The 227008-nt window shown below is 66.3% G+C and carries 196 protein-coding genes, 1 other RNA gene, 1 pseudogene and 1 riboswitch (2 of these 199 only partly in view); of the genes and pseudogenes, 105 read left to right on the top strand and 93 right to left on the bottom strand.

Going from position 1 to position 227008, the window contains the following annotated elements; genetic code table 11:
• Positions 1-287, top strand: partial view of an SseB family protein gene (locus ACEF39_RS17720; protein WP_049467432.1) — the 3' portion only. The gene continues 148 nt to the left of window position 1, outside the view; the window shows 287 of its 435 coding nt (coding positions 149-435); the start codon falls outside the window, past its left edge; the stop codon is at positions 285-287.
• Positions 288-328: 41 nt separating this feature from the next.
• On the opposite strand, the gene ACEF39_RS17715 is transcribed toward ACEF39_RS17720, so the two are convergent.
• A complete protein-coding gene (locus ACEF39_RS17715) occupies positions 329-1549 on the bottom strand; it encodes a multifunctional CCA addition/repair protein (RefSeq protein ID WP_500286013.1) in 1221 nt (406 codons plus the stop codon).
• A gap of 110 nt (positions 1550-1659) precedes the next feature.
• Positions 1660-3645 (bottom strand): transglycosylase SLT domain-containing protein, encoded by a 1986-nt coding sequence (locus tag ACEF39_RS17710; RefSeq protein ID WP_500286012.1) that lies wholly within the window; start codon positions 3643-3645, stop codon positions 1660-1662.
• 151 nt (positions 3646-3796) lie between these two features.
• Between ACEF39_RS17710 and ACEF39_RS17705 the strand changes: the two genes are divergently transcribed.
• Positions 3797-4204 carry an ExbD/TolR family protein gene (locus tag ACEF39_RS17705; protein WP_346587699.1) on the top strand — a complete coding sequence of 136 codons (408 nt, stop codon included), beginning with the start codon at positions 3797-3799 and terminating at the stop codon, positions 4202-4204.
• A gap of 257 nt (positions 4205-4461) precedes the next feature.
• Entirely contained in the window at positions 4462-7326 is a 2865-nt protein-coding gene (locus ACEF39_RS17700) for a TonB-dependent receptor plug domain-containing protein (protein ID WP_500286011.1), read from the top strand.
• Between the two features lie 79 nt (positions 7327-7405).
• Here ACEF39_RS17700 and fhuE read toward each other — a convergent pair whose 3' ends face one another.
• The 4 genes from fhuE to ACEF39_RS17680 all read right to left on the bottom strand — a co-directional run bounded on the left by fhuE (position 7406) and on the right by ACEF39_RS17680 (position 11428).
• Positions 7406-9538, bottom strand: a complete 2133-nt coding sequence (gene fhuE, locus ACEF39_RS17695) for a ferric-rhodotorulic acid/ferric-coprogen receptor FhuE (protein ID WP_500286010.1) — start codon at positions 9536-9538, stop codon at positions 7406-7408.
• A 232-nt stretch (positions 9539-9770) separates the two neighbouring features.
• A complete protein-coding gene (locus tag ACEF39_RS17690; protein WP_500286009.1) occupies positions 9771-10247 on the bottom strand; it encodes a hypothetical protein in 477 nt (158 codons plus the stop codon).
• Positions 10248-10356: 109 nt separating this feature from the next.
• Positions 10357-10911 carry a M23 family metallopeptidase gene (locus ACEF39_RS17685; RefSeq protein ID WP_500286008.1) on the bottom strand — a complete coding sequence of 185 codons (555 nt, stop codon included), beginning with the start codon at positions 10909-10911 and terminating at the stop codon, positions 10357-10359.
• A 43-nt stretch (positions 10912-10954) separates the two neighbouring features.
• Entirely contained in the window at positions 10955-11428 is a 474-nt protein-coding gene (locus ACEF39_RS17680; RefSeq protein WP_500288047.1) for an Lrp/AsnC family transcriptional regulator, read from the bottom strand.
• Between the two features lie 72 nt (positions 11429-11500).
• Here ACEF39_RS17680 and ACEF39_RS17675 point away from each other — a divergent pair, with 72 nt between their 5' ends.
• Positions 11501-12376, top strand: a complete 876-nt coding sequence (locus ACEF39_RS17675; protein WP_500286007.1) for an EamA family transporter — start codon at positions 11501-11503, stop codon at positions 12374-12376.
• 114 nt (positions 12377-12490) lie between these two features.
• On the opposite strand, the gene ACEF39_RS17670 is transcribed toward ACEF39_RS17675, so the two are convergent.
• From ACEF39_RS17670 to ACEF39_RS17655, 4 genes are all read right to left on the bottom strand, one after another.
• Positions 12491-13258, bottom strand: coding sequence for an endonuclease/exonuclease/phosphatase family protein (locus ACEF39_RS17670; protein ID WP_089236863.1), 768 nt, complete (start codon positions 13256-13258; stop codon positions 12491-12493).
• A gap of 22 nt (positions 13259-13280) precedes the next feature.
• Positions 13281-14096 carry a thiol:disulfide interchange protein DsbA/DsbL gene (locus tag ACEF39_RS17665; protein ID WP_500286006.1) on the bottom strand — a complete coding sequence of 272 codons (816 nt, stop codon included), beginning with the start codon at positions 14094-14096 and terminating at the stop codon, positions 13281-13283.
• 106 nt (positions 14097-14202) lie between these two features.
• Complete coding sequence (locus ACEF39_RS17660) at positions 14203-14853, bottom strand: thiol:disulfide interchange protein DsbA/DsbL (RefSeq protein ID WP_100553543.1); 651 nt, start codon at positions 14851-14853, stop codon at positions 14203-14205.
• A 106-nt stretch (positions 14854-14959) separates the two neighbouring features.
• Positions 14960-15757 (bottom strand): c-type cytochrome, encoded by a 798-nt coding sequence (locus tag ACEF39_RS17655; protein ID WP_500286005.1) that lies wholly within the window; start codon positions 15755-15757, stop codon positions 14960-14962.
• A 155-nt stretch (positions 15758-15912) separates the two neighbouring features.
• Here ACEF39_RS17655 and yihA point away from each other — a divergent pair, with 155 nt between their 5' ends.
• The gene (gene yihA, locus ACEF39_RS17650) at positions 15913-16515 is read left to right on the top strand and encodes a ribosome biogenesis GTP-binding protein YihA/YsxC (protein WP_500286004.1); all 603 of its coding nucleotides are present in this window, start codon (positions 15913-15915) and stop codon (positions 16513-16515) included.
• A gap of 51 nt (positions 16516-16566) precedes the next feature.
• Here the strand turns inward: yihA and ACEF39_RS17645 are convergent, their stop codons facing one another.
• The 3 genes from ACEF39_RS17645 to ACEF39_RS17635 all read right to left on the bottom strand — a co-directional run bounded on the left by ACEF39_RS17645 (position 16567) and on the right by ACEF39_RS17635 (position 19753).
• Positions 16567-17547, bottom strand: a complete 981-nt coding sequence (locus tag ACEF39_RS17645; protein ID WP_500286003.1) for an MBL fold metallo-hydrolase — start codon at positions 17545-17547, stop codon at positions 16567-16569.
• Positions 17548-18227: 680 nt separating this feature from the next.
• A complete protein-coding gene (locus ACEF39_RS17640; protein ID WP_500286002.1) occupies positions 18228-19052 on the bottom strand; it encodes a helix-turn-helix transcriptional regulator in 825 nt (274 codons plus the stop codon).
• Positions 19049-19753 carry a VIT1/CCC1 transporter family protein gene (locus tag ACEF39_RS17635; RefSeq protein ID WP_500286001.1) on the bottom strand — a complete coding sequence of 235 codons (705 nt, stop codon included), beginning with the start codon at positions 19751-19753 and terminating at the stop codon, positions 19049-19051. The genes ACEF39_RS17640 and ACEF39_RS17635 overlap by 4 nt, the downstream gene beginning before the upstream one ends.
• A gap of 152 nt (positions 19754-19905) precedes the next feature.
• Here ACEF39_RS17635 and ACEF39_RS17630 point away from each other — a divergent pair, with 152 nt between their 5' ends.
• Positions 19906-21270, top strand: a complete 1365-nt coding sequence (locus ACEF39_RS17630; RefSeq protein WP_500286000.1) for a glutamate--cysteine ligase — start codon at positions 19906-19908, stop codon at positions 21268-21270.
• A 119-nt stretch (positions 21271-21389) separates the two neighbouring features.
• On the opposite strand, the gene ACEF39_RS17625 is transcribed toward ACEF39_RS17630, so the two are convergent.
• Positions 21390-22448: an NAD(P)-dependent alcohol dehydrogenase gene (locus tag ACEF39_RS17625; protein WP_500285999.1), complete on the bottom strand. Its 1059-nt coding sequence runs from the start codon at positions 22446-22448 to the stop codon at positions 21390-21392.
• A gap of 107 nt (positions 22449-22555) precedes the next feature.
• Here ACEF39_RS17625 and ACEF39_RS17620 point away from each other — a divergent pair, with 107 nt between their 5' ends.
• Positions 22556-23440: a LysR family transcriptional regulator gene (locus ACEF39_RS17620; protein WP_500285998.1), complete on the top strand. Its 885-nt coding sequence runs from the start codon at positions 22556-22558 to the stop codon at positions 23438-23440.
• Positions 23441-23565: 125 nt separating this feature from the next.
• Here the strand turns inward: ACEF39_RS17620 and ACEF39_RS17615 are convergent, their stop codons facing one another.
• A complete protein-coding gene (locus tag ACEF39_RS17615) occupies positions 23566-23982 on the bottom strand; it encodes a VOC family protein (RefSeq protein ID WP_500285997.1) in 417 nt (138 codons plus the stop codon).
• A gap of 112 nt (positions 23983-24094) precedes the next feature.
• Here ACEF39_RS17615 and ACEF39_RS17610 point away from each other — a divergent pair, with 112 nt between their 5' ends.
• Positions 24095-24772 carry an SMI1/KNR4 family protein gene (locus ACEF39_RS17610; protein ID WP_500285996.1) on the top strand — a complete coding sequence of 226 codons (678 nt, stop codon included), beginning with the start codon at positions 24095-24097 and terminating at the stop codon, positions 24770-24772.
• Between the two features lie 51 nt (positions 24773-24823).
• Here the strand turns inward: ACEF39_RS17610 and ACEF39_RS17605 are convergent, their stop codons facing one another.
• Entirely contained in the window at positions 24824-25927 is a 1104-nt protein-coding gene (locus ACEF39_RS17605; protein WP_500285995.1) for an alkene reductase, read from the bottom strand.
• A 130-nt stretch (positions 25928-26057) separates the two neighbouring features.
• Between ACEF39_RS17605 and ACEF39_RS17600 the strand changes: the two genes are divergently transcribed.
• A complete protein-coding gene (locus ACEF39_RS17600; RefSeq protein WP_500285994.1) occupies positions 26058-26966 on the top strand; it encodes a LysR family transcriptional regulator in 909 nt (302 codons plus the stop codon).
• An 18-nt stretch (positions 26967-26984) separates the two neighbouring features.
• Here the strand turns inward: ACEF39_RS17600 and ACEF39_RS17595 are convergent, their stop codons facing one another.
• Complete coding sequence (locus ACEF39_RS17595) at positions 26985-27404, bottom strand: Imm70 family immunity protein (protein ID WP_500285993.1); 420 nt, start codon at positions 27402-27404, stop codon at positions 26985-26987.
• A gap of 182 nt (positions 27405-27586) precedes the next feature.
• Between ACEF39_RS17595 and frmR the strand changes: the two genes are divergently transcribed.
• From frmR to ACEF39_RS17570, 5 genes are all read left to right on the top strand, one after another.
• Positions 27587-27862 (top strand): formaldehyde-responsive transcriptional repressor FrmR, encoded by a 276-nt coding sequence (gene frmR, locus ACEF39_RS17590; RefSeq protein ID WP_005411009.1) that lies wholly within the window; start codon positions 27587-27589, stop codon positions 27860-27862.
• 62 nt (positions 27863-27924) lie between these two features.
• Entirely contained in the window at positions 27925-29034 is a 1110-nt protein-coding gene (locus ACEF39_RS17585) for an S-(hydroxymethyl)glutathione dehydrogenase/class III alcohol dehydrogenase (RefSeq protein WP_265953351.1), read from the top strand.
• Between the two features lie 8 nt (positions 29035-29042).
• Positions 29043-29402, top strand: coding sequence for a YqcC family protein (locus ACEF39_RS17580; RefSeq protein WP_500285992.1), 360 nt, complete (start codon positions 29043-29045; stop codon positions 29400-29402).
• Between the two features lie 63 nt (positions 29403-29465).
• Complete coding sequence (gene fghA, locus ACEF39_RS17575) at positions 29466-30296, top strand: S-formylglutathione hydrolase (RefSeq protein WP_500285991.1); 831 nt, start codon at positions 29466-29468, stop codon at positions 30294-30296.
• A 227-nt stretch (positions 30297-30523) separates the two neighbouring features.
• Complete coding sequence (locus tag ACEF39_RS17570; RefSeq protein ID WP_500285990.1) at positions 30524-31969, top strand: GGDEF domain-containing protein; 1446 nt, start codon at positions 30524-30526, stop codon at positions 31967-31969.
• A 41-nt stretch (positions 31970-32010) separates the two neighbouring features.
• Here the strand turns inward: ACEF39_RS17570 and ACEF39_RS17565 are convergent, their stop codons facing one another.
• The gene (locus tag ACEF39_RS17565; protein ID WP_500285989.1) at positions 32011-32481 is read right to left on the bottom strand and encodes a hypothetical protein; all 471 of its coding nucleotides are present in this window, start codon (positions 32479-32481) and stop codon (positions 32011-32013) included.
• A gap of 10 nt (positions 32482-32491) precedes the next feature.
• On the bottom strand, positions 32492-32932 hold the full coding sequence (locus tag ACEF39_RS17560) for a universal stress protein (RefSeq protein WP_500285988.1): 441 nt from the start codon (positions 32930-32932) through the stop codon (positions 32492-32494).
• 141 nt (positions 32933-33073) lie between these two features.
• Here ACEF39_RS17560 and ACEF39_RS17555 point away from each other — a divergent pair, with 141 nt between their 5' ends.
• From ACEF39_RS17555 to ACEF39_RS17540, 4 genes are all read left to right on the top strand, one after another.
• Positions 33074-33991, top strand: coding sequence for a LysR family transcriptional regulator (locus ACEF39_RS17555; RefSeq protein WP_100462647.1), 918 nt, complete (start codon positions 33074-33076; stop codon positions 33989-33991).
• Between the two features lie 154 nt (positions 33992-34145).
• On the top strand, positions 34146-35675 hold the full coding sequence (locus ACEF39_RS17550; RefSeq protein WP_500285987.1) for an MFS transporter: 1530 nt from the start codon (positions 34146-34148) through the stop codon (positions 35673-35675).
• 22 nt (positions 35676-35697) lie between these two features.
• Positions 35698-36780, top strand: coding sequence for an HlyD family secretion protein (locus ACEF39_RS17545; RefSeq protein WP_500285986.1), 1083 nt, complete (start codon positions 35698-35700; stop codon positions 36778-36780).
• Positions 36777-38186, top strand: a complete 1410-nt coding sequence (locus ACEF39_RS17540; protein WP_500285985.1) for an efflux transporter outer membrane subunit — start codon at positions 36777-36779, stop codon at positions 38184-38186. The genes ACEF39_RS17545 and ACEF39_RS17540 overlap by 4 nt, the downstream gene beginning before the upstream one ends.
• Before the next feature lie 110 nt (positions 38187-38296).
• On the opposite strand, the gene ACEF39_RS17535 is transcribed toward ACEF39_RS17540, so the two are convergent.
• From ACEF39_RS17535 to ACEF39_RS17515, 5 genes are all read right to left on the bottom strand, one after another.
• Entirely contained in the window at positions 38297-38635 is a 339-nt protein-coding gene (locus ACEF39_RS17535; RefSeq protein ID WP_100553525.1) for a hypothetical protein, read from the bottom strand.
• A gap of 78 nt (positions 38636-38713) precedes the next feature.
• On the bottom strand, positions 38714-39655 hold the full coding sequence (locus ACEF39_RS17530; protein ID WP_500285984.1) for a DegV family protein: 942 nt from the start codon (positions 39653-39655) through the stop codon (positions 38714-38716).
• A gap of 94 nt (positions 39656-39749) precedes the next feature.
• Entirely contained in the window at positions 39750-40382 is a 633-nt protein-coding gene (locus tag ACEF39_RS17525; RefSeq protein WP_500285983.1) for a 2-hydroxychromene-2-carboxylate isomerase, read from the bottom strand.
• Between the two features lie 19 nt (positions 40383-40401).
• Complete coding sequence (locus ACEF39_RS17520; protein WP_500288046.1) at positions 40402-41652, bottom strand: amidohydrolase family protein; 1251 nt, start codon at positions 41650-41652, stop codon at positions 40402-40404.
• Positions 41653-41669: 17 nt separating this feature from the next.
• Complete coding sequence (locus ACEF39_RS17515) at positions 41670-43079, bottom strand: amidohydrolase (protein WP_500285982.1); 1410 nt, start codon at positions 43077-43079, stop codon at positions 41670-41672.
• 255 nt (positions 43080-43334) lie between these two features.
• Here ACEF39_RS17515 and ACEF39_RS17510 point away from each other — a divergent pair, with 255 nt between their 5' ends.
• From ACEF39_RS17510 to ACEF39_RS17500, 3 genes are all read left to right on the top strand, one after another.
• On the top strand, positions 43335-46739 hold the full coding sequence (locus ACEF39_RS17510) for an autotransporter domain-containing protein (protein WP_500285981.1): 3405 nt from the start codon (positions 43335-43337) through the stop codon (positions 46737-46739).
• Positions 46740-46865: 126 nt separating this feature from the next.
• Complete coding sequence (locus ACEF39_RS17505) at positions 46866-47642, top strand: AMP nucleosidase (protein ID WP_500285980.1); 777 nt, start codon at positions 46866-46868, stop codon at positions 47640-47642.
• A 43-nt stretch (positions 47643-47685) separates the two neighbouring features.
• Positions 47686-48225 (top strand): DUF924 family protein, encoded by a 540-nt coding sequence (locus tag ACEF39_RS17500; protein WP_500285979.1) that lies wholly within the window; start codon positions 47686-47688, stop codon positions 48223-48225.
• 73 nt (positions 48226-48298) lie between these two features.
• Here ACEF39_RS17500 and grxD read toward each other — a convergent pair whose 3' ends face one another.
• Complete coding sequence (grxD, locus tag ACEF39_RS17495; RefSeq protein ID WP_500285978.1) at positions 48299-49225, bottom strand: Grx4 family monothiol glutaredoxin; 927 nt, start codon at positions 49223-49225, stop codon at positions 48299-48301.
• Positions 49226-49285: 60 nt separating this feature from the next.
• Here grxD and ACEF39_RS17490 point away from each other — a divergent pair, with 60 nt between their 5' ends.
• Entirely contained in the window at positions 49286-50065 is a 780-nt protein-coding gene (locus tag ACEF39_RS17490; RefSeq protein WP_500285977.1) for a polysaccharide deacetylase family protein, read from the top strand.
• 347 nt (positions 50066-50412) lie between these two features.
• On the opposite strand, the gene ACEF39_RS17485 is transcribed toward ACEF39_RS17490, so the two are convergent.
• From ACEF39_RS17485 to ACEF39_RS17475, 3 genes are read right to left on the bottom strand one after another with little or no spacing between them, the layout of a single operon-like run.
• Positions 50413-51144, bottom strand: coding sequence for a class I SAM-dependent methyltransferase (locus tag ACEF39_RS17485; protein ID WP_500285976.1), 732 nt, complete (start codon positions 51142-51144; stop codon positions 50413-50415).
• Positions 51145-51148: 4 nt separating this feature from the next.
• Positions 51149-51766, bottom strand: a complete 618-nt coding sequence (locus ACEF39_RS17480; protein ID WP_500285975.1) for an SGNH/GDSL hydrolase family protein — start codon at positions 51764-51766, stop codon at positions 51149-51151.
• A gap of 3 nt (positions 51767-51769) precedes the next feature.
• On the bottom strand, positions 51770-53044 hold the full coding sequence (locus tag ACEF39_RS17475) for a pyridoxal phosphate-dependent aminotransferase (RefSeq protein ID WP_500285974.1): 1275 nt from the start codon (positions 53042-53044) through the stop codon (positions 51770-51772).
• Between the two features lie 112 nt (positions 53045-53156).
• On the opposite strand from ACEF39_RS17475, the gene rsgA reads away from it, so the two are divergent.
• Positions 53157-54266, top strand: coding sequence for a ribosome small subunit-dependent GTPase A (gene rsgA, locus ACEF39_RS17470; RefSeq protein WP_500285973.1), 1110 nt, complete (start codon positions 53157-53159; stop codon positions 54264-54266).
• 211 nt (positions 54267-54477) lie between these two features.
• Complete coding sequence (locus tag ACEF39_RS17465; RefSeq protein WP_500285972.1) at positions 54478-55731, top strand: flavohemoglobin expression-modulating QEGLA motif protein; 1254 nt, start codon at positions 54478-54480, stop codon at positions 55729-55731.
• Positions 55732-56122: 391 nt separating this feature from the next.
• On the opposite strand, the gene ACEF39_RS17460 is transcribed toward ACEF39_RS17465, so the two are convergent.
• The 5 genes from ACEF39_RS17460 to ACEF39_RS17440 form a co-directional block, all read right to left on the bottom strand.
• Positions 56123-57474 (bottom strand): IS3 family transposase gene (locus ACEF39_RS17460; RefSeq protein WP_500285688.1). Its coding sequence is split into 2 segments (ribosomal slippage): positions 56123-57018 and positions 57018-57474, totalling 1353 coding nucleotides; the frame shifts between segments, so codons are not numbered across the junction.
• 134 nt (positions 57475-57608) lie between these two features.
• A complete protein-coding gene (locus ACEF39_RS17455; RefSeq protein ID WP_500285971.1) occupies positions 57609-59897 on the bottom strand; it encodes a TonB-dependent receptor in 2289 nt (762 codons plus the stop codon).
• Between the two features lie 178 nt (positions 59898-60075).
• A complete protein-coding gene (phbB, locus tag ACEF39_RS17450) occupies positions 60076-60816 on the bottom strand; it encodes an acetoacetyl-CoA reductase (RefSeq protein ID WP_025874115.1) in 741 nt (246 codons plus the stop codon).
• Between the two features lie 25 nt (positions 60817-60841).
• A complete protein-coding gene (locus ACEF39_RS17445; RefSeq protein WP_500288045.1) occupies positions 60842-62170 on the bottom strand; it encodes a CitMHS family transporter in 1329 nt (442 codons plus the stop codon).
• A gap of 55 nt (positions 62171-62225) precedes the next feature.
• Positions 62226-63362, bottom strand: a complete 1137-nt coding sequence (locus tag ACEF39_RS17440; RefSeq protein ID WP_500288044.1) for an OprO/OprP family phosphate-selective porin — start codon at positions 63360-63362, stop codon at positions 62226-62228.
• A 276-nt stretch (positions 63363-63638) separates the two neighbouring features.
• On the opposite strand from ACEF39_RS17440, the gene ACEF39_RS17435 reads away from it, so the two are divergent.
• The 4 genes from ACEF39_RS17435 to ACEF39_RS17420 are packed head-to-tail and all read left to right on the top strand — an operon-like array spanning position 63639 to position 67481.
• Positions 63639-64328 carry a response regulator gene (locus tag ACEF39_RS17435; RefSeq protein WP_500285970.1) on the top strand — a complete coding sequence of 230 codons (690 nt, stop codon included), beginning with the start codon at positions 63639-63641 and terminating at the stop codon, positions 64326-64328.
• A complete protein-coding gene (locus ACEF39_RS17430) occupies positions 64321-65712 on the top strand; it encodes a sensor histidine kinase N-terminal domain-containing protein (protein ID WP_500285969.1) in 1392 nt (463 codons plus the stop codon). The genes ACEF39_RS17435 and ACEF39_RS17430 overlap by 8 nt, the downstream gene beginning before the upstream one ends.
• On the top strand, positions 65709-66764 hold the full coding sequence (locus tag ACEF39_RS17425) for an ABC transporter substrate-binding protein (RefSeq protein WP_500285968.1): 1056 nt from the start codon (positions 65709-65711) through the stop codon (positions 66762-66764). Before ACEF39_RS17430 ends, ACEF39_RS17425 begins: the two co-directional genes overlap by 4 nt.
• 60 nt (positions 66765-66824) lie before the next feature.
• Positions 66825-67481, top strand: a complete 657-nt coding sequence (locus ACEF39_RS17420; protein WP_180165958.1) for a response regulator — start codon at positions 66825-66827, stop codon at positions 67479-67481.
• Positions 67482-67540: 59 nt separating this feature from the next.
• Here the strand turns inward: ACEF39_RS17420 and ACEF39_RS17415 are convergent, their stop codons facing one another.
• The 3 genes from ACEF39_RS17415 to ACEF39_RS17405 all read right to left on the bottom strand — a co-directional run bounded on the left by ACEF39_RS17415 (position 67541) and on the right by ACEF39_RS17405 (position 72285).
• Complete coding sequence (locus ACEF39_RS17415) at positions 67541-68290, bottom strand: hypothetical protein (RefSeq protein WP_500285967.1); 750 nt, start codon at positions 68288-68290, stop codon at positions 67541-67543.
• A 105-nt stretch (positions 68291-68395) separates the two neighbouring features.
• Positions 68396-71047 (bottom strand): hybrid sensor histidine kinase/response regulator, encoded by a 2652-nt coding sequence (locus ACEF39_RS17410; protein WP_500285966.1) that lies wholly within the window; start codon positions 71045-71047, stop codon positions 68396-68398.
• Positions 71048-71115: 68 nt separating this feature from the next.
• Complete coding sequence (locus tag ACEF39_RS17405) at positions 71116-72285, bottom strand: OprO/OprP family phosphate-selective porin (RefSeq protein ID WP_500285965.1); 1170 nt, start codon at positions 72283-72285, stop codon at positions 71116-71118.
• 330 nt (positions 72286-72615) lie between these two features.
• On the opposite strand from ACEF39_RS17405, the gene ACEF39_RS17400 reads away from it, so the two are divergent.
• The gene (locus tag ACEF39_RS17400; protein WP_099820994.1) at positions 72616-73971 is read left to right on the top strand and encodes a dicarboxylate/amino acid:cation symporter; all 1356 of its coding nucleotides are present in this window, start codon (positions 72616-72618) and stop codon (positions 73969-73971) included.
• 229 nt (positions 73972-74200) lie between these two features.
• Entirely contained in the window at positions 74201-76492 is a 2292-nt protein-coding gene (locus ACEF39_RS17395) for an NADP-dependent malic enzyme (RefSeq protein WP_500285964.1), read from the top strand.
• Between the two features lie 396 nt (positions 76493-76888).
• Here the strand turns inward: ACEF39_RS17395 and ACEF39_RS17390 are convergent, their stop codons facing one another.
• Both ACEF39_RS17390 and ACEF39_RS17385 read right to left on the bottom strand, forming a co-directional pair.
• On the bottom strand, positions 76889-77644 hold the full coding sequence (locus tag ACEF39_RS17390; protein ID WP_500285963.1) for a basic secretory protein-like protein: 756 nt from the start codon (positions 77642-77644) through the stop codon (positions 76889-76891).
• On the bottom strand, positions 77641-80985 hold the full coding sequence (locus ACEF39_RS17385; protein ID WP_500285962.1) for a GH92 family glycosyl hydrolase: 3345 nt from the start codon (positions 80983-80985) through the stop codon (positions 77641-77643). The genes ACEF39_RS17390 and ACEF39_RS17385 overlap by 4 nt, the downstream gene beginning before the upstream one ends.
• 437 nt (positions 80986-81422) lie before the next feature.
• Here ACEF39_RS17385 and ACEF39_RS17380 point away from each other — a divergent pair, with 437 nt between their 5' ends.
• From ACEF39_RS17380 to ACEF39_RS17365, 4 genes are all read left to right on the top strand, one after another.
• On the top strand, positions 81423-81620 hold the full coding sequence (locus ACEF39_RS17380; protein ID WP_025874129.1) for a zinc-finger domain-containing protein: 198 nt from the start codon (positions 81423-81425) through the stop codon (positions 81618-81620).
• A gap of 15 nt (positions 81621-81635) precedes the next feature.
• Positions 81636-82751, top strand: coding sequence for a glycosyltransferase (locus ACEF39_RS17375; RefSeq protein WP_500285961.1), 1116 nt, complete (start codon positions 81636-81638; stop codon positions 82749-82751).
• Positions 82732-84063 (top strand): O-antigen ligase family protein, encoded by a 1332-nt coding sequence (locus ACEF39_RS17370; protein ID WP_500285960.1) that lies wholly within the window; start codon positions 82732-82734, stop codon positions 84061-84063. The genes ACEF39_RS17375 and ACEF39_RS17370 overlap by 20 nt, the downstream gene beginning before the upstream one ends.
• A gap of 378 nt (positions 84064-84441) precedes the next feature.
• Positions 84442-84891, top strand: coding sequence for an REP-associated tyrosine transposase (locus ACEF39_RS17365; protein ID WP_500285959.1), 450 nt, complete (start codon positions 84442-84444; stop codon positions 84889-84891).
• Positions 84892-85000: 109 nt separating this feature from the next.
• Here ACEF39_RS17365 and ACEF39_RS17360 read toward each other — a convergent pair whose 3' ends face one another.
• Entirely contained in the window at positions 85001-85918 is a 918-nt protein-coding gene (locus ACEF39_RS17360; protein WP_500285958.1) for an LpxL/LpxP family Kdo(2)-lipid IV(A) lauroyl/palmitoleoyl acyltransferase, read from the bottom strand.
• Positions 85919-85978: 60 nt separating this feature from the next.
• Here ACEF39_RS17360 and waaA point away from each other — a divergent pair, with 60 nt between their 5' ends.
• Positions 85979-87277 carry a lipid IV(A) 3-deoxy-D-manno-octulosonic acid transferase gene (gene waaA, locus ACEF39_RS17355; RefSeq protein WP_500285957.1) on the top strand — a complete coding sequence of 433 codons (1299 nt, stop codon included), beginning with the start codon at positions 85979-85981 and terminating at the stop codon, positions 87275-87277.
• 235 nt (positions 87278-87512) lie between these two features.
• Entirely contained in the window at positions 87513-88835 is a 1323-nt protein-coding gene (locus tag ACEF39_RS17350; protein ID WP_500285956.1) for an amino acid transporter, read from the top strand.
• A gap of 84 nt (positions 88836-88919) precedes the next feature.
• Here ACEF39_RS17350 and ACEF39_RS17345 read toward each other — a convergent pair whose 3' ends face one another.
• The 3 genes from ACEF39_RS17345 to ACEF39_RS17335 all read right to left on the bottom strand — a co-directional run bounded on the left by ACEF39_RS17345 (position 88920) and on the right by ACEF39_RS17335 (position 91759).
• On the bottom strand, positions 88920-90278 hold the full coding sequence (locus ACEF39_RS17345; protein WP_500285955.1) for a TolC family outer membrane protein: 1359 nt from the start codon (positions 90276-90278) through the stop codon (positions 88920-88922).
• 16 nt (positions 90279-90294) lie between these two features.
• On the bottom strand, positions 90295-90942 hold the full coding sequence (locus ACEF39_RS17340; RefSeq protein WP_165378039.1) for a protein-L-isoaspartate O-methyltransferase family protein: 648 nt from the start codon (positions 90940-90942) through the stop codon (positions 90295-90297).
• A 136-nt stretch (positions 90943-91078) separates the two neighbouring features.
• Positions 91079-91759: a TetR/AcrR family transcriptional regulator gene (locus tag ACEF39_RS17335; RefSeq protein ID WP_500285954.1), complete on the bottom strand. Its 681-nt coding sequence runs from the start codon at positions 91757-91759 to the stop codon at positions 91079-91081.
• Positions 91760-91882: 123 nt separating this feature from the next.
• On the opposite strand from ACEF39_RS17335, the gene ACEF39_RS17330 reads away from it, so the two are divergent.
• Complete coding sequence (locus ACEF39_RS17330; RefSeq protein ID WP_500285953.1) at positions 91883-93019, top strand: efflux RND transporter periplasmic adaptor subunit; 1137 nt, start codon at positions 91883-91885, stop codon at positions 93017-93019.
• Between the two features lie 3 nt (positions 93020-93022).
• Complete coding sequence (locus tag ACEF39_RS17325; RefSeq protein ID WP_500285952.1) at positions 93023-96184, top strand: efflux RND transporter permease subunit; 3162 nt, start codon at positions 93023-93025, stop codon at positions 96182-96184.
• Between the two features lie 551 nt (positions 96185-96735).
• On the opposite strand, the gene ACEF39_RS17320 is transcribed toward ACEF39_RS17325, so the two are convergent.
• Positions 96736-97644 carry a LysR family transcriptional regulator gene (locus tag ACEF39_RS17320; protein WP_500285951.1) on the bottom strand — a complete coding sequence of 303 codons (909 nt, stop codon included), beginning with the start codon at positions 97642-97644 and terminating at the stop codon, positions 96736-96738.
• Positions 97645-97760: 116 nt separating this feature from the next.
• Between ACEF39_RS17320 and ACEF39_RS17315 the strand changes: the two genes are divergently transcribed.
• Positions 97761-98534 carry an SDR family oxidoreductase gene (locus ACEF39_RS17315; RefSeq protein ID WP_500285950.1) on the top strand — a complete coding sequence of 258 codons (774 nt, stop codon included), beginning with the start codon at positions 97761-97763 and terminating at the stop codon, positions 98532-98534.
• 97 nt (positions 98535-98631) lie between these two features.
• On the top strand, positions 98632-99708 hold the full coding sequence (locus ACEF39_RS17310) for a hypothetical protein (RefSeq protein ID WP_500285949.1): 1077 nt from the start codon (positions 98632-98634) through the stop codon (positions 99706-99708).
• Positions 99709-99805: 97 nt separating this feature from the next.
• Here ACEF39_RS17310 and leuB read toward each other — a convergent pair whose 3' ends face one another.
• The 9 genes from leuB to ilvC form a co-directional block, all read right to left on the bottom strand.
• Positions 99806-100867, bottom strand: a complete 1062-nt coding sequence (gene leuB, locus ACEF39_RS17305; RefSeq protein ID WP_500285948.1) for a 3-isopropylmalate dehydrogenase — start codon at positions 100865-100867, stop codon at positions 99806-99808.
• A complete protein-coding gene (gene leuD, locus ACEF39_RS17300; RefSeq protein WP_500285947.1) occupies positions 100857-101435 on the bottom strand; it encodes a 3-isopropylmalate dehydratase small subunit in 579 nt (192 codons plus the stop codon). Before leuD ends, leuB begins: the two co-directional genes overlap by 11 nt.
• Positions 101435-102853, bottom strand: coding sequence for a 3-isopropylmalate dehydratase large subunit (gene leuC / locus ACEF39_RS17295; RefSeq protein WP_500285946.1), 1419 nt, complete (start codon positions 102851-102853; stop codon positions 101435-101437). The genes leuD and leuC overlap by 1 nt, the downstream gene beginning before the upstream one ends.
• A gap of 59 nt (positions 102854-102912) precedes the next feature.
• A complete protein-coding gene (locus ACEF39_RS17290) occupies positions 102913-103692 on the bottom strand; it encodes a class I SAM-dependent methyltransferase (protein WP_500285945.1) in 780 nt (259 codons plus the stop codon).
• A 10-nt stretch (positions 103693-103702) separates the two neighbouring features.
• Positions 103703-105289 carry a 2-isopropylmalate synthase gene (locus ACEF39_RS17285; RefSeq protein WP_500285944.1) on the bottom strand — a complete coding sequence of 529 codons (1587 nt, stop codon included), beginning with the start codon at positions 105287-105289 and terminating at the stop codon, positions 103703-103705.
• A complete protein-coding gene (locus tag ACEF39_RS17280) occupies positions 105286-106377 on the bottom strand; it encodes a threonine dehydratase (protein ID WP_500285943.1) in 1092 nt (363 codons plus the stop codon). Before ACEF39_RS17280 ends, ACEF39_RS17285 begins: the two co-directional genes overlap by 4 nt.
• A gap of 96 nt (positions 106378-106473) precedes the next feature.
• The gene (locus ACEF39_RS17275; protein WP_100462699.1) at positions 106474-106725 is read right to left on the bottom strand and encodes an ACT domain-containing protein; all 252 of its coding nucleotides are present in this window, start codon (positions 106723-106725) and stop codon (positions 106474-106476) included.
• The gene (ilvG, locus tag ACEF39_RS17270) at positions 106709-108445 is read right to left on the bottom strand and encodes an acetolactate synthase 2 catalytic subunit (RefSeq protein WP_500285942.1); all 1737 of its coding nucleotides are present in this window, start codon (positions 108443-108445) and stop codon (positions 106709-106711) included. Before ilvG ends, ACEF39_RS17275 begins: the two co-directional genes overlap by 17 nt.
• 37 nt (positions 108446-108482) lie before the next feature.
• Positions 108483-109457 (bottom strand): ketol-acid reductoisomerase, encoded by a 975-nt coding sequence (ilvC, locus tag ACEF39_RS17265; protein WP_500285941.1) that lies wholly within the window; start codon positions 109455-109457, stop codon positions 108483-108485.
• A gap of 735 nt (positions 109458-110192) precedes the next feature.
• Here ilvC and ggt point away from each other — a divergent pair.
• Complete coding sequence (gene ggt / locus ACEF39_RS17260) at positions 110193-111911, top strand: gamma-glutamyltransferase (RefSeq protein WP_500285940.1); 1719 nt, start codon at positions 110193-110195, stop codon at positions 111909-111911.
• Between the two features lie 548 nt (positions 111912-112459).
• On the opposite strand, the gene ACEF39_RS17255 is transcribed toward ggt, so the two are convergent.
• The gene (locus tag ACEF39_RS17255; RefSeq protein WP_500285939.1) at positions 112460-114037 is read right to left on the bottom strand and encodes a BCCT family transporter; all 1578 of its coding nucleotides are present in this window, start codon (positions 114035-114037) and stop codon (positions 112460-112462) included.
• A gap of 267 nt (positions 114038-114304) precedes the next feature.
• Positions 114305-114406, top strand: a riboswitch (TPP riboswitch).
• Between the two features lie 93 nt (positions 114407-114499).
• On the opposite strand from ACEF39_RS17255, the gene thiC reads away from it, so the two are divergent.
• The 5 genes from thiC (at position 114500) to ACEF39_RS17230 (ending at position 123654) form a co-directional block, all read left to right on the top strand.
• Positions 114500-116344, top strand: a complete 1845-nt coding sequence (thiC, locus tag ACEF39_RS17250) for a phosphomethylpyrimidine synthase ThiC (RefSeq protein ID WP_500285938.1) — start codon at positions 114500-114502, stop codon at positions 116342-116344.
• A gap of 101 nt (positions 116345-116445) precedes the next feature.
• Positions 116446-117117 (top strand): ion channel, encoded by a 672-nt coding sequence (locus ACEF39_RS17245; RefSeq protein WP_500285937.1) that lies wholly within the window; start codon positions 116446-116448, stop codon positions 117115-117117.
• A 259-nt stretch (positions 117118-117376) separates the two neighbouring features.
• On the top strand, positions 117377-119701 hold the full coding sequence (locus ACEF39_RS17240; RefSeq protein WP_500285936.1) for a winged helix-turn-helix domain-containing protein: 2325 nt from the start codon (positions 117377-117379) through the stop codon (positions 119699-119701).
• Between the two features lie 115 nt (positions 119702-119816).
• Positions 119817-120716 (top strand): helix-turn-helix transcriptional regulator, encoded by a 900-nt coding sequence (locus tag ACEF39_RS17235; RefSeq protein ID WP_108266180.1) that lies wholly within the window; start codon positions 119817-119819, stop codon positions 120714-120716.
• A gap of 49 nt (positions 120717-120765) precedes the next feature.
• Positions 120766-123654: a TonB-dependent receptor gene (locus tag ACEF39_RS17230; RefSeq protein ID WP_500285935.1), complete on the top strand. Its 2889-nt coding sequence runs from the start codon at positions 120766-120768 to the stop codon at positions 123652-123654.
• A 260-nt stretch (positions 123655-123914) separates the two neighbouring features.
• Here the strand turns inward: ACEF39_RS17230 and ACEF39_RS17225 are convergent, their stop codons facing one another.
• Both ACEF39_RS17225 and ppa read right to left on the bottom strand, forming a co-directional pair.
• A complete protein-coding gene (locus tag ACEF39_RS17225) occupies positions 123915-125036 on the bottom strand; it encodes an HDOD domain-containing protein (RefSeq protein WP_500285934.1) in 1122 nt (373 codons plus the stop codon).
• 151 nt (positions 125037-125187) lie between these two features.
• Positions 125188-125724 carry an inorganic diphosphatase gene (gene ppa / locus ACEF39_RS17220; protein WP_025874161.1) on the bottom strand — a complete coding sequence of 179 codons (537 nt, stop codon included), beginning with the start codon at positions 125722-125724 and terminating at the stop codon, positions 125188-125190.
• Between the two features lie 185 nt (positions 125725-125909).
• On the opposite strand from ppa, the gene ACEF39_RS17215 reads away from it, so the two are divergent.
• The 5 genes from ACEF39_RS17215 (at position 125910) to ACEF39_RS17195 (ending at position 131574) form a co-directional block, all read left to right on the top strand.
• Positions 125910-126395 carry a hypothetical protein gene (locus tag ACEF39_RS17215; RefSeq protein ID WP_108266182.1) on the top strand — a complete coding sequence of 162 codons (486 nt, stop codon included), beginning with the start codon at positions 125910-125912 and terminating at the stop codon, positions 126393-126395.
• Positions 126395-126868 (top strand): hypothetical protein, encoded by a 474-nt coding sequence (locus ACEF39_RS17210; protein ID WP_375069415.1) that lies wholly within the window; start codon positions 126395-126397, stop codon positions 126866-126868. Before ACEF39_RS17215 ends, ACEF39_RS17210 begins: the two co-directional genes overlap by 1 nt.
• 84 nt (positions 126869-126952) lie before the next feature.
• Positions 126953-127453 carry an RNA polymerase sigma factor gene (locus ACEF39_RS17205; RefSeq protein ID WP_088101228.1) on the top strand — a complete coding sequence of 167 codons (501 nt, stop codon included), beginning with the start codon at positions 126953-126955 and terminating at the stop codon, positions 127451-127453.
• Between the two features lie 103 nt (positions 127454-127556).
• On the top strand, positions 127557-128498 hold the full coding sequence (locus ACEF39_RS17200; protein WP_500285933.1) for a FecR family protein: 942 nt from the start codon (positions 127557-127559) through the stop codon (positions 128496-128498).
• A 160-nt stretch (positions 128499-128658) separates the two neighbouring features.
• Positions 128659-131574, top strand: coding sequence for a TonB-dependent receptor (locus ACEF39_RS17195; RefSeq protein ID WP_500285932.1), 2916 nt, complete (start codon positions 128659-128661; stop codon positions 131572-131574).
• 90 nt (positions 131575-131664) lie between these two features.
• Here ACEF39_RS17195 and ACEF39_RS17190 read toward each other — a convergent pair whose 3' ends face one another.
• Both ACEF39_RS17190 and ACEF39_RS17185 read right to left on the bottom strand, forming a co-directional pair.
• Positions 131665-132057, bottom strand: a complete 393-nt coding sequence (locus ACEF39_RS17190; protein WP_500285931.1) for a hypothetical protein — start codon at positions 132055-132057, stop codon at positions 131665-131667.
• 169 nt (positions 132058-132226) lie between these two features.
• Positions 132227-132484: a DUF2789 domain-containing protein gene (locus ACEF39_RS17185; protein WP_099785305.1), complete on the bottom strand. Its 258-nt coding sequence runs from the start codon at positions 132482-132484 to the stop codon at positions 132227-132229.
• A 107-nt stretch (positions 132485-132591) separates the two neighbouring features.
• Here ACEF39_RS17185 and ACEF39_RS17180 point away from each other — a divergent pair, with 107 nt between their 5' ends.
• From ACEF39_RS17180 to ACEF39_RS17160, 5 genes are read left to right on the top strand one after another with little or no spacing between them, the layout of a single operon-like run.
• Positions 132592-133179 carry a biliverdin-producing heme oxygenase gene (locus ACEF39_RS17180; protein WP_500285930.1) on the top strand — a complete coding sequence of 196 codons (588 nt, stop codon included), beginning with the start codon at positions 132592-132594 and terminating at the stop codon, positions 133177-133179.
• Positions 133180-133210: 31 nt separating this feature from the next.
• Entirely contained in the window at positions 133211-133678 is a 468-nt protein-coding gene (locus ACEF39_RS17175; RefSeq protein WP_500285929.1) for a YbaN family protein, read from the top strand.
• Complete coding sequence (gene exbB, locus ACEF39_RS17170) at positions 133665-134393, top strand: tonB-system energizer ExbB (RefSeq protein ID WP_500285928.1); 729 nt, start codon at positions 133665-133667, stop codon at positions 134391-134393. The genes ACEF39_RS17175 and exbB overlap by 14 nt, the downstream gene beginning before the upstream one ends.
• A gap of 8 nt (positions 134394-134401) precedes the next feature.
• Positions 134402-134827 carry a TonB system transport protein ExbD gene (gene exbD, locus ACEF39_RS17165; RefSeq protein ID WP_500285927.1) on the top strand — a complete coding sequence of 142 codons (426 nt, stop codon included), beginning with the start codon at positions 134402-134404 and terminating at the stop codon, positions 134825-134827.
• Positions 134824-135543, top strand: a complete 720-nt coding sequence (locus tag ACEF39_RS17160; RefSeq protein ID WP_500285926.1) for an energy transducer TonB — start codon at positions 134824-134826, stop codon at positions 135541-135543. The genes exbD and ACEF39_RS17160 overlap by 4 nt, the downstream gene beginning before the upstream one ends.
• Positions 135544-135580: 37 nt before the next feature.
• On the opposite strand, the gene ACEF39_RS17155 is transcribed toward ACEF39_RS17160, so the two are convergent.
• On the bottom strand, positions 135581-137608 hold the full coding sequence (locus ACEF39_RS17155; RefSeq protein WP_500285925.1) for a sodium-translocating pyrophosphatase: 2028 nt from the start codon (positions 137606-137608) through the stop codon (positions 135581-135583).
• A 257-nt stretch (positions 137609-137865) separates the two neighbouring features.
• Here ACEF39_RS17155 and ACEF39_RS17150 point away from each other — a divergent pair, with 257 nt between their 5' ends.
• Positions 137866-138369: a hypothetical protein gene (locus ACEF39_RS17150; protein ID WP_500285924.1), complete on the top strand. Its 504-nt coding sequence runs from the start codon at positions 137866-137868 to the stop codon at positions 138367-138369.
• A gap of 79 nt (positions 138370-138448) precedes the next feature.
• Here ACEF39_RS17150 and ACEF39_RS17145 read toward each other — a convergent pair whose 3' ends face one another.
• The 3 genes from ACEF39_RS17145 to ACEF39_RS17135 all read right to left on the bottom strand — a co-directional run bounded on the left by ACEF39_RS17145 (position 138449) and on the right by ACEF39_RS17135 (position 141176).
• A complete protein-coding gene (locus ACEF39_RS17145; RefSeq protein ID WP_500285923.1) occupies positions 138449-138838 on the bottom strand; it encodes a DUF488 domain-containing protein in 390 nt (129 codons plus the stop codon).
• Positions 138839-138959: 121 nt separating this feature from the next.
• Positions 138960-139754 (bottom strand): hypothetical protein, encoded by a 795-nt coding sequence (locus ACEF39_RS17140; protein ID WP_500285922.1) that lies wholly within the window; start codon positions 139752-139754, stop codon positions 138960-138962.
• Between the two features lie 165 nt (positions 139755-139919).
• Positions 139920-141176, bottom strand: coding sequence for a 6-phosphofructokinase (locus tag ACEF39_RS17135; RefSeq protein WP_500285921.1), 1257 nt, complete (start codon positions 141174-141176; stop codon positions 139920-139922).
• Positions 141177-141312: 136 nt separating this feature from the next.
• Here ACEF39_RS17135 and ACEF39_RS17130 point away from each other — a divergent pair, with 136 nt between their 5' ends.
• From ACEF39_RS17130 to ACEF39_RS17120, 3 genes are all read left to right on the top strand, one after another.
• Positions 141313-141876, top strand: coding sequence for an adenylate kinase (locus ACEF39_RS17130; RefSeq protein ID WP_025874177.1), 564 nt, complete (start codon positions 141313-141315; stop codon positions 141874-141876).
• Between the two features lie 327 nt (positions 141877-142203).
• Positions 142204-143568, top strand: coding sequence for a UDP-N-acetylmuramate:L-alanyl-gamma-D-glutamyl-meso-diaminopimelate ligase (gene mpl / locus ACEF39_RS17125; protein ID WP_500285920.1), 1365 nt, complete (start codon positions 142204-142206; stop codon positions 143566-143568).
• Entirely contained in the window at positions 143565-144143 is a 579-nt protein-coding gene (locus tag ACEF39_RS17120) for an LON peptidase substrate-binding domain-containing protein (protein ID WP_500285919.1), read from the top strand. Before mpl ends, ACEF39_RS17120 begins: the two co-directional genes overlap by 4 nt.
• Positions 144144-144393: 250 nt before the next feature.
• Here the strand turns inward: ACEF39_RS17120 and ACEF39_RS17115 are convergent, their stop codons facing one another.
• Entirely contained in the window at positions 144394-146391 is a 1998-nt protein-coding gene (locus ACEF39_RS17115) for a bifunctional DedA family/phosphatase PAP2 family protein (protein WP_500285918.1), read from the bottom strand.
• Between the two features lie 85 nt (positions 146392-146476).
• Between ACEF39_RS17115 and ACEF39_RS17110 the strand changes: the two genes are divergently transcribed.
• A complete protein-coding gene (locus ACEF39_RS17110; RefSeq protein WP_500285917.1) occupies positions 146477-147139 on the top strand; it encodes a serine/threonine-protein kinase in 663 nt (220 codons plus the stop codon).
• Positions 147136-147624, top strand: coding sequence for a DUF2867 domain-containing protein (locus ACEF39_RS17105; protein ID WP_500285916.1), 489 nt, complete (start codon positions 147136-147138; stop codon positions 147622-147624). The genes ACEF39_RS17110 and ACEF39_RS17105 overlap by 4 nt, the downstream gene beginning before the upstream one ends.
• A gap of 47 nt (positions 147625-147671) precedes the next feature.
• On the opposite strand, the gene ACEF39_RS17100 is transcribed toward ACEF39_RS17105, so the two are convergent.
• A complete protein-coding gene (locus tag ACEF39_RS17100) occupies positions 147672-148355 on the bottom strand; it encodes a hypothetical protein (protein ID WP_500285915.1) in 684 nt (227 codons plus the stop codon).
• Between the two features lie 107 nt (positions 148356-148462).
• Here ACEF39_RS17100 and ACEF39_RS17095 point away from each other — a divergent pair, with 107 nt between their 5' ends.
• Together ACEF39_RS17095 and ACEF39_RS17090 are read left to right on the top strand one after the other, a co-directional pair.
• Positions 148463-149281 (top strand): SDR family oxidoreductase, encoded by an 819-nt coding sequence (locus ACEF39_RS17095; RefSeq protein WP_500285914.1) that lies wholly within the window; start codon positions 148463-148465, stop codon positions 149279-149281.
• Between the two features lie 92 nt (positions 149282-149373).
• Positions 149374-150366 (top strand): YiiG family protein, encoded by a 993-nt coding sequence (locus ACEF39_RS17090; protein WP_500285913.1) that lies wholly within the window; start codon positions 149374-149376, stop codon positions 150364-150366.
• 239 nt (positions 150367-150605) lie between these two features.
• Here the strand turns inward: ACEF39_RS17090 and ACEF39_RS17085 are convergent, their stop codons facing one another.
• Complete coding sequence (locus ACEF39_RS17085) at positions 150606-151478, bottom strand: ion transporter (protein WP_500285912.1); 873 nt, start codon at positions 151476-151478, stop codon at positions 150606-150608.
• A gap of 63 nt (positions 151479-151541) precedes the next feature.
• On the opposite strand from ACEF39_RS17085, the gene ACEF39_RS17080 reads away from it, so the two are divergent.
• Positions 151542-152768, top strand: a complete 1227-nt coding sequence (locus ACEF39_RS17080) for an acetylornithine transaminase (RefSeq protein WP_089236686.1) — start codon at positions 151542-151544, stop codon at positions 152766-152768.
• An 86-nt stretch (positions 152769-152854) separates the two neighbouring features.
• Here the strand turns inward: ACEF39_RS17080 and ACEF39_RS17075 are convergent, their stop codons facing one another.
• Entirely contained in the window at positions 152855-153457 is a 603-nt protein-coding gene (locus tag ACEF39_RS17075; protein WP_500285911.1) for an HAD-IA family hydrolase, read from the bottom strand.
• 122 nt (positions 153458-153579) lie between these two features.
• Here ACEF39_RS17075 and azu point away from each other — a divergent pair, with 122 nt between their 5' ends.
• Complete coding sequence (azu, locus tag ACEF39_RS17070) at positions 153580-154029, top strand: azurin (RefSeq protein WP_500285910.1); 450 nt, start codon at positions 153580-153582, stop codon at positions 154027-154029.
• A gap of 111 nt (positions 154030-154140) precedes the next feature.
• Here azu and hemL read toward each other — a convergent pair whose 3' ends face one another.
• Together hemL and thiE are read right to left on the bottom strand one after the other, a co-directional pair.
• Complete coding sequence (hemL, locus tag ACEF39_RS17065; protein ID WP_500285909.1) at positions 154141-155430, bottom strand: glutamate-1-semialdehyde 2,1-aminomutase; 1290 nt, start codon at positions 155428-155430, stop codon at positions 154141-154143.
• A gap of 15 nt (positions 155431-155445) precedes the next feature.
• On the bottom strand, positions 155446-156081 hold the full coding sequence (gene thiE / locus ACEF39_RS17060; protein ID WP_500285908.1) for a thiamine phosphate synthase: 636 nt from the start codon (positions 156079-156081) through the stop codon (positions 155446-155448).
• A gap of 34 nt (positions 156082-156115) precedes the next feature.
• Between thiE and ACEF39_RS17055 the strand changes: the two genes are divergently transcribed.
• Positions 156116-156340: a rubredoxin gene (locus ACEF39_RS17055; RefSeq protein WP_500285907.1), complete on the top strand. Its 225-nt coding sequence runs from the start codon at positions 156116-156118 to the stop codon at positions 156338-156340.
• A gap of 66 nt (positions 156341-156406) precedes the next feature.
• Here ACEF39_RS17055 and ACEF39_RS17050 read toward each other — a convergent pair whose 3' ends face one another.
• The 8 genes from ACEF39_RS17050 to ACEF39_RS17015 form a co-directional block, all read right to left on the bottom strand.
• Entirely contained in the window at positions 156407-157252 is an 846-nt protein-coding gene (locus ACEF39_RS17050) for a SirB1 family protein (RefSeq protein ID WP_089236681.1), read from the bottom strand.
• Between the two features lie 317 nt (positions 157253-157569).
• Positions 157570-158016, bottom strand: a complete 447-nt coding sequence (locus ACEF39_RS17045; RefSeq protein WP_180165848.1) for a DUF192 domain-containing protein — start codon at positions 158014-158016, stop codon at positions 157570-157572.
• Positions 158017-158036: 20 nt separating this feature from the next.
• Positions 158037-158684 carry a ribose-5-phosphate isomerase RpiA gene (gene rpiA / locus ACEF39_RS17040; RefSeq protein ID WP_099820806.1) on the bottom strand — a complete coding sequence of 216 codons (648 nt, stop codon included), beginning with the start codon at positions 158682-158684 and terminating at the stop codon, positions 158037-158039.
• A 24-nt stretch (positions 158685-158708) separates the two neighbouring features.
• Entirely contained in the window at positions 158709-159188 is a 480-nt protein-coding gene (locus ACEF39_RS17035; protein WP_025874197.1) for an EVE domain-containing protein, read from the bottom strand.
• Positions 159185-159778: a 5-formyltetrahydrofolate cyclo-ligase gene (locus tag ACEF39_RS17030; RefSeq protein WP_500285906.1), complete on the bottom strand. Its 594-nt coding sequence runs from the start codon at positions 159776-159778 to the stop codon at positions 159185-159187. The genes ACEF39_RS17035 and ACEF39_RS17030 overlap by 4 nt, the downstream gene beginning before the upstream one ends.
• 83 nt (positions 159779-159861) lie before the next feature.
• Positions 159862-160047, bottom strand: a non-coding RNA gene (ssrS, locus tag ACEF39_RS17025) — 6S RNA.
• Positions 160048-160144: 97 nt separating this feature from the next.
• Positions 160145-160441 (bottom strand): cell division protein ZapA, encoded by a 297-nt coding sequence (locus ACEF39_RS17020; protein WP_100553461.1) that lies wholly within the window; start codon positions 160439-160441, stop codon positions 160145-160147.
• Positions 160438-160659 carry a TIGR02449 family protein gene (locus ACEF39_RS17015; RefSeq protein ID WP_025874200.1) on the bottom strand — a complete coding sequence of 74 codons (222 nt, stop codon included), beginning with the start codon at positions 160657-160659 and terminating at the stop codon, positions 160438-160440. Before ACEF39_RS17015 ends, ACEF39_RS17020 begins: the two co-directional genes overlap by 4 nt.
• Positions 160660-160813: 154 nt before the next feature.
• Here ACEF39_RS17015 and ACEF39_RS17010 point away from each other — a divergent pair, with 154 nt between their 5' ends.
• Together ACEF39_RS17010 and ACEF39_RS17005 are read left to right on the top strand one after the other, a co-directional pair.
• Complete coding sequence (locus ACEF39_RS17010; RefSeq protein WP_089236676.1) at positions 160814-161362, top strand: YecA/YgfB family protein; 549 nt, start codon at positions 160814-160816, stop codon at positions 161360-161362.
• Positions 161363-161367: 5 nt separating this feature from the next.
• Positions 161368-162690: an aminopeptidase P N-terminal domain-containing protein gene (locus tag ACEF39_RS17005; protein ID WP_500288043.1), complete on the top strand. Its 1323-nt coding sequence runs from the start codon at positions 161368-161370 to the stop codon at positions 162688-162690.
• Between the two features lie 496 nt (positions 162691-163186).
• Here the strand turns inward: ACEF39_RS17005 and pepQ are convergent, their stop codons facing one another.
• The 8 genes from pepQ to rph form a co-directional block, all read right to left on the bottom strand.
• Positions 163187-164518, bottom strand: a complete 1332-nt coding sequence (gene pepQ / locus ACEF39_RS17000; protein WP_500285905.1) for a Xaa-Pro dipeptidase — start codon at positions 164516-164518, stop codon at positions 163187-163189.
• A gap of 75 nt (positions 164519-164593) precedes the next feature.
• The gene (locus ACEF39_RS16995; protein ID WP_500285904.1) at positions 164594-164968 is read right to left on the bottom strand and encodes a PilZ domain-containing protein; all 375 of its coding nucleotides are present in this window, start codon (positions 164966-164968) and stop codon (positions 164594-164596) included.
• Positions 164965-167241 (bottom strand): DUF1631 family protein, encoded by a 2277-nt coding sequence (locus ACEF39_RS16990; RefSeq protein ID WP_500285903.1) that lies wholly within the window; start codon positions 167239-167241, stop codon positions 164965-164967. The genes ACEF39_RS16995 and ACEF39_RS16990 overlap by 4 nt, the downstream gene beginning before the upstream one ends.
• Before the next feature lie 120 nt (positions 167242-167361).
• A complete protein-coding gene (gene hemW / locus ACEF39_RS16985; protein WP_500285902.1) occupies positions 167362-168588 on the bottom strand; it encodes a radical SAM family heme chaperone HemW in 1227 nt (408 codons plus the stop codon).
• A gap of 35 nt (positions 168589-168623) precedes the next feature.
• Positions 168624-169124: a hypothetical protein gene (locus ACEF39_RS16980; RefSeq protein WP_500285901.1), complete on the bottom strand. Its 501-nt coding sequence runs from the start codon at positions 169122-169124 to the stop codon at positions 168624-168626.
• Between the two features lie 26 nt (positions 169125-169150).
• Positions 169151-169753 carry an RdgB/HAM1 family non-canonical purine NTP pyrophosphatase gene (rdgB, locus tag ACEF39_RS16975; protein ID WP_346586360.1) on the bottom strand — a complete coding sequence of 201 codons (603 nt, stop codon included), beginning with the start codon at positions 169751-169753 and terminating at the stop codon, positions 169151-169153.
• Positions 169753-170139, bottom strand: coding sequence for a VOC family protein (locus ACEF39_RS16970; protein ID WP_500285900.1), 387 nt, complete (start codon positions 170137-170139; stop codon positions 169753-169755). The genes rdgB and ACEF39_RS16970 overlap by 1 nt, the downstream gene beginning before the upstream one ends.
• Entirely contained in the window at positions 170136-170861 is a 726-nt protein-coding gene (gene rph, locus ACEF39_RS16965) for a ribonuclease PH (protein WP_025874210.1), read from the bottom strand. The genes ACEF39_RS16970 and rph overlap by 4 nt, the downstream gene beginning before the upstream one ends.
• Before the next feature lie 122 nt (positions 170862-170983).
• Here rph and ACEF39_RS16960 point away from each other — a divergent pair, with 122 nt between their 5' ends.
• The 6 genes from ACEF39_RS16960 (at position 170984) to recG (ending at position 177862) form a co-directional block, all read left to right on the top strand.
• Positions 170984-171844 carry a YicC/YloC family endoribonuclease gene (locus ACEF39_RS16960; RefSeq protein WP_500285899.1) on the top strand — a complete coding sequence of 287 codons (861 nt, stop codon included), beginning with the start codon at positions 170984-170986 and terminating at the stop codon, positions 171842-171844.
• Complete coding sequence (gene gmk / locus ACEF39_RS16955; protein ID WP_500285898.1) at positions 171841-172503, top strand: guanylate kinase; 663 nt, start codon at positions 171841-171843, stop codon at positions 172501-172503. Before ACEF39_RS16960 ends, gmk begins: the two co-directional genes overlap by 4 nt.
• Before the next feature lie 110 nt (positions 172504-172613).
• Positions 172614-172913 carry a DNA-directed RNA polymerase subunit omega gene (gene rpoZ, locus ACEF39_RS16950; RefSeq protein WP_005410877.1) on the top strand — a complete coding sequence of 100 codons (300 nt, stop codon included), beginning with the start codon at positions 172614-172616 and terminating at the stop codon, positions 172911-172913.
• A gap of 106 nt (positions 172914-173019) precedes the next feature.
• The gene (locus ACEF39_RS16945) at positions 173020-175182 is read left to right on the top strand and encodes a RelA/SpoT family protein (RefSeq protein ID WP_165377991.1); all 2163 of its coding nucleotides are present in this window, start codon (positions 173020-173022) and stop codon (positions 175180-175182) included.
• Positions 175183-175356: 174 nt separating this feature from the next.
• Positions 175357-175743, top strand: coding sequence for a RidA family protein (locus ACEF39_RS16940; RefSeq protein ID WP_025874214.1), 387 nt, complete (start codon positions 175357-175359; stop codon positions 175741-175743).
• Between the two features lie 7 nt (positions 175744-175750).
• Positions 175751-177862 (top strand): ATP-dependent DNA helicase RecG, encoded by a 2112-nt coding sequence (gene recG, locus ACEF39_RS16935; protein WP_229979454.1) that lies wholly within the window; start codon positions 175751-175753, stop codon positions 177860-177862.
• 186 nt (positions 177863-178048) lie between these two features.
• On the opposite strand, the gene ACEF39_RS16930 is transcribed toward recG, so the two are convergent.
• Complete coding sequence (locus ACEF39_RS16930; protein WP_500285897.1) at positions 178049-178459, bottom strand: hypothetical protein; 411 nt, start codon at positions 178457-178459, stop codon at positions 178049-178051.
• 704 nt (positions 178460-179163) lie between these two features.
• Between ACEF39_RS16930 and ACEF39_RS16925 the strand changes: the two genes are divergently transcribed.
• The 12 genes and pseudogenes from ACEF39_RS16925 (at position 179164) to ACEF39_RS16870 (ending at position 195376) form a co-directional block, all read left to right on the top strand.
• Positions 179164-180102 (top strand): nucleoside hydrolase, encoded by a 939-nt coding sequence (locus tag ACEF39_RS16925; protein ID WP_500285896.1) that lies wholly within the window; start codon positions 179164-179166, stop codon positions 180100-180102.
• 87 nt (positions 180103-180189) lie between these two features.
• Positions 180190-180432 (top strand): type B 50S ribosomal protein L31, encoded by a 243-nt coding sequence (locus tag ACEF39_RS16920; RefSeq protein WP_006389217.1) that lies wholly within the window; start codon positions 180190-180192, stop codon positions 180430-180432.
• A 296-nt stretch (positions 180433-180728) separates the two neighbouring features.
• Positions 180729-182006, top strand: a complete 1278-nt coding sequence (locus tag ACEF39_RS16915) for a citrate synthase (protein ID WP_447945510.1) — start codon at positions 180729-180731, stop codon at positions 182004-182006.
• Positions 182007-182277: 271 nt separating this feature from the next.
• A pseudogene (locus ACEF39_RS16910) lies at positions 182278-182978 on the top strand (hypothetical protein); the annotation flags it as partial.
• 48 nt (positions 182979-183026) lie between these two features.
• Positions 183027-183494: an alpha/beta fold hydrolase gene (locus ACEF39_RS16905; protein ID WP_500288042.1), complete on the top strand. Its 468-nt coding sequence runs from the start codon at positions 183027-183029 to the stop codon at positions 183492-183494.
• Positions 183495-183592: 98 nt separating this feature from the next.
• Positions 183593-183958, top strand: coding sequence for a NirD/YgiW/YdeI family stress tolerance protein (locus ACEF39_RS16900; protein WP_500285895.1), 366 nt, complete (start codon positions 183593-183595; stop codon positions 183956-183958).
• Between the two features lie 293 nt (positions 183959-184251).
• Entirely contained in the window at positions 184252-184758 is a 507-nt protein-coding gene (locus ACEF39_RS16895; RefSeq protein ID WP_500285894.1) for a CS1 type fimbrial major subunit, read from the top strand.
• 51 nt (positions 184759-184809) lie between these two features.
• The gene (locus tag ACEF39_RS16890; protein ID WP_500285893.1) at positions 184810-187533 is read left to right on the top strand and encodes a TcfC E-set like domain-containing protein; all 2724 of its coding nucleotides are present in this window, start codon (positions 184810-184812) and stop codon (positions 187531-187533) included.
• Between the two features lie 20 nt (positions 187534-187553).
• Positions 187554-188657, top strand: coding sequence for a CblD like pilus biogenesis initiator family protein (locus ACEF39_RS16885; protein ID WP_500288041.1), 1104 nt, complete (start codon positions 187554-187556; stop codon positions 188655-188657).
• 17 nt (positions 188658-188674) lie between these two features.
• The gene (locus ACEF39_RS16880) at positions 188675-189382 is read left to right on the top strand and encodes a pilus assembly protein (RefSeq protein ID WP_500285892.1); all 708 of its coding nucleotides are present in this window, start codon (positions 188675-188677) and stop codon (positions 189380-189382) included.
• Positions 189383-189445: 63 nt separating this feature from the next.
• Positions 189446-194569, top strand: coding sequence for an ESPR-type extended signal peptide-containing protein (locus ACEF39_RS16875; protein ID WP_500285891.1), 5124 nt, complete (start codon positions 189446-189448; stop codon positions 194567-194569).
• A 69-nt stretch (positions 194570-194638) separates the two neighbouring features.
• Complete coding sequence (locus ACEF39_RS16870; RefSeq protein ID WP_500285890.1) at positions 194639-195376, top strand: hypothetical protein; 738 nt, start codon at positions 194639-194641, stop codon at positions 195374-195376.
• Between the two features lie 26 nt (positions 195377-195402).
• On the opposite strand, the gene ACEF39_RS16865 is transcribed toward ACEF39_RS16870, so the two are convergent.
• Together ACEF39_RS16865 and ACEF39_RS16860 are read right to left on the bottom strand one after the other, a co-directional pair.
• Complete coding sequence (locus tag ACEF39_RS16865; RefSeq protein ID WP_089236654.1) at positions 195403-196047, bottom strand: hypothetical protein; 645 nt, start codon at positions 196045-196047, stop codon at positions 195403-195405.
• 317 nt (positions 196048-196364) lie between these two features.
• Positions 196365-198791, bottom strand: coding sequence for a penicillin-binding protein 1A (locus tag ACEF39_RS16860; RefSeq protein ID WP_500285889.1), 2427 nt, complete (start codon positions 198789-198791; stop codon positions 196365-196367).
• A gap of 217 nt (positions 198792-199008) precedes the next feature.
• Here ACEF39_RS16860 and ACEF39_RS16855 point away from each other — a divergent pair, with 217 nt between their 5' ends.
• The 13 genes from ACEF39_RS16855 to tkt all read left to right on the top strand — a co-directional run bounded on the left by ACEF39_RS16855 (position 199009) and on the right by tkt (position 214874).
• A complete protein-coding gene (locus ACEF39_RS16855) occupies positions 199009-200067 on the top strand; it encodes a pilus assembly protein PilM (protein WP_032951624.1) in 1059 nt (352 codons plus the stop codon).
• Positions 200067-200963 (top strand): PilN domain-containing protein, encoded by an 897-nt coding sequence (locus ACEF39_RS16850; RefSeq protein ID WP_500285888.1) that lies wholly within the window; start codon positions 200067-200069, stop codon positions 200961-200963. Before ACEF39_RS16855 ends, ACEF39_RS16850 begins: the two co-directional genes overlap by 1 nt.
• Entirely contained in the window at positions 200960-201616 is a 657-nt protein-coding gene (locus ACEF39_RS16845) for a type IV pilus inner membrane component PilO (RefSeq protein ID WP_500285887.1), read from the top strand. The genes ACEF39_RS16850 and ACEF39_RS16845 overlap by 4 nt, the downstream gene beginning before the upstream one ends.
• 26 nt (positions 201617-201642) lie before the next feature.
• A complete protein-coding gene (locus ACEF39_RS16840; RefSeq protein WP_080150643.1) occupies positions 201643-202149 on the top strand; it encodes a pilus assembly protein PilP in 507 nt (168 codons plus the stop codon).
• A 21-nt stretch (positions 202150-202170) separates the two neighbouring features.
• Positions 202171-204141 carry a type IV pilus secretin PilQ gene (locus tag ACEF39_RS16835; protein ID WP_500285886.1) on the top strand — a complete coding sequence of 657 codons (1971 nt, stop codon included), beginning with the start codon at positions 202171-202173 and terminating at the stop codon, positions 204139-204141.
• Between the two features lie 171 nt (positions 204142-204312).
• The gene (locus tag ACEF39_RS16830) at positions 204313-205338 is read left to right on the top strand and encodes an AAA family ATPase (RefSeq protein ID WP_499291234.1); all 1026 of its coding nucleotides are present in this window, start codon (positions 204313-204315) and stop codon (positions 205336-205338) included.
• An 8-nt stretch (positions 205339-205346) separates the two neighbouring features.
• A complete protein-coding gene (locus ACEF39_RS16825; RefSeq protein ID WP_500285885.1) occupies positions 205347-206276 on the top strand; it encodes a DUF58 domain-containing protein in 930 nt (309 codons plus the stop codon).
• A complete protein-coding gene (locus ACEF39_RS16820) occupies positions 206273-206722 on the top strand; it encodes a DUF4381 domain-containing protein (protein WP_500285884.1) in 450 nt (149 codons plus the stop codon). The genes ACEF39_RS16825 and ACEF39_RS16820 overlap by 4 nt, the downstream gene beginning before the upstream one ends.
• The gene (locus ACEF39_RS16815; protein WP_236512707.1) at positions 206719-207723 is read left to right on the top strand and encodes a vWA domain-containing protein; all 1005 of its coding nucleotides are present in this window, start codon (positions 206719-206721) and stop codon (positions 207721-207723) included. Before ACEF39_RS16820 ends, ACEF39_RS16815 begins: the two co-directional genes overlap by 4 nt.
• A gap of 17 nt (positions 207724-207740) precedes the next feature.
• Positions 207741-209585 (top strand): tetratricopeptide repeat protein, encoded by a 1845-nt coding sequence (locus tag ACEF39_RS16810; RefSeq protein ID WP_500288040.1) that lies wholly within the window; start codon positions 207741-207743, stop codon positions 209583-209585.
• Entirely contained in the window at positions 209582-211282 is a 1701-nt protein-coding gene (locus ACEF39_RS16805) for a BatD family protein (RefSeq protein ID WP_500285883.1), read from the top strand. The genes ACEF39_RS16810 and ACEF39_RS16805 overlap by 4 nt, the downstream gene beginning before the upstream one ends.
• 57 nt (positions 211283-211339) lie before the next feature.
• Positions 211340-212674, top strand: coding sequence for a dicarboxylate/amino acid:cation symporter (locus ACEF39_RS16800; protein ID WP_033831880.1), 1335 nt, complete (start codon positions 211340-211342; stop codon positions 212672-212674).
• Between the two features lie 202 nt (positions 212675-212876).
• The gene (gene tkt / locus ACEF39_RS16795; protein WP_500285882.1) at positions 212877-214874 is read left to right on the top strand and encodes a transketolase; all 1998 of its coding nucleotides are present in this window, start codon (positions 212877-212879) and stop codon (positions 214872-214874) included.
• A gap of 110 nt (positions 214875-214984) precedes the next feature.
• Here the strand turns inward: tkt and ybiA are convergent, their stop codons facing one another.
• From ybiA to ACEF39_RS16775, 4 genes are all read right to left on the bottom strand, one after another.
• A complete protein-coding gene (ybiA, locus tag ACEF39_RS16790) occupies positions 214985-215533 on the bottom strand; it encodes a riboflavin biosynthesis intermediates N-glycosidase (protein ID WP_500285881.1) in 549 nt (182 codons plus the stop codon).
• 100 nt (positions 215534-215633) lie between these two features.
• Positions 215634-216107, bottom strand: a complete 474-nt coding sequence (locus ACEF39_RS16785; RefSeq protein ID WP_500285880.1) for a hypothetical protein — start codon at positions 216105-216107, stop codon at positions 215634-215636.
• 98 nt (positions 216108-216205) lie between these two features.
• Positions 216206-218158: an acetyl-CoA hydrolase/transferase C-terminal domain-containing protein gene (locus tag ACEF39_RS16780; RefSeq protein ID WP_500285879.1), complete on the bottom strand. Its 1953-nt coding sequence runs from the start codon at positions 218156-218158 to the stop codon at positions 216206-216208.
• 33 nt (positions 218159-218191) lie between these two features.
• On the bottom strand, positions 218192-218749 hold the full coding sequence (locus tag ACEF39_RS16775; RefSeq protein ID WP_500285878.1) for a flavin reductase family protein: 558 nt from the start codon (positions 218747-218749) through the stop codon (positions 218192-218194).
• Positions 218750-218866: 117 nt separating this feature from the next.
• On the opposite strand from ACEF39_RS16775, the gene ACEF39_RS16770 reads away from it, so the two are divergent.
• Genes ACEF39_RS16770 through ACEF39_RS16760 form a run of 3 tightly spaced genes read left to right on the top strand, consistent with a single transcriptional unit; the run spans position 218867 to position 220999 of the window.
• Positions 218867-219232, top strand: coding sequence for a BlaI/MecI/CopY family transcriptional regulator (locus tag ACEF39_RS16770; protein WP_500285877.1), 366 nt, complete (start codon positions 218867-218869; stop codon positions 219230-219232).
• Positions 219225-220439, top strand: a complete 1215-nt coding sequence (locus tag ACEF39_RS16765) for a M56 family metallopeptidase (RefSeq protein WP_500285876.1) — start codon at positions 219225-219227, stop codon at positions 220437-220439. Before ACEF39_RS16770 ends, ACEF39_RS16765 begins: the two co-directional genes overlap by 8 nt.
• Entirely contained in the window at positions 220439-220999 is a 561-nt protein-coding gene (locus ACEF39_RS16760; RefSeq protein ID WP_500285875.1) for a hypothetical protein, read from the top strand. Before ACEF39_RS16765 ends, ACEF39_RS16760 begins: the two co-directional genes overlap by 1 nt.
• A 41-nt stretch (positions 221000-221040) precedes the next feature.
• Here the strand turns inward: ACEF39_RS16760 and ACEF39_RS16755 are convergent, their stop codons facing one another.
• The 3 genes from ACEF39_RS16755 to ACEF39_RS16745 all read right to left on the bottom strand — a co-directional run bounded on the left by ACEF39_RS16755 (position 221041) and on the right by ACEF39_RS16745 (position 223866).
• On the bottom strand, positions 221041-221841 hold the full coding sequence (locus ACEF39_RS16755; protein ID WP_500285874.1) for an MBL fold metallo-hydrolase: 801 nt from the start codon (positions 221839-221841) through the stop codon (positions 221041-221043).
• Positions 221842-221851: 10 nt separating this feature from the next.
• Entirely contained in the window at positions 221852-222670 is an 819-nt protein-coding gene (locus ACEF39_RS16750; protein WP_500285873.1) for a S1/P1 nuclease, read from the bottom strand.
• Between the two features lie 566 nt (positions 222671-223236).
• Complete coding sequence (locus ACEF39_RS16745; RefSeq protein ID WP_500285872.1) at positions 223237-223866, bottom strand: OmpW/AlkL family protein; 630 nt, start codon at positions 223864-223866, stop codon at positions 223237-223239.
• Positions 223867-224059: 193 nt separating this feature from the next.
• Here ACEF39_RS16745 and gap point away from each other — a divergent pair, with 193 nt between their 5' ends.
• A complete protein-coding gene (gene gap / locus ACEF39_RS16740; RefSeq protein WP_025874252.1) occupies positions 224060-225064 on the top strand; it encodes a type I glyceraldehyde-3-phosphate dehydrogenase in 1005 nt (334 codons plus the stop codon).
• 127 nt (positions 225065-225191) lie between these two features.
• Positions 225192-227008, top strand: partial view of a DUF2339 domain-containing protein gene (locus ACEF39_RS16735; RefSeq protein ID WP_500285871.1) — the 5' portion only. It continues 868 nt past the right edge of the window; the window shows 1817 of its 2685 coding nt (coding positions 1-1817); it begins with the start codon at positions 225192-225194; the stop codon falls past the right edge of the window.

The raw sequence follows: 227008 nt of genomic DNA, 5'->3' as shown, positions 1-227008 counted from the left end.
ACGGTGCGTGGGACGAGAGCATTTCGCCGCTGGTGCTGACCAGCGAAGGCGGGGAGCCGATGTTCGCGGTGTTCACTGCGCCCGAGCGCGCGGAAATCTGGCACGAGCAGCTGCCGCAGTTCGCCCATGCCATGCCCATCGCGGTGCATGCGCTGCTGTCGGGCATCGGCGAGGGCGTCGGCCTGGTGCTGAACCCGGGCCTGGACGTGGGCATGGAAATGATCCCCGACGCGGTGGCGCAGCTGAAGGAACGTGCTGCGGCGATCACGCGTGGGATGGCGCACTGATAAAGCTGTGGTTGCCGGCCAGCGGCCGGCACTACGATGCTTCAGCGGGCGGCGGCGATCGCCTTCACCCGCGCCTTGGCCAGCGCTTCGCCAATGGCCGGCCCCTTCAGGTGTGTGGTATCCAGATCACGCGCCTGAACTGACAACGCCGCCTGGTGCAGGCGCTTGAGCGTTTCGCCCTGCGGGTAGTCGCTGTCCTCGAAACCGAGCCGGCCGCGCTTGTCGGCCTCGCAGCACAGCGCGATGCGCGCCACCCGTTCCGGCCGGCGCAGTGCATCGCAGCGGCCCAGCAGTTCCAGCACGGTGGCATCACGCAGCTCGTCGATGCGATGCACGTTCAGATGCTCGCGGCAGACGGCCTCGGCCAACTGCTGGTGCTCGGCCGGAATCTTCAGGCGCGCGCACAGTGCTTTCAGCGGCTTGATGCCGCGCTGCTCGTGCATGATGTGGCGCGGCCATTCCTCGGGCGGGGTCAGGCCCTTGCCGAGGTCGTGGGTCAGTGCGGCGAAGCCGACCAGGTCATCACCGGGCGCCAGCTTGGCCGCCATGTCGCTGACCATCTCCTGATGGATGCCGGTATCGACTTCCGGATGGAATTCCGCGCGCTGCGGCACGCCGTACAGCGCTTCCAGCTCCGGCAATATCGGGCCCAGCGCGTGCGCGTCGTGCAGGGTGCGCAGGAACGCCGATGGGCGTTCGCACACCAGCGCCTTGCGCAGTTCCTGCCATACCCGTTCGGGCACCAGCGCGTCGAGCTCGCCACTGGCGGCAATCTCGCGCATCAACGCCATGGTTTCCGGCGCGACGGTAAAACCGAGCGAGGCGAAGCGGGCCATGAAGCGCGCCGCACGCAGCACGCGCAGCGGGTCTTCAACGAATGCAGGACCGACATGGCGCAGCACGCGCTGCTCGATGTCGCGCGCGCCACCATAGGGATCGACCAACGCGCCGCTGTCTTCATCGCAGGCGATGGCGTTGATGGTGAAGTCGCGGCGCTGCAGGTCTTCTTCCAGCGTCACCGCCGGATCGGCATCGACCACGAAGCCGCGGTAGCCACGGCCGGATTTGCGTTCGGTACGGGCCAGCGCGTATTCCTCGCCGGTCTTTGGGTGCAGGAAGACGGGGAAATCGCGGCCCACGGCGGTATAGCCCTGCGCTTCCATCTGCGCGGGCGTGGCGCCGACGACGACCCAGTCACGGTCGCCGGCAGGGCGCTGCAGCAGGCGGTCGCGCACGGCGCCGCCGACAAGATAGATCTTCATGTGGAGGATGATCGCATGCTGGGCATGGATGTACCGGTAGTGCCGGCCGTTGGTGGGCTACCCTGGGCAATAACGGATGCCGGCCAGCGGCCGGCACTACCGGATGTCGATCAGTCGCCACCCTGGTCGGCGTTGGCAGCGCAGGTGAAGCTCTTGCGCTTATCCACCAAGCGGCCCATCAGGCGGTCGCTCAGCGGCAGTGCGTCGCCGTTGAGTCGCCAGTCGTAGATCACGCTGAAGGCCAGCACGCGGGCAACATACTCGCGCGTTTCCTTGTAGCTGATCGTCTCGATCCACAGGTCCGGATCGAAGCCCGGGCGCTGGGTCTGCCAGCGTGCGGTCGGGGTCGGCCCAGCGTTGTAGGCGGCGATGGTCACGTAGGGCAGGCCGTCGTACTTGTTCATCAACTGCCGCAGGTACGCGGTGCCGATGGCGATATTGGTGTCCGGGTCGTACAGGCTGTCAGCGCCGCCGTAGCCGGTCAGGCCGATGGACTTGGCCACACCAGTGCCAGTCGCCGGCAGCACCTGCATCAGGCCCATGGCGTTGGCAGGCGAACGCGCGCGGGGGCTGAACACGCTTTCCGCACGGATCTCAGCGGCCACCCAGGCCGGGTCCAGCGCATTGCGCGCTGATTCGCGGCGGATCGTGGCGTCATGGTGCAGCGGGAAGCGCAGGTCGTACAGACGCTGCTCCTGCTTCTGCTTGCCGAGCGAGAACACCGCGCGGTCGAACCAGCCGTTGTCCTGCGCCACGCGTACCGCGAGGCGACGCTGCGTGTCATCAAAGCGTGACAGTGCGTTGTTCCATTCGGCCACCGCCCAGCCGGCGCGGTCGATCTGGTACAGCGCCATCGCGCGCTGGATGGCCGGATCGCGGGCCACCAGGGCCTGCGCCTGCGCGCTGTCGTTGGGCTTCCACGGGCACAGCGTGTAGGGCTGCTGCAGCTTGTCCGCCGCCAGGAAGCCATGGAAGGTCGGCGCGCGTGCGGCTTCGCGGAACAGCGGCTGCGCCTGCTGTGCCTGGCCGGTCTTTTCCAGCATGCGGCCTTCGAAATAGCGCCAGCGCGAATCGTTGCGCTGGGTCGGGCCCATCTTGCGGATCGCTGCCAGCGTCGCCGGCCAATCGCCGCGCGACATTGCTTCGCGTGCACGCCATTCGTGCAGGCGTTCGTCGTAGGCTGCATCGGGTACGGCATTCAAGCGGCGGGCCGAGTCGGGCAGGTAGGACGCCACCGTCCACAGGGCGATCTGGTAACGCACCTGGCCCTGCTGTTCGGCGCTCAGGCCCAGCGCCTGCGCATACTGCGGCAACTGCTGCTCGGTGGCGTCCGGGTCGGCCTTGGCCAGCTTGGCCAGGCCATCGGTGGCGATGCGCCGGCTGCGTTCGTTGCGCGGCCAGTTCAGGGCACTGGCATTGGGCTTGTCGACGAAGGCGGCGTAGGTGTTGGCCAGCGCCAGATCGCCAGCCTGCAGGCCGCGGGCGGCCGAACGCATCACCGCCGGCTGCTGGGCATCGGCAGCGGCATCGATACGTTCCCAGCGCAGGGCATCGCTCATGCCACCCTGCGCCTGCAGCACGGCGAACACGGCGTCGCAGGCATCGGGCAGCGACTTGCCGTTCTTGCGCCACAGATCCTGTGCCTCGCCAATCCACTGCGGGTCCACCTTGCCGGTGGCCTGGCGTGCTGTCAGCTGCGCACAGCGCAGGCCGAGATTGTCGGTCGGAACCCAGTTGGCCAGCAGCGTCGGCCAGTCCTGCCGGCGCGCCACGGAGGGCAGCCAGGCGCTGCGGAAGCTGTTGGCCACGGCCTGGCCCTGGTAGCGCTTGAGGAAGGCCTGCGCCTGCGCCGTATCGACGGTGTCGATGTTTCGCCGCAGGTTGGCGAACTCCAGCCAGCCATACGCTGGATGGCGGCTGAGCGCGGCGGCCTGGCCGGGGTCGAACTGGCCACGTTCGGCGGCCGCGATGGCGGCCTTCAGCTGGGCGTTCTGGGCATCGAGGGACTGGGCACTCGCGCAGCCGATCAGCAGCGTGGTGGCCAGCGGGAGCAGGGACAGGGCGGTCGAAGATCGTCGGGTCATGGCGACCAGCATAGCGGGCAGTGGCTGAATTCAGTTTCTCATTGTGTACACGTCTGGAGAGGGCAACGACAGCTGAATGACGTTGTGATGCGCACTGCCGCGAGGGCAGCTGCCCGGCGTAGGTTTGGGCTGGGGCGACCGGCCCTGCTGCAGGGAGCGGCACATGGCATTCAGTAGCGCAGGAAGAAGCGGCCCGCTGGCGGACATCAACGTCACGCCACTGGTGGATGTAATGCTGGTGTTGTTGATCATCTTCATCGTGACTGCGCCGATGCTGTCGCGGCCGATCAACGTGCAGTTGCCGCAGGCCACCGATCGTGTGGTTGATCGCCCCGAGCCGCCACCACCGATCGAACTGCGCCTGGATGCGTCCAGCCAGTTGAGCTGGGACGGGCAGCCGATGGCCATCGGCGATCTGCAGTCGCGCCTGCAGGCGCAGGCCAGCCAGCATGCCGGCAACCTGCCGGAGCTGCGCATCAGCACCGATCCGTCGGCCGAGTACGACGGCATGGCCAAGATCCTGGCCGCCGCCGAGGCCACGGGCATGGAACGCATCGCGTTCGTGCAGTGAGAGAGTCACCGGTGCGGCCTTCCTGATGGAGGGCCGCACTCGCGCAGGGGCACTGACAAAGGCGCCGATGGTCAGCGTGGCCTTCGGTGAATACGCAGCGAAATGACGTTATCTGCTTTCAGAATCGTCAAATTCGCGTGAAAGAGTGTCGGGCATCACGCCGCGATGTTTACCGCTTGTTTACAAAGGAGACGCTGCCGCCATGCAGGGGGGAGCGCGGCAGTCCATGTCCCGACATTCCTTTGGAGAGAGAGCGAATGAATTACCTGCATCACCGCCCCTTGGCGGTTGCCGTCGCGCTGTGCGTGACCGCACTGGCCCCGTTGGGGGCTGCTGCCCAGTCGGCCACCACCGACCTGGACCGCGTCGAGGTCACCGGTACCCGCATCAAGCGCGCTGAAGTGGAAGGCCAGGTGCCGGTCCAGACGCTCAATCGCGCCGATATCGAACGCACCGGTCTGACCTCGATCGGTGAAGTGCTGCAACAGCTCACCGGCTCCGGCTCGGCGCTCAATGCCAAATTCAACTCGTCGGGCAACTTCGGTTTCCCGCCCGATGGCAGTGGCGTCGGCGCGGGTTCGGCGCAGGTGGACCTGCGCCATCTGGGTGCCAAGCGTGTGCTGGTGCTGGTCGATGGCATCCGTTGGGTCAACGAATCCTCGGCCTCGGGCGTGGGCTCGGCCACCGACCTCAACACCATTCCGCTGGCCATCGTTGAACGCATCGAAGTGCTGGAAGACGGCGCGTCGTCGCTGTACGGCTCCGATGCCATCGCCGGTGTGGTCAACATCATCACCCGCCGCGACTTCGATGGCGGCCAAGTGACGTTGAACTATGGCCAGTACGGCAAGGGCGATGGCACGCAGAAGGGCGTGGACCTGGCCTGGGGCAAGAGCGGCGACCGTTACAGCCTGTTCCTGGGGGCAAGCTGGACCAAGCAGGACCCGGTGTATGCGAAGGACCGCGAGCAGTCGCGTTTCCCGATCCCCGGCACCGGCCTGGCCTTCGGCAGCGGCGGCATTCCGCAGGGACGCTTTGCCTTCGTCGATCCCAACACCGGTGCCGAACAGGACATCGTGCCCAACACCGGCGTGAGCAGCCCGCGTTACGACGGCAGCGCCGGCTGCAACCGCACCGACGACTACCACTGCTTCACCAGTGCCGACCGCTTCAACTTCGCCGAGTACAACATGGTGCTGACGCCGTCGGAGCGTAAGGGCCTGTTCGGCCAGTTCCGGTTCGACATCACCGACAACGTGCAGTGGTACGTCAAGGCACTGGGCAACCGCCGCGAGTCGACCAACCAGGCCGGCCCCGAGCCACTGTTCTTCGGCCCGGATGGTGCCACCGGCAATCCGTTGGCCGACAACATCGTGGTCTCGGCACTGAACCCGTACAACCCGTTCGGCTTCGACCTGGTGTCGTCGGGCAACATGAGCCTGATCGGCCGTCGTCCGGTGGAAGGCGGCGCGCGCGTGTTCGAACAGCAGGTGGACACCACGTACTTCGCCACCGGCCTGGTCGGCAACTTCCAGGCGGCTGACCGCAGCTGGTACTGGGACGTCAACGGCATGTACAGCAAGAACAAGGCCGAGCAGACCAACTACGGCAGCTACAACATCTACAACGTCAACATGGCGCTGGGTGATCCGGCCGTGTGTGCTGCAACGCCAGGCTGCGTGCCGCTGAACATCTTCGGTGGCGCCGGCTCGATCACCCCGGACATGCTGCGCTGGATCCAGCCGGTGGTGCGCGACCGCAGCCAGAACGAGCTGAGCCTGTTCACCGCCAATCTGTCCAGCGATCTGTTCACCCTGCCAGCCGGTCCGGTGTCCTTCGCCACCGGCCTCGAACACCGCAAGTACAAAGGCTCGTACCAGCCTGACCCGCTGACGGTGATCGGCCACTACAACGGTGTGCCGTCGCAGCCGACGTCCGGTTCCTACGACGTCAATGAAGCGTACCTGGAGCTGAGCGTGCCGATCTTCGCCGACTCGGCACTGGGCAAGAAGCTGGACCTGAGCCTGGCCGGCCGCTACTCGGACTACTCGACCTTCGGTGGCGAGTTCACCCCCAAGTATGGCCTGCGCTGGCAGGTGACCGATGACTTCGTCCTGCGTACCACTTACGCCGAAGGCTTCCGCGCACCGTCGATCGGTGAGCTGTACGGTTCGGCTGCGCGCGCCGATCTGCAGCTGTTCGATCCCTGCTCGGTGGGCCTGGGAGGCACACCGCCGCGCGGCAGTGCGGCCAACTGTGCCTCGCTGGGCGTGCCCGCTGGATTCCAGCAGGCCAACTCGCAGATCTCAGTGACCACCGGCGGCAATCGCGAGCTGGAGCCGGAGCAGTCGCGCAGCTTCAGTGCCGGCTTCGTGTGGAGCCCCTGGTTCGGCAACGATGCGTCATGGTCGGAGCGCTTCGACGTGGAAGTGACGTTCTACCGCCACAACATCGATGGCGCGATCCAGGCGATCAACGCGCAGACCCAGCTTGACCTGTGCGTGGATACGCTGGACCCGATCTACTGCGATGGCATCACGCGCGCCAGCACCGGTGCGGTCAGCAGCTTCAACAACCGCCTGACCAACCTGGGTTCGATCAAGACCGACGGCTGGGATGTGGATCTGTTCTGGACCCTGCCGCAGAGTTCGATCGGCCAGTTCAAGCTGGGCTGGAAGAACACCTTCGTCGGTCGCTATGAGGCCACCGGTGCGGCCGGCCAGCGGCAGCCGCAGAAGCCCGGCGTGGAAGTGGCCGACAGTTCGATTCCGGAATGGACCAGCAACGCCAGCATCGGTTGGACGCTGGACAACTGGAGTGCCAACTGGACGGTACGCCACATTTCCGAACTGACCGAAGACTGCGGTGACGCCGTGGCGTTCCCGGTGTGCAGCAACCAGGCTGCTGGCACCAACACGCTGTCGGCGACCACCTTCCATGATGCGCAGGTGGGCTACAAGATCGACTGGATGAAGGGGCTGCAGCTGACGGCCGGTCTGAACAACGTGTTCGACAAGGATCCGCCGATCTGCCTGTCGTGCTCGTTGAACGGCTATGACGCCTCGACCTACGACATCCCGCGTGGCCGTTACTGGTACCTGCGCGCGGACCTGCGGTTCTGACGTGAGGACGGCAGCGCCGGAGTGATTCCGGCGCTGCTTTTGCTGCGGTAGCGCCGGACCATGCCCGGCGCCGCTTCCATCAGAACGACCAGGTGAACGTCAGCGAGCCGTTGCGACCATCGCCATACGCGCCGTAGCCGGTGATCTGCGAGTAGTACTTCTTGTCCAGCAGGTTGTTGAGGTTGGCCTGCACGCTGAATTCCGGCGAGATGCGGTAGCGCACGAACGCACTGACCAGCGCATAGCCTTCCTGTTCAAAACGACCTACCACCGGCGCCGCGTAGTAGATGCGGTTCTGCCAGTTGGCACCACCACCGACAGTCAGTTCCTGCAGCGATTGCGGGGTATAGCTGGTGAACAGCTTCAGCGCGGTCTGCGGCAGGTTGGTGTTGATGTCGGCGTCGTTGATGTCCTTGGCCACGTAGCGCGACGCACCGAAGGTGGCATTCCAGCCCGGTGCCAGTTCGCCGTTCAACTCGAATTCGAAGCCACGGCTGACCGTGCCGCGTGCGGCGACATAGGCCGTTTCATTCTGCTGTCCATCCACCTTGTCCATGGTGGCCTGGCCGACGTTGTCCTGCTCGATGCGGAACACGGCCAGCGAGGCATTCAGGCGGTTGTCGAACCAGGCACCCTTGACGCCTACTTCGTAGCTCTTGCCATCCACCGGGTCCAGGTAGCTGCCCTGCTTGTTGCGCAGCGTCTGCGGCTGGAAGATTTCGGTGTAGCTGGTGTACGCCGAGTAGGTGTCGTTGATGTCGTAGACCAAGCCGGCGTACGGCGTGGTGACCTTGTGCGAGCGATCATTGCCTTCGTCTTCGCTCTTCCAGTCGGTGTAGCGCGCACCGACGATCAGCTTCAGCGGATCAGCCAGTGACAGCCGCGCGGCCACGTAGCCGGCCTTCTGGGTGATGGTGCCTTCGCTGGCCAGTGCCAGTGGATTCCAGTTCGGCTGGGGGATGTTGCCGGTCCAGTTGAGGTAGGTATCGAACGGGTTCCAGCCCGGGCCGCCCATCTGGAAATCGCCGTAGTTGGCGAACTCGCGCTTGTTGTAGCTCAGGCCGGCCATGAACTGGTGCTCGCGACCGAACAGCTGGAACGGACCATCGATGTAGCCGTCGATGCCGTCGACCTTGCGCTCGGTGTTGTAGAAGCCGGCCATCGGCGTTACGCCCGCGCCGGTGGTCTTGTCGAAGGCGGTATAGGACGGATAGAACAGCTTGTCATCGGCCTGGGTGCGATCATGCGTGGCACCGATCTTGAACTTCCAGCCATTGCCGAAGGCGTGCTGCAGGGTGGTGAAGGCGCGCTTGCTGGTGGTGTCCCAGTAGGTCCAGTCCGGCGAGGGATTGAACGACGTCGGGTAGTTGGTTGCAGTGCCGTCCGCGTACCACATGGGGAAGCCGCCCCAGGTCGCGCCGCTGGCCTTCTTGTGCTGGTAGTCGTAGCCCACGCTGAGCTGGGTATCCGGGGTCAGGTCGGCATCGATCACCGCATAGCCCAGCGTCTTGCGCTGGTTGTAGCGGTCCATCTGCGCGTCGGTGTCCAGGTAGCTGCCGATCACGCGGCCGCGTACGGTGCCGCTGGCGTTGAGCGCGCTGCCCACGTCCACGGTGGTGCGGGTGCGGCCCCAGCTGCCGACGTTCACCGACACGCTGCCGCTCAGCTCGGCGCTGTCGGCGTGCTTGCGGATCAGGTTCACCGATGCCGACGGGTTGCCGGCGCCACTGAGCAGGCCGGTGGCGCCGCGCACCACTTCCACGCGGTCGTACAGGGCCAGGTCCAGGCCGGAGTCGCCGTAGCTCCAGTTCTGCACCATCTGCGTGGGCAGGCCATCGAACTGGTAGCTGTCGATGTAGAAGCCGCGCGCGTAGAACTCGGTGCGCTCGCTGTCCGACTGCGTGCTGGTCACGCCGGTGGTGTTGCCCAGCACGTCGATGATGTCGTCCAGCTTCTGATCTTCGATGCGCTGGTGGCTGATGATGCTGACCGACTGCGGGATTTCGCGCGGCGCCAGGTCGAAGCGGGTACCGGCCGAGGTGCGGCGCACCGAATAGCCTTCGGCGCGCTCGCCCTTCACCACGACCTTGTCGAGGGTGGTCGGGTCGGCGGCGGTTTCGGCGAAGGCGGCCGGGGCGGCGGCCAGGCACAGGGCGGAGAGCACCGCTGCGGACAGGCGATGCGGCAGCAGGGGAGAGGTCGAACGGGTCATCAAGGTTCCTGGACGGGCACGTGCGTGCGTCCGACCGGCTTCCCGGATGGTCTGGCGCCGCGGCTGGTGGGGATCTCACGCCGCTGGCGAAGCCCTGCGTTTCAGGGCGGTGGCTGGGCAATGCGAGGACGGACGAACCGTCCTGGCTGCCCGGAAAACGCGAATAGCGTAATGGGAATTGTTTCCATTTACAAATGCACCAGCGGCTGTGCCTGCGTTCCGCGCGATAGGGCTATTCGTCGGGAGCCAGGCGTTCAGCAAGGATGTTCAGGCGCGGCAATTGGCTCTCGATGCCGTCGGCATATTCGATGGAGATCATCACGTTCCGCTCGAGCCCACGGATGTCGGACACATGGATCTTGCCGGTAAGGTACTCGGGCGTGGTACGCACCGGTCCGGCATAGCGGGCGCCGGGGTCCAGGCAGGCCATCGCACTGCGGATGTTGGCCGAGGCGAATTCGGTGGAGGAATGGGCAAGCAGCCAATCGCAGAACCGCTTGCCTGCCGGATTGCCCTCGTGCGTGCAGCCCTTGCTCCACGTGTTCCAGTCAGTAACCAGTTCGATCGACTGGCTGGCGCCTACCGGCGTGCTGTTGGCGAAGGCGAGCATCTGCGCGCATATCGGCTCGCGCGGCGCCTGCAGCGTGCTGCAGCCCGTGGCCAGCAGCATGATGGTGATCAGCAGCGGGGTGGGACCAAGTGTGGCCATCGGCGTGCTCTCCCTGTCACTGCGGTTGATGATGGGGGCATGCAGGTGAAGAGTCGAGCTTGCAGAACTGCCTGGCAGCGGTCGGCAACGTGTGACTCTGCGAGGCAGCTCAGCGCAGCAGCGGCAGCGGATCGCGAGCCCCGTCTTTCCCGTAGATGCCCCAATGCAGATGGGGCGGCGTGCCCTGGGCGTTGCCGCTGTCGCCGACATGGCCGAGCAGGTCGCCGGGTTGCACCACCTGGCCGCGCGCCAGGCCATCGGCCCAGTCTTCCAGGTGCGCGTAGTAATAGCGCTCGCGTCCCGGCCCGATGACCCAGACCTGACGGCCACCGAGCCCGCTGTCGCGGATGTCGGCGACAACACCGGGGGTAGCACTGCGCACCGGAGTACCGCGCTTGCCGAAGATGTCGATACCCGCGTGCGTGCGGTCGCGCCCGCGCGGCGCGCCGAAGGTATCGGCGATCTGCCGGGGCCGCACGCCGTCCACCGGCACTGGCAGCTGCGTGGCCGGTGGCATGCGCGAGAGTGCCCACAGCAGCTTCGGTGCGGCAGCCCACGGGCTGTTCCAGAAGGCCATCGCCGCGATGACCAGGATCAGCAGGATGGCGCCGCGCAGCAACCAGCGGCGCAGGCGTCTGGCGTTGGAGGGGGAAGCGGTGTTCATGCGTTGCCAGTGTAGGAGCAGGACAGGCTCGACTGCATCTGCGTCATGTCACCGGCACGTCGAACCCACGCTTCAACGTGCCCAGCGCCACCGACGTGCGGAATCGCTCGATGTTGTCATCACCGCCGAACAAGCGCTCGGTGATCGCCTCGTATTCCTCCATCGATGCCGCCGAGAGCAGCAGCAGGAAATCGCCGTCGCCGGTGATCGAGTAACACTGCTGCACGGCAGGGTCGTCCTGCACGCGGCGGCGGAACGGGGCGACCTTCTCGCGCTGTTCGCTGACCACGCGCACCTCGACGATGATGGTCAATGGCCGGCCGATTTTCGCAGCGTCAATCACCGCCACATTGGCGGCGATCACGCCGCTGTCCTGCAGGCGCTTGATCCGCCGCTGCACGGCCGGGGTCGACAGGTGCACGGCTTCGGCGATCTGCCGCTGCGGCAGGGTGTTGTCCTGCTGCAGCAGGGCGAGGATGGTGTGGTCGAAGCTGTCCAGCACGGGGGCGGTGGCCATGGTGAGCAGAAGTTGCACGGACGGGCCGTCAATTGAGCCAAGTGCTCGCCGCCGGCGCAATAGACTGGCGGCATGCAGACTTCTCGAATCGCGCCGATGTTGCCGGCGCTGGCGGTGCTCGGCTCGGTCACCGCACTGGCCATCGGTACCTCCTACGCCAAGCAGCTGTTCCCGTTGATCGGTGCGCAGGGTACCAGCGCGCTGCGCGTGGGCTTCTCGGCGCTGTTGCTGCTGCTGTTCTGGCGGCCATGGCGCTGGAAGACCAGCCGCGTGGATGCGATCACCATCCTGCGCTACGGCCTCACCCTGGGCCTGATGAACCTGTTGTTCTACATGGCCTTGCGGACGATCCCGTTCGGCATTGCGGTGGCCATCGAATTCACCGGCCCGTTGACGGTGGCCATGCTGTCGTCGCGACGGCCGATCGATTTCCTCTGGGTGGGCTGTGCGGCCGTCGGGCTGCTGTTGCTGCTGCCGATCGGCGGCGGCCCGGCTCTGGACCCGGTGGGCGTGCTGCACGCCATGGGCGCGGCGGCGTGCTGGGGCCTGTACATCGTGTTCGGCAAGCGCGCCGGCCACCTGCACGCGGGACATTCGGTGTCGCTGGGGCTGCTGGCCGCGTCGCTGGTGGTGGTACCGGTAGGCGTGGTGCATGCCGGTGCGGCGTTGCTGGAACCGAAGATCCTGCTGGCCGGGCTGGTGGTGGCGCTGGTGTCCAGCGCGATCCCGATGTCACTGGAGATGATGGCGCTCAAGCGCCTGCCGAAGGAGACCTTCGGGATTCTGATCAGCATGGAACCGGCGGTGGCCGCGCTGTGGGCGATGCTGCTGCTGCACGAGCACCTGCATGGCCTGCAGTGGCTGGCGATCGGCTGCACGGTGCTCGCTTCGGTGGGCAGCACGATGACGGCGCGGCGGTTGAAGGTGCCGGTGGCGCAGGCGGGGTAGCGCCGGGCGATGCCCGGCGGAGAGCGTGCGGACCAACGGTCCGCACCCACACGAGCAACGGTCCGCACCCACCAGATCAGCGTGCCAACCGAGGTTGGCACCTACCAGAGGTATTCAGCGCAGGGCGTCGGCGGGGACGTCGATCGCCATCGCCAGGGCCAGATGGTCGGAGAACGCGGCCGGCACCGCTTCCACATTGCGGGTCTGCAGACCGCTGCTGACCAGGATGTGGTCGATGGCGCGGTCGGGGCGCCAGCTGGGGAAGGTCGGCACGATGCAGCCGGGCGGCTGCAGGCGGGTCTTCTGGTACAGCACCTGCATTTCCGGCCGTTCGGCCAGGCAGTTGAAGTCGCCCATCAGCACTGCATTGGGATGGTCCGACAACAGCTCGGCGATGAAGCCAAGCTGGGCCATCCGCGAGCCTGCGCCCAGCGACAGATGCGCTACCGCAACAGCGAGGCCATCGCGACCATCGCCGAACTTGGCCAGCAGCACGCCACGCCCGCCGATACGGCCGGGCAGGGCGTGGTCCTGCACTTCCACCGGTTCCAGCTTGCTCAGCAGGCCGTTGGCACTGGAAGCGACACCGCCCATGCGCCGGTTCGGCTGGTGGCTCCAGTAATTGAAGCCGGCGCGCTGGGCCAGGTAATGGGTCTGGTTGGTGAAGCCCGAGCGCAGGCTGCCCGGGTCGGCCTCCTGCAGGCCGACGATGTCATGACCGCGCGCCAGAGTGGCAATCGCGTCAAGGCTGCTGCGCTTGCGACCCGCCGGCAGCGCATGTGACCAGCTGCGGGTCACATAGTCGCTGTAGCGGCGGGTACTCGAGCCGGCCTGGATGTTGGCCGTCAGCAAACGCAGGGTCCGTGTTGTGGGGGAAGTCACGGCCGGGAAAACGTCTCTTTGATCAGTGAGCCTGGGCCGCACCGCGCTCGCGGGCGATCAGGTGGTCGGCAATGCGCAGCATGTCCGGGAAGCTCTTGCCCTTCACCAGGTACTTGCCGTTGACGATGATCGACGGAGTGCCGCTGATCTGGCTGCGCTGGGCGAACTGCTTGGCCGAGTTGGTCTTGGCATTGACCGCGAAGCTGCCCATGGTGGCGGCGAACTGCTTCGGATCCACGCCGTAGGCACCATAGAACTTGGCGATGTCATCGACCGAATCGGCACCGCGCTCGCCCTTCAGGGTCTGCTGCGAGTGGATGGCCGAGTACAGCGCCTCGTGGGTCTTCTCCTGCACGCCCAGGGTCTGAGCGGCATAGAAGGCACGGGCGTAGTTGTCCCAGGTACCGCCGAACATGGCCGGCACGTAGACGAAGTTCACATCGCTCGGCAGGCCAGCTTTCCACGGGCTGACCAGCGGCTGGAACGCCGCGCAGGCCGGGCAGACATAACCGAAGATCTCGACCACTTCGACCTTGCCGGCGGCCGGCTGGAACGGCTGGCCGTTCGGGATCAGCTGGTAGTCGGCGCCTTCCACCGGGGCCGGGCCGGTCAGCGCGGCGGTGGTCGGGGCAGGGGCGGTGGTGGCGGCGGTCTTGTCACCTTCGGCAGCCGGTGCAGCGGCTTCGCTGCCCGCGGCCGGCGCGGCCGGTTCGGTGCTGGCCGGGGTCGCGGCCGGTTCTGCCGGGGCGGCGGTGTTGGCGGTGCCATCGTCGGCCTTGCAGGCCGCCAGGATCGGCAGCAGCGCTGCGAGGGCGAGGGCGGCGAAACGGGTCTTCATGGAAACGTCTCCAGCATCTGGAAAGGTGGGGCCGGCGTAAGGCGCCGGCCAGAGGGAAATGATGACATGCGGCGGCGACAGCGCCGTGTCGATGGTGTGTGTTGGTTCAGCGGCCGCGGGCGGCGCGGGCCTGGGCGATCAGCGCCGAGGCGATGCGCAGCTGGTCGTCGAAGCTCTTGCCACGGACCAGGTACTGGCCGTTGATGATGATGGCCGGGGTGCCCGGCACCTGGGTGCGCTGGGCGAAGGCACGGGCGGCATCGACCTTCTTCTGTACCGCCTCGCCGCGCAGGGCCTGCGTGTAGCGCTCCGGGGTCACGCCGTAGGCCTTGTAGAAGCTGGCGAGCTCATCGGCCGAGACGTTCTGCATCGGCAGCGTGCCGTCCTCGTGCAGGGCCTTGAACACGGCGGCGTGGCTGCGCTTGGCCACGCCTACTTCGTCGGCGGCGTAGTAGGCCAGGGCCCAGGAATCCCAGGCACCGCCGAAGGCGGCCGGGACCGGGGTGAAGCGCACGTCGGCCGGCAGCTTGGCGGCCCAGGCGGCCAGCTGCGGTTCGAAATGGGCGCAGTGCGGGCAGGTGTAGCCGAACACCTCGACCACTTCGATCTTGCCGGCCAGCGGCTGGAACGGGCCAGGCTGGGCGATGCGCTCGTAGTCTTTGCCTTCGACCAGCGGGGCGTTGGCGGGGGTGGCGGCGCAGGCCGCCAACGGCAGCAGCACCAGCAGGGACAGCAGAAGGCGGGGAATCAACCTCATCGACACGCATCTCCGTTGAAAATGACAACGCCGGCGCAGCCGCCGGCGTGAAGGAAACATACCGCAGCGGCGGGCCGTCGTGGCGACCCGCGCCGACCAGTGGCGGTCAGGGGGCGGCGGCCGGTCGCGTCGAAGCGCTCTCGGCGGCGAGGTCGTCGGCCTTGTTGTGCAGGCCCTGCAGGTAGCTGGAAAGGGCCTGTACCTCCTGCTCGGTCAGCTTCTGCGCCACCGTGGCCATGATCTGGAAGTGCGCCTTGTCGGTCTCGTTGGTCTGCCCGGCCTGGTATTCCTGCAGGCGCCGGGCGACATAGCTGGCGTGCTGGCCGCCGATGTGCGGGTAGGCCGGGCCGGGGTTGCCGGCGCCACTGGGGCCATGACAGGCCATGCAGGCCGGCAGCCCGCGCTGGGCGTCGCCGCCGCGGTAAAGCTGCTGGCCGATCTGGTAGAACTTCATGCCCTTGTACGGGCCCTCGGCCACCAGCGTATCGTCGGCGATGCCGGCGTTGGCCTTCTGGGTGGCGAAGAACGCGCCGATATCGCGCATATCCTGCGGGGTGAGGTTCTGCACGAACGGCACCATCGCCACGGCGGCGCCGGAACTACGCTGGCCGTTGGCGATCAGGGCCATCTGCTGGGCAACGTAGCGCTCGCTCTGGCCGGCGATGCTGGGATACATCTCCACCGTGGAATTGCCATCGGCACCATGGCAGGCGGCACACGCGGTGGCCTTGGTCTGGCCGGCCTTGGCGTCGCCCCAGGTGGTCTTGCTGAAATCCACCTCGAGCGAGGCGGTCTTGATCGGGCCGTTGTCGGGCAGCGGGGTCAACGTGGTCTGCGCAAAGGCAGCAGCGGCAACAACGGCAGTAGCAAGGGCGGATACGGCAAGAACGCGAGCGTGGCGCATGCTGAAGCTCCGTATGGACCGGCCGGGCGGCGGCGGCCGGCATCGCCCGGATTATCAACGCCGTTTCCGTACACGGTCAACGCAGCAGTGCAGCATTTTCCCGCAGGAGGCCCGCAGGCCGGGCGCGCGGCGCCGCAACATGCGATCCTATGCGCATGTCATTGCTCATCGAACGCGCCCAATACCACCTCTCTGCCCACAACATGGGGCAGTTGCCGCCCGATGAAGGGTCCGAAGTGGCCTTTGCAGGTCGCTCCAACGCCGGCAAGTCCAGCGCGCTCAACGCGCTGACCCGCCAGAACAGCCTGGCCCGGGTCTCCAAGACGCCTGGCCGGACCCAGCAGCTGGTGTTCTTTCAGGTCACCCCGGACGCCCATCTGGTCGATCTGCCCGGTTACGGCTACGCCAAGGTGCCGCTGGACCTGCAGGCGCACTGGCAGGCCTTCATCGACCGTTACTTCCGCACCCGCGAGGCCCTGAAGGGCCTGGTGGTGGTGATGGACATCCGCCATCCGCTGAAGGACTACGACCGGCAAATGCTGGCCTACGCCGTGCAGCGTGGCCTGCCGGCGCATGCGCTGCTGACCAAGGCCGACAAGCTGAGCCGCAGCCAGCAGATGCAGACCCTGCAGAAGGTGCGCAAGGAACTGCATTCTTCGTTCGGCGATACGGTGAGTGTGCAGGTGTTCTCCGGCGCCGCCCGTACCGGCGCCGAGGAAGCCCGCGGCATCATCGGCGGCTGGCTGGGGCTGGAATAAGCCCCGCCGCCATTACGGTAGTGCCGGCCGCTGGCCGGCAACCTCGCTCACTCATTCCTTCGGCAACGGCGAGAACTCCGCCGGTACCCACGCATAGGCCTTGCCTTCGCTGCGCACGTGCCCCAGCCCGGGGAAGGGCAGATGTGCGCCGGCGACCCACCAGCCCTTGGCGGTGGCTTCCTGCAACAGGCTGCGACGGCTGGCCGTAGCCGCCGTGCGATCCGAATCGGCCTCGAATGCCGCTTCCGGGTGCGCGAACTGCACTGCATGGAAATGCAGTACATCGCCCCACACCAGCAATGACTGCCCCTGGCTGTCGAAGCGATAGGACACATGCCCCGGCGTGTGGCCGTGGGTATCCATCGCCACTGCGTGGCCGGGCAGGGCGTCGCCAGGCTGGAAGGTGTGCAGGCGACCGGCGGCCTGGTACGGCGCCACCGCATTGCGTGCCAGCGCGAAGGCGAAGCGCACGCCTTGCGGCGCCGTGGCTTCGCTGGCCGGGTCGAGCCAGTAGCGGGCATCGGCCTTGGACAACCACACCGTCGCATTCGGAAAGGCCGGCTTGCCCTGTGCATCGAGGATGCCGCACAGGTGATCGGGATGGGCGTGGGTCAGCAGCACCTCATCGATCTCGGCCGGGTCCACGCCTGCCGCACGCAGGTTGCCCAGTACCTGGCCCTGGTCAGGACCGAAGCACTGCGCGGTGCCGGCATCGACCAGCGTCAGGTGCTGGCCCTGGCGCACCAGGAAGGCGTTGATCGCGGTCTGCAGGCCCTTCTTGTCTTCGGGCACGTAGCGGCCCTCGAGCAGGCGGCTGACCAGCGTTGGCGGCACGTCGACCACTTCCTGCCGGCCGAGCGCAACCACGCCGTCGAACAGGGCGGTGACCTGCAGCGCACCGATGCGCTGGTGTTGCACGCCCGGCACCTGCTGGGTGGGGGCGGGCGAGGTGGCTTCGGCCAGCGCGGCCAGCGGCAGGGAGGACAGGGCCAGCAGCGGGGCGGCGCGCAGCGGCAGGTGGCGCAGGGTCATGGTGGTTCTTCTCGATGAGTGATGGGCAGGCCCGGTGCGCACAGCGTGCCGCGTTGCGTGTGCGTGCGGCGCTCAAACCACTGCGCGGAATGCTCAAGGGGGGTTATCGGCAGGGCTGCGCCCTGCACCCGCAGAGGCAACGGCCGAAGCAACAACAACGGCCGAAGCAACAGCAGAAGCGGGCTTCCTGTGGGGAGGCGGGGTAGGTCCGGTTGCGGGGGACGCTGCAAGTACGTCCATGTAAGCTCGGTCGCGCCATCCATGGCGCTCACGCCCCCGCAACCGGACCCACCCCGCCTTCGACAGATTCCCGCGATCTGTTGGGATGGCATGACCTGCTCTTGGTGGGTGTCGACCTTGGTCGACACATGGATCCACGCGGTGCGTGGATGCTCTTCGAATTCAATTCGGAATCATCGAAATGAATCGAATGGACGTGAAGGAAATCATCCACGCATGGCGTGGATCTACGGGCCACCGGGAAACTGTCGAAGGCGGGGCGGTGTGGGTATGCAGGACCGTTGGCGCCATGGATGGCGCCATCGAGCCCCCATGGATGGGTTTACGGCGTGTCCTGCATACCCACACCGCCCCGCCATCCCACGGAATGTCGCTGTTGCTGTCGCTGTTGTTGTCGCTGTTGCCTCTGCGGGTGCAGGGCGCAGCCCTGCCGAACAACCCTAGATATCTGTGGGAGCGAGCCCGTACTGCTCGGCGAAGCGCTTGCTGAAGCTCGCTGCCGAGCGATACCCCGCGCGCGCTGCCACGGTCTTCAGCGGCAGGTCGGTGGTGTACAGCAGCTGCATGCCGTGGGCCAGGCGCGCTTCGGTCAGCAGCTGGCGCAGGCTGGTGGCCTCAGCCGCCAACCGCCGCCGCAGGGTCGCACCGCTCAGCGCGAAGTGTGCTTCAACGTCGCGCGACTGCCAGTCGCGTGCCGGTTCGGCGGCGATGCGGTCGCGGATCTGTTCGCCCAGCGTCGGTGCGTGCGGCAACAACAGGTTGCCGTGGCCCTGCCGGCACCACGCCAGCACCAGTGTGGCCAGCGCCAGCCGTGCTTCGCTGTAGCGGCCATCCTGCAACGACTGCCGCCAGCTGCGCAGCGCCGTGGCGTGATCGCTCAGCGCCTGCCGTGCCAGCGCCGGTCCGGCCGTCGGCAAGGCTTCGCTCCAAAGCGTACGCGCAGCCGCCAGCACTTCAGTGCACAGCGGCACGATCGCGCTGAGGTAGCGGCCGGTCTGCGGGTCCGGCGTGTTGACCACATCGATGCGGCAACGCTGGGTGATCAGCAGGATGTCGCCCGGGATGAAGGTCAGTGACTGGTGTGCGGTACGCACCTGCTTGCGGCCTTCCAGCAGGATCGCGAACTGCGGCTGCGGTATCTCCACCGAACTGGCGCCATGCTCGCGGCGGGCGGTGATGCAGGCATAGCCTTCGGCGCGTTGGCAGCCGGCCAGGCTGACCATCTCCGCCAGCAGTGCCATGGCAGTGGGGGGCATGCCGGTCATACGACGTGCGCGCCCAGCAGGCGGCCGACCGCAGCTGCAGCCGCCATCGCCAGCGCACCCCAGAACATCACGCGCAGGGCACCACGCGTCGGTGACGCGCCACCGGCGCGTGCCGCCATCGCGCCGGTCAGGCACAGGCCGGCCAGCGTGCTGACCGTGGTCGCCGTGGCGACGTTCTGTACCGGCGTCAGCAGTGCGGTCAGCACCGGCAGCGCGGCGCCACAGGTGAAGGCGGCGGCCGAGGCCAATGCAGCCTGCAACGGCCGCGCGCGCAGTTCCTCGGTGATGCCCAGTTCGTCGCGCGCGTGGGCGCCCAGCGCGTCGTGGGCGGTCAGCTGTTCGGCAACCTGCCGCGCCAACGCCGGCTCCAGCCCGCGATGGCGGTAGATCGCGGTCAACTCGTCCAGTTCGCTGTGCGGGTCTTCGTGCAGCTCGCGCTTTTCCATCGCCAGATCGGCATTCTCGGTATCGGCCTGGGTCTGCACCGACACATACTCGCCGGCGGCCATCGACATCGCTCCGGCCACGGTGCCAGCCAGGCCGGTGGCCAGGATCGTGCTGGCCGAGGCGCCGCTGGCGGCCACACCGACCACCAGGCCGGCGACCGAGACGATGCCATCGTTGGCGCCCAGCACGGCGGCGCGCAGCCAGCCGACGCGATCGGCGCGATGCAGTTCAGGATGTCGTGAATGGCGGCTCATGGCCCTGAGTGTACGAGGGTCAAGAGGGTGTCGGTAGGATGCTGAAACCCGTCACCGTCGCATGACGTAACGAGCCGCCACGCTATAGTGCGCCCTTGCGATGCAAGGCTCCCAGCCCCACATCCCCTGCCACCGTCCAGCGAGCCACCCCCTTGTCGAGCCCCAGCCACGTCGCCGATACGCCCATTACCGACCGCTCGCAACTGGTGGCGGAGATCGCCTCCGGCGAGAAGCCCCGTTCGCAGTGGCGCATCGGTACCGAGCACGAGAAGTTCGGGTTCCGTCTGGATGACCTGCGCCCGCCGACCTTCGATGGCGATCGCGGCATCGAGGCACTGCTCAACGGCCTGGTCCGTTTTGGCTGGACGCCCGTGCAGGAAGACGGCAACACCATCGCCCTGCTGCGTGATGGCGCCTCGGTGACGCTGGAGCCCGCAGGCCAGCTGGAGCTGTCCGGTGCGGCGCTGGAAACCATCCACCAGACCTGCGTGGAAACCGGCACCCACCTCAATGAAGTGGCACAGGTGGCCGGCGAGCTGCAGCTGGGCTTCCTCGGCATGGGGTTCCAGCCGAAGTGGACGCGCGATGAAATGCCGTGGATGCCCAAGGGCCGCTACAAGATCATGCGTTCGTACATGCCCAAGGTCGGTTCGCTGGGCCTGGACATGATGACCCGCACCTGCACGGTGCAGGTGAACCTGGATTACGCCAGCGAAGCGGACATGGTGAAGAAGTTCCGTGTGTCGTTGGCGCTGCAGCCGATCGCCACCGCCCTGTTCGCCGACTCGCCGTTCACCGAGGGCAAGCCGAACGGCTACCTCAGCTATCGCTCGCACATCTGGACCGACACCGATGCCGACCGTACCGGCATGCTCGACTTCGTGTTCGAGGACGGCTTCGGTTACGAGCGCTATGTCGACTACCTGCTCGACGTGCCGATGTATTTCTCCTACCGCGATGGCATCTACCACGACGCCAGCGGGCAGAACTTCCGCGACTTCATGCAGGGCAAACTGCCGGTGCTGCCGGGCCAGCTGCCGACGTTGCGTGACTGGTCGGACCACACCACCACCGCGTTCCCGGAAGTGCGGCTGAAGAAGTACCTGGAAATGCGCGGTGCCGATGGTGGCCCGTGGAGCCGCCTGTGCGCGCTGCCGGCATTCTGGGTGGGCCTGCTGTACGACGACACTGCGCTGGATGCGGCGTGGGATCTGGTGCGCGATTTCAGTCTGGTTGAACGCCACGCGCTTCGCGATGGCGTGCCCAAGCATGCGATGAACCTGCCGTTCCGCAATGGCACCGTGCGCGATCTGGCGCGCGATGCGGTGAAGATTTCCGTGGAAGGCCTGAAGCGCCGTGCGGCGCGCAATGCCGATGGCCAGGATGAAAGCAAGTTCCTGGACGTGCTGCAGGAAATCGTCGAGTCCGGCCTGACCCCGGCCGAGCGCAAGCTGGCGCTGTTCCATGGCCGCTGGCACGGCGATGTGGATCCGGTGTTCCGCGAGTTTGCTTACTGACCGCCTTGCGGTAGTGCCGGCCGCTGGCCGGCAGATGCATGGGGTAGCCAGCCAGCGGCCGGCTCTACCAAAAAAACCCCGGCATTGCCGGGGTTTTTCGTTTCCACAACCGACTTGGATCAGGCAGCGTTCTTCATCGTCGCCATGTCGATCACGAAGCGGTAGCGCACATCGTTCCTGGCCATGCGTTCCCAGGCTTCGTTCACGTTCTTGATGTCGATCATCTCCACATCGCTGACGATGCCGTGCTCGGCACAGAAGTCCATCATTTCCTGGGTTTCGGCCATGCCGCCGATCGCCGAGCCAGTCAGGTGCTTGCGACCGAAGATCACGCTGCCACCAGTCAGCGGCGGGTCCAGTTCGGTCAGCACGCCGACCAGGCACATGGTCGCCTCACGCTTGAGCAGGCCCATGTACGGGTTGGTGTCATGGCCGACCGGGATGGTGTTGAGCAGGAAGTCGAAGCTGCCGGCATGTGCCTTCATCTGCTCGGCATCGCGCGAAACCAGCACTTCGTCAGCGCCCAGGCGCTTGGCATCGGCACCCTTCTCCGGGGTGGTGGTGATCATCACCACGTGCGCGCCGAGCGCCTTGGCGAACTTCACGCCCATGTGGCCGAGGCCACCCAGGCCGATCACGCCGACCTTCTGGCCCGGGCCGACCTTCCAATGGCGCAGCGGCGACCAGGTGGTGATGCCGGCGCACAGCAGTGGCGCGGCGGCCTTCAGGTCCAGCGTTTCGGAGACCTTGACCACGAAGCGCTGCTCGACCACCACGTGGTCGGAATAGCCGCCGTAGGTCGGGGCACCATCGGCGCGTTCACGGCCGTTGTAGGTCCAGGTGGCACCTTCGGCGCAGTACTGCTCCAGATCGTGTTTACAGGCATCGCAGTGGCGGCAGCAGTCGACCATGCAGCCGACGCCGGCGTGGTCGCCGACCTTGAAGCGGGTGACCTCGCTGCCGACTTCGGTGACGCGGCCGATGATCTCGTGGCCCGGCACCATCGGGTAGATCGAACCACCCCAGTCGTCGCGGGCCTGGTGCAGGTCGGAATGGCAGATGCCGCTGTACAGGATCTCGATGCGCACATCGTTCGGGCCGACGGCGCGGCGCTCGAATTCGAAGGGTACCAGCGGGTCGGTATGGGTGTGGGCGGCGTAACCACGGGCGAGGGACATGCGGAATCCTTGGCAGGGTTTGTCGAAAGGCGTTTTACAATACGCCCCGTACCTAACGGTAAGAAGCGCATATATCGGCATGATTCATCAAGGCAGACTGCACAATCATGGCCACTGACAACCTGTCCCACCTGGCCGCCTTCGCCGCGGTCGCCCGCCACCGCAGCTTCCGCCGCGCCGGCGCCGAACTGGCCCTGTCGACCTCGGCGGTGAGCTATGCGATCCGCGCGCTGGAGGAGCGGCTGGGGGTGGGGCTGTTCCATCGGACCACCCGCAGCGTGGCCCTGACCGAGGCCGGACAACGGCTGCTGGAGCGCCTGCAGCCGGCGCTGGGCCAGGTGCACGATGCGCTGGAAGAAATGAATCACTTCCGCGCCGTTCCGGCCGGCCTGCTGCGGATCAACGCGACGCGGGCGGCGGTGGCGACCCAGTTGGGGCCGCGGCTGGCGCGTTTCCTGCACGCGCATCCCGATGTACGGGTGGAGCTGACCGAGAACGATGGTCTGGTCGATATCGTTGCCGAGGGCTACGACGCTGGCGTGCGCCTGCACGAGTTCGTGCCCGAGGACATGGTGGCGGTGCCGATGGGGCCGCCGCTGCGCGGATTGATCGTCGGTTCACCCGAGTACCTGCGGCGGCGTCCAGCACCGCAGCATCCGCGCGACCTGGCCGCGCACGAATGCATCCGCTTCCGCTTCGCCAGCGGACATCTGTACAAGTGGCAGTTCGAGCGCGAGGGCCAGACCCTGGAGATCGACGTACCGGGCCGGCTGACGCTGGGCGAGCAGGGCACCGTGGTTGGCGCGGTGCTCGATGGCATCGGCCTGGCCTATGTGCTGGAAGACACCGCGCGCCCGTACCTGGACGACGGCCGCCTGGTAGCGGTGCTGGAAGACTGGAGCGAACCGTTCGCCGGGTTCGCGTTGTACTACCCGAAGCAGCGGCAGATGCCCGGTGCGCTGCGTGCGTTCGTGGATATGTTGCGCGAATGAATCGCGTGGGCCGCATCCACGCATGGTGTGGATCTACTGCGGAACGACACCCTCCACGCGTTGCTTGAAGCGGATCAGTAGATCCACACCATGCGTGGATTGGCGCCCGCCACTCAGTCAGCAACTCATTCGCCCAGCGCGTCGTAACCCTCGTCGCTGAACTGGATCAGGCAGAAGCCATGGCCGAAAGGATCGGACAGCACGGCGATCTTTCCCCAGCGGCGTTCGCGGATGGGACGTTCGGGCGCGGCTCCGGCCACAACCGCGCGGGCAAGCGCGGCGTCGATGTCAGCGACCACCCAGTCCAGATGCACCGGCGTCCAGTGGCGCTCGTAATCGCGCACATCGCCGTCTTCGGTCGATGCACTGCCGGTATCGTTCTGCAGCAGGTACAGCGGCGTGGGGCCACCGAGCAGTTCGGTGGCACCGGAACCCAGCCGACGACCGATGCGCAGGCCCAATGCCTGGGTGTAGAACGTCTCGGCGGCGGCCAGGTCAGGGACATCGATGTTGACGATGAAGCTGTGGGCAGTGGCGTTCATTGCAGCGATTGGCGGCTTCCGATTGCATGCAGTCTAGCCCTGGCGCAGGACGCGGGTACATCTCCGGCCAGGCTTCAGGCAAGCTGGGCGGCCTCTATCGACAAGGCCATCCATGGGCACGCTATCTGACATCGAACAGGCCGCCGGCCAGTCTTTCCCGCCCTTGTTCAAGCAGCTGCATGCAGTGGGTCGGTTGAGCTGGGGCAGTCCCCATCCGGAATGGTCCGAGGTGGTCTTTCCGACGTTGCAGGCGGATCCGCCGGTGCTGTTGTACGCCCAGGAGTACGAGCCGTTGGAACACGATGAGCTGCTTGAGGCGTGGCAGGAGCTTGCGACGGAGGATCACTACAATCCCCTGCGCTCTGACCTGCAGCTGCTGCCCTTCGCGCGGACCGGGGCAGGCGACAGCTACTGCTTCTGGAGCAACGCGCCCGGTTTCGTCGAACCGCCGGTCGTGCTGGTGTGGCATGACGACGATCGTGCCGATGTGCTGGCCGCCAGTTACCAGGATTTCCTGTTCCGCAAGATGGTCGAAGCGGTTGCCGAGTACGAGCGGCCGTACTCGCTGCTGTCGCAAGGCGAACTGGGCGGGAATCTGCAGCGCTGGCTGCAGACCCACCAGTCCTTCCTGCGCAGTGACCAGTACGCAGCGTTGCAGCGGCTGTTCGCCCGCGTTGACGATATTGCTGAAGGAAGTATCAGCGACGATGACGCGCAGTCCATCGTCGCTGCGGTGATCGGCTTTGAGCGGTTGGACGAGTCGTTCGCCTACGTGCGCGAAGACGCCTGAAGCTCGGATGCTTGGAGCGCAGCCATCAGACGCGCTCCGGCTCCTGCGTGATCAGCCTGCGGCCGGGTAGTCGAGGTAGCCCTCGCTGCCACCGCCGTAATAGGTGCTGCGGTCGGGGATGGCCAGCGGGACATCGCGCTGCAGGCGCTCGACCAGATCCGGGTTGGCGATGAACGGCTGACCGAACGCAGCCAGATCGATGGTGCCTTCCTCGACCAGCCGCAGGGCGCGTTCGCGGGTCATGCCGCCGGCCAGGATCACCGTGCCGCCATAGGCCTGCTTGAAGGCCTTGAGGAAGGCCTCGCCGATCGCCGGTGCGCCGTGCAGGTAGTTGTCGTTCAGATGCACATAGGCCAGCCCGCGCTTGCCCAGTTCCTCGGCCAGGTACAGATAGCTGGCTTCGTTTTCCGCATAGGCGGGCATGTCGAAGACCTGGCTGTTCGGTGCAAGGCGCACGCCGATGCGGTGCGCGCCGATGCGCGCGGCCATCGCATCCACGGTGTCCAGGATCAGCCGGGCGCGGTTGCGTAGTGAACCACCGTAGAGATCCTGCCGATCATTGGTGACCGGGTTGAGGAACTGCTCGAACAGGTAGCCGTTGGCAGCATGCAGTTCGATGCCATCGAAGCCGGCAGCGATGGCATTTTCAGCGCCGCGTACGAAGTCGCTGACGATACCCGGCACTTCGTCGGTGCGCAGCGCACGCGGTGGCGTCGGATCGGCATGGCCGCGGCTGCCGTCGTCCAGGTAGACGAACGAAGTGTTCTTCGGATCGCTCGCCACCGATCGCGTGCCGGCGCTCACCGGCTGGCCGCCGTCGGGCTGCAGCGAGGCGTGTGACATGCGTCCGACGTGCCACAGCTGGGCGAAGATCGCGCCCTGTTCGGCGTGAACGGCCTCGGTGACCAGCCTCCAGCCAGCGACCTGCTCGGCCGACCAGATACCGGGCACGTCGATGTAGCCCTGGCCCTGCGCCGACACCGGCGTGCCTTCGCTGATGATCAGGCCGGCACTGGCACGCTGCCGGTAGTACTGCGCGGTCAGTGCATTGGCGACGGCGCCGGGGTTGCGGGCGCGGGTCATCGGCGCCATCGCGATGCGGTTGTGCAGGGGCAGTCCAGCGAGGTCAAAGGGGCGGAACAGGGCGGCGGTCATGTCAGTCATCTCGGAGCGGGGAGGGCGCCAGCGGCGCGACAGCACCATGATGGAGTTGACATGCAGGCGCATAAAGGCGGTAGATTTCCCGTCAGGCGGGACTATCTGTCCCCAATGAACGAGTCTGCCGATGCTGCCTGTCGAATCGTTGAACGGTCTGGTGACCTTCGTCACCACGGCGCGCTCGGCCACCTTCACCGAAGCGGCCGACGCGCTGGGCATCTCCCGCTCGGCGGTCGGCAAGGCCATCGCCCGGCTGGAAACGCGGCTGGGCGTGCGCCTGTTCCATCGCACCACCCGGCGCATCGCGCTGACCACCGACGGCGAGGCGTACTACGCCTCGTGCGCGGCGGCGCTGGATGAAATCGCGGCAGCCGAAGCGTGCCTGGGCTCGGCTGCGCATCTGCCGAGCGGCCGCCTGCGCATCGACATGCCGTCCTCGTTCGGTCGGCTGGTGGTGCTGCCGGTGCTGCTGCGCATGTGCAATGAACATCCGGACCTGCAGTTGACGATGACCTTCACCGATCACTTCGTTGACCCGGTGGAAGAAGGCATCGACCTGCTGATCCGTTTTGGCGGCCTGCATCACGCCGAGCATCTGGTCGCACGCAAGCTGGCCAGCCAGCGGCTGGTGACCTGCGCGTCGCCGGCCTACCTGCAGGCGCATGGCACGCCACGAACCATTGACGATCTACATGCACACCGCAGCATCGTCGGCTACCGCCATGGACAACCCGTAGCCTGGCGGATGGGGGATGCGGGCACCCAAGGTGTGTTCATTCCCAGCGGCACCTACCAGCTCAATGATGGCGATGCGGTGATCGAAGGCGCGCTGGCTGGCCTGGGCATCTGCCAGATGCCGGTATCGCTGGTGCGCCGGCATATCGAGTCCGGTGCGCTGCAGTCGGTGCTCGATCACTGCATGCAGCACCACGTGGACATCCACGCACTGTGGCCACAGACGCGGCATCTGCGGCCGAAGGTGCGTTACGTGGTGGAGGAGATGACCCGGTTAGCTGCAGAGGGTGCCTTCGACTGAACGGACCTTGGTGACGGCTCAGTAGCTGACGATTTTCGCGCAAGCTTCCTCGCCTTCAGTGAGATCCTCAAAGACCTCAATCAGAATCCCGATGAGATCCTGTCCGTGCGCGGTGACGAAGTAATCCGCAAGACTGTTGATGTCTGTCGAGATGCTGTTGCCCCATGGCGGTTGTAGAGCCAGGTCTTCAAGGGACCAGATGACTTTGCCCGGGGAAAGGTGGGCAAGTTCATTCTGGATGATCTGAATCTCGGCCAGTGCGGCGGCGCCGTCCTCCCGCGGCAGCGTTCCGCCATAGAGCTTGTTCATGATGATGGGGAAGCGGCTTCCCCACCCATCGGGTTCCAGGTTGCCGGAGATGGTCGAGAAAAAGGCATACAGAAACGCACTGGTGCCGATCTCATCGGTGATGTTTCCCAGTTGGATACCGATTCCCATCGTGCCCCTCCTGACTCAGTTGAGTAGAGATTGGCAGACAACAGCCTGGTGGAAGAGATCGCTGGCTAACACATTGATCTTTAGTGGCTATTGGTGAGAAGAGAGCTTAAAGAGAAGCCATTAGCGTCAGCTTCTTAGCCCCTGTATACTATCCCCCAGTATAGTTTCGAGGCTGGCCTGCCATGCCACACTCCCCCGAAGAGAAAAAGAAGGTTCTCGCCCGCGTGCGCCGCATCCGCGGCCAGTGCGATGCGCTGGACCGCGCGCTGGAAGCCGGCGCCGACTGCGGGCCGGTGCTGCAGCAGATCGCCGCCATCCGTGGCGCGGTCAACGGGTTGATGTCCGAAGTGATGGAAGCGCACCTGCGCGAGGAGTTTGGCCAGCCCGCAGCCTCCGATGAACAACGCGCAGAACGCGTGCGCGACATGAGCGCATTGATCCGCTCGTACCTGAAATGAACGACGGCGCGACACAGCGCCGCGCATCCTGTTTTCCGCAAACCTTTTTGGAGAGTGCCATCATGAAATCCCGTGCCGCCGTCGCCTTTGGTCCCGGCCAGCCGCTGCAGATCGTCGAGATCGACGTCGCCCCGCCGAAGCAGGGCGAAGTGCTGGTCAAGATCACCCACACCGGTGTCTGCCACACCGATGCGTTCACCCTGTCCGGCGATGATCCGGAAGGCCTGTTCCCGGTGGTGCTGGGCCATGAAGGCGCCGGCATCGTGGTGGAGGTGGGCGAGGGCGTGACCAGCGTCAAGCCGGGTGACCACGTCATTCCGCTGTACACCGCCGAGTGTGGTGAGTGCCTGTTCTGCAAGAGCGGCAAGACCAATCTGTGCGTGTCGGTGCGTGCCACCCAGGGCAAGGGTGTGATGCCCGATGGCACCAGCCGCTTCAGCTACAACGGCGAGCCGATCTATCACTACATGGGCTGCTCGACCTTCAGCGAATACACCGTCGTTGCCGAGGTGTCGCTGGCGAAGATCAACCCGGACGCGAACCCGGAGCACGTCTGCCTGCTCGGCTGCGGCGTGACCACCGGCATCGGCGCGGTGCACAACACCGCCAAGGTGCAGGAAGGCGACAGCGTGGCCGTGTTCGGCCTGGGCGGCATCGGCCTTGCGGTCATCCAGGGTGCGCGCCAGGCCAAGGCCGGACGCATCATCGCGGTGGACACCAACCCGTCCAAGTTTGAACTCGCCCGCGAATTCGGTGCTACCGACTGCATCAACCCCAAGGACTTCGACAAGCCGATCCAGCAGGTGATCGTGGAGATGACCACCTGGGGCGTGGACCACAGCTTCGAGTGCATCGGCAACGTCAACGTGATGCGTGCGGCGCTGGAATGCGCACACCGTGGCTGGGGCCAGAGCGTGGTGATCGGCGTGGCCGGTTCGGGCCAGGAGATCTCCACCCGTCCGTTCCAGCTGGTCACCGGCCGCAAGTGGATGGGTACCGCGTTCGGTGGCGTGAAGGGTCGCAGCCAGCTGCCGGGCATGGTCGAAGACGCGATGAAGGGCGATATCGAGCTGGCCCCGTTCGTCACCCACACCATGGACCTGGACAAGATCAACGAAGCCTTCGACCTGATGCACGAAGGCAAGTCGATCCGTTCGGTGGTCCACTACTGAGCCGCGCCATGGGCTGGCTGGATGCCCTGCGCTGGCCGCGTGCGGAAGACCCGCGCGCGGCCTTGGTCGCCCCGATCGAGCAGGCGCTGCGCGCGCTGGGCTGGGTGGTGGGCGAGGTGGGGCCGCCGCGTGCGGTGACCTCGGCCTTCGGCAGCGACGACGGCATGCCGTTCGAGCAGTGGCTGGGGCAGGTATTCCTGCCGCGTCTGCATGAGGCCCGCGCTGATGGCCAGTGGCCGCCGCGCAGCAACGTGGCAGCGGCGGCGTATCGCAATCTTGATGGCCAGCCTGGCGTCGAACCGTTGCTGGGCTTGCTGGCGCAGCTGGATGAACTGATCAACAAAGGCATCCACGCCGTGCGTGGATAAGCCGACCAAGGTCGGCATCTACCAGAAGCACGCGTGCACTGACGCGTCGCGCAGGAGAACCTCATGGAACGTATCGAACACCGCGCCTGTGCCGGCGGCTGGCAGGACGTCTACCGCCATCATTCGACCACGCTGGGCTGCGACATGCAGTTCGCCGTGTACCTGCCGCCGCAGGCGACAACCCGAAAGCTGCCGGTGCTGTACTGGCTGAGCGGGCTGACCTGCACCGAGCAGAATTTCATCACCAAGGCCGGCGCGCAGCGCTATGCGGCCGAGCACGGCGTGATCATCGTCGCCCCGGACACCAGCCCGCGCGGCGATGACGTGGCCGATGCCGAGGGCTATGACCTGGGCAAGGGCGCGGGCTTCTATCTCAACGCCACCCGTGCGCCGTGGGCGAAGCACTACCGCATGCACGACTACGTGGCGCAGGAGCTGCCGGCGTTGATCGAAGCGAATTTCCCGGTGACCGATGCGCGGGGCATCAGCGGCCATTCGATGGGCGGCCACGGTGCACTGGTGATCGCGCTGCGCAACCCCGGCCGGTACCGCAGCGTGTCGGCGTTCTCGCCAATCGTTGCGCCCAGCCACGTGCCGTGGGGGCAGAAGGCATTCAGCGCTTATCTCGGTGACAACCCGGCGGACTGGGTGCAGTGGGACGCCTGCGCGCTTGTGGCCAACGCCGGCGAGCGCTTGCCGCTGCTGGTTGACCAGGGTGAGGGTGATGAGTTTCTGCACACCCAGCTGCAGCCGCAGCGCCTGCAGCAGGTCTGTGATGCCGCCGGCCATCCGTTGAGCTTGCGCCTGCAGCCCGGCTACGACCACAGCTACTACTTCATCGCCAGCTTCATCGGCGAGCACATCGCCCACCACGCCCGCGCCCTGCACGCCTGAGGGTCTGCCGGGCCCATCACGCCCGCGCGCTGTACGCCTGACGGTTTGCTGGTAGTGCCGGCCGCTGGCCGGCAATCTGCAGCTCCGTGTTTCTCCTGGGGTTGCCGGCCAGCGGCCGGCACTACCAGGACGTGCACGCGGAGTGCCGTTTTGCCGCAGTGGATCACGCCGCTGTGGCGTGCCGGCGCGCTATCGTGCCGCCATACGGCCTTGCGCATGGGGGATGCATGCTGGTTGTGCTGGCGCTGATATTCGTGATCTGCCATGGCGTGGTAGTGGCGTTCTGGCCGGGTACGGCCGGTGGGGGATCGTTCGTGTTCCTGACAGCGGCGCCTCTGCTGGCCGCTGCGGCCTGCCTGTGGCGCGGTCAGCGCGACCGCGCTGCACTGGGCTGGCGGGCCACTGCCATGGCGCTGCTGCTCTGGGCCGGCGGCATGGCGTTCAACATGGCCGACGCGCTGGGGGCGGGACGGGCCGACCTTACCCCCCGTGTCAGTCTGCTGCTGTACGTGCTGTATGGCGTGCCGCTGGTGTTCATCCTCGCCCGTGCCCGGCGCGAACGTCGCGTCATCAGCCTGATCGACGGCGTGATGGCGGCCCTGCTGGGCGTGCTGTTCTTCGTGCATACCCAGTCGTTCGCCGACCGCATCGATATCGATGACCAGGCGATGGCGCACATGCAGCGCATGTTCGACATCCAGAACCTGTGCATCGCCGGCTTCGCGGTGGTGCGCTGGCTGGCCGGTGACGTGCCGGAACGGCGCAGCTTCTTCCGCGCGCTGGCGCTGTATGCGCTTGTCTATCTGGTGGTGGCGTACTACATCAACCATTACACCGCCGAGCAGTCCTTTGGTGCCTACAACGATCTGCTGATCGACCTGCCGTTCCTGTTGCTGGCCATGCTGGCGCTGCGGCAGGCGCCAGCGCCCGGCCTATCGCTGCATCCGCGCCTGTCGCGGCTGGTACAGGCGGGTGGACCGATCATCCTGCCATTGCTGCTGCTGGTGGTCGGTACCCTGGTGGTGGATCACGCCCGACCGCTGGCGGTGACCGGCTTCGTGGTGGCGACGCTGGGCTTCAGCCTGCGCAGCACCCTGCTGCAGATCGATCTGCTTGAACGACAGGCGGGCCTGGACCAGCTGGCGCGGCAGGATGGTCTGACCGGCGTAGCCAATCGCCGCCAGTTCGACACGCTGTTGCTGGCCGAATGGAACCGTGCGCGCCGCAGCGGCAGCGAAATGGCGTTGCTGCTGGTGGACATCGACCATTTCAAGGCATTCAACGATCAGCACGGCCATCCTGCCGGCGACCGCTGCCTGCAGGCGGTGGCTGCGGTGCTGCAGGCCACCGCCGGGCGCGCGGCCGACAGCGTGGCGCGCTATGGCGGTGAGGAGTTCGCGGTGATCGTGCCCGGCAGCCCGCTGTCGGGTGTGCTGGCGCTGGCCGAGCGCCTGCGTGAGGCGGTGGAAGCGCTGCCACTGCCGGAAGGCTCGGTCAGCATCAGCGTGGGTGTGGGCTACCTGCATCCGCCAGCGCTGGCCAGCGCCGAACAGTTGCTGGCCGATGCCGATGCCGGCCTGTACGCGGCCAAGCGTGCAGGCCGCAACCGGGTGATCCTGCACGCGCACGTGCTGGACGACGACGGGGGCGCGCACGACATGCTGGACTGTTAGCACGCCTGGGCCACTGCCGCGGCAGGGCGTCGCGTGGCCGATCAGCGTTGGCGCAGCCATCCGGCCGGATCCAGCAGACGCAACCCCACCGGTGACAGCGACCGTTGCCGCAACGTCAACGGCGTGGCGTGCACCGCCGCCGCACAACATGCCAGCTGTCGACGCAGCGGCGCCAGCACATCGTCCTCGCGTGGGCGCGCGTGCCGCCATTGCGCAATGCGCAGCAGACAGACCAGCAGGTCCAGTTCGCTGGCGGAGATGAAGGGCGACCCGGCCGGCAGCAGCTCGATCGGTGCGTGCGGCGTGGCCAGCAATGGCAGCAGTTCACGGAAGGCGTCGCAACCCTCGACATCCAGGCCCAGGGCGGCCAGTTGCACCAGGCCTTGGGCCTGCAGCGCAGGGTCGCCCAGTTGCCGCAGCGCAGCCAGCAGGGCCTGTTCGCCGCGACTGAACTGACGGCCAAAGGCGCGATAACTCACACGGGTGGGAAATACAGGGGAACGTGAGGCCATGCGGGCGTACCTACCGATCGCGTGTTTCCACCAGCACCGGGCAGGGCGCATGGTCGATGGTCCATTGCCCGACCGAGGGCTCGAACAGACGCTGCAGACGTGACAGATGGCGGTGGCCGATGACGATCAGATCGCATTGCAGGCGACGCGCCTGCGCGCTGATCACTTCGCCCGGGTCGCCGGACGGCAGCTGTGCGATGGCGTCCACGCCGCGCTCGCGCAGCTCGGCCAGGGCGTCGGCCAGCACGGCTTCGGCATGCGCCTGTTGCCGGGCGGCGGCGGGATATTCGCGGCGGTCGGCATCGGTGGCATCCGCTGCCAGTGCGAATTCGGGGTCGAGCACGCACAGCAGGTGCAGGCGGCTGCGGGGGCCGGCCATGGCGGCGGCGAGGTCCAGCACGCGGTCGTGCTGGGGGCCGCCATCAAGCGCGACCAGCAGGGTGTTGAACATGAAAAGCTCCTTTGCAGGGTGGTGATGGTCGCGCATGTCGTCGCGCGCACCCATGCCGTGCGCCGCAGTCAATGCGTGCGCAAGACGCAACTCTGGTTGGTTTGGATTGCAGTAGAGTCATCCCATTTACGGGAGACTGCCATGCCCTTGCCGGACCTCAACCTGTTGCTGGCACTGGATGTGCTGATCGACGAGTGCAGCGTGGCCGCCGCCGCGCGGCGGATGAACCTCAGTGCGCCGGCGATGAGCCGTACCCTCGGCCGGGTGCGGGTGGCCCTGGGCGATCCGGTGCTGGTGCGCGCCGGCCGTGGGCTCGCCCCCACGCCACGCGCGCTGGAACTGCGTGAGCAGGTGCGCGATGTGATCGAGCAGGCACACCGCGTGTTCAATGCGGGCCGCGAGGTCGACATGGCCACCCTGGAACGAACGTTCAGCGTGCGCGCCAACGATGTGTTCATCGGCAGCTATGGCGGCCGCCTGCGCGAGGTGTTCCGCCAGCAGGCACCGCGCTGCATGCTGCGCTTCGTGCCCGAAGGCGATACCGATGACGATGCGATGGTGCAGGGGCGGATCGACCTGTACATCAGTACGGCGGGCAAGCACAGCCCGGAAACCAAGGTGCAGCACCTGTTCACCACCTCGCTGCTGGGCGCCGCGCGCGAGGATCATCCGCTGTTCGACGGCGACATCAGCGCTGAACGCTTCGCGGCCTGCGACCACATCGCCGTGTCCCGGCGCGGGCTGGCGCACGGCCCGATCGACGAGGAACTGGCCGTGCTCGGCCTGCAGCGGCGGGTGGCGGTGGTCATTCCCACCTTCCACGGTGCGATCTTCGCCGCCGCTGATTCGGACCTCGTACTGCCGCAGATGCCGAGCGTGATGCTCGACCGCATCACCCACATGGGCCTGCCGCTGCGCATGTTCCCGTTGCCGGTGCCGGTACGTACCGTGGCCCTGGTGCAGGCCTGGCATCCGCGCATGGACAACGACCCGGCGCACCAGTGGCTGCGGCGGGCGATCAAGGTGATGTGCGATTCGGTCGAGGCAGCCCGCCACTGATCGCTGGCAGGCGTGCGCCGGACGCACGCCTGCGATGCCGGACACGCCATTTTTCGCAGGCAACGGCCTTTCTAGACTGCGCTCCCGATAGTTTCACTGAGCGCAATCCAATGACTCCACATATGCCGTGCACTGCACGGATCGGCAGCCGGCAGTGAGCACGCCCGCCGCCATGCTGCCGGCGCCGGCAGCGCCCCGGCCCGTCGCTGCTCCCGGGCTCGACCGGCGCATCCTGGTAGGGCTGTGCGGTGTGCTGCTGGCGGTGCTGGTGTCGGGCTTCAACGAGAACGTCACCAAGGTCGCACTGGCCGACATCCGCGGTGCGATGGGTTTCAGCGTCGACGACGGCAGCTGGATCGTGGCGCTGTACAGCGCGATGTCGGTCAGCGCGATGGCGTTCGCACCGTGGTGCGCCGCCACCTTCTCGCTGCGCCGTTTTGCGTTGGCGATGATCGGCGGGTTCATGGTGCTGGGCGTGCTGTGCCCGCTGGCCCCCAACCTGCAGACGTTTCTGGTGCTGCGCGCGTTGCAGGGCCTGTGTGGTGGCGCGTTGCCGCCGCTGCTGATGAGCGTGGCGCTGCGCTTCCTGCCGCCGGGCATCAAGCTGTACGGCCTGGCCGCCTACGCACTGACCGCCACCTTCGGGCCGAGCATGGGCACGCCGCTGGCCGCGTTCTGGGTGGAGCAGGCAGGCTGGCACTGGGCGTTCTGGCAGATCGTGCCGTATTGCCTGGCGGCGATGGCGATGGTTGGCTGGGGCCTGCCACAGGATCCCCTGCGGTTGGAGCGCTTCGCGCAGTTCGACGGCGTCGGCCTGATGCTCGGCCTGCCGGCGCTGGTGCTGCTGGTGCTGGGCCTGGTGCAGGGCCCGCGCCTGAACTGGTTCGACTCGTCGTTGATCACGCTGATGCTGGGTGGCGGTACCGGGTTGCTGGTGCTGTTCCTGATCAACGAGTGGTTCCACCCGCTGCCATTCTTCAAGCTGCAGCTGCTGGCCAACCGCAACCTCAGCTACTCGCTGGTTACCCTCGGTGGCGTGCTGTTCGTGCTGCTGGCGGTGATCTCCATTCCCTCCGGCTTCCTCGCCAGCGTGCAGGGCTATCGCCCGCAACAGGCCGCGCCGATGCTGCTGTGGGTAGCGGTGCCGCAGGTCATCGCGCTGCCGCTGGTAGCCGCATTGCTGAACATCCGCGCGATCGATTGCCGTTGGGTGCAGGCCACCGGCCTGGCGATGCTGGCGCTGGCCTGCTGGCTGGGCGCGCATCTGGACGTGAGCTGGATTCGCGACAACTTCCTGTGGGTGCAGTTGCTGCAGGTGTTTGCCCAGCCGATGGCGGTGCTGCCGCTGCTGATGCTGGCCACAGGTGGCCTTGCGCCACAGGACGGCCCCTTCGCCTCGGCGTGGTTCAACACGGTGAAGGGCTTTGCCGCGGTACTGGCCAGCGGTGTGCTTGAAGCGGTCGCGCAGGGACGCCGACATTTCCATTCCACCGTGCTGGTCGACCGCCTTGGCGAACGGCCGTGGCTGGCCGAGGGGCCGCAACTGGGCGCGCGCCTGCATGCGCAGGTGCAGGCATTGACCTCGGCCGATCTCTACCTGCTGGTCGCGTTGGTCGCGCTGGCCTTCATTCCTCTCATTGCCTGGATGCCCACCCGCATCCATCCGCCACGTGCCGTGGCCTGATCCCCTTCGCAGGAACCCCCTCATGACAATCAATCGAACGTATCTCAACGCCGGCCTCGGCCTGGGCGTGCTGGTGCTGGCCGGCGCCGCATGGCTGCTGCTGCGCGATGGCCGCCACCAGACCACCAACAACGCCTATGTGGTCGCCGATTACACAGTGGTCGCACCGAAGATCGCCGGCTTCGTCAGCGCGGTGGACGTGCAGGACAACCAAGCGGTGAAAGCCGGTGACGTGCTGGCCCGCATCGATGACCGTGACTACCAGGTCGCGTTGCTGGCGGCCCGCGCCGACCTGGCCAATGCACGTGCGCAGCTGGCCAACGCACAGGCGGCGCTGGCACAGCAGGGCTCGCTGATCGAACAGGCCATGGCGAGTGTGGATGTCAGCCGCTCCGAGCTGACCCTGGCCAGCGCCGACCAGCAGCGTTACCGCGAGTTGGCCCGCGACGGTGCCGGTACCGTGCAGAACGCACAGCAGGCGCAGTCGAAGCAGGCGGTGGCCAGTGCGCACCTGCAACAGGGACAGGCCGCATTGTCGACCGCACGCCAGCGCACCGACATCCTCACTGCCGGGGTGCAGGCCGCGCAGGCAGCCGTGCAGCGTTCCGAAGCCGCGCAGGCACGCGCCGAACTGGATCTGTCGCACACCGAGCTGCGCGCACCGATCGACGGCGTGGTCGGGCGCCGCGCAGTGCGTGTCGGTGCCTACCTGACCCCGGGCACGCCGGTGGCCGCAGTGGTGCCGCTGCAGCGCGCCTTCGTGGTCGCCAACTTCCAGGAAACGCAGATGACCCGCATGCAGCCGGGGCAGCAGGTTGAGCTGACGGTGGACGTGTTCCCCGGCATGCCGCTGCGTGGCCATATCGACAGCATCGCCCCGGCCACGGGCGTGACGTTCGCCGCGATTGCACCGGAGAACGCCACCGGCAACTTCACCAAGGTAGTGCAGCGCATTCCGGTGAAGATCGTGCTGGAGCCCGGGCAGGCATTGCTGGGCCAGCTGCGTGCCGGCATGTCGGTGGAAGCCCGCGTGGATCTGCAGCGTCCGCAGCGGGTACAGAGCGCGCAGCGCGAGCAGCACCGCAAGGGCGGGGAGGGCGCATGATCCGCGTATTCCCACGTGTACTGGCTGCGGCGGTACTGTGCACGGCCCTGACCGCCTGCATGCTGGGCCCGGACTTCGTGCGCCCGCAGGCCGAGCTGCCCACGCAGTGGCAGGGCGAAGCGGTGGCGTCAGCTGCACTGGATGACGATGCCCGCTGGTGGTCCGGTTTCGACGACCCGCTGCTGGGGCAATTGGCGACGCAGGTACTGCAGGCCAACCTCGACCTGCAGCTGGCCGCCAACCGCGTGCAGCAGAGTCGTGCCGCGCGTGGCGTCACCGCTGCCGACCGCCTGCCCAGCGTCAGCGCCACCGCCAGCGGCGTGCGCGCGCGCAACAGCGAGGTAGGACTGAACGATCCGTCCGGTAATGGCGGTCGTGAAGACTATGGCTTGTTCCAGGCCGGCATCGGCATAAGCTGGGAACTGGATCTGTGGGGCCGCGTACGCCGTCAGGTGGAAGCCGCCGACGCACGCGTGCAGATGGCCGAGGAAGATGCACACGCGGTGCGTATCGCTCTGCTGGCGGAGACCGCGCGCGATTACCTGCAGTTGCGCGCAACACGCCAGCTGCTGGCCATCACCGAGGACAACCTCAGCATCGCCCACGACATCAAGCGGTTGACCGAAGCGCGCCAGCGCCAGGGCGTGGCCAGCACGTTGCAGGTGTCCAGTGCGGCGGCGCAGGTGGCATCGTTGCAGGCACGCATCGCGCCGTTGCGGCATCGCGAATCACAATTGCGCAATGCGCTGGCGTTCCTGCTGGCGCAGCCGCCACTGGCGCTGGATGCGCAGTTGCAGAACGCGCGCCGCGACTGGCCCGCGTTGCCGACCGTCGCCGTGGGCGTGCCCAGTGAGCTGGCCGAGCGTCGCCCCGATGTCCGTCGCGCCGAAGCGGCGTTGCATGCAGCCACGGCGGGTATCGGCGTGGCCAAGGCCAGCTTCCTGCCGCGCATCACCTTGAATGGCGATGCCGGTTTCCAGGCCAAGCAGCTGGATGACCTGGATGGCTGGAACGCGCATCGCTTCAGTATCGGCCCGTCGATCAGTCTGCCGATCTTCCAGGGCGGACGCCTGAAGGCCAATCTGGCGCTGAGCAGGCTGCAGCAGCAACAGGCGGCCCTGCAGTTCCGCCGTACCGTGCTGCAGGCCTGGCATGAAGTGGACGATGCCATTGATGGTTATGCCGCCGAACAGCAGCGTACCGCGCAGCTGCATGTGGCGGTGGATGAGAGCGAGACGGCGCTGGGCGCCGCGCGTCGGCAGTACCAGGCCGGCGTGGTCGACATGCTGGATGTATTGAGCACGCAACGCATCGCGCTGGACAACCAGGCCGCGCTGGCCAACAGCCAGGCCACAGCCGCGATTGCACGCGTGGAGCTGTATCGCGCGCTGGGCGGCGGCTGGTAAGCCAGGGAACCGGTAGCGCCGGGTCATGCCCGGCGGCTCGGGTAGTTGCCAACCTTGGTTGGCAGCCTTTTGGAAAGCCAACCAAGGTTGGCGTCTACCAGAGCTTGGCCTCAGCGCACGTCGCGCAGTTCCCAGTGGTGCCCGGCCAGCAGGCGCAGGCGCTGCTTGAACACGTCACTGTCGATGCGGGTGGTGGCCACCAGGTTGATGCGCAGATCCTTCTGTTCGCCGGTCACGGTGGCCTCCGGGTCGGTCACGCCCCACTGCGGTTCCACCGCGTCCGGGTCCGGCTGCTTGTCGCGCCAGCGCTCGAACAGGCTGCCATTGCGCAGCGCGTTCTGCAGTTCTTCGGCGAAGCCGGCCGCGCCCTGCGAATGGAAAGACAGGTCGGGGTCGTTGCCGCGGGCCTTGGACGGTTCGGGCAGGCTGATGTGGTACTGCGCAGGCATGTTGATCTCCTTGAGGTGGCGCTAGGCTGGCATAAGCGCGGTGGAATCGATGTGCAGATTCCAATGCGTGGTTGGCCTTCATTCAAACCGATGTGGTCCATCGGCGAAGCCCACGGTGACCGCGCCCTTGCCGACGTTGACCATGCCGGTCAGGCTCATCACCGATTCGTACACGGTCACGCCATGGCCGGCGCAGACCTCCTTCATCTGCGCGTAGCCGGACAGGGCGCGCAGCTCGTCCAGTTCGCCGCCGTAGCTGACACACACGGTGGGCGTCATCAGGCCGGCGCGTACGCGCTGGCCGACCACGCCGAACAGCTTCAGCACGGCGTTGTCGAAACCCTTGATCTTCGCCACCGGCCCGGTCTCGCCGCGATAGCCATGCAGCACCGGCTTGATGTCCAGCGCACTGCCCAGTGCCGCGCTGAGCAGGCCGACGCTGCGGTCACCCTTGTGCCGGGCGCGGGCGCGCATGTAGTACAGGTCGCGAGTGACCATGTAGCCGTGCACGTTGCCGGCCAGTTCTTCCAGGCGCTCGCGGATCTGCTGCACGCTGGCATCGCTGGCACGCAGGCGCACCGCTTCCACCGCCGTCACCGCCTGTGCAGCGAACAGGTTCTGGGTGTCCAGCACGCGCAGCGCGAACGGCGAGTTGTAGCCTGCCGCCTGCCGCACCGGCTTGTAGTCGTTGAGGATGGCGAAGCTGGCCTGCAGTGCATTGTCGTGGATCGGGCTGCGGGTCTTGGTGATGGTCATGCAGAATACGTGGTCGTAGTCGATCACCAGCCGCTGCAGGAACAGGTCGCGGATCTGGTTGACGCTGAAGGGGATGGTCTCCGCTTCGGCACCGTGTTCGGCTACGTGTGCGTGCAGGAAGCTCAGCGTGGCCTGCTCGTCACGGTGGTCGGCGAGCACGGCTTCGCCGATCCGCACGGTGATCGGCAACAGCACGATGTTGTGCTCGGCAATGAAGTCCTGCGGCAGGTCGCAGGCCGAGTCGACGACGATTCCGATGCGCATCCGCGGCTCCCCCTCCAGGGCGGTTGTAGTTCGGAAATGTGGAAGCTATCTCAAAACGGGATCGGGCGCGCGAGGGAAACGCGCCACTGCCTGTTCAGCGACCGCGCTGCACCGCCATCGGCAGGGCCACGGCGCGCTGCCAGTCCGGCCGAGCCAGCAGGCCCGGGTCGTCCAGCACCGCCGCCATCAGCGGGTGGGTATCGTTGCCCCAGAACAGTTCGCCGTCGATGGCCAGGGTCGGCACGCCGAATACGCCAGCCTCGATCGCCGCGTCGGTGTTGCGTCGCAGCTGTTCCTTGATGGCCGGTTCGCCAATGGCCGCCTCTACGTCGTTGATACCCAACTGGGCGGCGGGTTCGCGCAGGGCCTCGGCCGTGTCGCCGGCGTGGCCGGCGCGCCAGATCCAGTCGAACAGCGCGTCCACCGCCGCAGTGCTGGCACCGGCGGCCAGGCACAGGCGCAGGGCCGCCAGCGGGTTGAACGGATGCCCGGGCGGGAAGCGCAGTGGCGTGCCCTCGGCCTGCGCGGTCCACAGCAGCTGGCGGTACATGAAACGGCGCTTGGCCGGGATCTCCGCCGGACCGAGGTTGCCCAGATGGTGCAGGACCGCACCGAAGGCGATCGGTACCGGTTGGATGTGCTCGAACTGCGGCAGCCGCTTCACCTTCTGCCAGTGCAGGTAGGAATAGGGCGAGACGAAGTCGAAATACCAGCGCAGGGTGGGCATCGGTGGCTCCTTGTATCGATCAGGGCTGCGCGTTGCGCTGCAGGTAGCGGTCGCGCAGTTCGGTCTGGCGCGAGCGCATCGGCATCGCACGGCCGCCCAGCCAGACCTGTTCGGCATAGTGCGCCACATCCAGCGGATCGCCTTCCCACAGCACCAGGTCGGCGCGCTTGCCCGGCTCGATGCTGCCGATCTGGTCGGCCACGCCCAGCACCTCGGCCGGTACCCGGGTCAGCCCGGCCAGGCCGTCGGCCCAAGGCAGGCCATTGGCCACCGCGTTGCCAGCCAGCTGGCGCATCTTGCGCGCATTGTGCGAGGCATCGTCGCGCTGGGCAAAGGCAACCGGCACGCCGGCGCGCTGCAGCCGTGCGGCGTTTTCCAGGGTGGCGCCGATCTGGTCGAAGGTGGTCGGCAGGTTGCCCAGCGCGTCGACGAACACCGGCACCTTGGCCGCTGCCAGTTCCGGTGCCAGCTGCCAGGCCTCGGCACCGCCGGCGATGGCGATCTTGACCTTCTCGCGGGCCGCCCAGCGCAGCAGCTGGCGGATGTCGGCCGCGCGGTCCACTTCCACCACGATGCGGCCCTGGCCGGACAGATAGCGGGCCAGCGTGCGGCGACCGGCCGGGGTCAGCAGCGCATGCGGCGAATCGGCGGCGACCTGGCCACGGGCTTCATCGACCATCTGCTGCAGCAGCATCCACTGCGCCGCGCGCGATTGCCCGGTCAGTTCAGACGCTGCAGCACCCAGGCGCAGGAACAGCGCGCGCGGGCCGATCGGGTCGGCACTACCATCGAAGCGCACCACGCCACCCTGGCCAGCGACGAAGCCACCGCCGGTGGCCGCGCCCAGCGCAGTGAAGCCGATGCCGTCCAGGCGTGCCACCGGAATCAGCACCGAAGCGGGGTTGTAGGCCAGGGTCACGTCGAATTCCGGACGCAGCGGCTGCTCACCGATCTTCAGTGCGCTGTCGACCGTGCTTGATTCACCGGATACTTCCTCGATGCCGATCTCGGTGATGCCGCCGAACAGGGCAGGGGTCAGCGTGCGTCCCTTGGCCTCGACCACCGGTACGCCGGCCGGTGCAGACAGGCTCCGACCCACTGCGCGGATGATGCCGCCCTGCACCAGCACGTCGGCGTCTTCCAGCGTGCCGCGTGCGCTGGCGGTAGCGACGGTCGCACCGCGCACCAGCAGGTCCTGCGCCTGTGCAGGCGGCGCGATGCAGGCCAGCGCCATGACGGCAGCGCCGAGCGTTGCGGCAGACTTCGCCATTGCCTTGAACATGCCCATCAGCGCAGCTCCTGCCCAAGTTGGAAATCCGATCGCGGCGTCGCCGGTGGCGTGCTGCGGTCGTACACACGGCGGCCATCGACGAACACCTGTTCGGCCAGTGCATACGAACTGAAGGGGTTGCCGTTCCAGATCACCACGTCGGCCATCTTTCCGGCCTCCAGCGTGCCGGTCTGCGCTTCGATACCCAGCGCCTTGGCGGCGTTGGCGGTCATCCAGGTGATCGCGCGTTCCGGTGCGATCTCCGGCATGTGCGCGCGGCGCGCGGCGGCCATCACCTTGGCCGCTTCCTGGTTCAGGCGCTGGATGCCTTCGGGTGAGTCGGAGTGGACGATGGCGCAGCTGTTCTTCGGCCGGTCGACCAGCGCGATGTTCTCGGCGATACCGTCGAAGGCCTCCATCTTGAAGCCCCACCAGTCGGCCCACAGTGCACCGCAGACGCCTTCGGCAGCCAGCCGGTCGGCCAGTTTGTAGGCCTCCACGCCATGGTGGAAGGCGGCCACCTTGAAGCCGAATTCCTTGGACAGGTCGAGCATGGTGGCCATTTCATCGGCGCGGTAGCAGTGGATGTGCACGCGGATATCGCCTTGGATCGCACCCGCCAGCGTATCCAGCTTGAGGTCGCGCTTGCCGCCGGCGTCACCGGCGCTGTCGCCCTTGTCGCTGCCGAACCAGCCCTTGCGCTTGGTCGGCTTCGGCGTGCTCTTGGCGATGTAGTCGGCCGCGTCGATGAAGGCTGCACGGTAACCGGCCACGTTGCCCATCCGCGTGGCAGGTGCCACGCCCTTGCCGCCACCGTAGACGCGCTTGGGGTTTTCGCCGCAGGCCATCTTCAGGCCCCACGGCGCACCGGGGAATTTCATCGCCTGGTAGGTGGTGGCAGGCACGTTCTTCAGCGTTACGCCGCGGCCACCGACCAGGTTGGCCGAGCCGGGCAGCACCTGCATGCTGGTCACCCCGCCGGCCAGTGCCGCCTGGAAACCGGGGTCCTGCGGCCACACCGAATGCTCGGCCCATACATTGGCGGTGACCGGCGCGGTCATCTCGTTGCCGTCGCTGTGCGCGCTGACGCCGGGGCTGGGATAGACGCCCAGGTGCGAATGCACGTCGATCAGGCCCGGGGTCACCCATTTGCCGTCGGCATTGATGCGGGTGACGCTGGCTTCGACCTGCAGCGCATCGCCGACGGCGACGATGCGGCCATCGCGCAGCAGCACATCGGCGTTGTCCAGCCGCTGCCCGGTGCCGGTCAGCACGGTGGCGTTCTGGATCAGCAGCGGCCCATCGGGATGCGCCTGGTAGGTGCTCGGGTAGGGATCGGCGACGAAGCGCGAAGCACCCACGGCCGGCGCCGTGCTCAGCGATACCAGCGCCAGTCCCAACCCGGCGCGCAACAACGTCGATGTCATGCAGATCCCCTTGGCAGCGTGTTCAACCCATCGACGCTAGCCGGGGACTGGCCTGCTTGCCAAGTGACCTTGGGCAGGGGCGACGTGGGGAGTTTCCCGACAGTGCACATGTGAAAAATATATTAAGTTGCAAGGACGCCCGTCGATAGCGACATGCGGGTGAGTGCGCGCTGACGCGCCGCGAAGGTGTTCCCACCGTGCTCCATGAGGGAGCAGCACCTGAAACAATCCATGGAATCAAGGACGTAATCCCCGATGACCGTTGCAACGTCGTATCGCTCCACCTCTCGCCGTCGTTCCTTCCTGCCTTCCCCCCTCGCATCGGCCATCGTTGGCTCGCTGCTGATGGCAGCCACCCTGCCGGCACTGGCCCAGGGCAATAGCGACGATCTGTCCCGTTACCAGTACCAGCGCAGCCTGCAGGCGGCATTGGCGCGTCCGGTCGTCACCGCAGCGCCAGCCTCTGCATCGCTCGCGCCGTCGATCAGCATCGCGCCGATGGCCAGCGGCGAGCCGCAGCCGGTGATGGGCGCCCCCGCTGATCGCGCCAGCTGGCGCACCAGCGAGTTCAACCGTGACTGGGGCCTGCAGGCCGTCAATGCCGACGCCGCATACGCGCGTGGGTTGACCGGTGCAGGTATCCGCCTGGGCGTGTTCGACAGCGGCACCGGGCTGGACCACTCCGAATTCGCTGGCAAGAACCACCGCAGCATCCACCTGGCCGATCGCCTGGCTGACGGATCGTCGTGCACCAACACCACCATGCTGAGCGGACCGGATGCCTGCTTCAGCAGCGATGGCAATGACGTAGCCATCGACATGACCCTGCTCGACATGGACCAGGCGAACATCGACAACGTCAATCGCCAGGGCCTGTTCGAAGGCCTGGCCTACAACACCCATGGCACGCACGTGTCGGGCACCATCGCTGCGAACCGTGATGGCTCCGGTACCCACGGCGTTGCGTTTGGGGCCGATCTTTCGGTGGCACGCCTGTTCTTCAACAGCCTCACCGTCTGGGACGTCGATCCGTCGACCAACCAGTACCGCAATGGCTCGGTCGGCATTGGTGCGTCCGATGCGGTGTTTGCCGACCTGTACGAGCAGTTGAACGCGCAGCAGGTGCGGGCGGTCAACCACAGCTGGGGCTTCACCAACGAGCCGACCACCGCTGACCAGCAGGACGCGGACTTCTTCAACGATCCAGCCTACGACGACTATTTCCAGATCATCGGCGATGGTTCCCGTGCCAACGGCATGATCCAGGTGTGGGCTGCCGGCAATACCTACCCGTACAACACCTCGCCGGAAAACGCGCCGATTGCCGGCGTGCACGCCACGCTGCCGCGCGTCCAGGCCGACCTGGAGCCGTACTGGCTGAGCGTGGTCAACGTCGACCGCAACCTGGTGCTGGCAGAAAGCTCCATGCGTTGTGGCCTGAGCGCCAACTGGTGCCTGGCAGCGCCGGGCAGCGACATCGCCTCCACTGCCTACGGCGCCGATTCGCAGATCATCGGTACACCTTTCCAGACCGGCAATGCTATCGGTCTGGACATCCAGCAGCGCATGCCGACCTATGCCTACGAGGACATGACCGGTACCTCGATGGCGGCACCGCACGTCACCGGCGCGCTGGGCCTGCTGTTCGAGCGTTTCCCGTACCTGGACAATGCGCAGGTGCGCGACGTGCTGCTGACCACCGCCACCGATCTCGGCGCGGCGGGCGTGGACGACGTCTACGGCTGGGGCCTGATGAACCTGGCCAAGGCCATTGAAGGCTATGGCTCGCTGCGCGTGGATACCAACGTGGTGATGAACCAGAAGGCCGGTGGCCTGAAGGTGTGGGAAGGCGACGCGTGGGACGACTGGACCAATGACATTGGCGGTCCGGGCAAGCTGACCAAGAGCGGCATCGGCTGGCTGCGCCTGAGCGGCAACAACAGCTTCAACGGCGCGGTGGTGCGCGAGGGTGTGCTGGAACTTGACGGCGTCAATACGCTGACCAGCGCGGTGGACGTGGCCGGCGGCAGCTTCCTGCTCAATGGCACGTTGAAGAACACTGCGCTGAACAGCCTGGGTGGCAGCAGCCGCATCAATGCCAGTGGCGTGCTCGAAGGTTCCAACCTGACCGTCAGCGGCGGCGTGGTGTCCTTCAACGGCGTGCAGAGCGGTGGCCACACCTACGTGGGCGAGAAGGGCACGTTGAAGGGTGTTGGCCAGCTGGGCGATACCACGGTGGCGGGTGTCATCGCCCCGGGCAACTCGATCGGCACGCTGACCATCAACGGCAACTACGTGCAGACCGCCACCGGCGTGTACCAGGCCGAGGTGGCACCGGGCAGTCGAAGTGACCAGCTGCATGTCACCGGCACCGCCACCCTCGGCGGCACCTTGGTGGCGTTGCCGGAACCGGGCATCTACTACCTGGGTGAGCAGTTCAACTTCATCCGCGCCGATGGCGGCGTGAGCGGGCAGTTCGCCACCACCGACTTCAGCGCATTCTCGCCCTTCTTGCAGTTCAGCCTGGCCTATGGTGCCAGCGGCGCGCGCATCGAAGTGACCCGCGGCAACGCGCTGGCCAGCTCGGCCACCACCGACAACCAGCGTGCGGTCGCTGTCGTGGCCGATACCCTGGCCATCAACCAGGGCCTGCCGAAGCCGCTGACCACGCTGTTCCCGCAGCAGGTGGGCGCAGCGCTGGACAGCCTCAGCGGCGAGCTGCATGCAGCTACTTCGATCGCATTGGTCGAGAGCAGCCGCTATGTGCGTGATGCGGCGCTGTCGCGTCGTGCCGGTGCGATCTCGCCGGGCGGTGACGAAGCGGCCGCGACCGGTGTGTGGGTGCAGGCAATCGGTGGCAATGGCACGCTGGATGGCAATGCCAATACGGCCCGCACCGAGGCCAACAGCAACGGCCTGCTGGTGGGCGTGGACCGCCAGTTCGGCGGCTGGCAGGTGGGCCTGCTGGCCGGCACCGGCCGTACCGACGTCAAGCAGCAGGACGGCCGTCGTGCGAAGTCGAAGATCGACAACACCCACTTCGGTGCTTACGCCAGCCACAACTGGGGCGGATTCGGCCTGCGTGGCGGGCTGGCATGGAGCGAGCACGAGGTCGACAGCACCCGTGAGCTGGCATTCGCCGGCTACAGCGATACGTTGAGCGCGCGCTATGACGGGCGTACCCGCCAGGCCTTCATCGAAGCGGGCTACCGCTTCGGCGGCAGCGAGGCAGGCCTGGAGCCGTACCTGCAGGTGGCACGCGTTGAAGTGGACATGAAATCGATCAACGAGCGCGGTGGTGCCGCGGCCCTGCAGGGCAACGTCGACGATACCCGCACCACCCTGGCCACTGCCGGTGTGCGCTTCGACAAGGGCCTGAAGGCTTCGTTCCAGCAGGACAGCTGGCTGCACGTGCGCGGCGGGGTGGGCTACCGCCACGCCTCGGGCGACCGCAATCCGGTGGCCAGGCTGGGCTTTGTCAGCGGCGGCGATGCGTTCGCGGTCAGCGGCGCCCCGATCGCCGACAGCGCGGTGGTGGCCGAGCTGGGCCTGTCGGCCTGGCTGACGGCCAACCAGCAGCTGGAACTGGGCTACACCGGCCAGTTCGGCGATGAAAGCCGTGACCATGGCGCCAACCTGCGTTGGTCGGTGCGCTTCTAAGCCATCCGGTTCCCAAGGGAACCCCCGGGAGGGCGGCCGCAGGGCCGCCCTTCTTCGTTGCCGCAGCAGGTGTGGCAAGGCAGGCAGGGGCCTACAATATCGGCCCCACGCCGCACCGGACCACCCATGAAGAGCAAGCAGGACATCGTCGACAACTGGCTGCCACGCTACACCGGCGTGCCTCTGGACCAGTTCGGCCAGCACATCCTGCTGACCAATTTCGTGGGTTACCTGCATACATTCTCGGCGCTGACCGGTGCGCCGGTGATCGGCCTGGACCGGCCCATGGCCAGTGCCACCATCGACGGCATCACCATGATCAACTTCGGCATGGGCAGCCCCAATGCCGCGATCATCATGGATCTGCTGTCGGCCGTGATGCCCAAGGCCGTGCTGTTCCTGGGCAAGTGCGGGGGGCTGAAGCGCAAGAACGAGTTGGGCGACCTGGTGCTGCCGATCGCGGCCATCCGCGGCGAGGGCACCTCGGGCGACTACCTGCCCCCGGAAGTGCCGGCATTGCCGGCCTTTGCCCTGCAGCGTGCGGTCTCGACCATGATCCGCGACCTTGGCCACGACTACTGGACCGGCACCGTCTACACCACCAACCGCCGGGTCTGGGAGCACGACGAGGCCTTCAAGGAGCGGCTGCGGGCGATGCGTTGCATGGCCATCGACATGGAAACCGCGACGATCTTCGCCGCCGGCTTCGCCAACCACATTCCCAGTGGCGCCCTGCTGCTGGTTTCAGACCAGCCGATGATCCCGGACGGGGTGAAAACCGAGGCGTCCGACGCCAAGGTCAGCTCGCAGTTCGTGGAAAACCATATCCAGATCGGCATCGAGGCGCTTAAGCTTATCCGGCGCAACGGCAAGTCGGTCCGCCACCTGCGCTTCGACGAATGATGATGATGGCCTGGCGCGGTGCGCCGGCCCTGGGGAGTAGGTGATGGACGTTGCCGCGCAAGTGGTGGAATTCTGGAAAGATGCGGGCCCTGAAAAGTGGTTCACCCGCGATGATGCGTTCGACGCGCGGTTCCGTACGCTGTTCGCGGACGAACACCATGCCGCCGCATCGCGCGCGCGCGAGCATTGGCTGGGCAGCGCCGAGGGCGCGCTGGCGCTGATGCTGCTGCTGGACCAGTTCCCGCGCAACTGCTTCCGCGGCACCGCCCATTCCTATGCCACCGATGGTCTGGCCCGCCACTACGCCACGCGCGCGATCGAGGAGGGTCTGGACCTGCAGCTGGTACCCAAGCTGCGCGCCTTCATCTACCTGCCGTTCGAGCACTCCGAAGATCCGCTGGACCAGGACCGCTCGGTTGCGATGTTCGATGTGCTGGGCGACAAGGAATACCTGCAGTACGCCGAACTGCACCGCGACATCATCCGCCGCTTCGGCCGGTTCCCGCACCGCAATGCGGTACTTGGCCGCATGCCGTCGCCGGAAGAACTGGACTACCTGGCCGAAGGCGGGTTTGCGGGCTAAGAAAAAGGGGACGGAGGGGATTAAGTCGTTTGTGCCACAAACGACTTAATCCCCTCCGTCCCCTTTTAGCTGATCAGTACTTCGGCACGCCGTTGTCCACGTCGTCCGACCAGGCATCGATGCCGCCGGTGACGTTGAACACCTTGCTGAAGCCCAGCGCACGGAACTGCTCCGCTGCCTGCGCGCTGCGGCCACCGTGGTGGCACAGGAAGGCCAGGGCGGTGTCCTTCGGCAGGGCTTCCAGCTCGGCGCGGCCGTTGCCATCGAAGCTCTTGAACGGCACGCCGACCGCGGCGATGGCGCGTTCTTCGACCGGGCGCACGTCCACCAGCATCACGTTGCCGGCACGCACCAGGTCGTCGGCATCGCGCACGCTGATTTCCTGCACCGGCTTGGGCGCGTTCGGGTTGTCGATCGCCAGGCCCTTGCCCCGGATGTCGTCAACCCAGTCGATGGTGATGCCGTCGGCGCGACGGGCGCTGGCCAGATCGAACTGCACGCGCAGGCCGTTGGACTCTGCGGCGATCGCGCCTTCATCGTACGGGGCCAGCTGGAAGTTCGGCTGGAAGCGGGCATCGATGCCCAGCTGCAGCGACGCACCCGGCGAATCGGCCAGCGCGCCCTTCAGCATTTCCACCGCGGCCGGGGTGACGGTGATGCGCGGCGGGGTGCGGTCCGGTGCAGCCAGGCCCAGCACGCTGCTCAGCTCACCGCTGGCGGCCATCTGCAGCACGATGTCGCTGCCGCCGACCAGTTCGCCGTCGATGTACAGCTGCGGGATGGTCGGCCAGTCGCCATAGGCCTTGATGCCTTCACGGATCTCCGCGTCGGCCAGCACGTTGACGTGGGCGAACTCCACGCCCAGGTCCTGCAGGGCGCCCACGGCCTTGGCCGAGAAACCGCACTGCGGCATCGACGGCTGGCCCTTCATGAACAGCACGACGCGGTTGTCGTTGAGGATGGTTTCGATGCGCGAACGCAGGGCGGGATCGAGGGACATGGCAGTCATGGGTCCGAAAAATTCGAATCATCAATTCTACCCCCCATGGCATCATGGGGCATGACCAACGCAGGAACATTGCATCGCATCCCGACCCGGCCCTGGCGCTGGGTGCCTTGGCTGCTGCTGTCGCAGCTGGCTGTGATCCTGATCTGGGTGCTGGCAGGCTGGCACTGGGGCCTGGCCGTGATGGTGGCAAGCCACGCCTTGTTCATGGTGCCGGTGTTCCTGCCCAACAGCCGCTTCTACGCGCCGGTGCTGAGCCGGTTGCCCGATGCCGGCAACAGCGTCTGGCTGACCGTCGACGACGGCCCCAGTGAACAGACCCCGGCGGTGCTGGATCTGCTGGACCGGCACCAGGCGAAGGCGACCTTTTTCCTGGTCGGCGAGCGCGCATTGGCGCATCCGGCCCTGGTGGAGGAGATCCTGCGTCGCGGACACGACCTCGGCAACCACAGCCACAGCCACCCGCAGGCGAGCTTCTGGCGGCTGGGGCCGGGCACGATGGCGGCGGAGATCGAAGGTTGCCAGCATGCGCTGCAGACGGTCAGCGGGCGACCGGTGCGCTGGTACCGCTCAGTGGTGGGCATGACCAACCCGTTCGTGGCACCGGTGCTGCGCAAGCTGGGCCTGGTGCGCGTGGGCTGGAGCGCCCGCGGCTACGACGGGGTCGGCTGCACGCCGGACGGCGTGCTGGCACGCCTGCTGCCCAACCTGCGCCCGGGTGCGATCGTGCTTTTGCATGAAGGTGCCGCCCACGGCCACAACCTGGCCATCATCGAACGCGTGCTGCAGGCGCTGGACGAGCGCGGCCTGAAGGCCGAACTGCCGGCCGGCTGACCGGTAGCGCCGGGCCACGCCCGGCGAGCGCCCGGCGAGCGCCAGGCGCAGCAAGAGCGAAGCGACCCGCGTTTGCTCTTCGCTTTTCTCCTGTCTTCCGTGGTGGACGCACCCGTAAACCGTCCGTGGCCGGGTGGGTGGGCTGCACAGGGGCGTGAGCCGCTTGGGCCCGAGGCATGCCTCGGGCGGGCTGGGCAGGACGCCCAACCCCGGTCTTGCTCGTGTGCGCAGGACAGCGCGCATGAGCAAGCGGCGACCGAGCTTACATGGACGTACTTGCAGCGCCCCCTGTGCAGTCCACCCACCCGGCCATCTCGCGATCACCTTGGCCGCCCACCACGAGGGGCTCAGCCGTTGGCCGCAGTTCCCGCACGCTCGGCAACCAGCAGCCAGCTGTTGAACGGCGTGCGCCCATGCAGGGGACGCAACGGAGCCGCCTGCAGCCCAGCCTCCGCCAGCGTGGCCTGCAGCCGCTGCGGATCCGGGTAATGGCGTGGTCGCGTGCCCATCCAGCCGACCAGCCACGCCAGGCGATCCGCCACCCGCGTGGTGCGGTCGCGGCGGTCGCCGGTCGCCAGCGGCGTACGCAGCAGCAGGCGGCCACCGGGCGCGACCCGCGCGCTCACCGCGCGCAGCAGTTCCAGTTGCGGCATTTCGTCCAGGTACTGCAGCACATCCAGCAGCAACACATGCCCTGCATGCGCCGGCAACGGTGCCTGCACATCCAGACAGTCGAAACGTGCATCGACCAGGCCCGTGCCGGCGCGCTGCGCACGCGCGATCTTGTCGCTGTCCACGTCGACTCCGAGGTAGACCTGCTGGCGGCCACGCTGGCGCAGCACGTGCGCGAACAGCCCCAGTCCGCAGCCGAGGTCGAGTACCGGCTGGCCGTCGTCCGGCAGGTGCTGCAGTACGCCGTCATACAGCGGGTCGCTGCCCAGCTTGCCGCGGGTGTAGTAGTAATCGCGGCGGCTGCCCCAGGCCTGCATCGGCCGGAAAGACTCGGCGATCAGCCGCGCCTGTCCGGCATCCAGCGGCGAACAGGGCAGGGGCGTGCCGTTCCGTGGCGTGCCGTCCATCGTGTCAGTCCGTTCTGCCCAGCAGGTGTGCGGCCACCGGCAGCGCACGCGCGCTCCACAGCGCATACATCCGTGCGGACGGGTGCAGGCCATCCTCGGCGATCATCGCCGGGTCAGCGCCGTTGTCGCGGCTGATATCGGTGATGTCGACGAAGGCCACGCCCTGCTGGGTGCTGATCACCTCGGCGGCAGCGTTGAACTCGTCGGTCTCCAGTTCGACGCGGGCCAGGTCGCGACCGCTGCCTGCACCGTACGGCGTGGTACCCCAGTCCGGGAAGGACAGCACCAGCACGTGGTCGGCGCGGCCACCGGCAAAACCGATCGCGCGTTGCAGCAGGGCCTGGAACTGCACCTGGTACTCGTCCAGCGGGCGCCCGCGGTACTGGTTGTTGACGCCGATCAACAGACTGACGAAGTCGAACGGCCCTTGCGGCGCCACTTCGTCGATGCCGGCGCCGAGCTCGTCGGTGGTCCAACCGGTGGTGGCGATGGTCTGCGGGTCGGCCAGATCGATGCCCTGCGCGCGCAGGGCGGCGGCCAGCTGATGCGGCCAGCGGCCGTCGACCGCGACCGCTTCACCGATGGTGTAGGAATCGCCCAGAGCCAGATACGACAAGCCCATCGATCAAGCCACCGACCGGCGGGGCTTCAGCGGCACCACCTTGGTGGCGTCTTCAGCACGGCGGGCGAGGGCGCGGTCGATACGGGCGAACACGTCGCGCATCACCGACGCCTCCGGCAGCAGGGTCACGCGGAAGTGGTGGCGGTAAGGCACGTTGAAGCTCGAGCCCGGCACCACCAGCACGCCGTCGTTGTTCATCAGGTCCAACGCGAAATTGTGGTCGTCGAAGCCCTTGGCGGCGGCACCGACCACGGCTGGGAACGCGTACAGCGCCCCGGCGGGGGCGACCAGCGACAGGTGCTCGCTGGCCTCGCAGGCTTCGATCACCGCACGCCGGGTTTCATACAGGCGGCCGCCCGGTCCGCACAGCTCGGAAATGGTGTCCGGGCCGTTCACTGCGGCGTCGATGGCGTACTGGCCCGGCACGTTGGCGCACAGGCGCAATGCGCCCAGCAGGTCCAGTGCGGCGCGGAAGTCGCCCAGGCGCGCGTCGTCGCCGCTGAGGTGCGCCCAGCCCACGCGCCAGCCGCAGGCGCGGTGCACCTTGCTCAGGCCGCCGAAGGTCAGGCAGGGATGGTCACCGGCCAGCGGTGCGACCGGCTGGAACACCGCGTCGTCGTACAGGATCTGGTCGTAGATCTCATCGACCAGCAGCAGCAGGTTGTGGCGGCGCGCGATCTCCACCACCTGCTCCAGCAGCTCGCGTGGGTAGCTGGCGCCGCTGGGGTTGTTCGGGTTGATCAGCACGATGGCGCGGGTGCGCGAGGACACCAGCGTCTCGATCTCGCTGGGGTCCGGCTGGAAGCCGTTCTCGGCGGCGCAGCGGTAGTACACCGGGCGGCCGTCGTTGAGGATGGTCGAGGCCGACCACAGCGGGTAGTCCGGCGAGGGCACCAGCACTTCGTCGCCCGGGTTGAGCAGCGCACGCAGCGACAGGTCGATCAGCTCGCTGACGCCGTTGCCGACGAACACACGGTCGGGGTGGGCATCCGGTGCGCCACGGCGGGCGTATGCGGCGGCGATGGCTTCGCGGGCGACCGGGAGGCCCTGCTGGTGGGTGTAGGGGTCTGTGCGGCCCATGTCATCGGCGATCGCGCGCTGCAGGTGTTCCGGTGCACGGAAGCCGAAAGCGCCGGGATTGCCGATGTTGAGCTTGATCAGCTTGTGGCCCTGCGCTTCCAGCTCCCGGGCTCGCCGTGCCAGTTCTCCGCGGATTTCGTAGCGCACTTCGGAAAGGCGCTCGCGGATGACCAGGGGTTTGGGCGAGGGAGTGGACATGGGCGGTGGGCCGCAGAAGGCATGGGGGTTCCATGGTAGCGGAATTGCTGCAGCGCATGGCAAGGGCTGCAGGGCCCGCCAACATTGGGCTGGGCGGCATCGCACAGGTAGAATGGCGGCGATGACCCAGACCCCCGATTTCACCGCCCTGCAGACCATTGGCTGGCCCTGGCCGGGCCCGCCGCAGCAGGCCGACTGGCAGGCTGTGATGGCTGCGCACCCGCAGGCCCGCCCGGCGCGGGTGATCGAACAGCACCGCACCCACTACGTGGTGGCGGATGGCCCGGAGGCGTCGATCAAGGCCGAATCCTTGCCGGAGTGGCAGCGCCCGCGCTTTCCCAGCCACGAACGGCCGGCGGTTGGCGACTGGGTGCTGCTGGACGGCATCCGCATCGTCGCCCTGTTGCCGCGACGTACCGCGATCAAGCGCGGCGCCGCCGGTGAGCATTACCACCAGCAGGTGATCGCGGCCAACATCGATACCGTCTTCATCGTCTGTGGGCTGGATGCGGACTTCAATCCGCGCCGTATTGAACGCTACCTGCTGCTGGTAGGCGGTGGCGGTGCCGAACCGGTGGTGGTGCTGACCAAGGCCGACCAGACCGAGTACAGCGAAGACGCGCTGGCGGTGCTGGAAGAACTGGAGCTGCAGGGCATTGCCCTGCACGCGATCAATGGCCTGGATGCCGACAGTGTTGCAGTGCTGGAGCCGTGGCTGGGTGCTGGCCGCACGGTGGTGCTGGTGGGTTCTTCCGGTGCGGGCAAGTCGACGTTGACCAACACGCTGCTGGGCGAACAGCGGATGAAGACCAATACGGTGCGCGCCAACGATTCGCGCGGCCGCCACACCACCACCCACCGCGCACTGATGCCGCTGCCGATGGGTGCCTGCCTGATCGATACGCCGGGCATGCGCGAATTGAAGCCCACCGGCGAAGAAACGCTGGCCGAAGGTGGTTTCGCCGATATCGAAGCGCTGGCCGCGCAGTGCCGCTTCCGCGACTGCATGCACCAGCAGGAACCCGGCTGTGCCGTGCGTGCGGCGATCGATGCTGGCGAGATTGAAGAGAGCCGGCTGCAGAACTACTTCAAGTTGAAGGAAGAAGTGGCCGCTGCGGCTGCGAAGCTGGCCGTGCGCCAGGCCGAGACCGCGCAGGAGCGCGGCGGCAGGAAGGGCAAGGGCCAGCAGTTCCGCCCTGCGGGCAAGCCGCGCCGGCGCTGACCCGGATCGCGGGGTCGGATCCCATTGCGCCGCAATGGGCTCTGACCCCGGCAATGATCCCGCTACTGCCTGCTTCTGGTAGGTGCCAACCTTGGTTGGCACGAACGCGTCCGAAGCCCGCCGTCGGCGGATGCCAACCAAGGGGCCGGAAGGTACGGCGTGCCCTCGGCTGGCACCTACCAAAGCAAGGGCAGGGCGCTATAGTCCGCCCATGGAACCGACCGCGACGCTTGACCGTGACGTGGCCCACCATGCAGCGCTCGATGCGCGCCTGGTCGAGGCCGTAGGAGGCATCCGCCTGCTGGGCCTGACCAGCTGGCCGGCAACCCTGCAGGCACCCTTCCTGGACAGCGTGGCCCGCAGCCAGCCGAAGCTGCCGGTGGTCGACTACCCGAAGCTCGATTTCAGCGACGAGCGTCGCGCGCTGGCGGCACTCGCTGCCGAGTGCGATGAAAGCCATCCGCTGGGCCATTACGTGCGGCAGTCCGCGCACAGCTGGGATCTGGCTGCACAGCTGCTGGAAGGCCTCGGTACCGCGGCCGTGGATGCCTGTTCGGTGCAGTTGTTCGGGTCACCCGAGCAACCGCTGCCCGGCAACGGACCGAGCACGCGCGATGCAGCGCGCCACTTCATCCAGATTGCTGCCGAGCTGGATCACGAACTGCTGGCACCGGAAGAGCAGGTGCCGGTTTCGGCGATCGCCCTGCAGTTGCAGCTGCAGAATGACCTCGATGCGTTCTTTGAATCGCGCATCATCCAGGTGCAGCTGGACCCGGAGCTGGTCTCCAAGGCGGCGGCCGGACCGACTCGCATCCGCCTGCGCACCAGTGCGCGCTTCAGCGCTTACGACCGCGCGCAGCTGTTCCACCATGAAGCGCTGGTACATTCGCTGACCGCGTTGAACGGCCGCGCGCAGCCGGTGCTGCCGAGCCTGGCGCTGTCCTCGCCACGGGTGACGGCCACCCAGGAAGGACTGGCGACATTCGCTGAGCAGATCACCGGCAGCATCGACATCGAGCGACTGAAGCGCATCAGCCTGCGTACCGAGGCGATCGCGATGGCGCGCGAAGGTGCGGACTTCATCGAGGTGTTCCGCTACTTCTGCGATGCCGGGCAGAACCCGGAAGAGAGCTTCGCCTCGGCGCAGCGGGTATTCCGCGGTGTGCCACCGAGTGGTGGCCTGGCCTTCACCAAGGACACGGTGTACCTGCGCGGTCTGGTGTCGGTGCATACCTTCTTCCGCCACATGCTGGCCGAAGATCGCCTGCAGGTCTGCCGCTGGTTGTTCGCGGGCAAGATGAGCCTGACCGATGCGATCGCGTTCTCGCCGCTGTTCGAATCAGGCGTGCTGAAGCCACCGCGTTGGCTGCCGCACTGGATGAGCCGGGCGAATGGCCTGGCCGGCATGCTGGCGTTCTCGCTGTTCGCCAACCGCATCCGGATGGACCAGCTGGCGCCGGAATGAAATGCGTTGGCGGGATGATGCGCTGGCGCCTCGATTGATATCGGTTGGCGGCGGTGGGGCACCCTGGCCAGGACACGCCGTAAACCCATCCATGGGGGCTCGATCGGCGCATCCATGCGCCTCACGGTCCTGACCAGGGTGCCCCACCGCCGCCAGACAGTTTCCCGCGCGGGCGGCAGCACATCACCGCGCCGAAGGGGTTGCGCTTGAAAAGCAAAGAGCCGGGCACCGCCCGGCTCTTTGCTTTTGCTCTTGCTTTCCATTGCCTCCGCGCCGGCGCGGGGAACTGTCCAGCGCGGGTAGGCAGGCCCATGCAGGACCGTTGGCGCCATGGATGGCGCCATCGAGCCCCCATGGTGAAGTGACCCCCAAAAGCTGGACAGTTGGGCGGTCAGGCGGCCAGCTTGGCCTGTTCCCGGTACTTTACCGGGCTCATGCCCTTCAACTTCAGCTTGATGCGGTCTTCGTTGTAGTACCTGATGTACTCAACCAGGCCCGCTTCCAGGCTTTCGATACTGTCAAAGCTGTTCAGGTAGAAAAATTCCGACTTCAGTGTCCCGAAGAAACTCTCCATGGCCGCGTTGTCCAGGCAGTTGCCACGTCGGGACATGCTTTGTTTCAGGCCGCGCCTCTCGAGCTTGTGCCGGTAGTTCTCGTGCTGGTAGTGCCATCCCTGGTCAGAGTGGATCATCGGTCGATCTTCGGGTGAGAGCTTTTTGATCGCCTGATCCAGCATCTGACCCACCAGATCGAACACCGGCCGACGCTTCATCTGGTAGGCCACGATTTCGCCGTTGTAGAGGTCCATGATCGGCGAAAGATAGAGCTTCATGCCCTGCACTTTGAACTCGGTTACATCGGTCACCCACTTCTGGTTGGGAATTTCGGCTTCAAACTGACGGTCCAGTTCGTTGGGAACCACGACATTGGCTGTGCCCTTGAACGCGCGGTAGCGCTTGATGCGTACGCGCGACTGCAGGCCCAGCTCGGCCATCAGGCGCTGCACCCGCTTGTGGTTGATCGCCTCGCCCCGATTGGCCAGTTCCAGTGTTATGCGGCGGTAGCCATAGCGCCCTTGGCTTTCGTCGTAAATCGCGCGGATGCGCTCACGCAGTTCCACCTCGCCCTCATCAGGATGGGCCAAGGCATGAACCTGGTAATAGAACGTGCTGCGCGACAACTCGGCCGCCTCGAGCAAAAGCGGCAGGGAGTGGGCCTGCCTCAATCCTTGGACGGCTTGCGCTTTGTGCGCTGTGCCGCCTGCTCTTCCTGGATCAAGGCATCGAGCTTTTTTAAGTAGGCCGTCTCCGCACGCAGGTAGGCTACTTCCTTAAGGAGCTCATCGCGGCTCATGTCCTCGGCTGGCTTGGACGAGCGGGTCTTCTTCATCGGCTTTGGGGGCGGTAATGGTGGCGGCGCCAACGCTTGGGCGCCACCGTCAGCATACAGCCGTTGCCATTGCCCCACCGCGCCGGCATCTCCGATCTGGAAATAGGTCGTGGCCTCGCGCCCAGACATCCCTTCTTGACGCATCTTTTCAAGGACATCCAGCTTGAACTGGAGATCGTAGGACCGGACTTTGCGGTGAAACCCACGCCAACCATGCAGCCGGTAGGTCGCTGCCCAACGCCGGACCGTCGAAAACTCCAGACCGTGGCGACGGGCCACCGCCTTGACGGATGTGGAGGTCTTGCAGGCCTCCTTGGCGACCTGAAGTTTGAAGCGCGCGTCATACCTATTCATGAAATCCTCGGAGTTGGACGGGGTGTCCAACTTCCGGGGGTCACTTCATGGATGGGTTTACGGCGTGTCCTGCATGGGCCTGCCTACCCGTGCCATGCAGGAACAATCAACGCGCCGCAGCGCCCGCTTTCGACTTAGAACTCCGCCGCCACCGTCATGAACACCTGTCGCGGCGCACTCGCATGGATCGCATACCGCGTGCCCTTCGGATCGGTCGGTGCGAACGAACTCAGCTGGCCGGCATAGCGCTTGTTGGTCAGGTTGGTCGCATTCAACGACACCCGCACGTTGCGCAGACCCAGGCCCGGGCCGAAGTCGTAACCGGCGCCCGCATCGAAGGTGGTCACGCCCGGCACCGACTGGTCGTTGGTGTAGGTGTAGTAGCGCTTGCCGGTGTACTTGGCGCGCAGGCTGGCGAAGAAGCCGTCGCGGTTCCAGCTGATCTCGCTGGACGCCATGCGCTGCGGCGTATCCACGGTGATCTTGCCGGCCACCGGCACGATCGCACCGCCCGAAGTGTAGTCATCCTCGTAGGTGGTCTTGTTCCAGGACAGCGCGTTGTACCACTGCAGGCCATCCACGGGCTTGAGGATGAAGGTCAGCTCGGCACCGTGGCTCTTCACCGAACCGACGTTGATGAAGCGCGTCACGCACTCCGGCCGCGTGCCGACTTCGATACTCGAGCACGGGTTCAACGACAGCAGGCGGTTGTCGAACGTAACGTTGTAGGCCGCGATAGACGCCTGGTATTTCTCACCGAAGGTACGGAAACCCGCTTCCAGGCTCTTGGACTTCTCCGGCTCCAGGCCTGCGCTGGCGGCGAACGATTCCGGCGACACCTGCAGCGGGCCGCCGCTGCCGCCGCCGACGAAGGCAGCGATGTTCTCGGCATACGAGGCGAATACTTCGTTGTTGGCGTTGAGCTTGAAGCCCACACCCAGCTGCGGCAATACCGATTCCTTCGCGGTCAGCGTGCCCGAGGCAATGCTGGTTTCCACGCCCGGCTGGGCCTTGGCGGTCATGCGCGTGTTGGGGCTCTTGATGCCCACGTCCACGGTCAGGCGCTGGTCGAGGAAGCGCATCCGGTCCTGCACGTAGAACTGGCGGGTACGGATGTCGAAGTCCTGGTTGAACAGGCGGCGGTCCGGGTTCTGCAGGTACAGGTCGTCCAGGAACGGGCCGCTGATGTAGTAGAAATTGCGCGAGACGTTATGGTCGTTCTGTTCGTACCACACACCGGCTTCCAGCTCATGGATGCCCACCGTCCACGACAGCGCGGCGGTCACGCCGTCGCGGTTGATGGTGTAGTTGGTGCTGCGGATCGAGATCGGCAGCATCTTGTCGGTGCCCGGGTAGGACGGCTGGCCCGGCGCCCACCAGTGGCCCTGGCCACGGTTCTCATGGTGGTAGCCCAGCAGCTTCAGGCGGCCCTGATCACCCAGGCGGATGTCGGCGTCGATCGAGTACAGGTTGTCGTCGCGCAGCGCACGGCTCTGGTAGTACGCATCGTCGATGCTGTTGACGCCGCCGCTGAACGCACAGCGCGCCTTGTTGTAGGTACCCGGTGCGCAGTATGCAGCCGCGACCGCGCGATCCCAGTCCGGTGCATAGATGTTCCAGTCATAACCCAGGCCGCGCGCCAGCATGTCCTTGGACAGGTAGGCATAGTTGGCCTGGCTGGCGCGCGAGGTGGCGACGAAGGCGCCGAAGCGGTTGTCGCCCACGTTCCACACCGCCTTGGCGTTGAACTGGCGGGTGGTCTGGTTCTGATACGGCGCGGCCCACATGTCCTGGTCCTGGTGCACGCCGGAGACATAGGCCGAGAAACCGTTGATGTCGCCGGTGTCCACGCGCAGGTAGCCGCGGCGCTGGTTGTCATCACCCGCGGTGATGCTGGCGCGGCCGCCGAACTCGGTGGACGGATCCATCGAGAAGTACTGGATGGTGCCGCCCAGGTTGCTGGTCGAGGCCACGCCCAGCGAACCGATGCCCTGCGACAGCTCGGCGCCTGCCAGGTTTTCGGCGATCAGTGCACGGGCGATGCTCAGGCCGTTGTAGTTGCCGTAGCTGTTGTCGCCCAGCGGAATGCCGTCCAGCGTGTAACCCAGGCGGCTCTTGTCGAAGCCGCGCAGGCTGATGGTCTGCGATTCTTCATTCGCACCGAACGCATCGTTGGACTGCACCGACACGCCGGGCAGGCGGTCGAGGATCTTCTGGCCGCTGGTACCCGGCGGCAATACCTGCTTGTCGACGGTGGTGATGCGCTGCACCTGGCGGGTCTCGCCCTGGCCGATGACCGAGACGGTATCCAGCGTCTGCGCGCTCAGCGCGGTATCGGCGGTGGCGTCGGTGGCTTCAGCGGCGTGGGCGCTGGCGGCGGAAAGCGCGATCGCCACGGCGATCGTCAGGTATCGGGTCTGCATGATGGTCCATTGCATGGGGGATGGTCACCGGCCCGGGGGCGCGGTGCGTGGCCACTATGCGAACGGAACATGAAACCTTGTTTACGAAAAACCAACGAACGGCGTCGCGGGGAGAAGCCGCGCAGAGCGTGAATCTACCGGGGGAGGGACGTAGATCCACGCCCTGCGTGGGAAAGCGCTAGCCCATGTACAGGCCACCGTTGACCGGATAGTCCGCACCGGTCACGTAGGAGGCTTCATCCGAAGCCAGCCAGGCACACAGGCCCGCCACTTCTTCCGGGCGACCCAGACGCCGCACCGGCACCGACGCGGCCAGTCGATCCAGCACGTCCGGTGGGAAGCTGCTGATCGCCTGGCTGGCGATGTAGCCCGGCGACAGTGTGTTGACGGTGACCCCGCGCGAGGCGACTTCAGCGGCCAGCGCACGGCTGAAACCGTGCATCGCGGCTTTTGCCGTGGCGTAGTTCACCTGGCCGATCTGGCCCTTGTGGGCGCTGACCGAACCGATGTTGATGATGCGGCCCCAGCCACGGGTGGCCATGCCATCAACCACCTGCTTGGTCAGGTTGAACAGCGAGTTGAGATTGGAGGCGATCACTGCATTCCAGTCCTCCACCGTCATCTGCCGGAACAGCAGGTCGCGGCTGCCGCCGGAGTTGTTGACCAGCACGTCCACCTCGCCGACTTCGGCACGCACCTTGGCGAAGGCCGCCGTGGTCGACGCCCAATCGGTCGCATTGCCTTCGGAGGCGATGAAATCAAAGCCCTGTTCGCGCTGCTCGCGCAGCCAGTTGGCCTTGCGCGGCGAGTTCGGTGCGCAGCCGGCGACCACGGTATGGCCGGAACGGGCCAGGCTCTGGCAGATGGCAGTGCCGACACTGCCCATCCCGCTGGTGACGTAGGCAATTCGAAGAGTCATTGCAGAACGCTCCTTGATAAGGGAATCAGGTCGTGAAGGGATAGAGCCCGAACAACAGGCCGCCGATCATCAGCAACAACGAAATGGCGATCGCCCACTTCAGGGTGAATTTCTGGTGGTCGGCGAACTCGACCTTGGCCAGTCCCACCAGCAGGTAGGTGGACGGCACCAGCGGGCTGAGCAGGTGCACCGGTTGCCCGGCCAGCGACGCGCGGGCCATTTCCACCGGCGTGATGCCGTAATTGCCGGCCGCTTCGGACAGGATCGGCAGCACGCCGAAGTAGAACGCGTCGTTGGACATGAAAAAGGTGAACGGCATCGAGGCCACCGCGGTGATCACCGCCAGGTAGGGGCCCCAGCTGTCGGGAATGATCGCCAGGAAGCTGTGCGACATCGCTTCGACCATGCCGGTGTTGTTGAGGATGCCGGTGAAGATGCCCGCAGCGAAGATCAGCGCCACCACCGACAGCACGCTGCCGGCATGGCTGACCACGCGGCGGCGCTGTTCGGCCAGGTTCGGGTAGTTGATCACCAGCGCGATGGCGAAGCCGATCATGAACAGCACCGGCATCGGCAGTACGCCGATGATGAGGGCGCTCATCAGGGCCACGGTCAGTGCCAGGTTGACCCACAGCAGCCTGGGGCGCTTGGTGTCTTCGGCGTCTTCCACGGTCGGCAGCGTGTTGCCGTCGTCGGACACGCTGTTGTCCATCCAGCTGCCACCCTTGGGCAGGGTTACCACGCCGAGGCGACGGCGCTCCTTCATGCCCAGGTACCAGGCCAGCAGCAGTACACCGGCGCAGGCGATCACCATCGACGGAATCAGCGGCACGAACACATCGGCCGGGTCCACGTGCAGTGCGGTGGCCGCGCGTGCGGTCGGGCCACCCCACGGCGTCAGGTTCATCACGCCACCAGCGAGAATGGTCACGCAGGTCATGTTCAGCGCGTTCATGCCCAACCGCTGGTACAGCGGCAGCATCGCCGAGACGGTGATCATGTAGGTGGTCGAACCATCGCCATCGAGCGAGATCAGCATCGCCAACACGGCGGTGCCGAGCACGATCTTCATCGGGTCGCCCTTGACGAAGCGCAGGATGATCCGCACCAGCGGATCGAACAGGCCCGCATCGATCATCACGCCGAAGTAGAGGATGGCGAACATCAGCATCACGCCGGTCGGCGCGATCTTCTTGATGCCTTCCAGCATCATTTCGTCGATGCCGGCAGCGAAGCCACCGATCAGGGCGAAGATGATGGGGATGGTGATCAGGGCAACGAGTGGCGACAGTCGTTTGCTCATGATCAAGTACATGAACGTAATGACCATGCCAAAGCCGAGGATGCTCAGCATCATCTGCGGACTCCTTGAAAAATCAGGATGTGGGGAAGTGGAAGGGGGCTGACGTTTAGAAATCGAACTGCAGGCGCCCGGTGACCGCGCGCGTGCGGTCCACCGTGGTGCCGGCCAGGCGATCGCGGTTGCGGCTTTCGATCACGTTGAGCATGAAGCGCAGGTTGTCGCGCAGGTACCAGTTGCCGCCCAGCGTCCAGCCTTCGGTGCTGCCACGGCGCAGGTCGGGTTGGCCATCGAGGTGCTGTGCGCCCCACATCTGGTCGTAGCGCAGGGCCACTTCGAAGGCACCGGCCTTGTGACGGATGTTCTTGACCCGGGCGAAGCGGCCGGTCTTGCGGTCGTAGGCGCGGCTCTCGCCGGTGACGAACCAGCTGAGCATGCCGTAGGCGGCCATCACACCACCGCGCTGGGCACCATCATCGAAGGTGGCGCCGCTGAATTCGCCCTGCCATGACAGCGGGCCGCGCACCTGCGCATATTCCAGCGACCACTTGTTGACGTCGGTATCGCGGCCGGCGGAGAAGTCGACCAGGGTCAGGCGGCTCTCGTCGGACAGATGGCCGGCCGGACGCGGGCGGATCTTCAGGCCCGGCGTGCCGTTGCCGCCCGGGTTGTCGTAGGCCTCGCGGGCCAGCGACAGGCCCAGGTGCAGCACGTCGCCCTCGCCGGGGGCCGGTGCCCAGGTGACGCGGCCACCGGCGGCGCGGCCCTTGACCTGCCAGGCATCGATGCTCTCCAGGCTGTACACGCTGGCCGCCCAGGTGAAATCGCCCGGATTGGCCTGCCACGAGGCGCCCAACCGGTACAGCGGCGCCAGCGTGGTGCCGGCGTTGCCGCGCTCCAGGAAGCTGCCGTAGTTGGAGCCGGTGCGGTCATCCAGCGAGAAATACTGCTTGAACTGGCCCACGGTGAGGCGGCCGGCATCGCCGAAGCTGCGGCTCAGGTAGACGTCTTTGGCCTCGACGCGGTCGCCGGAGAAATCGGCTTCCAGCTTGTAGTCGACAACGAAGAACTTGCCGGAAACGTCAAGCCAGGCGCGGCGGATCTCGGTGTCGTCCTTGTTCGGTGTGCCCCGGTTGTCGTTGTCGAAGGTGGCGAAATCCAGGTGCAGGCGCCCGCCGACCGTGGCGGTCACCGGACGCTCGTCCTCTGCGAAGGCCGGCGCGGCCAGCGCAGCCAGGGCCATCATGGCGGCAGGACGCCGCCAGGCAATGCTCAATTCCACAAACCCTCCCAGGTGCACGCCAAGCGCGCGGCAATCGTGGGCACCGGACGGTGCGCGGCCGCAGTCTGTGTCGCGCAAGCTGTCATCGTCCTGTCAGCGGTTTGTGCGGTGCAGCGTAAAAGACCGCCGGGCATGGCCCGGCGCTACCCATGCGGTGTACCCCGGTAGCGCCGGTCCATGACCGGCGGGCGAACCCTGCGCCATGCGGTAGCATTCGTTTCCCCTCTTACGCCCCCGCCCATGCGCCTGCTGCTGGTCGAAGACAACCCGGACCTGGCCGATGCGATCATCCGTCGCATGCGCCGCAGTGGTCACGCGGTGGACTGGCAGGCCGACGGTCTGGCCGCTGCCAGCGTGCTGCGTTACCAGAGTTTCGACCTGGTGGTGCTGGATATCGGCCTGCCCAAGCTGGATGGGCTGAGGGTGCTGGCCGGCATGCGTGAGCGCGGCGACAGCACCCCGGTGCTGATGCTGACCGCACGCGATGGCATCGAAGATCGCGTGCAGGCACTCGATGTCGGCGCTGACGACTACCTGGGCAAACCTTTCGACTTCCGTGAATTCGAAGCGCGCTGCCGGGTGCTGCTGCGGCGTGCACGTGGGCAGGCCAGTGAAGTGGTGCAGATCGGCGGCTTCCAGTTCGACAACGCTGCGCACCGGGTGACCCTGGATGGCGAGCCGATCGAGCTGCCCAACCGCGAATATCGTTTGCTTGAGATCCTGGTGGGCCGCATGGGCCAGGTCGTGGGCAAGGATGAGATCGGCAATGGCCTGTTCGGCTTCGATGACGAAGCGGGGCCGAACGCCATCGAGCTGTATATCGGTCGCCTGCGCAGGAAGCTGGCAAGCGCGCCGCTGCGCATCACCACCGTGCGTGGCGTCGGCTATCTGCTTGAAGCCAGCGATGGCAGCAGCGACACCGATGGCTGACGCGCGCGCTGCGCCTGCCGCGCCTGGGTCGCTGCGGCGCACCCTGCTGCTGTACCTGGGCGCGTTGCTGGCAGTATTCGCGGTGGCGCTGTTGTTTGCTGCACGCGACTACGGCCAGCGCGCGGCCAATCGTTCCTACGACCATCTGCTGGTGTCCTCTGCGCTGTCGATCGCCGATTCGGTGGCCTTGGTGGACGGCCAGTGGCAGGTGGACCTTCCGTATGCGGCGCTGGACCTGCTGGCGATGGCGCCGGAAGACCGCGTGTTCTACCGGGTCGCCGACAGCCGTGGCAACCTGATCACCGGCTACGGCGACCTGCCAGCGTCGCCGCGCCGGCCGGGCACGCAACCGCAGTTGTTCGATGCGGCCTACAGCGGCGAGACCGTGCGTTTCGTCGTAGTTGGCCGCAGCTTTGCCGCTGCCTCCGCGCAGGGCGAGGTGCAGGTGCAGGTGGGGCAGACCCGGCGTGCGCGCGAAGCGGTGGCGCAGGAACTGGTCAACCGCGCGCTGCTGGCGATCGGCGTGTTGTCGGGGTTGCTGCTGGCACTGGTGGCGTTCGGCGTGCATCGCGCGTTCCGGCCGCTGGTGCGGGTCGAGCGTGAACTGTCGCGCCGCGAGCCGTCCGACCTGAAACCGTTGGACGCGCGCGTGCCACGTGAGATGGATCAGATGGTGGCAGCGCTGAACCGCTTCATGGAACGCTTGTCCAGCAGCAATGAAACCCTGCGTGCGTTCATGGCCGAGGCCGCGCACCAGATGCGCACGCCGCTGGCCGCGCTGCGCGCGCAGGCGCAGCTGGCGCTGGATGACGACGATCCGCAGGACATGCGGCGCAGCCTGCTGGCGATCGAGCGCAATGCCACCCACATGAGCCGTCTGCTCAACCAGCTGCTCAGCGATGCCAGCGTGATCCATCGATCCCATCTGCAGCGCTTCGCCACCGTGGACCTGGCCGAGACCGTGCACCAGGCGCTGCACGAAGCGTTGCCGCAGGCCGGGCCCGCCCCGCGCGTGCAGCTGGCGATGACGGCCGAGCCGGTGCAGGTGCGCGGTGACGCGCTGCTGCTGCGTGAGGCCATCAAGAATCTGGTCGACAACGCGCTGAAGTACGGCGGCGATGGTCCCTTGCAGATCGCGCTGACCGCTGAGGGCGCGCATGCCGTGCTGACCATCGCCGACCACGGTACGGGCATCGCGGCCGCGGATGCTGAACGCGTGTTCGAGCGTTTCGCACGGGGCGAGGGCGCGCCCTCCGGCGGTGCGGGCCTTGGCCTGGCCATCGTCAAGCGGGTGGTCGACAGCCATGGTGGCCAGATCGATCTCAGCAATCGACCGCAGGGCGGCCTGGTCGCCACCATCCGCCTGCCCCGGAGCAGCACATGATCCGCCTGTTCGCCGCCACTGTTGCCCTGCTGCTGGCCGTGCCGGCCCTCGCTGCACCGGGCGATGTGCGCCGCTTTCCCGCCCAGGGCACCGCCACTGCACAGCTGCGCATCCACGGCACCACCGATATCGAGGTTTTCGCCGAGGTCATCGCCGACTACCAGCGGCTGCATCCGGGCAGCGAGGTGGTGTACGAAGACATCATCACCCAGGACCTGTACGCGCGTTACCTGCATGACCGCGCCGGACCTGCGTCGCCGGATCTGCTGATCTCCAGCGGCATGGACCTGCAGACCAAGCTGGTCAACGACGGCCGCGCGCTGCCGCACCGTTCGGTGCAGACCCAGGCGCTGCCGGCGTGGGCGCAGTGGCGTGGCGAAGCGTTCGGCATCAGTTACGAACCGGTGGTGATGGTCTACAACACGCGCAGGCTGCCGGCCGCGAAAGTGCCGCACACACGTCGACAGCTGCTGGACCTGCTGCGTGCGGAAGGCACGCCGTTGCGCGGCAAGGTCGGCACCTACGACATCGAACGCAGCAGCGTGGGTTACCTGCTGGCGACCCAGGATGCCCAGCGCGGCAGCATCGCCGGTGCCCTGCTGGGCGCGCTGGGGGACAACGCGGTGGTGCGCGAGGAACGCACCGGCGTGCTGCTGGACCAGGTGGCCAGCGGCCAGTTGTCGCTGGTCTACAACGTGCTGGGCTCGTATGCGCAGGCGCGTATCGATGCGGGCGCACCGCTGGCCATCGTCGAGCCGGAGGACTACACGCTGGTGGTGCTGCGTACCGCGGTGATTCCGCGCACCGCAGCGCACCCGCAGGAAGCGCGGCGCTTCCTCGACTACCTGCTGTCGCCACGCGGCCAGCAGGTGCTCGCGCGCGAGGCGCGGCTGATGCCGATCGTGCGCGGCGATGCAGGCGGCGACGATGCGCCCGGCCGCAGCCGCCGCCCGATCCAGCTCGGCCCCGGCCTGCTGGTCTACCTGGATGCGCTCAAGCGCCGCCAGTTCCTCGATGCCTGGCGCAGCAGCGTGGAGCCGGCCGGGCGCTGATGCCCTGGTAGCGCAGGGCCACGCCCGGCGGATGCGGTTTGCTGCACGTACAATGGCCCCATGAGCGAATACACCATCCTGATCGCCGATGACCATCCGCTGCTGCGTTCGGCGGTGGTGCAGTCATTGCGGCAGAGCCTGCCGCTGGCGCAGGTGCGCGAGGTCGCCAGTGCCGAAGCACTGGCTGCGGCGCTGGACGCACAGCCCGATGTGGATCTGGTGCTGCTGGACCTGACCATGCCTGGCGCACACGGTTTCTCCGCGCTGCTGCACGTGCGCGGTTCGCACCCGGACATCCCGGTGGTGATCCTGTCCTCCAACGATCATCCGCGGGTGATCCGTCGCGCGCAGCAATTCGGCGCCGCCGGTTTCATTCCCAAGTCCGCGCCTGCCGAAACCATCGGTGAAGCCGTGGCGGCGGTACTTGATGGTGGCCTGTGGTTCCCGGCGATGGCGGCTGAGCGTTCCGAGGCCGACGCGCTGCTGGCCAGCCGTTTGGCGCAGCTGACGCCGCAGCAGTTCCGGGTACTGCTGTGCCTGGCTGATGGGCTGCTCAACAAGCAGATTGCCTATGAGCTGGGGTTGGCCGAGAACACGGTGAAGGTGCATGTCACCGCCATCCTGAAGAAGCTCGAGTGCCACAGCCGTACCCAGGCTGCGGTGTTGGTGAAGGCACTGGAGCCGGAAGGCGATGCGCGCGCCGGGTTGGATGGCTGATCGCGGCAGGACATCGAATGATGTACTGAGTCGGTGTTGATTCTGTTCCGCTTCCTCGATCAGTTTCCGCTGATCGAGTTCAGTTCCGGATCGATAGAGAACATGAATCTGTTTTCGTATCCCGTACCGATACCCTCAGCTACTTCCGCGTAGCTGTATGTGGGAGACGATCGGTCTGACACCAGCCTCTGGCCCCATGCCTCGTGATCGGCATTGCTTCGGGCTCGAGCGATACCAATGCATATGCTCAGGCCGCACGCAAGGCGCTCAAGAACGGCGTTCTGATCCATTGCGCGCATGAGAGACGATCGATAGTGCCTGGCCAGGTCCTGCGCATCAGGGCTGGATGCTGCGTCGATGGTCATGCGATCGATTGCATCATAGGTACTACGGCTGGACCGCAGAAGGTCTTCAGCAGTCTGGCTTGAGATGCCTCTGTTTGCCATGAATCCAGACTCGACCTGGAGGTGCTCGAATGTGCGTTCCGTGCGATTGCCGGCCGACGCCGAAATGCTCTGATTCGACAATGTGGGGCCACGCGGGTTGGCTGGGTCGGGGGTGTCTGGGTGACGCTGGCTGATGCTGCTTTCTTCTGTAGTTCTCTGTTGATTTCCGTCTGCTTTCGATGATTTTCCATCGATGCATCCGCTGCAGCAAAGGCCGAGAAGCGTCGCCACGATCGGGCCGAAATATCTTGTAAATGCAGGAGGTGCGGGAGAAGCGGGCACGATCAATGCCTCTGGTCTGGCTGGCCGATTGGCCCGGTCATGTAATTTTCTGATCTTCAGCAACGGTGGTAAGTAGGACAATTGCTCGTCTGCTGTTCAGACTATGCCCATCCTCTATCCATGGGTGGGTCGCTTTTCAGCCTCCTCTCAAGGAGCGGCCGAGGGTCTTCGCGTGGTGCAACACCTTTACCCGCGATGCCGCAACAGCAACTGCGTCATCAATGCACGCAGCGCCGGTGGCCGCACGGGCTTGAGCAGGAAGCCCCAACCGTTCTCGGCAGCATGCGCCTTCAGCGCATCATCGCGCTCGGCGGTCACCAGGATCACCGGCGGCCGCGCCTGCCATAGCGTGCACAGCGCTTCATACAGGTCCGGTCCGTGCCACTGCCCCATGCGCACGTCCAGCAGCAACAGCTGCGGCACGTTCAACGCGCTGGCGATTTCCACCGCGCCCTGCGGGCCGTCGGCAAGTTCCACATTGCAGCCCCAGCGTTCCAGCAGGGCACGGGTCGCCGCACAGACATGCGGGTCATCATCGATGCTCCATACCCTACATTGGCGCAGTGGGCTGTCATCAGACGGCTCGGTCGCGATGACCGGCGCTGCCGGCGGTGCAATCACCTCGTCGGCGCGTCCGAGTGCCACGCTGACGGCGAACACGCTGCCCTTGCCCAGCGTGGAACGCAGGCTGATGCGGTGGCCGAGCAGGCGGCCGATGCGCTCGACGATGGCCAGGCCCAGGCCGGCGCCACGCTCCTGCTCCACGCCGTCATTCAAGCGACGGAACTCTTCGAAAATCTCGCCCTGCAGGCTTTCCGGAATACCCGGGCCCTGGTCATGCACCTCGATGCGGAGCTGGTCACCTGCGCGCCGACAGCCGATCAGCACGCGTCCATGTGGCGTGTAGCGCAGCGCATTGGACAGGAAATTCTGCAGGATGCGCCGCAGCAGCGCTTCGTCGCTGACCACCACCGCGCGGGTGTCCACCCAGTCAAGCTGCAGACCACGGCTCTGTGCGGCGATGCCGAACTCGCGCGCCAGGGTTTCCAGCAAGGGAGACAGCGCGAATGCGCGCACCCGGACCTGCAACGACCCCGACTCCAGCCGTGAAATATCCAGCAGGCTGTTGAGGATCGCATCCTGCGCGGCCAGTGCGGCGTCGATATGGTCGCTGGTCTGTTGCTGTGCGGGGTCACTCAACTTCCCGCGCAGCACCGACACGAACATGCGCGCGGCATTCAGCGGCTGCAGCAGGTCGTGCACCGCCGAGGCCACGAAGCGGGTCTTGTAGCGGTTGGCCTGTTCGGCTTCGCGGCGGGCTTCGTCCAGATCCTGGGTGCGTTCGGCCACGCGGTGTTCCAGCGCATCGGCCAGCGAGCGCAGTTCGCGTGCGGCGTTCTTGTAGCTGGTGATGTCGGCATAGCTGGTGACGAAGCCACCATCGGGCAGCGGGTTGCCGCGGATCTCCAGCACCGTGCCGTCGTCCTTCTCGCTCTCGCGCATATGCGGGCGGCCGCTGCGCAGGTGGGTCAGACGGCGTTCGATGGCCTCGTCGATCGGACCGGGGCCCAACAGGCCACGACGTGCGTTGAAACGGAACAGTTCTTCGATCGGGCGGCCCACCCGCACCAGCCCCGCCGGGAAACGGAACAGCTCCAGATAGCGCGAATTCCACGCCACCAGACGCTGCTCCTTGTCGATCACCACCACGCCCTGTGGCAGATGTTCGAGGCTGCGGCTCAAGCCAACGTCGGCGTCGGTGGCGGCTTCCAGCAGGCCGTCCTGGGCGGTGCGCAGCTCCTGGGCGTGCTGTTTGAGCAGGGTTTCCAGTTCGCGCCGGCTGCGCTGGCGATGCCTGGACAGGCGACGCCGTTGCTGCACGAACAGCACCAGGAAACCCAGCGCCAACCATGCGGCGGCGCCGGCCAGTGCCGCGTCCCGGCCGGCACTGGTGGCCGCGCTGGCGTCGTGCAGCAGGTGCAGGCTCCAGTCTTCGTCGGGCAGCGCCAGGGTCTGCCACAGCATCGCCTGTGGCAGCGCCGGGTCGAGCAGGCGGACCATGCGGCCGCCATCGGCCAGCACATCTTCGGTGCGCACGCGCAGCGGTTGCAGCGAGCGATCGGCATACTGCCGCGCCGCACGCATCTCGTTGCGTTCCTCCGTGCCGAGCGGGCGCAGCAGGCGGTAGCGCCAGGCATCGCGGTTGGCCAGGAACACCACGTCGTGGTTGTCGCTGGTCAGCACCACGTCCGGGCTGCTCAACCATTCCTGTTCCAGCGCGGACAGCTCGATCTTGATAACGATCACGCCGATCCGCTGGCTGTCCGCGTCCAGGATGGCCTCGGACATGAAATAGCCGGGCACGCCGGTGGTCATGCCGATGCCGTAGAAGCGGCCACGGCCATGGGCCAGTGCCTGCTGGTAGTACGGGCGATAGCTGTAGTCCTCGCCGACGTTGCTGGTGGGCTGGTCCCAGTTGCTGGCAGCCACGGCCACGCCATCGCGGCCGACCAGGGTCAACGTCGAGGTGCGGGTGACCTGGTTGGCGCGCTGCAGTTTCAGGTTCAGGCGCTGCCGCTCGGCGGGTGAGGGCGGCACCTGCAATGCATGCAGCAGGTCCGGGTCCAGCGCCATCACCTGCGGCAGGGTGCCGAACCGGTCGATGCGCTGTTGCAGCCCTTGGCCGTACAGCTGCAGCTGGCGCTGCACCTGCGCGCTTTCCGTGCCCAAGGCGCGACGCCAGGCGTAGTGGCCGGCGGCGACCGCGGACAGCACGGTGCCGGCCACCATCACCAGAATGGTCAGCAACTGCAGGCGGTGGCGGCTCAGCCAATACATGGCGGCAGTCTACGCAGGGCCGGCGGGCGCGGTGTACACGACCGCCGGGATCTGACACGTGGAAGGGATCAGAAGTGCATCTGCGCGCGAAGTTCGAAGATCTCCGGGGTGCTGTGCACACCGCGACGGCTGGCGTCGACCTTCACGTAGTTGGCCTGGAACTTGAAGTGGCTGGTCAGGTACCAGTTCGCGCCCAGGGTCAGGTCGTGCTGGCGGCCGCCGAGGATGCTGCCGTCGTCCAGGTCCAGGCGGCTGTAGCGGGCCACCAGTTCCACCGCACCGTAGTCGTGCGCCGGCTTGATGTTGGCAACGGCGCCGGCGTTGTACGGGCGCGATTCGCCGGTCAGCACCCAGCTGGCCATCGCGTACTGGCCGTGGCCGGTGTAGTCGGGCTTGCCATCATTGCGGGTAACGGTGGCCTGCAGCGCTTCGGCCTGCAGCGAGAACGGACCGCGGATCCAGATACCTTCCAGGCCAGTGCGGCGGATCTGGTCGGCAGTGACCAAGGCCCCGGAATCGACCAGGCGGATGTCGGTCAGGCCGGCTTCCGGACGGGCGCGCAAGCGCGCGCTGGCTTCGTGGTGGACGTCGCGGCCATCGTGGTAACCACGCGGGTTTTCCTGCGAATAGGCCAGGCCCAGGTGGATCACGTCACCCGGCGCCTTCACCGGCGTCCACACCGCACGCACCGCCTGGGTGGTGCCGGGGTTGTCGCCCTGCAGGTCCTTGCCGCCATAGGCGCCGGCCTGCAGCAGGTACTGCGGACGCTCCAGCACCCATTCCACGCCGGTGCGGCGGCCTGCGTAGAACGCCTGCACGGGCAGCGAAGTTTCCAGGAAGCTGCCGGCGCGCGAGGAGGTGTTCGCATCCAGGCCGACCGGGGTCTTCATGTAGCCGAAGCGGAAGCGGCCGACATCGCGGCCGAAGAATGCCTTGCTCTCGAAGCGCACGAACACGTCCAGCCAGGTATCGGCCTGGAAGTCGTAGTAGACCATCGCGTCGTACACGCCCTTCTTTTTCAGGGTCGCGCCGAATTCCTTGCGGCGCACCGCGTCGTCGTCCTCGATGCCGCTGGCGGACGAGAAGTCGTTGTAGTCGTAGGCGATGTTGGCGGTGGCGGCCAGTTCGGTGCCGTCGCCGAAGGTGTACTTGGTCGGCCAGTTGTCGAAATCGGCAGCCGAAGCGAAGGCGGGAAGCGCCGCCAGGGAAAGGGCGAGCAAGGTGGGAATCGGGCGCATGATGGTGCGGCTCTCTCAGATTGCGTGTGGACAGGACAACAACGGCCGCAATGGCCGGAACTTTCGCAATGACGCGCCCGGCCGTTCAGGTCGGGCCACCGGCATCCCCGCGATCAGCGGTGCGGCGCCAGTGTAGGCAGCGCAGCCACCTGAACCGGGGGGCTAGTACCAATAGGTTATCTGCGTGGCGGTGCGTGGCGCGTACAAAGGCGTCCATTGGTCGCACCCCGCGCCTGCAATCAAGGGGGCGTGCGATCAGTTTCCACGGTAACGGTTCCCGTGCACTTCCGGGGCCGTACGTGCCTGAAAACGCCCCTTCCGGAGTCCGCCATGCACATCCCGACCGCTGCGCCGGTGCCCAGCAAGCCGTTGCCGCTCTACCGCCAGCTGTATTTCCAGGTGATCGTGGCGATCGTCCTGGGCGCTGTCCTCGGCCACTACGAGCCGCTGATCGGCGAGAAGATGAAGCCGCTCGGCGATGCCTTCATCAACCTGGTGAAGATGATCATCGCGCCGGTGATCTTCCTGACCATCGTCACCGGCATCGCCGGCATGACCCATCTGCGTACGGTGGGCCGGGTGTTCGCCAAGGCGATGGCGTACTTCCTGTTCTTCTCCACGCTGGCGCTGATCGTCGGCATGATCGTGGCGCACGTGGTGCAGCCCGGCGCCGGCATGAACATCAACCCGGCCGAGCTGGACCAGACCGCGGTGCACAGCTACGTCGAGAAGTCGCACGACCTGACCCTGGTCGGCTTCCTGATGGACATCATCCCGAAGACGCTGCTCAGTGCCTTCGTTGACGGCAACATCCTGCAGGTGCTGTTCGTGGCGGTGCTGTTCGGCATCGCGCTGGCCTCGGTGGGTGAGAAGGGCAAGCCGATCCAGAACTTCCTGGAAGCGCTGGTCGCGCCGGTATTCAAGCTGGTGCACATCCTGATGAAGGCCGCACCGATCGGTGCCTTCGGCGCCATCGCCTTCACCATCGGCAAGTACGGCGTTGGCTCGCTGGTCAACCTGGCCTGGCTGGTCGGCTCGTTCTACCTCACCGCCTTCCTGTTCGTTGCGGTGATCCTGGGCGTGGTCTGCCGCCTGTGTGGTTTCTCGGTGTTCAAGCTGGCCCGCTACCTGAAGGCCGAGCTGCTGCTGGTGCTGGGCACCTCGTCGTCGGAGTCGGCGCTGCCGTCGCTGATGGAGAAGATGGAACGTGCCGGCTGCAGCAAGTCGGTGGTCGGCCTGGTGGTTCCCACCGGCTACTCGTTCAACCTGGACGGCACCAACATCTACATGACCCTGGCCGCGCTGTTCATCGCCCAGGCCACCAACACCGAACTGACCCTGGGCCACCAGATCGCGCTGCTGCTGGTGGCGATGCTCAGCTCCAAGGGCGCGGCCGGCGTCACCGGTGCCGGCTTCATCACTCTGGCCGCCACCCTGGCGGTGGTACCGGAAGTGCCGGTGGCCGGCATGGCGCTGATCCTGGGCGTGGACCGCTTCATGAGCGAGTGCCGCTCGCTGACCAACTTCATCGGCAACGCGGTGGCCACGGTGGTGGTCTCGCGCTGGGAAGGTGCGCTGGACCGCGACCGCCTGAAGCTGGCGCTGGATGGTCGCGAAAGCGAACTGCCGCCGCCGGTCGATGCCGTGCCGCTGGCAATGACCGAGGCGCTGCCCGCCAAGGGCTGATCCGGGTGTGTGGTACTGCGGGGCCGGTCACGACAGTGGCACGGCCCCGCAGCGTTTCAAGGCGTCCCACGGCTGTCATCGCCAGCGCCGAAGCTGTGCTCTGGTAACGTCGCATACGCCATGGAATTGTGCGGTCGCAGCATCACTGCGACAGCATAGCGACAGGTCCGACCGCTCCAACGGGGGTATGATCCCCTGTCCCTTCTGCCCATTCATGTAACCCACATCGATGTCCAACGAAGATTTCAAACAGGCCGCCCTCGATTACCACCGGATGTCTCCACCCGGCAAGATCAAGGTTTCCGCTACCAAGCCCATGCTGACCCAGCGCGACCTGTCGCTGGCGTATTCGCCGGGCGTGGCGTACGCCTGTGAAGCGATCAAGGCAGATCCGCAGCAGGCCAGCGAGCTGACCGCCCGCGGCAACCTGGTGGCGGTGATCTCCAACGGCACCGCAGTGCTGGGCCTGGGCAACATCGGCGCACTGGCCGGCAAGCCGGTGATGGAAGGCAAGGGCGTGCTGTTCCAGAAGTTCGCCGGCATCGATGTGTTCGACATCGAAGTGGACGAGAACGACCCGGACAAGCTGGTCGACATCATCGCCTCGCTGGAGCCGACCTTCGGCGGCATCAACCTGGAAGACATCAAGGCACCGGAGTGCTTCATCGTCGAGCGCAAGCTGCGCGAGCGCATGAAGATTCCGGTGTTCCATGACGACCAGCACGGCACGGCGATCATCGTCGGTGCCGCGGTGCTGAACGCCATGGCGATCACCGGCAAGAAGATCGAAGAAGTGAAGCTGGCGACCACGGGCATGGGCGCGGCCGGCATTTCCTGCGTGAACATGCTGGTGCAGCTGGGCCTGAAGCCGGAGAACATCCTGGCCTTCGACCGCGAAGGCGTGATCCACACCGGCCGTACCGACCTGGACCCGGAAAAGCAGCGCTATGCGCGCGATACCGACAAGCGCACCCTGGCCGAGATCGTCGACGGCGCGGACATTTTCCTAGGCCTGTCGGCACCGGGCATCCTGACTGCCGAGATGGTCAAGACGATGGCGCCGGATCCGGTGATCTTCGCCCTGGCCAACCCGACCCCGGAAATCATGCCGGAACTGGTGCGCGCCGCACGTCCGGACGCGATCATCGGTACCGGCCGTTCGGACTACCCGAACCAGGTCAACAACGTGCTGTGCTTCCCGTACCTGTTCCGCGGTGCGCTGGACGTCGGTGCGACCGCGATCAACGAGGAAATGAAGATCGCCTGCGTGCGCGCGATCGCGGCGCTGGCCCGTCGCGCTGCCACCGACATGGGCTCGGCCTATGGCGGTGAGACCCCCAGTTTCGGCCGCGAGTACCTGATCCCGCGTCCGTTCGACCGTCGCCTGCTGGTGGAGCTGTCGGCTGCCGTGGCCCAGGCCGCGATGGATTCGGGCGTGGCGGCCCGTCCGATCACCGACATGGAAGCCTACCGGCAGAAGCTGTCGCAGTTCGTCTACCGCACCAGCCTGATGATGAAGCCGGTCTACGACCGCGCGCGCAGCGACAAGCAGCGCGTGGTGTATGCCGAAGGCGAAGAGGAAGTGGTGCTGCAGGCAGTGCAGAACGTGGTCGATGACGGCCTGGCACATCCGATCCTGATCGGCCGCCCGGAAGTGATCGAATCGCGCATCGAACGCCTCGGCCTGCGCCTGAAGATCGGCGAGAACATTGAAGTCACCAACATCAATGACGACCCGCGCTTCAACGAATACTGGCAGTACTACCACGGCCTGACCGGCCGTCGTGGCGTCACCGTGGCCGCCGCCAAGAACCTGATGCGTTCGCGCCCGACCCTGATCGCTGCAGTGATGGTGGCCCGTGGCGAAGCCGATGCGATGCTGACCGGCATAGTCGGCCGCTTCCACAAGAAGCTGGGCTACGTGCGCAGCGTGCTGCCGCTGGAATCGAAGGTCACCTCGACCTCGGCGATGACCGGCGTGATCAACCAGCAGGGTGTGTTCTTCTTCGTCGATACCCACGTGCAGGAAGACCCGACCGCCGAGCAGCTGTGCGAAGCGACCCTGCAGGCGGCGTACCGCATGAAGCTGTTCGGCGTCGAGCCGAAGGTGGCCCTGCTGTCGCACTCCAACTTCGGCAGCCACGATTCGAAGGATGCGCTGAAGATGCGCCAGGTGCGCGAGCTGCTGCTCAAGCGCAACCCGCGTCTGAACGTGGACGGCGAAATGCAGGGCGACACCGCATGGGATGAAGCCCTGCGCCAGAAGCTGCTGCCGGGCTCGACCCTGCAGGGCCGTGCCAACCTGTTCGTGCTGCCGAACCTGGAAGCGGCCAACATCGCCTACAACCTGGTGCGCGTGTTCACCGATGGCGTGGCGATCGGTCCGATCCTGATGGGCGTCAACAAGCCGGTGCACATCCTGACCACCAGCGCGACCTCGCGCCGGATCCTGAACATGACCGCGATTGCCGCAGTCGATGCGCAGATCCGCAAACAGATCGAAGCGGAAAAGAAGGCGTAAGCCTTCGTTCCGCTGCGATCTGCAGAAACGCGTCCTTCGGGGCGCGTTTCTGTTTCCGCCCCGCGGAAACCGGATCGGGTAGCGCCGGGCCATGCCCGGCGAGCGCGCAGCGCGGCGCTTCTCGCATTCCGCCGGGCATGGCCCGGCGCTACGGGAGAACTGCAGCCGCCCGGTAATCGCCCTGCAATCTCGCTGCGGCCCAATACGCCCACGCGGCCTGGCCGTGGGAAGGGACCGGACCGGCCTTCCCACCCTGGGCCCGACCAACTTTCCATGGGCGGAGCAGTGTCATGCGCAGTCGAGTGAGCAAACGGTATTTCCAGCAGCTGTTCGCGCTGTACGCCGGCTTCGTGCATTCGCGTTGAAGGCCGGGGCATCGCCCCGGCAGCGTCGGACTTACCGCCGCTTCGCGCGTCGTGCGGGCGGCGGCGCAGGGGCCGGGGAGCGCGGCTTGGCATACTCCGCCCACAGCGCCGGCAGGGTCTTGCCGGTGTGCTTCTGCCATAGCGCGGGTGCATAGCGCCCGTCGCGCAGATCCTTGTCCAGTGCCAGCACCAGCCCCGGGTGCGCCGCTTCGGCCCACTTCAGGAAGGCACCGGTTACCCGATAGCCACTTTCCACCGTCTGGCCCTGGCTCAGCTTGTCCGGCAACGCCCAGCCCGCAGCGGCGTTGTTCATGCCGTAGCGATCGCGCGCGTAGTCGGCGATGCCCTCCACCAGCCAGCCCGGCACGCGCTTGTCGCCGTAGCTGGGGTAGCCCTGCACGATGTGCATCGCTTCGTGGGTCACCAGATCGATGTCATCCGGGTGCTGGACCAGCCAGCCCGGATTGATGGTGATGGTGCTGGCCTTGTCCTTGTCGCCGACGAAGGCAACGCCGTTGTACGCCGGATCGATCACGATGCGCACTTCGTTCGGCGCGGCCGGGCGGAAGTCCGTACGCTCGCGCAGGTAGGCGAAGTAGAACGTATCGATGATGCGCTTGCGTACCGGCGCGGGCAGCGCGCCAGTGGCGTCCTGGTAGTACAGCGTTACCCCGTCACGGCTGACCTGGCCATCGAAGGCCTGGGTCTGCGGCTGTGCGTGGCTGAGACTTGGAAATACAAGGGCGGCAAGAGCGAGGGGGAGGAAACGTAGGCGCATGGACGTCATTGTAGGGGGGAGGGCGCCAACAGTTCGATCTCGGCCAGCTGCAGGCGCCCCGGCGCAGCCAGGCGCAGACGGTACTCGGCGTAGCGTGAGGGCGAAGCGATACGGAACGGGCGGGTCTGCCGGGCCGAGCTGAAATCTTCGCCGCGTCGCTGGTCCAGCGTTACCCAACGCCCATTGCCAGCACGTGCTTCCAGCGTCCACTCGCCGCCGCGGATGGCGCCATCACCGCTGGTCAGCGTGTACATCGTCGGTACGCCATCGCCCACGTGGCTCAGCGCGATGGTCGCGCCACCACCCAGCGGCACTGCCGTCGTGGCATCGTCGTCCACCAGCGCGGGCAGGGCGCGACCGTCGGCCAGCGTTGCCTGCGCGCCGCCGCCCAGAAGATCGTGCAGCAGTTGCGGTCGCTGGCCACGCGCGGTCAGCGAGCGCGGCACATCATCCATGCCGCTGCCCCAGCGTGAGGGCTGCGGGCCCATCACGAAGTCCAGGGTTGCGCCCTTGGCGATCACGTCGTGCGGCACCCAGGTCTTGGTCCACGGCTTGCCGTTGATCTTCAGCGACTGCACGTACACGTTCGCAGGCGAATTCTGCGGTGCATTGACGGTCAACACCGCGCCGCCCTGCAGCTCGACGCGCGCATGCTGGAATGCCGGCGAACCAATCACGTACTCCGGCGCACCCATCCGCAGCGGATACAGGCCCAGCGAGGCCAGCACGTACCACGCCGAGGTCTCGCCGTTGTCCTCGTCGCCCGGGTAGCCCTGGCCGATCTCGCTGCCGACATACAGCCGCGACAGGATCTCGCGTACATGCTGCTGGGTCTTCCACGGCTGTCCGGCATACAGGTACATCCACGGGATGTGGTGTGCCGGCTGGTTGCTGTGCGCGTACATGCCCATGCGCACGTCGCGCGCTTCGGTCATTTCGTGGATGGTGCCGCCGTAGGAGCCGGCAAACGCGGCGTCGGCGGTTTCCGGCGTGGCGAAAAAGGTGTCGAGCTTGGCGGCCAGCTTGTCGCGGCCACCGTACAGCGCGGCCAGGCCTTCGCCATCGTGCGCGGCGGTGAAGGCGAACGTCCAGCCATTGGATTCGGTGTAGTCGTGGCCCCACACGCGCGGGTCGTAATCTTTGGCCTGCAGGCGCCAGCTGCCATCGGGCCTGCGGCCCTGGAAGAAGCCGGTGGCCGGATCGAACATCGTCGCGTAGCTGGCGGCGCGGTAGCGGAAGTAGTCGGCTTCGGTGGCGTAGCGTTCGCGCGCGGACGGTGTCGTCGCGCGCTTGGCCAGCGCTTCGGCCATGTTGGCGATGCCGAAATCATTGAGCGCACCTTCCATCGTCCACGACATGCCCTCGTGCACGTCGGCGCTGGCGTAGCCGCGGAACGTTGAGCGATCCATGCCCTTGCGGCCGACATGGCGGTCCGGCGGCACGACGGTGGCGTTCTTCAGTGCTGCGGCATAGGCCTCTTCCGGATCGAAGCCACCGATGCCCTTCAGCCATGCATCGGCGAAGGCCACGTCCGAGCTGGTGCCGACCATCAGGTCCGCGTAGCCCGGCGAGGACCAGCGCGCGACCCAACCTCCGGCGCGGTACTGCTCGATGAACCCCTGTACCAGCTGCCCGGCATCATCCGGGGTGAACAGGGCATACGCCGGCCAGGTGGTGCGGAACGTGTCCCAGAAGCCGTTGTTGACGAAGACCTTGCCGTCGCGCACCGGTGCGAAACTGCGCGTCGCGCTGCCGTCGGTGTTGTCATCGGCGGCGCTGGCCTGGCTGGCATAGCGCCACTCGGGCGCGGCGGCGGTGCCCACATTCTCGTGGCCGGAATTGGGGTACAGGTACAGCCGGTACAGGCTGGAGTACAGCGTGGTCTTCTGGTCATCACTGGCATTGCCGATGTCGAAACGGGCCAGGCGCGCATCCCACGCATCCTGTGCACGTCCGGCCACGCTTTCCAGCGTATCGGCGGCGGCCAGTTCCAGTGCCAGGTTGTGCCGCGCCTGCTCGACCGAGATCAACGAGGTGGCGATGCGCATCGTCACCCGGCGCTCGCTGCCTGCGTCGAACTTGATGTAGCCGGTCGGGCGGCCGGTGCCGATCTGGCCGCTGCTGCGCCACGGCTTGTCGAAGCTGGCGACCACGTACATGCGGGTGGCGCCGTTGGACAGGCCGCTGCGGGTATCGGTGTAGCCGGACAACGTCTGCGTGGCGGCGTCGAGGGTCAGCCCACCACGCGCATCGACGTTGTCGAACAGCAGGTTGGCGTCGCCACCTGCGGGAAACTCGAAGCGGAACAGCGCGGCATGGTCGGTAGGGGCGATGGACGCGGCGATGCCGTTGTCGAAGCGCACGTCGTAGCGATACGGGCGCGCGCTTTCCTGTGCGCGGTCGAAGGACAGCGCCCGCTTGCTGCGATCAGCTTCAGGCACACCGCGCATGGCGGAGGGCATCACCTGGAAGGTCTGGCGGTCGCCCATCCACGGGCTGGGCTGGTGGCTCAGGGCGAGCGCCTGCAGCTGCGGCCGGTTCTTCGCATCGTTCTGCTCGTTCCAACGGTACAGCCAGTTCAGTGCGCCGGCATCGGTCACCGGCGTCCAGAAGTTGAAGCCGTGCGGTACAGCGGTGGCCGGGAAGTTGTTCCCGCGCGAGAACGTGCCGTTGGCTTGGGTTCCGCGCGTGGTCAGCACCCAGTCGGAGACACGCTGCGGCGCCTGCCGTGTCTGCACGTCCAGGCGCACGTCGTCGATCCAGCCCGACACGGGGGCGCCATCGGCGCTGGCCACCTCGAGCTCGATGGCGATCACGCGGCGACCCTTCAACGCGGGCACATCGCCCAGGCGTACCGCCTTGCGCGCCCACTGCTGCGGATACAGCGTTTTCGAGTCGCCCTGCGTCTGTGCGCCAAGCGCCACGCCGTGCTGGTCGCGCGCGCCGCTGGCGGATACGCGGCTGCCATCGTCCAGCAGCAGGTCCAGCGAGACATAGGTGGAGGCCACGGTGTCCTTGCCGACGATCTCCGGCAGTACCAGCCAGGACAGCGTGCTGTCGGCGTCGATGGGCAGATCGGTCTTGAACAGTTCGCGGCGCGCCTGGCCGCCATTGGCGCTGTAGTGCAACGCATGCAGGCCGCTGTAGCCGACGTTGCGCTTGGCCGCGTACGGCGCGCCAGGGCCGCTGCCGACGTCGACGGACAGCGCGCCAGCGGATCTGGCCGGTGCCGGCTCCCCCGGTTCGAAGGAGGTCTGCAGCCCTTGCGCCAGCACCGGCGTCGCAGTGGTCGCACAGGCCAGGGCCAGGGCGAGCGGAAGCAGGGCGCGGCGCGGATCGGACAGGGTCATGCAGGGTCTCCCGGTAGGGCAGGCGGCAGGCAGAACCCGCATCGGCGAACACCACGGACAGCATCGCCCCGTCCGCCACGGGGCAGTCGGGAGGCGATGCAGGTCCGGTGGGGGGCGGGCCATGCGATCGGGTCAGGAATGGATCGCTGCCGATGCTGCAACAGCCGGCAGCGCCCTGACAAGTGCCATTTAGTTCGATCCAAATGCGGGAAATTCGAACGACGACCGATTCCGCGCGGAACTGACTGGTGCGCTTGGGGATTTCCTGCCGCCGTGGCTCGGCACCGCCGCCGGGGAGCGGGCAGGGCGGTTGCATGGCGGGGCCAGGGCGTGGGGGTGAAGCGGGCCGCCGCGCGCAGCGGCCACGCAGCGCACGGTGTTTGCCGGGCCCAGATGCTAGAATCGCAGGCCTCGCAATCCGTTCATCGACATCCGCCATGAGCCATACCGCCACCGCGCCCGCCAACGCCGAAAAGCGCTACACCGTGCACCGCAGCGATCTGCCGCTGAGCTGCCCGACTCCGGAAATGGCGCTGTGGAACTCGCATCCGCGGGTGTACCTGCCGATCGAAGACGAACCCAACGGGCAAGCGCAGTGTGCTTACTGCGGCGCCGTGTTCGTGCTGGCCGACTAAGCGGCCGCCCCCTCGATGCGCCGATTGACCGTGGTGCAGTTGCTGCCGGCGCTGCACTCCGGCGGCGTCGAGCGCTCGACCCTTGAAATCGCCGCGGCCCTGGTCGCTGCCGGCCATCGCGCGCTGGTAGTGTCGGCCGGTGGGCGCCTGGTGCAGCCTCTGCTCGACAGCGGTGGCGAGCACCTGACCCTGGATATCGGCCGCAAGTCGCTGCTGACGCTGCGCCATCTGCCGACCCTGCGCCGCCTGTTCACCGAAGTGGGCGCCGACATTGTCCACGCCCGTTCGCGCCTGCCAGCGTGGCTGGGGCTGTATGCGATCCGTGCGATGCAGCCATCGCAGCGCCCGCATTGGGTTACCACTGTGCATGGGCTGAATTCGCCCGGTCGCTACAGCGCGGTGATGACCAGCGGCGAACGCGTGATCTGTGTATCCAATAGCGTGCGCGACTACGTGCACACGCATTACCCGACGGTGGCACGCGACAGGCTGCAGGTGATCCCGCGCGGGGTGGATGTCAGTCAGTTCCCACGTGTGGCCCGCGCCGATCGGCGGCCCCGGCTGGCGCTGGCGACGGACTACCCGTGGCTGGCCCGGGTCGACGGACCGTTGCTGCTGCTGCCCGGTCGCGGCACCCGGCTGAAGGGCCACGCCCACGCGCTGCAGTTGCTGGCCGATGTCCGCAAAGCGGGCGTGCCGGCACAGCTGTGGATGCTGGGCACCGACGAGCCTGGCCGGGAAGCCTATGTGGCAGAACTGCGCAGGCAGGCAGAGGTGCTTGGCGTTACCAGCGCCGTGCACATCAGCACGCCGACCGCGCGCATCGCTCAGGCGTACGCCGCCAGCGATCTGGTGCTGCAGCTGTCGGACAAACCGGAAGCCTTTGGTCGCACCGTGGTCGAAGCGTTGTCGGTCGGTCGCCCGGTGCTGGGTTGGAACCATGGTGGGGTCGGCGAACTGCTGCAGCAGCTGCAACCCAGTGGCGCCGTGCCGCTGGGCAACGCGCAGCTGCTGGGTGAACGTGCGCTGGCCCTGCTGGCACAGCCGCCATCGCTGCCGGGCCGTATCCCGTTTACCCTGCAGGCCATGCAGCGCGATACCCTCCGCCTCTATGCCGACCTCGCTGGCTGACGCCGCGCCGATCCTGCGCGACGAGCGCGCTGGCCGCTGGGCGCCCTGGTGGGTGCTGGCCTACGTTGCGTTGTGGCCGCTGCCAGGCATCGCCGAAACGGTGCTGGGCCTGGGAGCGGTGTACGCCGCGGCACGCATGGTCATCCGCCGGGTGCAGCATCGACCGCATCTGCTGAGCCCGGCAGCGTGGGCGCTGACATCGATTCTTTTCCTTGGCTACTGGTTGCCGCAGGCGTTCTCGGCCTTCGATGCCGTCGACCCGTCGGCGTCTTGGACCAAAGCGGCGGCCGGGCTGCGCTATCTGCCCTTCATGTGGCTGGTGGCGATCGCCGTGGCCACCCCGCAGCGGCGGCGCTTGACCCTGGGCGGACTGGCGGTGATCACCGGGCTGTGGACGCTCGACGCGCTGGTGCAGGCACTGGCAGGCACCAGCCCATGGTTCTGGTCGCTGCAACAGATCAAGCTGGCCATCAGCGGCCACGCGCTATGCCCGCCTGAAGAAGCTGCGCTGGCTGATCGTCTCAGCGGGGCGCTTGGGCCGTGCAACCTGAAATTCGGCCAGGTGCTGGCCAGTCTTTCGCCGTTCCTGTTGTTGCCGGCGGCGCGCCGTTTCGGCAATGCGGGCTGGCTGCTGGCCGCTGCTGCGGTGGGCGTGGTGCTGCTGCTGGCCGGCTCCCGTGCCTCATGGATCACCTTCGGCCTGGTGGTTGTCTACAGCGGCGTGCGCCAACTGGGGTGGAAGCGGTTGGGTCTGCTGGCGCTGGTGGGTGTTCTCTCGGCGGGCGTACTGACTGCCAGCGTGCCGCAGCTGCGGGAGCGTGTGGCGCGCACGGCAATGGCCTGGGGCGGTGGTGAGGACGGGGTCGAACAGGCACTGTCCGGTCGTACCCGCATCTGGAGCGCAGCGGCCTGCATGATCGAAGCGCATCCGATCAATGGTGTCGGTGCACGTGGCTTCCGCGATGCCTATCCCCATTGCGTTGCCGATGAAGGGCCGGCGGTGTGGGGCACGATGCCGGCGCTGCACGCCCACCAGATCGTGCTGGAAATCCTTGCCGAAACCGGTGTGCTGGGTCTGTTGCTGTGGCTGGCGGCGGTGGCGCAGGCATGGCGGGCATGGCGCTTCGCCCCGGCAGCGGCGCGCGAGCGCGCACGCCCGGCAATGCTCGCACTGGCGGTCACCGTGTTCCCGCTCAATACCCACCTTGCGTTCTATTCCGCGTTCTGGGGCGGCCTGACCGTGCTGCTGGCCGCGCTGTTCGTCGGCACGTTGCTGGCGCGCGAACCGGACGATCAGCCGGGCGCCGCGTAATGTCCGCATCCACGCATGGCGTGGATTTACCGGAGTGCGTGGGGAGGGGGGCGTATCCACGCATGGCGTGGATCTACTGGATTGCGCGGGGTGGGTGGTCGTATCCACGCATGGCGTGGATCTACCGGATTACGCGGGGCGGGTGGTCGTATCCACGCATGGCGTGGATCTACCGGAGTGCGCGGGGAGGGGGGCGTATCCACGCATGGCGTGGATCTACTGGATTGCGCGGGGAGAATGGTCGTGTCTCATCAGTAGATCCACGCCATGCGTGGATGGGCTTTCCCTTGAACAATGGCCGACGGCGCGGCTTTTCCCGACCTGCCGCAGGGTCGTTCGCCAATGCACGCAGGGTCGCGCAACCCGCAGTCTGTGCCCATGGCCAGCCCCAGACTCCGTTACGGTCGCTACTCCCGCACAGGCAACATCTATTCCCTGACCACGGCGACCCACGGCCGTGCCCCCTTTTTCGCCGATGCCGCCAACGTGGTGGTCCTGGTCGATACCCTGCGCTTCATCGAACGCAATGGTTTCAGTCACAGCCTCGCCTGGGTTGTGATGCCCGACCACCTGCACTGGTTGATGGAACTGCAGAAGGGAACGCTGGCCCAGTGCATGGCCGTGCTCAAATCACGCAGCGGTCGGCTGCTGAACCGGCAACTGGGACAGAAAGGACCACTGTGGCAGCACGGCTACCACGACCATGCAGTGCGTACCGATGAATCCCTTCATGACAAGGCGATGTACATCCTGGGCAATCCGGTGCGGGCCGGACTGGCCGGCGAGTTGGGGGAGTACCCGCATGCGTGGTGTCGTTGGCCGTTGTAGATTCCGTTGTCGGAGCGGAGAGCATCCACGCATGGCGTGGATCTACTGGGAATGCCGGTCCGTGGATCCACGCCATGCGTGGATGGGGCCTTCCCGACCGCCCATCATCTCACTTGTAGAAATCGCTCCGCCCACCGGGCTGGCGCTTGAAGCGGCGATGGATCCACAGGTACTGGTCCGGGGCCTCGCGCACCATCTGTTCGATGGCCTGGTTGACCCGTGTGGTATCGGCTTCGACGTCCTCGCTGGGGAAATTCTCCAGCGGCGCGCCGATTTTCAGGAAGTACTTCCCGCCTTCGCGGCGATGGAAGTAGGGGATGACCGCACAACCGGTCATCCGCGCCAGCTGGTGGGTGGCGGTGATGGTGGAGGCGGTGTGGCCGAAGAACGGCACGAATACGGTGTCCTTGCCGCGCATGTCCTGGTCGGGGGCGTACCAGAGGAAGCCGCCCTTCTTCAGGTGGCGCACCGTCGCGCGGATGTCCTCGTTGGCGTACATCGCCTTGGCATAGCGCAGGCGGCCGAACTTCACCGCCCACTCGTACACCGGGTTCTTGTGCTTGCGGTACATGCCGGACAGGTCGACGTGGTCGCACAGCAGGCGGCCGCACATCTCCAGGGTCATGAAGTGGCCCGAGACCAGCAGCACGCCGCGGCCTTCGGCCTGCATCTGCTTGAGGTGTTCCAGCCCCTCGATGTGCACCTGCGGGCGGATGCTGTCGATGCTGCCCCACCAGGAGCGCGCGCATTCGAAGATGCCCACGCCCAGTGCATCAAAGCTGTCGCGCACCAGCCGCTTGCGCCAGGCCTCGTCCTTCTCGGGGAAGCACAGCTTGAGATTGACCTCGGCGGCATGACGACGGCTGCCGGCCAGGCGCCAGGCGATCGAGCCGACCCCGCGGCCGAGCGCGCGCTGCAGCATCCACGGCAGCCGGGCGATCCCGAAGGCTGTGAACATGACGGCAAACATCGGCCAGTTGCGTGGATCACGCAGCGACGGACGGACGGCGGTGGTGGCATCGGACATGCCGCCATTCTACCAACCCGGCCGCGTGTCTTTCCCGGGGGGCTCCCGTATCCTTGCCGCATGCGTAAAGACCCTGTCGAATGGATCCTGCGCGGTCTGTACTCGGCCGTGCTGTACCTCCTGCTGCCGATCACCGTGTACCACCTGGTCTGGCGCGGCTTCCGGGTCCGTGAATACTTCCGGCGCTGGGATGAACGCTATGCGTCCTATCCGCAGCCGAGCGGCCAGCCGCGGGTCTGGCTGCATGCGGTCTCGGTGGGCGAGGTCAACGCCGCTGCGCCGCTGGTCAACGCGCTGCGCGAGCAGCGGCCGGACATCCGCTGGGTCATCACCACCATCACCCCGACCGGCTCGGAACGGGTGCGCGCGCTGTGGGGCGATGCGCTCGACCACGTGTACCTGCCGTACGACGTCCCCGGCAGCGTCAACCGCTTCCTCGGCCACTTCCAGCCCAGCCTGGCGTTGATCCTGGAAACCGAACTGTGGCCGAACATGCTGTTCGGCTGCCGCGACCGCCGCATTCCGGTCTACATCCTCAATGCGCGCCTGTCGGCCCGATCGCTGCGCGGCTACCGGGTGCTGGCAGCACTGATCCGGCGTGCGCTGCGCACGGTCACCTGCGTGGCTGCACAATCGCAGGATGACGCCGCACGTTTCGTGCAGCTGGGTGCGGCGCCGGAACAGGTGCAGGCGCTGGGCAACCTGAAATTCGACATCGCCACGCCGGACGTGCAGCCCTTCATCGAACAGTTCCATGCCCACGTACCGGCCACGCGCCCGGTGTGGATCGCGGCCAGTACACATGACGGCGAAGAGCAGGCGGTGATCGAGCTGCACCGTCGTCTGCGCCAGCAGCATCCGGACCTGCTGCTGCTGTGGGCGCCGCGGCATCCCGAGCGCTTTCCCAAGGTGGAGGCGCTGGCCCGCGAGCAGGGCTGGAGCGTGGCGACGCGGCGCGCACAGCAGTGGCCCGGGGCCGGCAGCGATGTCTTCGTCATCGACACGCTGGGCGAACTGATGCCGTTCTACGGCTGCGCCCAGGTTGCCTTCGTCGGGGGAAGCCTGCAGGCCATCGGTGGGCATAACCTGCTGGAGCCTGCGGCGATGGGCACTGCAGCGGTGACCGGCCCGCATCTGCACAACTTCGCCGAGATCTCGCGGCGCATGCGCGAAGCCGGTGCACTGCTGATCGGCGAGGACGTGCAGGCGGTGGGTGATCTGCTGCTGCACCTGCTCGACGACGTGCAGGCGCGCGAAGACATGGCCCGCGCCGGCTGCACGCTGGTCAGCAATGGGCGCGGCGCGCTGCAGCGGACCCTGCAGCTGGTGGCTCCGCACCTGCCGCCGCCGCTGGCCTGAGGCCCCGCCTGTCGCCCTCAGGTGTTTCAAGGGCGCCCCGGCTTTGCGCTGTCGTGAACGCCTGCATCAAGCCTGCTTGATGGCCTTGAATCTGTCGTAGCTGGACCGCTCCCGTCGTCCACGGCGTGCAAGCCGTCACATCATCGTTCGTATGGCGCAGATTCCGATTCCGCCTACCGCGTCAGGCTGCCAGCCTGTTGTCGACCACGCTTGGACGACATCAAGGGAGCTTTGAATGATCGGCGACAACGGAGACGTGCTGCAGGCCAGTGCGCAGGCCCGAGGGCTGGGCACCGACCATCTGCTGGTGGTGGCGCTGACCCTGCTGATGGGGGGCAGCGTTGTCGCTCTGGTCGGCCAGCACACGGCGGCGCAGGCGGGGCCCGCCATTGTTCTCAGCTTGTTGCTGGCGGCGCTGGGTGCGGTGCCGATGCTGTATTGCCTTCGTCTGGCGATGCGGCGTCTGCCGAATCCTTCAGGCCTGCATGGTCTGCTGCGTGCCGCCTGGGGCAAGCTGTTCGCCGATGTACTGGTGATTGCCCTGCTGCTGGAACTGACGGCGACCACCGCAGGCCTGGCGCAATCGATGGCGCGCCATCTGTACGCAGCCGCTGAGGTCATCGATGCCTCGCCCGCGCAGTGGATGCCATTGTCGCTGGCGGCGTCGATCCTGTTGTTGCTGCTGGGGGCTGCTGCTGCATTGCTGCGAACGCCGCGCGTGCTGCTGTTGGCCAGTGCACTGCTGACGGTGAAGCTGGGCGTTGGCCTGCTGCTGTTGTTGCTGGCAGCGCGCCATGTGCACTACGCGCATTGGATTCCGTGGCTGCCATCGGCGACCGCGCCCTATCGCTTCGGCCTGGGCGGCGTGCTGGCAGCGGGCGTGGCATTGCTCGGTGTCCTACTCGGTGCGGGCCTGCTGGCAGGGTTCTGCGGGAAGGTGTCGCGCCCTCGCTCGCAGATTTCCAGGGCCGCCGGCGCAGCGGTGCTGATGGCGATGTTGTGGCTGATGGTATTGGCTGCGCTGCAGTCGGGTCTCGTCGAGTTTGCTGCGTTGGCCAGCACGCGGCCGCTGTCGGTGGCGTTGCAGGGTGTCCCGCAGCTGCAGTGGTTGCTGCCACTGTTGCCGTTGGCGGGCGGCGCGGGGCTGGCGGCATTGCAGTTGGTGCTGCTGCTGTTGGCCGCGCGGTTGGGGGTGGAGGTCTGGCCTCCGGAACCCGGCGATGCGGGCTCCGATGCGCGTCTGCGGGTGACGATTGCGCTGACCATGCTGGCGGCGACGTTGGCGCTGTCGATGCCGGAGGGCTGGCTTCCACAGCTGCCGGGGCCTGCTGGCCTGCTGGTACTGGCCGCGGTATGCCTCGGCGTTGCCCGCAACCAATGGCAGGCACGGGCGGCGGCTGGCGAACGGCGGCGCATCCCGATGCTGCTCGCACCTGTAGCGACCGCACTGTGTCTGTTGCCGGCAGTCACGTCCCGCTTGTTCGTACCGGTGCTGATGGTGCTGGCGGTCGTGCTGGCAGGCGCCCTGATACGTCGACATGCGGGGCGGTCGCGCTAGCACCGTGCGCGGCGGCAGCCATCTGCAATCAATAAAAAAAGCCACCCTCGCGGGTGGCTTTCTGATCAGACTGGTGGCGCCGACTCAGTTCGTGGTCGTTGACGGGTTGCCCGCGTCCTGGGTCAGCAGGCGGTTGATGTCCTGCAGTTCGGCCACATCCAGGCCACCCACGGCCTGGCTCAGCAGCAGGCGGTTCTGCAGGAAGTTGTAGCGGGCCTGTGCGTAATCCAGCTGTGCGGAGAACAGGATGCGCTGGTTCTGGATCACGTCCAGTACCGTGCGGGTACCCACTTCCAGGCCAACCTGCGAGGCATCGTAGGCGCTCTGTGCGGAAACCACGGCCAAACGGCGCGCTTCCACTTCGCTGATGCCCTGCACCAGGGTCTGGTAGGCATTGCGCGTGTTGCGGTCCAGCGCGCGCTTCTGCTGCTCGAAACCATCCTGGGCAATGTCACGCTGGGCCAGGGCCTGGCGCACGCCGGACTGGGTGGCGCCGCCAGAGAAGATCGGCACGCTCAGGGTCAGGCCGATGCTGTTGGTGCGTGCATCGGGTGAGAGCGAACCGGCACCGACGCTGTCGCCCCAGGTCGCGCTCTTGCCCCAGCTGCCGCCCAGCGACAGGGTCGGGTAATGGCCACCACGGGCCGCCTGCACGCCGGCTTCGGCGGCGCCGACCTTCAGCTCCTGCGCCTTGAGCGCCGGATTTTCCGTGGTTGCCTGCTGCACCAGCTGGTCCAGGTTGCCGCGGTTGGCCGGCACTTCCGGACGGAAATCGGCTGGCAGGCCCTTCAGGTTCATCACCGGCTGGCCGGTCAGTTCGGTCAGGGCCTGGTAGTTGTCGGCCAGGGTGTTCTGCGCAACGATGGTGTTGGCGCGCGCCTGATCGTACTGGGCACGGGCTTCGTGCACGTCGGTGATCGGCGCCAGGCCCACTTCCAGGCGCTTGTCGGCGAAGTCGAACTGCTTCTTCGCGGCCGCTTCGTTGGTCTGTGCGGCGTTCAGCGATTCGATCGCCACCAGCACGTTGAAGTAGGCGGCCGAGGTGCGCACGATCAGGTTGTCGTTGGCCGAGTCGAGGGTGAAGTCAGCTGCCTTGCTCAGCTCGCGCTGCGAACGCAGGTTGTTGATCTGCGTCCAGTTGAACAGCGTCTGGGTGCCATCAACGGTGTAGCTGCGGCGCTTGCTGGTGAACGAGCCGGAGTTGGCATCAGCGTTCGGCTCGCTGCGCGTGCGGTTCAGCTGCGCTGCACCGTTGATCTGCGGCAGCAGGGCAGCGCGCGCCTGCACGGCGCCTTCCTTGTCGTACAACCGGGTGGACTCGGCGGCGGACAGCTGCGGGTCGCCATTGCGCGCCATTTCATAGACCTGCAGCAGGTCGGCGGCATGGGCGGACAACGGCAGCAGGGCAGTGGCCAGCGCAACAGCGAGGGATCGGCGGATCATTGCGGCTTCCTTGGACTCAGAGGTGGAACTGGGGGGCCGGGGCGGCACCACGCAGGTAATCGATATCGGTCTCGAACAGCGACTCGGTGCTGCCATCGGCCTTCACCAACAGCGCTTCCATGGCCGGCGAACGGCCCTGGATGACATACAGACGACCACCCGGACGCAACCACGAAGCGAACTGTGACGGCACCACGTCAACGGCGCCAGTGACACAGATCACGTCGAAGCGGCGTTCGGTCTGCCAGGCCAGGCCATCGGCCACTTCCACGCGCACGTTGGTGCCCAGGCCGGTGGCATCCAGGCGGGCGCGCGCAGCGGCGGCCAGTTCCGGATCGATTTCCAGGCTCAGCACGTCGCGCGCCAGCGCGCCGATGCAGGCCGACAGGAAGCCGCTGCCGGTGCCGATTTCCAGCACTTCGTCACCCGGCTGCAGATCCAGTGCCTGCAGGGTACGGCCCTCGACGACCGGCTTCATCATCTTCTGGCCGTTGCCGATCGGCAGTTCGACATCGGCATAGGCCAGCGCCCGGTGCGCGTCGGCGACGAAGGCCTCGCGCGGCAGGCGGGCCAGGACGTCGAGCACCTTGATGTCCAGCACGTCCCAGGGACGGATCTGCTGTTCCACCATCAGTTCGCGGGCGTGGGCGTAATCAATCGTCATGAGGTTCAAATCCAGCGCAGTGGGCCGGCCATTTTACCGGTGCCGGAGGCCGGCGGCGCGCCCAGAGCATCAGCTGCGGGGTGGCCGGGGTCGCAGTGCCGGAAGTCATCGCGACCTCCGGTTCGTTCAGTTTTGGTTATCCAGCGGTTCCGGCCTCTCGCGGGGCGTAGGCGCGCAGGAAGAAATCCACACTGGCGGCCACGTGGATGGCAGCATCGGTCTCGACGGGTGACAGTGGCATGCCGCACATCATATGCATGTGCACTTCGCCCTTCACCAGGGTCAGGAACTGCTGGCCGGCGACGTAGCAGTCGGGGATGTCCAGTTCACCGCGCTCGGCACGCAAGCGCATGAAGTCGGCCAGCGCCTCGCAGGTGCGTTGCGGGCCGGCCTGCCAGAACAGTTCGCGCAGGCGCTCGTCGGTCTCCGGAGCCATCATCACCCGCTGGATCGACAGGGCTGCGTCGGAGGTGATCATCTCGAAGAACGCCATGCCGATGCCCAGCAACTGGTCGCGCAGGGGGCCTTCCACGTCGGCCACGAACAGCGCGTCGGGCAGCATCTCGATGCACTTGGACTGCACAGCTTCGGAGAACAGGGTCTCTTTGTCGCCGAAATGGCTGTATACGGTCAGCTTCGAGACGCCGGCCTGGGCCGCGATGCTGTCCATGCTCACGCCGCTGTAGCCCTGTTCGATGAACAGTGTCTTGGCTGCCTCGAGTATCGCCGCGCGCTTGCCCAGATCCTTGGGGCGCCCGGGACCGGCAGCCTTGGCAGCAGGCTTGGCCGACGGCTTTCGGGAAGTGGGAGAACTCATCCCGCTAATACTAGACCAAGCGGTTCGATATTTATACTATACCGGCTGGTTCACTAATGTCCGCGTTGCAACAGTATGTTGCCGGCGCGTTCCCCCCGGATTTCTTTTCAGGTCCTGTACCTCATGAAAAACATGCGTTGGTTGGGCGTAGGCGTACTGGTCGTGGTGTTGGCAGCGTGCGGCAAGCAGGCCGCCGAGCCGGTGGCGGCCATTCCGGTGCTGGTGGTGCATCCCACCACGCAGGATGGACAAGCCGCGGCCGCCTACCCCGGCGAGGTGCGTGCCCGCCAGGAAAGCCCCCTGTCGTTCCGGGTGGGTGGCAACCTGGTCAAGCGTCACGTCGACGCAGGTGAGCGGGTGAAGAAGGGCCAGCTGCTGGCTGAGCTGGATGCGGCCGACTACGCCTCGCAGGCAGCGGCATCGCAGGCGCAGCTGGCGGCGGCGGAAGCAGACCTGGTGCGCGCCCGCGATGACCAGAAGCGCTACGCCAAGCTGGCCGAAGACCAGCTGGTGAGCCGCTCGGCACTGGACCAGCAGACGGCGGCGTTCAAGGCCGCACAGGGCCAGGCCAATGCCGCCCGGGCCAATCTTGCCGTGGCTCGCAACCAGGCCGAGTACGCGCAGTTGCGCGCGCCCGCCGATGGCGTGATTGCCAGCCGCCAGGCCGAAGCCGGGCAGGTCGTGAGCGCTGGGCAGACGGTGTTCACCCTGGCCGCCGACGGTGGTCGTGAGGTGTTGATCGCACTGCCGGAAAGCAACATCCGCGACTACAAGGTCGGCCAGTCGGTGCAGGTGGAACTGTGGAACCGCCCGGGCCAACTGCTGCCCGGCACCCTGCGCGAGATCGCCCCGGCCGCCGATGCACAGGCCCGCACCTATGCCACGCGCGTCAGCCTGGCGCCGGAAGCGCTGAGCGAAGTGGAACTGGGCCAGAGTGCGCGGGTGTTCGCTACCGCCGGGCGCAGCGGCGCGTTGCAGCTGCCGCTGGCGGCCGTGCTGCGCGGCCGTGATGGCAAGGCCAGCGTGTGGGTGGTCAATCCCTCCAACGGTGCGCTGAAGGCAATCCCGGTGCAGGTGGGTGCCTATGGCGCGCAGGCCGTGCCGGTGGTGTCCGGTGTGGGCGCGGCGGACTGGGTGGTCGCTGCCGGCGGCCATCTGCTGCGCGAAGGCCAGGTGGTGACGCCGGTCGATCGCCAGAACCGCCCGGTGCTGGCGCCGTCGGCCGCCAAACCGGCGCCGGCCGCAGGCAAGGGGCACTGACCCGTGCGCCGCTTCAATCTCTCCGAATGGGCGCTGGGCAACCGTGCGCTGGTGTTGTTCGCGATGCTGGCGTTCGCCGTCATCGGTGCCTGGTCGTACAAACACCTGGGCCAGTCCGAAGATCCGCCCTTCACCTTCAAGGCGATGGTGGTACGCACGATGTGGCCGGGCGCCACCGCCGAGCAGGTCTCGCGGCAGGTGACCGAGCCGATCGAAAAAGCACTGATGAACACCGGCGAGTACGAATTCATCCGTTCGTACTCGCGGCCGGGCGAATCGCAGGTGATCTTCATGGCGCGCGACAGCCTGCGCTCCAGGCAGATCCCGGACCTGTGGTACCAGGTGCGCAAGCGCGTGGGCGATATCCGCGCGACGCTGCCGAGGGAGATCGTCGGGCCCTTCTACAACGATGAGTTCGGCGACACGTTCGGCAACATCTATGCGTTGACCGGCGAAGGCTTCGATTACGCCGTGATGCGCGACTATGCCGACCGCATCCAGCTGGAACTGCAGCGCGTGCCCGACGTCGGCAAGATTGACCTGGTCGGCCTGCAGGACGAGAAGGTGTGGATCGAGCTGTCCAACACCAAGCTGGCCACGCTGGGCGTATCGCTGCAGCAGGTGCAGCAGGCCTTGGCCGACCAGAATGCGGTCAGCGCCACCAGCTTCTTCGAAACCCCGACCGACCGCGTGCAGCTGCGCGTGACCGGCCAGTTCGATTCGATCGAGGACATCCGCAGATTCCCGATCCAGGCGGGCGAACGCACGCTGCATCTGGGCGATATCGCCGAGGTCAAGCGCGGTTTTGCCGATCCCTCTTCGCCGAAGATGCGCTTCATGGGTCAGGATGCGATCGGCCTGGCGGTGGCGATGAAGGACGGCGGTGACATCCTCAAGCTCGGTGCCACCCTGGATGCCGAGTTCGAACGCCTGCAGAAGACCCTGCCGGCCGGCATGCAGCTGCGCAAGGTGTCCGACCAGCCGCATGCGGTGGAAGAGTCGGTGGGCGAGTTCGTGCAGGTACTCACCGAAGCGGTGGTGATCGTGCTGCTGGTCAGCTTCTTCTCGCTGGGCCTGCGTACCGGCCTGGTGGTGGGCGTGACCATTCCGCTGGTGCTGGCGATGACCTTCTTCGTCATGCACTACTTCGACATCGGCCTGCACAAGATTTCGCTGGGTGCGCTGGTGCTGGCACTGGGCCTGCTGGTGGACGATGCGATCATCGCGGTGGAGATGATGGCCACCAAGATGGAGCAGGGCTACGACCGCCTGCGTGCGGCCAGTTTCGCCTGGGAGTCCACGGCCTTCCCGATGCTGACCGGTACCCTGATCACCGCAGCGGGCTTCCTGCCCATCGCCACCGCCGCATCGAGCACCGGTGAATACACCCGCTCGCTGTTCCAGGTGGTGACCATCGCGCTGGTGGTGTCGTGGATCGCGGCAGTGCTGTTCATTCCGTACCTGGGCGACAAGATGCTGCCGGACCTGTTCAATCCGCAGCTGCCCAAGCCGGACAGTCTTGCCGGCCGCTGGCGTGCCAAGCGCCTGCAGTGGGCCGACCGGTATCCGGCACTCGCGCGCTGGATCGCTCCGAAGGTGCATGCGCACGATCATGATCCGTACCAGCGGCCGTTCTACACCCGCTTCCGGTCGTTCCTGGATACCTGCCTGCGCCATCGCTGGTGGGTGATCGGTGCGACCATCGCCCTGTTCATCGGTTCGCTGATGCTGTTCCGTTTCGTGCCGCAGCAGTTCTTCCCCGATTCGACCCGGCCGGAACTGATGGTGGACATCGAGCTGGCCGAAGGTGCGTCGCTGGCCGCGACCCAGGCACAGGCCGCCAAGCTGGAGAAGCTGTTGAAGGGCCGCGAGGGCATCAGCAACTACGTGGCCTATGTCGGCACCGGTTCGCCGCGCTTCTACCTGCCGCTGGACCAGCAGTTGCCGGCGACCAACTTCGCCCAGTTCGTGGTGCTTACCGAAGACGCGAAGGCCCGCGAATCGACCCGCGACTGGATGCTGAAGGAAGTGATAAAGCAGTTCCCCGATGTGCAGATGCGCGTGACGCGCCTGGAGAATGGGCCGCCGGTCGGCTATCCGGTGCAGATGCGCGTGTCCGGCGAGCACATCGCCCAGGTACAGGCGATCGCGCGCAAGGTCGAGGCCAAGGTGCGCGAGAACCCGCACGTGATGAACGTAAACCTGGACTGGAGCGAGCCGAGCAAGGTGGTGCGGCTGGTGATCGACCAGGACCGCGCACGCGCGCTGGGTGTCAGCAGTGCGCAGGTCAGCCAGTTCCTCAGCAGTTCGTTGTCGGGCATGAGCGTGAGCACCTATCGCGAAGGCAACCGCCAGATCGAAATGCTGCTGCGTGGCCCGGACAACGAGCGCGCGCAGCTGGATCTGCTCGGCAGCCTGGCGATTCCGACCAGCAGCGGCACCGCGGTGACGCTGTCGCAGGTCGCGCGGCTGGAATACGCCTTCGAGGACGGCATCATCTGGCACCGCAACCGTTTGCCGACGGTGACCGTGCGTGCCGACATCAGCGATGGCATGCAGCCGCTGGACGTAGTGCAGCAGATCGTGCCGACGCTGGATGGCATCCGTGCCGAGTTGCCCAGTGGCTACCTGCTGGAAACCGGCGGCTCGGTGGAGGATTCGGCGCGTGGCCAGAACTCGATCAAGGCCGGCATGCCGCTGTTTCTGATCGTGGTGGCCACGTTGCTGATGCTGCAGCTGCGCAGCTTCTCGCGTGCAGCGATGGTGCTGGTGACCGCACCGCTGGGCATCATCGGCGCGACGCTGTTCCTGCTGCTGTTCCGCGCACCGTTCGGCTTCGTGGCGCTACTGGGCACCATCGCGCTGGCGGGCATGATCATGCGCAACTCGGTGATCCTGATCGACCAGATCCAGCAGGACATCGATGCCGGGCATGACCGCTGGCATTCGATCATCGATGCGACGGTGCGGCGTTTCCGCCCGATCGTGCTGACCGCGCTTGCGGCCGTGCTGGCGATGATTCCGCTGTCGCGCAGCGCGTTCTACGGCTCGATGGCGATTTCGATCATGGGTGGGTTGATCGTGGGCACGGTGCTGACGCTGGTGTTCCTGCCGGCGCTGTATGCGGCGTGGTTCCGGGTCAAACCGGACGAATCCGGGGCGTGATGCCCCGGGTTTCCCGGCCAACGGGCTGAGCCCCCTCTGCGATGGGTTCAGAAGCGGGATCGCTAGTCTGGGCCGGGTGGGTGGGCTGTTCGGGGGACGCCGCAAGTACGTCCTTGTAGGCTTGGCAGCCGCATCCATGCGGCTGACACCCCCGCCCAGCCCACCCAGCCGGCCCCTGACATTTTCCGGCGGCCTGCACCGCAGGAAGAGAAGGAAGAAGAGCGAAAAGCAATAGCAACAGCTGCGTGCTGATGGTTGGGGTCGGATCCGTTTTCCATTGGAAAACGGATCCGACCCCTTCTTGCTTTCCGATACACCTCATCCACGCATGGCGTGGATCCACCGACCGTCACCGGGAAATGATCGGAGGCGGGGAGGGGGCAGATGGCGGGACCGTCCACGGCATGGATGCCGTGGCCGAGCCTACAGGGACGTACTTGCGGCGTGTCCCGCCATCTGCCCCCTCCCCGCCAACCAAGCAACAACCCAGAGCCGCTCTGGCTTTTGCCGTTGCCATTGCCTCTGCGGGCGCCGGGCAGCCGCCCGGCCGATCACCCCTGCAACTGCAGCCGCTCACGCAGCAGCGGCACCAGCCAATCCAGGAACACCTGCACACGTTGCGCGCGATGCTGCCGGTGCGGCAGCAACAGGGTCACCGGCAACGGCTGCGCGACATACTGCGGCATTACTTCCACCAGCGCGCCCGACTGCAGTTCCGCCTGCACGTCGTAGCGCGGAATCTGCAGCAGTCCCAGCCCCGCGACGCAGCAGGCAATCGACGCCTCGGCGCTGTTCACCCGCACCCAGCCGGCCATCGGCATCGTGCGCAGCTGCGCGCCGTCCTGCCATTCCCACGGCTCCACCCGCGCCGTGGTCGGCGACGCATAGTTCACCGCGCGGTGCTGCTGCAGGTCGGTGGGGTGCTGCGGTACGCCGTGCGCGTGCAGGTACGCCGGCGCGGCAACGTTGACGAAGTCCAGCTGGCCCAGCGTGCGGGCCACCAGGCTGGAGTCACCCAGCTGGCCCACCCGCAGCACCGCATCGCAGCCGTCCTCGATCAGATTCACCGCGCGATCGGTCATGCCCAGGTCCAGCTCGACCTGGGGGTGCCGTGCGAAGAAGTCCGGCAGCACCGGGGCGATGATGCGGCGGCCGATCCGGCTGGGTACATCGATCTTCAACAGGCCACTCGGCTGTGCGTCGTCCTGGCGGAACAGCGACTCGGCGTCTTCCACCTCGGCGATCAGGCGCAGGCAGCGCACGTAGAAGGTGTCGCCATCGTGGGTGGTGGAGACCCTGCGGGTGGAGCGCTGCAGCAGGCGGGTGCCAAGCCGCTGCTCCAGTTCCGCCACGGCCGCCGAGACGGTGGAGCGGGGCAGGCCGAGCTGGTCGGCGGCGCGGGTGAAGCTGGTGCACTCCACCACCCGGGCAAAGATGCGGAAACGCTCGATCCGGTCCATTGTTCGCCCAGCCTGGAAAGTTAAGTCAATGTTGCGGGCTTTATCCGCAATTTCTGCACGATATCGTCGTCAGCACAGGGTTGCCACCCCGGGCGGCCCCTCCCGAGACCGAAGCCATGACCGACCATTCCCTCAAGGGCAAGACCGTACTGATCGCCGGCGGCGCCAAGAACCTCGGCGGGCTGATCGCCCGCGACTTCGCCGAGCAGGGCGCCCAGGCCATCGTCATCCACTACAACAGCGCTGCTACCCAGGCCGATGCCGAGGCAACCGTTGCAGCGGTGCAGGCCGCAGGTGCAAAGGCCGTGGCGTTGCAGGCCGATCTGACCTCGGCCGCGGCGATGGAGCGGCTGTTCGCCGACACGGTTGCCGCCGTCGGTCGCCCTGACATCGCCATCAACACCGTTGGCAAGGTGCTGAAGAAGCCGATGCTGGAGATCAGCGAAGCGGAGTACGACCAGATGAGCGCGGTCAACGCGAAGACGGCGTTCTTCTTTCTCAAGGAGGCCGGGCGTCATGTCAACGACGGCGGCCGCATCTGCACGCTGGTCACTTCACTGCTCGGCGCGTTCACGCCGTTCTACTCCAGCTACGCGGGCACCAAGGCGCCGGTGGAACACTTCACCCGCGCAGCATCGAAGGAGTTTGGCGAGCGCGGGATTTCGGTGACCGCGATCGGCCCCGGGCCGATGGATACGCCGTTCTTCTATCCCGCCGAGAGTGCCGATGCGCAGGCCTACCACAAGACTGCTGCGGCGCTGTCGGCTTTCACCCGTACCGGTCTGACCGACATCGCCGACATCGTGCCGTGGATCCGCTTCCTGGTGACCGACGGCTGGTGGATGACCGGGCAGACCATCCTGGTCAATGGTGGCTACACCACCAAGTAGAGACACGCGAGGCTTGGGTTCATGCCGTAGATCCACGCCATGCGTGGATGCTCTTGGCTTCATCCACGCATGGCGTGGATCTACTGTTGATCCCCAAGTGGACAGCTTCAGGGCGTTCACGGGCACAATAGCGGCCAGTTCCAGGGCCGGAGCGCCTGCCATGTTCTTCCGCACGACCTGCGCCTCGGCGCTGCTGCTGGTCGCCTGCAGCGGCTCTGCCACTGCGCAGACGGCAGACGCCGATGCTCTGCCGTTCCTGCATGACCTTCGGGACGTACTTGAGTGCGGCGCGAGCGCGGACGTCCAGCAGGCCGTCGTCAGCCGCCTGCGCGCGGCACGCTATGCCGACGCGGCCGAACGACTGCCGTACCTGCGCGACTGGCGATTCGAGCAGGAGGGCGAGGATGACGATCGCCGGGTGACCGTCATCACTCCGCCACAGTCGATGACTGTCCACGGTGTCGAAGTACCGCGGCTGTTCGCTGATGCGTTCGGTTTTTCGGTTGCGCTGGACCCCGCACAGCGCGATCGTCTCGTCGCTGCGTACGGCTTGCGGCTGCAATCGAGCACGCTGCAGGAGCCGTTCGAGCTATGGTCGACGCCCTCCACACCTATCATCGTGCGCAGTGCGGGCGACGGCTATCGACTGGGTTGCGCTCCTTCCACGAGGGGTAACGGGGCAGCCGAACGTCAGCTGCCGGTTGTTGAAGTCCAGGACCTGCAGGATGCCATCCACTGCCGCGCCGACGAAGGCAGCATGCGCCGGCTGCAGGCGTTCTGGCAGCGGCTTTACGAACAGCCGCAGTTCGAATGGCCGCAGGAAGTCCGTTCGGTCAACGAGGTGGACTACATCGTCGGCGATGATGATCTGCACCTGCTGCTGATCGGATTGCAGGCGCCCATCCAGGCGTACGGCGTTTCCACGCACACGATTGCGCTGGCGTTCGGTGGCTTCTTCGGCGCGGATCTTGGTGACGTTGCGCTGGAGCCCGTGCTTGCCCAGGCAGGCTTGGACACCTCGCACAGGGGCGGCAAGGCTGCCTGGCAGCGCCTGTTGCCGCCGGTTGCTTTCAGCGGTGGCAGTTGGATCCCACAGCACATCGTGATGCGCACCAACGAAGGCCGCGTTGTTGCCGGTTGCACCAGCGATTACGCGCGCAGCACCACGCGCTGAGCTGATCTCATGCCGGGCAACCAACAGCAGGCGGGGTAGGGCGGCGCTACCGATTGACATGCAAAGGGTGCCGGGCATGTCCCGGCACCCGCCTGTGTCATCCCAGCTTGGCCAGCACCGCGTCGGTGGCCGTCGCCGTGCTCACTGCGTGCCCCTTGGCGGCCAGATCCGCGGTGAATACGCCATCGTCCAGCACCGCATGCACCGCCGCTTCCACCGCTGCAGCTTCGGCTTCCAGCCCCAGCGAATGGCGCAGCAGCATCGCCGCGCTGAAGATCGTCGCGTACGGGTTGGCGATGCCCTTGCCGGCGATGTCCGGTGCCGAGCCATGGATCGGTTCGTAGATGCCCACCGCCCCCGGCTCGCCCAGCGATGCCGATGGCAGCAGGCCCAGCGAACCGGCCAGCATCGAGGCTTCATCGGTGAGGATGTCGCCGAACATGTTCTCGGTCACGATCACGTCGTATTCGCGCGGCTTGGCCAGCAGGTGCATCGCCATCGAATCGACCAGCTGGTGTTCCAGCGCGACGTCCGGGAACTCCTCGCGGCCGATGCGCGTGGCCACGTCGCGCCACAGGCGTGAGGTTTCCAGCACGTTGGCCTTGTCCACCGAGGTGACCTTGCCGCGCCGCTGCTGCGCCAGGCGGAAGCCACTGCGCAGCACGCGCTCGATCTCGGCCACGGTGTAGCGGCACAGATCGCTGGCGCTGTCGGCATCGCGGGTCTTGTCGCCGAAGTAGATGCCACCGGTCAGTTCGCGCACCACCACGAAGTCCACACCCTGCAGCAGCTCGGCCTTGATCGGCGATGCGTGCAGTGCGGCTTCATGGGTGCGCACCGGACGCAGGTTGGCATACAGGCCCAGCGCCTTGCGGATCGCCAGCAGGCCCTGTTCCGGGCGCACCTTGGCGTTCGGGTCGGACCACTTCGGGCCGCCCACCGCGCCCAGCAGCACCGCGTTGGCGGCCTGGCAGGCGGCAAGGGTCGAGGCCGGCAGCGGCTCGCCATGGCGGTCGATGGCGATGCCACCGATATCGTGCTCGCTGAAGGTGAAGGTGTGGTTGAAGCGTTCGGCGACGGCGTTCAGAACGGCAACCGCGGCGGCGGCCACTTCCGGGCCGATGCCATCACCGGGCAGGACAACAATCTCAGCGTGCATGCTCACTCTCGTAACGTTCGATTTCAGGGACACGGCCCAACAGATAACCCAGCTGATCGACGCCTTCCAGCAGACAGGTCTGCGAGAAGCCGTCCAACGGGAAGGAGTAGATGCGGCCATCGGGCGTGCGCAGCTCGCACGCGGCCACGTCGATGGTCAGTTCATCGTCCGGGCGCTGCATCAGCACCTGTACGTCGGCTTCGTCCAGCACGATCGGCAGCAGCCCGTTCTTCAGCGAATTGCCGCGGAAAATGTCGGCGATCTCGCTGCTGACGATGGCGCGCAGGCCGAGGTCGGTCAGCGCCCAGGGTGCATGCTCGCGCGATGAGCCGCAGCCGAAGTTGCGCCCGGCCAGCAGGATGCTGCGGCCAGCGTTGTGCGGCTGGTTGAAGGCGAAGTCGGCCACCGGCGAACCATCGGCCTGCCAGCGCCAGTCGTTGAACGCATTGCGGCCCAGCCCGGCGCGTTCGGTGGTGGACAGGAACCGCGCCGGAATGATCTGGTCGGTATCGATATTGGTCTGGCGCAGCACCACGCTGGCCGAACGCAGGGTACGGAAGCCGCTCATCAGGCCACCTCCTGTGCGAACAGTTCACGGGCATCGGCCACGTGGCCCTGCACGGCGGCCCAGGCGGCACTCATCGGCGAGGCCAGCAGGGTGCGCGAGCCCGGGCCCTGGCGGCCTTCGAAATTGCGGTTGCTGGTGCTGACCGCCAGTTGGCCGGGGGCGACCAGATCGCCATTCATGGCGATGCACATGGAACACCCCGGCTCGCGCCACTCGGCACCGGCCGCGCGCACGATCTCGTGGATGCCCTCGGCCTCGGCCTGGCGCTTGACGATTTCAGAGCCGGGGACCACCAGCATGCGCACGCGCTCGGCGACGCGACGACCGCGCAGCACCTGCGCCACTTCGCGCATGTCGCTCAGGCGGCCGTTGGTGCAGGAGCCGACGAAGACCACGTCCACCGGTGTGCCGGCCAGCGTCTGTCCCGCCTGGAATTGCATGTAATCCAGGCCCTTCTGCGCGGCGGCATCGTTGGCCGCCGGGATCGGCGCGTCCACAGCGATGGCGGTGCCCGGATGGGTGCCCCAGGTCAGGGTCGGGCGGATATCGGCAGCATCGATGTGCACCTCGCTGTCGAAGCGCGCGCCTTCATCACTGCGCAGCTGCGTCCAGCGGGCCACGGCGGCGTCGAAGTCGGCGCCCTTCGGGCCACGTGGTGTATTGGCAACGAAGTCGAACGTCACCTGGTCGGGAGCGACCATTCCGGCGCGTGCACCGGCTTCGATCGACATGTTGCACAGGGTCATGCGCTGTTCCATGTCCATCGCTTCGATGGTGCTGCCGCGGAACTCGATCACGTGGCCGGTGCCGCCATTCACGCCGATCACGCCGATGATGTGCAGCACCACGTCCTTGGCGCCGATACCCGGTGCGACCTCGCCATCGACGGTGATCGCCAGTGTTTTGGCCTTTCGCTGCAGCAGGCACTGCGTGGCCAGCACGTGGCCGACTTCGCTGGTGCCGATGCCGAAGGCCAGCGACCCGAACGCGCCGTGGGTGGAGGTGTGGCTGTCGCCGCAGACGATGGTCATGCCGGGCTGGGTGAAACCCTGTTCCGGGGCGATCACGTGGACGATGCCGCGATTGTCCGAGGCCATGTCGAACAGTTCGATGCCGTGCTCGGCGCAGTTGCGCGCCAGCATGGCGACCTGCGCTTCGGAGGCAGCGCTGGCGTAGGGCAGCGTACCGTCGGCGGCGGCTGGCAGGGTCGGCGTGGAATGGTCCATCGTCGCCTTGGTCCGGTCCGGACGGCGCGGCTTCAGGCCGCGCTCGCGCAGTTCGGTGAAGGCCTGCGGCGAGGTCACTTCATGGATCAGGTGCAGGTCGATATACAGCACGGCGGGCGCGCTGTCGGTTTCTGGAACCACCACGTGGGCGTCCCACAGTTTGTCGTACAGGGTGCGGGGTGCGGAAGTCATGCGTTTGCCTGGCAGGAGTACGAAGTAGCGGACATCGAAGAGAAAGTAGCAGGGTCAGGTCAGCGCCGACGTGCGAGCACGCGCAGGCGCACGTAGTCGGCCAGCGGCTGTCCGGTGGCGTTGCGCGGCAGATCGGCCAGCAGGGCGGTGGCGGCATCGCGCACCGTGGCGCGCGCCTCGGCCGGCAGGTCGTCCAGCAGCGGTGCGGCGAACACGCGCAGCCAGCCGGCAACGCCGGTCGGCAGTGCGGTCGGGCGTGGCAGGCATTCGATCAGCCGCACCTGGAAGCCATGCTGGCGCAGGCGTTCGGCGTAGCCATCGGCGGTGGGGAAGTACCACTGGAATGTGCTGGCACCCTGGCCATGGGCGACGCGCGCGGCCTGCACGGCGGCAACGATCGTGGCCACGTTGCCATGACCGCCGAACTCGGCGACGAAACGGCCGCCGGGGCGCAGGGCGCGGCGCACGCCTTCCAGCACGCGGTCCGGGTTGGGCATCCAATGCAGCGCTGCGTTGCTGAACACCGCATCGAACGCGCCGTCGAAGGTCAGGGCGTGGCCGTCCATCACCCGCGCATCGACGCCCCGTGCACGTGCGGCGATCACCATTTCCGGTGAAGCATCGACGCCCTGCATGTGTGCACCGCTGAGGGCCAGTTCGGTGGTGAGTACGCCATCGCCACAGCCCAGGTCGAGGATGCGCTCGCCGGCCCGCGCGTCGAGCAGGCGCGCTACGGCGCCACCGAGGGTCGGCACGAAGCCGGCGTCGATCGCATAGTCCTGGGCATTCCACTGCTGGCCTGCGCTGCTGGTGGCGGTTGCGGTGTCGAAGGCGCTCATCCTGGATTCCTCAGGCGGTGGCAGTGGCAGGTGTTTCAGTGCTGACGCCGGCGTTGGCCTGGCGCTGGCGCAGCAGGCGGTTGGCTACGTCCAGCCAGGCCAGCGCGGATGCTTCGATGATGTCCTTGCTGGTGCCGGTGCCGTCGTACTCGACGCCTTCGTGGCGCACGCTCAGGTTGGCTTCGCCGCGCGCATCGGCACCGATGCCGACGCTGTGCACGTGGTAGCTGTCCAGCATCAGCTGCACGCCGGTAGCGGCCGACAGCGCGCCGAACAGTGCATCGACCGGGCCATCGCCCTGTGCGGTCTCGGCCACGCGGTTGCCGTCCGGGTCGGACAGTTCGACCAGCGCATTGGCACGGCTGCCGACATCGCTGATGGTCATCGAGGCCAGGCGGTAGCCCTGTGCGTTGGAGCCGCCCTGCATCAGTGTCTGCAGGTCGGCGTCGGTGACCACGCGCTGCTGCTCGCACAGGCCCTTGAACTGCTCGAACACCAGCTTCAGCTCGTCTTCTTCCAGCCAGAAGCCCAGTGCGCGCAGGCGCGCTTCGACGGCGGCACGGCCACTGTGGCGGCCCAGCACCATCTGCGAGTCCTCCCAGCCCACGTCTTCCGGACGCATGATTTCGTAGGTGCCGCGGTGGCGCAGCATGCCGTGCTGGTGGATACCCGATTCATGGGCAAAGGCATTGGCGCCTACGATGGCCTTGTTGCGCTGTACCGGCATGCCGACCAGGCGCTGCAGCAGCTGCGAAGTACCGACGATGCGCGGGGTGTCGATGGCGGTGTCCTGCTCGTAGAACGCCTGGCGCACCTTCAGCACCATCGCGATCTCTTCCAGCGAGCAGTTGCCGGCGCGTTCACCAATGCCGTTGACGGTGCATTCGACCTGGCGCGCGCCACCTTCGATGGCGGCCAGTGAGTTGGCCACGGCCAGGCCCAGGTCGTTGTGGCAGTGTGCGCTGAAGATCACGTTGCCTGCGTTGGGCACATCGGCGACGCCCGCGATGACCTGCTGGAACATCGTGCGGATTTCTTCCGGCGTGGTGAAGCCGACGGTGTCGGGCAGGTTGATGGTGGTGGCGCCGGCAGCGATCGCCACGCGCGAGACTTCAATCAGGTAATCCAGCTCGGTGCGGGTGGCGTCCTCGGCGGAGAACTCGACATCGTCGATGTAGGAGCGGGCCAGCGATACATGCTTGCGTACCGACTCCAGTACCTGCTCACGCGTCATCCGCAGCTTGTGCTCACGGTGCAGCGGGCTGGTCGACAGGAACACATGCAGGCGCGGGTTGGCAGCGGCTTCCAGCGCGCGCGCCGAGGTCTCGATGTCCGCCTGCAGGCAGCGTGACAGTACCGCCAGGCTCAGGCTCGGGCGGCGCAGTTCGCGGCCGATCAGGGCCATCGCTTCGCGGTCGGACTGCGAGCTGGCCGGGAAGCCGGTCTCGATGATGTCCACGCCCAGTTCGTCCAGCGCACGCGCCATCACCAGCTTCTGCGGCGGGCTCATGCTGCAGCCGGGGGACTGCTCGCCGTCACGCAGGGTGGTGTCGAAGATGCGGATGCGCGGGGTGGTAATTCGTTCGATGGTGGTCACAGGGAAATCTCCTCGACAGCGGGTGCGACGGCTTGCAGGGGGGAAGGGGAAGGCGGTGGGAAAGCGGTGGCGGTCGCCTTGCCGGGCGAGCGCGGAGTTTCCGTCCGGCGTCGGCGCGGTTTGCGTGGCGGGCGCGGGCGGATATCGGTGAGCAGGCCGGCGAGCACGCCGGCATCGATGTTGCCGCCGGAGACGACCGCGCACTTGCGGCGGCCGGCGACGCGACGCCCGGCGGCCAGTGCCAGCGCACCGGCGCCCTCGGCGATGATGTGTTCTTCCAGTGCCAACCGCACCAGGGTCTCGCGCAGTTCGGCTTCGCGCACGATCACCACATCGTCCAGCAGCGAGGTGCACAGGCGGCGGGTCAGGAAGCCGGGGATCTTCACCCGCACGCCGTCGGCAAGCGACGGCACAGGATTGATCTCGCGCACGTCGCCACGGATCGCGCGGGCCATCGAATCGACCCCCTCGACCTGCGCACCAACGATACGCACGCCCTGCGACTTCAGCGCCAGGGCGACACCGGAGGCCAGGCCGCCACCGCCGATCGGTACGATCACCACGTCCGGCGCATGCGCGGCCAGCTCGATGCCGACGGTGCCTTGGCCGGCGATGACATCGGCATCGTCGAAGGCAGAGAGGAAGCGGTAGCCATGGCGCTGTGCCAGTTCGACGGCGAATGCATAGGCCTCGTCATAGCTGCTGCCATGCTGGCGTACGGTTGCGCCCCAATGGGCGACGCCAGCGATCTTGGTGGCCGGCGCACCATGCGGCATCACGGCGATGGCCGGCACATCCAGGCGATAGGCGGCCCAGGCCACGCCCTGCGCGTGATTGCCGGCCGAGGCGCAGATCACCGGCCGGGTATCGCCACGTTCGCGGGCGGCCAACAGGGCATTCAGCGCGCCGCGCACCTTGTACGAGCCGGTGCGCTGCAGGTTCTCCAGCTTCAGCCAGGTGCCGAAGCGCTCGGCATGATGCAGCGGAGTGGGCGGCAGGAAGCGGCGCAGGCGGGCCTGCGCAGCCAATACGTCGGCAACGGTTACGTCGCCGACATCGCTTTCCTTGCTGGCATCAGCGGCCGGCATGGGCCACCAGCAGGGTGTTGCCGACCACCGCATACGGGCACGGGCGGCGAAGAAGACGCCTCCGTACCGGCACCGTGGTGAATACGGTACGGGCGTTCATGCGGATACTCCTTCCAGTGCGGTCATCTGCACCGAAACGCAGTCGTAGATCTTTTCCATCTGCCGGCACAGTGTTTCCGGCGGGCGCTGGCTGTCCACCACCAGTTGCAGGTGCCAACGGCCATCGTCGGCGGGCACCGGCGCACCGGTGATCGCGCGCGGTGCGAAACCGCGACGTTCGGCCATGCCGATCACGCGCAGCAGCGCGCCCTCGGCCGGTTGCAGCACCAGGTCAAGCCGGTATTGCATTGGGGATCTCCTGGCGTGCATGTGCAGGGTTGCTTTCCAGCATGGTGCTGTTGGCGGTATTGGGCGGCACCAGCGGCCACACGTTCGCGCGTGCATCGATGGCCACGTGCAGCAGGGCCGGGCCCGGCTCGACCAGCAGTGCGGCCAGGCCACCTTCGACGTCATCGCGCGCGTCGATGCGTGTGGCCGCGATGCCGAACACCTTGGCCAGGGCCACGAAGTCCGGGTTGTCGGACAGGTCGATCTCGCTGTAACGCTCGGCGAAGAACAGCTCCTGCCACTGCCGCACCATGCCCAGCGAGCTGTTGTCCAGCAGGATGATCTTCACCGGCAGGCGGCAGCGGGCAATGGTCGCCAGCTCCTGCACGTTCATCATGAAGCTGCCATCGCCGGACACCAGCACCACCGTGCGCTCAGGGCAGGCGAACTGCGCGCCCATCGCCGCCGGCAGGCCAAAACCCATCGTGCCCAGCGCACCGCTGGTCAGGTGGTTGCGCGGATGATTGAAGCGGCAGTGCTGCGCGACCCACATCTGGTGCTGGCCGACGTCGCAGGCCACCACGGTATCGGCCGGCGCCAGTTCGCTCAGGCGCTTCAGCAGCGCCGGGGCGTAGATGTGCTGGCCCGGCGCGTCGTAGCGTGCGGCAAAACGATCACGATGCTGTGCGCAGCGCTTGCGCCATGCGTCCTGGTGGGCCTTGGGGGAGGGGAAGGCCGCACGCAGGGCGCGGATGGCGTGACCGACGTTGCCGGGCACGGCGACATCGGCGCTGCGCAGCTTGGAGATCTCGTACGCATCGGCATCGATGTGAACCACGCGGGCAAAGGGCGCGAACTCGGCCAGCTTGCCGGTCGCCCGATCATCGAAGCGCGCACCCAGCACCAGCAGCAGGTCGCTCTCCTGCACGGCCATGTTCGCCGCGCGGGTGCCGTGCATGCCCAGCATGCCCAACGACTGCGGGTGCTGGGGAGGCAGCGCGCCCAGCCCACGCAGGGTCATAACGGTAGGAATGGCGCTGGCTTCGACGAACGCGCGCAGGTCCTGCACGGCATCGCCCAGGGCGATGCCGCCACCGGCATAGACCACCGGCTTTTCGGCCGCAGCCAATGCGGTGATGGCCTCGGCGATGGCGTCGGCGTCGGCGGCTGGCGGCGGCTCCACGCTGGCCGGGACGTGCGCCGGCAGGTGGCTGGCATCGGCCAGCTGCACATCCTTGGGCAGGTCGATCAGCACCGGGCCGGGACGGCCCTCGCGGGCGATGCGGAAGGCATCGGCCACCACGCGCGGCAGATCATCGACGCTGCGCACCAGCCAGCTGTGCTTGACGATCGGCATCGTCAGGCCGAACACATCCAGTTCCTGGAACGCATCGGTGCCCAGCAGCGGCGTGGCGACCTGGCCGGTGATGCAGACCATCGGCACCGAATCGAGCATCGCATCGGCGATGCCGGTGACCAGGTTCGACGCGCCCGGCCCGGAGGTCGCCACGCAGACGCCGACCTGGCCACTGGCGCGCGCAAAGCCGTTGGCGGCCAGTGCCGCACCCTGCTCATGGCGCACCAGGATGTGCTTCAGCGACGAATCCACCAGCGCGTCGTAGAACGGCATGATGGTGCCGCCCGGGTAGCCGAACAGCGTACGGACACCCTCGGCCTCCAGCGCCTGGGTCAGCCAGCGCGCGCCGTTGGGCGGCGCGCTGCGGTGTGTGGGAGAGTTCATGGGGGAACCTTGCAGAGCGGGTGGGGGTGCCGCGTTGTTACGCGGCTTGACCTTGCAACCAGACCATCTTGGCGCGCAGTTCCTTGCCTACCTTCTCGATCGGATGCTCCAGGTCGGCCTGCTTGAACCTGTTGTAGTTCGGCAGGCCCGCTTCGTACTCGGCCACCCAGTTCTTGGTGAAGGTGCCGTCCTGAATGTCCTTCAGCACTTCCTTCATGCGTTCCTTGGTACCAGCGTCGATCACCCGCGGGCCGCTGACATAGTCGCCGTACTGCGCGGTTTCGGAGATGAACTCCAACATGCGCGAGATGCCGCCTTCGTAGAACAGGTCGACGATCAGCTTCAGTTCGTGCAGCACTTCGTAGTAGGCGATTTCCGGCTGGTAACCGGCTTCCACCAGCGTCTCGAAGCCCGCCTGCACCAGTGCCGAAGCGCCGCCGCACAGCACCGCCTGCTCACCGAACAGATCGGTTTCGGTTTCTTCCTTGAAGGTGGTCTGGATCAGGTTGGCACGTGCGCCACCCAGGCCGGCCGCATAGGCAAGTGCGTACTCGGCGGCCTTGCCGCTCTTGTCCTGGTAGACCGCCCAGATGCATGGCACACCGCGGCCGATTTCATATTCGCGACGGACCAGTGCACCCGGGCCCTTCGGTGCGACCAGCACGACGTCCAGGTCTTCGCGCGGCTTGATCATGTCGAAGTGCACGTTCAGACCATGCGCGAACAGCAGCACCGCGCCCTGCTTCATGTTCGACGCCAGCACGTCCTCGTACAGCTTCTTCTGCACCATGTCCGGGGTCAGCACCGCGACCAGGTCGGCATCCTTCACCGCATCGGCCGGTGCCTTCACGGTGAAGCCATCGGCCTGCGCCTTGACCTCGGTGGGGCCGCCCGGGCGCAGGCCTACCACCACATCGAAGCCGGATTCACGCAGGTTCAGCGCGTGCGCGCGGCCCTGGCTGCCGTAGCCGATGACGGCGATCTTGGTCTGGGGCAGTTCGTTGGTGCTCATGGGGGAGGTTCCTTGCGGGTGGGAAGAAAAAAGACGGCCGGCAGTCGAATCGACGTACCGGCCGGTCAGGGAAAAGCGGGGAGGGCAGCGCCGCGCATCGCACAGGTACTGCCACCACGAGGGTTCGTGGTGCAGCGGGTCCGGGTTGTGGGATGGGTGTTGGTCATGGTGGTTGCGTCTGAAACCAGGTCCTGAAATGAAAAAACCCGCACCTGGGCGGGTGCGGGTTTTGATGAGTTCCGGTGTATTTGCTGCTTACACGCTGGCTCGTCCCGCACCTGTTGGTTGGGTAATAAGTACGAGCACAAGAATCGAACGCAGCGAGGCGGCGCCGGTATCGGCGGCTTCGATGTGGGTTCGCGGTGGCGTGTTGTGATGCAACATGTGATCGAGAAAACCACAGCCGTTTCCGCGCTGTCAACCCTCGCAGCGATATTCCCGTCAGTTTCCACTGCATGCAGTGCAATCGCTTGTGGCACAAGGATGGTTGCCGCTGAAAGTGTTTCGGTGAACCCGAATTCACTCTTTTCGACGGGTTTTTTGCGCGGATTCCGGCGATACCAGCTGCGCTCGCCGGGTCGTGCAGGGCCCCGTGTGCCGCGAGAGGTTCCGTGCGCATTGCGATGCGTTCGTGGCAATGGCGCCCTCCATGAGGCGTCCATGACCTATGCCCGATGGCCCCTGATCGCCGCAGCAGCGAAGATCGGGTCACCACCCTTCCATCGGAACCCGACCGTGTCCCGACGTCTTGCCCGTTCCCTGCTGGCTGCTGCCGTGCTGGCTGCCGTGCCCATGCTGTCCCAGGCTGCCGACCGTATCACCGGCCACACCTTCGCCACCCGTTCGGAGGTGATCGCCCCGCATGCGATGGCCGCCACCTCGCAGCCGCTGGCCACCCAGATCGCGCTGGACGTGATGAAGGCCGGTGGCTCGGCCGTCGATGCCGCCATCGCTGCCAACGCAGCGCTGGGCCTGATGGAACCCACCGGCAACGGCGTCGGCGGCGACCTGTTCGCCATCGTGTGGGACCCGAAGACGCAGAAACTCTACGGCTACAACGGCTCCGGCCGCTCGCCGAAGTCGCTCACCCTGGCCGAGTTCCAGCGTCGGGGCCTGAAGGAGATCCCGGCCACCGGTCCGCTGCCGGTATCGGTGCCGGGCGCGGTGGATGGCTGGTTCGCGTTGCACGACCGGTTCGGCCGCAAGTCGATGGCCGATAATCTGGCGCCAGCCATCCGCTACGCGCGCGAAGGTCATCCGGTGGCCGAAGTGATCGCCTATTACTGGGATCGCTCGGTACCGAAGCTGTCGCAGTATCCGGGTTTCAATGAGCAGTTCACCATCGATGGCCATGCCCCGCGCAAGGGCGAGATGTGGAAGAACCCGAACCTGGCAGACACCCTGCAGAAGATTGCCGACGGCGGGCGTGATGCTTTCTACAAGGGCGACATTGCCCACACCATCGGCGATTACTTCAAGAAGAATGGCGGCTACCTGAGCTACCAGGACATGGCCGATCATCATGGCGAGTGGGTTGAACCGGTCAGCAGCAATTACCGCGGCTATGACGTGTGGGAGCTTCCGCCCAACAGCCAGGGCATTGCCGCGCTGCAGATCCTCAACGTACTGGAAGGCTACGACTTTTCGAAGATTCCGTTCGGCTCACCCGAACACGTGCATCTGTTCGTGGAAGCAAAGAAGCTGGCCTTCGCCGACCGTGCGCGCTTCTACGCCGACATGGCGTTCCAGCCGGCGCCGGTACAGAAGCTGATTTCCAAGGATTACGCCGCGCAGCGCCGCGCGCTGATCTCGATGGACAAGGCGCTGAAGGAAGTACAGCCGGGTACGCCGAAGCAGCTGGAAGAGGGCGACACGATCTACATGACGGTGGCCGACGCCGACGGCATGATGGTGTCGCTGATCCAGTCCAACTACCGCGGCATGGGCAGCGGCATGGCACCGCCGGGGCTGGGCTTCATCCTGCAGGATCGCGGCGAGATGTTCGTGTTGCAGAGGAACCATCCCAATGGCTACGCACCGGGCAAGCGCCCCTTCCAGACCATCATTCCGGCCTTCATCACCAAGGGCGGCAAGCCGTACGCCAGCTTCGGCGTGATGGGCGGTGCGATGCAGCCACAGGGACACGCGCAGATCGTGATGAACCTGGTGGACTTCGGCATGAACCTGCAGGAAGCCGGCGATGCGCCGCGCATCCAGCACGAGGGCTCGACCGAACCGACCGGGCAGGCGACGACGATGACCGATGGCGGCGAGGTCAATCTGGAGACCGGGTTCCCGTACGAGACGGTTCGTGCGCTGATGCGCAAGGGGCATCGCGTGGTGTTCGCCGATGGTCCGTATGGCGGCTACCAGGCGATCCTGCGTGATCCGGAAACGGGCGTGTATTACGGCGCATCGGAGAGTCGCAAGGATGGGCAGGCGGCGGGGTATTGAGGTTTCCCGGCCAACGGGCTGAGCCCCCTCTGCGGTGGGGGTTCGTAGAAGCGGGATCATGTAATTGGGCCGGGCGGGTGGGCTGGTCGGGGGACGCCGTGAATCCGTCCTTGGAGGCTTGGCAGCCGCATCCATGCGGCTGACACCCCCGCCCAGCCCACCCGCCCGGCCCCTGACAGTTTCCTGCGGCCTCCACCGCAGGAATAGAAAGAAGAAGAGCAAAAGCAAAGGCAACAGCCGCGTGCTGATGGTTGGGGTCGGATCCGTTTTCCAGAGGAAAACGGATCCGACCCCTTCTTGTTTTCCGATACACCTTCATCCACGCATGGCGTGGATCTACTGCCGTCACCGGGCAACTGTCAGGGGTGGGGCGGTGTGGGTGGGCAGGACCGTTGGCGCCATGGATGGCGCCATCGAGCCCCCATGGACGGGTTTACGGCGTGTCCTGCCCACCCATACCGCCCCGCCCAACCAGCAGAAACCCAGAGCCGCTTGTGCTGTTGCCGTTGCTTGAAAAAAGCGGTGCAGCCGCAGGCTGCAAAACACCCTCAATCCGAATCCTGCGCGCGCGCCGCCTCCGCCTGGGTCTCTTCCTGTGCCGCCATCTCGCGCGCGATCCACGCATCGATCATGCGCCGCTGGCGCTGTGCTTGCCGGCGCTCCCGCGTGTACTCCTGGTCCAGCACCCGGTACAGCGACACCATCACCAGCACCATCAGCAGTGCGAACGGCAATGCTGCGATCGTGATCATTCCCTGCAGCGCCTCCAGCCCACCCGCCAGCAGCAATGCCGCCGCAATCAACGCTACCGCGATGCCCCACGCCAGCTTGCGCTTCAGCGGTGGATCCCCGGCTTCGTCGGTGGACATGCTTGCCAGCACCAGTACCGCCGAATCGGCCGAGGTCACGAAGAAGATCGTCAACAGTACCAATGCCACCGCCGACAGCATCAGCGATGCCGGCAGGCTGTCGAACAGGGTGAACAGCACCGTCTCATAGCCATTGCCCAGCGCCTGCACAAGGTCGGCGTGGCCAAAGATCTGTGCCCACAGTGCCGTTCCGCCGAACACGGCAAACCAGAAGAAGCCCAGCAGGGTTGGTGCCAACACCACGCCGATCACGAACTCGCGCACGCTGCGGCCGCGCGAGATGCGCGCGATGAAGGAACCCACGAACGGGGCCCACGAAATCCACCAGGCCCAGTAGAAGATCGTCCAGTCTGCCACCCATGTGCTGCCGGAGAACGGCGACATGCGCAGGCTCATGGTCACCAGCTGGTTGAGGTAGGAGCCCAGCGTGGTGGTGAACGTATCGAAGATGAATCCGGTCGGTCCCAGCACCAGTACGGTCGCGGCCAGCAACGCGGCCAGCGCCAGGTTGAAGTTGGACAGCCACTTCACGCCGCGCTCCACGCCGCTGGCGGTGGAGGCCATGTACAGCACGAAGGCAATGGCGATGATCGTCATCTGCACCGGTACCGTAGCCTGCAGGCCGAACACGCGCTCCACGCCCGCGGCGATCTGGATGGTGCCGAAGCCGAGCGTCGTCGCCACGCCGATCGCCGTGGCGACCACCGCCGCGATGTTGACGACACGGCCGATCCAGCCACGATGGTGGCGGCCGATGATCGGCTGCAGCATATCGCTGACCAGCCCGCGTCCATTGCGGTTGAACTGGAACCAGGCCATCGCCAGACCGATCAGTGCATAGATCGCCCACGGATGCAGTCCCCAATGGAAGAATGCATAACGCATCGATGCCCGCGCAGCATCCATGCTCTGTGGCGAAAGGCCTTCCGGTGGCTTGGTGAAGTGCGAGATGGGCTCGGCCGCTCCCCAGAACACCAGGCCGATGCCCATGCCGGCGGCGAACAGCATCGACATCCAGCTGGCGCGCGAGAACTCGGGTTCGGCGTCTTCGCCACCGATGCGCAGGTTGCCGAAGCGGCCGAAGGCCAGGTACATCAGGAATACCAGTGCCAGGAATACCACCAGCAGGTACAGCCAACCGACGCTGCGGATGACATCAGCCAGCGCCGCCTGCACGACGGTATTGAAGGGGCCGGGCGCGAGGCCGGCCAGCAGCGCCAGGGCAAGCACCAGTGCGATGGAAATGCGAAACACCATGAAGGAGCTTCTCCGATCAAGGGATTGAGGGGAGCGAGCGAAAGCTTGCAGGGAGTGGTCCAGCGACAGCGTGCGCGTACCGGACAGGAGCCGCGATGGCGGCAGGGAAAGCACCGCTTGCAACGGTGCGGCGCACGTGCACGTTACTGAATGCGACGTCACGATTGTGTTAACGAATGGCGATTGGGGGTCAGATCCGTTTTCCGCAGGAAACGGATCTGACCCCGGAGGCAACCCCGGAGGCAGGCGGTCTATGCTCTAATGCACGCCAAGAAGCGGGGGTACCGCGGCCTTGTGGCCACGGTTGAGATAGTCCCTTGGAACCTGATCCGGCTCATACCGGCGTAGGGAAGCTTCGCAATGCAGCCGTACCCGGAACCTGCCCAAGGAGCGCCCTGGTGCCGTCCGGGCGCGGTGGCAGTGCGCCGCCGCTTCGTCCCTGACCTTCCTGGACGATGCCCGATGAACGCACAGCTCTCCGCCCTGCAACAACAGGCCCAGCAACTCTCCGAATCCGTGACCCGGCCCATACCCGGCTCGCGCAAGATCCACGTGCCCGGCTCGCGCCCGGACCTGCAGGTGCCGATGCGCGAGATCGCGCTGACCCGCACACCCACCGTGTTTGGTGGCGAAGAGAACGCACCGGTCACCGTCTACGATACCTCCGGTCCGTACACCGATCCGGACGTGCGCATCGACCTGTCTGCGGGCCTGCCGGCACTGCGGCGTGGCTGGGTGGAGGAGCGCAACGACACCGAGCAGCTCGACGGCCTCAGCTCCTCGTTCGGCCGCGCGCGCGAGCATGATCCGAAGCTGGATCCGGTGCGTTTCCCCGCGCGCAGCCTGCCACGTCGCGCGCAGGCCGGCGCCAACGTCACCCAGATGCACTATGCGCGCCGCGGCATCATCACCCCGGAAATGGAATTCGTCGCCATCCGCGAGAACCAGCGGCTGCAGGCGATCCGTGATGCCACACTGCTGCAGCAGCATCCGGGCGAGGCATTCGGCGCGTCGATCCAGCAGTTCATCACCCCGGAATTCGTGCGCGAGGAAATCGCCCGCGGCCGTGCGGTGCTGCCCAACAACATCAATCACCCGGAAAGCGAGCCGATGATCATCGGCCGCAACTTCCTCACCAAGATCAACGCCAACATCGGCAACAGCGCGGTGTCCTCGGGCATTGCCGAGGAAGTGGAAAAGCTGGTGTGGGCGATCCGCTGGGGCGGCGACACGGTGATGGACCTGTCCACCGGCAAGCACATCCACGAAACGCGCGAGTGGATCATCCGCAATTCGCCGGTGGCGATCGGTACGGTGCCGATCTACCAGGCGCTGGAGAAGGTCGACGGCCGCGCCGAAGCGCTGACCTGGGAGATCTTCCGCGACACCCTGATTGAACAGGCCGAGCAGGGCGTGGACTACTTCACCATCCATGCCGGCGTGCTGCTGCGCTATGTGCCACTCACCGCCAAGCGGGTTACCGGTATCGTCAGTCGTGGCGGTTCGATCATGGCCAAGTGGTGCCTGGCCCACCACAAGGAAAACTTCCTCTACACGCATTTCGAAGACATCTGCGAAATCATGAAGGCCTACGACGTGACCTTCTCGCTGGGCGATGGCCTGCGCCCGGGCTGCATCGCCGATGCCAACGACGCCGCGCAGTTCGGCGAGCTGGAAACGCTGGGCGAGTTGACGAAGATTGCCTGGAAGCACGACGTGCAGACCATGATCGAAGGTCCAGGCCATGTGCCGATGCAGCTGATCAAGGAGAACATGGACAAGCAGCTGCGCGAGTGCGGCGAGGCACCGTTCTACACGCTCGGCCCGCTGACCACCGACATCGCGCCGGGCTACGACCACATTACCAGCGCGATCGGCGCGGCAATGATCGGTTGGTTCGGTACTGCCATGCTCTGCTATGTCACGCCGAAGGAGCACCTGGGCCTGCCCAACCGGCAGGATGTGCGCGACGGCATCATGGCCTATCGCATCGCCGCCCATGCTGCTGACCTGGCCAAGGGGCATCCGGGTGCGCAGGTGCGTGACAACGCGCTGAGCAAGGCACGCTTCGAATTCCGCTGGGAAGACCAGTTCCACCTTGGCCTGGACCCGGAGAAGGCCAAGGGATTCCACGACGAGACCCTGCCCAGGGACGCGCACAAGCTGGCCCACTTCTGCTCGATGTGCGGCCCGCATTTCTGTTCGATGAAGATCACCCAGGATGTGCGCGAGTACGCCGAGAAGGGCATGCAGGAAAAGTCCGAGCAGTTCCGTGCGGCCGGCGCCGAGGTGTACCAGCAGGGCTGATCGCAGAGGGGCAGTGCCGGGTCATGCCCGGCACCGTCCAGTCACCCATCTCACCGACATGCCGCTATCCTCGCCCCATCGTTCCCCGGGGACACGGAACCATGCCCATTGCTGTCACCACCCGCTGGCTGGCCATCGCCCGCCGTCATCCCTCTGCCTGGCTGCTCGGCGCACAGCTGCTGTCGGTACTGCTGTACCCGGCGTTGGACGAAACCGCTGCCGGGCGCGCGGCAGTAGGCGTGTTCGGCATGGCCGTGCTCGGCCTGGCACTGTGGGTGGTGCAGCGCAGTCCGCTGGGGACATGGCTGGCGTTGGTGCTGGCCATTCCGGCGGTGGTGTTTTCACTATCCGCGGCCCTGCTCGATCGGCCTGCACTGGGCATCACTGCACAACTGCTGGAAAGTCTGCTGTATTTCTATACCGCCGGTGCGTTGATCGCCTACATGCTGCAGGACCACAAAGTGACCCGCGACGAGCTGTTCGCCGCTGGTGCCACGTTCACGTTGTTGGCATGGGCGTTCGCCTTTACCTTTGCCGTATGTCAGCAGTGGTATCCGGGCAGTTTCCAGGGCGGCATTGGTGGAGCGCAGCGCACATGGATGGAGCTGCTTTATCTGAGCTTCAGCTTATTGTCGGGGGTAGGTCTCAGTGATGTCGTGCCACTGCATCCGCAGGCCCGCGCGCTGGTGATGCTGGAGCAGTTTTCCGGCGTCATGTATGTAGCACTGGTGGTTTCGCGCTTGGTCGGTCTGACCATGCTGAAACGCTTCTGAAAATGAACGCCAGATAAAAATATCGCGCCCAGAAGGGCGCGAATGATGATGCTTATTATGTGAATGCGTCGGCGAGAGAGAGCCTGATGTCGACCACGCGATAGGCGAGGTAACCGGCATAGGCTAATATCCGGAGGCTTCGTTTTTTTTGCGGTATGCGCCGATGCTTTGTGCGGAATCTGGCTTCTTGCTGTGCCAAGGATGGGAAGGGATCGATGGTGAACAGTGTTCGCGGCCTGTTTCAGCCCCATAGCAACGAATGATCAACAGCGAAATCCAATCGCCTGAATCCGACCGCGTCCGCGTCGGTGAGTGCATTGTTACTTTGTCCTCGCGTGAGGTCGAAGTCGCCGGTGCCCGCCGTACACGCCGTTTGACGCCCAAGTCGCTGGGCGTGCTGCGCGTATTGATGCGACAGCCGGGGCGGGTGGTGACCCGTGACGAGCTGTTCGCCGAAGTGTGGCCGGACACGCTGCCGACCAACGATGTGCTGACCCAGGCTGTCACCCAACTGCGCAAGGCGTTCAGCGTCGACGACGACAACGGCCAGGCGTACATCGAGACCATCGCCAAGACCGGCTACCGCTTGCTTGTGCCGGTGCAGCCGCTGGCGGACCACGAGACCGATGCGATCGCTGTTGCCGAGGAATCGTCTGCACCGCCACCGCCTGCGCCGGATGCCGTCGCCCCCGTCGGCGCGCCCGTGGTTGAACGCGGCAGTCGCCGCTGGCGGCGTCTCCGCCGTCGCCTGCTGCTGGCGCTTGGCGTAGTGATGCTGCTTGCGCTGGTGGTATTGAGCGTACTGCTGCTGCGCCGCCCGGCACCGGCGAACTCTCCGGTGGACGCGGCAGTGGAGAACGGCACGCGGGTGATCGGAAGCCCTGAGCGACCGTATCGATTGATTACCGCCACGGCCGGTTTTGAGACCTATCCCACACTTTCGCCTGATGGATCGCAGGTCGCCTACGAAGGCGCCAACGACGATGGCGCCGGCGGCAATGCCATCAAGGTGCAGACCTCCGGCAACGCGCCCGCACGCCAGCTGCTTTCGCCTCCGGCAGGTGCCAGCGACCGTTTCCCGAACTGGTCGCCGGATGGCCGCGAAATTGCCTTCGCCCGCTTTGGTGCTGATGACAGCTGCCAGGTATTGATCGCCAGTGCCACCGGCGGCGCCGTGCGCCAGGCCACGCGCTGCGACGGCACCGAGTTGCTGAGTTTCGACTGGACACCCGATGGCCGCGGCCTGGTCTTCGGCAGCATGGTTGGTCGCTATGCCCATCGCGGCATCCGCGTGCTCGATCTGGCCAGCGGCCAATGGCGTGCGCTGGATTACGCTGTCGACGAAGATGATTTCGATTACGCCCCGCGCTATTCCCCGGATGGCAAATGGCTGGTGTTTGTCCGCAACCCTCAGTTGGGCGACCTGTGGCGGATGCCTGCCAGCGGCGGCACGCCCGAGCAGCTGACGACCGAATCGGCCGAGCTGCGCGGTTGGGCATGGCTGGGCGACGGTCGACATATCGTGTTCGGTCGTCGCGTGGACAGCGAAGCGCGCCTGTACTACCTCAACGTCGAGCGCCGCACGCTGCGCGACGCGGGGCTCGACGATGCGCAGTGGCCGGCGGTCTCCCGCCGCGGCGACATGCTGGCGTTCGTGCATCGGCGCGCGCAGTTCGGCGTGTTCAGGATGCCCGCGCAGGGTGGTGCAGGCGAGCGTCTGTTTGCCTCCAGCGGCCGCGATGGGCAACCGATGGTGGCGCCGGATGGACGGCAGCTGGTGTTCAGTTCCGATCGTTCCGGCAGCTTTGCGCTGTGGTGGGCCGACATGCAGCGGCCGGAGTCGCTGCGGCCGATCGAGGGGCTGAAGCCAGAAGCACGGCAAGCGCCGGACTGGTCGGCCGACAGCCGGCATCTGCTGGTGGTGGGCCGTGATGAGCACGGGGAAGCGGTTGTCTACGAGATCGCTCCGCGCGACGAACAGCTGCATCGCCTTCCGGTCCCCGCCGAGCAGCCGTTGCAGGCGTTGTACGGTGCAGACGCGGAGCAACTGCTGGTGGTTGAACGTGATGCCGACCAGCACACCCGTTTGAGCCTGTTCGACCGCAGCGCGCAGCCCTGGCGGCGGTTGGCCAGCCTGGAGGGCGTGTCGCAGGCGCGTTTCGACCGCAGTAGCGGGCGGGTGCTGTTCACCCGGCTGGCAGCGGGCGGGCTGTGGTCGGTGGACGCTGCATTGACCCCGGCCAGCGTGCAGCAGCTCAGCGAGGACCGGCCCAGCCGTTGGCGCTACCGGACTTGGACCGTGGCCGGCAACGGTAGCATCGACTACCTCGGCAGCAGTGCCAGCTGTGGCACGACCCTGGTCCGTATCCAGTCCGGACGCGAAGAAGCGGAGCGCTGCCTGGACGCGCAGCGCCTGAGCGCGGGCAATGGACTCAGCGCCAGCACCGACGGAAACAGCCTGTACCTGGCCCTGGCCATCAGCGATGGTGCCGACATCGGTGTGATGCGACTGCCCGAGCAACCGCCCACGCTGTTCCCTGCATTCTCCAAATTGTTGATCTTGAACGAGAAAGGGCCTTCGTAATTTCTTCGTGACGATCTCGCCGCGAATTCGTGGCGATCTCGGCAGTCTTTCCTGACGCGCTGCCACCTGATTTGGCAAAACGGAGGCCTGTACTTGGCAAATCCGTGGTGCCCTCATGCGTCAACTCTCGCTGGCTGATCGTGGCCAAACCGTATCCCTGGACAAGGCGATCGACGATGTCGCGCCGACCTGCATGGGCGTTGCCCGCCTCGGCAGCCTGCAGACCGCCGGCACCAGCTTCAGCGTCTGGATGCAGGTGCGCGGCACCTCGTGGGTGGAAGCCAAGGAAGGGCGGTTCCGCCTTCGCCAGGGCGAGTGGATCGCGTTCGAGAAGGAGTCCAGACCGCTGGTCCAAGCCGGACGCAACGGCCTGTGCGTGGGCATGAACCTGAACGTCGAAGCGCTGCGCGTGCTGACCGAAATGGCCGACTGCGGCCTGTACGCCGGCCGCGGCCTGATGAACCGGGCCGATGCACGCGTGGCGCTGCGCCTGTGGCGTGACGCCCTCGCCAGCGGGCAGCCGGCGCAGGCGCTGCGTCCATTGCTGCTGCATCTGGCCGGTCTGCAGCGCAGCTTGGCAGACAACGTACAGCGTTGCCCCGGCCGCTCGCGTAGTCGCAAGCGCCAGGTGTTCGGCCGCATGCAGCGCGCGCGCCTGTATCTGGAGGGCAACAGCCACCGTGTGGTGCGCATCGGCGAACTGGCCGAGCTGACCAACTTCTCCAGCTGGTATCTCTCCAAGACGTTCCAGAGCCTGTACGAGGAAAGCCCGCAGTCGCTTTCGGCACGGTTGCGCCTTGAGCGCGCGGCCGATCTGCTGCGCGACACCGACATGATGGTCGGCGAAGTCGCTGCCGCCAGCGGTTTCGACAACTGCTGCAGCTTCGCGCGTGCCTTCCGCGCCCGCTACGGCCAGTCCGCCTCGCGCTTCCGCGAGAACGATGGACAGCTTCCGCCACACTCCGCAAAGTCTCCGGTTGTGTCGCGCAAATACAGCGCTGCAACGCAATCGTAACGTGCTACGGCGTTTTAACACGCTACTAACACGTACCTTGGAGAGATTGATGAACGTTCGTATTCCCGCAGTGCGGCTCGGCTTGCTGCCGGCCGGCATTGCGCTTGCCTTGGCACCGTCCTTCGCTTCGGCGCAGGACGCAGCTGCCGGCGGCACGACCGACCTGGACCGCATCTCGGTCACCGGTTCGCGTATCCGCCAGGCGAGCATGGAAACCGCGCAGCCGGTGATCGCGCTGCAGCGCGCCGATATTGAAAAGCAGGGCTTCACCAGCGTTGCCGACATCGTGCAGAACCTGTCGGCGACCGGTTCGCCGGCGATCAGCCGCGCCGATGCCCTGTCTTCGGGCGAAGAAGTCGGCGGCCAGTACGTCGACCTGCGCAACCTCGGCCCGGAGCGCACCCTGGTGCTGCTGGACGGCAAGCGCATGGGCACCAGCACCGGCGGCTACACCGACCTGGCTTCGATCCCGACCTCGGTCGTGGAACGCATCGAAGTGCTGACCGACGGTGCATCGGCCATCTATGGTTCCGACGCCATCGCCGGCGTGGTCAACATCATCACCCGCAAGAACTTCGACGGGCTGGAAGCCAGCGTCTACGGTGGTCAGTATGGCCAGGGCGACGGCCAGAAGCAGGTCTACAACTTCGTCTACGGCCAGACCGGTGAGCGCGGTTCGATCACCTTCGGCGCCGAGTACAGCAAGGAAGACGAGGTCCAGGCCAAGGACCGCTCCTTCAGCCGCTACCCGAACGGTCGCTTCCATCCGTTCCCGACCGACGACGATGCCAACGGCTGGTCGCCGGCATCCAACCATGGCGTGCTGATCGACGACATGGGTACCCCGAAGGACGCCAACGACGATATCTGGTACACCCGTGCCAATACCGGTGCCGGCAACGGCATGGGCGACTTCCGTGAGTTCGGCACCGCCGACTACACCAATGCCAGCCAGGAAATGTGGCTGCAGAACAAGCTGACCCGTCGCTCGGTCTTTGCCAACGGCAACTACGACCTGACCGACAACATCCGCGCTACCGCGAACGTGCTGTACACCAAGCGCACCGCGACCTCGCAGATCGCCGGCTACCCGTACCAGTCCGAGGTCTACGGCACCCCGCTGTCGGGCGACAGCATCTACAACCCGCTGGGCAAGGACGCGAACTTCATCCGTCGCACCTCCGAGTTCCCGCGCCAGACCGAATCCGAGCAGGAAACCTTCCGCTTCTCGGCCGGCCTGGAAGGTTCGTTCGAATTCGCTGACAAGTTCTGGGATTGGGACGTGGGTTACGTCTATAACCAGAACAAGGGCGTCAAGACCGGCACCGGCAACCTGTTCATCCCGAACGTGCAGAACGCCGTCGGCCCGTCCTTCATGGATGGCGACGTTGCCCGTTGCGGCACCCCGGGCAAGGTGATCGCCGGTTGCACCCCGTGGAACCCGCTCGCACCGTACGGCTCCACCGGCAACGGCTCGCTGGCTGATCCGGCACTGCAGGCCTACCTGTTCCTGCCGAGCCACGACACCTACACCAACACCACCAAGGCTTACAGCGCCAACATCTCCGGCTCGCTGTTCACGCTGCCGGCAGGTGACCTGGCCATCGCCGCCGGTTACGAGCACCGTCAGGAAAGCGGTGAGTACAACCCGGATGCACTGCTGCAGTCGGGCCTGAGCACCGACCTGGCCGGCGCGCCGACCAAGGGCAGCTACAAGCTCGACGAGTTCTACGTCGAACTGAACGTGCCGGTGCTGGCCGACATGCCGTTCGCCAAGGAACTGTCGCTCGACATGGCCGGTCGCTACTCGGACTACAACACCTTCGGCGACACCATCAACAGCAAGTTCGGCCTGAAGTGGAAGCCGATCGACGACCTGCTGGTGCGTGCGACCTATTCGACGGGCTTCCGCGCGCCGAACATCGCCAACATGTACGGCGGCACCTCGCAGACCTTCGACGCCTACACCGATCCGTGCGACAGCAGCTTCGGTTCGGCTTCGCGCAACCCGTCGGTTGCCGCGGCCTGCGGCGCACGTGGCGTTCCGGCGAACTTCCGCCAGATCACCTCTGGTGGCGCACAGTCGACCGGTCCGGGTACCCAGTCCTACAGTGCCTTCGAGTCGGGTTCCAACCCGGAACTGCAGCCGGAAACCTCCAAGACCTGGACTGCTGGCCTGGTCTACAGCCCGAACTTCGTGCAGGGCCTGGACGTCAGCCTGGACTGGTGGAAGATCCGCATCGACAACGTGATCGCCGCCGAGTCGGTGACCTCGATCCTCAACCAGTGCTACGTGCTGGGTGTGGCGTCGGCGTGTGACCGCTTCAGCCGCGGTACCGAAGGCCGTACCGTCAACCAGGTGGTCGACGTTACCCGTACCCTGATCAACGGTGGTTACCAGGAAACCGCAGGTTACGACCTGGGCATCAAGTACCGCCTGCCGGAGTTCTCCTTCGGCAAGATCGTGGTTGACTGGAAGACCACCTACGTCGATTACCTCGAGTACAAGCGCGACAACGAAGCCGAGACCCCGGTCGAGCAGCACACCAGCTGGGCAACCGGCGACTGGGGTGCGAACTTCCGCGTCCGTTCGAACCTGAATGTCGATTGGAGCCTGGGCAACCTGGGCGTCAACTGGGCGGTGCGTTACTACTCGAGCATGAAGGAGCCGTGCTCCTACGACACCGAGTGCAACCTGCCTGACTTCAGCTCGTCCTACACCCTGGGCCAGCCGACCCGCAAGGTCGGTTCGAACACCTTCCACGATGTGCAGGTGCGTTACACCCTGCCGTGGCAGGCCACGGTCTCGGTCGGTGCCAACAACGTGTTCAATCACGAAGGCCCGGTCATGTACAGCCAGCCGAACTCGAGCTTCTCGTACTACGGCGGCTTCGACATCGGTCGTTACTACTACATGAAGTACACCCAGCGCTTCTGATCCATCGAAGCGTGACAGCAGAAAAAGGAGGGCGGGCCGCAAGGTCCGCCCTTCTTGTTTGCGCGGTCGGGCAACGCGGCTGTCCATGCCGCGTGCGCCGAACCTCCGGTCACCAGCGATTGATCCACGTCACGTGCGAACGAACTCCCGGTCATTTCCAGTAGATCCACGCCATGCGTGGATGAACCTCCGGCACAATGAAAAAAGGCAGGCCACCTGGCCTGCCTTTCGTCCCATTCGTACCCGCCTGCCGCTGTGCCTCAGGCGTCGCTGGGCACCAGCCCCATCAGGCTGTTGGCGTGCTCGCGCCACTGCGGAAGCTTGTTCAGTACACCGGCGCGCTGCAGATACTCTTCATCCACCGGGTCGCCGTTGACCAGTGCCAGCGCCACGTGCACCGCACCGGTTACCCAGAAGCTGCGGGTGTTCGCGCGCTGCGGTTGCAGATGGAACGCCACCGCCTCGATGATCGGCATCGGCAGGCCCCACAGGCCCAGCAGATAGGCGCCGGCTTCGGCATGGCCGGGACGGTCGTCGTCCGCCAGTTCGGGTTCGCTGCGTTCGTTGCGTACGCCCGGCAGCAGCAGGCCGATGTCGGCCAGCAGTGCGGCGGTGGCACCGAGTTCGGCGCTGGAGTCGGGCAGCAGGCGTGCAGCCAATCGCGAGGCCATCAAGGCGCGCTGCTGCAGCGAGTTGCGTTCGGCGCCAGACAAGGTCGGCGCGGAGAACACTTCGCTGGCCAGCACCAGGTCACGCAGCGTGGCCAGGCCCAGCCGGGTCACGGCCGTGCGCAGGTCGGCGATGGTGCGGCCCTGGCTGAAGAACGCCGAATTGGAAAGTTGCAGCACCTTGGCCGCGATCGCCGGATCGGCGGCGACCAGCTTGGCGACATCGGCGCTGTCGGCGTCGTCGTCATGTTCCAGCGCCTGGGTCAGGCTCAGGTACAGATGCGGCGGCGAGGGCAGCTTCTCGATGCGGCCGATGGCATCGCGCAGGCGCGGGCTGTCCAGCACTTCGCGCAGCTCTTCCAGGCTGGTCAGTGCTTCCAGCAGGACTTCCGGTGCCAGCGGTAATGGCAGGAAGCGATGGGCGACACCGATCAGGCGCGCCGGCGGCGGCCGGTTGCCATGCTGCGCATCGACCAGTGCGATGCGGATGGTCTCCGGGCGCAAGGTGCGGATCTGTCCCAGCAACGTCGTCGCGTTGAGATCGGGCAACTGCGGGCAGACGATCACCGCGTCCACGCCCTGGGTGGCGACCGCGGTCATCGCGGTGTGGCCATCGGAGGCGGTCAACGGCTGCCAGTCTTCCCCAAGATCGGCAATGAATTCGGTCAGCTCAGCCGGCAGGCTGGCTGTATCCCCAACAAGCAGAATACGCACGACACATTCCCCTGGCTGTCTCGACGGTCGATGTCGACGACGTGTGAAGTGACGCAATTTACCTAATACGGCGGCAAAGGTGATGTGCCGCCGTCATGAAACGTGACCCGCATCGCTCCGACGCCGTGCGCCGGAGCAATGCTGTTCAGTCTCAGGCCTTGCTGTCGAGGTGGCGCTGGTGCGCCTCGATCAGGATCTGCTTGGCCTCAGCCGCGCCGCCCCAACCGTCCAGCTTGACCCACTTGCCCTTCTCCAGGTCCTTGTAGTGCTCGAAGAAGTGACCGATGCGCTCCAGCCAGTGGCTGGACACCTGCTCGATGTCTTCCACGTGGGCGTAGCCGCCGAACACCTTGGTGACCGGCACGGCCAGGATCTTCTCGTCGCTGCCCGCCTCATCGCTCATCTTCAGCACGCCGACCGGACGGCAGCGCACCACCGAACCCGGGACCAGCGGCAGCGGCAGCACCACCAGCACGTCGGCCGGATCGCCGTCGCCGCACAGGGTGCTCGGCACGTAGCCGTAGTTGCAGGGGTAGCGCATCGGGGTCGACAGGATGCGGTCGACGAAGATCGCGCCGGTTTCCTTGTCCACTTCGTACTTCACCGGCTCGGAATCCTTCGGGATCTCGATGATGACGTTGATTTCTTCCGGCGGGTTCTTGCCGGGCGAGACGAGTTCCAGACCCATGGTGTGCTCCAGGTGGGGGTGTAGACGGATAGCTCTCCATTTTATGCCTTTGCCGGTCGCTGTGCAGGGTAGGGCGGCGCCGACCTGCGCACTTGCCCCCGACGGAGGGGCCAGAGCGGGGTTCCCCGATGGGTTCGCCCCGGTCCGCCCCGGCAGGCTGGAGCTCCATACCAAGGAGCCTTGCCATGAACTGGAACCGCTGGTGCTGTTGCGCCGTCCTGCTGCTGGCGCCTCTGCCCGCGCTTGCACGTGGGGCGCATGTCGACCTGATCAACTACCCTGCCGACGAGGCTGGATGGGAACGGGCCTTCGCGCTGGAGGACGCGGTCGCCCGCGAATTCGCCGCGGTGTGTGCCGACACCTTCTGTGAAGGTGACTACAGCAACTACCGGGTGATGGAGTTCCGCTGCGCCGTGCTGGCCCACCGGGGCACCGTGCAGCGCTGCGTCTGGGTGCTGGCGGCCAGCGAACTGGCGGTGCAACCCGACACAGGGCAGGTGCAGGTCGACAACGGCCACTGGACCTGCCCGGTGGAGATGCAGCCCGGGGTGCCGGTTGAAGCCTTCTTTGCCTCGCTGGAGGCGCCGGACGGCCTGATGGCGCCGCTGCCCGGGCTCGATCATGGTCTGTTCGAGGTGCTGCCTGATTGCCTGCAGAGGAGGGGCGCCTGATGCGTGCTTTCCCGGGACGATGGCTGCTCTGTGGTCTGCTGCTGGCCGGAACCGCGCAGGCGGCGCCGGCGTTCGTGGACGCCCGTGACTATCCCGATCCAGCGACCGGCCGGGAGCGCTTCCTCGCTGCCGAGCGGATGCTGGTGCGCGGGTTCGATGATGTCTGTGGCGACACGTTCTGCGAGGGGCAGTACTACAACCTGTGGGCCATGCGCCTGCGCTGCTCGGTGGAACGCGCGACAGGCGTGGTCGCCAGCTGCGTCTGGACCTTCGCTGGCAGCGAAACCTGGGTGCAGAAGGACGGCCGGATCGACGTCGACCATGGCACCTACGCCTGCACGCTGCCGCTGGCGCCTGCAACCCGGCTGGAGGAGCTGCTCCAGGTCTGGCAGGCTTCCGGGCATGAGGCGATTGATGCCCCGTTGCCCGGCACAACCACGAGCGTCTATGACGGCCTGACAGACTGTCTCTGATGCAGCGGCTCGTGAATGCAAACGTGATTTATTCGCATTAACGGAGTAGCATGCGCGCCGCCCCCGTCTGTCCCGTCGCCGCGCATGTCCTCCAACGCCGTCACCTTGACCGAACTGCTGATCCGCGAACGATCGGCACTGCTGCGGCGCGTGCAGCGCATTCTCGGTGGCGACAGCGGGGCGGAAGACGTGATCCAGGCGGTCTGGTTCAAGGCGCGCGGGGTCGACAACAGCCAGAGCATCGACAATCCGCGCGCCTATCTCTATCGATTGGCCATCAACCTCGCCACCGATCATGGCCGCGAATCGACGCGGCGCAACCGCCTGCTGGCCGAGCACTACCTGTGGCAGGAGGACGAGCAGATCTCCACGGAGGAGCAGGTGATGGCGCAGGATGAGTTGCAGCGCGTGCTTGATGCCGCCGGCCACCTGCCCGAGCCGACGCGTACCATCTTCCATCTCAATCGCCTGCAGGGCCTGACCCAGGCCGACATCGCCCGACGCCTCGGGGTGTCGGTGACCACGGTGGAGAACCACGTACGCACTGCCCTGCAGCGGCTTGCCTGGGCACGCAGCGGTCGATGAACGATCCGGCTTGGGGGCGCACACCCGCCGTGCGTCTTGATTCGCAGGCCGCCCATGCGGTCTAGTCCTTCCGCCCACCTCTGATCGTGTCCCCCGCCAGCCGATGAGCCCGCCCCCGACACCCCGCAGCACCGCCGATGATGCCGTGGCCGAACAGGCCAGGGACTGGATCGTGTGCCTGGCGTCCGGCGATATCAGCGACGCGCGCATGGATGCGTTCGAGCGCTGGCTGGCCGAGCCGGCGAATCGGCGTTCATTCGAGCATGAGCGCATGCTGTGGCGCAGTGTGGGGCCGCGTCCGGTCGCCATCGAACGCAGGCAGGCAGCGCGTCGCCCGCGGCGGCTGCGTTGGGCCATGGCCACCGCCGCTGCGCTGGCAGTGCTGGTGGCCTGGCCCGATACCTGGCTGCGCCTGCAGGCGGATCATCGCAGCGACCACCGCGTACAGGATGTGCATCTGCCCGATGGAAGCCATGCCGTACTCGATGCCGACAGTGCGATCGCCGTGCACTTCGATGACCAGCGTCGTCGCATTGAACTGCTGCGTGGCCGTGCCTGGTTCTACGTGGCGCCTGATGCGCAGAGGCGCTTCAGCGTCGCGGCTGGCAACGGTGTGGTGGAAGACATCTCCACCGCATTCACGGTCGCTCACGTCGCCGCCGGGGTCGAGACCGAAGTCGGGCAGGGCCGCATACGCGTGGCCAGTCCGGTCGATGGCGGCTGGACCTATCTGCAGGTGGGGCAGCGTGCGGGCTATGGCGAGCATCGAAGCGTGCAGCGCCTGACCGACGTTGCCGCAGACAGTGTCGGCGCCTGGCGACAGGGCGAGCTGCTGCTGGAGCAGGCCAGCGTGACCGATGCCGTGCACGAGGTCGGTCGCTATCGCGCAGGGCCGACGTTCGTGCGCGGCAATCTTCAGTCGCTTCCAGCCATCAGCGCGGCGCTGCGCGTCGATCATCCGGAGCAGGCACTGGACGCGCTGGCGGCCACCGCCGGCCTGCAGGTCACCCGCCTGCCGCTGGGTGTGGCAATCGTCCACCGGTAACACCACGCCATCCGCGGATGCAGCGCATCCGTCTTGGGGATCGCGCGCCGCCATGCGTCTCATCCACGAACGTACCCGCCGCCGCCACGTACGTCGTTGGGTCCGCGCATGCGCGGACGATGCCGCGCCCGCGGCCACGCTCCTCTGACAGGTTCCCCCCATGTACGAATTCCGCCGTCCGGGCCGCGCACCGCGCCCGTCCCGTCTGTGCATCGCGCTGCTGGCCGCCGGCCTGGCAACCGCCACCCCCACCGTGATGGCGCAGTCCAGCACCGCTGGCCCGGCTGCGGTACAGCACTTCGATATTCGCGAACAACCGCTGGACGATGCACTGCGCGCCTACATGCGCCAGTCCGGTGTGCAGGTGGTCTATCCGAGCACGCTGGCCAAGGGCGTGATCTCGCAACCGGTCAGCGGCACGCTGTCAGCCGACGAGGCCCTCGCACGTCTGCTTCGCGGCAGCGGCCTGAGCGTGCGCCGGGTAAGCGCCGATGCCGTGACGCTGGAGGTCGCTGCGGCGGGCCAGACGGGCGGAGTGATCGTCACCGATACCCTCAGCGTGGCCGGAGACCGCGTGCAGGGCGGCGCGGCCAGCGATGAAGCACGCCTGCTCGACAGCTACCGGAGCGTGGGTTCGACCACCAGCATCGGCCGCGTCGCACTGGAGCGGTTCCGCGGCACCTCCACCGGCGACATCGTCAAGGGCGTGGCCGGTGTTACCGCTGGCGATCCACGTGTGGGCAATGGCTTCGACGTCAACATCCACGGCATCCAGGGCCAGAGCCGCGTGCCGGTCATCATCGACGGTGGCCAGTCCAGCATGGACACCTACCGTGGTTATGCCGGCCAGTCGCAGCGCACCTACCTCGACCCCGACCTGATCTCGCGGCTGACCATCACCAAGGGCCCGAGCCTGCAGGCAAATGCCTCCGGCGGTATCGGTGGCGTGGTCGAAATGGAAACGCTGAATGTCGATGACGTGCTGCGCGAGGGGCGCGATGTCGGCGTACGCATGCGCGGGGGACTGGCCAACGGCAGCGCCAACAACCTGCCCGGCTACGAGGCCGTGCCGCGCAGCGATCGCAGCGCCACCGGCAGCCAGTTCCTCAACGTGGCCGCCGCCGGGCACTGGGATCGCTTCGACCTGGTGGCCGCCTATGCGTACCGAGACAACGGCAATTACTTCTCCGGCAGCAAGGGCTACTACGATTTCCCGCAGACCCGTCGCACCCTCGCGCCGCTGAACCCGCCGCGTACCGAAGTGTTCAACACGTCCTCGCGTTCGAAATCGACCCTGCTCAAGGGCACCTGGCGCATCGACGACGCGCAGACGCTGGAAGCGGGCTATCGGCGCTATGAAGGCACCGCTGGCGAGATCATGGCCTCGCAGATCATCCGCGTCGACCGCGACCGCGTGCCGCAGTGGGACCCGGGCCATGTCGACATGGACAGCTACAGCCTGCGCTACCGGTTCAACCCGGACAGCGAGCTGATCGACCTGCGCGTCAACGCGTGGTACACCGACGCCGACAGCGTGATGTACAACAGCCTGACCGGCATCACCCCGTGGTACTTCGACCGCCGTACCGAGTGGTACGACGCGCCCAGCTTCAGCGGCAATCCCGGCTACAAGGATGCCTACCGCAACCCGTTGCGGCAGAAGCGCTTCGGTCTGGACGCCAGCAACACCTCGGTGTTCGACAGCAGTGCCGGCCGCTTCACTCTCGATTACGGCCTGTCCTACAGCGATGAAGACATCGCCCCGGGCAGCTCCGGCCCGATCATGCACGACGACCTGGTCAACAACCGCTTCCTGCGCAATGCCGAGCGCAAGGAATACAGCGCGGTGGCGTCGCTGAAGTGGGCGCCGGACGAACACTGGGAGATGCTGCTGGGCGGGCGCTGGAACCGCGTGGACGTGCATGACCGCAACCGCCTGGCCACGCCCGACGGATACGAAGTCCAAGGCCAGTACCGCTACACCGAGCTGCTCAACGGCAATCCCAAGCTGCCGTCGTGGCGGGCCAAGCGTATCGCGCTGCTGAACTGGTATCCCGACGCGAACGGCAACTTCACCCAGGAGTCACTGCTGGCCTCGCCGTACAAGAAGGGCACCGTCGGCGACATCGGTGGCTGGAATTTCTATGACGCCGATGCTGCAGAGGATCTGAAAGTGCCGGTGAGCTGGACCTGGTCGCAGCCGATTCGCCGCCGTGACAGTGCGTTCTCGCCGACGGCCAGCGTGGCCTTCCGTTTCAGCGAAGACAGCATGGTCTACCTGAAGTACGCCGAAGGGACCAAGCTGCCGAGTCTGTTCGAGACCACGCTCGGTCTGTTCACTGCGGCCAAGCCGGTGGACGAACTCAAGCCCGAGCGCGCGCACAGCTGGGAACTGGGCGCCAGTACGATCCAGCACGACCTGTTCACTGCCGGTGACCGCCTGGCGCTGAAGCTGGCGTACTTCGATACCCGCATCGATGACCTGATCACCCGCGACTACCGCACGTTGTCGGCCGGCCTGATCCGCAACGTCGACCGCTTCAAGGTGTCGGGCATGGAGTTCCAGTCCAGCTATGACAGCGGCAAGGTGTTTGCCGATCTGTCGGCACACTACTACTTCAAGGCCAAGACCTGCGCGCCGGACATCGCCGCCGAACGCCGCGCGTACGGTGTCCAGCGCAGGATCGAGGAACTGATCGGCACGCCGGACTGCGTGGATGGTGGCTTCGAAGGTTCCTACAGCAACACCCAGAACCCGCCGCGCTACATGGTCAACCTGACACTGGGCTCGCGCCTGTTCGACGAGCGGCTGACCTTCGGCACCCGCGTGGTCCACAACGCTGGCCCGATCAGCAAGCTGGACAAGGAATGGAACGTCGGCCTGTCGGCGATCCAGCAGCTGTACCGGCCGACCACGCTGGTGGATCTGTTCGCAAGCTGGAGCTTCAACGACCAGTTGTCGGTGGAAGCGAACGTGGACAACGTGACCGACCGCTACTATCTGGATCCGCTTGCCCTGGGTGTGATGCCGGCACCGGGCCGCACCGCACGGCTGGCAGTGACCTGGAAGTACTGATCGGCAGCGCGGAGCGCCTTCGGTGGGTGCGGACCTTGGTCCGCACCGCCTTTGCAGTGCGGAAGACTTCTCTTGACCGGAACTACCGCTCTATAAATTGGTTCTCAATCCATCAGCTGGAAGGTCCAGTGAGAGCTCGACATCCGTCCAGTCTTCTTCAACCGGGAGGCGGTGGAAAAGGCTGAGAAACAGTTCGCTCAAGTAGCCAGCCCTGTTCTCGACTTCGCCAAGCGGAAGTTCGTGTGGAATCAGGTTTCGCCAGTGATCTTCAGCGCCATTCGTCCCTGCAAGGAAGCCTAGAGTGCTGCAGACATGGGCACGGGCTGCGGGACCGAATGTCTCCAGAACCTTGCCCATCTCACCGAACAGCCAAGCTCTGTCCTGCGCATCGTTTATCTCGAGCGCCGCCAGTTCATCGTCCGACATGGACAACAACGGGTAGTAGAGGTAATGGATGTAGTTGATGTTCGCTGCTTTCGCCATGGGTGGATCAGCCTTGCTACCGCGCTCATCGTGATGGAAATGACGCGCTTCATCGAGGGCCGATTGCGACTGAGGTTCAGAATTCTTTTGGCAAGGGAATTCATCTGCACATGATGTGGATCTACGGGTGGTGCCGGGCCATGCCCGGCGCCCCCATCCCGGCGAATGCTTACAGCCCGGTCGCTGCCTTCACCGCCTCCTCGTGCAGCGCTTCGTTCAGTTCGTCGACCACAGTGGTCCACGCCGCATCGGCCTGCAGCGATTCGCTCAGGAACTGGCGCTGGGCATCGTTCCAGTAGGGTGCCTCGACCACTTCAACGTCGGTGGCCAGCTGGTGCTCGCGGATGAAACGGGCGATGCCCTCGGCGCTGGCATCCAGGCCCAGCTGCAGGAACAGGTTGGTCATGCGCGGTTCGGTGGTGATCATCGTCGGTTCCGAGTGGAAGAAGGGAATGGCCCATTATCGGCGCACACGGGCTTGGGGAAAGCCCCGCAGCAGACGTCTACAGCACGACGACCCCCTTGGCATTCCCCATGAACGCACACATCGCTCCCGAAGACAGCCGCAGCGTGCGGCTCAAGGCCGCCACCCGCGACAGCCATGGCGCCCTCGACAAGCGCATCATGGCCGGCGACATCTTTGCCGACCGCAGCAGTTTCGCTCGCTTCCTGCGCGTGCAGTACCGCTTCCACCGCAGCATCGACGCGTTGTATGCCAGCCCTGCACTGGACGCATTGCTGCCGGACCTGGCTGAACGTCGCCGCCTGCAGCAGGTGCGTAGCGACCTGGAGGACCTGGAACAGGCGCTGCCGGGCGAGGACATCGCCGCACTCGGGAATGACCTGCCGCTGCCGACTGCGTTGGGCTGGTTGTATGTTGCTGAAGGCTCCAACCTGGGTGGCACCGTACTCTACAAGATGGCGGCTGCGCTCGGCCTGGATCGTGATTTCGGCGCGCGCCACCTGGCGGCACATCCTGATGGGGCCGCGCGGCACTGGCGCGAGTTCACTGCTGCACTGGATGCAGTGGTGCTGTCGCCGGCGCAGGAGCAGGAAGTGATCGATGCCGCTGATGCCGCGTTCCGCAGCGTGCACGGCCATGTCGAAGTGGAGTTTTCCTGATGTCCCTGCACCGCCCGCTGGCGCGCGATTGATGCGCTGGCTCTGGTTCGCGCTCGGTTGGCTGATGGTCGCGTTGGGGGTGATCGGCGCGCTGCTGCCAGTCATGCCGACCACCATTTTCCTGATCCTGGCGGTGGGCTGCTTCGCGCGCAGTTCGCCCAGGTTCGAACAGCGGCTGCTTTCCCATCCGCGCTATGGCCCGTCGCTGCGCCTGTGGCGTGAGCAGGGCGCGGTATCGCGCAAGGGCAAGGCGTTTGCCAGCGCGGGCATGGCGGTGGGATTTGCGATGTTCTGCTGGGGCGCACACCCGTCCTGGCGCCTGCTGCTGGGCGTTGGCCTGTTCTTTGCGGTCAGTGCCGGCTATGTCCTGAGTCGACCGGCGCCACGTTTCGATCCTGCGCCGCTGGTGGGCGTGGACGATGCCACCGATCCACGCGCTGCCCGCCGTCGCGCCTCCTCTTCCGATTCCAATGGAACCTCTGACGATGCTGCCTGCTGATCTGGCTCCCATGGCCGCCCCCGCACTGACCCCCTGGGGCATGTACCTGGCTGCCGATGTGGTGGTGAAGGGCGTGATGATTGCCCTGGCTGTAGCCTCGCTGGCCACCTGGACCGTGCTGCTGGCCAAGGGCTGGGAACTGGCACGGCAGGCACGCGCCTTGCGCCTCGCACGAAGCCTGCTGCTGTCGACATCCAGCCTGCCGGTTGCAGGCGGCGAGCCCGCACTGCAGCAGAGCATCGCCGCCGCAATGCTGGATGCTGCGCGCACCGAGCTGCATCTGTCGCAGGAACTTGATCACCGCGAGGGAATCAAGGAGCGGGTGGCGTTACGACTGGAGCGCCTGGAACTGGAGACCGCACGCAACCAGCGTCGTGGCATCGGCGTGCTTGCCAGCATTGGCGCAGTGGCGCCGTTCGTTGGCCTGTTCGGCACCGTGTGGGGCATCATGAACAGCTTCATCGGCATCGCCCACAGCAACACCACCAACCTTGCCGTGGTTGCGCCAGGCATTGCCGAAGCGCTGCTGGCTACCGCGCTCGGTCTGGTCGCAGCGATCCCGGCGGTGTTGGTCTACAACCACTTCACCCGGGTGCTGGCGGGCCTGCGCGGGCTGCTGGGCGATCTGTCCGCAGCTGTGCAGCAGCTGGTGTCGCGTGATCTGGATCGGGCTGCACGCCGTGCACCGGCAGGCACGCTGCGTGCAGTGAACTGAGGCACGCCATGGCGATCAGGACCGCATCCGGACGCGATGACACCCCGGAAGAAGCCCACGAGATCAATGTCACGCCCTTCATCGACGTGATGCTGGTGCTGTTGATCATCTTCATGGTGGCCGCGCCGCTGGCTACGGTGTCGGTGCCGGTACAGCTCCTCGCCAGCAGTGCGCAGGCGACGCCGGCAGAAAATGCGCCGGTGTATGTGACCGTGCAGGCCGACCTGTCGCTGCGGGTGGGCGAGGCGCCGGTGGCAAGTGATGGCCTCGCCAACGCGCTGCGCTCGGCAACGCATGGCGATACGTCGCAGCGTCTCTATCTGCGTGCCGATCAACGCGTCTCCTATGGAGACCTGATGGCGACGCTGGACGCATTGCGCAGTGCCGGTTACCTGAAGGTCGCCCTGGTCGGGTTGGAGCAGGGCGCTCGATGAGCGGGCTGCAGCGCTGGGCGACCAGCCTGGCGATCGTACTGCTGGCACATGCGGTGCTGATCGGTACGCTGTGGTGGTGGGCGTCGCGCACGCCGCCGGTCGTAGCAGTGGCACCTCCTGCCGCCTTGATGCTGGAATTGGCTCCCGCCGCGCAGGCGCCGCCGGTACCGCCGCGCGCGCTGCCCGCCGGACCGTTGCAGCAGGAGCAGCAGCGGCGCGTGACCGTGCCGAAGCAACACGAACAGATCAAAGCGCCGGCGCTGCCACAAGGGGAACTTGCGGCCCCGCTCGAGCCACCTGCGAAGCCGACAGAGGACGCTGCGGACGCCAACGTCGATCGCACGCTGGCGCCGCCGGACGTTCCTGCACAGGCAGCAGCACGTTACGCTGCACCGCGTACCACGGCCGGCGAACGCAGCAGTGCCAACGCCACCTGGCAGGGGTTGCTGCTGGGACACCTGCAACAGCATCGGCGTTATCCACGCCAGTCCGAACGGTTGCGCCAGCAGGGCGTGGCCTATGTGCGCTTTGCGGTTGCCCGCGACGGCCGTGTGTCGGCGCTGCGCATCGAGCGCAGCAGTGGCTTCGCACTGCTCGACCAGGAGACACTGGACACCGTGCAGCGCGCCAGCCCGGTGCCGGTGCCGCCGGCCGAAGTGGCCGGCGACCCGGTGGAAGTGATGGTGCCGGTGGCGTTCTACCTGCGCGGGCGGTGATCGGCAGCGGGGGCGGCGATCCACGCATGGCGTGGATCTACAGCAATGGCACCAGCAACAACGCCACGATGTTGATGATCTTGATCAGCGGATTGATCGCCGGGCCGGCGGTGTCCTTGTACGGATCACCCACGGTGTCGCCGGTCACCGCCGCCTTGTGCGCTTCGCTGCCCTTGCCGCCGAAGTGGCCATCCTCGATGTACTTCTTGGCGTTGTCCCAGGCGCCGCCGCCGGTGGTCATCGAAATGGCCACGAAGAGCCCGGTGACGATCGTGCCGATCAGCAGGCCGCCCAGCGCGCGCGGCCCCAGCAGCAGGCCGACCACCACCGGCACGGCCACCGGCAGAAGCGACGGCACGATCATTTCGCGGATCGCCGAGCGGGTCAGCATGTCCACCGCCTTGTCGTACTGCGGCTTGGCGGTGCCCTGCATGATGCCGGGGATCTCGCGGAACTGCCGCCGCACTTCCTCCACCACCGCGCCGGCCGCGCGACCGACCGCTTCCATCGCCATCGCGCCGAACAGGTAGGGAATCAGGCCACCGATCAGCAGGCCGATGATCACCGTGTGGTCGCTGAGATCGAAACGGAACTCCTGGCCGGGATTGGCCGCCTGCAGGTTGTGCGTGTAGTCGGCGAACAACACCAGCGCGGCCAGTGCTGCCGAACCGATGGCATAGCCCTTGGTCACCGCCTTGGTGGTGTTGCCCACCGCATCGAGCGGATCGGTGATGTCGCGGATCTCCGAAGGCAGCTCAGCCATCTCGGCGATGCCACCGGCGTTGTCGGTGATCGGCCCGTAGGCATCGAGTGCGACGATCATGCCCGCCATCGACAGCATTGCAGTGGCGGCGATGGCGATGCCGTACAACCCGGCCAGTGCGTGTGCGCCCCAGATCGCCGCGCAGACGGCGATCACCGGCAGCGCGGTGGACTTCATCGAGATGCCGAGGCCGGCGATGATGTTGGTGCCGTGGCCGGTGGTCGAGGCCTGCGCGACGTGCTGCACCGGCTTGTACTGGGTGCCGGTGTAGTACTCGGTGATCCACACGATCAGGCCGGTCAGCACCAGGCCGATCAACGCACAGCCGTAGAGTGCGACAGGGCCATGCACGTTGTCTGCCATGAGACCTGTGGTGATCGGATAGAACGCGATCGCTGCCAGCACACCGGAGACGATCACGCCCTTGTACAGCGCGCCCATGATCGAGCCACCGGGCTTCACCTTCACAAACAGCGCGCCGATGATCGAAGCGATGATCGAAACACCGCCCAGCACCAGCGGATACAGCACCGCATTGGCACCGGCTTCGGCCAGCATCAGGCTGCCCAGCAGCATGGTGGCGATCACGGTGACCGCATAGGTTTCAAACAGATCGGCGGCCATGCCGGCGCAGTCGCCGACGTTGTCGCCTACGTTGTCGGCGATCACCGCCGGGTTGCGCGGGTCGTCCTCGGGAATGCCCGCTTCGACCTTGCCGACCAGATCGGCGCCGACATCGGCCCCCTTGGTGAAGATGCCGCCGCCCAGGCGCGCGAAGATCGAGATCAGCGATGAGCCGAAGGCCAGGCCGACCAGTGCATGCAGTGCCTGTTCCATCGGCAGGCCCAGCCGCAGCAGCAGTGCGTAGTAGCCGGCCACGCCGAGCAGGCCCAGGCCGACCACCAGCATGCCGGTGATCGCACCGCCGCGGAACGCAACATCCATCGCCGCACTGATGCCATGGCGCGCGGCCTCTGCAGTGCGTACGTTGGCGCGCACCGACACGTTCATGCCGATGTAGCCCGCTGCGCCGGACAACACCGCACCGACCGCGAAGCCGATCGCGGTGTACCAGCTCAGGAAGATGCCGACCAGCACGAACAGCACCATGCCGGCGATGCCGATGGTCAGGTACTGACGGTTGAGGTAGGCGCGCGCGCCTTCCTGGATGGCCGTGGCGATGGCGACCATGCGTTCATTGCCGGTGGGTTGGCGCAGGATCCAGCGCGCCGAGACGATTCCGTACAGGATCGCGAGAATGGCGCAGCCCAGCGCCAATGACAGCCCGTGACGTTCCAGCATTAGACCCCTCCGCAGAATGGATGGACAAGCATCCAGTGGCGATGAACTGCACCACGAGGGGGACGACGGGCTGCAGCCTGGAACCAACCCGTACCGACCTTGGTGGTCGTCCGACGTATGGCGGTGTTCAGCATTCCCTGGTGTCCGCAGTATGCGTGCCACCACCTGCGGAGTCGAGCGGCACTCGACGGGTTCCTCTTTGCACCCCGTTAAGCCAACCTCTGCAAGCCTGCGCGCAGTCCTGTCGGAGAATCTCCATGCGCCTGTCCCTGTTGATGCTTGCCGTTCTGGCCCCGGCCATGCCTGCCTTCGCGGCGGAAACACCCGAACTGCAGCGCGCGGTCGGTGCACCGCAGGCGGTCGGCGCGGTGCATACGCTGCGGCAGATTCCCGAAGCCTGTGCCCGCCTGGAAGGCGCGTTCACCGGCCAGGCCGCGGAGCCCTATCGTTTCTCGGCGGTGCGCACCAGCGAGCAGTGCCAGCCGCGCGCGCGCTTTGTCGACTACGCCAAGGCACAACCGAGCGCCGACAAGGGCTGGAAACTCAATGACGTGATCCGTGTTCCGAATGCGACCTGCCCCGCACAGCAGGCGGTGGTGCGCGTGTGGCGTCTGCCGGTGAACAACGCGCAGGCGCTGGATGGGCAGGGACAGTCGCGCATCTATCTGGAAGAAGCAAAGAAGCAGGCCGCCGCCGGCAAGATCCCGCAGGTGACGATGTTCGCCGCGCAGCTGCAGATGGAAGGCAAGGCCTGCAACTGAGGCCGAGCATCCACGCATGGCGTGGATCTACTGGAAGGCAGACCCGGGTAATGCCGGCCGCTGGCCGACAACCCGGTGATCAATCCTCAAGCCTCGCTCCACGCGCCACCAGCAGCTCGCGCAGTGCCGATCGGTGGCAGTGCGCCTCATCCTCGCAATAGCAGCCCACCGCGATATTGCTGTGCTGGGACAGTGCGGCCAGCAGATCCAGCGCATGCGCCGCATCAGGCGCCTTCATCTCGGCCTTGTAGTGGCGGAAGAACGCCGTCCAGTCGGCGGCGGTCTTCGCCTCATGCGCCTGCTTCACCAGCTCGGCGCTGGGTGACAGCGTCGGAAACCACACGTCATACCAGTCCTGCCGGGCGAATTCGCTGCGCGGCACGCCGCGCGGCGGCCGCCGTACGGTGCCGATGCGCAGTCCCTCGCCGGGCGTACGCGGACTGCCGAGACGAACCACATGCAGGGCCATGATGATCTCCAGGCGGGGCAATCCATCTTCCTGCGATGCACGTGCGACAGACGTGAACCCGCGTGGAAATGAAAAGGCCCGGGCGCTTGCGCACCCGGGCCTTCGCTCATGCCGGCAGCGGTCAGTTGCCGCGGCAGTCCTTCAGCCACAGCACACGGCCGATCTGGTCATAGCTGTCGACCACGCCGGTCAAGGTCACCTTCTCGCGCGGACGCAGGGCCAGCGCATACGCAGCCTGGTTGGCGGCGAACGAACAGGAAATGGCCACGCGCTCGTAGTCGATGCTGCCATCGCTGGGCAGGTCGAAGCTGGTGTTGTAGGTGCCGCCGCTGCGCAGCACCGTGGTGATGCGACCGGTGATGGCATAGGTCTTGCCCTTGTAGCGCGGCTCGACCGCAGCCGGATTGTCCTTGTTCTGGTTGCGCAGCTGGAAGCCGAAGCGCTCGGCGGCGATGGTCACCACCGACGCCTGCGGGGCGGTCCTGGCCGCCTGTTCGCCGGCCTTGCCCGGCTTGATCTGGTTGAGCAGCTTGCACATTTCGTCGCGCACGCCGTCGGCCGAAGCAATGGCCCCCTTGTTGACCTTCACCACCATGCCGACGGTGCCCTGGCCGCCTTCGGAGGTGGCGCTGATGATCATCGGAATCGGCTTGTGGGCCATGGTTTCCGGCTCTTCGATCAGCATGGAGCCGCCTTCCGCATCCTCGCTGAGAACATCCATGTTGGCGTTCTTGGCGATCACCCGCATCTGGCCGATGGCGCTGGCCACGGTCAGGTCCGGGTGGGTGACCGACGAGGTGAAGGTGGTGCCGACGAAGGGATTGCCCTTCTTCTGGAAGTTGCTTTCGCAGGTCGCAGCGAAGGCCGGCGCAGCAGCGCCGCACAGCAGGGCAGCGATCAGGATAGGGTGCTTCATTGGTTACAGTCCTTGTGAAATGGCAGCACGGGCCCGGGCCGTGCGGCCGGGCAGCGTCGAATCTGGTTTGCGGCGGCCCCTTTGCCCCGGGCCGGAGCCCGATTGTGGAGCGCTTCGGCGGTCGCCGCAATGCGCCCTGCGCTCCGCACAGGGCGCAGGAGGACTTCAGCCTTCGAATGCCGGCAGTTTCTGCTTCACCGCGACGTTCTTCAGCGTCACGTACTTCGGCAGGCCATCGCTACCGTAGGGCAACGGTGCTTCACCCTTGATCAACGGCTGCAGGTAGGCCCGCGCCTTGGCCGTGATGCCGAAGCCATCGCGTCGGATGAAGCTGGCCGGCATCTTCTTCTCATGGTTGGCGATCTTCGACAGCGGTGCGGCTTCGATCTTCCAGCGATACGGCGCATCGCTGCTGCGCACGATCACCGGCATCACCCCGTTCCGGCCCTTCAGCGCCAGCTGCACTGCCGCCTTGCCCACCGCCTGGGCCTGTTCCCAATCGGTCTTGCTGGCCAGGTGGCGGGCCGATCGCTGCAGGTAGTCGGGCAGGGCCCAGTGCACCTTCAGCCCCAGCTGGTCCTTGACCCGCCCGGCCAGATGCGCGGCCACGCCGCCCAGCTGCGAATGGCCGAAGGAGTCCTTGCCGCCGCCGGCGTCGGCGACGAAGCGGCCATCGGCGGTGGCGATGCCTTCCGACGCCACCACCACGCAGTAGCCCACGCGTGCGACCACGGCCTTGACCTTGGCCAGGAACGCGGCCTCGTCATAGGCGCGCTCGGGCAGCAGGATGATGTGCGGGGCGTCGTCCTCGCTGGTACCGGCCAGGCCGGCGGCCGCGGCCAGCCAGCCGGCGTGACGGCCCATTGCCTCGTAGATGAAGACGCGGGTGGAGGTCTCGGCCATGGCCGCCACGTCCAACGCCGCTTCGCGTACGGACACGGCCGTGTACTTGGCCGCCGAGCCGAAGCCGGGGCAGGTGTCGGTCACCGCCAGGTCGTTGTCGATGGTCTTGGGCACGCCGATGCAGGTCAGGTCGTAGCCGGAGCTTTTTGCCAGCTGCGACACCTTCAGGGCGGTATCTGCCGAGTCGTTGCCGCCGTTGTAGAGGAACCAGCGCACGTCGTGGGCGCGCAGAACCTCCAGCAGGCGGTCGTAACGGGCACGGTCGGCCTCCAGTGATTTCAGCTTGACCCGGCACGAGCCGAACGCGCCGCCGGGGGTGTGGGCAAGGGCGCGGATGGCCGCAACACTCTCCTTGCTGGTGTCGATCAGCTCCTCGCGCAGGGCGCCAAGGATGCCGTTGCGCGCGGCCAGGACCTTGATTCCCTTGGCGCGGGCCTGTTCGATCACCGCTGCGGCAGTGGCGTTGATGACGGCGGTGACGCCGCCGGACTGGGCGTAAAGGAGGGTGCCATTGCGCATGCTTCTACCTGCTCAGGGAAGGGGACATTGCAGGGACATTACCCGGATGCGCTAAAGTGGCGCTATTGCGGTGCAGCGATACCGGACCGTCCGGGTCGCGAACCTTCTTTATTTTCAACACGTTGGAGTCAGGTCAATGCGATTGGTTCTGTTGGGACCGCCCGGTTCGGGCAAGGGGACACAGGCGACGCGCCTGAAGGAAAAGCTCGAGATCGCCCACATTTCCACTGGCGACATGCTGCGCGCGGAAATCGCCGCCGGCTCCGAGCTGGGAAAGCAGGCCAAGTCGGTGATGGATGCCGGCAACCTGGTGTCCGATGAGATCCTGCTGGGCATGCTGAAGTCGCGCCTGGCCCAGGCCGATGTCGCCAAGGGCTTCATCCTTGACGGCTATCCGCGCAATGTGGCCCAGGCCAACGCGCTGGACGGCATGCTGGCCGAGATCGGCCAGCCGCTGGACGCCGTGGTGCAGCTGGACGTGGCCACCGAACTGCTGGTCGAGCGCATCGCCGGCCGTGCGCAGGAGCAGGGTCGCGCCGACGACAACCCGGAATCGGTGCGCAAGCGCCTGCAGGTCTACACCGAGCAGACCGCGCCGGTGGTCGACTTCTACGCTGGCCGTGGCACCTTGGCCCGCGTCGATGGCGTCGGCGAACTCGACGAGATCGAAGCCCGCATCCTGGCGGCGATCAAGCGCTGACACGCTTGGCCGGTCGATGCCGGCCATGACAGGCGCAAAAAAACAGGCCTGATCCGCGAGGATCAGGCCTGTTTCGTTTCATAGGTGCCAGCAAAGGGCTTGCTCAGGGCCCCCACAGCATGAGCTCCCTTGGGGATGGCCTCTTGGGGAGTAGGACCGGTTCGGGTACTGCGGCTGGCATCCTGAATTGTGTCCGGGTTCACAGAACATCGCTATCGGGAATTCCCTTACATGCGATTGGAGTTTTCTCACAGCGGCTGTAGGGGTTCCCTTACCCTGTTGCTGACAATGGCCCTATACAGCCGTGATCGGTCACAATCCCCGGTCATGAGCAGCGTACATATCCTTGCAATCGCCGGCACCTTCATGGGTGGCGTGGCCGCCCTGGCGCGGGAACTGGGCCATACGGTCAGCGGCAGCGACCAGGCCATCTATCCGCCGATGTCGACCCAGCTCGAGCAGCTGGGCATCACCCTGGACCAGGGCTACCGCGCCGACAGCGTGCCGCAGGGCACCGGGCAGGTAGTGATCGGCAACGCGCTGTCGCGTGGCAACCCGGCCGTGGAAGCCGTCCTGGATGCCGGCCAGCGCTACATCTCCGGCGCCCAGTGGCTGTCCGAGCAGGTCCTGCCAGGCCGCGACACCCTGGCCGTGGCCGGCACCCATGGCAAGACCACCACCACCACCATCCTGACCTGGCTGCTGGAGAATGCCGGTCGCTCCCCCGGCTTCCTGATCGGCGGCGTGGCCGAGGACTTCGGCGTCTCCGCCCGGTTGGGCCAGGGCCGCGAGTTCGTCGTCGAAGCCGACGAGTACGACACCGCGTTCTTCGACAAGCGCAGCAAGTTCGTGCATTACCGGCCGCTGGTGGCGATCCTCAACAACCTCGAATACGACCACGCCGACATCTTCCCCGATGTGGCAGCGATCCAGCGCCAGTTCCACCACCTGGTGCGTACCGTGCCGGCGCGCGGCCGCCTGATCGTCAACGGCGAAGACGCGCACCTGGCCGAAGTGCTGGCGATGGGCTGCTGGACCCCGGTCGAACGCTTCGGCTTCGACCCCGCGCTGGAATGGCATGCCGAGCTGCTGGCCACCGATGGCAGCGCGTTCCGCGTCCATCATCGCGGGCAGGCGCTGGGCGATGTGCACTGGTCGCTGCTGGGCCGGCACAACGTGCTCAATGGCCTGGCGGCGCTGGCCGCTGCGCACGCAGTGGGTGTCGCGCCGGCCGAGGTGATCCCGGCGCTGGCGCGCTTCCGCAGCGTCAAGCGCCGCATGGAAGTGATCGGCAACCACGATGGCATCACCGTCTACGACGATTTCGCCCATCATCCGACCGCGATTGCGACCACCCTCGAGGGCCTGCGTGCCAAGGTCGGTGATGCGCGCATCGTGGTAGCGATGGAGCCGCGCAGCAATTCAATGCGGTTGGGTGCCCACGCGCAGGCACTGGCACCGTCGTTGGCGCTGGCCGATGAAGTGGTGTTCCTGCACCGCCCGGAGCTGGCCTGGGATGCGGCGTCGGTGATCGCGGCGGTGCGTGGACAGGCGCATGCCGTGGCCGATACCGATGCGCTGTTGGCGCAGCTGCAGTCCGACGTGCGCAGTGGCGACCATGTGGTGTTCATGTCCAACGGTGGCTTCGATGGCGCGCCGCGCCGCTTCCTTGCAGGGCTGCAGGCACGATGAGCGGCGACGGTTCGCTGCCGCTGTTCCCGCTGCATACGACGCTGCTTCCGGGCGCGGCCATCGGCCTGCGCGTGTTCGAGCCACGCTACCTGGATCTGATCCGCGAAACCGGCCGCAGCGGCGAAGGTTTCGGTGTCTGCCTGATCCTGGAAGGGCACGAAGTGGGAGCGCCGGCAACGCCGGCCGCCTTCGGCGTGCAGGTGAAGGTCGAGGATTTCGATGTCGGTGCCGATGGCGTGCTGCAGCTGCGATTGCGCGGCACCCGCCGTTTCCATGTCGAGCGCACGCGCGTGCGCGACAACGGGCTGGTGGTTGCCGATGTGCGTTGGTGCGATGAGGATCCCGATGACGAACTGCGTCCGCAGCATGCGTTGCTGGCGACGGTACTGGACCACATCATCGAGCAGGCGGGCACGGCGTTCGCACCGGCCACGCCGGCATTGATGGACCAGGCCAGCTGGGTCAGCTGGCGGCTGGCCGAGCTGCTGCCGTTGAGCGAACAGCAGCGCCTGCAGCTGCTGCAGCTGGACGACCCGCACCAGCGCCTGCAGCAGCTGCTGGGCTGGATGCCGTAACGACGGAACGCCGAGACCGGCAGCCGCCAACCAAAACGGAGCCGGTAGATGCCAACCAACCCAGAACCGGTAGATGCCAACCTTGGTTGGCAGCCTTTGCCCGAAAGCGCCAACCAAGGTTGGCGACTACCAGAGTGCGGCGGAGCCGGTAGATGCCAACCTTGGTTGGCAGCCTTTGCCCGAAGCGCCAACCAAGGTTGGCGTCCACCAAAGCGTAGGCGGTAGCGCCGGGCCATGCCCGGCGGATCCATCAGGGCGCGGTGGTCTTCAACCGCAGCACTGGCAGGCCAGTCTCCGGGTGCACGGCTTCCTGCTGAGGCAGCGTCTGCACCGCTTCCTTCACGGCGTTCAACGCCGGATCGATCCCACGCACTGGGTGCCACATGCCGATCCACTGGAAGTGACGCTCGTAGCGCAGGGTCTGTGCGCTGCCCAGCCACAACGGGGTGTCGCCCGGCTGCAGCTGCGCCGGTGCCTGCCACAGGCGCAGCACGTAGCGCTCATCGGCCTGCGCACCCTGGCGCACCATCAGCAGCGCTTCCACGCGCGTATCCAGTGTTGCCGGCAGCACCGGCAGTTCTTCGGCGCCGGTGTTCTTGTCCAGCATCAGCAGTGCCTCCTGCCAACCAGCCTGGGCCTGCACCTGCCAGCCGCGCGCTTCCAGCTGTGCCTGCAGCGATGCCAACGGACCGGCCACTTGTACGTCCAGCGGCCAGCGCTGGTCATCGTCGAATTCGTTGCGGCGTGCCGGCAGCTTCGCCCAGTCGTGCTGCCACCAGGCCTGCGCGTCCATCGCCAGCGGCGCCGGAAGCGTCGGTTCGAAGCGTTCCAGCTTGATGGCGATGTTGCGTGGCGCATACCACATCGCCGCCACCGCGAAGATGCCGTAGAACAGCCATGCTACCGGCTTGACCCAGAACGAGCGGTTGAAGCGGCGACGGTAGGCGATGCCCAGCACCAGCAGCCAGAAGGTGCCGAACAACATGCCGCCGATGACGTCGCTCAGCCAGTGTGCGCCCAGGTATATGCGCGAGAAGCCGATCAGGCTGACCACGATGCCCGATACCAGGTACGGCCAGACGCGCGTGCGGCCGGGCATTTCGCGGGCGATCAGCACTGCGAAGAAGCCGAAGGTGATGGTGGCCATGGTCACCGACACCGACGGGAAGCCGAAGCCGCTGCTGGCATCGATCGGGCGCACCACATCGACGGTGGCGCCGAGCAGTTTGGTCAGGGCCAAGCCGAAGGCCAACGCAGCCAGCCAATGGGCGGCCGCCATCCAGCGACGGCGCCAGATCAGGTAGCCCATCGCTGCAGCGGTTGCCGGCAGCAGCACCTGCCATGCGCCCAACGACGCCAGGGCAGCCATCGGGTAGTCGGCCAGCGGATTGCGCAGGGCCAGCATCGCCTGGTGCACCAGCAGATCCACCGCCAACGGTTCGCCGTGGGCGACCACCACGGTCAGCAGAGCGAACCAGCCCCAGCCCAACAGCAGCAGCATCAGCGCCAGCATCGCCAGCGGCACCGATTCGCGGCGCTTCGGGTCGAGCACGCCGACGGTATAGCGACCGAGTGTCGGGTGCCGGTTGGACCAGTCGAGCAGTCGGGCAAGCCAGTTGTCCATGCGTGCGGCCGACCAGCGATAGCCGTACAGCACGATGGCCCAGACCAGGCTGAGGATCACCGCCAGCAGGCCCGCCACCACGACCAGCCGGCCGGCAACCGCAGCGACGGTGTCATAGGCCTCGCCGAGGATCCAGCCCGGGGCCAGGAACAGTACGGCCCAGGAAATACTGGCGATGCCACTGGCCTGTACATAACGGCTGGCGGGCATTTTCATCATGCCGGCGATGGCGGGTACGAATGGCCGGATGGCACCGACATAGCGGGCGATCAGGATGCTCTTGAACGCGTTGCGGCGGAACAGGTTCTCGCCTCGATCAAGCAGTTGCGGATAACGGCTGAACGGCCAGACGCCACGCAGGCGGTCGCCCCAGCGCCGGCCTATCCAGTAGCTGATGCCATCACCGGCGAACGCACCCAGTGCCGCGGCGGCAACCGCATACGGCCCGGAGATCTGGCCCAGGCCGATGAACACGCCGACGGCGAACAGCAACGGCAGCGCCGGCACGATGGCGCCAAGAATGATGACCGCATCGCAGAAGGCGATCAGAAAGATGACCGCACCCGCCAACACGGGATGAGCGGCAATCCACGCGAGGGTGGCGTCGATCCATGAAGAGTCCATTTCCCGATTATAGGGGCGTGAAGGTGACTGGTTCCCAGCCGCTTGGTGACCGTTTGCAACCATCGCCATCGCCTAGAATGTCGCCATGCCTGTACCCCACGACGCGCCAACGCATGCACTGAAGGCCGACAGCTTTGGCCGGATCCTCCTCGTGCAGGGCCCGGAAGGCCCCTTCGTGCGCCGCGATCTTGGGGCCACGCCGCTGTGGCTGCGGTTGCCTGCATGGTGGTTGGCGCGGCGCGAAGCGCGCGCGCTGAAGCACATCCACGGCATGGCCGACGTGCCGCAACTGCTGGACTGGAATGGTCGTCATCTCGACCGTAGCTTCATGGCCGGCGATGCGATGTACCAGCGCCCGCCGCGCGGTGATGTGGCCTGGTTCCGCGCCGCGCGTCGCCTGCTGCAACAACTGCATCGACGCGGTGTGGCCCACAACGACCTGGCCAAGGAAGCCAATTGGCTGGTGACCGAGGACGGTCGCCCGGCGCTGATCGACTTCCAGCTGGCGGTGATCGGCGCCCCGCGCTCGCGCTGGATGCGCTTGCTGGCGCGCGAAGACCTGCGCCACCTGCTCAAGCACAAGCGCATGTACTGCCGCGAGTCGCTCACGCCGGTGGAGAAGCGCGTGCTGAAGCGCACCTCGTGGGTGCGCGATCTCTGGTTCGCCACCGGCAAGCCGGTCTACCGCTTCGTCACCCGCCGCATCCTGCATTGGGAAGACAACGAAGGGCAGGGGCCCAAGCCATGAGCGCGCTGCTGAGCGAAGGCAGCGTGCTGCGTTCGCAACTGCCGGGTGCTGATTTCGTCCATGCCTGCCAAGCGGCGGCGCCGCGCAACGGCCGTTCGGCGCTGCAGGCCTACCGCGATATGGCCGCAGCGGTGCCGGGCTGGTTCGACGGGCTGATGGGTCTGCGCAACCGTGGCATGCGGCTGCTGGGCATGAAGGATCTCGGCTCGTTGCGCGCGGTGCAGCAGACCGTCGATCCACAGCCTGGGCAACGCCTCGGCATCTTCACCCTGCAGGCGCTGGGCGAAGATGCCATCGTGCTGGAAGACGACGATCGCCATCTGCGCGTGCAGCTGGCGCTGCAATGGCACGGCGATGCGCTGGAAGTGGCGACGGTGGTGCATACCCATAACGTGTTGGGCCGCCTGTACATGCTGCCGGTCGCGCCGGTGCATCGATGGATCGCACCGCACCTGCTGAACAAGCAGGTGCGCGGGTATCAGTAGATCCACGCCATGGGTGGATGCGCTTTGCCGCATGGCGCGGCGAACTACTACGGCGTTACCGGTACCACCTGCTGGCCGATGAAGTTGCGCTTGCCGTCGAAGTCATAGCCGATCTGCAGCTGGCCCACATCCGGGCACGCATGGCAGTCGCGCAGCGGCGTGCGGTACAGCAGGCGGATGCCACCGCCGTCCAGCGCTGCGGTACCCGCGGCCTGCGCCGGCGCGAACGGCGTGGCCTGTGGATGCGCCTTGAGCGCCTCCTGCACGCCGGGATCGGCGCGCAGCGTGTCGTCCAGCTGCACCGCATCCACGTCGATACGCTTGCCCGCGGCATCGACCAGGCGCGTGCCTTCATTGGTGTTGGCGCGGAACGGATATTCGACGGTGGCCACGCCCAGGCCATCGTGTTCGTGCCAAGCGGTCACGTAGGCCAGTTCGCCACCGGTGGACAGCTGCTCGGCAGCGGTGACCGCGTCCGCGCTGGCACCGCCGGCGCGCATCGCATCGCGCAGGCAATCACGGGTCGCCGCGCTGTCGCCCTGGCGGCAGGCGTTGAGGTCACCATCCCAGACAACGGCCTCGCTCCAGCGCAGCTTGCCATCACCGGTGGCCTTGTCGACGCTGGCGGCGTCATCCTTGGCCGGCGCGCTGCCGGGTTCGGGCGAGCGGCCCTGGCAGGCGGTGAGCAGGGCCAGGCCCAGGGCAGGCAACAACAGGCGGGAACAGCGCATGGCATGGACCTCGTGCAGTGACCGGGGCACCAGTATCGTCAACGTGCGGTGAACTCCGCGTCGGCGCGGCATACTAGCGGCTCATTGCATACGCTGGAGTGTGGAACGTGGGCAGTCTGCAGGGCAAAACCCTTTTCATCACCGGTGCCTCGCGTGGCATCGGCCTGGCGATCGCATTGCGCGCCGCGCGCGATGGCGCCAACGTCGCCATTGCTGCCAAGTCGTCGGTGCCCAATCCCAAGTTGCCGGGCACCATCCACAGTGCCGCCGAGGCGGTCACCGCAGCGGGTGGCCAGGGCCTGGCGCTGAAGTGCGACATCCGCGAAGAAGACCAGGTGCAGGCAGCCGTTGCTGCCGCCGTGGACACGTTCGGTGGCATCGACATCCTGGTCAACAACGCCAGCGCCATCTGGTTGCGCGGCACCCTGGACACGCCGATGAAGCGCTTCGACCTGATGCAGCAGGTCAATTCGCGCGGCAGCTTCCTGTGTGCGCAGGCCTGCCTGCCGTACCTGCTGCAGGCGCCGAACCCACATATCCTGACCCTCGCGCCGCCGCCGAGCCTCGATCCCAAGTGGTGGGGCGCACACACCGGCTACACGCTGGCGAAGATGGGCATGAGCTTCGTCACCCTCGGCCTGGCTGCCGAGTTCGGCCCGCAAGGTGTGGCGGTCAATGCGTTGTGGCCGCGCACGGTCATTGCTACCGATGCGATCAACATGATTCCCGGCGTGGACGTCGGCGGCTGCCGTACGCCGCAGATCATGGCCGATGCCGCGCATGCGGTGCTGCTGCGCGAGGCGGCAGGCTTCCATGGCCGTTTCCTGATCGATGACGAGGTGCTGGCCGAGGCCGGCGTGACCGATCTTTCCGGGTATGCGGTGGATGCGTCGCGTCCGCTGCTGCCGGATCTGTTCCTGGATTGAGCTCGCCGGTGGAAAGAGGCCGATGGCTGCGGCCCTCGGCCTGCTGCGCTAGAATTCCCGCATGTAATCGTTTTCAACAGGGAAGTGAGCCCATGTCACGTACTCTTTCCATCGCGGCGCTGGCCGCTTCGTTGTCGTTGATCCTGGCCGCCTGCGGCGACAAGGCGCCCACAGCCGGCGGCGGCGCGGGTTCTTCCGCAAAGCCGGAGGCCAGCGCGGCGCCGGCCGACGCCCAGCAGCAGTTGACCGCGAAGCTCAACGCCTACATCGGCTGCTTCAACGCGCTTGATTCGAAAACGCACGGCAGCATCCAGTCCTATACGCGCTGGATCAAGGACGTGGATGCCGGCCCGAGCGGGCGCGAGACGAACGTGTACGGGCCGTTCGAGATCAGCGATTACGACATGAAGCAATGCGACGCCCCCGTGACCGAAGCGATCGCTGCCAAGCCGGCGCTTGCCGATCTCGATGCCACTGCAGGTCAGTACCAGCAGGCGCTGAAGGCCCTGGTGCCGATCAGCAAGGAAGCCCACGACTACTACGAGCGTCAGGACTACGAAGACGACAGGTTTGCCAAGGGCAAGCAGCTGCACGCGCCGTTGATGACCGCCTTCAAGGATTTCGTGGTTGCCAGTGAAACGTTCAACGCCGAACTGGAGCGCCAGAACGACGCTGCCCAGCGCGAACAGCTCAAGACGCTGGAGCAGGCTGAAGGACGCACACGCGAGTACTACCGCCTGGCGATGATGCTGGAAGCGAAAGCGATCATGGACATGATGACCGAGGACGACTTCGACCAGGCCAAGGCGCGCGAACGCCTGGATGCCTTCAACCGCATTTCCGATGAAGCGCATGCCAAGGTCGCCGACCAGGAGCCGGGCAAGCTGGACTGGAACAGCTTCGAACGCGAGGCCGAGAACTTCCGCCGTGAAGGCAAGGAGCGGCTGCAGCGCGTCAGCGCCAACACGCCCTACACCGACTTCGAACGACGCATGCTTGATTCGCCCTCGATGGCGCCGCGTGGTTCTGCCGGCAAGCTGATGCAGGAATACAACTCGCTCGTTTTCCAGAGCAACCGCCAGTAACCGGCACGCCAGCGCCTTTCCAGGCCTGCACGAGCTGGATGAGGCGCCCCGGGGCCGCGCACCTTGAGGCGTACCGTCGAGGATGGTGGCGGCCTGCGACGATCTGCTGACCACCAGCGACGGCATGGATTGCGCCGGTGGATTGACCCCATGCGTGGATGCAGCACGTTGCATCCACGCATGGCGTGGATCTACTGCCGCAGGCATTTGGTAGTACCGGCCGCTGGCCGGCATCATCGTCAGTGACTGAACGTATCCGGCAACGGTCCGCCGCACTTGCGGCAGTGCCGCGCGTCCTGTTCGTGGCCTTCCAGCCCACAGTGCGGACAGCCACGTGCATCGCGGCGCGCGGCCAGTTCGGCATCGCGCATGGTGCTGGCCAGCTCGGCGGTGTAGATGCCGGTGGGCACGGCGATGATGCTGTAACCGATCAGGATCAGCACCGAGGTGACGAAGCGGCCGAGCACGGTCTGCGGCACGATGTCCCCGAAGCCGACCGTGGCCATCGTCACCACCGCCCAGTACATGCTGCTGGGGATGCTGGTGAAGCCATGGTTCGGGCCCTCGATCACGTACATCAGGGTGCCGGCAATGATCGTGATGGTGACCACCGTGAACAGGAACAGCAGGATCTTGCGCCGGCTGCGCCACAGCGACTGCATCAGCACGCCGCTTTCTTCGATGTAGCGGGTCAGCTTGAGGATGCGGAACACGCGCAGGATGCGCAGTGCGCGCACCACCAGCAGGCTCTGCGCACCGGGAATGAACAGCGACAGGTAGGTCGGCAGGATCGAGGCCAGGTCGATGATGCCCCAGATGCTTACGGCATAGCGCAGCGGTCGCTTCACTACCGCCAGGCGCAGCACGTATTCGGCGGTGAACAGGATGGTGAAGCCCCATTCCAGCACGTACAGCCAGTCGGCATGGGCGATATGGAAACGCTGCACGCTGTCGAACATCACCACCAGCACGCTGGCGATGATCGCGTACACCAGCAGCAGGTCGAAATTGCGCGACGGCCGGCTGTCGTGGCGATAGATGATGTCGAACCATCGGCGGCGCCAGCCGGTCTCGGTGGCGGGGTTCAGCTGGGGGGCGGAAAACGGTCGCATGCGTGCATTGTGCCGCACGGGTTCCGGCGCGAGAATGGGCATTCCTGAACCCTGCCGACTGCCATGACCGCCGCTACCGATCCGCTGATCTCCCTGTCGCACTACTACCTGCCGGTGTACAAGCCCCGCCAGGTGGTGCTGGAGCGAGGCCAGGGCGCCCGCGTGTGGGACAGCCAGGGCCGTGAGTTCATCGACCTGGCCGCGGGTATCGCCGTGTGTGGTCTGGGCCACAACGATCCGGATCTGGTCGCCGCCCTGGTCGAGCAGGCCGGCAAGCTGTGGCACACCAGCAACGTGTTCTACAGTGCGCCGCCGCTGCACCTGGCCGAGGAACTGGTGAAAGCCAGTCGCTTCGCCGAGCGCGTGTTCCTGTGCAACTCCGGCGCCGAAGCCAATGAAGTGGCGATCAAGATGGTCCGCAAGTGGGCCTCCAGCCAGGGCCGCCCGGCCGACAAGCGCGTGATCATCACCTTCCGTGGCAGTTTCCATGGCCGCACCATGGGCGCAGTGACCGCCACCGCACAGCCGAAGTACCAGGAAGGCTACGAGCCGCTGCCGGGTGGCTTCCGCTACATCGATTTCAACGATGAGGTGCAGCTGGAAACGGCAATGGCCGCCGGCGACGTGGCGGCGGTGATGCTGGAGCCGATCCAGGGCGAGGGCGGGGTGATGCCGGCCAAGTCCGGTTTCCTCAAGCGCGTGCGCGAGCTGTGCGACCAGCACAACGCACTGCTGGTGCTGGACGAGATCCAGGCCGGCATGGGCCGCACCGGTACCTTGTTCGCGCACTGGCAGGATGACGTGGTGCCGGACATGGTCACCTTGGCCAAGGCGCTGGGTGGTGGTTTCCCGATCGGCGCGATGCTGGCCGGCCCGAAGGTGGCCGAGACCATGCAGTTCGGTGCCCACGGCACCACTTTCGGCGGCAATCCGCTGGCTGCGGCCGTTGCCCGCGTAGCGCTGCGCAAGCTGGCCTCGGCCGAGATCGCGGCCAATGTCAGCCGCCAGTCGAAGGCGCTGCGTGATGGCTTCGCCCGCATCAATGACGAGTTCAAGGTGTTCAGCGAGGTGCGCGGTCGCGGCCTGATGCTGGGCGCGGTGCTGAGCAAGGACTTTGCTGGCCAGGCCGGGGCGATCCTCGACCACGCCGCCGAACAGGGCCTGTTGACCCTGCAGGCGGGCCCGGACGTGCTGCGCTTCGTGCCGTCGCTGAACATCACCGACGAAGAAGTGGCCGAAGGCCTCAAGCGCCTGCGCGCGGCGATTGCTGCGTTTGTCGCAGCGCGCTGAGTTCCGACGCCGGGGTCGGATGCCTCCCCTGCGGAGAGGGCTCTGACCCCGTTGCTGCCGCTGCGCTCGCCGGGCATGGCCCGGCGCTACCGCACCCCGTAGCGCTTCAGTACCTTGCCCAGTCCGCGTCCGTCCTGCACGGTTTCCGCGTGCAGGCCCGCCGCGCGCGCACCCCGCACGTTGGCGAACAGGTCATCGACGAACAGCGTGTGCCCCGGTGCCACGCCGAGGGCTGCGAGTGTGCGCAGGAATACCTGCGGCACGGGTTTGCGCAGGCCGAAGTCCGCGCTGCAGAACACGCGTCCCTGCAATGCAGGAAACAGTTGCGGCAGCAGCGTCGGCAGCGCCTGCGTCATCAAGGCACCGTTGTTGGTCAGCACCGCCATTGGCACCTGCAGTTCCTGCAGCCGTTGCAATACCGGCAGTTGCGGGTGGCTGGCCACCTGCCGTGCGGCGATCCAGATTGGCAGCGTTACCGTTGTGCCGAGCAGTTCGCCAAGCCGGGCCAGATAGCGTGCGCCATCCAGCGTGCCGCTGTCGTGTGCCGCTTCGATCCCGCTGTCATATAGTGCGGCGTGCACGTGCGCGGTCGGCACGTCCAGTGCCTGCGCCAGATGCAGCACGCGCTGTGCGCGCTGGTAGTGCACCAGCACGCCGTCGACATCGAGCAGGAGAAGATCGATCCGCATCGGTCGAGCATGCCATTGCCGTACCCCAGCGCAAACCCTGGACCACCACTGCGACACACGGTCGCAGCCGGGCGGGCAGGCCGCTGCCTAGAATGGCCATCGAACCTGCAGGAGACGTGATGATGAAGGCTTGGATGGTTGCGGTGGGACTGGGCGCGTTGATGCTGACGCCGTCGGCGATGGCGCGCGTGTGTGCGGTGAGCATCGACAGCACCGACCAGATGAGTTTCAGCAGCCGCGAGATCAAGGTGGCCGCCGATTGCAGCGAAGTTGACCTGACCCTGCGCCACACCGGCAGGCTGGCCGCCACTGCGATGGGGCATAACTGGGTGTTGACCCGCAGTGCCGACTACCAGCCGGTGGCGATGGCGGGCATGCGCATGACCCTGGCCGACAGCTACCTGCCGAAGGCCGACAAGCGTGTGCTGGCCCACACCAAGGTGATCGGCGGTGGCGAGACCGCCCGCGTGCGTTTTTCCACGAAGAGCCTGCAGAAGGGCGGCGATTACACCTTCTTCTGCTCGTTCCCCGGCCATTTCGCGATGATGAAGGGCAAGTTCGTCTTCGGTTGAGTGCGCAGCAGCCACGCATGGCGTGGCTCTACTCCAGGGACGCAGCTCAGTAGATCCACGCCATGCGTGGATGGAAGTGCCGACCAAGGTCGGCACCTACCAGGCCCGATCTCAGCCCTTGGCCGCCTTGAACGCCACGCGCGCCGCTGCCAGCGTGGCCTCGATCACGGCATCATCATGAGCGCTGGACAGGAAGCCGGCTTCGTACGCCGACGGTGCCAGGAACACGCCCTGGTCCAGCATCGCGTGGAAGAAACGATTGAATGCCGGGATGTCGCAGGCCGTGGCCTGGGCGTAGGTCTCCACCTTCTCTGCGGTGAAGAACAGCCCGAACATCGCGCCCACCTGGGTGGTGGTCACCGCCACGCCGGCATCGGCGGCGGCAGCTTCCAGGCCCGCGCACAGGCGTGCAGCGCGTGCGCTCAGATCGTCGTGGAAACCCGGTTGCTGGATCAGCTCCAGCATGGCCAGGCCGGCGGCCATCGCCACCGGATTGCCGCTGAGCGTACCGGCCTGGTAGATCGGGCCAGCGGGGGCGATCTGCTGCATCAGCTCGCGACGGCCGCCGTAGGCGCCCACCGGCATGCCGCCACCGATGATCTTGCCGAAGGTGGTCAGGTCCGGGCTGATGCCGTAGTGCGCCTGCGCACCGCCAAGGGCAACGCGGAAACCGGTCATTACTTCGTCGAAGATCAGCAGGGCGCCATGCTGCGTGCACAGCTCGCGCAGGTGCTGCAGGTAGCCTTCGCGCGGCGGAATGCAGTTGGCGTTGCCCACTACCGGTTCGATGATCAGGCCGGCGATTTCGCTGCCGCGTGCCTCGAACAGGGCGGTGGCCGCCTCGAAGTCGTTGTAGGGCAGGGTCAGGGTCAGTTCGCTCAGACCGGCCGGCACGCCGGGCGAGGTCGGCACGCCCAGGGTCAGCATGCCGCTGCCGGCCTTGACCAGGAACGAGTCGCCGTGACCGTGGTAGCAGCCTTCGAACTTGACGATGCAGTTGCGGCCGGTGGCACCGCGCGCCAGGCGGATCGCCGACAGGGTCGCTTCGGTACCGGAATTCACCATGCGCACCATCTCGCACGACGGCACCAGCCGGGTGATGGTCTCGGCCATGGTCACTTCCGCTGCGCACGGCGCGCCGAAGGACAGGCCGTTGTCGATCGCCTTCTTCACTGCCTGGCGCACGGCGGTGTGGTTGTGGCCGACGATCATCGGGCCCCACGAACCCACGTAGTCGATGTAGCGGTTGCCGTCGACGTCGTACAGGTAGGCGCCGTCGGCGCGCTCGACGAAGAAGGGCTCGCCACCGACCGACTTGAACGCGCGCACCGGTGAGTTGACGCCGCCGGGCAGCAGTTCCTGGGCGCGGGAGAACAGGGCGTGGGACTGGTCGTGGTTCATGGGGTTTCCTGGGTATTACTGCGGCGTATCGAAACGGGCGAGGTAGGCGCGCTGGGTCGCGACCGGGTCCTGTGCGGCGTAGATGCCGCTGACCACGGCCAGCAGATCGGCGCCGGCATCGATGATGGGACCGACATTGTCCGGGCTCAGGCCGCCAATCGCCACCCGCGGCACGCCCAGTGCGGCGCTCTGCCGCAGCAGGTCGGTGTGGGCACGGCTGCTGGTGACCTTGGTGGTGGTGGGGAAGAACGCGCCGAAGGCCACGTAGCTGGCGCCGGCAGCCACGGCGCGCTCGGCGTTGGCCAGCTGGTCGTAGCAGGAGGCGCCGATGATGGCGTCGGGGCCGAGCAGGCTGCGGGCGGCGGAGATGTCGCCGTCGGTGCCGCCCAGGTGCACGCCGGCTGCGCCGATGGCCTGGGCAAGCATCGGGTCGTCGTTGACGATCAGCGGCACATCATGGGCTGCGCACAGGGCCAGCAGGGCCGTAGCCTGTTCCCGCCGCAGGGCATCGCTGGCGGTCTTGTTGCGGTATTGCAGCCAGGTGGCACCGGCGGCCAGCAGCGGCGCGGTGCGTGCCAGCAGGCGGGCGGTATCGGGTTCATCCGGGGTGATCAGGTAGACGCCACGGGGCGTCGGGGAAGCAGAAGTCATCGATGGCTACCGGTGAGTGGACCGCGATGGGACAATGGCGGCCCGTGAATCCAGCCCTGATTATCCGATGAGCGAAGCCCCCCCCACCACCCTGCGTACCTGGATGTGCGTGGTCTGCGGATTCCTTTACCGCGAAGCGGATGGACTGCCGGAAGAGGGCATCGCCCCGGGCACTCGCTGGGAAGACATCCCCGAGACCTGGACGTGCCCGGATTGCGGCGTGACCAAGGACGATTTCGAGATGGTCGAGATCGATTGATCGGACCTGTCTGTGGGTGCGGACCTTCCTGTGGGAGCGGACCGTTGGTCCGCACACCGGAAAACCTCAATGCAGCCGTGGTGCGGGCCCGCCGAGGTCGATCAGTTTCTCGCGCAGCCATTGCGCGTCGCTGGCCTCGGGGTTGCGCTTCAGGTACAGGCCCAGGTCGGTGCGGGCCCCGGCCAGGTAGTCCAGCTGCAGATAGGCCAGGCCGCGGTCACGCAGCGCATCGTCCTGTTCGGGGGCGAGCTTGAGCAGGCGGTCGGCACTGCGCGCGGCACGATCCCACTCGCTGGCCTCGGCATACACGCCATGCAGATTGCGCAGCATGCGGATCAGGATCGCGCGGCTCGGTGCAGGATCGAGGATCTGCGCGAGTACCTGGTCGTCGGGCATCTGCCCGCCCAGGTGCGACTTGGCGCGCTCGCGCAGTTCGTCCACGTCCAGCGGGCGGCCACCGTTGAACGGGTCCATCACCAGCACGCCATCGTCGACCGGCAGGCGCACCAGGAAATGACCGGGAAATGACACGCCGTCCAGCGGAATGCCCAGCCGTCGCGCCACTTCCATCTGCACCAGCGCCAGCGATATCGGATTGCCCAGACGGCGCTCGAACACCTGGTTGAGGTAGCTGTTGCGCGGGTCGTAGTACTCCTGGTGGTCGCCGCTGTAACCCAGCTCATCGAACAGATGCCGGTTGATGGCGGCCATCTTCAGCGGGCTGTGCTCGATGCTGTCCACCTCGGCGCGCAGGTGCTCGACGTGGCTCTGCACCAGCGCATCGTAGGTCGACGGCTGCAGATCGGGATATTCATCGCGCGCGATCAGCAGCGCGGTCGGCAGCAGTGGCAGCGCCTCGTCGTCGAAGGCTGCCAGTGCATCCCAGTCGGGGAGTGTGATCCGGTCCTGCATGCCCACAGACTGGTGGCAATCGTGGGCGGTTTCAAGCAGTGTGGCGTGAATTTCTCATCCCACCGATTTCCCATCCACGCATGGCGTGGATCTACCGTGTCGACCAAGGTCGACACCCACCAACAGCAGCGGGAAACTGTCAGGGGTGGGGCGGTGTGGGCTTGCAGGACCGCAGGCGCCATGGATGGCGCCTACGAGCCCCCAGGGATGGGTTTACGGCGTGTCCTGCAAGCCCACACCGCCCCGCCATCCCTCGGTCGCCCAGATGTTGCATTTGATGTTGATTCGGTGGGGGCCGGGCGCAGCCCGGCCGACCCCTACTTCTCGATGCCCGGGCCGAAGGTCAGCTCGGTACCATCCTTCAGCTTGAGCTTCTCCGCTTGGCCGGCATTGAGCTCCAGCACGAAGCGCGCCGGACCGCCGCTGGGGTAGGGCGGGCACATGTCGCCGGCCGAGCACGGCGGCACGTCGCGCTGCTGGCTCACCAGCCGCCGCTCGCTGTCGAAGTACAGGATGTCCAGCGCGATCTTGGTGTTCTTCATCCAGTACGCCTGCATTTCCTCGCGGTCATGCACGAACAGCATGCCGTGGTCCTCGGCCATCTGGTCGCGGAACATCAACCCACGCGCACGGGTTTCATCGTTGGTGGCCAGTTCAACGTCATAGCGTGCGCCGCCCAGTTCCACCCAGTGGCGGGCGGCATCGGTGGCGCAGCCGGTCAGGGCCAGCAGCGGGAGCATCAGCAGTGAGCGCAGCAATGACATCGTCAGGGTCCTTCGAAGGGTCAGAGCACGATCGGCGGCTCGCCGCCGACGATCACCACATCGGCACGGCGACGTGCGAACAGGCCGACACAGACCACGCCCGGCAGCTGGTTGAGCTCGCGCTCCAGCTTTTCCGGATCGGTGATCTGCAGGTTGTGGATGTCCAGGATCTGGTTGCCGTTGTCGGTCACCACGCCTTCGCGCCAGGTCGGCTGGCCGCCGGTCATGTCGCGGATCTGGCGGGCCACCAGGCTGCGTGCCATCGGGATCACTTCCACCGGCAGCGGGAACCTGCCCAGCACGGGCACCTGCTTGCTCGGGTCGACGATGCAGACAAAGCGCTCGCTGGCCTCGGCGATGATCTTCTCGCGGGTCAGCGCAGCGCCGCCGCCCTTGATCAGGCACTTGTTGGCATCGCACTCGTCGGCGCCATCCACGTACAGCGACAGGGTGCCGGTGTGGTTCAGTTCGATCACCTCGATGCCATGCTGCTTCAGGCGCGCGGTGCTCTGTTCGGAACTGGACACCGCACCCTTGATGCGATGCTGGATGCGGGCCAGCGCATCGATGAAATAGGCGACGGTGGAACCGGTACCGACACCGACGATCATGCCGTCTTCGACGTACTCGATGGCCTTTTCGGCGGCCAGGCGCTTGGCTTCAGACATTGCGGAGAGCTCTCAGGCAGGGAATCAGGATTTCTTTTCCAGCGACAGCAGCAGTTTCCACTGCGCGGCGGTCACCGGGAACACCGACAGGCGGTTGCCCTTGGCAACCAGCGGGAAGCCTTCGCCGAGTTCCTCGGCATGCAGCTTGATCTCGTCCAGCGCGATCACCTGCTTCAGCTTGCGGTCGAAGGCCACGTCCACCAGCATCCAGCGCGGGTTCTCGCGCGTGCTCTTGGGGTCGTGGTAGTCGGATTTCGGATCGAACTGGGTGTCATCCGGGTAGGCCGCGCTGGCCACCGTGGCCAGCCCGACGATGCCCGGCACCTTGGTATTGGAGTGGTAGAACAGGATGCCGTCGCCGACCTGCATGCCGTCGCGCATGAAATTGCGCGCCTGGTAGTTGCGCACGCCGTTCCAGGGTTCAACCTTGACCTTGGCCAGGTCATCGATGGAAAAGGCGTCCGGTTCGGACTTCATCAGCCAGTAGCGCTTGCGGGCGGTCATGCGTTCACGGGGGCAGCGGAAGGGAGCAGGGTGCCGGCTTCAGTGCAGATCGCATCCACCGGCACGTCCCAGGACGCTACCGGCAAGGACTCGACCTGCTGCACCGAGAATGCCGCGCCGACCAGCCAGGGTGGCGCCGGCCGATCATGGCGGAAGGCGAAGCTGCGATCATACCAGCCGCCTCCCATTCCCAGCCGCCGGCACTGTGCGTCGAAGCCCACCAGCGGCGTCACCACCAGGGCCATCTGCGCCGGTTCCAGCGTGTCCTCGAGGGCGACGTCCGGTTCGGGGATGCCGTAACAGTTGCTGGTCAACGGTTGGCCGGGGCGCCAGGGCGCGAAGCGCAGCACGTCGCCGTGCAGCACAGGCAGGCAGTAGCGCAGCGTGTCGGGCAGTTGCAGCTGCCAGCGGTGCAGGGCGATTTCGCCATCCAGCGCCCAGTAGCCGGCCACGGCGCCTTCGCGCGGGGCGAACGGCAGTGCCAGCAGCGCGTCGGCCAGCGATTCGGCAGCGGCAATACGGGCGGGAGCGGAAAGGTCGCGGCGGCGTTGCCGCAGGTCGTGGCGCAGGGCCTGTCGCGGGTCGGTCATGGCAGCGTGCGGCAAGGATCAGCCGCCATTGTGCCGGAAAGAACAAGGGCGACGCCCGAAGACGCCGCCCTTGCTGGAATATTGCATTCTCCGCAATGTCGATGCATGCGAAACGACCTTGAACCCGCGGGCTCAAGTGGGAACGTTGGAGAACCATCGGGCTTCCCGCTGCAAGGCGGACCTGCACTCCCGGCGCTGTCGCGCTCCCGGTGTCGTTCTTAAGGGACAAGGCGAATGTTTGCACATGCCGTCGAGTACCGCAGAGAACGCGTGGCCATTATAGCTACCGCGGGTGATCTGGATAGGCCGTTCGTCGGCAACAGTGCGTGCCAATTCAGAAAAGAGAAGGCGCATTCCGCGCCTTTCTCACGTGCTGCTGTCGATTGCCCGGTCCAGACGCCGGTTCAGGTCGGCCAGAGTCTGCTGCAGGGCCACCGCCTGGCGGGCGTTCTCATCGCGCAGCTGCTGCAGTTCGTGCGCCAGGTTGAGTGCCGCCAGCACCGCGATGCGGTCGACGGCGGCCATCCGGTTGCTGCCACGGATCTCGCGCATGCGCGCATCCAGCAGGCGGGCGGCCGCCATCAGGCTGTCACGTTCATCGCCACCGACGCCGACCGTGTATTCACGATCAAGGATACGGACGCTGACCGGTTCGGCACTCATGTGTGCTGCTCCAGGGATTTGAGCCGGGTGATCATCGCTTCCACCCGCGAACGCGCCTGCTCGTTCTTGGCCAGCAGCGTCGAGCGCTCGGCCACCAGCTGTTCCTGCTGGTGGCGCAGGCTGCGGTTCTCCTCGGCCAGCCGCTGGTTGCGGTCCAGCAACGCCTCCACACGGGCGGCGAAGGCCTGCAGCTGGGCAAGGGGATCGGCGGGTTCCATGCCCGCACGATAGGCAAGCCGGGTCAGGGCGGTCAAGCACTGTCGCAGCAGGCCCCGGCGGCCACGGAGAGCAGGCGGGCACATTGCTACACTACCCGGCTCACGGGCGCGCGCGTGCGCGCTCTGCAAGTTTCCCTTCCGAACGAGCCGCACGATGACCGAACTTCCCTCCGTCGACGACGTTACCCGCGCCAGCCAGGAACTGGGCCTGGGCGCCACTGCTGCCGAACTGCATGGCGGGCTGTGCGGCTGGCTGGCCGCTGGCGGTGCCCCCGGCAATGACTGGCCGGCGCGTGTGCTGGCCGACGACAATCTGCCGCAGGTGGCTGCCGACAGTGCGCTGGCGCAGTTGCTGGAGGCCACCATCAAGCAGCTGGAAGACCGTGACTTCGCCTTCGAGCTGCTGTTGACCGACAGCAGCGACGTGGCCGCGCAGGCGGATGCCATGTTCAGCTGGACCCGTTCTTTCCTGGGCGGCTTCGGCCTGGGCAGTGGCGGCCACCGGCCGACCTTGTCCGAAGAAGGCGAGGAGGCGCTGAACGATCTGGCCAGCCTGGCCCGTGCCTCGAGCGAGGATTTCGAAGCCGGCGGTGATGACGACGACGAAGCCCTGTCGGAAATCGAAGAGTTCATCCGGGTGGCGGTGCTGCTGCTGCACGGTGACGTGGTACTGGCCGCGCGCCATCGGCAGCGCCTGAACTGATGGATATCAAGCAGCGCACCGGCATCGCTGCCGGCGAGTACAAGCGTCGCCGTCGGCAGCTGATGGACATGGCGGGCGAAGACGCGATCCTGGTGCTGCCGGCGGCATCGGAGAAGGTGCGAAGCCTCGATACCCATTATCCGTACCGGCAGGATTCGGATTTCCAGTACCTGACCGGCTTCCCGGAGCCGGAAGCGGTGCTTGTGCTGATTCCCGGTCGCCGCCACGGTGAAGCCATCCTGTTCTGTCGCGAGCGTGATCCCGAGCGTGAAGCCTGGGATGGAGGGCGCGCCGGCCAGGACGGCGCAGTGGCGCAGTTCGCGATGGACGATGCGTACCCGATCACCGATCTGGACGACATCCTGCCGGGCCTGCTGGAAGGGCGGTCGCGGGTGTACTACCACTTCGGCCGCGACGCGGATTTCGACCTGAAGCTGATCGGCTGGGTGAACCGCGTACGTTCGCAGGTGCGCCATGGTGCGCAGCCACCGCATGAGTTCCTGGAACTGGGCCATCTGCTGCACGAGCAGCGGTTGTTCAAGTCCGGTGCCGAGGTGGCGTTGATGCAGCGCGCGGCCGATATCAGCGTGCTGGCGCATCGTGCGGCCATGCAGGCCGCGAAGGCCGGCATCCACGAGTACGAACTGCAGGCCGAGCTGGAGCGGGTGTTCCGCGCCAACGACGCGGTGCCTGCGTACTGCAGCATCGTCGGTGCCGGCCGCAACGCCTGCATCCTGCATTACCGCGACAACAACGCGCGTTCGCGCGACGGTGAACTGGTGTTGATCGATGCCGGTGCCGAGTATCGCGGCTATGCCAGTGACATCACCCGCACGTTCCCGGTCAACGGTCGTTTCAGCGCCGAGCAGCGCGCGCTGCATGATCTGGTGGGGGCGGCACAGGCGGCGGCACTGGCCCAGGCCAAACCGGGCGTGGCGTACGAAATGGGCCATCTGGCGGCGGTGCAGACTCTTACCGAGGGGTTGCTGCAACTGGGCCTGTTGAAGGGCACGCTGGAAAAGAATCTCACCGAAGGCTTGTACCAGCGTTTCTACCGGCACAAGACGGGGCACTGGATCGGGCTGGATGTGCACGACGTAGGCGATTACCGCCTGGCCGGCGATTCGCGTCTGCTGGAGCCGGGCATGGCCTTCACCATCGAGCCGGGGCTGTACATCGGCGTGGACGACACGACAGTGGAACCGCGCTGGCGTGGCATCGGCATCCGTACCGAAGATGACGTGCTGATCACCGACGACGGGCATCGGGTGTTGACCGAAGGCCTGGCGCGCAGCGCCGACGAGATCGAAGCGTTGATGGCGGGGTGAAGGGTTTTCGGCATGGCTTGCAGCCCTGAACCTGCAGAGGCCACAGCAACAGCAACCACCGAAGCAAGAGCCGAAGCGGGCTTCCTGCGGGATGGCGGGGTACTGTGGGTTTGCGGGGCCGCCGCAAGTACGTCCTTGTAGGCTTGGTCGCCGCATCCATGCGGCTCACACCCCGCAAACCCACAGTACCCCGCCTTCGACAGTTTCACGTGGCTGTTGGTAACGGCGGTTGTTGGGATGCGCGGCTGTTGGTAGGTGTCGACCTTGGTCGACACAGAGCGAGCGTAGCAAGCGACCCGCTTTTGCTTTTCTTTCTTTCTTCCGTGGCTGGCCGCCCGCAGGAAACTGTCAGAGGTGGGGCGGGTTGGGTTCGCGGGGGTGTCCGCCGCATGGATGCGGCGGCCAAGCCTCCAGGGATGGATTCACGGCGTCCCCCGCGAACCCACCCCGCCCCGCCAAGCGCGGCTATTGCTCCGAGCGACCAACCACGAGGGGCTCAGCCGTTGGCCGCCGCAAATACCGGCCGCGTCAGGTTGTCCGCCTCGCCATCAGTGCACAGCACTTCGTCTTCGATGCGGATGCCGCCGTACGGGCGGAAGAAATCCACGCGCTCCCAGTTGATCGCATCGCCATGACCGGCAGCCTTCACTTCGTTCAACAGCATGTCGATGAAGTACAGGCCCGGCTCGATCGTCACCACCATGCCCGGTTCCAGTACGCGGGTCAGGCGCAGGTACGGGTGGCCGACCGGGCGCTCGATGCGGCCGCCTTCGTCGCTGGCAGCGAAACCGGCCACGTCATGCACCTGCAGGCCGATCAGGTGACCGATGCCGTGCGGGAAGAACGCGGCGCTGACGCCGGTTTCCAGCGCGGTCTGCGGCGATATCTTGATCACGCCGAAGTCTTTCAGCACGCCCATCAGCGACAGGTGCGCATCTACGTGCAGCTGCTTGTAGTCGAAGCCCGGGCGCACGGCCGCGCACATCTGCTGCTGGGCGGCATCAACGGCTTCGATCATCGCCGCGAACTCGTCATGGCCGGCGGCGGCGTAGGTGCGGGTGATGTCGCTGGCATAGCCGTGCGCGCTGGCGCCGGCATCGATCAGGAAGCTGCGCAGCGGCTGCGGCGCCTTGCGGCCCAGTTCGGTGTAGTGCAGCACCGCCGCATGCTCGTTCAAGGCCACGATGTTGCCGTACGGCAGCTCGGTGGCGTCCTGGCCCACGGCCTGGCAGTACGCCATGTGGATGCTGAACTCGTCGGCGCCGTTGCGGAACGCCGCTTCGGCCGCGCGATGGCCGCGCACGCCCAGCACCTGCGCCTGGCGCATCAGTGCGATTTCATACGGCGTCTTGCTGCCGCGATGCCATTCCAGGTAGTTCACCACCGACGCCGGATTGTTGGGCACGTAGGCGCCCAGCGCGCTCTGCGGTTCGCCCAGGATCGCGCAGCGCGCCGGGTCGGACGGTAGCAGTGCCAGCGCTTCTTCGGGCTTGCGGATGATGTGGATGTCGAAGTGTTCGACCCACCAGCCGCTCGGTGCATCCGGCACTACATGCCAGTAGTCGAACGGCTGGTGGAAGATCACCGCCGGGCGCTTGCCCGGGGTGAACACGATCCAGCTGTTGGGCACCCGGGTCAGCGGCAGCCAGGCCTTGAACTGCGGGTTGACCGCATACGGATAGTCACGGTCGTCGAAGACCTGGTAGTGCAGGGTGCCGCTGGGCACCACCAGATGGTCGAAGCCGCCGCGTGCCAGCGCCTGCTCGGCGCGTCGGCACAGCACGGCCAGGTGGTCGGGATACAGGACGCCGGGGTCTTGCTGGATCATTGCGGTGGCTCGACACGGAAAACGGCCCTAGATTCTGCCGGATACCGATGCAATCCGCTGTGCCGGAACCGGCACTCAGCCCGTCGAAACCGGTGCCTCGTCGTTGTCTTCGCCGATCCAGCGGCGCAGCAGCTGCCGATGCTCGCGTGACAGGGTCAGGAAGCGGAAGCCTGCCCAGCTCTGGCCGGGCGCATGTGCCGGTTCGCTCCACAGCAGGTGTACGCCGACGTCGATCAGCTCGCTGCGGCCATCGGCCAACGGCAACGGGAAGCGCAACTGATACAGCGCATCGTCGCGCAGCGCGGCGCTGGCCAGCATCAGCATGCCGGTCTCGGACACGTTGCCAAGCCGGCCGACCACGCTATCGCGCATCTGGTCGGTCACCGGTATCAGATCGGAGACCTGCCGACGCGGCGCGCGGCGGGTATCAACGGGCGGTTGCGTGCTCATGCGTTGGGCTCCTGCGGGCGACGTCCGGCGAGCGTGCGCAGTGCGCTCAGGCTGGCCTGCCAGGCGCGGTCGACCAGCCGGCCCTTGTCTTCGGTGACCAGTTGCGCGCGTCCAGCATCCATCTGCCGGGCCAGCGTATCCAGGGTGGTTTCGCCGATCTTCTGCCCGCGCGCGTTGACCAACAGCACATGGCCGGTCAGCAGGCTGTACCAGGACAGGCGCTGGCGACGCAGAGTGCCTTCGCCGTCATCGATATCGAACCAGCTGCCGAAGGGAAGCGCGCACAACTGCTGGTACCTGGCTTCCTCGGCTTCGCTGCGCGGTGCGGCATCGCTTGCCACGGCCTGTGCGCCTGCGTGTTCGCCCAGTCGTGCATGGGCCTTCAGGCGCGCACTGAGTTCGGTGCGCGAAGTGCTTTCGTCTTCGCCACCGGGCGTGGACAGGCGACGCGCGACGGCTGCGGCTTCCTCTGCGTGGTAGCCGACCTGCAGCAGGGCCGATTCAACCTCGGCGGCCAGCGGAGCATCGGTCACGCTGCTTTCGCTGGCGGCCTCGGCAGTGATCGCAGCGATGCGTTCGGTCTGCTGCAGGCGCTCCTGCCATTGCGGCGAATCATCACCGTGGCGCAGGCGGGTCAGCGTCAACGCGTCCGCCCAGGCCTGGCGCAGCAGTGTCTGCACGAAGCGCGGCGGCTCCTGCGTATCGCAGCACTGGTCGATCTGCGCATTGGCCTGGCGTCGCGCAAGTTCCAGCCGTTCCTTGCCGCGTGCCGCTTCCACGTGACGGCGCTCTGCCAGTTCAGCGCGGTGCGCGGCGGCACGCTGATGCTGCTGTACTTCTTCGTTGGCGGCGGCAAAGGCCTCGGGCGTGCGTGCATCCTGGCCCAGCAGGCCCTGCACGCTCTGCGCCAGCCGCTGCAGCAGCTGCGGATCGACATCGTCATCGCCGAGCCAGCTGGCGCCGGCTTCAGCGACATGGTTGAGCAGTTCGCGTGCCGGGTGTTCGTCACGTACGAAGAAGCCCGGGTCAGCCATCGCTGCGCGCGCCAGGGGCACCTGCAGGCGCGCGAGCAGCGCGGCCGGCACCGGGTCCGGTCGTTGCTGCTGCTGGACCTGCTGCAGCAGCAGGCGCAGCAGATCGAGATTGTCGCGGTCGTGGCTGCCGAGGTTGGCCTGCGCGCCATGTTCGCTGCGCAGCTGCGCGACCACGGCGGCCTGCAGATCGGTCATGGCGCTGGCGGCGCTGGCCTGGCCCTGCAGGCGCGCCAGCACGGCATCAACCGCTGCACTGGGCAGGGCAGCGTGATCCGCCGCTGGCTGTGGGGTTTGCCGCGCCCGTTGCAGCATTTCGTGCAGCACGCTGCTGGCCGGTACCGTAAGCCCGGCCGACGCGCCGGGTGCAGCCGCATCGGCGAAGGCGTCCTGCATCAACGTCGACCACGAGCCGGGCGGTGCCGAGCCACCCCAGCCGGTCATCGGCGTGGGCGCGCGCGGTGACGGGCGTCCGCTGCGGCCGCTGCCGACCGACTGGGTGATGATCCGGCGGGTGCTCGAAGAACGCGCCAGGTATGGGGTGTAGACCAGGCCCGGCAGGATGCCGTGCTGTGCCAGCAGCGCATTGGCGCGGTCGAGCATATCGCCCAGCCGTTCCAGTACCTGCCGCTCGAAACTGCGGTACAGCGCCATCTGCACGTCGGCGCTGAGGGCATCCTGTTCGGCCAGCTTGCGCACCATTGCGCACAGGGCCTGCGGTGCCAACGGCAGGGTATCGGCTTCAAAGGCCGGTGCACCGGCGACAACGCCGAGGCGCTGGCCGAGCAGGTTCAGGGCGTTGGCCGAACGCAGCGTTTCCCGGCGCACCATTTCGGTCAGCAGCAGGTCGCGGTCGACCTCATGCTCGGCGACCAGGGTCAACCCCAGCATGCCGGGCAACGGCGGTGGGGTGACGGCGGCCACGACCGGGGCGGCCGGTTCCCGCAGCCGCGCGAGCGCATCAGCCAGTGCATCGAGCATGCGGTCGCTGAAGTGACCGGCGAACGCATGCAGCTGCCCGCGCTGGCCCAGCAGGTCAGCCTGCTGTTGCGGGTTGCGGGCATGGTCGGCGTCATGCAGCAGGGTCTGCTCCAGCGCTTCCACGGTGAGGATCAACGGTGCCGTCAGAGCCTGGTGGCACAGGCCGATCAACGCGCCCAGCAGCTCGCGTACACGCGGCGGCAGGTCGGCCGCGGCCAGGCGGGCAGTGTCGGCACTGGAAAGAGAGAAGACAGCAGACATCGGCGAGGGGGTCCGGATTCCCGCGTATCGAACTTGGAATCTACCGTGTCGGCCGGTGACGGCGCTACTTTAGCCGCAGATTCATTCAGCGCGGCCTTCCATGGCCGCGCCGCAGGCAGATCAACCTTCCAGGAACAGGCTGACCACATCGTTGGTGAAGCGCCGGCCGAGCTCGGTCGGTTGCACGTACCCGTCCGCCACCGCCAGCCAACCGCGCTGCACCGCTTCGGCCAATGGAACGTCCAGCACGCTGCGGGCCAGGCCGGTCCGCGATTCGAAGTCGCGCAGGCTGAAACCTTCGTGCAGGCGCAGCAGGTTGAGCATGTACTCGAACGGCAGGCGCTCGGCGGCGATCACCTCGTCGCCACCGAACGATGCCGCCGTGCCTGCGGTATCCATGAACGTCTGCGGGTGCTTGTGCTTCCAGCGCCGCAGCACGTGCTCCTCGGCGCCGGAACTGATCTTGCCGTGTGCGCCGGCGCCGATACCGAGGTAGTCACCGAAACGCCAGTAATTCAGGTTGTGCGCGCTCTGCCGGCCGGGGCGGGCATAGGCACTCACCTCGTACTGGCCGAAACCGGCCTGCGCCAGCAGCGCCTGGCAGTGTTCCTGCATGTCCCACGCATTGTCTTCATCGGGGATGCCCTGCGGCGGCCGCGCGAAGAACACCGTGTTCGGTTCCAGGGTCAGCTGGTAGTGCGAGATGTGGGCCGGCTGCAACGCGAAGGCGCGTTCCAGGTCGGACTCGGCACCGGCCAGGGTCTGCTCCGGCAGGGCGTACATCAGGTCGATGTTGAAATTGTCGTAGCCCGCGTCCTGCGCCATCTTCACCGCGCGCTCGGCCTCGCCACTGTCGTGGATGCGGCCCAGGCGCTTGAGCATCGCATCATCGAAACTCTGGATGCCGAAGCTGAGGCGGTTGACGCCGGCCGCGCGGTAGCGGTCGAAGCGGCCGTGCTCGGCGGTGCCCGGGTTGGTTTCCAGGGTGATCTCGGCATTCGGCGCGAAGCGCAGACGCGCGCTGGCCTGCTGCAGGAAGCGGTCGATGGCTTCCGGCGGGAACAGGCTGGGCGTGCCGCCACCGAAGAACACGCTGCTGACCACCCGGCCCCAGACCAGCGGCAGGTCCTGGTCGAGGTCGCGCACCAGCGCATCGATGTAGGCATCGAAGGGCAGTTCGCCCTTGGCCTGGTGCGAGTTGAAATCGCAGTACGGGCACTTGCGCACGCACCACGGCAGATGCACGTACAGCGCCAGTGGCGGCGGCACCAGGCGTGGCGGGGTGTCGTGGTCGCAGGACTCGCCGGGCAGGTGGTTGCAGTGGTCGTGGTTGTGGGCGTGCGGCATGGCTGGCGTGATGCAGACGTGGGGGGAGCGGCAGATCAGTCCGCCGCCCGCAGAAGGGGGTCGACCAGGCAGCGCGGTTGCGCGCGAAGCACGGCAGCGGCAATCTGGCGGAAGAAAGGCGAGGGCCCTTTGTAGCTGCCTATAGCGTTGTCCATCAAACGGTGGCGCGCAGGACTGCAGCCATTGCGCATGCACAGATGGAGACCGGAGACCATGGCCTTGCGCTTGTCGGCAAAACTGTCAAGCCGTACTTCCAGCACGTCCACCAGTGCCACATGGCGCCACCGATGCAGGCTGCCGATGTTGTGATAGCGCAGGTGGCCGGCAGCGCCGTCCAGTTCGACGCGCTGCCACATGATGGGTGCGCCGATGAGCGTGATGACGGTCATGCCGACCAGCGCAACCACCGGCACCGCCCACCAGGATTCCTTCCCTGCCCACGCCAACATGCCGCCAAAGATCGCACCACTGATCAGTCCCAGTACGGCAAGCAATTGCACCAGTTCCATTCCGGTGCGGTAGCGCTTCACGGTCATCCTTGAGTCTCCTGTTGGACGCTGGTTCAGGCCGCGAGCTGCTGCTTGAGCTGCTGCTTGAGCTGCTGCAGGGCGATGGCGCGATGGCTGATGGCATTCTTCAACGCCGGTTCCATTTCCGCAGCGGTCAGGCCGTGGGCAGTATCCAGGAACACCGGGTTGTAGCCGAAGCCGTTGCTGCCGCGCAGTTCGCGGATGATCTGTCCTTCCCAGCGGCCTTCGCAGATCAGCGGCTGAGGGTCGGTGGCGTGCCGCAGCAGCACGATCACCGCATAGAAGCGGGCGCTGCGCTGGCCATCGGCGATATCGGCCATCGCTTCCAGCAGCTTGGCGTTGTTGGCCGCCGCATTGGTCGGATGGCCCGCATAGCGCGCGCTGTACAGACCCGGCGCACCGCCGAGGGCATCGACGATCAGCCCCGAATCATCGGCCAGCGCCGGCAGGCCGGTCGCTTCGCAGGCGGCGCGTGCCTTCAGCAGCGCGTTCTCGACGAAGGTCAGGCCGGTCTCTTCCACATCGCCCAGGCCCAGTTCGGCGGCCGAAGTGATCTGCAGCGGCAGGTCGGCGAGGATTTCCTGCATTTCCACCAGCTTGCCAGCGTTGTGGCTGGCCAGGACAAGCTTCTTCATCAACGGGGCTCCAACAGGTCCCAGGTGTTGCCGTACAGGTCGCGGAACACCGCGACCGTGGCGTAGGGTTCTTCGCGCGGTTCTTCCAGGAATTCGACACCGGCGGCCAGCATCGCCGCGTGGTCGCGGCGGAAGTCGTCGGTGTTGAGGAAGAAGCCGACGCGGCCGCCGGTCTGGTTGCCGATGCGGCTGCGCTGTTCGTCGTTGCTGGCGCGGGCCAGCAGCAGGGCGGCGGCGCTGCCATCGGTCGGCCCGACCACGACCCAGCGCTTGCTGCCCTGGTCGATGTCGTCCAGCAGCTGGAAGCCGAGCTTGCCGGTGTACCAGCCGATGGCTTCGTCGTAATCGGCCACCACCAGGGTGGTCAGGGCAATGCGCCGGTTCATGCCGACAGCGCCGCCTGCTGCGCGGCCAGCAGCTCGGTCACGCCCTTTTCGGCCAGGCCCAGCAGCGCATCCAGTTCGTCACGGCGGAAGGCATGGCCTTCAGCGGTGCCCTGCAGTTCGATGAAACCGCCACCGTCGTTCATCACCACGTTCATGTCGGTGTCGCAGTCGCTGTCTTCGGCGTAATCCAGGTCCAGCACCGGGGTGCCGCGGTAGACGCCGACCGACACCGCCGCCACCGCGCCGAGGATCGGGTTGCGCTTGATGTCGCCGCGCTTCATCAGCACGTTCACTGCATCGACCAGGGCCACATAGGCGCCGGTGATGGCAGCAGTGCGGGTGCCGCCGTCGGCCTGCAGCACGTCGCAGTCCAGGGTGATGGTGCGTTCGCCCAGTGCGTTGCGGTCCACGCAGGCGCGCAGGCTGCGGCCGATCAGGCGCTGGATCTCCAGCGTGCGGCCACCCTGCTTGCCGCGTGCGGCTTCGCGGTCGCTGCGGGTGTGGGTGGCGCGCGGCAGCATGCCGTACTCGGCGGTCACCCAGCCTTCGCCCTTGCCGCGCAGGAAGCCCGGCACCCGGTTCTCGATGCTGGCCGTGCACAGCACGCGGGTTTCACCGAAGCAGACCAGCACCGAACCTTCGGCGTGGCGGGTGAAACCGCGCTGGATGACGACCGGGCGCAGCTGATCGGGCTGACGGCCACTGGGGCGGAAATCGGACATGGGGCAGGTTCCGTAGGCAAGGGGAGTACGCCACCATCCCCGCGGCCTTCACGGGGCGGGGAAAGGGGCTCAAAAGAGACCGCTAGGGTACCATTCCCCCTTTGCAAGCACCGGATACATCCATGATTCGAAGCATGACGGCCTATGCTGGCGGCGAGCGCTCCACCCCGTGGGGAACGCTGGGCTGCGAGCTGCGCTCGGTCAACCACCGGTTCCTGGAAGTGGGCACCCGCCTGCCCGAGGAACTGCGCGCATTGGAACCGCAGCTGCGCGAGCGCATTTCCGCGCGCCTGAGCCGTGGCAAGCTGGATCTGGTGATACGCCTGCGTGCGCCGGACTCGGCCGCCAGCCTGCAGATCAACGAGGTGCTGCTGGGCCAGCTGGGCCAGCTGGCGCACCGGCTGACCTCCGACTTCCCCAACCTGCAGGTCAGCTTCACCGACCTGCTGCAGCTGCCGGGCGTCACCCAGGGCGAGGCCACCGATGCCGCGGCCCTGCAGGTTGAAGCACTGGCGCTGCTGGACCAGGTGCTGGACGGCTTCATCGCCGCCCGCGAGCGTGAAGGCAATACGCTGGCCACCGCGATTGCCGAGCGCGTGGATGCCATCGAGCGCATCGCCGCCGAGGTCCGTACGCTGATTCCAGCCATTCGCGACGGCCAGCGCGCCAAGCTCGCCGCCCGCCTGGCCGACCTGCCGCATCCGGTCGATCCTGGCCGCGCCGAACAGGAACTGGTGATGTGGCTGCAGAAGCTGGACGTGGACGAGGAACTGGACCGCCTGTCCAGCCACATCGTCGAGATCCGCCGCGTGCTCAAGCAGCGTGAACCGGTCGGCCGCCGCCTGGACTTCCTGCTGCAGGAGTTCAACCGCGAGGCCAACACGCTGGGCTCCAAGTCGGTGGACAGCCGCACGTCCAATGCCGCGGTCGAGCTGAAGGTGCTGATCGACCAGATCCGCGAGCAGGTGCAGAACATCGAATGAGCATTTCCACGCCCCCGGCCGCGATCGCGCGCGGCACGCTGTACATCGTTGCCGCGCCCTCCGGCGCCGGCAAGAGCAGCATCGTCAACGCCACCCTGGCGCGCGACCCGCAGATCGCGCTGTCGATCTCCTTCACCTCGCGCGCCATGCGCCCGGGTGAGGTGAACGGCCAGCACTACCACTTCGTCAGCGCGGAAAAGTTCGAGGAGATGATTGCCGCCGGCGACTTCTTCGAACATGCCTGGGTGCATGGCGACTGGAAGGGCACCGCCCGGCAGTCGGTGGAGCCGCAGCTGAACGCTGGCCAGGACGTGCTGCTGGAAATCGACTGGCAGGGCGCGCAGCAGGTGCGCCAGCTGGTGCCGGGCACGGTGACGGTGTTCATCCTGCCGCCGTCCAAGCAGGCCCTGCAGGACCGCATGCGCAAGCGCGGCCAGGACAGCGAGGCGGTCATCGCCCAGCGCCTGGGCGCGGCCCGCGATGAAATGCTGCACTTCAACGAATTCGACTACGTCATCGTCAACGAAGTGTTCGACACCGCCGTGGACGAACTGTGCGCGATCTTCACCGCCAGCCGCTTGCGCCGGGAGGCCCAGAAGGTTCGCCATGCCGGCCTTATCCAGGCCCTGTTGACCCCGGATGCGGGTTCAACTGATTGATTCCTAAAGGGTCCGGTGGGGGTTGGCTTGATTTTGTCCAACCCCTGCCAGTACACTCCGTCCCCTTTCCCTCATTCGACTGAGCGGCCGACCGGTCGCCGGGAGCCCGTATGGCCCGCATTACCGTAGAAGATTGCCTGGAAGTCGTTAACAACCGTTTCGAGCTGGTGATGATGGCCTCCAAGCGCGCCCGTCAGCTCGCCAATGGCGTGCAGGCTACGCTGGACAACAGCGAGACCGAGGACAAGCCGACCGTGCTGGCGCTGCGCGAGATCGCCGCCCGCAAGATCGACAACGCGCTGATCGACGAAGTCGAGAAGGCCGAGCGTGAGCGCGCCGAGCGCGAAGCGCTGGAGTGGGCCGCCGCTGAAGTGGTCGCCGACGAAGACATGTCCAAGAACGACGATTGATCGCATCGATCAACGTCATTGCTGGATACGCCGAACAGCCCGCCCCGTGCGGGCTGTTTCGCATTCAGGGTTTGCCGTAAACGTCGCGCTGGCATAGGCTTTGGCCATGAACCCAGGCCCCACTGCCAAGGTCGCCGCAGTCCCCGCTGCCGCCGTACCCGATTACGTCCTCCAGCTCGAACGCGCCGCCCACTACCTGCCGCCCGAGCAGCTGCCGCTGCTGCGCCGTGCGTGGGAAGTCGGCGCCTCCGCGCACGCTGGGCAGACGCGCAAGTCGGGCGAGCCCTACATCACCCATCCGGTGGCCGTGGCCCAGGTGCTGGCCGAGCTCGGCCTGGACGTGGAAGCGCTGATCGCCGCGATCCTGCACGACACCATCGAAGACACCCCGCTGACCCGCGAGGCCCTGTCGGCCGAGTTCGGCGAAGCCGTGGCCGAGCTGGTGGACGGCGTCACCAAGCTGGACAAGCTGAAGTTCCGCGACCGCCAGGAAGCAGCCGCCGAGAGCTTCCGCAAGATGCTGCTGGCGATGTCGCGCGACCTGCGCGTGATCATGATCAAGCTGGCCGACCGCCTGCACAACATGCGCACGCTGGGCGCGCAGAGCCGCGAAGCGCGTGGTCGCATCGCCCGCGAGACGCTGGAGATCTACGCCCCGATCGCGCAGCGGCTGGGCATGAGCCTGGTCAAGAGCGAACTGCAGAACCTCGGCTTCAAGGCACTGTACCCGTGGCGCCATGCGATCCTGGAAAAACACATCCGCAGCCAGCCGGTGGTGCGCCGTGAGGCGCTGGCGCAGGTGGAAGTGCAGCTGTCGCAGCGCCTGGCCAAGGAGGGCATCGAACACCGCCTGGTCAGCCGCATCAAGACCCCGTGGAGCATCTACAACAAGATGCGCGACGAGAACAAATCCTTCGACCAGGTGATGGACGTGTTCGGCTTCCGCCTGGTCGTGCGCGGTGTGCCGCAGTGCTACCACTCGCTGGGCGCAGTGCATGCCGCGTTCAAACCGCTGGACGGGCGCTTCCGCGATTTCATCGCGATCCCCAAGGCCAACGGTTACCAGTCGCTGCATACCGTACTGTTCGGCCCGTATGGTTCGCCCATCGAAGTGCAGATCCGCACCGAAGAGATGGACCTGATTGCCGAGCGTGGCGTGGCTGCGCACTGGACCTACAAGTTCGGCGGTGACTCGCCCAACAGCGCGCAGAGCCGCGCGCATGCCTGGATCGTCGAACTGATCGATTCGCAGCGTGCCGCCGGTTCGTCGCTGGAGTTCCTCGACAACGTCAAGGTCGACCTGTTCCCGGACGAGGTCTACCTGTTCACCCCGAAGGGCAAGATCCTGGCCCTGCCGCGCAATTCCACCGCGCTCGACTTCGCCTATGCCGTGCATACCGATGTCGGCAACATGGCCGTGGCCTCGCGCGTGGACAAGAAACTGGTGCCACTGCGCACCAAGCTGGTGTCCGGGCAATCGGTGGAGATCATCACCGCACGCTCGGCCACGCCCAAGCCGCAGTGGCTGGAGTTCGTGGTCACCAGCAAGGCACGCACCGCCATCCGCCACCAGCTCAAGCAGCTGGAGCACGAAGATGCCGTGCAGCTGGGCCACCGCATGCTCGACCGCGCGTTGGAGGCGATGGACAGCTCGCTGGAACGCCTGCCGAAGGGACGTCTGGATGCCTTCCTTGCAGAGCATCGGTTCCCGCGCCTGGAGGCCCTGCTGGCGGAAGTCGCGCTGGGCAACTGGATGCCGACCCAGGCCGCGCAGGCGCTGATGGCCTACGCCGAACTGCGCGGCGGGCCGCATTCGCGCCACAGCTCGCAGGAAAAGATCCTGATCAATGGCAGCGAGCGTGGCGTGGTCACCTTCGCCGGCTGCTGCCAGCCGATTCCGGGCGACGACATCATGGGCTACCACACCGCCGGCAAGGGCATCGTGGTGCACCGCATGGATTGCCCGAACCTGGCCGAGCTGCGCAAGTCGCCCGAGCGTTGGGTGCTGATCGGCTGGGATACCACCGTATCCGGTGACTACGACACCTCGCTGGTGGTGGAGGTGGAGAACGGCACCGGCGTGCTTGCACAGCTGGCCGCGGCGATCGCGCAGAGCCATTCCAACATCGAGCGCGTGGATTACCTGGACCGCGATTTCAACGCCGCCGTGCTGGCGTTCAACATCCAGGTGCGCGACCGCAACCACTTGGCCGAAGTCATGCGTCGCCTGCGCCGCCTGTCGGTCGTGCAGGCCGTCCGCCGCCAGTAGCGTACCCGGTAGTGCCGGCCGCTGGCCGGCAACCCATGGATCTTCGGCTGCATCGCGATTGCCGGCCAGCGGCCGGCACTACCGAAGCGGCGCGGTAGATCCACGCCATGCGTGGATGCACCCCCACCCGGTACAATCACCGCTCTGTTTTCCCCCAACGCACCGGAGCGACCCATGTCCCGCCAGATCATCAACACCGAAAAGGCCCCGGCCGCCATCGGCCCGTACTCGCAGGCCGTGCGCGCCGGCAACACCGTGTATTTCTCCGGGCAGATTCCGCTCGACCCGGCCACCGGCGACATCGTCGGTGTCGGTGACGTCGAAGCGCAGGCCCGTCGCGCCTTCGACAACCTCAAGGCCGTGGCCGAAGCTGCGGGCGGTTCGCTGGACAAGGTCGTGCGCCTGGGCCTGTACCTGACCGACCTGGCTGAATTCGCCAAGGTCAACGCCGTCATGCAGGACTATTTCCAGGCCCCGTTCCCGGCTCGTTCCACCATCGAAGTCTCCGGCCTGCCGAAGGGCGCCAACTTCGAGGTCGACGCGGTGATGGTCATCGACTGACCGCCACGTGGCACGCAAGGCGGCGGTCACCCCGGCACTGGCACCGTCCGGTGAAGCATCGCTTGCGATGCTCGCCGGCGTCGGTCCGGCCGTGGCCGCCAAGCTGCAGGCGCGTGGTCTGGCCACCCTGCAGGATCTGTGGCTGCACCTGCCGCTGCGCTATGAAGACCGCACCCGGCTGACCCTTATCGAAGACCTGCGCAACGGCATTCCAGCGCAGGTGGAAGTGCGGGTGGTCGCCGTCGAACGCGGCATGCGCTACCGGCCGATGCTGAAAGTGGCAGTGGAGGATGAAGGGCAGGGCACCCTGGTGCTGCGCTTCTTCCATTTCCGCCAGCAGCAGGTCGGTCAGTTCGCGGTCGGCAATCGCCTGCGCTGCTTCGGTACGCCCAAGCCCGGGCACCTGGGGTTGGAGATCGTCCATCCCAGTTACCAGGTGTTGGGGCGCAATGACGATCCCGATCTCGGCGACCGCCTCGACCCGGTGTATCCCACCGTCGAAGGCGTCGGCCCGATGACCATGCGCAAGCTGATCGGCCAGGCGCTTGATCGCCTGCCGGAAGAAAGCACGCTGGAACTGCTGCCCACCGGCTGGCTTGATGGCCTCGGCCTGCCATCGCTGCGCAGCGCGCTGCTGACCGTGCATCAGCCGCCGCCGGATGCAGACCTGGCCGCACTCGCTGCCGGCACCCATCCAGCGCAGCGCCGGCTGGCGATGGAAGAACTGCTGGCGCACCACCTCAGCCTGCGTCGCCAGCGCATTGCGCTGCAGGCGCATCACGCGCCGCCGCTGGCCGGCCCCGGCAAGCTGGCCAAGGCGCTGTTGAAGCAACTGCCATTCGCACTGACCGGCGCGCAGGCGCGCGTGTTCAAGCAGATCCGCGAAGACTTGGCGCGCCCCAGCCCAATGCTGCGGCTGGTGCAGGGTGATGTCGGCTCGGGCAAGACCGTGGTTGCCGCGTTGGCGGCGATGCTGGCGGTGGAGCAGGGCAAGCAGGTCGCACTGGCTGCCCCCACTGAACTGCTGGCCGAGCAGCATCTCAACAACCTGCGCGGCTGGCTGGAACCGCTGGGCGTACGCATTGCCTGGCTGGCCGGCAAGGTCACCGGCAAGGCGCGCGCGAAGGTGATGGAACAGGTCGCCAATGGCGAGGCGCAGGTGGTGGTCGGTACCCACGCGCTGATGCAGGAAGCGGTGGTGTTCCAGGATCTGGCCCTGGCCATCGTCGATGAGCAGCACCGCTTCGGCGTGCATCAACGGCTTGCGCTGCGCGACAAGGGCAAGGGCGGCAACAACGTGCCACACCAGCTGGTGATGACCGCCACGCCGATTCCGCGCACGCTGGCGATGTCCGAGTATGCCGACCTGGATGTATCGGCCATCGACGAACTGCCGCCGGGCCGTACGCCGGTGCAGACCGTGGCACTGAACAACGATCGTCGTCCGGAGTTGATCGAGCGCATCGCCCTGGCCTGCCAGGAAGGGCGGCAGGTGTACTGGGTGTGCACGCTCATCGAAGAAAGTGAAGAACTGGATGCCACGCCCGCGCAGGCCACCTACGAATCGCTGCAGGCGCTGCTGCCCGGCGTGCGCGTGGGGCTGGTGCATGGCCGGCTGAAAGCGGCCGAGAAGCTGGCGACGATGGTCGCGTTCAAGGCCGGCGACATCGACCTGCTGGTCGCGACCACCGTCATTGAAGTGGGTGTGGACGTGCCCAACGCCTCGCTGATGGTGATCGAGAATGCCGAGCGCCTGGGCCTGGCCCAGCTGCACCAGCTGCGTGGCCGCGTAGGCCGTGGTTCAGCGGTGTCGCGCTGCGTGCTGCTGTATCAGGCGCCGCTTTCGCAGATGGCGCGCGAACGCCTGCAGACCATGCGCGAGACCAACGACGGGTTCGTCATCGCCGAGAAGGATCTGGAACTGCGCGGTCCCGGCGAACTGCTGGGCACCCGCCAGACAGGTCTGGCCGGTTTCCGCATCGCCGATCTGGCCCGCGATGCGGGCCTGCTGCCGGGAGTGCATGAGCTGGCCGAACGCCTGCTGGCGCAGCAACCGGCGCTTGCAGATCGCGTGGTGCAGCGCTGGATCGGCACCGCCGTGCGGTACGCCTCGGCCTGACTGACCGGTTGGGGTCGGATCCTTTTGCCGAGCAAAGGGCTCTGACCCCGCAAGGGCCAGGACGTCCGCCGCGGATTGGTAGAGCCGAGCCCATGCTCGGCTGCTGTTCGCGCTGCGCGCGTGAGTCGAGCATGGCTCGATTCCACAAAAGCCTATCCACGCATGGCGTGGATCTACTGGCATCTGCTAGACGGCCGGCAACTGCGTACCCATGTATTCGGACAAACCACGGCAGGCCAGCAGCAGTCCTTCGCGGATGTCATCGCCTATCTGCTGCGCTTCTTCGCCGTCCACGCGCACGCGCTCAGTGGCGTGCAGCATTTCCAGCAGCAGGCTCAACCCTGCATTGGCGCGGTCGATACGGGCCAGCGCCACGCGTTGCCCCGGGGTGTGCCACCGGCTCGGCCACTGCTGACCATCGGCGCCTTCGCCCTGGCGGATGCGCTTGAGGCAACCCAGCAGGGTGAAGCCGTCGTCCGTCGGTCCGGTCGCGGGGGCGGCGAGGGTGGTTTCCAGTGCCTGCGCCAGCTCATCGGGGATGCTGGTGGCGGCGTCGCCCAGAGTGGCGAACAGGAAGGGATAGCGGGATGCGGTCATGTCGGCAGTCCTTGTGCGCAAGGCAAGGGGCCACCCACTCGAAGGCGAGGGTGGCGGGCGGTGAGTGGTTGCAATACCGGTGACTACCTCAAGAACGCCGGCGGGCGCGAAGCCCCCACGCACCGCCCGCCATAGAACGCACGGACGGATTGCCTGCCGGACGCCACGCAGGAACACGCGCGCAACGCCGGCAGGCAAGCGTAAACAACAAGGCAGTCAAACGGGATTGCAAGCCCGTGCCATCCGTTGTCGATGGCCCCTCATGATGTCCACGACAGCCCTCGTCGCTTCAATGAGAATCATTGGAAAAGTCGAAAACGCTGCAATTGCAGCGTGGCCCCGCCCGGCACGCCGATTACGTCATCTTTCCCGATCCCGCCGACGTCCATCCACGCATGGCGTGGATCTACCGTGTCGACCAAGGTCGACACCCACCAAGAGCAGTGGACAACTGTCGAAGGCGGGGTGGGTCCGGTTGCGGGGGCGTGAGCGCCATGGATGGCGCGACCGAGCTTACATGGACGTACTTGCAGCGCCCCCCGCCACCGGACCCACCCCGCCATCCCACGGAATGCCAGCTTCTGCCGTTGCCGTTGCCGTCGATTCTGAGGGTGCAGGGCGCCGCCCTGCCGAACCCGAACTCCCATACTTGCAACGGTCATCTTCCCGGTCCACACTTCGTTGCCGATCTGAAGACGGCAACGATGACCAAGAAGATCCCGCTGTTGATCGATACCGACCCCGGTGTCGACGACGCACTGGCCCTGCTGATGGCCTTCGCCGATGAACGGCATGACGTGGTCGCCCTGACCATCGCCGCCGGCAACGTAGGCCTGCAGTACACCGTCCGCAACGCCCTCAAGCTCTGCGACATCGTCGGCCGCACCGACGTGCCGGTGTTCGCCGGCAGCCCCGATCCGCTGCTGCATCCGTCCGTTGACGCCGCCCACGTGCATGGCCGCGATGGCTACGGCGACGTCGACCTGCCGCCGCCGAGCCGCCAGGCCGACGCCGAACACGCCGCATTGGCGATCCTGCGTTTGTCGCACCAACATGCCGGCGAACTGATGCTGGTGATGCTCGGCCCGCTGACCAACCTGGCGCTGGCGCTGAAGCTCGACCCGACGCTGCCCCAGCGTATCAAGCGCATCGTGGTGATGGGCGGCGCAGTCACCTGCCACGGCAACATCACCCCCGCCGCCGAATTCAACATCGCCTTCGATCCGGAAGCAGCGCATGTGGTGTTCACCGCGTTCCCGCACCTGCTGGTGTCGGACTGGGAAGCCACCGTTGCCCACGGCCTGCCGTTGGCCGAAGCCGAGCAGTGGCTGGGCGCCGATTCTGATCGTGCGCGCTTCTACGAGCTGATCTCGCGCAAGACCCGTGGCCTGTCTGAAGACAGCAAGGGCGGGCGCTGGTACACCGCCGATGCGCTGGCCATGGCCTGGGCGTTGAACCCGGAAGGGCAGCTGCAGGTCGAGTCGCGACCGGTGAATGTGGAACTGAACGGAACGTTCAGCCGTGGCGCGACCATCGTGGACTGGAACCGTCAGAGCGGCCAGCCGGACAACTGCGACCTGCTGATGGCCTACGACCAGGAGCGTTTCGAGGCCCTGGTACGCCAGGCCCTGGGCGCGGACTGAGATCCGTCTCCGGCACTGGTTGCCCCAGGCGGCAACCAGTGCTTATAATGCCGCTCTTGACCACCAGCCCATTTACGGTGTGAGCCCATGAAGGCCGATATCCATCCGAACTACCGCGACGTCGTCTTCCATGACGTCACCTCCGATTTCAAGATCCTGACCCGCTCGACCATGAGCACGAAGGAAACCATCAAGTGGGAAGACGGCAACGACTACCCGCTGGTGAAGGTTGAAATTTCCTCGGCTTCGCATCCGTTCTACACGGGCAAGCACAAGGTCATCGACACCTCGGGCCGTATCGACAAGTTCCAGAAGCGCTACGCGCGCTGATACGTCGTACCCGGTTCGAACCGACGGCCGCGCTCTGCGCGGCCGTTTGTTTTTGTCCGGCGCCTACCCAACGGGCGTTTGGATGGACGGAACACTGCGTCCTTGTGACAACGCGTTTGCCGATCCCGGCCGCTCGCTGGCAGGGTGCCGGCTGCCTGTCGTCTACGACTTCTGTCTAGCGCCCGGCAAATGCTGCTGTGCGATAATGACCTGATCCCCGGCACAGGCCGAGGACGTCATTCACGTGCCTGACCAATGCGCTTGGGCAGGCGCCTTCCCATGAAGGAGCGCACACAGTGTCCGATCTTGATCAGGTCACGCTCAACGCCGGCGATAAGTCGGTCGTTCTGCCCGTCATCAAACCCACCCTCGGCAACGACTGCGTCGACATCGCGAAGCTGACCAAGGAAACGGGGTATTTCACCTACGATTCCGGTTTCACCGCGACGGCCAGCTGCAAGTCCGCCATCACCTACATCGACGGCGACAAGGGCGTGCTGCTGTATCGCGGCTACCCGATCGAGCAGCTGTCGGAGAAGTCGAGCTACGTCGAAGTGGCCTACCTGCTGATCAACGGCGAGCGCCCGAGCGCCGAGCAGCTGAAGGCCTTCACCGACGAGCTGGCTGCCGAAGCCAACGTCGATGCGTCGATCAACACCCTGATCGGCAGCTTTGCCAAGGATGCCCATCCGATGGCCATCCTGACCGCCGCCATCGCGCAGCTGTCGGGCATCTATCACGCCTCGCTGGACTTGTCCGACGCCGAACAGCGCCGCCAGGCCGCCGTGCGCCTGATTGCCAAGGTGCCGACCCTGTCGGCGCTGATCTACCGCCACGGCAAGGGCCTGCCGGCCAACAAGCCGGACACCTCGCTGGACTACGTCAGCCGCTTCCTGAAGCAGACTTTCGAGTCGGCTGACGGCCAGTACGATCTGAACCCGGATGTGGTCAAGGCACTGGACCTGCTGTTCATCCTGCACGCCGACCACGAGCAGAACGCCTCGACCTCGACCGTGCGTCTGGTCGGTTCGACCGGTGCCAACCCGTACGCGTCGGTCGCCGCTGGCGTCACCGCGCTGTGGGGTCCTGCCCACGGCGGTGCCAACGAAGCCGTGCTGAAGATGCTGGAAGAGATCGGTTCGGCCGACAACGTCGAATCGGCCGTGCTCAAGGCCAAGGACAAGACCTCCGGCTTCCGCCTGATGGGCTTCGGCCACCGCGTGTACAAGAACTTCGACCCGCGCGCGAAGGTCATCGGTGAGATGACCGGCAAGGTGCTCAAGCAACTGGGCGTGCAGGATCCGCTGCTGGACGTGGCTGTGAAGCTGGAACAGGCCGCGCTGCAGGACGAGTACTTCGTCGCCCGCAAGCTGTACCCGAACGTCGATTTCTACAGCGGCATCATCTACAAGGCGCTGCAGATCCCGACGGAAATGTTCACCGTCATGTTCGCCCTGGGCCGCACTTCCGGCTGGGTCTCGCATTGGCTGGAACAGCAGGTCGACCCGGAAATGAAGATCGGCCGTCCGCGCCAGGTCTACACCGGCCACGACGTGCGCGACTACCAGGGCTGATCGCCCTGCGTAGATTGTGCTGAAGACGCCCCGCGATTGCGGGGCGTTTTTTTTGTTTCGCTTCTGGTAGATGCCAACCTTGGTTGGCAAGCTTTGGACATCCGCAGAAAACCATCCACGCATGGCGTGGATCTACTGCGCCCCGGCTCTTGGCACGATGTTCGCCGTGCCAGGAGCGCGTGATTCAAGGGTCTCATCAGCTTCGCAAGCGCTCGCGCAGCCTCAGGACGCCAGCTGCACCCGCAGCACCTGATACAGAGCGTTCGACCCCATGAGTACCCGATTCGACCTGCCCGAGCGCGGCCCGCTTGGTCACGACGTCGCTACTGTCGTCACCAGCCCCCATCGTGCCGCCCACCAGCGAAAGTGCAGTGTCGTGGGGCGCGATTCTGGCCGGCGCCGTTGCCGCTGCTGCACTGTCCCTCATCCTGCTCATCCTGCTCATCCTGGGTGTAGGCCTTTGGTCTGTCCTCGATATCGCCGTGGTCGTTCGAGGGCGTTTCCAAGGAGACCTTCGGCTGGACCAGCGCCGCGTGGCTCACCTTCACCGCGCTGGCCGCTTCCGGTCTGGGCGGCTATCTGGCAGGCCGCCTGCGCACCAGGTGGACACGGATCCACGGCGATGAAACCTACTTCCGCGATACCGCGCACGGCTTTGTGTCGTGGGCTGTGGCCACGCTGCTCACTGCCGGTCTGCTGACCTCCGCCATCGGTGGCGTGCTGGGCGCCGGTGCAAAGGTGGCTGGTGTCACCGCAGGCGCCGCTGCATCCACGGCAGGTGCGGCCGCGGCGGGCGTCGGCAGCGCTGTGTCGGCTGCGCCGGAAGGCGACCTCAACTACTGGGTGGATTCGCTGTTCCGCAACGCCACCACCCCGGGCCCGGACGCCGCCGGTGCACCTCCGGCTCCGCCGGCAGCGGGTGCAGCACCGGGCAACGGCCCGATGGACCCTGCCGCACCGCCGCCGCCGCCCGAGCCCATCGAGCAATGGTTGTCGCGCGAAGACTTCAGCTACCTCTTCATGGACTGCCGCGGTTACGGCGGCATGCGCGATGCGCCCGGCGCCTACACCATCGACGAGATTGCATCCGACGCACTGGATCTGATGACCGCCCTGGGCCATGAGCGCTTCAGCGTGGCAGGGCATTCGATGGGCGGCATGGCCATAGAACGCATGGCGGTGCTTGCGCCGGAACGGATACGCGGCATGGTGGCCATTGCGCCGGCGCCCTGCGGCGGCATTGCCTACGACGCCGCGACGCGAAGCCTGCTTGAAGCGGCAGCCGTTGAAGGCGCTGGTGGGTGGGCACGATCCCACCTTCAACCGTGCATTGATGGAGCATACCTATCTGTGCCGCTACCGGCAGGCCACGCTGGAGGTCCTGCAGGATGCCGGGCATTACCCGATGAACGAGACGCCGCTGGCCCTGGTGGCGGCCATGGAATCGTTCCTGAAAGAGGCGTCGGGTCTGGGATGAATGGTTTCTGACATTGGATGTCGTTTTCACATCTTTTCGGAGTTATTGCATGGGCATCACATTCGAGGCGATAGAACCTGAAGGTACTTATCCCTGCATGGAGAACACCATGAACCGACGACTCACCCTTGCACTCCTCGCCACCTCCTTGAGCCTGCTCAGCGCTGGCGCCTTTGCCCAGTACACCGGCCCGGGCGCAACCAGTGCCGTCACCACGGTTGCCGAGGCGCGCGACCAGCGTGACGACCAGCCGGTGGTGCTGCAGGGCACGCTGGTGGCCAAGATCGGCCACGAGCGCTACCGCTTCAAGGACGCCACCGGCGAGATCGATGTGGAAATCGACGACAAGGATCTGCCCAGCCACCAGGCCGTCAGCGCGACCACCGTGGTGGAGCTGCACGGTGAAGTGGACACGCACCGCTTCAAGCCCACCGACATCGACGTGGATCATGTGCGGATCGTCGGCACGCGTTGAGGCGGCGGTAGTGCACCCGTGCGTCGAGCGTAGCCCGTTTCAATAAGAGTGCGTGTCTCGCAATGAGGTTTGTTGCAAAGACCGGATGAGGAAATTTGCATAACCCTCAAACATTGAACGCCTTCAAGGAATCTCCTTAACGTTCAGTTATTTAGGAAAGCTTGAATGGCCGGCGCGGGGTCGGCATACCTACCATTCTCTCGTCGGCCGCACCCACCTCTGCGGACGGCGCTTCCCTCCCTTTCTCCTTGGGGAGGGAAGCTTTCATATCCCACCGTCCGAGAGAGACAACCATGCACGCCATTCTGAAGAAGGCCACGCTCGCTGCAGCGCTGGCCACCGTTTCGCTGTCCGCCAATGCATTCGATGCCGATATCAAGGTCTGGGCCAACGTCGACCCGACCCTGGCCCTGCTCAAGGCCGATGGCACCGCGCTGGATTCCGTGGTGAACATGGTCCACAACCCGGTCAGTGGCCTGGTGCCGTGGTCGCAGCAGGTGCGCATCTACTCCAACGATATCGACAAAGACATCGAAGTGCGCGTCGGCAGCACGCCGCAGCTGCTCAACACCGACGGCAGCGGCACACCGGTGCCGCTGACCGTCAGTCTCAATGGCAAGGCGCTGACCGTGGCCGCGCAGGACTTCGCCGCATCCGACCTGTTCGACGGTGCGCTGCCGGGCGCATCGATTCCGATGCCGCTGCGTATCGCGCAGACCGTCCAGGCGCCGATCGCCAAGGGCGGTACCTACGAAGGCATCGTCACCATTGCCATGCAGCAGAAGACCACCAGCCCGTAAGGCGCCCGCGCCGGCCCGCTTGCCGGGCCGGCCGTTTCCGGTAACACCCCCATGAAAGTACCCGCACCCGCCGTCACCCGGCTGGCGGTCGCGCTCGCCCTGTCGTTGGCCATTCCCCTGGTCGCAGCGCGCAGCGTTCCCGCCGGTTTCGAGGATCTGGTCGAAGGCCAGACCGAACAACTCGAGGTCCGTCTGTTCGGTCGTTCGACCGGGCTGGTACCCGTGCGCGTGACTCTGGAACACGTGCAGCTGGAAGCCCCGGCCGAGGCGCTGCAGACATTGCAGCTGCCCGCCGAGGCACAGGCCGCGTTGTTGCCAGCGCTGTCGCAGCCGCTGCCGCGCAACAGCCATCTGGCCTGCCGCTATGGTGGCGCCAGCGCCGGTTGCGGTTACATCGATCCCCCCGAGGAGCCCACCGCCGTGCGCGCGCTATACGACGAAGGCGAGGGCGCCGTGCGCCTGTTCGTCGCCCGCCAATGGATTCCCGGCGAACCGGCTGCCGAGCTCTACCACCAGGTCAGCGCCAATGCCGAGAACGCCTTCCTGCACCAGCACACGCTCAACGTCAGTGGTGGCCGTGGCTACCAGTCGCTGGCCGCGCAGGGCATGGGTGCGCTGGGCATGTTCCAGCGCGGGCATCTGTCCGCCGACTGGACCTTCAGCCAGCAGCACTACCGCGGCGGCCGCGCCAACCGCGACTTCCAGCTGGACAACGCCTATTACCGCCATGATCTGGGGCAGCAGCACTACCTGCAGGCCGGGCGCATGGACCGCCGCAACCTGAGCAGTCCGCAGGGCGGCACCTTCAGCTTCAGCATGCTGCCGATGGATCGCTTCCAGGGCCTGCGCCTGGGCACCACGCAGGCCTACGTGGATGCCGCCGCTGCCGTGCAGGCCACGCCACTTACCGTGCTGCTGGCGCGCGATGCACGGGTGGATGCCTTCGACGGCGAGCGCCTGCTGCAGACCTTCTACCTGCAGGCCGGCATCAACCAGCTCGATACGCGCCGGTTCCCGCTGGGCAACTACACCATCACCCTGCGCATCTACGAAGACGGCGTGCTGGTGCGCAGCGAGGACGCGCCGTTCGACAAGGGCGGCGACTGGACCGACAGCAGCGTGCAGTGGTTCCTGCAGGGCGGGCGCCGCAACGAACGCCGCAGTGATCGTTTCGATGATGAGCTGGCGGCGATGGGCGGCGTGCGCGTGCCGGTGTCGCGCAACGTGGCGGTGACGGCCGGCCTCGCCGACCTCGGCGGCTTCAGCTATGGCGAACTGCGGTTGGACCTGCGCCATGTCTTCGCCACCCAGGAGATCCGCGCCACCTTCAGTGGCATGCAGGGCAGCGATGGCAGCCGTGGCCAGCAGCATCAGCTGTCCTATCGTCGCCGCGCCTCGTGGAATGTGTACCACCAGCGCATGCGTGGCCGCGCCTGCCAGTTCGAGGACGACGCGCGCGACCGGCTCGGTTGTGCTGATTCGCTCAGCGCCTCGATGGCGCTGCCGGTGGCTGGCGGCAATGCCTATCTGGCCTACACCCGTCGCCAGACCTGGCGCGCAGGCACCGTGCAGCCGGGGCTGGGGGATGATCCGCTGGCGGGGCTGGACCCGCTGTTGCCGCCGTGGCTGCCACAGCCCACGCGCGTGCCGCAGCTCAGCCGCACCTGGCAGGCCAGCTACAGCCGCAGCCAGCGCTGGGGCGAGTTCAGTGTCTCCAGCCGCATCGGCGTGTGGCAGCAGACCAGTGGCGGCGGCCTGCGCGATGGTCGTGACCGCGGCATCTATTTCAACTTCAGCCTCAATCGTCTGCAGCGCGGTGACCACGGCAGTTCGCAGCGCCGCTACGGCCTGGATGTGCGCCAGCCGCAGCATGCGCGACCGGACATCAATTACAGCGCCGGCCAGACCCTGCGCCAGGAATACGAAGACCAGTACCGCGAAGTGTCCGGCGAACTACGCGGCAACAACAACGAGCGCTACAGCGCCACGCTGAGCGGGCAGCTGCAGAACCGCATCGGCCAGACCGGCGCCACGGTATCGCGCTACCAGCACCAGGGTGGCAATGAAGTGGCGTACAGCGCTACGCACAGTTCTGGGCTGGCCATCGGCACGCGTGGCCTGTACTGGGGCGCGGGCATCGGCGCCGATGCCGGGCTGGCGGTGCAGGTGGATGGCACGGACGACCTGGACCTGACCGGCGTAGCTGCCGAACTGCAGGTAGGCGGCCTGCGCCGGCAGCGCCTCAAACTGGGCGAACGTCGCCTGTTGCCGCTGTCGGCCTATCAATCGCACCGCGCCGAAGTGCAGGACGCCAGCGCACTGGACAGCATCGCTGCCGTGCGTGTGAGCGGCGTGGGCGGCGCGCGTCCGCTGTTCCTCTCGCCTGGGCGGCTGGTGCGCATGCCGGTGCCGATTGAAGTGACCTACACCTTCATCGGCAACGCCCACGACATCGCCGGTGCACCACTGCGCGGCGCCCGCATTCTCAACGCGCCGGTGCCTAGCACCGGCAGCAACGGAGGCTTCGTGGCCGACTTCCCACGACGCGAAACGACCCTGTACCTGCTGCAGGACGACCGGCTGCTGCACTGCCCGCTGCAGGTGCGCGAGCGCCGCAGCGTGGTGATGCTGGTGGGCGCCGTGCAGTGCGAACCGCTGGCCGTGGCCCAGTTGCCGGCGGATATCCGCCATCAGGCACGGGTGACACGACTGCTGCAGGAGCAGGCGTTGATTGCGGCCACGCCGCAGACCGCGGCCGCGGGAGGTGCGCAGTGAGCCGCCGGGTGTGGTGGGTAATGGCGGTGCTGTGCGCGTTGGTGGTGTTGGCGCCGCGGGCGATGGCGCAGCGGCCGCCGGAGACGCATCCGACGAGTGAACATCGCGACATCGTGATGAGCTGGGATCGCTCTGCGATGCCCGGGGATATCGAGTTGTGGGCACCGAGGACTGTGCTTGGCTATGAGACAAGTTCGACGCGCTACGGATCGCTGCATCTGACTTGCCGATCGTCAACTGACGCAGCTCAAGGGCGGTGCCCTACTGTCGGCAATGCGCTCGATACAGGAAGGGGCGCGGTGACGATTCGTGCCACCGAGAAGCGTTCGGGATTGGTTGAGGAAATACAGCTTCTTGGTTTTCTCGCGAGAGCAATGCCTGGGCGAGCTTGCTCAGGTGACTTCTGGGGCCAGGCAGAGCTTCCGCCATGGTCTTCCTCTTCAGCTGAGTGTGGGCAGGAGTGGCCGATAGGCACAGGCGCCCATTTGGAATTGCCGGGTTCCGAGATTGAAAGGCTTGTGGCTGGAACTTGGGAGGCAGTTGCCTTCCTCGACCTGCATGAAGCGGTCAACGGACCAGTGCTTGCGACCTACTCATTCAAGTTCGACTTCACCATCACCGACTACAACGCGGTCTCCATCTACTTCCCGCTCTTCGACCAGGTCACCCCGCACGTCGGCCTGAACCTGCAGTACGACCCGATCGCCCAGACCGTGGGAGGGCGAACCCAACTCGACATGTGCCTGTACGACGGACTGGGCTCGCAGAGCCAGTACCTGGGCGTCACCGTGCGCGACAGCGGGCCACGTCCTCCAGGGCCTTCCGGCTACTCGGTCTGGCACACCGATGGCGGCAGTGATGCCACGCAGCGTGTGGACTACACCATCACCCTCGATCACAACGGCAGCGCCTTGCCCATGCGCAACGGTGTTGAGCAACTGCTGCACGGCATCGATACCGCAAAGCTGCGCCTGGTGCTGTTGCCCGGCATGACGCAGCCGGTGTTCTGCGTGCCCACGCCTTTGACGCTGGATACCCCCCGCGTGCCGGTCAGCAGCAAACGCCCCGGCTACTACGACGGCGATCTCAAGGTGGAACTGCGCGTTCCCACTGTCACGCCCTGATTCCCATGGAGCCCCCGATGAAGCCTCTCATTCGCTGCCTGCTTCCCCTGTCGCTGCTGATGGCGGTGCCTGCCCACGCCAACCTCACGGTGCATCCCATGCGCACGTCGGTGGACGTGAAGAAGGGCGCGCAGATCCGCATCTATTCGCAGTCCACCCAGCCGCAGTATGTGCAGGCCTCGATCAAGCGCATCGTCAATCCAGCCGGTGCAGACGAGCAGGAGGTTGAGGTCGAGCCCGGCGAGGCGGCCATCGCCATCACGCCAGGAAAATTCGCGCTGGCTGGTGGTGGTAATCGCCTGATCCGGGTGATTCCGCTGCAGCCGGTCGAGAAGGAAACCGCCTACCGCGTGTATTTCGAAGGCGTGCGTGGCCCTGACGGCATTGAGCGCGCAGGCGATGGCGAGCGCGCACAGGCCAATGTCGGCGTCAGCCTGATATGGGGCGCACTGGTCAATGTGCTGCCCGCGCAGCCGGCCATGGCGGTGCAGGTGGAAGGCAATCGCCTGCGCAACACCGGCACGGTACGCGTGGGCATCACCAGCATCGCCGATTGCGATGGTGCGCGCTGCACCGCGCACGACGTGTCGCGAAGCCTGTATCCGGGCAGTGCGCTGGAACTGCCTTTCCCCGTGCAGCCGGGACACACGCTGCAGATGCGTTACCGGCTGACCCGCGATGGCTATCGCGAGCACGTACAGACCCTGGCGCCCGGCGCCGGTTGATTACCCAGCCCCGCCAGCGGTGCTGGTGGGCTTTCACTTGAACTGGCTGTTAAGGAGTAAGCAATGAACCGTATCTACAGACGTGTGTGGAATCGAACCCGTCAATGCTGGGTTGTTGCCAGCGAACTGGCGTCGACCGGAGGTAAGCCGCGGTCAACGGCTGCGGGCGCAGTGTTGCTTGGGCTTGTTCTTGCGGTTCCCTCAGCAGAAGCTGGCGACATCATTGCGGCTGATGAGTGCGATGAATCCATCTGGCAGGCGCTGTGCCTGAACGCGGAGGTGCGCGCAGGATCTTCTTCTGCATACTCGTTGTTCGCAGCTACGCCACGTGCAGGCGGACTTGCGTTGGAACTTGGTTATCAGGCCAAGGCCAATGGCTATGGCAGTTCGGCCGTGGGTCCGGAGGCGAGGTCCGAGAACTTCTACTCCGCTGCGTTCGGCTGGAGGGCGCTTGCCGGTGCATCCTACAGTGTTGCTGCAGGTTCCAACGCTCAGGCAACTGGATTCTCGGCCATAGCAATGGGTAACGATTCAAAAGCATCCGCCTCGAGTGCAGTTGCGATTGGCCAACAGGCCAACTCCAGTGGGCAGTCATCGGTCGCCCTTGGGAGCTCTGCCGTTGCATCTGCAGATAGCGCTCACGCGCTTGGGTATCTGAGCCAGGCAACGGCAAAGTACGCGACTGCGGTGGGAACAGTAGCCAAAGCATTCGGCGCATACTCAATCGCAGTGGGCAACCACGCGACGGCCATTGGCGACGACGCCATCGCAATTGGACGAAGTGCAAAGACCGTAGACAGTTCCGCTGGCATCTCGCGAATTGCCATCGGTGGTGGAGCGTTTGCCGGGACAGGCGGCTACACAGGAGCCATCGCTATTGGTGGTTCTGCCAGTTCCGAGTACGACGGGATTTCAGTTGGCTACGGTGCGAAAGCAGCAGCCTCCGGAAGCATCGCGCTTGGATCACATTCACTGGCCAACGAGGCCAACTCCATCTCTGTTGGCAATGATTCGACCAAGCGGCGCATCGTGAATCTGGCCGACGCACGACTGTCGACAACTAGTACCGATGCGGTTACCGGCAAGCAGCTCAATTCCACCAACACCAACGTGACCAGAGCCCAGACCGCTGCCGATGCAGCGAAGACGACAGCCGCGGCAGCACAGTCCACGGCCAACACGGCCAACACCAATGCCAGTACTGCACTGGCCAAGGCCAATGCGGTCAGCGGCCTGGTCAGCCAGGTCTCGGCCAGTGGCAACGTGCGTATTGGCGGCGAGAACACCGGTACCGTGTTGGATGTGCGCAACAAGTCCAACGCTGTTCGCAGCATCACCGGCCTGAAGGATGGGGCGCTGAGCACGACCAGCACCGAGGCGGTGACGGGTAAGCAGCTCAACGCGACTAATACGAATGTCAGCAAGGCGCAGGCAGCAGCCGACGCAACGGCCGCGCGGCTGAACGCCAGCGCCGTGGCGCTGGGCGCGGGAGCTGTCGCGGAGCAGGCCAGCTACGGCATCAGTACGGCGCTGGGCAACAACGCCAAAGCCTACAACGGCAAGAGCGTCGCCATGGGCGCGGACGCTCGCGCGACGGTGGATGACGCGGGTAACAAGATCAGTGGCAACGCAGGTGTGTCCATTGGTGCCGGCACCCGCAGTGGCAACGGTGCGGTGGCACTTGGACTGGACGCTGTGGCAACGGGTGACCGTGGTATTGCGGTCGGTCATGAGGCGTCCGGCAAGGGCACGCACGCCACTGCGCTGGGCTTCCAGAGCAACGCGTCGGCCAACCAGGCCACGGCGGTCGGGCGCGGCGCCGTAGCCAGCAGCCTGTATGCCTCCGCACTGGGTAATCAGGCGAGTGCTACGGCGCAGAGCGCGTTGGCCCTCGGTGATCGCGCCAGTGCGACACATGCGGGCGCGGTTGCGCTCGGCAATGGCTCAGCCACGACTGCCACCAATCAGGTCTCGGTGGGCAATGGCTCGTTGAAGCGCAAAGTGGTCAACGTGGCCGATGCCGCCTTGAGTACGTCCAGCAGTGAAGCGGTGACCGGCAAGCAGCTGCATGCCACCAACACCAGCGTGGCTTCTGTGAAGGCGACCGCGGACGGTGCGCAGGCGCGCGTGGCGGTACTGGATGGCCTGGTGGGGCAGGTATCGGCAAGTGGAAACGTGCGGCTGGGCGCAGACAACACCGGTACCGTCGTCGACGTGGCCAACAAGAGTGGTGCCAAGCGCAAGCTCCAGAATCTGGCCAATGGCGTGCTCAGTACGTCCAGCACGGATGCAGTGACCGGGCAGCAGCTCAATGCCACCAATAGCGAAGTGGCCAGCGTGCGCATGGCGGCAACCGCGGCGAAGACGGCGGCCGATGCCGCCCGTGGCGTAGCTGATGGCGCTGTGCTGAAGGCTGATGCGTTGGCTGGGCTGGTGGGCCAGGTGTCTGCCAGTGGCAACGTGCGTCTGGGTGCGGAGAACACTGGGACCATCGTGGATGTCGCGAACAAGACCGGAGCCAAGCGACGCATCTATAACATTGCCAACGGCACGCTGAGTGCGGGCAGCACCGATGCGGTGACTGGCCAGCAGCTGTTTGCGACCAATACCACGGTGGAGACGCAGCGGCAGGCTTTGGCAGGGCATGCGCAGCAGCTGACGGATCAGGACGGGCGTATCACCGACAACCGGATCGAGCTGGATGCGCTGCGTACGGACTTCGATAACTTCGATCCGGATCTGGATGGCGTGGTCAAGTTCAGTGCTGATCGTCGCCTGGTGGACATGGAAGGTGCGCGCGTATCGGGGGTGGCAGCGGGGGATATCAGTTCTGCCGCCAGTACGGATGCGGTGAATGGCGGGCAGTTGTTTGCGACCAATGTCCGAGTTAGTGAGCTCGAGCGCAAAGGGCGATTCCTGAGCGTTGGTTATGACGATGAGAGCATTGATGCAGATGCCGGTCTGCTTGGGGTTGCGTTGGGCGATTCGGCAAAAGCCTCGTTGGGTTCTGAGGGCGGAGTGGCAATAGGAAGTTTTGCGGTTGCAGGTGCGTTCAACTCAGTCGCGATAGGAAGAGGTGCGGTTGTCGCAGAGGGCGCAGAAAGAGGCTTTGCGTTGGGAGTCGGTTCCAACGTGTATGCAAAAGAAGGCGTCGCTTTTGGTGCATTGAGCCGTGTCGTAGCGGGCGCTGATGGCGCAGTGGCACTGGGTTCCTATTCAATTGCAACCGAAGCAAATACTGTTTCAGTGGGGAACGGCTCTGTAAAGCGGCGCCTGGTAAACGTTGATCGTGGCATTTCCGATCACGATGCGACCACCATTGCGCAGCTCAACGAAGCTCTTGCTGGACTCGGTGGCGGTGCAGGCCTGGATGCTTTCGGAAACGTTGTTGGGCCTACCTATAGCGTGCAAGGTGGTAAGCAGAACAACGTCGGAGACGCCTTGGCTGCACTCGATGGGGCGGTGGTTAGGTCAGACAGTCGCGTAGATGGCCTCGAAGGTCAGCTGCGTGCGACGTTCCAGCAGTCGCCCTCAACCCGGGCAGATGGAATTGGTCAACTGAATCTGGCCGGTGCGCAAGGCATGGTTCTGTCGAATCTGGCCGATGGGCGTATTGCTGCCGGTAGTCGCGATGCGGTGACTGGTAGCCAGCTGTATGCAGCCAAGCAGGAAATAGATCGCAATAAGATCAATATAGACCAATTGATGGGGAGCGGGCGCGGGATCGCCAATGAATGGTTCCAGGGACCGATTGATTTTGCCGGAGCTCAGATAACCGGCGTGGCGGCGGCAGATATCAGTTCTGCAGCGAGCACAGATGCTGTGAACGGCGGGCAGCTGTTTGCAACGAACTCCAGGATTAATGAAGTCGAACGGAAAGGACGCTATCTAGCAGTTGGTGATACGGGGGTCGGGCAGGGGGCCTTCTCTGGAGCTTTCGGGTTGGCAGTTGGTGATGGTGCGGAAGCATCATTGGCAAGCGAAGGTGCGACGGCAGTTGGTGCGTTTGCGACAGCCAAAGCCAGGAATTCTGTGGCTTTGGGTCGGGCCTCCTACGTTCACGAGCGCGCGGAAGATGGTTTCGCTGTGGGGGGCAGGAGCCAAGTCGCTGCTAGAGGCGGCATTGCTCTCGGTGCAGAAAGCGAGGTTCGTTCCACTGCGAGGAATTCGGTAGCCATCGGCTATCAATCTATTGCCAATGATGCAGACACCGTTTCTTTAGGCAATGACTTGTTGAAACGCCGGATTGCGAACGTAGCCAACGGCCGCAACACCAACGACGCAGCCACCATCGGTCAGCTCCGCGGCGCCCTGTCCACCCTCGGCGGCAACATCGACGCCAACGGCAACGTCACCACCGCAGGCTTCACCGTCCAGGGCCGGCACCAGAGCACCGTCAACGACGCACTCACCACGCTGGACTCCGCCGTAGTCACCACCGGCTCCCGCATGGATCGCGTCGAAACCCAGCTCCGCTCGGTCTTCCAGGAAGCCCCCTCCACCCGCAGCGACGGCACCGCCCAGCTCACCCTGGCCGGCGCCAACGGCATGGTCATCTCCAACGTGGCCAACGGCCTGATCGCCGCCGGCAGCCGCGAGGCGGTCAACGGTGGCCAGTTGCACGCCGTGCAGCAGCAGCTCAATGGTCGCATGGACGGGCTGGAGCAGCGCGTGGATGGCCAGCCGCAGTCGCGTGCGCTGTCTACGGCTTCGACCGCGCCGACCGAACAGGTCACGCCAACGCCGGAAGCCAGCGATTCGCCGCAGGTGGCCTCGGCAGGCGAGGGTACGTCACCTACGCCGCAGCCGAAGTCGAAGCAGGACGACACGCCGTCGCCCACGCCGCAGGTCGATACCGCTGAACTGGAGAAGATGCTGGCCCGCGCCAACGAATACACCGATGGCGCCATCAGCAACTTCGAGCGTCGCCTGGACAAGATGGACAAGCGCTTCAACCGCATGGCGGCGATGAGCAGTGCGCAGACGGCCATGGCCATGAACACCGCTGGCCTGGCCACCTACAACCGCCTCGGCGCGGGCGTGGGCTACGCCGAGGGCGAGTCGGCAATGGCGGTGGGTTACCAGCGCGTACTCAACGACAAGGGCTCAGCCACCTTCAGCCTCAATGGTGCGTTCACCAACAGCGGTGAACGCAGCATGGGCGTGGGCGTGGGCATCGGCTGGTAAGCCATGGCGCCCCGGTGTGGTGCGCGTAACGAGCCCCGCCGCGCCGGGGCCATTGCAGAGGAGATTGCAATGTACAACTTCATGAGCCGCTTCATGACCTATCGGCGCTACTACGTCTGGCGTGCCCGCATCCGCTACGTCACCCACGACATGGATACGTGGACGCTGGCGTGCCTGGTGTTGATGATCTGCATGGGGCTGATGGTGTGGGGGTTCTGGCGCGTGGTGAACGTGCCGCAGCCGCGCATCCATCCGGAAGCTGCCGCCGTGCGGGTGGAAGTGCTGACCGACGAAGCGATTCATCGCATGGTGCTGGTACGCCACGGCGGCACGACGCCGGGTCATCCCTTCTACAGTGCTGCGGAGATCCGCGGCAGCACCCAGCGCACGCTGCGGGTGCGGCAGACGCTGCAGGACCCGGTACCGATGAAGCTGCAGGCGGACATGTACGCGGACATCGCCGATTACATCAACGCTACCGGTGCCTGCATGCCCTTTCCCTGCCGCCGCGTGAGTTTCCGCATCGAACAGTTGCAGCGGTCGGGACGCGAGAGTGCCGTACGCAACAAGGCCCTGGCCGAGATCCTGCAGGTGCCCTGGTACCTGGTGCCGAATCTTGATGGCGAACGCATGCGCGTGCGCAGTGGTTGGGCGGATGATTTCCAGGACGTGTACTCGCACGCCTGGAACCTGCATGACATGCAGAAGATGCATGCACGCATGATGGCCGAGTATCCGTACCGTGCCGCGGTGCCGTGGTTGGCACGGTTGGCGACCCCGTCCGAGGAAAAGCTGATCTTCCCGTAGAGCCGAGCCATGCGGCTCTACGCCGGTCATCCGCCGATATAGGCGGTGATCTCCGTCTCGGCCAGCAGTTGCCGCAATTGCGTGGCCGACGCCCGGCGCATGGGTTTCTCATCCACCGGCGACAGCGGTGCCTGGCGCAGGGCGTCGTAGGGCAGTACGGCCAGGTCGAAGGTCAGTTCTTCGGCACTGAACACCCACACCGGCACATCCAGGTTGCGCTCGCGGTCCAGCCGCAGGCGCCGCGTGCGCGATTCGGCGGGGATGCGGTGCTCGTCCAGAAAGCGATGCACGGCCTCCGGGTCGTCACTGTGCAGGTGCAACTGCACGGGGCTGTTGGCGTCGGCGGTGCCGTCCAGCACGGGGCCGGCCAGGCGCGGCGAGAAGCCGTGCAGGAACTCCAGCGCGCGCAACGCGGACTCGCGCCGCCGCTGCAGTTCGTTGCCGTGTTGTGGGCCGGAGAACAGCCGCTGGTACTCGCGCAGGGCCTGTTCGATCTCGACGTTGCGGGGCAGCGAGGCATCGTCGTGGATGCCAAGACGGCTGGCGGCCTTGAGCTTGGCCTGGTGGAAGTCGCGGATTCCGCCCTCGGCCATCAGCCGGGCGGCTTCGTGGGCGAGGCGATGACGCCGTTCGCGGGTCTGGCTGGCAGCATGCTGGTGAGCGCGGTGCATGCGATGACTCCCTGTTGCGACCTGGCTACAGACTAGCGCAGGCATGTGACATCTGCGTGGGTATTCCACGGAGGTGCCGCTGCGCTCGCCGGGCATGGCCCGGCGCTACCGGGAGAGGGCGCCCGACGGGTGCGGCATGGTAGGCCGAGCCATGCCCGGCGGATGCATCGGCGCCAACCAAGGTTGGCGACCACCAGGGCAACGCCGGGCCATCGTGCCAACCAAGGTTGGCACCCACCGAACGGTGGTAGCGCCGGGCCATGCCCGGCGAATGTATCGGCGGCAACCAATGGTTGGCACCCACCGAACCTGCGCCTTCAGAAGATATCGAACGCGGCCGCGTCGGCCTGCGGGGTGCTCTGCAGGTTGAGGTCGTAGTCGGTCAGGCGGTCCATGTCTTCCACCTTCACCCACTCCACCGCGCCGTTGAGGGTGGCCTGGACCATACCGCTCGGCGGTTCGTTCTGTGCGATCGGGGTGTCCTTCAGCGCAGTGCGCATGTACTCGATCCAGATCGGCAGGGCCGCTTTGCCACCGTATTCGCGGTAGCCCAGCGAGCGGAAGTCGTCGCGGCCCACCCACACGGTGGTCACGTACGGGCCGCCGAAGCCGGAGAACCAGGCGTCACGGTGGTCGTTGGTGGAGCCGGTCTTGCCGCCCACGTCTTCGCGGCCGAGTACCTTGGCCTGCGCGCCGGTGCCGCGCTGGACCACGTCGCGCATCATCGACACCAGTTGGTAGGCAGTACGGGCGTCGATCGCACGCGGTGCGGTACGCGCGTCCGGGTTGACCGGGGTGGCCGGCGTTTCGGTCTTGGCTTCCGGCTTGGCAGCGGCGGTGGCGTCAACCTTGGGGGCCGGGGCGCCGAAGTTGAAGCCGTCCACCACCTGGTTCACCGGCTGGTCGCTGCTGCCGGCGCAGTCGCGGCAGGCCATTGCCGGGTTTTCCTTGAACACCAGGTTGCCATCGCGGTCGTTGACCTGGTCGATCAGCCAGGTGTCCACGCGCGAGCCGCCGTTGGCGAACACGGCATAGCCGCGGGCCACCGACAGCGGCGTCAGCGAGGCGGTACCCAGTGACATCGACAGGTTCGGCGGCAACTCGGATTCGGCAAAGCCGAACTGGCTGATGTACTTGCGCGCGTAGTCCACGCCCATACCATCAAGCAGGCGCACCGAGACCAGGTTGCGCGACTGCACCAGCGCTTCACGCAGGCGCATCGGGCCACGGAAGCCACCACCGTCGTTCTGCGGCGCCCAGGTCTTGCCGCGGCGGTCGCGGAACACGACCGGGGCATCGAGCACGATCGAGGCCGGGTTGTAACCCTTGTCGAAGGCGGCTGCATAGACGAACGGCTTGAAGCTCGAGCCGGGCTGACGACGGGCCTGGGTGGCACGGTTGAACTTGTTGCCGGAGAAGCTGAAGCCGCCGACCAGGGCCTTCAGTGCGCCGCTGTGGGCGTCCAGCGAAACCAGCGCGGACTGGCCGCGCGGCAGCTGGTCGAGCAGCCATTCGCCCTCTTTGGCACCGGCGCGCACGCGCACGATGTCGCCGCGCTGCACCAGCTTGGCCGGGCTCTTGTTGGTCCACTTGGCGGCGCCGGCCGGCAGCACGATCTCGCTGCGGTTGGCCAGCACCACGGTGGCACTGCCGTCGGCGCCGGTGCTGGCGACGATCGCCGGCAGCAGGCCGGCCTGGCCGAACAGGCCGCGCAGGTGTTCGGCCAGTGCGGCGGTGTCATCACCTGCGCCCAGCTGTACCTGCTTCTCGACGCCGTGCCAGCCATGACGGTGGTCGTACAGCAGCAGGCCATCGCGCACCGACAGGTTGGCGGCGGTCTGCAGCGTCGCGTCGATGGTGGTGGTGACGTGGTAGCCCTTGTTGACCACGTCGCCGCCGAAGCGGGCGATCATTTCCTGGCGCACCAGTTCGGCCACGTAGGGCGCATCGACCTGCACCGGCGGCTCATGCGCGGTGGCGTGCATCGGCACGGCCTTGGCCGCATCGGCCTCGGCCTGGCTGACGAACTTCAGGTCGGCCATGCGCTGCAGCACATAGTTGTCACGGCGCTGGCGGGCGCGCTCCGGGTTTGAGATCGGGTTGCCCGAGGACGGGAACTTGGGGATGCCCGCCAGCGAGGCCATCTCGTCCAGGTCCAGTTCGCCCAGCTTCTTGCCGTAGTAGAACTCGGCAGCGGCGGCCACGCCGTAGGCGCGGTTGCCGAAGAAACTCTTGTTCAGGTACAGCTCGAAGATCTCGTCCTTGCTCAGCTCGGATTCGATCTTGCGCGCCAGCAGGATCTCGGCCAGCTTGCGGGTATAGCTGTACTCGGAGCTGAGGAAGAACTGGCGGGCCACCTGCTGGGTGATGGTGGAGCCACCGGGCACGCGCTTGTCGTTGGTGGTGGCCAGCAGCCACACCGCGCGGCCGATGCCCTTGTAGTCCACGCCGCCGTGCTCGTAGAAGCGGGCATCTTCGGTGGCCAGGAATGCCTGCTTCAGCTTCTCCGGCACGTCCTTCATGGTGATGGGGGTACGCCGGGTCTCGCCGAACACCGCCATCAGCTTGCCGTCGGCAGCGTAGACGTACATCGGCTCCTGCATTTCCACATCGCGCAGGGTCTGCACGTCGGGAAGCTTGGAAGAAACGGCGTAGTACAGGCCGCCAACGGCGGCCGCTCCGACCAGCGCCAGGACCAGGACAACAAGAAAGATCCAGCGCAGCCAGCGGCGGAGACGGGTCATCGGTGTCAGATTCCGATTGCGAATTTCGTGGTCGCAGAGTATAGATTACGCAAGGTGGCGGCTGGGGCCGGCACTGGGGAGTGCAAGGGGACGCCAGGGGCTGCGTGTTCATCCTGTGAGGGATGTCACAGCAGGGCGGTTGCCATTTGCTAAGAATACGTTATTAATGCGCGGACGCAGCTCTTGCGTCCAAGTGCCCGTCGGCAGGGGAGAAACCGTGGGGCTCATCCCAAAAAGTCAGTCGCCGCTCATTGGCGTCGACATCAGTTCGACTGCGGTAAAGCTGTTGCAGCTTTCCCGCAGCGGCAATCGTTTCCGTGTGGAACATTACGCCGTGGAACCGCTGCCGCCGAACGCGGTGGTGGAGAAGAACATCGTCGAAGTGGAGGCCGTGGGAGAGGCCATCCGCCGGGCGATGAACCGTTCCGGCAGCAAGGCCAAGCTGGCCGCTGCGGCCGTGGCCGGTTCGGCGGTGATCACCAAGGTGATCCCGATGCCGGCCGACCTGGACGAGAACGACATGGAAGCCCAGATCGAGCTGGAAGCGGTCAACTACATTCCGTATCCGATCGAGGAAGTGAACCTGGACTTCGAGGTGATCGGGGCGATCCCGAACAACCCGGAAATGGTCCAGGTGCTGCTGGCGGCCTCGCGTTCGGAGAACGTTGAACTGCGCCAGTCCGCACTGGAACTGGGTGGCCTGCAGGCCAAGGTGATGGACGTGGAGGCCTTCGCGGTCGAGAACGCCTTCGCCCTGGTGGCCAGCGAGCTGCCGGTTTCGGCCGAGGGCGTGGTTGCGCTGGTCGATATCGGCGCCACCATGACCACCCTCAACGTGCTGCGCGGTGGTCGTAGCCTGTACAGCCGCGAACAGGTGTTCGGCGGCAAGCAGCTGACCGACGAGATCATGCGCCGCTATGGCCTGAGCTACGAGGAAGCCGGTCTGGCCAAGCGCCAGGGCGGGCTGCCGGAAAGCTACGAGATGGAAGTGCTGGAGCCGTTCAAGGAAGCCACGGTCCAGCAGATCAGCCGCCTGCTGCAGTTCTTCTACGCCGGCAGCGAGTTCAACCGGGTCGATCACATCGTGCTGGCCGGCGGCTGTGCTGCCCTTGCAGGCCTGCCGGAGATGGTCGAGGAACAGCTGGGCGTGCCGACCGTGGTCGCCAACCCGCTGGCACAGATGACCCTGGGGCCGAAGGTGCAGGCGCACGCGCTGGCCCAGGACGCCCCCGCGCTGATGATCGCGACCGGTCTGGCGCTGAGGAGCTTTGACTGATGGCACGCATCAATCTATTGCCCTGGCGCGCCGAACGGCGCAAGCAACGCCAGCGCGAGTTCGGCATCATGCTGGGCATGGCCGCCCTGGGTGGCCTGCTGCTGTCGCTGTTGATCTGGTTCTACTACGACATGCAGGTCAGCGGGCAGAGCGATCGCAACGCCTACCTGCAGACCGAGATCGACAAGGTCAAGGAGCAGAACAAGGAAATCGACCGCCTTGACGAGCAGAAGAATCGATTGCTGGCCCGCAAGGCCGTGATCGAGCAGCTGCAGGCCAAGCGCTCGCAGATGGTCCACCTGTTCGATGCGCTGGTCCGCACCATCCCCGATGGCGTGGTGCTCACCGCTCTGCAGCAGGAAGGTGACGTGTTGACGCTGGAGGGCCGCACCCAGTCCAACGCGCGTGTCTCGGCCTACATGCGCAACCTCGAAGTTTCCGGCTGGATGACAAATCCGGAGCTGGCGATCATCGAGGCGCGTGAGCCTGACAAGGACAAGGACGGGCGCGCGACCGGCCCGGTGGCTGACATCAAGGCATTGCCGTACGTGTTCAAGGTCAAGGTCAAGCTGCCCGCGCAGAGCGAGGAAGCAGGCGCCACGCCGGGCCTGAATCCGGATGGCAGCGTGGCCGGCACCGCGCCGGTGGCACCGACGGTCGCACCGCTCAGCGCCGGGCCGGACGCCGCAGCACCGGCTCTCGCCGCGCCGCTGACGGGATCGACTCCGGCACCGGCAGCTACGCCTGCGACCGCTCCTGCACAGGTCCCAGCACCGGCGGCAACGCCTGCGCCGACCAAGCCTGTACCAGCCGCACCGGCCACCAAGCCTGAGGGCAGCCGCCTGGCGCAGCCACCGCAGGCCTTCCACGCCCCGCTGCAGGGGGATCGCGCATGAGCAAGAAAGTCGACATCAAGAACCTGGACTTCAACGACATCGGCAACTGGCCGAGGAACGCGAAGATCGTGTTCTGCTCGCTGATTGCCGTGGTGATCATGTTCGTGCTCTGGATGCTGCTGATCAGCGGCAAGCGCGAGGAGCTGGCGGGCCTGGAATCGCGGGAAACCGAGCTGCGTGCCCAATTCACCAAGGAACAGGAACGCGCGGTCAACCTGGAGCCGCTGAAGCAGCAGCTGGCGCAGATGGAGCAGGTGCTGCAGCAGATGTTGCGGCAGCTGCCCAGCAAGACCGAGATGCCTGATCTGATCATCGACATCTCGCAGACCGCGCTGTCCAGCGGCCTGTCCAACGAGTTGTTCGAACCCGAACAGGAGCAGATCAAGGAGTTCTACGCCGAGAAGCCGATCAAGCTGCGGATGGTGGGCAGCTACCACCAGTTCGGCGCCTTCGTCAGTGGCGTGGCCTCGTTGCCGCGGGTGGTGATCCTGACCATGCACGACATCAACCTCAAGCCCAAGGACAAGACCGGCGGCAACATCCGCGCCGGAGCCCTGGAACTGTCCGGTACGGTCAAGACCTACCGTTACCTGGACGAGGCCGAGGTCGCCGAACAGCAGAAGGCTGAAGCGGGCAAGGAGGAAAAGAAGTGATCCGTTCCTTCATTGCACGTGGTGGGATGGCGTTGACGGTGCTGCTGCTGGCTGCCTGTGGCCGCGGCGTGACCAGCACGCCAGGTGATGCACCCAATCTGGAAAAGTGGGTCGAGAGCGAGCGTGCGCGACCGGCGCAGCCGCTGGAGCCGCTGCCGGTGATGCAGCAGTTCGAGACCTTCGAATACTCCGCGCAGGGCATGCGCGATCCGTTCACCGATGCCTGGACCAACCCGCAGCAGGGGAATGGGGGACTGCGGCCAGATCCGAACCGGCGCAAGGAGCCGATGGAAGGCTTCCCGCTGGACGCGCTGGACATGGTCGGCACCATCGGTACAGGCGCCGGCACTGTGGCGCTGGTGATGGGGCCGGACAAGGTGACCTATCGGGTGCGTCCCGGCGGTTACCTGGGACAGAGCGACGGGCGGGTCACTGCGGTCTTCGAAGACCGCGTGGAGCTGATCGAACTGGTGCCGGATGGCGCGGGTGGCTGGCTGGAACGTCCAGCAACGCTCGCGCTGGAAGATCAATGATCGTTTACTGGGGATAGCACGATGACCTTTCACCAAGCCAAGGGGCTGCGTCCCATCCGGCGCTCTACCTTGAACCGCATCAGCGCGCTGGGAGTCGCGTTGATGCTGGCCTGCGCTCCGGCGCTGGCCGCCGCACCGTCGGAAAAGCCGACCGGCACTGCGCTGGCGGCGACGCCGGCCGCTGCGCCGGCAGGCCTTTCGGTCGCACGCATCGACTTCAAGCGTGGCGATGACGGCGCGGGCCGCCTGATCCTGCAGTTCGACGGCCAGGGCGCAATGCCCGACCTGCGCAGCCAGGGCAACAGCGTGGTTGTCGATGTCGGCAACGCACGCCTGCCGGCCAATCTGCAGAAGCCGATGAACGTCACCGACTTCGCCACCCCGGTGCAGCGCATCGACGCCAAGCCGTCCGGGGCCGGCACCCAGCTGGTGCTGAGCACGGGTGGTCCGGTCGAGTCTCTGGCTTACCAGAGTGGCAACGAGTATGTGGTGGAGATCAGCCCACGGCAGGCGCAGGCCGCCGTCGGCGCAGTCACTGCCGGCAGCGTGACCCAGGCCGCCAAGGGCGTGCCGCAGCGCGGCTTCGCCGGCAAGCCGGTGACCTTCAACTTCCAGGACGTGCCCGTGCGCACCGTGCTGCAGTTGATTGCCGAAGAGTCGAATCTGAACGTGGTGGCCTCCGACTCGGTGCAGGGCAATGTGACCCTGCGCCTGGTCAACGTGCCGTGGGACCAGGCGCTGGATATCGTGCTGCGCGCCAAGGGCCTGGACAAGCGTCGTGACGGCAGCGTGGTATGGGTTGCGCCGCAGTCCGAGCTGGCCAAGTTCGAGCAGGAGAAGGAAGACGCGCGCATCGCCATCGAGAACCGCGAAGATCTGATGACCGACTACGTCCAGATCAACTACCACAGTGCCACGCAGATCTTCAAAGCGTTGACCGAGGCCAAGGGCATCGGTGGTGGTGGTGGCGGCGGCGGTGGTGGTGGTGGCAGTTCGCAGGAAGAAAGCGGATTCCTCTCGGCACGTGGCCGCATCGTCGCTGACGAGCGCACCAACACGCTGATGATCAGCGACATTCCGAAGAAGATCGCGCGCATGCGCGAGTTGATCAACGTGATCGACCGCCCGGTCGACCAGGTGCTGATCGAAGCACGCATCGTCATCGCCACCGACACGTTCGCGCGCGAGCTGGGCGCCAAGTTCGGCATCAGCGGCAGCCGTGACAACGTCTACTTCAGCGGCGACCTTGAGGCCAATCGGAAGACCCGCGAATCGCAGGTGGACACCGCCAGCACCAACGCGAAGGCTGAGCGCGACTGGATCGCCGGTGGCCGCGTGGGTCCACCGCCGGTTTCGGTCGGTTCGGCCATCACCCGCGGCCTGAACTGGAACCTGCCGGTGGCAACGGCCAGCAATCCTGGTTCGCTGGCGCTGTCCATCCTCAACGCAGGCTATCTGCTTGATGTGGAATTGTCCGCCATGCAGGAAGAGTCGCGTGGTGAAGTGATTTCCAATCCGCGCGTAGTGACCACCAATCAGCGCGAGGCGCTGATCAAGCAGGGCAAGGAAATCGGCTATGTCACCATCAGTGGCGGCGGCGCTGGCGGTGTAGCCACCCCGAACGTCCAGTTCAAGGAAGTGGTTCTGGAACTGAAGGTCACTCCGACCATCACCAACGACAACCGCGTATTCCTCAACATGGCGGTGAAGAAGGACGAGGTCGATCAGCTGATCCAGCTGCAGGGCTACGGTACCGTGCCGTCCATCAACCGCCGCGAGGTCAATACCGCCGTGCTGGTGGAAGATGGCCAGACCGTGGTGATCGGCGGCGTGTATGAGTTCACCGACCGCAACAGTGTCAGCAAGGTGCCGTTCCTGGGCGACGTGCCGTTCCTCGGCAACCTGTTCAAGAAGCGCGGTCGCAACAAGGACAAGGCCGAACTGCTGGTGTTCGTGACCCCGAAGGTTCTGCGCGTGGCGCGCCAGAACTGAGGCATTACATCTGCTGTATCCGACCGGGGCCGCCATGTGCGGCCCCGCGTCGTTTGCGCCAGTAGATCCACGCCATGCGTGGAGGCTGTTCAGCCGTTCTTGATGCCAGCAGCCGGATGGCCTGCGATGATGTGGGGAACCCGAGCCATCCCGCGCCGGTCAAAGGCCCCCATGAACCTGCCTCCGCCGATGCCCGAATCCATTTCTCCGCCGCCTGCCCCCGTCACCTCGCGACTGCATGCGGCCTTCAGCAACCTGCGCGATGCACTGTCGGCCGAGATCGTTGGCCAGGCGGCGCTGGTCGAACGCTTGCTGATCGCCTTGCTGGCCGATGGCCACCTGCTGGTGGAAGGTGCCCCGGGCCTGGCCAAGACCACGGCCATCCGGGCCTTGGCAGCGCGGCTGGAAGCAGACTTTGCACGTGTGCAGTTCACCCCGGACCTGCTGCCTTCGGACCTGACCGGTACCGAGATCTGGCGCCCGCAGGAAGGCCGTTTCGAGTTCGTGCCGGGGCCGATCTTCCATCCGATCCTGCTGGCCGATGAAATCAACCGCGCGCCGGCCAAGGTGCAGTCCGCGCTGCTGGAAGCCATGGGCGAGCGCCAGGTCACCGTCGGTCGCCATACCTATGCGCTGCCATCGCTGTTCCTGGTGATGGCCACGCAGAACCCGATCGAGCAGGAAGGCACCTTCCCGCTGCCGGAAGCGCAGCTGGATCGATTCCTGATGCATGTACGCATTGGTTATCCGGACCAGGCGGCCGAGTCGGAGATCCTGCGGCTGGCCCGCGAGCGTGCCCGGGGTGCGCTTGGTGAGGCCGCAGCGGCGCCGGAAAAACTGCCGATGCAGGATGTCTTCGACGCGCGCCGCGAGGTGCTGGAGCTGCACATGGCCCCCGCGCTGGAGCGCTATCTGATCGAGCTGGTACTGGCTTCGCGCGACCCTTCGCGCTACGACGCCTCGCTGGCGCGCCGTATTGCCTGGGGCGCCAGCCCCCGTGGCTCCATCGCACTGGAACGGTGCGCACGGGCGCGGGCGTGGTTGGCAGGGCGTGATTTCGTCACCCCCGACGACGTGCGTGCCGTGGCCGCCGATGTGCTGCGCCACCGGGTCCTGCCCAGCTATGAAGCCGTCGCCGAAGGGTGGGATGGTGAGCGCTTGGTGCAGGAGCTGCTGGCCCGGGTACCGGCACCCTGAGTGCGCGCATGACTGGCACGACCAACGGACCTGCTCCGGGTACCAGCGAAGGCGATGGTCTGCGACCGCAGCTGGCCGAGCTGGTGGCATTGCGCCGCCTGGCGCAGCGCCCGCCGCCGCCTCGTCGAGGGCGAGCGGGCAGCGCCGGGCAAGCGCCGTCGCCGCTGCGCGGACGCGGCATGGAATATGCAGAGTCACGCGAATACGTGGCGGGCGACGACGCGCGCCACATCGACTGGCGCGTCACTGCCCGCACCGGTCGCACGCATACCAAACTGTTCCAGGCAGAACGCGAGCGCGTCACCCTGATCGTTGCCGATACGTCGCCTGCGCTGTATTTCGGCACCCGAGTGCGCTTCAAATCGGTGCAGGCAGCGCGCGCCGGCGCCGTTGCGGCATGGTCTGCACAGCGGCGCGGCGACCGCATCGGTGCACTGCGCGGCAGTGATCGCGAAGCACCGATCACGCCGGCCGGCGGTGCACGTGGCGTACTGCGCGTACTCGATGCGCTCACGCGCTGGTACGCGCAGCCACCGGCCGATGACCTCGGCCTGGAGCGCGCGCTGGACCATGCCGGGCGGGTGCTGCGCCCGGGCGCGCGGATGCTGGTACTGGCCGATCCGCAGCAGGCGCTTCGCATTCCGCCAGCGCGCTGGAGCGCATTGGCCCAGCATCATGACTTGAGTCTGCTGCTGCTGGTCGATCCGCTGGAGCTGCAACCGCCAGCGGCGCCGCTGCAGTTTCTCGCCGCACAGCAGCGCATCGGCCTGGACCTGCGCCGCAGCGATGTACGGGCACACTGGCAAGCGCATTTTGTTGAACCCCTGCAGCAGCTGCGCAGCCAGCTCGCCGCGCGTCGCGTCGATGTGCAGGTGCTGTCCACCGATGCGGCCAGCGACGCCTGGCTGGCACCGGCAGCGACGGAGGTGCCGGCATGAGTGCCTCCCTGCCACTGCGTGATGTGCAGTTGCCGGCTTCGCCCTCGTGGTGGCCGCCGGCTTCCGGTTGGCTGATGCTGATCGCCCTGTTCCTGCTGGTGCTGGCGATCATTGCTGCGGTGGTCTGGCGTCGTCGTCGTCGTCGCCAACAGTGGGTGCGTGTGTTCGATCAGGAGATTGCGGCCGTGAACGGAGCGCCGTCGGAGCTGGCGGCCATCGCCAGTCTGCTGCGGCGTGCGGCGCGTCAGGCGCGACCCGGCAGCGAAGCACTGCGCGATGACGCGTGGTGGCAGCATGTCGATCCCAAGGACACCCTGCCGCCTGCGCAGCGCAACCTGCTGGCCGAGGGCGCGTATCGTCCAAGCGTGGATGCCGCTGCCGTGGCCGACGTGCGCGCGTGGGCACGGGCGCGCTACCTGGCGTTGCTGCAGGAGCGCCGCCGATGAGCGCGCTGGCAGCTTACTGGCCCTGGCCGGATCTGCAGCTGGCATGGCCGCTGGCACTGCTGGCACTGCCGTTGCCGATCCTGATGTACGCGTGGAAACGGCGTGCCGACCCGGGCGCCGCGCTGCGCGTGCCCTACGCCGCCGCCGAACTGGAATCATTGGCCGGTGGCGGGCGCATCGGGGTTTCCTGGTTGCGCAGCGGCTTGCTGTGGTTGGGCTGGCTGGCGCTGTGCGTGGCGATGGCGCGGCCGCAGCAACTGGGTGAGGCGATCACCCCGCCACAGGAAGGCCGGCAGATGATGCTGGCGATGGACGTGTCCGGCAGCATGAGCGAGCCGGACATGGTGCTCGGCGCACAGGCGGTGGAGCGCCTGACCGCTGCCAAGGCAGTATTGGCCGATTTCCTCGACCGTCGTGCCGGCGATCGCGTCGGCCTGCTGGTGTTCGGTGACCGTGCCTACACTCTCACGCCGTTGACCGCGGATCTGTCCAGCGTGCGCGATCAACTGCGCGACAGCGTGGTCGGCCTTGCCGGACGCGAGACGGCCATTGGCGATGCCATCGCGCTGGCTGTCAAACGCCTGCGCAGCCAGCCCGAAGGGCAGCGTGTACTGATCCTGCTGACTGACGGTGTCAGCAACGCCGGTGTGCTGGAACCCCTGCGCGCCGCCGAGCTGGCGCGTGCCGAAGGCGTGCGCGTGCACACCGTGGCCTTTGGCAGCGACGGCAGTGCGCGGTTCTTCGGCATTCCGGTGGCCGCCGACCGCGACCCGGTGGATGAGGCAACGTTGCGCAGGATCGCTGAGATGACCGGCGGCCGCTTCTTCCGTGCGCGTGACACCGACCAGCTGGTCGGCATCTATGCCGAACTGGACCGGCTGGAGCCGATCGCCGCGAAGGGACCGACACTGCGTCCGCGCAACGAGCGCTATGCGTGGCCGCTGGCTGTCGCGTTGCTGCTGGGTGCGTTGGCGTGGGTATGGCCGGAGCGCCGCCGATGAGCGCCACCTTCCTGAAGATGCCCGACTGGAGCGCGTTCGAGTGGAGCACGTTCGAGTGGAGCGCGCTGCATTTCCTGCGCCCGGAGTGGTTGTGGATGTTGGCGGCACTGCCGTTGATCGTCGCGGTGGCCATATACCGGCAACGGCGCAGCGATGCCTGGCGGCAGGCGGTCGATGCCCACCTGTTGTCGCACCTGCTGGCTGGCGAGGGAAAGCGACGCGTGCGCCTGCCATGGGCGCTGCTGCTGGGCTGGACCCTGGCGACATTGGCGCTTGCTGGCCCCAGCTGGCGGCAGCAGGCGCAGCCGGTCTATCAGGCCAGCGCGCCGCTGGTGGTGGTGCTGGATCTCTCCAGCCGCATCACCGCGACCGACCTTCCTCCCTCGCGCCTGCTGCAGGCGCGGGCAAAGATCGGTGCGTTGCTGCGCGCCCGCCAAGGCGGGCAGGTGGGTCTGGTGGTCTATGCCGAAGACGCCTATACCGTGGCGCCGTTGACCGACGACGCGGCCAACGTGGCGCTGTACCTGGATGCGCTGGCGCCGGAGGTGATGCCGCGTGACGGCCAGCGCGCTGACCGTGGCATCGACTGGGCGGTCCGGTTGCTGCGGCAGACCGGTGCCCTGCATGGCCAGATTCTCCTGATCAGCGACCAGGCCGACAGCGAAGCGGTGCTTGCGGCAACGCAGGCGCGTGGTCTCGGCCTGCAGGTGTCGGTGCTGGGCCTGGGCACACCGTCCGGCGCCGCCTACCGCGATGGTCAAGGCCAGATCGCACAGGCCGCGCTGGATGACACCAGCCTGCGTGCCGTCGCCACCGCAGGCGGCGGGCGTTACCAGCGCATCGCCAGCGATGATCGCGATCTGCAGGCATTGGACGTGCTGGATGCCAGCGATGGCGGCGCGCTGGAGCGGCCCGGGCAGGCCCGGCAATGGCAGGACGAAGGCTATTGGTTGTTGCCGCCGGTGATGCTGTTGGCACTGCTGGCGTTCCGCCGCCGTGCGGTGCTGGCGGCGGTGCTGGCCGTGGGTCTTCTGCCCTTGAGCGGGCAGCTGCAGGCGCAGCCGCGCGCGCCGACACCTGCACCAGCGGGCACGTTGTGGGAACGTGCCGACCAGCGTGAGCATGCGCGCCTGGCTGCGGGTGTGCAGGCCTACCGTCAAGGTGATTTCGCTACTGCCCGCAAGCAGTTCGAAGGCATTGACAGCGATGCGGGCTGGTACAACCTCGGCAATGTGCTTGCCCGCCAGGGCGACTATGACGGTGCCATCGCCGCCTACGACAAGGCCTTGGCGCGCCACCCGCAGATGGCCGACGCCGTCGCCAACCGGGCGGTGGTCGACGCCGCGCGCAAGCGCAAGTCGTCGTCGAACAACAGCCAGGGGCAGGGCAAGGGGCAGCAGAAGCCGCAGCAGGGACAGCAGCAGAATCAACAGGGCCAGCAAGGCCAGCAAGGCCAGCAAGGCCAGCAAGGCCAGCAAGGCCAACAAGGCCAACAAGGCCAGCAAGGCCAGCAAGGCCAGCAAGGCCAGCAGCAACCACAGGACCAGAAGGGCCAGCAGAATCCGGCATCGGGGGGTTCCGGCCAGCAGGGGGCAAAGCAGGAGCCGCCGCCGGCGGCCGACCCGCAGGCCCAGGCGCAGGCCGATGCCCAGCAGCGTCAGCGCATGCAGCAGGCCCTGCAGCAGGCGCGCGCCGGTGAAGCCGGCAAAACAGCAGTGCGCGGCGATGGCGGCACGCCGCAACAGCGTGAGGAACAGCAGGCCGTAGAGGCGTGGATGCGGCGCGTACCGGATGATCCGGGGGCATTGCTGCGAGCCAAGTTCCAGTTGGAAAACGAACGTAGAAAGAGGGAAGGGCGATGACAGGCATGGCGAGCAGGCAATTCCGGTGGCCTTTGCCTGTGCTGGCGATGCTGCTGCTGTGGCTGCCGATGGTGGCCATGGCGCAGACGCGTGCCTGGCTGGAACAGGACAGCATCGCTGCCGGTGATGCGGTCACCCTGCACATCGAGACCGACCAAGGTGCACCGGACTATGCACCGTTGAATGCCGATTTCGTGCTCAGTGCGCAGAGCAGCAGTCGTCAGGTGCAGTGGAGCAACGGCGGCGTCCAGCAGCGCAACCTCTATACCGTTGCATTGACACCGCGCCGCACCGGTACGCTGCAGGTGCCCTCGTTGCAGGTGGGCAGTGCACGCACGGTGCCTTTGCCACTGCAGGTAAGCGATGCGGCGGTGGCCACCCCGCAGAGCAATGCCACCGCCTTCATCGAAACCGAGGTGGATGACCCGACACCCTACGTGCAGCAGAGCGTGGGCGTGGTGGTGCGGCTGTACTTCGCCTCGCAGCTGGCGTCGGGCGAACTGGTGCTCGACACACCCAGTGGCGCTTCGCTGCAGCGGGTGGGGGAGGATCGCAGCGACGTGCGCCAGGTCAACGGCCGTCGCTACAACGTGGTCGAACGTCGCTTCCTGCTGATCCCCGAGCGCAGCGGGGCGTTGCGCCTGCCTGGCGCGCGCTTCACCGGCCGTAGTGCAGGTGGCTTCTTCGATGACTTCTTCGGGAGCGGTGGCGATGGCCGCATGAATGCCGTCGGTGCCGAACGCACGTTGCAGGTGCAGGCGCAACCGGCGCAGGCCGTGCAGCCGTGGCTGCCCCTGCACAGCCTGCAGTTGCGCTACACCGCTGCACCCAGCAGTGCGCGCACGGGCGAAGCGGCCACCGTGATGGTCGAAGCGATCGCCAACGGCGCCACCCGGGCCCAGTTCACCGATCTGCCCGTGCCCGACCTCGGCGACGCCGCACAGGTGTTCGCCGAACCTGCGCAGTACGAGGAGACCTTCAACGGCAGCACGCCACGCCTGAAGATCACCCGTCGCTACTCGATCGTGCCGCGGCAGGTTGGATCGCTGCGTGTGCCCGGGCCGCGGGTGGCCTGGTGGAACGTGGACAACGGCAGTGCCCAGCAGGCCAGCCTGCCGGACCTGGAACTGGCCGTGGCCGCAGGCCGGGCCGGCGCGCCCGTGGCACAACCGATCGATACCGATTCCGCGCTGCCGGGCACCGCCGCACCTGCCGCTGCATCCTCTCTTGCACCGACCGCAGCCGGCACCCGGCCGTGGCCGTGGATGGCCGCCGCCGCAGGGCTGGCGCTGCTGTGGCTGTTGACCCTGGCATGGGGATGGCGACGTGGGCGCCATGCGGTCGCCCATGCCCGTACCGTTCCCCGCCCTGGGGCCATTGCACCTGCGCCGTCGTCGCGTGCCAGCGTGGCCGAGCTGCGCCGGGCCATCGATGGCGAAGGTTTCGACCAGGTGGAGGCACTGCTGTGTTCGATGGCGGGCGTGAAGCGCCTGGAACAGGTGATCGAGAGGTTGGCCGATCCGGCCCAGCAGCAGACCTTGCAGGCGTTGCAGCAGGCGCGCTGGGGCGGGATGGGCGATGTCACCGCGCTGCGGGCCCGTCTGCGCGAAAGCTTCCGTGACGGACCGCACTGGTCGGCCGCCAGCAGTGCCGTCGACACTGGGCTGCCGCCGCTGTATCCGCCGCGGCAACCCTGAACCGGCGCGGCTTGCGCGCTTTGTTAGAGTAGATTCATTTTTCGAGGAATCCCGCGCATGACAGCAGCTGCTGCCGACAAGAAGAAGTTGCCCTTGCATTGGAAGATGGGCATCGGCTTTGCGATCGGCCTGGTCCTGGGACTGATCGTGCATGCCCTGGGCGGCAGCGTGGATGGCCTGCAGACCGGTGCCAAGTGGGTAATGGACTACGTCACCACCCCGGCCTCGGGCCTGTTCCTCAACCTGATCTTCATGCTGATCGTGCCGCTGATCTTCTCGGCGCTGATCATGGGCGTGTCGGAGATGGGCGACATCCGTGCCCTTGGCCGCATCGGCTGGAAGACGTTGGCCTACACCGTGCTGCTGTCCGGCATCGCAGTGGGTATCGGCCTGGTGCTGGTCAACCTGCTCAAGCCCGGTGCCGGCGTCGACCCGCAGGTGGCCGCGCTGATGCTGTCGGAGAATGCCGAGCGCAGCAAGGAAATCGTTGCTGGCATCCATGGCACGCCGAAGGGCATGGATATGCTGCTGTCGATCGTGCCGAGCAACGTGCTGCAGGCCGCCTCCGACAATGGCGCGATCCTGTCGCTGATGTTCTTCGCGCTGATGTTCGGTATCGGCATGGTGCTGACCGACGAGGCGAAGGTGGCCCCTCTGCGCCGCGCCATCGAAGGCGTGTTCGAAATCTCGATGACCCTGATCAACCTGGTCATCCGCCTGGCGCCGTATGCCGTGGCCTGCTTCATGTTCAACCTGGCCGCGCTGTTCGGCTTCGACCTGATCATCCGCCTGGGGGCCTACGTAGGCGTGGTGGTGCTGGCGTTGGGCCTGCACATGGTGGTGACCTACGGCACCGCAGTGTGGCTGTCGGGACGCTCGCCGCTGGCGTTCTTCCGCCAGACCCAGGAGGCCACGGTGATGGCCTTCTCCACTGCCTCCAGCAATGCCACCCTGCCGACCGCACTGCGCGTGGCCGACCAGATGGGCCTGCCGCAGCGCGTGTCGCGCTTCGTGCTGACCGTGGGCGCCACTGCCAACCAGAACGGCACGGCGCTGTTCGAGGGCGTGACGGTGATCTTCCTGGCCCAGTTCTTCGGTGTCGACCTGAGCATCGGCCAGCAGGTCATGGTGATGGCGGTCTGCATCCTCGGTGGCATCGGTACGGCCGGTGTGCCGTCCGGCTCGCTGCCGGTGGTGGCGATGATCTGTGCGATGGTCGGCGTCAATCCGCTGGGCATCGGCCTGATCCTGGGCGTGAACCACTTCCTGGACATGTGCCGCACCGCGCTGAACGTGACCGGCGACCTGGCCCTGACCACCCTGGTGGCCAAGGGTGAAGCGCCGGACACTCCGGCCGAGGCCGCTGCCGCCGCGGCCCGTCTGGACAACTGACCCAGGCAATACCTGATCGGGGTCGGATCCCTTTCCGCAGGAAAGGGCTCCGACCCCTTTTCATATGCGGAATCCAGCGGAAATCACGACGTTGCCGGCCAGCGGCCGGCACGACCGCCCTTGTTGGCCTGACCCCACCCGGCGTCTGTGGGACAATAGGCCGCCCGCAGTTCCGCGGCCGCCTCCCGATTCCGACAGAACCATGACGCAGCCTACCCGTCGCCAGTTGGCCAACGCCATCCGCTTCCTCGCCGCCGATGCGGTTGAAACCGCAAAGTCCGGCCACCCCGGCATGCCCATGGGCATGGCCGACATCGCCGAAGTCCTCTGGAACGACTACCACCGTCACAACCCGAACAACCCGCAGTGGTTCAACCGCGACCGCTTCGTGCTGTCCAATGGCCACGGATCGATGCTGCAGTACGCGCTGCTGCACCTGAGCGGCTATGACCTGCCGATCGAGCAGCTGAAGGCGTTCCGCCAGCTGGGCAGCCACACCGCTGGCCATCCGGAGCGTCATGAGACCCCGGGCGTGGAGACCACCACTGGTCCGCTGGGCCAGGGTTTCGCCAATGCGGTCGGTTTTGCCTTGGCCGAGAAGCTGCTGGCACAGCGCTTCAACCGCCCGGAGCTGGAAATCGTCGATCACCGTACCTGGGTGTTCATGGGTGACGGCTGCCTGATGGAAGGCATTTCCCACGAAGCCGCCTCGCTGGCCGGCACCTGGGGCCTGCACAAGCTGGTCTGCTTCTGGGATGACAACCACATCTCCATCGACGGCAACACCGAAGGCTGGTTCACCGACAACACCCCGGAGCGTTTCGAGGCCTATGGCTGGAACGTGGTCCGGGGCGTCGATGGCCACGATCCGGAGAGCATCAAGGCCGCTATCGAAGCGGCCCTGTCGCAGGACGGCAAGCCGACCCTGATCTGCTGCCGCACCACGATCGGTTTTGGTTCGCCGAACAAGGCCGGCAAGGAATCCAGCCACGGCGCACCGCTGGGCAAGGACGAACTGGAAGCCACCCGCAAGGCGCTGGATTGGAACTACGGCCCGTTCGAGATTCCGGAAGAGATCTACGCCGGCTGGCGTGCTGGCGGTACCGGCACCCTGCGTCAGGCCGAGTGGGAGCAGCAGTTCGACAAGTACGCTGCGCAGTACCCGGCCGAAGCCGCTGAACTGACCCGTCGCTCGCACGGCGATCTGCCGGCCGACTTCGTCGCCAAGGCTGACGCCTACATCGCCCAGGTTGCCGCCGAAGGCCAGACCATCGCCTCGCGCAAGGCGTCGCAGCTGGCCATCGAGGCGTTCGCACCGCTGCTGCCGGAAATCGTTGGCGGTTCGGCCGATCTGGCGCACTCGAACCTGACTCTGTGGAAGGGCAGCACGTCCGTCGCTACCGACGATGCCAATGCCAACTACGTGTACTACGGTGTGCGCGAGTTCGGCATGACCGCGATCGCCAATGGCCTGGCCCTGCACGGTGGTTTCATTCCGTTCGATGCCACCTTCCTGGTGTTCAGCGACTACGCCCGCAATGCCGTGCGCATGAGCGCGCTGATCCCGGCCCACGCCATCCACGTCTACACCCACGACTCGATCGGCCTGGGCGAAGACGGCCCGACCCACCAGCCGGTTGAGCATCTGGCCTCGCTGCGTTACATCCCGAACAACGACGTGTGGCGTCCGTGCGACGCGGTCGAGTCGGCCGTGAGCTGGAAGGCTGCGATCACCCGCCAGGACGGCCCGAGCTGCCTGGTGTTCAGCCGCCAGAACCTGCCGCACCAGCCGCGCGACGCCGAGCAGATCGCACAGATCGAGCGCGGCGGCTATGTGCTGGCCGATGCTGCGGGCACCCCGGACGTGATCCTGATCGCGACCGGTTCGGAAGTCTCGCTGGCGACCGAAGCGAAGGCGCAGCTGGATGCGGCCGGCCTGAAGACCCGTGTGGTCTCGATGCCGTCCACCGATGTGTTCCTGCGCCAGGATGCGGCCTACCGCGAATCGGTGCTGCCGAACGCCGTGCGCAAGCGCGTGGCGATCGAAGCTGGCATCACCGGCTTCTGGCGCCAGTTCGTCGGCCTGGACGGTGCCGTGATCGGTATCGACACCTTCGGTGCCTCGGCCCCGGCCGACAAGCTGTACCAGCACTTCGGCATCACCACCGCGCACGTGGTGGAAGCAGCCAAGGCGCTGTAAGCCCCGCTGCAACGGAATACGGGGAGGCCGGCGAAAGCCGGCCTTTCTCGTTTGCGGAGCGAAACGAATCGCCCGCGCGCCAGTAGATCCACGCCATGCGTGGATAGGCGTTACATCGCGTCCCGCACTTCCATCAGCGCAAACCCCAAAAGATTCAATCCGCGCCACTGCGCCGGGTTGTGTGCGTCGGCGTGATCCTTGGCCAGGCCGATTCCCCAGATAAAATCCACCGGACTGGCTTCCACCAGAACCTGGTCTGCCGTGGCGCGCAGGAAATCGCCCAGCGCCGCATTCTGCGAGAACTTGGCCCGATTGCCTTCGACCACCAGGGCGTAGCGCGCCTGCGCCCATAGAGCCTCGTCGAAGCCGTCGATCTTCCGGCCCAGCGCTTTCACCTTGTCAGGCGTGCGGCTGGCGAGAACCTGTTCGAGGATGTCGGTGGCACCAAACAGTCGCGCTTTGCCGGCCATCATGAAGTGCTCGGCAGTGGGGTAGTGCACGCCGTCGATGTTGAAACCTGCGTCGTACCACTGGCTGAAACATGACGCCGCCACCCCCATGCGCGGCGGCTGGTGGCCCCAGAAGCACAGATAACGCAGGTGCTCGCCATCGGCTTGGCGGCGTTGCAGGTCATGCAGGAAACGGGAATCGTCGTTCATCCGCACAGCGTAGCGCATGAACACGCAGACGCCTTGGTGCTCACTTTCCTGGGGCCCTCCGGTGGAGCTGTTCCAGGTCAGTGCTAGGTTGTTCCTTGGCTCAGCCTTGGCTGCCGATGGATTCCTTGATGAGCCTTTGATGCTCACTCAAGGCCTGGTTGAAGTCGGCAAGTGCAAAGCTCACTGGTTTGCTGTCTGGATACCAGCACGTGGAGGCGCCGACTTCCAGGCCCCCGGTTTCACTGCGACCGAACCGCTGCCAGCGCACGACATCGCCCTCGATCACCTGCTCGGTCATCAGCGTAGAACAGGCGAAATCCATGTCGTCACTACACACCAGCAGCGGCACCAGGGTGGAGGTTCCATTCGCGGCAGGGATGATGCGCCGATTGGCCAGCGCATCCTCATCCTCGTCGATCAACCACATCAGTGAAAGACCATGCACTTCGAGGTCGGGATGGTCCAGATGCTGGGCCAGCCACAGCTCGATCGGCACATCGTTGATAGCCAACCAGGCGCAACTGCTGCTTGAGAAGCACGCTCTGTGGTGGATGGCTGTAATGCGGTGGCGCATGAGACGTAATCGGGAAAATGATCGAGCGATCGTGATACAGGAATGGCGAGCCAATGCCAAGCCGGCCCGCCAGCGCAGTCCTGCTATCGGCGATGCAACTACGCGGTACGCGCCAGGGCTAGCCTCAACAACCGTGCATTGAGCCGTTCGCCGAAGTCCTTGGGCGACTGCAGTTCCATCCGCTGCAGATACACCGCGTCACCATCACCTGCAGGCTGCCACAGCGCGTCCCACACGGTACGCAGCTTGCTGCCGCGCGTCTGCGTGTTCGCCTTCAGCCAGCCCAGTGCCTTCACCAGCACCTGTTCGATCTCGGTGAAGTCGCTGCCCAACGGGTAGTCGGGCAGGGTGCCATCGTTGCGGAACGGCGCCAGCGCCGCCGCCAGTGCCTGCGGTGTATTGCGCAGCTGCCGCTGCGCATCGGGTTGTGCCGCTGCTGCCACCTTGCGCGCCGCGAAGGCCTGCTGCAGCAGCGCGCCCTGGAACGGCGCTTCGGTAATTGCCGCCATCGCGTGCACGCAGTCGTCGTCGGTCAGGCCGCGCACATCGGCGATGCCGTACTCGTTGAGATAGATGTCACGCAGGTGGCGCGGAATGGTCGTGTGACCGTAGTTCCAGCGCACATTGGAGTCGCGCTGGCCACGATCATCGCGGGCGGCGCGGAACATCAACACACTGCGCGCTTCGGGCAGCGCATGTGCCATCGCCACGAAGTTGTATTGGCCGCCCACACCAGAGACCACGCGTCCGTCTTCCAGTGCATCGGACACCGCTGCGCCCAGTGCGGTGGCCATCATGCAGGAATTGAAGAAGCGTGCGTGCCGGCGCTGCAGGCGTTCCAGTATTTCGTTGCCGCCGTACAGCTGGTTGATCTCGCTGATGCGGCGCATGCCGATCGCCCCGCATTCGTCCTCGGGCAGGGTGCGCAGCCATTCGTAGAATTCGGATGAGCCCAGATAGAACGCGCCGTGCAGGTATTCGCCTTCGGCGGCCAGTGTGGCGTGGTCGATCGACAGCGTGCTGCCGTTCTCGATGCGCTGCATCAGCGCCAGGTCATCATGCACCTTGCGCTTGATCACGCCGGTCTGCACCAGGCGGCGGAAGCCCTCGTTGAGCATTTCGCTGCAGCCGTACAGGCCGATCTCGAACGGCTCCAGCCCGCCGATCTCCTGCACCAGCGGATGGCTGGCCAGTTGCGGGTCCAGCGCGTCCAACACGCGCCGGTAGCGCGCGTTGTCGGTGTGGCGCAGTACCAGTGCATGGCTGAGTGCATCGGCCAGGGTGCCGATGCCGATCTGCAGCGTGCCGCCGTCGCGCACCAGGGTGCTGGCATACAGGCCGATGGCGTAGTCGGCGTCGGCCACCGGCTGCCGTGGCAGCCCGAACAATGCCGGATACGGTGGGGGCGGGGTGATGACCAGATCGAAGAAGGACACGTCGACCGTGGCCGTGCCGCCCAGATACGGCAGCTGCGGATCGATCTCGGCGACCAGCAGCGGGCGCGGCAGGCCACGTGCCGTCATCGCGTCCAGCGTGTCCTGGGTGATGTCGTTGTTGCACGACAGCGAAAGGCGCCGGTCGTCCGGGCGCATCGCTACTTTCTGCACGATCACCTGCGGTGCGCGCTGGGCGACCGCATCGGCAGCGTGGGTATAGTTGAGGCTGGTGTAGCTGGACTGCGCCTGCCGCGAGCCGAGCAGGGCACCGGACTGCATGTAGAACTCTTCTACCTGCACATGCGCTGGCAATGCATCGCGCGCGATTGCGTCGGCATAGGCCAGGCGCGGGAAGTCTTCACCGAAATGGCGGGCCGCGAACGGCGCCATGAAGCGTGCTTCCAGCCCATCTCCCTTTGCCTGCGGCGGGTTTAGTGACAGCGCGGTATACAGCTGCAGCGGCCGCGACGGGTCCTGTTCGACGCGCGCATACAGGGCGTTGAGCAGGCGGTGTGGTTTACCCAGCGCCAGCGGCGCACCGATCCGCAGCGGCCCATCCACGCGCGCAAACAGCCAGTCAACGGCGGCGTCGAGGTCGGTGAGGTGTTCGGTCATCCGGGGCGGTCCTGCTTGGGGGGAGTGCTGGCATTACAGCATGTCGGGCTTGAACCGCCGTCGACGCGAGACTTCGGCACCGGCCACCATGAACCGGCCATCGCCGCGATAGTGCACGGTCCGTGGCAGCTTTGGGCGAGGCGCAACATGGGCGCGCACGATTTCCCAGATGAACAGGTTGCTCGATTCGACCTGGCTGTCGTCATGCAGGCGGCACTCGAAACTGGAATGGCACTGGCCCACCAGCGGTGCCCCCACGTCCCGCGCCGGCACCGCCTCCAGGCCGAACCGTTCGAACTTGTCCACGTCGCGGCCGCTGCAGTTGCCGATGTCGACCACGGTGTCCAGCAGTTCGACCCCCGGCACGTTGATCACGCACTCGCCGCTGCCACGGGCCAGGCCGAAGCTGTGGTTCTCGTTCCACAGGTAGGTGGCCACCAGCGAGGGCGAGAAGCCCATCACCATGTGCCAGCCCATCGTCATCAGGTTGCGCTGGCCACGCCAGGCGGTGCTGACCAGCACGATGGGGCCGGGCTCGAGGAAGCGCCGGGCCTGCTCGACCGGGAAATCACGTTTGCGCAAGGGTTTCATGCCGGTACCTGCGGTGGAAGCCCCCATGCTGGCGCAGTTGCGATGAATTGCCGGTCGAGGGGTTGACAGCCAAATCGATTACGCGCGTAATCGAATTGTCGATTACGGATGTAAACCATGACGCCTATCAGCGAAGCCGAGGCCGTAGTGATGGAGGTGCTGTGGCAGCAGGCACCGCGTACCGCCGATGAGGTCGTGGCCGCTCTGGCCCACCGCGACTGGGCCGAGCCGACCATCAAGACCCTGCTCAACCGGCTGCTGACCAAGGGCGCGCTCGCCGCCGAGCGCGACGGCCGGCGCTATCTGTACCGGCCGCTGCTGCAGCGCCAGGCATGGGTCGAGACGCAGAGCCAGGACTTCATTGGTCGTGTGTTTGAAGGCCGTGTGGCGCCGCTGGTGGCGCATTTCAGCGAGCGCGGCCAGCTCAGCGCACAGGACATCGCCGAACTGAAGAAGCTGATCCAGGAGCTGGACGATGAATGAGCTGCTCGACGGATTGTGGCGTGCCAGCCTGTGGCTGGCGCTGGGTGTAATCCTGCTGGCGACGGTGCGGCCGCTGCTGTTGCGGCTGGGCGGCGCTGGAGTGGTGTATCGCAGCTGGTGGCTGCTGCCGCTGCTGTTGGTCACGCTGTTGATTCCCCTGCCACAGGTCGCGCTATTGCAGCATGTGCCGACCTTGCCGCTGAAGGTCGTGCCGGAAGCCGTGGACAGCCTGCCAACGGCGTCGCTGCAATGGCCTTTGGTGCTGCTGCTGGTGTGGGCGCTGGGCACAGGCACCTGCCTGTTGCGCGACCTGCGTGCACAGCGCCGCTTCGAACGTGGCATGGGCGGCCTGCGGCCACGTGCCGATGGCAGCTGGCAGGCCAGCGCTGATCCCGGGCTGCCGGCACTGGTGGGCCTGTGCCGGCCACGCATCGTGGTCGGCCCGGATTTCGACCAGCAGTTCACCGCGCAGGAGCAGCGCCTGATCCTGCAACATGAGCGCAGCCATCGTCGCAATGGCGATCACTGGGCCAACGGCCTGCTGCTGCTGATGCGCGCGGTGTTCTGGTTCCACCCGCTGCTGCCCTGGGCCGCACGTCGTTTCCTGCGTGACCAGGAACTGGCCTGCGATGCCCGCACCATTGCCCCGCAGCCCGCGCTGCGCGGCCTGTACGCCAGCACGCTGCTGAAGGCGCAGCTGGTCCACCCGGTTGCGCCAGCGGTCTGCCACTGGCGCAGCCAACCTGTGTTGAAGGAGCGTATCGCCATGTTGAAGCAGTCCAAGCGGAAGGCATTGCCGTGGGTGTCGGGTCAGGTGCTGGTGGTTGGGTTGTGCCTGGGGATGGGAGCGGTGGCGTGGGCGAGCCAGAGTGGCGCAATGGCGGTCGGCCCAGTGGCGGCTGTCATGGATCGCGAGATCCAAGTCGACAAGATGCCCCCGCCGAGCTACCCGAAGAGCGCGTTCGAACAGAGCCAGACAGGCGGGGTGGTGCTCCGGGTCGACGTTGATGCGCACGGTGCTGTCAGCGATGTGCGTGTAGTGAGCGCCACCAATCCGGGCGTGTTCGAAGCGGTGTCGATTGCAGCAGCGCGAAGCTGGACCTACCGCCCGGCGTTGAAGAATGGCAAGCCGGTGGCGGGCGCCGTACGCATTCCGATCACCTTCGCCATGGATGAGAACGATGAAGTAACGGAGACCACCAGGTGATGCGCTTCGCACTGCTGATGGCAGCGGGGATGTTGGCGGGCTGCGCGACCCAGGAACGGCTGACTACCGTCGATACCCGCAATGAAAGCGTCGGCCATCAACGTCTGCAGGCGGAAGGGAAAGGTGGCAGCGGCCAGGTGCAGGCGTACACGCTGGGTGCAACCGAAGGCTATCGGATGCCGCAGTTGTATGCAGCGCCGGATCCGCAGATCGGTGATCGTGACCCGCGAACCGAGCTGGCGCCGACCACGATCTGCCTGCAGGTGGTGATCGATGCCGAAGGTGCTGTCGAGCGAAGCCTGGCGCTGGTCGACCGCAGCGAATGCGCGGCAGGCGCGGCGAGCGAGAACGCGCCGCTGTTGCAGGCTGCGCAGGAGGCGGTGGCGATGTGGAAGTATTCGCCGGCCGCGGTCTGCCACTTCGCCCCCGGCAAAGTGCCGAGCGACCGTGGCGACTGCGAAGGCGCCGAGCGCGTTGAGCCAGTGCCGGTGAGTCTGCTGTATGCCTTTACCTTCGAGATCGTGAAGGGTCAGCATGTGGTGCGCACGCAGGGAAAATGACGCCGCGTCATTCCCGCCGCGATGAAGCGACCGTGCGGCCCCTACGCTCCGCCTTGGATGTTCGCCTTCACCGCCGGCTGCATCAGCGTTGGCTCTGCCAGCGTCGCATCACGCGCCTGCCGCACGCTGACGAACTCGGCTTCGGCCACGCCCTCATGCACGTGAATGTTGTGCGCGCGCTGTTCGCCAATGGTGGTTTCGTTGGCGAAATCGCGTCCGCCCGGGCCGTAGTCGTGGCAGACGAACACGCGGGTGGCGTCGGGCAGGGCAAGCAGACGCTGGATCGAGCGGTACAGCTGCGCGGCATCGCCGCCGGGGAAATCGCAGCGCGCGGTGCCGCCATCGGGCATGAACAGAGAATCGCCGGTGAAGACAGCGTCGTCGATCAGGTAGGCGATGCTGTCGCTGGTGTGGCCGGGTACGGCGATGATGCGCCCCTGCAACTTACCCAGTGCGAAGGTCTCGCCGTCTGCGAACAGGTGATCGAAGACCGCATGTTCATCGGGCAGCTGCAGGCCATAGCGCGGTGCGAACGTGGCCTGCACCGCGCGGATGCCTTCGCCGATGGCCAACGTCGCCTGCGGGAATCGTTGCTTGAGCCGCCGCCCCGCCGACACGTGGTCGGCATGGGCGTGGGTTTCCAGCAGCCAGCGCACGTGCAGCTGCTGTTGCGCGATGGCATCGAGCATCGCGCGCACCGGCGATTCGCTGCTGGCGTCGGTATCCGGGTCGTAATCCAGTACCGGGTCGATCAGCGCTGCCTCGCCGCTGGCCGGGTCGCTGACCAGGTAGCTGAAGGTATTGCTGTCACGGTGGAAGAACGATTGCACCTGGACCGACATCGGAAACTCCTCAGCGTGTGGCGAGCACGCGGTTCAGCAACTGCGCCAGGTTTTCACCCGCCAGTCGCAGCTGCGCTTCGGCCACAGGCAGGTAGCGCGTGGTGTAGTCGTCACCGATCTTACGCGAGGCAGGGTAAACGCCAGGTTGTACGGAAATGCGGCAGCTGGCTTCGGCCCAGCTGACCGGGTCGCGCTGCGGGTTGGACTGGCGTGCCAGCTTCGGCGCCGGCAGCGCGCGCAGCACCGGCAGGTAGCCGGCATCGTCGACCTTGCGGGTATTGAGCATGCCGCTGTCCCACAGCGAGTGCAGGTTGGTACCGCGGTTGCCGAACTGCAGCTGGAAATCGTTGCCGCCCTTGTCATGGCCGTAGCCGGCGTGCATCGGCTGATGGATGTCGCCGACCAGGTGCACGACGAACTTCAGCGCCTGCAGGCGCTCGCCATCGGTCAGGCTGCGGTCGCCGAGGATCGCGCTCTGCGCCTTCAGCGCTTCGACGATGCAGTTGCCGCTCTTGCAGTGCTTCGGCGCCTCGTAGTGGCAGCCATCTTCGGCGATGTTGACGTAGTGCCAGCCGGCCGAGCGACGGCCGAGGCCGGGGTCCTTGGCGCGCAGCTGGTCGGCCCATGGCGCGATGCTGGCCAGGGTGGCGCCGGGTTCGGTGGCCAGCAGGCGATCGACCTCGGTGCGTGCGGTCGGGTTGAGGCGGCTGTCGGCGACTTCGGCGACCAGGCGGTGGCCTTGTGCGCCCCAGGCATGGGCGGGGGCGGCGACGGACAGCAGGGCCGGCGCGAGGGCGGCGGCGAGGAACAGGGAGTGCAGTGCTTTCATCCGCTCATTCTAGCCAGCGGGGGAGATGGGTGGTTGATGGAAAGCGGCGCGTTCCTGTTCGCTGGGCAGCTGGCTGCAGGGGCAGGCGCTGCGGGACACGCCGCAAGTACGTCCCTGTAGGCTCGGCCGCGGCATGCATGCCGCGGACGGTCCCGCAGTGCCTGCCCCTGCAGCCACCATCCAACATGGCCGCGCTGGCGGATGCAAACGTCAAAAGCAGAATCAGAGTCAAATGCAGGATCACATCCTGCGGCGCGCAATCGCATCCGGCCGATGGCAACTGCGCCATGCGGGAGCCGGCTTCTGCTTGCGCTTGCGCGCGCGCGGAAAATGGAAGGGCGCGGCAGGGGGAGGGGACGGGACCGTTGGCGCCATGGATGGCGCCATCGAGCCCCCAGGGATGGGTTTACGGCGTGTCCCGGCCCCTCCCCCTGCCTCGGCCCACACCGGTACCTTCGCCCGTCGCGCAAACAAAAAAGCCCCGGCACACACATACCGGGGCAACATGCTGCGAGGGTTTTGCCTGTAGCGGGGGAGCGGGGGCGCAGCCCCCGCCAATCAACCCCTTAGAACTTGAAGACGTAGGACGCGCCGTAGACCAGCGGGTCGACGTTGACCGTGCCGATCTTCTCGCCATCCAGCTTCACCTTGCTGTCGATGTCGATCCAGCGCATGTCCACGCGCAGTGCGCCCTTCTCGCCAATCGCGAAATCGATGCCCGCATGGGCGGCCAGGCCCCACGAATCCTGCAGCTTCAGCTTGCTGCCTGCCAGCGCACCGGTGGTGTCTTCGCTGAAGAAGGTGGTGTAGTTCAGGCCGGCGCCCACGAACGGCGACACCTTGCCCTTGCTGTTGAAGTGGTACTGCAGGGTGACCACCGGCGGCAGCTGCTTGGTGCTGCCCACGCGGCCCAGGCCATTGATGTTGATGTCGTGCTTGAACGGCAGCGCCGCCAGCACTTCGATGCCCAGGTTGTCGGCGATGAAATACTCACCGGTGATGGTCGGCTTGACGTCGTTGTCGACGTCGACCTTCAGGGTGCCACCGGCCAGCCAGCCGTTGTTCGACTTCGGGGCGACCTGGTGCACGCCGGCGGAAAGGGTCCAGTCGCCCTTGGACTGGGCCATGGCCGGGGCGGCGGCCAGCGACAGGGCGGCGGCCAGGCTGGCCACGATCAGGGGGGAGGTCTTGCGCATGGGGGTGATCTCGTTGCTGGGTGGATGTGGCCAGTGTCGGCCTCACGCGGCGCTAACGCTTTGATCCGGATCAAATCCTGTCCGGCCTCCCTCCCGGCGGCGGGCTTGGCCGGCGGTGGTCAAGGCCGGCCTGCTAGACTTGTGGGCCCTATCCACCCCGCCGCACCTGTCGCGGCTGCAGGAGCTTGAGAACATGGCAATCAAGGTTGGTATCAACGGTTTCGGTCGCATCGGGCGTAACGTCCTGCGCTCGGCGGTGCTGAACTTCGGCGACGACATCGAAATCGTGGCCATCAACGATCTGCTGGAGCCGGATTACCTGGCCTACATGCTCAAGTACGACTCCGTGCACGGCCGTTTCAAGGCCGACGTAGCCGTCGATGGCAAGGATCTGCTGGTCAACGGCAAGAAGATCCGCCTGACCCAGGAACGCGATCCGTCCAACCTGAAGTGGGACGAAGTCGGCGTCGACGTCGTGCTCGAAGCCACCGGCCTGTTCCTGGACAAGGTCAGCGCGCAGAAGCACATCGATGCCGGTGCCAAGAAGGTCATCCTGTCGGCACCGTCGAAGGACGACACGCCGATGTTCGTGTTCGGCGTGAACGACAAGACCTACGCTGGCCAGGCGATCATCTCCAACGCCTCGTGCACCACCAACTGCCTGGCGCCGCTGGCCAAGGTCATCAATGACAAGTGGGGCATCAAGCGCGGCCTGATGACCACCGTGCATGCGGCCACCGCCACCCAGAAGACCGTCGATGGCCCGTCCAACAAGGACTGGCGCGGCGGCCGTGGCATTCTGGAGAACATCATTCCGTCCTCCACCGGTGCGGCCAAGGCCGTCGGGGTGGTCATTCCGGAACTGAACAAGAAGCTGACCGGCATGAGCTTCCGCGTGCCGACCTCGGACGTGTCGGTGGTCGATCTGACCGTCGAACTGGAAAAGGAAGCCACCTACGCCGAGATCTGCGCCGAAGTGAAGGCACAGAGCGAAGGCGCGCTGAAGGGCATCCTGGGCTACACCGAGGACAAGGTGGTGGCCACCGATTTCCGCGGTGAAACCCACACCTCGGTGTTCGATGCCGACGCCGGCATCGCCCTGGACGGCACCTTCGTCAAGCTGGTGTCGTGGTACGACAACGAGTGGGGCTACTCCAACAAGTGCCTGGAAATGGCCAAGGTCGTCGCAGCCAAGTAAGGCCTGCGAAGATCGTCGCGCGAACCCCGGCCTGGCCGGGGTTCGTCGTTTAAGGGGCCCGGCCTGACGTAGCATGGGCCCGTCGACCGCCGCCATCGTGGCGCGGGATCGCATTGGAAGGCGAGGAATGGAAGCACTTTTGGTCCTGGCAGTACTGGTCCTGCTGGCGATACCGCTGCTGCTGGTGGTGGCGCTGGTGATGATTGCCGGCCTGCGCCGGCGGGTCGCCGCGCTGGAGGCCGCACAGACCGTGCAGGTCGCGCCCACTCCGGCAGAGGCGCCAGGCCGTGCGCCCTCGGCAGTAGCCGAGCCGCCGCGCGCGCCTGCGGCAACACGCGAGCCCAGCAGCGAACCCTCGTTCCTGCGGCCCACGGCAACCCCGGCATCAGCGCCGGTCGCCGCCCGCGAGGAGCTGCCGCCGCCGTCCCCGCCCGCGCGTCCGCTGCCGCCACCGCCGTTGCCACCGGAGCCGACATTGCCGCCGCTGCCGGCAGAACCGGCCCTGCCGAACCTGGTCGAGCGCGCGATTGGCGCGGTCAAACACTGGTTCACCCAGGGCAACGTGCCGGTGAAGATCGGCATGCTGGTGCTGTTGGCCGGCGTTGCTGCGCTGCTCAAGTACGTCAGCGACCAGGGCTGGCTGGTGGTGCCGGTCGAGCTGCGGCTGGCGGGCATCACCGTCGGTGCGCTGGGCCTGCTGGCCTTCGGCTGGCACCAGCGCGAGCGCCGGCGGATGTTCGCGCTGGCCCTTCAGGGTGGCGCCATCGGCGTGCTGCTGCTGACCATCTTCGCAGCCTTCAAGCGTTTCGATCTGCTCGCGCCCGGTTTCGCTTTTGCCAGCTCGATCGCGCTGGTGGCAGGGTTGTGCGTGCTGGCGGTCGTGCAGAACTCGCGTACGTTGGCCGTGCTGGGCATCCTTGCAGGCTTCATGGCGCCGCTGTGGCTGTCCACCGGCAGCGGCAACCACGTCGGGCTGTTCAGCTACTACGCCGTGCTCAACGCGGGCATTTTCGTCATCGCCTGGTATCGCCCGTGGCGTGTGCTGAACCTGCTCGGTTTCGCGTTCACCTTCGGCATCGGCACGTTCTGGGGCGTGCTGCAGTACGACGCGGCCAAGTTCGCCAGCACCGAACCGTTCCTGCTGCTGTTCTTCGCCTTCTACCTGCTGATTCCGCTGTTGTATGCGCGCCGGCAGCCGGCTGGGCGTCGCGATCTGGTTGACGGCAGCCTGGTGTTCGGTACGCCGCTGATCGCCTTCTCGCTGCAGGCCGGCATGCTGCACGAACAACCGATGACGCTGGCCCTGTGTGCGCTGGGCCTGGCCGCGATCTATGCGCTGCTGGCACGGGCGCTGATCGCGCGCGCGTCGTACACGGTGCTGGCGCAGTCGCATGCGGTACTGGCGGTGGGCTTTGCGACGCTGGCGGTGCCGTTGGCATTCTCGGCGCGTGCCACCGGCGCGGTATTCGCGCTGGAAGGTGCCGGTCTGGCGTGGCTGGGGTTGCGCCAGAAGCGCTGGTTGCCGCAGGTGACCGGTGCGCTGCTGCAGCTCGCCGCCGCATTCGCGTTTGTGGTGGGTGCCGACCATTGGCACCAAGACCAGCGCTTCCTGCTCAATCCGACCGCGATCGGCGCACTGCTGCTGGCCGTGGCGGGTTTCGCGGCGGCATGGAGCTACCAGCGCAGGCAGCGCCATGACATCGCCCTGGCGTACTACCTGTGGGGCTTGTTGTGGTGGTTGGGTGGTCTGGTGCATGAAATCGGCCGCTTCTTCCAGCATTCGGTGCAGGCCGACGCGGTGTTGGTGCTGGCCGCCGTCACCGCCTGGTTGGTGTCGGAAGTGCAGCGTCGCCTGCCGGCACGTGCGCTGGGCGTGACCGCGCTGGTGATGCTGGCAGCGGGCTTCCCGTTGGCGTTGCTGCAGAGCGATGCACACCAGCAGCC

It is taken from the genome of Stenotrophomonas indicatrix (assembly GCA_041545745.1).
GTDB classification, from domain to species: domain Bacteria; phylum Pseudomonadota; class Gammaproteobacteria; order Xanthomonadales; family Xanthomonadaceae; genus Stenotrophomonas; species Stenotrophomonas indicatrix_A.
Note: the sequence above shows the minus strand (reverse complement) of the source record. Positions and strands in the feature narration are given on the sequence as shown.

Coding starts and splice junctions, on each gene's coding strand:
- ACEF39_RS17715 (WP_500286013.1), bottom strand. CDS start 1,549: ATGAAGATCTATCTTGTCGGCGGCGCCGTGCGCGACCGCCTGCTGCAG.
- ACEF39_RS17710 (WP_500286012.1), bottom strand. CDS start 3,645: ATGCTGGTCGCCATGACCCGACGATCTTCGACCGCCCTGTCCCTGCTC.
- ACEF39_RS17705 (WP_346587699.1), top strand. CDS start 3,797: ATGGCATTCAGTAGCGCAGGAAGAAGCGGCCCGCTGGCGGACATCAAC.
- ACEF39_RS17700 (WP_500286011.1), top strand. CDS start 4,462: ATGAATTACCTGCATCACCGCCCCTTGGCGGTTGCCGTCGCGCTGTGC.
- fhuE (WP_500286010.1), bottom strand. CDS start 9,538: ATGACCCGTTCGACCTCTCCCCTGCTGCCGCATCGCCTGTCCGCAGCG.
- ACEF39_RS17690 (WP_500286009.1), bottom strand. CDS start 10,247: ATGGCCACACTTGGTCCCACCCCGCTGCTGATCACCATCATGCTGCTG.
- ACEF39_RS17685 (WP_500286008.1), bottom strand. CDS start 10,911: ATGAACACCGCTTCCCCCTCCAACGCCAGACGCCTGCGCCGCTGGTTG.
- ACEF39_RS17680 (WP_500288047.1), bottom strand. CDS start 11,428: ATGGCCACCGCCCCCGTGCTGGACAGCTTCGACCACACCATCCTCGCC.
- ACEF39_RS17675 (WP_500286007.1), top strand. CDS start 11,501: ATGCAGACTTCTCGAATCGCGCCGATGTTGCCGGCGCTGGCGGTGCTC.
- ACEF39_RS17665 (WP_500286006.1), bottom strand. CDS start 14,096: ATGAAGACCCGTTTCGCCGCCCTCGCCCTCGCAGCGCTGCTGCCGATC.
- ACEF39_RS17660 (WP_100553543.1), bottom strand. CDS start 14,853: ATGAGGTTGATTCCCCGCCTTCTGCTGTCCCTGCTGGTGCTGCTGCCG.
- ACEF39_RS17655 (WP_500286005.1), bottom strand. CDS start 15,757: ATGCGCCACGCTCGCGTTCTTGCCGTATCCGCCCTTGCTACTGCCGTT.
- yihA (WP_500286004.1), top strand. CDS start 15,913: ATGTCATTGCTCATCGAACGCGCCCAATACCACCTCTCTGCCCACAAC.
- ACEF39_RS17645 (WP_500286003.1), bottom strand. CDS start 17,547: ATGACCCTGCGCCACCTGCCGCTGCGCGCCGCCCCGCTGCTGGCCCTG.
- ACEF39_RS17640 (WP_500286002.1), bottom strand. CDS start 19,052: ATGACCGGCATGCCCCCCACTGCCATGGCACTGCTGGCGGAGATGGTC.
- ACEF39_RS17635 (WP_500286001.1), bottom strand. CDS start 19,753: ATGAGCCGCCATTCACGACATCCTGAACTGCATCGCGCCGATCGCGTC.
- ACEF39_RS17625 (WP_500285999.1), bottom strand. CDS start 22,448: ATGTCCCTCGCCCGTGGTTACGCCGCCCACACCCATACCGACCCGCTG.
- ACEF39_RS17620 (WP_500285998.1), top strand. CDS start 22,556: ATGGCCACTGACAACCTGTCCCACCTGGCCGCCTTCGCCGCGGTCGCC.
- ACEF39_RS17615 (WP_500285997.1), bottom strand. CDS start 23,982: ATGAACGCCACTGCCCACAGCTTCATCGTCAACATCGATGTCCCTGAC.
- ACEF39_RS17610 (WP_500285996.1), top strand. CDS start 24,095: ATGGGCACGCTATCTGACATCGAACAGGCCGCCGGCCAGTCTTTCCCG.
- ACEF39_RS17605 (WP_500285995.1), bottom strand. CDS start 25,927: ATGACCGCCGCCCTGTTCCGCCCCTTTGACCTCGCTGGACTGCCCCTG.
- ACEF39_RS17600 (WP_500285994.1), top strand. CDS start 26,058: ATGCTGCCTGTCGAATCGTTGAACGGTCTGGTGACCTTCGTCACCACG.
- ACEF39_RS17595 (WP_500285993.1), bottom strand. CDS start 27,404: ATGGGAATCGGTATCCAACTGGGAAACATCACCGATGAGATCGGCACC.
- frmR (WP_005411009.1), top strand. CDS start 27,587: ATGCCACACTCCCCCGAAGAGAAAAAGAAGGTTCTCGCCCGCGTGCGC.
- ACEF39_RS17585 (WP_265953351.1), top strand. CDS start 27,925: ATGAAATCCCGTGCCGCCGTCGCCTTTGGTCCCGGCCAGCCGCTGCAG.
- ACEF39_RS17580 (WP_500285992.1), top strand. CDS start 29,043: ATGGGCTGGCTGGATGCCCTGCGCTGGCCGCGTGCGGAAGACCCGCGC.
- fghA (WP_500285991.1), top strand. CDS start 29,466: ATGGAACGTATCGAACACCGCGCCTGTGCCGGCGGCTGGCAGGACGTC.
- ACEF39_RS17570 (WP_500285990.1), top strand. CDS start 30,524: ATGCTGGTTGTGCTGGCGCTGATATTCGTGATCTGCCATGGCGTGGTA.
- ACEF39_RS17565 (WP_500285989.1), bottom strand. CDS start 32,481: ATGGCCTCACGTTCCCCTGTATTTCCCACCCGTGTGAGTTATCGCGCC.
- ACEF39_RS17560 (WP_500285988.1), bottom strand. CDS start 32,932: ATGTTCAACACCCTGCTGGTCGCGCTTGATGGCGGCCCCCAGCACGAC.
- ACEF39_RS17555 (WP_100462647.1), top strand. CDS start 33,074: ATGCCCTTGCCGGACCTCAACCTGTTGCTGGCACTGGATGTGCTGATC.
- ACEF39_RS17545 (WP_500285986.1), top strand. CDS start 35,698: ATGACAATCAATCGAACGTATCTCAACGCCGGCCTCGGCCTGGGCGTG.
- ACEF39_RS17540 (WP_500285985.1), top strand. CDS start 36,777: ATGATCCGCGTATTCCCACGTGTACTGGCTGCGGCGGTACTGTGCACG.
- ACEF39_RS17535 (WP_100553525.1), bottom strand. CDS start 38,635: ATGCCTGCGCAGTACCACATCAGCCTGCCCGAACCGTCCAAGGCCCGC.
- ACEF39_RS17530 (WP_500285984.1), bottom strand. CDS start 39,655: ATGCGCATCGGAATCGTCGTCGACTCGGCCTGCGACCTGCCGCAGGAC.
- ACEF39_RS17525 (WP_500285983.1), bottom strand. CDS start 40,382: ATGCCCACCCTGCGCTGGTATTTCGACTTCGTCTCGCCCTATTCCTAC.
- ACEF39_RS17520 (WP_500288046.1), bottom strand. CDS start 41,652: ATGGCGAAGTCTGCCGCAACGCTCGGCGCTGCCGTCATGGCGCTGGCC.
- ACEF39_RS17515 (WP_500285982.1), bottom strand. CDS start 43,079: ATGACATCGACGTTGTTGCGCGCCGGGTTGGGACTGGCGCTGGTATCG.
- ACEF39_RS17510 (WP_500285981.1), top strand. CDS start 43,335: ATGACCGTTGCAACGTCGTATCGCTCCACCTCTCGCCGTCGTTCCTTC.
- ACEF39_RS17505 (WP_500285980.1), top strand. CDS start 46,866: ATGAAGAGCAAGCAGGACATCGTCGACAACTGGCTGCCACGCTACACC.
- ACEF39_RS17500 (WP_500285979.1), top strand. CDS start 47,686: ATGGACGTTGCCGCGCAAGTGGTGGAATTCTGGAAAGATGCGGGCCCT.
- grxD (WP_500285978.1), bottom strand. CDS start 49,225: ATGTCCCTCGATCCCGCCCTGCGTTCGCGCATCGAAACCATCCTCAAC.
- ACEF39_RS17490 (WP_500285977.1), top strand. CDS start 49,286: ATGACCAACGCAGGAACATTGCATCGCATCCCGACCCGGCCCTGGCGC.
- ACEF39_RS17485 (WP_500285976.1), bottom strand. CDS start 51,144: ATGGACGGCACGCCACGGAACGGCACGCCCCTGCCCTGTTCGCCGCTG.
- ACEF39_RS17480 (WP_500285975.1), bottom strand. CDS start 51,766: ATGGGCTTGTCGTATCTGGCTCTGGGCGATTCCTACACCATCGGTGAA.
- ACEF39_RS17475 (WP_500285974.1), bottom strand. CDS start 53,044: ATGTCCACTCCCTCGCCCAAACCCCTGGTCATCCGCGAGCGCCTTTCC.
- rsgA (WP_500285973.1), top strand. CDS start 53,157: ATGGCGGCGATGACCCAGACCCCCGATTTCACCGCCCTGCAGACCATT.
- ACEF39_RS17465 (WP_500285972.1), top strand. CDS start 54,478: ATGGAACCGACCGCGACGCTTGACCGTGACGTGGCCCACCATGCAGCG.
- ACEF39_RS17455 (WP_500285971.1), bottom strand. CDS start 59,897: ATGCAGACCCGATACCTGACGATCGCCGTGGCGATCGCGCTTTCCGCC.
- phbB (WP_025874115.1), bottom strand. CDS start 60,816: ATGACTCTTCGAATTGCCTACGTCACCAGCGGGATGGGCAGTGTCGGC.
- ACEF39_RS17445 (WP_500288045.1), bottom strand. CDS start 62,170: ATGCTGAGCATCCTCGGCTTTGGCATGGTCATTACGTTCATGTACTTG.
- ACEF39_RS17440 (WP_500288044.1), bottom strand. CDS start 63,362: ATGATGGCCCTGGCTGCGCTGGCCGCGCCGGCCTTCGCAGAGGACGAG.
- ACEF39_RS17435 (WP_500285970.1), top strand. CDS start 63,639: ATGCGCCTGCTGCTGGTCGAAGACAACCCGGACCTGGCCGATGCGATC.
- ACEF39_RS17430 (WP_500285969.1), top strand. CDS start 64,321: ATGGCTGACGCGCGCGCTGCGCCTGCCGCGCCTGGGTCGCTGCGGCGC.
- ACEF39_RS17425 (WP_500285968.1), top strand. CDS start 65,709: ATGATCCGCCTGTTCGCCGCCACTGTTGCCCTGCTGCTGGCCGTGCCG.
- ACEF39_RS17420 (WP_180165958.1), top strand. CDS start 66,825: ATGAGCGAATACACCATCCTGATCGCCGATGACCATCCGCTGCTGCGT.
- ACEF39_RS17410 (WP_500285966.1), bottom strand. CDS start 71,047: ATGTATTGGCTGAGCCGCCACCGCCTGCAGTTGCTGACCATTCTGGTG.
- ACEF39_RS17405 (WP_500285965.1), bottom strand. CDS start 72,285: ATGCGCCCGATTCCCACCTTGCTCGCCCTTTCCCTGGCGGCGCTTCCC.
- ACEF39_RS17400 (WP_099820994.1), top strand. CDS start 72,616: ATGCACATCCCGACCGCTGCGCCGGTGCCCAGCAAGCCGTTGCCGCTC.
- ACEF39_RS17395 (WP_500285964.1), top strand. CDS start 74,201: ATGTCCAACGAAGATTTCAAACAGGCCGCCCTCGATTACCACCGGATG.
- ACEF39_RS17390 (WP_500285963.1), bottom strand. CDS start 77,644: ATGACGTCCATGCGCCTACGTTTCCTCCCCCTCGCTCTTGCCGCCCTT.
- ACEF39_RS17385 (WP_500285962.1), bottom strand. CDS start 80,985: ATGACCCTGTCCGATCCGCGCCGCGCCCTGCTTCCGCTCGCCCTGGCC.
- ACEF39_RS17380 (WP_025874129.1), top strand. CDS start 81,423: ATGAGCCATACCGCCACCGCGCCCGCCAACGCCGAAAAGCGCTACACC.
- ACEF39_RS17375 (WP_500285961.1), top strand. CDS start 81,636: ATGCGCCGATTGACCGTGGTGCAGTTGCTGCCGGCGCTGCACTCCGGC.
- ACEF39_RS17370 (WP_500285960.1), top strand. CDS start 82,732: ATGCCGACCTCGCTGGCTGACGCCGCGCCGATCCTGCGCGACGAGCGC.
- ACEF39_RS17365 (WP_500285959.1), top strand. CDS start 84,442: ATGGCCAGCCCCAGACTCCGTTACGGTCGCTACTCCCGCACAGGCAAC.
- ACEF39_RS17360 (WP_500285958.1), bottom strand. CDS start 85,918: ATGTCCGATGCCACCACCGCCGTCCGTCCGTCGCTGCGTGATCCACGC.
- waaA (WP_500285957.1), top strand. CDS start 85,979: ATGCGTAAAGACCCTGTCGAATGGATCCTGCGCGGTCTGTACTCGGCC.
- ACEF39_RS17350 (WP_500285956.1), top strand. CDS start 87,513: ATGATCGGCGACAACGGAGACGTGCTGCAGGCCAGTGCGCAGGCCCGA.
- ACEF39_RS17345 (WP_500285955.1), bottom strand. CDS start 90,278: ATGATCCGCCGATCCCTCGCTGTTGCGCTGGCCACTGCCCTGCTGCCG.
- ACEF39_RS17340 (WP_165378039.1), bottom strand. CDS start 90,942: ATGACGATTGATTACGCCCACGCCCGCGAACTGATGGTGGAACAGCAG.
- ACEF39_RS17335 (WP_500285954.1), bottom strand. CDS start 91,759: ATGAGTTCTCCCACTTCCCGAAAGCCGTCGGCCAAGCCTGCTGCCAAG.
- ACEF39_RS17330 (WP_500285953.1), top strand. CDS start 91,883: ATGAAAAACATGCGTTGGTTGGGCGTAGGCGTACTGGTCGTGGTGTTG.
- ACEF39_RS17320 (WP_500285951.1), bottom strand. CDS start 97,644: ATGGACCGGATCGAGCGTTTCCGCATCTTTGCCCGGGTGGTGGAGTGC.
- ACEF39_RS17315 (WP_500285950.1), top strand. CDS start 97,761: ATGACCGACCATTCCCTCAAGGGCAAGACCGTACTGATCGCCGGCGGC.
- leuB (WP_500285948.1), bottom strand. CDS start 100,867: ATGCACGCTGAGATTGTTGTCCTGCCCGGTGATGGCATCGGCCCGGAA.
- leuD (WP_500285947.1), bottom strand. CDS start 101,435: ATGAGCGGCTTCCGTACCCTGCGTTCGGCCAGCGTGGTGCTGCGCCAG.
- leuC (WP_500285946.1), bottom strand. CDS start 102,853: ATGACTTCCGCACCCCGCACCCTGTACGACAAACTGTGGGACGCCCAC.
- ACEF39_RS17290 (WP_500285945.1), bottom strand. CDS start 103,692: ATGAGCGCCTTCGACACCGCAACCGCCACCAGCAGCGCAGGCCAGCAG.
- ACEF39_RS17280 (WP_500285943.1), bottom strand. CDS start 106,377: ATGCCGGCCGCTGATGCCAGCAAGGAAAGCGATGTCGGCGACGTAACC.
- ACEF39_RS17275 (WP_100462699.1), bottom strand. CDS start 106,725: ATGCAATACCGGCTTGACCTGGTGCTGCAACCGGCCGAGGGCGCGCTG.
- ilvG (WP_500285942.1), bottom strand. CDS start 108,445: ATGAACTCTCCCACACACCGCAGCGCGCCGCCCAACGGCGCGCGCTGG.
- ilvC (WP_500285941.1), bottom strand. CDS start 109,457: ATGAGCACCAACGAACTGCCCCAGACCAAGATCGCCGTCATCGGCTAC.
- ACEF39_RS17255 (WP_500285939.1), bottom strand. CDS start 114,037: ATGGTGTTTCGCATTTCCATCGCACTGGTGCTTGCCCTGGCGCTGCTG.
- thiC (WP_500285938.1), top strand. CDS start 114,500: ATGAACGCACAGCTCTCCGCCCTGCAACAACAGGCCCAGCAACTCTCC.
- ACEF39_RS17245 (WP_500285937.1), top strand. CDS start 116,446: ATGCCCATTGCTGTCACCACCCGCTGGCTGGCCATCGCCCGCCGTCAT.
- ACEF39_RS17240 (WP_500285936.1), top strand. CDS start 117,377: ATGATCAACAGCGAAATCCAATCGCCTGAATCCGACCGCGTCCGCGTC.
- ACEF39_RS17235 (WP_108266180.1), top strand. CDS start 119,817: ATGCGTCAACTCTCGCTGGCTGATCGTGGCCAAACCGTATCCCTGGAC.
- ACEF39_RS17230 (WP_500285935.1), top strand. CDS start 120,766: ATGAACGTTCGTATTCCCGCAGTGCGGCTCGGCTTGCTGCCGGCCGGC.
- ppa (WP_025874161.1), bottom strand. CDS start 125,724: ATGGGTCTGGAACTCGTCTCGCCCGGCAAGAACCCGCCGGAAGAAATC.
- ACEF39_RS17215 (WP_108266182.1), top strand. CDS start 125,910: ATGAACTGGAACCGCTGGTGCTGTTGCGCCGTCCTGCTGCTGGCGCCT.
- ACEF39_RS17210 (WP_375069415.1), top strand. CDS start 126,395: ATGCGTGCTTTCCCGGGACGATGGCTGCTCTGTGGTCTGCTGCTGGCC.
- ACEF39_RS17205 (WP_088101228.1), top strand. CDS start 126,953: ATGTCCTCCAACGCCGTCACCTTGACCGAACTGCTGATCCGCGAACGA.
- ACEF39_RS17200 (WP_500285933.1), top strand. CDS start 127,557: ATGAGCCCGCCCCCGACACCCCGCAGCACCGCCGATGATGCCGTGGCC.
- ACEF39_RS17195 (WP_500285932.1), top strand. CDS start 128,659: ATGTACGAATTCCGCCGTCCGGGCCGCGCACCGCGCCCGTCCCGTCTG.
- ACEF39_RS17190 (WP_500285931.1), bottom strand. CDS start 132,057: ATGGCGAAAGCAGCGAACATCAACTACATCCATTACCTCTACTACCCG.
- ACEF39_RS17185 (WP_099785305.1), bottom strand. CDS start 132,484: ATGATCACCACCGAACCGCGCATGACCAACCTGTTCCTGCAGCTGGGC.
- ACEF39_RS17180 (WP_500285930.1), top strand. CDS start 132,592: ATGAACGCACACATCGCTCCCGAAGACAGCCGCAGCGTGCGGCTCAAG.
- ACEF39_RS17175 (WP_500285929.1), top strand. CDS start 133,211: ATGCGCTGGCTCTGGTTCGCGCTCGGTTGGCTGATGGTCGCGTTGGGG.
- exbB (WP_500285928.1), top strand. CDS start 133,665: ATGCTGCCTGCTGATCTGGCTCCCATGGCCGCCCCCGCACTGACCCCC.
- exbD (WP_500285927.1), top strand. CDS start 134,402: ATGGCGATCAGGACCGCATCCGGACGCGATGACACCCCGGAAGAAGCC.
- ACEF39_RS17160 (WP_500285926.1), top strand. CDS start 134,824: ATGAGCGGGCTGCAGCGCTGGGCGACCAGCCTGGCGATCGTACTGCTG.
- ACEF39_RS17155 (WP_500285925.1), bottom strand. CDS start 137,608: ATGCTGGAACGTCACGGGCTGTCATTGGCGCTGGGCTGCGCCATTCTC.
- ACEF39_RS17150 (WP_500285924.1), top strand. CDS start 137,866: ATGCGCCTGTCCCTGTTGATGCTTGCCGTTCTGGCCCCGGCCATGCCT.
- ACEF39_RS17145 (WP_500285923.1), bottom strand. CDS start 138,838: ATGGCCCTGCATGTGGTTCGTCTCGGCAGTCCGCGTACGCCCGGCGAG.
- ACEF39_RS17140 (WP_500285922.1), bottom strand. CDS start 139,754: ATGAAGCACCCTATCCTGATCGCTGCCCTGCTGTGCGGCGCTGCTGCG.
- ACEF39_RS17135 (WP_500285921.1), bottom strand. CDS start 141,176: ATGCGCAATGGCACCCTCCTTTACGCCCAGTCCGGCGGCGTCACCGCC.
- ACEF39_RS17130 (WP_025874177.1), top strand. CDS start 141,313: ATGCGATTGGTTCTGTTGGGACCGCCCGGTTCGGGCAAGGGGACACAG.
- mpl (WP_500285920.1), top strand. CDS start 142,204: ATGAGCAGCGTACATATCCTTGCAATCGCCGGCACCTTCATGGGTGGC.
- ACEF39_RS17120 (WP_500285919.1), top strand. CDS start 143,565: ATGAGCGGCGACGGTTCGCTGCCGCTGTTCCCGCTGCATACGACGCTG.
- ACEF39_RS17115 (WP_500285918.1), bottom strand. CDS start 146,391: ATGGACTCTTCATGGATCGACGCCACCCTCGCGTGGATTGCCGCTCAT.
- ACEF39_RS17110 (WP_500285917.1), top strand. CDS start 146,477: ATGCCTGTACCCCACGACGCGCCAACGCATGCACTGAAGGCCGACAGC.
- ACEF39_RS17105 (WP_500285916.1), top strand. CDS start 147,136: ATGAGCGCGCTGCTGAGCGAAGGCAGCGTGCTGCGTTCGCAACTGCCG.
- ACEF39_RS17100 (WP_500285915.1), bottom strand. CDS start 148,355: ATGCGCTGTTCCCGCCTGTTGTTGCCTGCCCTGGGCCTGGCCCTGCTC.
- ACEF39_RS17090 (WP_500285913.1), top strand. CDS start 149,374: ATGTCACGTACTCTTTCCATCGCGGCGCTGGCCGCTTCGTTGTCGTTG.
- ACEF39_RS17085 (WP_500285912.1), bottom strand. CDS start 151,478: ATGCGACCGTTTTCCGCCCCCCAGCTGAACCCCGCCACCGAGACCGGC.
- ACEF39_RS17080 (WP_089236686.1), top strand. CDS start 151,542: ATGACCGCCGCTACCGATCCGCTGATCTCCCTGTCGCACTACTACCTG.
- ACEF39_RS17075 (WP_500285911.1), bottom strand. CDS start 153,457: ATGCGGATCGATCTTCTCCTGCTCGATGTCGACGGCGTGCTGGTGCAC.
- azu (WP_500285910.1), top strand. CDS start 153,580: ATGAAGGCTTGGATGGTTGCGGTGGGACTGGGCGCGTTGATGCTGACG.
- hemL (WP_500285909.1), bottom strand. CDS start 155,430: ATGAACCACGACCAGTCCCACGCCCTGTTCTCCCGCGCCCAGGAACTG.
- thiE (WP_500285908.1), bottom strand. CDS start 156,081: ATGACTTCTGCTTCCCCGACGCCCCGTGGCGTCTACCTGATCACCCCG.
- ACEF39_RS17055 (WP_500285907.1), top strand. CDS start 156,116: ATGGCGGCCCGTGAATCCAGCCCTGATTATCCGATGAGCGAAGCCCCC.
- ACEF39_RS17050 (WP_089236681.1), bottom strand. CDS start 157,252: ATGCAGGACCGGATCACACTCCCCGACTGGGATGCACTGGCAGCCTTC.
- ACEF39_RS17045 (WP_180165848.1), bottom strand. CDS start 158,016: ATGTCATTGCTGCGCTCACTGCTGATGCTCCCGCTGCTGGCCCTGACC.
- rpiA (WP_099820806.1), bottom strand. CDS start 158,684: ATGTCTGAAGCCAAGCGCCTGGCCGCCGAAAAGGCCATCGAGTACGTC.
- ACEF39_RS17035 (WP_025874197.1), bottom strand. CDS start 159,188: ATGACCGCCCGCAAGCGCTACTGGCTGATGAAGTCCGAACCGGACGCC.
- ACEF39_RS17030 (WP_500285906.1), bottom strand. CDS start 159,778: ATGACCGACCCGCGACAGGCCCTGCGCCACGACCTGCGGCAACGCCGC.
- ACEF39_RS17020 (WP_100553461.1), bottom strand. CDS start 160,441: ATGAGTGCCGAACCGGTCAGCGTCCGTATCCTTGATCGTGAATACACG.
- ACEF39_RS17015 (WP_025874200.1), bottom strand. CDS start 160,659: ATGGAACCCGCCGATCCCCTTGCCCAGCTGCAGGCCTTCGCCGCCCGT.
- ACEF39_RS17010 (WP_089236676.1), top strand. CDS start 160,814: ATGACCGAACTTCCCTCCGTCGACGACGTTACCCGCGCCAGCCAGGAA.
- pepQ (WP_500285905.1), bottom strand. CDS start 164,518: ATGATCCAGCAAGACCCCGGCGTCCTGTATCCCGACCACCTGGCCGTG.
- ACEF39_RS16995 (WP_500285904.1), bottom strand. CDS start 164,968: ATGAGCACGCAACCGCCCGTTGATACCCGCCGCGCGCCGCGTCGGCAG.
- ACEF39_RS16990 (WP_500285903.1), bottom strand. CDS start 167,241: ATGTCTGCTGTCTTCTCTCTTTCCAGTGCCGACACTGCCCGCCTGGCC.
- hemW (WP_500285902.1), bottom strand. CDS start 168,588: ATGCCGCACGCCCACAACCACGACCACTGCAACCACCTGCCCGGCGAG.
- ACEF39_RS16980 (WP_500285901.1), bottom strand. CDS start 169,124: ATGACCGTGAAGCGCTACCGCACCGGAATGGAACTGGTGCAATTGCTT.
- rdgB (WP_346586360.1), bottom strand. CDS start 169,753: ATGAAGAAGCTTGTCCTGGCCAGCCACAACGCTGGCAAGCTGGTGGAA.
- ACEF39_RS16970 (WP_500285900.1), bottom strand. CDS start 170,139: ATGAACCGGCGCATTGCCCTGACCACCCTGGTGGTGGCCGATTACGAC.
- rph (WP_025874210.1), bottom strand. CDS start 170,861: ATGTCCGATTTCCGCCCCAGTGGCCGTCAGCCCGATCAGCTGCGCCCG.
- ACEF39_RS16960 (WP_500285899.1), top strand. CDS start 170,984: ATGATTCGAAGCATGACGGCCTATGCTGGCGGCGAGCGCTCCACCCCG.
- gmk (WP_500285898.1), top strand. CDS start 171,841: ATGAGCATTTCCACGCCCCCGGCCGCGATCGCGCGCGGCACGCTGTAC.
- rpoZ (WP_005410877.1), top strand. CDS start 172,614: ATGGCCCGCATTACCGTAGAAGATTGCCTGGAAGTCGTTAACAACCGT.
- ACEF39_RS16945 (WP_165377991.1), top strand. CDS start 173,020: ATGAACCCAGGCCCCACTGCCAAGGTCGCCGCAGTCCCCGCTGCCGCC.
- ACEF39_RS16940 (WP_025874214.1), top strand. CDS start 175,357: ATGTCCCGCCAGATCATCAACACCGAAAAGGCCCCGGCCGCCATCGGC.
- ACEF39_RS16930 (WP_500285897.1), bottom strand. CDS start 178,459: ATGACCGCATCCCGCTATCCCTTCCTGTTCGCCACTCTGGGCGACGCC.
- ACEF39_RS16925 (WP_500285896.1), top strand. CDS start 179,164: ATGACCAAGAAGATCCCGCTGTTGATCGATACCGACCCCGGTGTCGAC.
- ACEF39_RS16920 (WP_006389217.1), top strand. CDS start 180,190: ATGAAGGCCGATATCCATCCGAACTACCGCGACGTCGTCTTCCATGAC.
- ACEF39_RS16905 (WP_500288042.1), top strand. CDS start 183,027: ATGGACTGCCGCGGTTACGGCGGCATGCGCGATGCGCCCGGCGCCTAC.
- ACEF39_RS16900 (WP_500285895.1), top strand. CDS start 183,593: ATGAACCGACGACTCACCCTTGCACTCCTCGCCACCTCCTTGAGCCTG.
- ACEF39_RS16895 (WP_500285894.1), top strand. CDS start 184,252: ATGCACGCCATTCTGAAGAAGGCCACGCTCGCTGCAGCGCTGGCCACC.
- ACEF39_RS16890 (WP_500285893.1), top strand. CDS start 184,810: ATGAAAGTACCCGCACCCGCCGTCACCCGGCTGGCGGTCGCGCTCGCC.
- ACEF39_RS16885 (WP_500288041.1), top strand. CDS start 187,554: ATGGCGGTGCTGTGCGCGTTGGTGGTGTTGGCGCCGCGGGCGATGGCG.
- ACEF39_RS16880 (WP_500285892.1), top strand. CDS start 188,675: ATGAAGCCTCTCATTCGCTGCCTGCTTCCCCTGTCGCTGCTGATGGCG.
- ACEF39_RS16875 (WP_500285891.1), top strand. CDS start 189,446: ATGAACCGTATCTACAGACGTGTGTGGAATCGAACCCGTCAATGCTGG.
- ACEF39_RS16870 (WP_500285890.1), top strand. CDS start 194,639: ATGTACAACTTCATGAGCCGCTTCATGACCTATCGGCGCTACTACGTC.
- ACEF39_RS16865 (WP_089236654.1), bottom strand. CDS start 196,047: ATGCACCGCGCTCACCAGCATGCTGCCAGCCAGACCCGCGAACGGCGT.
- ACEF39_RS16860 (WP_500285889.1), bottom strand. CDS start 198,791: ATGACCCGTCTCCGCCGCTGGCTGCGCTGGATCTTTCTTGTTGTCCTG.
- ACEF39_RS16850 (WP_500285888.1), top strand. CDS start 200,067: ATGGCACGCATCAATCTATTGCCCTGGCGCGCCGAACGGCGCAAGCAA.
- ACEF39_RS16845 (WP_500285887.1), top strand. CDS start 200,960: ATGAGCAAGAAAGTCGACATCAAGAACCTGGACTTCAACGACATCGGC.
- ACEF39_RS16840 (WP_080150643.1), top strand. CDS start 201,643: ATGGCGTTGACGGTGCTGCTGCTGGCTGCCTGTGGCCGCGGCGTGACC.
- ACEF39_RS16835 (WP_500285886.1), top strand. CDS start 202,171: ATGACCTTTCACCAAGCCAAGGGGCTGCGTCCCATCCGGCGCTCTACC.
- ACEF39_RS16830 (WP_499291234.1), top strand. CDS start 204,313: ATGAACCTGCCTCCGCCGATGCCCGAATCCATTTCTCCGCCGCCTGCC.
- ACEF39_RS16825 (WP_500285885.1), top strand. CDS start 205,347: ATGACTGGCACGACCAACGGACCTGCTCCGGGTACCAGCGAAGGCGAT.
- ACEF39_RS16820 (WP_500285884.1), top strand. CDS start 206,273: ATGAGTGCCTCCCTGCCACTGCGTGATGTGCAGTTGCCGGCTTCGCCC.
- ACEF39_RS16815 (WP_236512707.1), top strand. CDS start 206,719: ATGAGCGCGCTGGCAGCTTACTGGCCCTGGCCGGATCTGCAGCTGGCA.
- ACEF39_RS16810 (WP_500288040.1), top strand. CDS start 207,741: ATGCCCGACTGGAGCGCGTTCGAGTGGAGCACGTTCGAGTGGAGCGCG.
- ACEF39_RS16805 (WP_500285883.1), top strand. CDS start 209,582: ATGACAGGCATGGCGAGCAGGCAATTCCGGTGGCCTTTGCCTGTGCTG.
- ACEF39_RS16800 (WP_033831880.1), top strand. CDS start 211,340: ATGACAGCAGCTGCTGCCGACAAGAAGAAGTTGCCCTTGCATTGGAAG.
- tkt (WP_500285882.1), top strand. CDS start 212,877: ATGACGCAGCCTACCCGTCGCCAGTTGGCCAACGCCATCCGCTTCCTC.
- ybiA (WP_500285881.1), bottom strand. CDS start 215,533: ATGAACGACGATTCCCGTTTCCTGCATGACCTGCAACGCCGCCAAGCC.
- ACEF39_RS16785 (WP_500285880.1), bottom strand. CDS start 216,107: ATGCGCCACCGCATTACAGCCATCCACCACAGAGCGTGCTTCTCAAGC.
- ACEF39_RS16780 (WP_500285879.1), bottom strand. CDS start 218,158: ATGACCGAACACCTCACCGACCTCGACGCCGCCGTTGACTGGCTGTTT.
- ACEF39_RS16775 (WP_500285878.1), bottom strand. CDS start 218,749: ATGAAACCCTTGCGCAAACGTGATTTCCCGGTCGAGCAGGCCCGGCGC.
- ACEF39_RS16770 (WP_500285877.1), top strand. CDS start 218,867: ATGACGCCTATCAGCGAAGCCGAGGCCGTAGTGATGGAGGTGCTGTGG.
- ACEF39_RS16765 (WP_500285876.1), top strand. CDS start 219,225: ATGAATGAGCTGCTCGACGGATTGTGGCGTGCCAGCCTGTGGCTGGCG.
- ACEF39_RS16760 (WP_500285875.1), top strand. CDS start 220,439: ATGCGCTTCGCACTGCTGATGGCAGCGGGGATGTTGGCGGGCTGCGCG.
- ACEF39_RS16755 (WP_500285874.1), bottom strand. CDS start 221,841: ATGTCGGTCCAGGTGCAATCGTTCTTCCACCGTGACAGCAATACCTTC.
- ACEF39_RS16750 (WP_500285873.1), bottom strand. CDS start 222,670: ATGAAAGCACTGCACTCCCTGTTCCTCGCCGCCGCCCTCGCGCCGGCC.
- ACEF39_RS16745 (WP_500285872.1), bottom strand. CDS start 223,866: ATGCGCAAGACCTCCCCCCTGATCGTGGCCAGCCTGGCCGCCGCCCTG.
- gap (WP_025874252.1), top strand. CDS start 224,060: ATGGCAATCAAGGTTGGTATCAACGGTTTCGGTCGCATCGGGCGTAAC.